Genomic DNA, 230,686 nt, shown 5'->3' on the forward strand with positions numbered 1-230,686 from the left:
CGGCAAAGTCCCATAAGAAGGACAAGAAGAAAGACAAGAAGAAAAAGAAACATGTGGAAGAAGAACCTGCTCCGAAGTTCGGTAAGCATGAACTCAAGTACAATATTAGCGAAAAGGGTATTCTCACTGTAGAGATTCCGGACAAGTACTGGAATGGTACTGAAACGGTGACTGTAAATGTGTTTGACCCGAGTAAGGAAAAGGCATCTACGGAAATCCGCTTTACGGTGAAGTCTGTGAACGACCTGCCGGTTGTGAAGGAAATTCCGGGACAGACGACTCTTGAAGGCAAGGCCTTTAAGCCTATCCATCTCGATGAATTTGTCTCTGATCCGGACCATAAGAAGAACGAAATCAGATGGACCGTTTCTGGTGCTAAGAACCTCGACGTGAGAATCAATGGTTCTCATGTTGCCGAAATCAAGCCGAGAAGAGATAACTGGTTCGGTGACGAAACGATTATCTTTACGGCTACTGACCCGGCTGGCGGTTCTGACAAGTCTGTCGTGAAGTTTGTTGTGAAGCATGTGAATGCACCTCCGGTGATGCGCGACATTCCTGACTTTACCATCAGAGAAAATCAGAATGAAGGCGTGATTGCAACAATCAAGCTTGACCAGTATGCTCGCGATAAGGACCACAACTTCGATGACCTCAAGTGGAAATTCACGGGTCAGAAGCAGTTGCAGGTGAATTACGACAAGGCCAAGAAGACTGTGATTGTGTCTATGCCGTACTCTCATTGGAAGGGCAAGCCGGAACGCATTACGTTCACGGTGACCGACCCGGATGGCGGTACCGCTCATAAGACTGCAACGTTTACGGTTATTGCTGTGAACAACGCTCCTGAAGCTAAGCCGCTCTCTTACCAGACTCGCGAAGGCGAAGTGCTCAAGGTTCCGGCATCAACAGGCCTTATGTCTGCTGCTAAGGATCCGGATGGCGATAAGCTCGAAGCTGTGAAGACGGTGATGAAGCCACGCAATGGTCGAATCGTCTTGAACGAAAAGAATGGTTCCTTCGAATATACCCCGAACAAGGGCTTCTCTGGAATCGATGAATTTACGTACAAGGTGTTTGACCCGTCTGGTCTTGGCTCCAAGGTGACGAACGTGGAAATCAGCGTCCAGTTCAAGCCGAAGGATGTCCGCAGCAATAGCTCGAACAACAAGAAAAAGAAATAAGAATTTCCTTGTAAAATAAAGAACGCCTCGTGGTTAAAGCCGCGGGGCGTTTTTGCATTTGTCACCCCGACTTGTTCGGGGGGCGCCTTTCTCGTATTAAACGGAAAGAATGATTTTATACGCTTCCACGAGCTTCTCGAATTTGACGGCGCAATTGGCGGGGGAGGTGGAGGGGAGTTTCACGGCCTTGATTCCGGTTGCAGCTTCGCAGTACTTTTCGTAGAGCTTGTGGGCGGTGGCGCCTGTGCAAAAGATGTGCTTGATTTTCGTTTGGGTGAGGAGCGTGGCGATGTCGTTAGGCACAACGTTTTCGATGCTTGTGTCGCTAGCGCCAATGATGGTGCAACTGTCGAGAACGTCCCAAAGGGCGATGTGGTGCTTCAAAAGCATCGTTTTTTTCTCGTCGATGGTCGCAGGGAGAGGCTCGTTTAAGACGCTTGCGAGAACTTTCCAGAAACGGTTTTGCGGGTGCCCGTAATAGAAGCCCTGTTCGCGCGATTTGGGCGAGGGGATGGAACCGAGCAAAAGAACCTCCGAATTATCGTCGAAAAGTGCGGGAAACTCATGCGTTACCCGAGTCCTCGTATTCCTTGCGGTTTTAGTTTGCGACTTCTTAGTTGCCATATCCTTAAAAATAAAAAGATATTCTATCTCTCGTCTACCCACCAACCTCTACTCTCAAACATTGAACTTACCACTTAAAATTGCTATATTTGCCCGCGTAAAAATTTGAAATCGTACCCCATAGCTCAAAGTGAGCCGTAGGCGAACGACCTAATACCTATTACCTATAGCCTGTAACCTATCTATGAATCCAGAAATTGAAAAACGCCGCACTTTCGCTATCGTCAGCCACCCTGACGCCGGTAAAACCACCATCACCGAAAAATTCCTGTGGTACGGGAATGTGATTCGCGAGGCTGGTCACGTGCGTGCGAAGGCCAACAAGAGCTACACTGTTAGTGACTGGATGAAGATTGAACAGCAGCGTGGTATTTCTGTTTCGAGTTCTGTGTTGAACTTCCCGTTTGAAGGTTGCATGTTCAACCTCGTCGATACCCCGGGGCATCAGGACTTCTGCGAAGACACGTACCGTGCGCTGACCGCCGTGGACGCTGCTCTTGTGCTTATCGATAGCGTGAACGGTGTTGAAAAGCAGACGATTCGCTTGATGAATGTTTGCCGCATGCGCCATACGCCGATTATCACGTTCATCAACAAGATGGACTTGGATGGCCGCCACGTGCTCGACTTGCTCGACCAGATTGAAAGCGTTTTGCAGATTAAGACCGCTCCGTTTACGCTCCCGATTGGCGTCGGTAAGCTTTTCAAGGGCGTCTATTCCATCGCTGAAAATACGTTCCATACGTTCAACCCGGACGATGGCAAGCAAGAAATTATCCAGATGGAAGGCCCGGATGATCCGCGTCTCGTTGAACTTTGCGGTGAAAACTGGGTGAACCAGTTCCGCGAAGAGTATGAAATGGTCACGGGCGGTATGGATCCGTTCGATCATGAAAAGTTCCTAAAGGGCGAAATGTGCCCGGTGTTCTTCGGTTCTGCCGTGAACAACTTCGGTGTCCGCCAGCTTTTGAACGCTTTTGCAAAACTCGCTCCGCCGCCGATGATCCGCGACACCGACAAGCGCCCGGTCAAGCCGGACGAAGACGCTTTCAGCGCGTTTGTCTTCAAGATTCAGGCCAACATGGACCCGAAACACCGCGACCGCACGGCATTCCTCCGCATTTGCTCGGGCAGCTTTACCCGTGGCGAAAAGGTTTTCCACGTGCGTACGGGCCGTGACATCCGCTTGGCCGCTCCGACCGCCTTCCTCGCGAAAGACAAGGAAGTCATTGACCACGCCTGGGCGGGCGACATCGTGGGCATCAACGACCCGGGACTTTTCCGCATTGGCGATACGCTCACGGACGGCGAAAAGATGAACTTCACGGGTATCCCGGACTTTGCCCCTGAACACTTTGCCCGCGTGACGCTCTTGAACCCGCTCAAGTCTAAGCAGATGGCGAAGGGCCTTGCCGAACTTTCGGAAGAAGGTGCTACGCAGCTCTATGAACCGCTCAAGTCCGCTGTGCCTGTCGTGGGTGTTGTGGGTGAACTCCAGTTCGACGTGCTCAAGTTCCGCTTGCAGAGCGAATACGGCGCCGATGTGCAGCTCGACCGCGTGCCAGCTCATTGCATCCGCTGGGTGAAAGGCCCCGAAGCTGACGTGGGCAAGTTCGCCGAAGAATATGCCGGCGACTGCATGATGGACAAGGAACGCAATCTCGTGTGCCTCTTCCCGAATGAGTACCGCCTGAACCTTGCGCTCAAAAACTACGAACGACTGAGCTTCGCCGAAACCTCTCAGGGATAGTTTTGCATTGTCATTCCCGCCTCCGAGCGGGAATCACCTTTTTAAACCATTTTATCCGCATTTTTGCAGAGAACTTTTTAACGGCAACTTTTAACGAAGTTGTCGTTTTTTTATATTGAAAAACATGAAATCATTACTTTTCTTTCTTCTCCTTTTTCTTTGTGTTGTGAGCTTGCAGGCTCGTGGGTTAAACTGCATTGAGATGATCAATGTGAATATTGCTTTTGATAAATTCAATGTCCCTGAAAAGTTTATCTTCACGTTTGGAAATAACGTAGCATCTAACGAAAGTTTGACATTGTTCCCTGTAAAGAAAGCTGTTGATTACGATGGAGTTGTTCAGTTCAAGTCAAAGAATGCCATTCTGACGTATCATATTTCTTATGAAAATTCCGAAAATGGCAATATGGTTGACTCGGCTGATGTAGTACAGATAAAGTCTTTAGCTGGAAAAACGGATTCTGTCGCTCTTGCCGATTTGTGGGGCGCGGGAGATCTTTTTTCAAAGGGTTCCCTTAATACAGAAAAGGTGATGACTGTACGCTTTCTTATCCCTATGCTTGAAAAAAGGAACGCGGATTATGTTTTGCTGAATTATGCCTGCTCCAATTGGCATGACTTGCGCGATGTGAAAAAATAGAGCTTGTGAAATTTACGGAAATCCCCCTTAGCTTGGTGCTAGTGGGGATTTTTGTTACTTCTATTTTTCTAAATTTTACCCGTTCAAATTTAAGACGTGATATATTCACGAGGTAATACAATATGGCAATGCAAGACATGAATGACCAGGTGATGGCTCGCTTGGCTAAGCTCGACAAGTTCAAGGAAATGGGTGTGGATGCTTATCCGCACAAGTTTAACAGGACCCATGATTCCAAGGTCTTGAAGGAAAACAAGGATGCCTTGATGGTGACCAAGGAACCGGTTGCATTTGCCGGCCGCGTTGTGCGTTTCAATCGCAAGGGCAAGATGTGCTTTATGCACCTCAAGGACCGCTATGGCCGCTTGCAGGTTGTGGTTGCCCGTGACGAAGTGGGCGAAGAAAACTACGAAATCGTGAAGATGACCGACCTCGGTGACTTCATCGGTGTGAACGGTACGATGTTCGAAACGCAGAGCGGTGAATACTCTGTGCGTGCCGAAAAGGTCACGATGCTTTCGAAGGCTGTGCGTCCGCTCCCGGTCGCCAAGGAAAAGGTCGACGAAAACGGCAACAAGGTCGTGTTCAACGAATTTGCCGACGTGGATACCCGCTACCGCCAGCGCTATATCGACATGGCTTTGAACGACGATGTGAAGGAAGTCTTCATCAAGCGTTCCAAGATCATGCAGGCTATCCGCGAATACCTCCTTGAAAAGGGATTCATCGAAGTCGAAACCCCGACGCTCCAGCCGATTTACGGTGGCGCAAACGCCCGTCCGTTTACGACGCACCACAATGCTTGCGACATGACGCTTTACTTGCGCGTGGCTCCGGAACTTTACCTCAAGCGCTGCATCATCGGCGGTATGGAAAAGGTGTTCGAGTTCTGCAAGAACTTCCGCAACGAAGGCATGGACCGTACGCATAGCCCGGAATTCACTGGCCTCGAATTCTACGAAGCCTACGCCGACTACAACGACATGATGGTCCACTTCGAAAACATTTACGAACGCGCATGCATTGCCGCTAACGGTACGACCAAGATCAACTACCAGGGTAAGGAAATCGACTTCAAGGCTCCGTGGCCGCGCTACAGCATGATCGAAGCCATTGAAAAGTTCGGTGGCATCAAGGTCAACGATATGAGCGACGACGAAATCAAGGCCAAGATGGAAGAACTCGGCGGTCACCTTGATGGTGAATTTACTCGTGGTCGTGGCATCTTGGAACTCTTCGACCTTACGGTGGAAGGCAAGCTCATCCAGCCGACAATCATCAAGGACATGCCGACCGAAAGCACCCCGCTCTGCAAGAAGCACCGCACGACTGCAGGCCTCATCGAACAGTTCGAACCGTATGCCAACGGCTGGGAACTCGGTAACGCTTATACCGAACTTAACGACCCGATCCGCCAGCGCGAACTTTTGGAAGACCAGGTCCGTCGTGGCCGTGGTGGTGAAGGTGAAACGCACCCGATGGACGAAAACTTCATGCACGCTATCGAATCCGGCTTGCCGCCGACGGGCGGCGTGGGCTTCGGCATTGACCGCATGGTCATGCTCCTCACGAACCAGCAGACCATCCGCGACGTGCAGCTCTTCCCGCTCATGAAGCCGGAAGTGTAGCATTTCGTTAACTTCTCGTCTAAGATGAACAAACTCGAACTCCTCATTGCATGGCGTTACTTGGGGGCTCAACGCAAGAGTCTCTTTGTTTCGCTTATTGGTATTTTCAGTATGCTCGGCGTTTCCATCGGCGTGTTTGCGCTGGTGGTGGCACTTGCGGCGGTCAACGGTTTTGAAGAAGAGGTCACGGCCCAGATGATTGGGAAGGATGCTCACTTTGAACTGATGGCGTACAATGGCAATCCGATTGGTCCTTACGACAGCTTGACTAAAGAGGTGCATGCTCGCGTGCCTGACGTTGTTGCTTCGTCGCCGTTTATCGTTTACAAGGTGGGCATTAGCTCCAAGAAGGTGAACGATGGCATTGTCATTTACGGCATTGACCCGGCGACAGCCAAGGGCGTGACGGATATCCATAAATACATCAAGTGGGGAGAATACTCGGTCGACAGTCTCGAAGACATGGGTGGCAAACGCCGTCCGGGAATTATTCTCGGGACTGGGCTTGCGGCGCGCTTGCGCGTTGTCGTTGGTGACAAACTCGTGTTGCAGACATTCCAGAGTCCGGACGAGGCGATGAGTGCTGGTGGTCCGAAGATGATGATGTGCGTGGTGAGCGGCATCTTCGAAACGGGTACTTACGAATACGATGGAAACCTTGCGTATGTCGGCATCTCGGATTTGCAGAAGTTGCTTGGCATGGGAAACACTGTGACCGGCATCCAGTTCCGCATCAAGGATCACTGGAAAGCGGGCGAGGCGGTCGATAGCATGGCGACTTGGCTATCTTATCCGTATTACGGGATGGATTGGAAGTCCAAAAATATCACGCTCCTCAAGTGGATGAACTACGAAAAGTTCATTGTGGCGGCGGTGATTTGTTTGATTATCTTGGTCGCTGCATTCAACATCATCAGCTCGCTTATCATGGTGGTGATTGACAAGACGAAGGAAATCGGCATCTTGCGTAGCATGGGCTTTAGCAAGGCGGGCATCATGCGTGTGTTCATGCTGATGGGAAGTTTCATTGGCGTGGGCGGTACCGTTGTGGGTGGCTCGATTGGGCTTATCTTGTGCAAACTGCAAGAGGCTTACCACTTCATTAAGTTACCGGGCGATGTGTACGTGATTCCGTATTTCCCGATCTCGGTGCATGCGATTGACGTGATTTTGATTTTTGTAATTGGTATTGTCTTGTGCGTGTCCGCGACACTTTTGCCGGCATGGAAAGCAAGCCGATTGGATCCTGTGGGGGCTATTAGACATGAGTAGTTTATTGCAAACAGTCGACCTTCGCAGAGTTTTTTCCGAAACGGGTGAAAAACTTGAGATTCTTAAAGGCGTGAATTTTTCGATGGATGCGGGCGAACTTGTGGCGCTCACGGGTTCATCGGGTTCCGGCAAATCGACGTTCTTGAATTTGGTCGGAATGCTCGATACGCCGACTTCGGGCGAGATCTTGTTCAAGGGCAAGCCGCTTAGCAAGTTCAATAGCGAAGAACGCGATATGTACCACCGTTCGCATGTGGGATTTGTGTTTCAGTTCCATCACTTGCTCACGGAATTTACGGCGCTCGAAAACGTTTGCGTGCCGGGACGCATTCTCGGAACTCCAGAAAAGGAATGTCGCGAACGTGCTGAAATGCTTTTGGAAACGGTCGGACTTAAGGAACGCCTCAAGCACTTGCCGCGTGAACTTTCGGGCGGTGAACGCCAGCGAATTGCAATCGCGCGTGCGCTCATGAACAACCCGTCCCTCGTTTTTGCAGATGAACCGAGCGGTAATTTGGACGAAGCGAATTCGGCGAAATTGAACGAACTCTTTGGCGAACTCAACGAAAAGTTCCATCAGGCGTTTTTGATTGTGACGCACGATGAAAAACTTGCGCAGTTTGCAAAACGCCGTGTGATTATGCATAATGGTGTTATTCAGAATGCGGAGTAGGTGGAAGGAAAGTTATGGCAGATATTAACGGTATTTTTTCAGCTAAGGCAAAAGCAGCGCTGCAGGCGGCACGTATTGCAGCCCGCAATTTAGGGAGCGACTGCGTTACGGTAGAACACCTTTTGTTTGGTCTTGTTCGCGAGGATTCTGGTGTTGCCTCGGAAACGCTCAAGGCTTTGAAGGTCAACCTCACGGAACTCAGCGAGACTATCCAGCGTGCGTTGAGTACAAATGGCGGCCTTATGACGGTCGGTGGCGATGCCCACGGCGGTCTTTTAACGTTTACGGCACAATGCAAGGCGGTGCTTTACAATGCCGCAAAGATTGCTAAGGAAGAAGGGGTCCAGTTCATTGGCCCGGAACATTTAATGCTTGCTATTTTGCAGCAGACGGATTCTCCGGCGGCAGCGACACTTTCGACGTACAATGTGACGTTTGAAAACTACCAGGAAATGCTGATGCAAATCAAGCGTCAGGCTGATGGTCAACCGTTGGATGATGGTCAGCCCGAAGATGAACCGCGTGAACGTTATACGCAAACTCGTCAGGCTTCTCCGTCTCGTTCCAAGACTCCGATTCTCGAACATTTCGGTCGTGATTTGACGGCTATGGCTCGCGCAGGCAAGCTTGACCCGATTATCGGTCGTGAAGCTGAAATTGAACGCTTGATTCAGATTCTTTGCCGTCGCAAAAAGAATAATCCTGCGCTTATCGGTGAACCGGGCGTGGGTAAGACTGCAATTATCGAAGGCTTGGCTCTCAAGATTGTGCAGCGCAAGATTCCGGATCTCTTGGCGAACAAGCGCGTGGTAACGCTTGACGTTGCTGCAATGGTGGCTGGTACAAAGTATCGAGGTCAGTTTGAAGAACGTGTGAAGGGTCTCATCATGGAACTTCAGCGCGTTGGCAATTCTGTGATTCTCTTTATCGATGAACTCCATACGATTGTGGGCGCCGGCGGTTCTGAAGGCAGCCTCGATGCATCGAACATCTTTAAGCCCGCTCTTGCTCGTGGCGAACTCCAGTGCATTGGTGCTACGACTTTTGATGAATACCGCAAGTACATCGAAAAGGATGCCGCTCTAGAACGCCGATTCCAGACGATTGTGGTGAATCCGCCGACGGTTGAAGATTCAATTCAAATTTTGGATGGTCTCCGCCCGAAGTATGAACAACATCATAATGTTCGTTACACGCCGGATGCGGTGCGTGCTGCAGTTGAACTGAGTGAACGCTATATTAGCGAACGCTTCTTGCCGGACAAGGCGATTGACGTGCTCGACGAAGCGGGCGCGCGAGTTCGTTTGAATTCCATCAAGATTCCGCAAGACCTGCAGAACATGGAAGACGAACTCGGTGATTGCCTCCAGAAGAAAGAAGAAGCTGTCGCCAATCAGGATTACGCCTCTGCGGCGGAATACCGCGCCCGCGAAGAAGAATTGCAGAACAGCATTGCAGAACGCAAAAAGCAATTGCAAAACGAAAATACGGAAACGCCGATTGTCGATGATAACGTTATTCGTGACGTGATTAGCAAGATGACGGGAATCCCGGTTCGTAGGCTTGGTGACGAAGAAGCTCAGAAGCTCATCCATCTTGGCGACGAAATCAAACAGCGCGTGATTGGTCAGGATCAAGCTGTCGATGCGATTGTAAAATCTATTCGCCGTAGTCGTGCCGGTATCCGCAACAACAAGCGCCCGATGGGAAGTTTCCTCTTCTTGGGCCCGACGGGTGTGGGTAAGACGGAACTCGCGAAGGTGCTTTGCAAGGAACTTTTCGGTAGTGAAGATTCGCTTGTGCGTATCGACATGAGCGAATACATGGAAAAACATAGCGTGAGCCGCTTGATTGGCGCTCCTCCGGGATATGTGGGCTTTGAAGATGGCGGTGGCCAGCTCAGTGAAAAGGTGCGCAAGCATCCGTATTCTGTGGTACTTTTGGATGAAATCGAAAAGGCGCATCCGGACATTTACAACTTGCTCCTCCAGATTTTGGACGATGGTATCTTGACCGATAGCTATGGCCGCAAAATCAACTTCAAGAATACGATTATCATCATGACGAGTAACGCCGGTGCTCGTGAAGTCCGCCATAGCAGTGGCATGGGCTTTACCAAGATGGGCGAGACGGATGATTACGAACGCATGGAAACCGCTATTCGCGAAGAAGTCAAGCGTGTATTTTCACCGGAATTTTTGAACCGCGTGGATGAACAGATTGTGTTCCGTGCGCTTTCTAAACATGACCTCGTTTCTGTTGTGGACATCCAGATGGGATTCTTGCAGAAGAATCTTTCTGATCGTGGAATCCTCTTGGAAATGAGTCAGGAAGCAAAGGAATTTGTCGTAAACCACAATTACGATTCTTCCCTTGGAGCACGCCCCATCCGCCGTTCTATCCAGAATCTCGTTGAAGACGAAATCGCCGAAGGCCTTTTGCTTGGCTTGATGACGGACTTCTCCACGATTACGGTGGATGTCGAAAACGGCAAACTCTCCTTCAAGTGCGAAAAGATTAAGTCTTAGTTTTTCTATATTTGCCTCGGAATTTTAACAATCAACCTATGAGGTTATAAATGTCTCAGATTTCTGCTGTTCTTATCTTCGGTGCTCCGGGTTCTGGCAAGGGCACAGTGGGTGCAAAGCTCGCTGCTACGACCGCTCTCAAGCACCTCTCCACGGGCGACATCTTCCGTGGCATCGCTCCGTCTAGCGAATCCGGCAAGCTCCTTGCTTCTTACTCCAGCAAGGGTCTCCTCGTCCCGGACGAAGCTACCGTTGAAATCTTCGGCCGCTTTGTTGAAGGTCTCGTGAACACGAACAAGCTCAACCCGGAAAAGGATACCCTCCTCCTCGATGGTATTCCTCGCACGGTTGCTCAGGTCGATCTCATCAAGCCGATCGTCGACGTGAAGCACATCTTCGTTCTCGATATCAAGGACGAAGCTACTATCGTTGCTCGCCTCCTCAACCGCGCCAAGATCGAAGGCCGTAAGGACGACGCTGACGAAAACGTCATCAAGAACCGTCTCAAGGTTTACAAGGAATCCACCGCTAAGGTTCTCGAAAAGTACGATCCGAAGATCATCAGCCATATCGTTGGCGACAACACTCCGGACGAAGTCTTCCTCGATGTGCTCAAGGCATACGTGGACTTCACGAAGAACGCTTAATTCGTTCGCTGAACTTTATTCAGAATGCACCTTGCCTCGCGGCAGGGTGTTTTTTTTGAACTGTTATGCCCGACTTTAGCATGTCATTCCGGATTTATTTCGGAATCGCCTTCTTGTATCGAAAAACACTATGCTGTGTCATATACGAAAATTCTTTAAATTTGACATTGAATTTTAACTAAAAATACGTATTTTGTGTCATAGTGGCACGTGAATAGGGTATATTTGGTAACATGAAACCGATAACTGAATACAAAGATTACCATCCCTTGATCAAGGATTTCTACGAAGCGCAAAAGCGGACTTCGTACTTCTCCTGGCGGGAATTTGCGAAACTTGCGGGGTTTTCTTCACCGACTTACTTGCGACTTGTGAGCGAAGGCAAGAGCAATTTGAGCCGAGTGTCGATGAACCGCATGATTTCGGCAATGGGGCTTGCGGGCTATGAAGCGAACTACTTCATTGCGCTCGTCAATTTTTGCAATGCCAAGGATGACGAAGCCAAAAAGCCGTATTGGAAAGAAATGCGCCAGATTGCTCTTGAATACAAAGTACGCATCGTTGATAAAGAGGCTGTCGAGTATTTCGATGGCTGGAAAAATCAGGTTGTTCGCGAACTTGCACCGATGATGAATGGGGCCACCCCAGGGCAGATGGCGAATACGTGCTGCAACGAAATCTCCGCTGCCGAAGTCAGCAAGTCGCTAGAGTTCCTGACGAAAGCGGGGTTCCTTAAAAAAGGTGCGGACGGCTCGTACCGTCAAACCGAAAAGAACGTGACTGCGTCAAAGGAAGGCTTGGCCTATGCAGTACATGCGATGCAGCACAAAATGTTGCAACTTGCCGATGAATCTATCGAACGCTATGAACCGCAAGATCGTAGCGTGTCGAGTGTGACTCTTACAGTCAACCGCGAATGCTACGAACGTATAGCGCAAGAAGTTGATGCGTTCCGGAAAAAAATTGCCGCAATGGCTTCGGAAACAGAAAAAGCTGATCAAATCTATCATTTGAATATGCAACTGTTCCCGCTAACTTGGAAATTAAATAAAGATTAGGAGGCTTAGTATGAAAAAACTTTATAGTTTGTTTGCTCTTGGGGCTGTTTTGTTTGCCGCATGCTCCGACAATGCATCACCTGTTTCGGGCTCGACGAGTGTCCCGAATATGGGTAATAATTTAACGCCGAATTCGCCTGTGCTGTGCAGTGTGATGGGCGTGACGGATTCCTTGGAAGCTCTGGAAAAAGGTTGCATCTGGTCTCCTGAAATGTGGGGCCCAACAACGGGTTATCGCGTGCGCACCGGTTACGATAACGGGACGAATACTTCGGGTATCTGGACCGTGAGTACATTCCCTCAAGAAAATGCTTATGTTGATATGGTATGGCCTGGGAATGCGACTACAGAATATGATTCCATGGCACTTGCCGATGTTATAGACAAGTGTGGTGGAAACTTGTGCGGAAAAGTACTCTTTAAGGGCGGAAATAATATTCCTGCAAGTGATTTTCATCCTAATACCCGTAGAGAAGTTTATTTTGATTTTTATCTAGCTGGTAAAGATGCTTCTGGAAAGTTTGAAAGCGTTGATGCCCGCGATATGGATGGCATTTGCGTTTCGTTCTCGGGGCCTTTTTACATGTTACAACTTATACCTGATGATTCGTTGGCTGCGTTGATGGCTCCTGCCGTTTACGATTACTATTTGATGGGTACGCCTTCTAAGACCGATTCGAGTGTTAGGGAAAATTGCTATCCGAGAAATGCTTTTACGTTAAACGTAAATTACGGAAGGAATCCAAATTATGTTTACCCATCGGTCGAAGAAATTTGGGCTCATTTAAAGGGTTTCCGTTTTGTGTTAGATGGTTATTTCTCTGTTGGAGATGATTATGAGCCCGAGTTTAAAATTGTTGGGGTAAGCCGCTATAATACTCCTAGAGTTTCTACGGATAACCTTCATCCGGTCAGGACGGATTGCGAACCTGTTTCTGTTGCGAGTTCTTTCTGTGAATGCGATTATTCGGATGATAGAGTAGAGATCATGAAAGGATATGCTGTTCTTGATAGTTTATTATCAAAATATCCAATGAATGGAGATGTCTATGCATCGCTTTCGGATCCTGTGAAGGCTTGTGTTTATAATACTATACAAAGTTTGTCTCCTTTCTTTAATCAAATGATGGATATGACGAGGGAGAAAAAGCCTTGCGATAATCTGCTTCCAGAATATATTAAGTGTACTGACGGTTCTGTAAGTGAATCGGTTGAGTATATGGAAGTCAAGACGGAATTTGATGATAAAGTGGCCACCCAAGATGCTCGTGCTATTGCGGATTCACTTTCCAACTATTGCATGTCGTTAAATAATTGAATCGTAATTGAATCATAAAAATGAGTTGGGGTGAAATATGGTTGTTTCTAAAATTGCTTATGCAATGTTGATGGCTGTTGCGTTGACGGCTTGCTCGGATGTTGGTGATTCGGTGACGGATCCCGCCCTGAATGAACAGGATAATCGCATCGCTCTTGACAATATCACGGTTGAAGGCCATGCCTCGCGTCATCTATCTGCATCAGCTGCTGCAAATTCGGCGGTGTTGCGACGTGTGGCGGATGCGGGTACCATTGTAAGGATGGCGGAACTGGATTCCGTTACCTTGGATACAACAGGAGTGGTGTTCTATAGTCGCTGCGATGGCTCTACAGGTGAGTTTGCGTTTGATCATGTCTCGCTGCGTGGCCCGTATGTGAAAATTGAACTCGCTCCGTATGCGGAAAGCGATTCTTGGCAATGGAACGGTTCCTGGTCTTTTGATTTGTATGATCACGAAAGAGACCGCTTTGTAGCGACGTATAGCGTGATTGTTGATTTGAGAAAGTCAAGGACCGTTGATATAAACGCAATGACATTTTTGGAAACTTTTCGTTTGCACCGTTTAGTCCGCTTGGGCTACAGTTTGGTCGATGCCAAAGAACGTGCCGATAAAGAAATCATGAGTGCAGTTGGGCTTTCTGGCGAAACTTTTGATTTTGACAAAAGAGAATATGTTCGTAACCGTGGCCACTTGATTGTCAATAATCTTTTAGAGGACTTGATTATTGAGTGGTCATCCTATGCATCGCCATTGCAGGTTGCAAATGCTTTTGGCAATAAGGGCTCGCTTTCAACGAATACTCCGATTAGGGAATTCTTTGTTGATGAACTAAACGTGTGGAAAGAACAAAAATCTAATAGCGATAGCGCCATTGATTTTATAAAAAGGTTTATAGAGGCTCTTCAAGAAAAATAAAATCGATAGGAGGAAAAAAAGGCGGCCGGAGAAATCCGGTCGCTTTTCCTTTAAAGAAGGGAGATTCCCGGTCAAGCCGGGAATGACGCAGGAGCCGAGAGTAGCGCGAAAGCTTGCTTTCGCATTACCGAGGCGAACAAGTCAAGCCCCGTAGGGGAATGACAATGTCATTAAGCGAGAGCCTTAATGATGGCGTCGCCCATGCCGGTAGTGCCGACCTTGGTGCAGCCTTCCTGGTAAATATCGCCAGTGCGGAAGCCCTGGGCGATGACCTTTTCGCAGGCAGCTTCGATAGCCTTTGCAGCTTCTTCTTCCTTGAAGGTGTAGCGGAGCATGAGGGCCACGGAGAGAATCTGTGCGAGCGGGTTAGCGATACCCTTGCCTGCGATGTCCGGAGCGGAACCACCGGCCGGTTCGTACAGACCGAAGGAACCTTCGGCGATAGAAGCGGACGGGAGGAGGCCCATGGAACCGGTGAGCATAGCGCATTCGTCGGTGAGGATGTCGCCGAAGAGGTTCGGGCAGAGGAGCACGTCGAATTCACGCGGGCGCTTGAGGAGCTGCATGGCAGCGTTGTCCACGTAGAGGTGTTCGAGAGTCAGTTCCGGGTAGTCCTTGATGACTTCGTTCACGACTTCGCGCCAGAGCACACTCGTGGTGAGCACGTTGGCCTTGTCGATGGAGGCAACCTTCTTGTTGCGGAGCATAGCGGCATCGAAAGCGAAACGAGCGATGCGTTCGACTTCGTAGCGGCTGTACTTCATGGTGTCAAAGCCGATTTCTTCCTTGGAGCCCGGAACGCCTTCGCGGCCCTTCGGCTGGCCAAAGTAAACGTCACCCGTCAGTTCGCGGACAGTGAGGATGTTGAAGCCGTCGCCAACGATGTCAGCGCGGAGCGGGCATGCACCGGCAAGTTCCTTGTACACGCGGGCCGGGCGGAGGTTGCAGAAAAGCTTGAAATGCTTGCGGAGCGGGAGGAGTGCACCGCGTTCCGGCTGCAGGTTCGGGGGGAGGTGTTCCCACTTCGGGCCACCCACGGAACCGAAAAGAATACAGTCAGAAGCTTCACCGAGCTTGAGGGTGCTTTCTGGAAGCGGAGAACCGCTTTCGTCGTATGCTGCACCACCGACATTTGCCCATTCGGCGTTCACGTCGAAACCGAACTTCTTGGAAACAACGTCCAACACGCGGACAGCTTCTTTCATGACTTCCGGACCGATACCATCGCCCGGGAGCACTGCAATCTTGTAATTCTTGCTCATTGTTAATCCTTGTTTTATAATTTGAACGGGTTAAAAATAGTAAATTGTAAGGTGTTCAAGTTTTTTCTTCGAGGTCTGAAGTGTTTTTTAGAATGTTAATTCTTGGTGTTTTGATGGTTTTTGTTGGCTGTGGTACAAATGAGAACCCAAAGCCTGTATCCGTTACGACTTATAGTGTTTTAGATTCAGTTCTTTTTAAAAAGTTTTTTGATGACAGAAACGCCGAGTTTGGTAATGAAATTAGTAAAATATTTGAAGATATTGAAAAGCTCAATGTAAGGCAAAAGTCTGATAGTGCAAAACAGCAATGTACTTATAAGGTTTGCTTTTCAGACGTTGACGGAGTCATAACTCGTCATCCTTGTTCCTTAGATTCTGCACTGCTTGTGAATGTGGTGAAGAAAATGAATGGTGAAGACTCTCTGAAGGGACTTCGTTTTAAACTGCAATCCATAAGCTACGCGCAATCTGTCATTGAAGACTTTCCGACAATGTCAAAAATAATTCTCAATGAGGATGGTTCTCTTGAAGCGACCTGTGCTTCAAAAGAAGGAAAGACTTGCAATCATCTTTATGCTCAAGTGGTTGTATCCAAGAAGTTTTCAATAGAGCGATTCCTAGAAGAAGAAGGTTCGACTTGGGTGCCGGAAAGTTACTATGTTAGCATCGATGAAAATAATTTCGCCAAAGATTTTGAAATGGCTTTACTGCTGGCCTCTATTTTTGAAAGGAGTCTTAAGCACTTCTATAGGGGAAATGAGGTTGATTCCTTGATTCCCTTTGAAATGTGTTATGAAAATGGTTTTGCGGTTCCCTGCGGATTGTCCCCAAAGGAGCGTGATATTGTGAAGAAAACAGTTGAGAATTATGGGGATACTTTAATTGCTGTTACTTACCAAAAAAGTCTAACAATGAATGCTTTTGCTTATGATGGAATGACTAGCAAGCATTTTTGCAAATCCCAGGACGGAATTCATTGCAGTGAATTGTATGCGCTAGTGAGGGAGAAAAATGAAGAATTAGAGAAGTTCTGTAAAATGCTTGAAGAAAAAAATGTAAAACATACATGTGCCGGAGCGATGGATTTGTGTTACGCTGTAGGTTCTAGAATGGCTTTGTATCGCTTTAGCACGAAGGATTTATATGCGGCAAAAGAAGAACTGTCGCATGGAGATATAATGCCGAGCAGCGATGGGATGTTGTACAAAAAAGACGGAACATACCTAGGTTTCGAAAAAAACTCATCGCTGATGTGACAATGCCGCTTCCCGCGGGTGGAACTGCCGGTGTTCCTGCTTGATGAATTCTTTATCAATATGCGTATAAATTTGCGTCGTACTTGGTAAAATCGTAATTGCCCCGATCCTTTTCGACTTGGGCCACGAAGACTTGATGCCTGAAAGTGAACATGACTTGTATCGAAAAGACGGCACAATTGTTGGTCGGGAAAAGATTTTTACAACTCCAATTCAGTTTGCTCGCTGAACATCGACTTTGGGATAGGCTTGTGGAGCATCCTGTACGCATTCTGCGTGGCGATGCGGCCGCGCGGAGTTCTCGAAATAAGCCCCTTTTGGAGCAGATAGGGTTCGTAGACTTCTTCAAGAGTGTCTGGTTCTTCGCCCATGGCCGCGCTGATAGTACCGAGTCCGACGGGCCCACCGCCAAACTTGTCTATCATCATGGCGAGAATCTTGCGGTCGGTCGGGTCTAGCCCTTCACTGTCGATGCCGAGCATCTCAAGTGTTTTGAGTGCTGCGCGTTCATCGATGATTCCGCTGCCGCGAACTTGTGCGACATCCCTACAACGCCTGAGTACGCGGTTTGCCACGCGTGGCGTTCCACGACAGCGGCCGCCGAGAATCTTGGCCGCCTCTTCTGAAAGTTCAACGCCCAAAATGCGGGCGCTACGCATTAAAATCTTGACGATATCCTTTTCGTTGTACAGTTCCAGACGGTATTGCAGGCCAAAACGGTCGCGGAGAGGTCCTGTCAAAAGCCCGCTGCGCGTTGTTGCGCCTACGAGTGTAAAATGCTTGAGGGGGAGGTTCACGCTACGTGCTGCCGGGCCAGAATCGAGCATGATGTCGAGCCTGAAATCTTCCATAGCGGGGTAGAGATATTCCTCAACAACGCGGTTTAGGCGGTGAATTTCGTCGATAAATAAAATATCGTTTTCTTGCAGGCTCGTGAGGAGCCCTGCAAGGTCGCTGGCTTTTTCGAGTACGGGACCGCTGGTAATATGGATATTCACGCCCATCTCTTTTGCGATAATGCTCGAAAGAGTCGTTTTTCCAAGACCCGGAGGACCCGCGAACAAACAATGGTCTAACGCGTCGCCGCGTTGCCTTGCAGCCTCGATGGCTATAGAGAGGCTTTCCTTGATATCATCTTGCCCTGTAAATTCGCTCAAACTAGGCGGACGCAAATTGCGGTCAGAATCGCCTTCGTCAAAAGAACATTTTTGCGGAGAAATTATACGCTGATCTTCCATATTTTACCTGCGTTGTCACCCCGGATTTTTTCCGGGGCCGCCATTTATAGATACTTGAGAGCCTCCGGTATGAGTGCCGCGGCGTCCGCTGCATCGCCAAGGACCTCGACTGCCTTCACGACAGCCTTTTCTGCCGCTGGATCTTTTACGCCAAGCGTATGCAAGGCCAAAACCGCTTCCATCTTTGCACCTGTGAGAGCTCCCATGCCGGTAATGCCAGAACCCTCGACATCGCCCAAAGTTTGCAACATGGCGCCCGCTTTTTCCTTGAGCGTGAGCGTCATCTGCTCGCAAGTCTTTTTGCCAAGGCCCTTGATTTTACTCAATGAAGCCTTGTTGTCGCTTGCAATCATGTTCAAGAGGTCAGCCGGTGTACTGCCGCTCAAAATCCGTTGAGCCAACTTAGGCCCCACGCCGTTGACATCGAGCAGCATGATGAACGTATCTTTTTCAGTCTTGTCGGCAAAACCGAAAAGCGTCATGGAGTCCTCGCGCACAACGAGATTCGTGTGTAGAACGACCTCCGCCCCCTCTTCGGGCAGCTTGCCGGCCGTATATGCCGAAATGTTGACCCCGTAACCGACCCCCGCACACTCCACGATTACGAAAGTGGGGGATTTCTGTACCAAAATGCCACGGATTCGTTCTATCATAAACTCTCCAAGAATTGCTCTTTTGTGCTACTGTTCAAATGTATATTTGTTTTGCCCGGTTGTCAAGAGGTTTTTGCGCGAAGTGTTCCTTGATATTGGAAAATTTTGCGATTTTTTTCAAAAAAAAACAGGGACAAACCTCGAAAAAAAGCGTGTTAATAAATAGGGAATGATGCTATGTGTGCTGATAATCCTGACTAAATGTATTTAAGAATTACGAGTACAAATTTCCCCAAAAATACATAGCTTCAACGGGAGTCTTGTAGCGGGGCGTTTTTTGACGAAACACTAGTAATTACGTTAATATTTTCTTATATTTACATAAACTGTTTAAAAACGATTTAACCTCGAGGTCATAGCCAAAAATGGCGCAAGAGAACAACAACCTTTTGATTATTGGTGCTGGCCAATACGGGCTTGTTGCGCTTGAAATTGCGCAGGCTATGGGTTCCTTCGAAAAAATTGCATTTGTGGACGACTCTTATCCGAATGCTGAATCATTCGTTATTGGTTCCTCTCGTGATATTGAAAAATTCGCCCCTGATTTCCATTACGGTTTTGTGGCCATTGGTAATCCGAATGTCCGTCGCATGCTTTTAGAAAAGCTTCGCGATAATGGTATTGTCCCGGTGACCCTAATCCACCCGACGGCTTATGTGAGTCCGAGTGCGCAGCTCCAGCAGGGCTGTTGTGTCGAGCCTAATGCAACCGTGCAAACCGGAGCGACCCTTGGAACAGCCGCTTTTGTTGCTAGTGGCGCTGTCATCCGCCATAATGCCTCAGTTGGCGATTTTTGCCATGTGGATTGCAATGCTGTTGTGGAATCATCTGCCGTTGTACCGGCGGCGACCAAGGTCGAGTGCAATTCTGTTTTTAAGAAAGTTCAGGGGGTTGGCCTTGCTGGTCCTAGCTCCTTGGAGGGCAAAATCTAGTGTATAAGCATTTCTTCAAGCGTTTAATTGACATTGTTCTTTCTGGTATTGGCATTGTGGTGCTTGCATTCCCGATGCTCGTTATTGCTATCGCTATCAAACTTGACAGCAAGGGACCTGTGTTCTTTAAGCAAAAACGTGTGGGCATTCACAAAACTCACTTTTTCATCTACAAGTTCCGCACCATGCGTACTGATACTCCGAAGGACGCTCCAACGCATGAGCTCAGCGACCCTAAAAAGTGGATTACGCGAGTTGGCGGATTCCTTCGCAAGACAAGCCTCGACGAACTTCCGCAGATGTTCAACATTTTTGGCGGCTCCATGAGCATTATCGGACCACGTCCTGCGCTTTGGAATCAGTACGACCTGATTGCCGAACGTGATAAGTATGGTGCAAACGACGTGCCCGTGGGACTTACCGGCTGGGCGCAAATTAATGGCCGCGATGAACTCGAAATCCCCGTGAAGGCGGCCCTCGATGGCGAATATGTAAAGCGCCAGAGTTTCTTGTTTGATTGCAAGTGCTTTTTTGGCACCTTTATTAGTGTGCTCAAGAGCGAAGGCGTGGTCGAAGGCGGCACAGGTGAAATTCACAAGCATGAAGCCGAAGGTCATCACGAACAGTCCTCTCAGGCTCATCCTGAGCAAGCGAAGTCTGTCGAAGGATCCAAGGAGGCCTCATGATAAAGATTTTAATTACCGGCGCGAAAAGCTATATCGGCACATCCTTTGCGGACTATCTTGCTCAGCCCGAATTTGCGGGGATGTACCAAGTTGATACTCTCGACATGATTGGTGACGCATGGCGCAGCTACGATTTTAGCGGCTACGATGCCGTCTATCACGTGGCGGGGATTGCTCATAGCGACAATGGTAAAATCAGCGAAGAACGCGCCAAGTTGTACTACGCCGTGAACACCGACCTTACGGTGGAATGTGCCAAGCGTGCAAAAGAAGCTGGCGTCAAGCAGTTCATCTTCATGAGCAGTGCAATTGTATATGGTGACAGCGCTCCCATTGGCAAGGAAAAACTGATTACTCGTGAAACTCCCGTGAACCCCGCCAACTGCTACGGCGACAGCAAAGTACAGGCCGAAAACGGCCTCCGCCCGCTGGACAGCGATTCATTCAAGGTGGTCATCCTCCGCCCGCCCATGATTTTTGGCAAGGGCAGCAAGGGAAACTTCCCGCTGTTGAGCAAGCTTGCTCGCAAGTTGCCCATTTTCCCGAAAGTCAAGAATTGTCGCAGCATGCTTTATATCGGGAACCTGGTGGAATTCGTGCGCCTCATGGTGGAAAACGGTGAACAAGGCACCTTCTGGCCGCAGAACCCGCAGTACAGCAATACCAGCGAAGTTATCGCTACAATCGCCAAAGCCCATGGCAAGCGCTGTGTGCTTATTCCTGGACTTGGCTGGGCGCTCAAGCTGCTCGCACTCGCAACAGGACTTGTAAACAAGGCCTTTGGTAACCTTGCATACGACCAAGCAATGAGCGTGTACAAGGACCCCTACCAGAAATTCAGCCTGCAAGAAGCAATTGAAAGGACGGAAAGGTAAGATGAATTCAGGTATTTTAAATGATAAATACTCTGTCCTTATGTCGGTGTATAGAAATGATGACCCGAATTTTCTTACCGTTGCGATAGAATCTATGTTGAACCAAACCATCCCTCCGGAACAGTTTGTGATTGTTGAGGATGGAATTGTTGGTGATGAAATAGAAGAAGTTGTAAGTAAATATGAGAAAAATTCAAGTCTTTTCTCTATTGTTCGATTGGAAAAAAATGGCGGTTTGGGAAATGCTTTAAATCATGGGCTAAAGGTTTGCCGTAATGATTTAGTTGCAAGAATGGATGCTGATGATGTTTCTGTTCCTGAAAGGTGTGAAAAACAATTAAAGGCTTTTGCTAAAAATCCTGATTTGAAAATTTTGGGGACTCAGATAAAAGAATTTGTTGGGGATACTTCAAATGTTATCTCAACAAGGCGTGTGCCTACTTCATTTGAAGAAATAAAAAAATTTGCTCGTCGGAGAAGCCCATTTAATCATCCAACGGTAATGTATAAAAAAGAGGCTATTGAAAAGTTAGGTGGATATCCTATATTGAATCGCAAAGAGGATTTAGGTTTATTTATTAGTGCTGTCAATAATGCATATTATTCAGAGAATCTTGATGAATCGTTACTTTTTTATAGAACTAGTGTGGAAAATCAAAAACGCAGAAAAACTTGGGTAAATTGCAAGGAATATATTGAGGTTATGTATGCTTTCTTTAAAAAGAAACAAATTGGATTAGCTGATTTGGCTTATGTAGTATTTGGGCAGCTAATGATGTATATAGCTCCTTCGTGTATAACAACTAAATTAAGCAAAAAATTTTTAAGAACGTGAAAAAAGACGTATTTTTCAATATTAGCAGTAATTTAATTGTTTAAAATGATAATTTCGACTATTTCATAAGGATTTTGAACATGATTTGTGCGTTAGTGACATTGTATTATCCCAAAGCAGCTCACATCGATAATCTTAGAGCTTTGTTGCCGCAGGTGGATAAGGTTATAATTTGTGATAATAGTCCTAATGATAATTCTAGTTTTGTTCCTAGTGAGTGTGTTTATACATCGGTTCGCAAAAATCTTGGATTGTCGGCTGCTTTTAACAGAGTCTTAAAAGACGAAAAGTATAAATGGACCCCTGATGATATGATCATTTTTTTTGATCAGGATTCCAGAATTGTTGAAAATCATGTAAGGAAACTTATTGAATCTTACGAAGATTGTGTTACGAATAATTGCAAAGTTGGTTGTATTGGTCCCTTTTTTTACAACTCAAGTAATAACACTGTTGAAATTCCACGTGATAAAAAAGAGATAACATCTAATGTTTATGAAGTAAAAAGTATTATTACTTCATCTATGATGTGTAAATATAAGGATTTGCAAGAAATTGGTTTTTGGAACGAAGAAATTTTTTTAGATATGGCTGACTGGGATTTATGTTGGCGATTTATGCAAAAAGGGTACAAATGCTGTATGACTTCAAGAGTTTCTCTTTTGCATGCTGTTGGTACTGGCGAAAAAAAATTAGGTTTTATTAGGATGAGAGTTGGTGCACCGATAAGAGAATATTATGAAATAAGAGATTGCCTATATTTGATGAGAAAAAAGTATACACCATTGAAGTTTAAGGTGCGTTTTTTAGCTATGTTGACTCTGAGAAGTTTTATTCACGTGATATGCTATGATGAAAAAAAGAAACGTCTGAATTACATTATTCGTGGTGTAAAAGATTTTGTAAACGACATCCATGGTGAATTAAAAAACTCTTAGAGAGGTTTTGCTAATGGATGATATAAATCAAATTGAAATGATTAGAGCCATTGAAGATTTAAATAGAGAAAAGATATCTTTGATAAATGATTCTACAACGGTAGAAAATGAAAGAAAGTCAAGGTTGTTAAATGAGATAAGACATTTTCAGATTAATAAATTGATATCACATATTGCGGTACGATTAAGGCCTAAAATTTCAGTTGCTCCGTCAAATTGTAATATGCCAAAAGAAAAAGAGTATTCTTTGGCAAAACTAGGGGACCCGTCTTTAAAAGTCGCTGTTTATACATGTATTACAGGGAATTATGATTCTCCCAAATCGCCTTATGTTCATTTTCCCAATTGTGAATACTATATAGTTTCTGATTGTGTAAAACCAAATGGATGGAAATTGCTTGATATTGACAAAGAATTGATAACTAAGTATGGCGCTTCTTTGGCAAATCGATATGTTAAATTTCATCCTGATGAATTTTTTTCGAAATCATATGACTATGCCATATATTTAGACGGTAATATTACACCGGTCTCAGATTTGTCTGTGTTAACGGAGTTGATTGATAAGGATATTGGATTGGCCTTCCATAAACATTGCTCGAGAAATAAATTATCAGAAGAATATATAGCTTGCATAAATCAACACAAGGGTAATCCAAATAGATTAAAATCTCAAATAGAACTCTTTAAAAAAGAAGGCTTGCCTGATGATTTCGGGTTGATAGAAGGAAATTTTTATATCTGTGATCTTAAAAATTCCAAAGCAATATCTTTGTTGCATCAATGTTGGGATTTGTTGTTGAAGACAGAAGGCGGAAGAGATCAGATTATTTGGCCGTATGTTTTATGGAAAAACAACATAAATTTCGATAGTGTTGCAACATTGGGATCGAATGTTTGGAAGAATGTTAAAATATCCGTTGGCAAACACAACTAATACTAGTGATATTGTATGATTAGCGATGCTTCAAATGTGTATTCAAATGTCCTATATTTAGTAGGTATATTAGGAAGTTTTTTAGTGGCTTATTTTTTCCAGAAGCTAACTCCTAATAAAATAAAAATAGCTCAGATATTTAAGTCTTTTCTTATAGCAAGTCCTATGTCTATTGTATTAGGACTTAGATCAATATCTGTTGGTTATGATACCTACATGTATTCGCATTATTTCTTTGGTAAACTAGAAGCTTTGCCCAAAACAGAATTTCTATTTTCGCAATCGATGGTTTTACTAAATAGAATGTTTGGGTCTGATAATTATACAATAATGCTTCTGTTTTTTTCATATGCAACAGTATTCTTTGCCTTTTATGCAATTGAAAAATTTAATACAAATAATAGTAGGGCTGTTTATGTTTTAAGTTATTGCTTGATTTTTGGATTATGTATAACAGACCAATTTCGTCAGTTGTTAGGATGTTCGTTGTTTTTAATGGCCATTGCATATTTTTCTAATGAAAAAAGAATAAGAGGAATATTATATGTAATCATTGGAACTTTTACTCATTCGACTGTTCTTGTCGTTGCCTTAGTGTATTTAGTTTGTGGGTTGATAGAGAAAAGTGAATTTGGAAATGTTAGAGTTCAATTTTCAAAAGAAAATTCTATGGGTTTTACCCTTAATCCGAAGGCTTTGATTTTTTTTGGCTTTGTTATAGTTGTATTGATTTTATTTTTTACAAGTTCTTCATTCTTAGATTTTTTAATAAATATAGTCCCTATAAATTACTCTCAATATTTTACAACGCGTCTTAATCAAGAAAGCGTAGGGTTTGGATTGGTTCTTGATTCAATGATTATTATTCCTATGATCTTTCTTCATAAGTATTGCACAACACATCATGAAAGAACGATTTTTTTATTTGGACTATTTGTGCCTGTATTTAGACTTTGTGGATATATGAGCTATTTTTTGTATAGAATGCTTTACTACCCAGAATTGGCTGTCCTTATGTTATATGGGGTTTTGCTAAGGAAGCAAAATGTTCCTAATTATATGAAAGTGATTGTTATTTTGATTTGTGCTTTGTTTTATTACATTAATTACATGTATTTGAATAATCATGGTGCTTTCCCATATGAGTTTTATTTCGAAAAAAGGGGTTGAGTCTATTATGAACATTAAACATGAACTTCTCAAATTAATACCAGATTCTATATATTTGAAAAATGCATATAAGAAGATAATGGGAAAAAATTTGAATTTAAGAACTCCTAAAACATTCAATGAAAAATTGCAATGGTTAAAACTTCATAATAGGAATCCTCTTTACACAACACTCGTAGATAAATATGCTGTAAAAAATTGGGCTGCTAGACAAATTGGCGATTCGTATATTATACCGACTTTAGGCGTATGGGATAAATTCGAGGAAATTGATTTTGAAAAATTACCAAATCAATTTGTGTTAAAATGTACCCATGATTCTGGTAGTTATTTCATTTGCAAAGATAAATCAAAATTGGATAAGATCGAGGCTCAAAAGAGATTCACCAAGGCGTTAAAACGGAATTTTTTCTATAGTGGTCGAGAATGGCCCTATAAAAATGTACATCCTCGCATCATTGCTGAACAATATATGGAAGATCGCAATGGTGCTTTTGTTGATTATAAATTCTCTTGTTTCAATGGGGTCGTTGATTGTGTGATGGTTTGCCTTGATCGTCATCTGAATGATGTTAAATTTTACTTTTTCGATAAAGATTGGAATTTAAAACGGTTAAATGTCCGCGGAAAAAATGCACCTGATGATTTTACCATACCAAAACCCCCCTGTATGGATGAAATGTTCGAGATTGCAGCAAAACTATCTAAAGATATTCCGTTTGTTCGTGTTGATTTATTTGAATGTGATGGAAAAATTTATTTTGGTGAGATGACTTTTTATCCCGACAGCGGATTTGACGCAAACCTTTTGCCAGAAACAGATGCGTATTTCGGTCAGAAGATAGATTTAAGTAAAATTACAAGGAGATAGAAAATGAAAACTGTTGGTTTCCCGATTAGCCACAAGGAAAACGAAAAACGCCGTGCCATAGTTCCCGAAGATTTGAAAAAAATGGCTCATCCTGAGTTGATTTATATTGAATCTGGTTTTGGTGATGTTCTTGGATTGACTGATTCTGATTTTAAGTCTATAGGTTGTCAGATCGTATCACATGAAGAAGTTCTTAAGGCTGATATTATTTGTGACCCTAAAATTGGTGACGCCGATTATCTTGAAAAACTAAATAAAGGGCAAACGATATTTGGTTGGGTCCATGCAACACAAAATCGTGATATTACTGATAAAATTATTGCTTCGGGATTAACTGCTTTTGCTTGGGAACACATGTTTGAAAATGGACGGCATACTTTTTGGTTCAATAATGAACTTGCTGGAGAATCCGCTGTTATTCATGCGTTCCAATGCTATGGTCGCTTACCTTTCGGTTTGAAGGTTGCTGTTATTGGTAATGGTAATACCGCAAGAGGTGCAGTTCGCGTTTTGAATATGCTTGGTGCTCATGTTATGCAATATGGACGTAAGACTGAACAATTGTTGCGTGATGAAATCGGCAATTATGATGTCGTTGTGAACTGTATTCTTTGGGATGTAAATCGCAAGGATCACGTTGTTTCGAAAAACGATCTTAATCGGATGAAACGTGGATCCATGATTATTGACGTAAGTTGTGATAGACATGGCGGAATTGAAACAAGTGTGCCGACTACAATTGAGAAACCTACGTATGTTGTAGATGGAGTAGTTCATTATGCCGTTGACCACACTCCATCGTTATTCTACAAAACTTTTTCGTATAATAATTCCAAGATTATTTATCCTTATATTGAGGAATTAATGAGTGGAAATATTGGTAAGGTTTTGAAAGATTCCATGATTTTTGAAAATGGTGCAATTATTGATCAGGAAATTGTTAAATATCAAAATCGATAAATAGAAAAGGTTTAATAATGTCTATTATTATTGGCGCTGACATTGTTCCTACGGAAAGAAATAGTTCTTATTTTGAAAAAGAAAATATAGAGTATCTTGTTGGAAGTGATCTTATCCAAATTTTTAAAGATACTGATTATCGCGTTTTTAATCTTGAAACTCCGTTGACGAATGATGTTGCTCCAATAGACAAGTGTGGCCCTGCTTTACGAGCAGATTGTTCTACTATATTGGGAATTAAAAAGCTAGGCGTTGATCTTTTTACCTTGGCGAATAATCATATAATGGATCAAGGTGAAACGGGTCTTACTTCGACTATTAACTTGCTAAAAAAGAACGAAATATCTTACCTTGGTGCTGGTGAAAATTTAGAACAAGCTCGAAAGCCTTTTGTAAAAAATATAAAAGGGAAACGTATTGGCTTTTATGCTTGTGCGGAACATGAGTTTTCTATTGCAAGTGAAAATAATGCTGGGGGCAATCCATTTGATGCATTAGAGTCTTTTGACCATGTTGTTGCTTTAAAGGCTGAATGTGATTTTGTAGTTGTCCTTTATCATGGCGGAAAAGAGTATTATCAATATCCATCGCCGATGTTGCAGAAGGTCTGTCGTAAGTTTGTTGAAAAAGGTGCCGATTTGGTTGTTTGCCAGCATAGTCACTGTATAGGTTGTGAAGAAAAGTATGCTGAAGGCACAATCGTGTATGGACAAGGAAATTTTTTATTCGATGATTGTGTCAACCCATTTGCAGAACACAGTCTTTTAATAAAGATAGAAGATGATTTTTCTATAAATTATTTGCCTTTAGTTAAATTTGAAAATGGTGTTCGCCTTGCTACTGGTGATGATGCTGAGAAAATTATTGATGCGTTCAAAATTCGTAGCGAACAAATAAAAGAAGACGGTTTTATTCTAAAAGAATTTGCAAAATTCGCTCCATCCATGTTGCAAAATTATTTGATTGTTTGCTCTGGTTTTAGACATAGAATAATATGTAGAATATTGAATCGCCTAACACATGGTAGGATTGTAAAAAAATTGACAAGTGCGTATAGTAAAGACGAGTTGCTCGCACTTCGAAATTTCATTGAATGTGAAGCTCATCGAGAGCTTTGGATAGAAGGCTTATTGAAAAAATAATTATGGCTCAAGATTTAAAAAAACAAATGTTAACGGCTGTTAAATGGTCTACAATTGCTGAAATTGTTTCGAAATTAGTCGTTCCTATATCAACTGTTGTTCTTGCTCGATTGTTGACGCCTGAAGCTTTTGGCATTCTTGTAACAGCAACAATGATAATTTCTTTTGCCGAAATATTCTCTGATGCTGGTTTTCATAAATATTTGATTCAACATGAATTTCCTTCAGATGAAGAAAAATACAAGGCTGTTTCTGTTGCTTTTGTTTGCAATCTATTATTGTCTCTTGTGATATGGGGATTAATTTGTCTTTTTTCAAAGAAAATTTCTTTATTAGTGGGATGCCCAGGAAAAGAATTAGTTGTTATTGTTTCTTGTATTTGTATTCCTATATCGTCCTTTTTCAGTATACAGTCGGCGATATTTAAAAGACATTTTGATTTTAAAACTTTATTTGTTGTTCGCTTTGTAGGAACGTTGATTCCATTAGTTATAACGATACCGTTAGCTTTTTTTACTCGTAGCTATTGGGCTTTAATTATAGGAATGATTGCTCAGAGTTTCTCTAATGCTTTGATTTTGACAATAAAATCACCATGGAAACCTAAATTGTATTTTAATATGACTTGCTTAAAGGAAATGTTTTCTTTTAGCATGTGGTCCATGTTTGAATCTGTAAGTATTTGGTTGACTGGATATATCGATATTTTTATTGTTGGCTCTGTTTTGAATCAACATTTTTTGGGGGTGTATAGGACCTCTATGACGACAGTAGGTCAAATAATGGGATTAATTACATCCGCAACAACTCCGATTTTATATTCGTCTTTATCTCGTTTACAAAATGATGATGAGGAATTCAAGAAAGTCTTTTTTTCATTCCAAAAAATTGTGGGGTTATTGGTAATCCCTTTAGGTTTTGGAATTTTTCTTTTTAAGGATTTGGTGGTTAAAGTTCTTTTAGGAAATCAATGGCACGATGCAATTCTTTTTGTTGGACTTTGGGGGTTGATGAGCTCTATAACTATTATTTTATCTCATTATAGTAGTGAAGTATATCGAGCAAAAGGAAAACCCAAATTATCGGTTTTTGCGCAGTGTTTACATATTGCTGTTTTATTGCCCGTTGTTTTGGTCTTTGTTCACCATGATTTTGATGTGTTGTGCATGGCCCGTTCATTAGTTCGATTTGAACTCATTTTAGTTAATATGCTTCTAATGCTTTTCTTTATAAAAATCAGTCCTCAAAAGATGCTTTTTAATGTTTTTCCAGCATTTTTTTCTTCAATCGTAATGAGTCTTATAATTTACTTTTTACCTAAGAACGAAAGCTATTTTTTGAGTTTCGTGTATATTTTTGTGGGTGTTTTAATTTATACAGGCGTGGTTTGTGTATTTAAAGAAGAACGAGCGCTTGTGAAAAATGGCTTAAGTAAAATTAGATCGATTATTACGAGTTTCCTCCATAGCCGTTTATAATGTAATATGAAAAAAGCGCAGGCCATTTGACCTGCGCAAATTTGTTTTGGCAAATTGCTAAGCGCCCTCGCAAAAACGGCGCTTACAAGTAATTGGGTTAACCTTGGCGAAGGTCTTCAATTGCTAAGCGAACAATCGTTGGTCGAAGACCAAGGTCTTGTTCGCGTGCAATTTGTAGACCGAAGCCTAGACGTTTTCCTTACTTGTTGTGTGCAAAAAAACGCCCGGTATTAACCGGGCGTTGTTGCGAGAGCGAGGCGAAGACGGAGGTTCTATATTGCGATAGAGCCGAGCGGTCTTCTTAGTAAAGCAGAGCGCCCTCGCAAAAACGGTGCTTACAAGTAATTGCATTAAAGCGTAAGAGAATAAGTCGCTAAGCGAACAATTCGCAGCCGAAGGCGAGGACCTGTGAGCGTGCGAGCTTATTCTCTAGAGCTTGCTTTTACTTGTAAAGCAGTGCGAACACCATGCCCGGACGGAAGTACTTACCAGCGGTGTACTTGAGTGCCGTGCTGTGGAGCAGCGTGAAGAGCTCGTTCACATCGACCTTGTTGCTCTTGGCAATGGCGCCGAAAGCCTTCGTGAAGGCGGCGAGATTGCGCGGGAGCTTCGGGCTGATGCGGGAGTCGGCGAGGAGAGCGCCCTTCTTCAGGAGTTCCTTGTGCATTTTGTCGGCGGCAGTTGCGCTGAGGCCGAACTTTGCGACGAGTGCTTCCGGGTGGAGGCGGCAAGAACCGTTGAATCCTTCCGGTGCTGCAAACGGAACGCGAGCTTCGTCATAGAGGTTTCCGATCATGGAATCGGCGAGCACGGAGGCTTCCTTTTCCAAACCGTGGAACATCATGGCGGTCATGATGCTGTACTGAATACCAATCCAAACGTCGTGTGCCTGGAAGTTGAATTCGTCGAGCGGAGAACCGTCCTTACGAACAAGGTTTGCGGCACCGATGAGCGGGCTGTTGGCCTTATAGTTCGTATTGAAAATTCTGAGCAAGTTAGACTTTGCCTTTGCGCTGTCGGTAATCGGTTCGAGGTCGAGCAAGCGGAGGTAAGTGTCTGCAAGCATCGTATCGGCGAACACATCGTCGCAGTCGTTAGCAATCTTTGCTTCCCAGCTCTTGGTGAAGGCTTCCTTGCACTGGGCCGTAATCCAAGCCTTCTTGAGGCCGCGGAGTTCGTTCTTGGAAAGGTCTTCGCCGTCCGGGATTTCGCCTGCGCAGAGCCATTCGTTGATGGCCTTCACGCCAGCGTTCGGATCTTCCGGGAGTTCCAAAGAAACCTTCACAGCTTCGCGGAGTTCGGCATACTTTTCGACGTTCAAGTCCTTCATTTCCATCGGAGTCACGAAGAAGCGGAAGTAGCCTTCGTTTTCGTCCCACAGAGATTCCGTGAATTCCTTGTTTGCTGCTTCAGACTTGGCGTTCCACTTGGCAGCTTGTTCGTTATCGCCGAGGAGTTCTGCAATCTTTGCTGCAGCGCGGAGGCCTGCAATCCAGAGGGAACCGCAGTAAACGGAAATGCCGTAGCTGCAGAGGTTGTCGAACGTGTCGTCGGTACCGTGCGTGAGCGGGAAGTTTTCGCCCGGGTTCACCATCTTTTCGAGGTATTCCATAGCGGCGTAAACGGCTTCCTTGCAATCGGCGAGGCACTGCATGTCCTTCGTCTTGTGGTAGTGACGGTAGACCATGAGCACGTATTTCGGAGCGAGGTCCTTCCATTCCTTAACGTTGTGCCAGTCGTAGGCATCCGGTTCGGCGTCGAAGGGGCTTCCGAGGTCGTGAATCACTGCGCCACGCACAGCGCGCGGGCCTTCAAGCTTCGGGTCCGGGAGGTCGGCGTAGGGGAGGTTCACAAATTCGTGGTGGCGGCGACGGTTGTCGTTCACGGCGAGAATGGCATCGCCAAAGCGCTTCATCACAACGCCATCGAGGCGCGGCATGAGGGCGAGCAAGCTAAAGCTGCCGTAGAAGTAAACGTCGAGAGAGTTGAAGAACGGATAGTCGGCACATTCGCGAACGAGGAAGCGGTCTTCCTTGTCCCACACGGTGGCTTCGGCGAGGAAGCTGAGCGTGTTGATGGCGAGGCTCTTGAATTCTGCCTGCTTGGCGGCAGTCTTGTAGAGCTTTGCAACCGGCTTCTTCGGAACAAGGTTTTCAAATGCCTTGAGGCGATCGTCAAAAGTCTTGTCGGCAGCGAGAGCTTCCGTAAGGAGGGCGACCACGCGGCCGTATGCTTCCGGATAGAATGCGGTGTACTTCTTGGCGGAGGTGAGCTTGTTCAGCTTGATTTCCGGGAAGTCGAGCACCATGTTGAACTGGAAACTGACCTTCTGCTTCGGCTTGAGGACTGCAGTCACGGCAATGGCGCCTGCAATCGTTTCACGGCCGCTGTAAACGTTCTTGACCCAGGAACCGGCAACGCGACCGCTCTGGAGTGCGGCCTTCAAAACGCTCTTCGCGTCGTCCTGATAGAACATCGGCTTCACGGAAACGTTGAGGTTGTCCTTCTTGTTCCAAGCCACGCTCACGCCCATGCAACCGTTGAAGTCGCTTTCGGCAAGAGCCTTTTCGTTATAAAATTCGATACCGCGAACAGAGCGGCCATCTTCGAGTTCCTTGTCGAACTGCACGCCCTTCGGGAAACGTGCGGCCGGAACGAGAACAAAGCTAGAGTCCTGAACGCCCTGGCGGTCCTTCTTGGCCATGTAGCCCGTGATGCTGTCCTGAATTTGGACGATCGTCACTTCGCGGGTTTCCTTGGTGTTGTTTTCGAGCGTAAAGACGGTGGCGTTCACCGGGAGGCTGGAGAGGCGTTCGTCGCCCGGAGTCACGTAGCTGGACTGCGTCTTGGTGATGGCGACTCCCTTGCCTTCGTAAACGGTTTCACTGACCGGATAGAGGGCTGTGTACTTCATCTTGGCGGCGTCATAACCCGGCTGGCCGAGGAATTCGGAGTCGTTTGTCCAAGCAGCGGTGAGGGCGCCTTCGCGGGCGGCCTTTTCGCCAACCATGCCGTCGAAGAAGTCGATGAGCACGGCGCGGTTGATGGCGGCGGTGTCCTTGCCTGCGGCGATCAAAGCTTGGGTGCGGTCGCTGAACTGGATGTGCCAGCGTTCAAATGCGGCCTTGTTCGTTTCGAGGAAAGTCTTGTCGGCGAGAACCTTGTTGAGCTTGGCTTCGGCCTTCTTCTGGTCCTTCATGTCGGCGTCGCCGAAAACGCGTTCGCCCTTGGCGTCGAGGAGCGGGAAGTTGTTGTTGTAGATGCCGAATGCGGCGAAGTTGCCAATCACGAGCGCAGCCTTTGCGCTGAGCACAGCTTCCTTGAAGAAGAAGTTGTTGAAGCGGAGGTCAGACGGCTTTTCGGTGCGAACCTGGACGCCCGGCATCACGTTCATCACGGGAGTCGTGCCTGCAGGCGTTGCGGTAAACGTAGAACCGATACCGCCCACGGCAATACCCGTGGTGGAAGGAGTTGTAGAAAGCGGGGTGTACCACGGCTGAATGAATTCCACAGCGAGACCCGGGGTCATCAGCTTCTGGACAGAGCCGGACATTTTTGCACCGGCAAGATATTCTTTAATGCTCATAATGAGATCCGATATTTAAAGGTTTATACGGGGGGAAAGATAGTAATTAGACTCTTCTTTTTTCAAACTATTTACATCAATTACGTTTGATTGATGTATCTTTATAGTATGACAAAACTAATCGCACACTTGTTCCCCGGTGTTTTCCTCATCGTTGTGTTTTCCTTGTTGAAAGCATACGTAATTCCTGCCCACGTGACTTTTGAATCGTGGTTTGTTTACGTCAATTTCTTTGTATGGGTTGTATGCATCGTGGTGCCGTGCCTTATTTATTACCTCCGCACTCCACCTGGAATCGATCATAAGTAGATTGTTTTTTAGTCTTTGGCCAATAGTCATTAGTTGTTGTAGTTGTAAAAAAGTAAAAAAATTACAACAAACTAATAATTTCGCCTGAGTATGGAGTTGCTGGACCTTTTTATCATGCAAATTTCTAATGACTAAAGACTAATAACTAATAACTAAACTATATTTGGCGCATGTTTAAAATTGGCGTCATGGCTTCCGGCGGTGGAAGCAACTTCAAAGCGATTATTGAACGCATTGGCGAGGGTGACCTCGAAGCCCAGTGCAAGTTTTTGATTACGAACAACGCGGGTTGTGGTGCTGTGCATCATGCCGAAGAATTCGGAATCCCGGTGCATCATATTTCGGGTAAGACTCATCCCGATCAGGCTGCGTACGAAGCAGCTATGCTTGAAGTTCTCGACAAGTACGATGTGGACCTTTTGATTTTGGCGGGGTACATGAAGGCGCTCCCGCTTTGCATGCTCCAGCGTATGCCGGACCGCATTTTGAATATTCACCCGTCTCTGTTGCCGAAATTTGGCGGTAAGGGCTTCTTTGGACATCACGTTCACGAAGCTGTGCTTGCCGCTCATGAAACGGAATCTGGCCCGACGGTGCATCTCGTAAGTGAAGAAATCGATCGCGGTCGCATCTTGGCGCAGACCAAAGTTCCTGTTTTGCCGGATGACACGCCCGACACGCTTGCCGCCCGCGTCCTCGTGCAAGAACACGCTTTGTACTGGAAGACTATTAAGGAATACGCGGCCTCGCTTGGTCTATGAAATTCAAACTGCCCGCATTTTTGGAAAACATTGAATCCCCGGTAGAAGGGGAGGTGGCGCTGCGCAAGTATGCCGCAAATCCGTTGGCATATAGCGGCGATGGTACGCTGGACTTGTTTTCGTCTGCGGGGAATGTTGCTGGTAACAGCTCCGCAATTGTAGTCGGCATTGACGAAGTCGGGCGTGGACCGCTCGCGGGTCCTGTTGTCGCTTGTGCAGCAGTGCTCAAAACTCCCGATGCGCTCTTGACGCTGAATGATTCCAAAAAGCTTTCTCGCCTCAAACGTGAAGCGATGTTTGATGCGGTAAAGGATGCTTGTGCATGCTATGCGATTGCTAGCGCGAGTGTCGAAGAAATTGACGAGATCAACATTCTCGAAGCGGACTTCTTGGCAATGCGTCGTGCTTTGCAAGCTCTTGGATTCCCGGGCTTGAACGAATCCGCTCCTGAAATCCCCATCGAAGTTAAAGGCTCTTTTGCTGAAGTTGCACAGACTTGTCGCCCCGGATTTATTCCGGGGTCGCCATCTTGTCCTAAAATTTTAATCGCCGTCGACGGCAATCTTAAAATCGACAAAATGCCGCAAAACATCCAGATGCCCATCGTCAAAGGCGATGGACGAATTGCGAGTATCTCTGCTGCATCGATTCTCGCGAAAGTCTTCCGTGACCGATATATGGATAAATTAGAAGAACTTTATCCAGGATACGGCTTCGACAAGCATGCCGGTTATGGCACCAAAGCTCACCTCGACGCCATCCGCCGCCAAGGCTTCACGCCTGCCCACCGTAAAAGCTTCCATCCCAAAAGCTTGTAGCGTTTTCTATTGCGTCATTCTGAGGGTGTACCCATTACGTCATTCTGACGTTGTCACCTTGGCCTGCTTACTGTCTCCCCGGATTTATTCCGGGGTCACCTTCTTGAGAGAACTTGGCGTTTACAATCATTTATGAAAAGAACATACAAAAACAGGTGATTCCGGCATCCTTCGACTTTCGCTCAGGACGGGCTCCGGCCGGAATGACATTGTAATAGGTGCAGTTCTTGCATTCCCCCTAGCATTCCCGGCGCATTCTTCGCGTTCTCAGCGTGTTTTCCTGCGGCGTATAAAAACAGAAAAGGCCAGTCTTTCGACTGACCTTTTCTTCTGCGGGTGCCAGGACTCGAACCTGGAGCCTTTTGGTTCGTAGCCAAACGCTCTATCCAGTTGGGCTACATCCGCGTTTTGTTGTCTTCTCTCGTTGACGGGCACAAATATAGATTAATCAAAAATAATGTCAAGGGTAAAGGGCAAAAAAAATGAAATTTTTTGAAAAAAGTTTCGCGCATTCCCATTTTGACCGTTTGCATTCTCGTTTTGACCATTCGCAATCGCTTATACCCCCTATTTAACCCCTAATTGCGATCCCCTATAATTGAATAGATTTCGTTCTTTAGCTATTTTTGTCCCCAAACTTTTTTAGTGTTGATGAAAATGAATAAGTTCAAAGCTTTCATGAAGATTTTAGGCTCGGCCATCAAGAAGTATGGTTCCATTGCTTGGCAGAAAATTTGGAACGTATTGAAAATTGCGTTCGCAAACAAGGTTTTCCGCTGGTTCTTTATTCTGATGTGCCCAATTATTTTGGCCTTTATTGCTGCTCTTATCGTCTATATCCATTACTCGCCGGAACTGCCGTCGCTCTCGCAGTTGGAACAGATCAATCCGCGCCTTGTGACGAATATCTATGATAAGGATGGTCAAATTGCTCACGAATATTTCGTGGAACGCCGTGAATGGACTTCAATCGATTCGATTCCGCAAAAGGCAATCCAAGCCGTAATGGCGACCGAAGACCGCGCTTTCTATAAGCATTGGGGCATGAACGTTTGGGCGATTCCTTCGGCAATTATCGAAAGTGCCGTGTCTGGCAATAAACTTCGCGGTGCATCGACCTTGACGCAGCAGCTCACCAAGCTTCTGTTCCTCACGCCGGAACGTTCCCTTTCCCGTAAGATCAAGGAAATGATGACGGCTATTCGAATTGAACAGACCTACACGAAGGAAGAAATTCTCGAGTTCTACATGAACGAAGTTTACCTCGCAGGCGGTAATTACGGTTTCCAGGCTGCAGGCAAGTACTACTTTGGCAAGCCGCTCGATAGTCTTTCTATCCCGGAATATGCTGTGCTCGCCGGTATGTTGCAGCGCCCTGAAACGTATCGTCCGGACCGTCATCCAAAGAATTCTCTCCGTCGTCGTAACACTGTTCTTTTCGCCATGTACGATGCAGGCTATATCACTCGCGATGAATACCACAAGTATGTGAGTACTCCGATTGAACTAGCCAAGAAGGAAGAAGTTACCGGGAATGGTCTTTATTTCTTCGAAGAAATACGCAAGTATATGGAGAAGAAGTACGGCGAAAACTCGCTCTATGCTGATGGTGTGTCCGTCTACAGTACGATTGATCCGGATATCCAGGCATTCCTCGATAGCGTAGCCTATGCTCAGGTCGAAAGGGTCCGTCGCCGTATCAAGTACCGCGCTACCCGCAGGCTCCAGCTTACCAAGAAGTATGGCATGCCTGAAGATAGCGTTGTCGCTCATTTCGATAGTGTCTATACCCTCTTTAAGAAGGAATACCTTTCTGCAGATACAGTGAAAAATAGACGCGGTCAGTTTACCCGTTTCCCGGACAGTATCCGTTATCATCATGCAGAAGTTGCTGCTATTATCATTGAAAACGAGACGGGTGCAATTCGAGCCATGGTGGGCGGAAGTGACTTTAACAAGTCCAAGTGGAACCGCGCTGTGCAGTCTTTGCGCCAGCCGGGTTCTTCGTTCAAGCCGATTGTTTACTCGACCGCCATGGACAACGGTGCTAGCCCGTGCGACTCCGTGAATGACCAGCCGGTGACAATCCCGGATCCGGATGACAAGAACCCGAACAAGGTTTGGCGCCCGGGTAACTTTGAACATGATTTCGAAGGAATGATGACGCTCCGTCGTGCTCTTTACAAGTCCAAGAACTTGCCTGCCATTTTGACCGGCATGAAGTATGGTCTCAGCAACGTGGTGAACTATGCCCGCAAGTTCGGCATCAAACGTGCTCCGTTGCAGGCTGTTCCGAGCTTGGCTCTCGGTTCTGTGGGTGCAACGCTCATGGAAATGACTTCTGCTTACACGGTATTCCCGAACGGCGGTAACCGCATCGAACCGTACATGATTGAATCTATCGTGGACCGTAATGGTGAAGTTCTCGAAAAGAATTCAAAGGTTGAACACGAAGTGTTGCGGCCGGCATCGGCTTACTTGATGGTCGATATGCTTAAGGACGTGAACGTTCGTGGTACGGCTGGCCGTGTCTGGGCTTCTGGTTTCCGCCATCCGAGCGGTGGTAAGACCGGTACGACCAACGACTACACGGATACTTGGTACATCGGCTTTACCAAACAGTACACGATGGGTGTCTGGGTGGGGTCCGATACTCCGGGGACCATGGGTGCCGGTCATACGGGTACCGAAGACGCTCTTCCGATTTGGATGGCTACGATGGCTAGGTTACACAAGGATTTGCCGAAGCTTCCGTTCCCGGTCCCGCCTGGCGTGATTAGCCGTGGCATTTGTAATCATACGGGTCTTGTTGCGGGCGAGTTCTGCTCTGAAAAGTCTTACTGCCTTTATACGGCGGGGTATGGTCCGACGGAACGTTGCGATGGTAACCACTTCAGTTCTCAGACAAAGTCTGCTGATAACGCTACTTTGTTCAGCAACAAGGGTGTTGTCGAAAACAACCGCTACGAAGCTCCGCAGCCCAAGAAAAAGAAGGGTAAGAAGGAACCTGAGCCGCAGCCCAAGCGCAATACAAGAAAGATGTTCTAATTGAGTTACTAGTTATTAGTTGCTAGTTACTAGTCAAGATTTGAAGGAGCCTGTGCGGCTCCTTTTTTTTTGTGTGCGTGATATTATGCGGGACCGTCGTTGCGGGCGGTCTATTTGTTTTGCATTGTCATCCGCATCTTCCATGAAAACACAAAAAATCCCGAGCTCGTGAGAGTCGGGATTTTAGTGGAGTTAGAATATGAAATTCTAGGCCGCGCGCAGTTTCGCGCGCGTTTATATTACATCATGCCGCCCATGCCCATGGACGGATCCATAGCCGGAGCTGCCGGAGCCTTCGGTTCCTTCTTTTCGGTGATCACGCAGTCAGTCGTGAGGATCATCGAAGCGATGGAGGAGGCGTTCTTGAGAGCCGTGCGGGTCACCTTAGCCGGGTCAATGACGCCAGCCTTGATGAGGTCTTCGTAAGTGTCGGTCTTAGCGTTATAGCCAAAGCCGTCCTTGCCTTCCTTGACCTTGTTCACCACGACAGAGCCTTCGAGGCCAGCGTTCTGGACGATCTGGCGGAGCGGTTCTTCGATAGCGCGGCGGATGATTGCAGCACCAGTCTTCTGGTCGGCATTGTCGAACGTGAGAGCGTCGATAGCCTTTTCAGCGCGGATGAGAGCAACGCCACCACCCGGAACGATACCTTCTTCGACAGCAGCACGAGTTGCGTGCATAGCGTCGTCGACGCGGTCCTTCTTTTCCTTCATTTCAACTTCGGTAGCAGCACCGACCTTGATCACAGCAACGCCACCGGCGAGCTTTGCCAAGCGTTCCTGGAGCTTTTCACGGTCATAGTCGCTCGTGGTAGCTTCAATCTGCTTCTTGATCTGAGCGATACGGCCCTTGATAGAAGCGGCGTCGCCAGCACCTTCGACGATCGTGGTGTTGTCCTTCGTGATGGTGATGGACTTTGCCTTACCGAGAACGGTAACCGGAGCATCTTCGAGCTTAGCACCCGTGTCTTCAGAGACGAGCATACCACCAGTGAGGATTGCGATATCTTCGAGCATGGCCTTACGACGGTCGCCAAAGCCCGGAGCCTTAACGGCAGCAACCTTCAAGGTGCCGCGCATCTTGTTCACAACGAGCGTTGCGAGAGCTTCGCCATCGACGTCTTCGGCGATGATGAGGAGAGACTTGCCCTGCTTTGCAACGTGTTCGAGCATCGGGAGCAAATCCTTCATGGTAGAAATCTTCTTGTCGTACAGGAGAATGTACGGATTTTCGAGAGCGACTTCCATGCTGTCCGTGTTCGTGACGAAGTACGGAGAGAGGTAGCCACGGTCGAACTGCATACCTTCGACAACGTCGAGGACGGTTTCAGCAGTCTTGGATTCTTCGATGGTGATGACGCCATCGTTGCCGACCTTTTCCATTGCGTTGGCGAGGAGTTCGCCAATTTCCGGGTCGTTGTTTGCAGAAATCGTTGCAACCTGGGCGATGTGTTCCTTGCCGTTGATCTTGACGGCCATCTTGCCGACTTCCTTGATCACAGCTTCGACAGCTGCGTCCATACCGCGCTTGATGTCCATCGGGTTTGCACCAGCAGCGACGTTCTTCAAGCCTTCACGAGTGATTGCCTGTGCGAGAACGGTTGCAGTTGTGGTACCGTCACCAGCAGCGTCAGAAGTCTTGTTGGCAACTTCCTTGGCCATCTGTGCGCCGAGATTTTCGTATGCGTCTTCGAGTTCGACTTCCTTAGCGACAGAAACACCATCCTTAGTGACGTTCGGAGCGCCGAAGGAACGTGCGATCATGACGTTACGGCCCTTAGGACCGAGAGTAACCTTAACTGCATTGGCGAGCTTGTCAACGCCCTTCATGAGGGATTCGCGAGCTGCTACATCAAACTTCAATTGCTTTGCCATTTTTGTTATTCCTTTTTAAAATTCTTTGGTTGTTGGTCATTAGTCATTGGTCATCGGACCTTGTAATCGCGGCTTTGCCACCTAACTGAAACTAGTGACTATTGACCATTGACTAGCTACTACAGAGTAGCGATAACGTCGGATTCCTTAACGATGAGGAAGTTTTCTCCGTCGACGGTGACTTCAGTACCACTGTACTTGCCATAAAGCACCACGTCGCCAACCTTGACTTCCATGGCAACGACTTCGCCCTTGTCGTTCTTGCGACCCGGACCTACGGCCACGACCTTACCCTGCATCGGCTTTTCCTTTGCATTATCCGGAATGAAGAGACCGGAGGAGGTCTTCTGTTCGGCTTCAGCCGGCTTGACAACGATTCGATCTGCTAAAGGCTTGATCATTATTTTTATCCTCTTTTGGGCTTTTGCCCAGTTAAATTGCTTGGCCCAATTGATTGTTGGAGTTGTTCCAAATTGGACCATCTTTTTTGTTTCGCCCCTCATGAAGCAATTTCCGTGCCAAAAACCAAATCATATATATTAGGGGTATTCGTGGGTGAGATTCTCACTGAAGTGTCTATTTTTGAAACGGGATTGGTTTTACAAGATATGGATGTTTAAAAATGAAACTGGAAGCTGTGTTTTTGCCATAGAACGAATTTTGTAATAAAAACGGCTGATTGTTTGTCTAGAATGATGTGAATCGTGTTTTTTTTTTACGTTTTTTTTATCTTTTGCTTCTACGTAAGGGTGTTTGAATACACTAAAAAAAAAGGTTTTTTGAATGAAAATTGTTCTTCCTGTTGCTGGCAATGGCGTACGCCTTCGTCCATATACGGAAAATCTTCCTAAGTGCTTGCTTCCTGTAGCTGGTAAGACGATCTTGGATTGGATTGTCGATGATACTCTTTTTTTAAAGCCATCCGAAACGATTTTTATAACGGGATATAAAGCTCCGGTTGTTGATGAATTTTTGAAGCAGAAAACCTCATGGGGTGCTGTTCGTACGGTGATTCAATCCAATCCTCAGGGCTTGGGTGAAGCTATCAGCCTTGCGCTTCCGTATGTGAATGACGATGAACCTCTTTTGATTATTCTTGGTGATACGCTTTTTGAGGCTGACTTGTCTATTCTCGAAAAGGCGACGGAAAATATTCTCTATACGTTCAAGGTCGAAGATCCTAAGCGTTTTGGAGTCGCCGTAACGAATGGAGACGGGCTTATTGAACGTCTCGTGGAAAAGCCGCAGGAATTCGTTTCGGACGAAGCTATAGTTGGAATTTATTACATCAAGGATGTCAAGGTGCTCAAGGAAGCTTTGGGATACCTCATGCAGAATGATATCCGCACCAAGGGCGAATTCCAGTTGACGGATGCGCTTGAACGCATGATTGAGGGCGGCTGCAAGTTCCGTACCGCTCCGGTTCAAAAGTGGCTGGATTGTGGCCTTGTTGAAACCTTGCTTTCTACGAATGCGCACATTCTTAAACGTAGTGCAGAAAAGATTCCGCAGTTCGAAGGGTCTGAAATTATCGAACCGTGCCACATCGGCAAGAACGTAGTTATCAAGAATTCCAAGGTCGGTCCTGATGTGTCGGTTGGGGATAATTGCATCATCGAAAATTCTGAAGTCAGCAATGCCATTCTTTGGGATGGTGTGAATGTTACAAACCAGAAAGTTGCGGGTACTGTAATTCACGAATAATTTTTGAAAGAGCATCGCGCAAGATTGCGCGGCTCGCTCAATTTGCAATTAAAAAAAGGACATCGCTTAGCGATGCCCTTTTTCTCTAGTAACTATTAACTCCGTAACTAGTAACTGTGCCTCCGGCGCTACTGCACGTCTACAGTGACCTTGTACATCGGCTTGTCCTTGTAGTTGCGGAGCGCATCTCTCGGGGCCGTGATGACTTTCAGGTTCTTCTTGGTGATGCCTGGCTGTGCACGCAAGACCTTGAGCAAGTCAGCGTTGCGCTGGGAGGCCATCTTCGGGAGAACCTTCATCATGTAGTTCTTGTCGATTTCGGCAGAATGTTCCTTGACGTAAGCCTTGAACTCCTTGTCCTTTTCTTCAATTTCTTCGATAGCTCTATAGTCAAGTTCGTTCAGTTCGGTCTTGTTGCTCTTTTGTTTGTAGAAATCGATCTTGAGCTGTTTGACCTTGTATTCCTTAGCTGTCTTTCTCGGGTTGTAGTACTGAGTGAATGTCAGCATGAGGTTCGGGTCTTTTTGGATCATTTCTGTCATCTTGATTGCCTTGGCGTACTGTTCGCTAGTGAACGTTTCGGTGTTGGCATCAATCAGCACTTCATCGTTCTTGCCGAGGTCAAAGCCGAGGGCGCTGGCGCCTGCCATGGCGAGGTTTCCGACGAGTCTAAACGGCGACACGGCGACCTTCACGAGCAGGTTTACAACGGTCTTCCAGATAATCTTTCCGTAGGAGAATTCCGGGTCATCGAGGTTACCTTTAACTGGTACGTCGAATTGAATCTTGTCGTCCTTGTCCTTCAAAATGTAGAGACCGATTTTCATCGGGACGGTGTATTCCGGGTCGATGTCGTCGACCTTGTTCCCTACGGTGATGTTATAAATGTCGATGGTGTTCTTGCTATCGAGGTTGCGGTCTACAATCTTGTTTTCGCTAGCGAATGCGAGTGTGCCGGCCTTGATGGGGTAGGCGGTGTAGTGGAGTGAGTAATTCGAGAAATGCTTGAGCACAAGGTTCTTGACGCTGATGTAAATGTCCATCGTGTTCAGGTTGCTGAGGGCGCCGTGGTACTTGAGCGAGAGGCTTCCGCCTTCGGGGAAGCTTGCGGCAACGTTAACATTGCAAGGCGTGTCGTAATTGATGTTTTGGCCTGTGACAGTAATGGCGCTCACCTTGTAGTTGAACGGACGGATAATCGTGTGGTCGGTAATTGTTATGTAAGTGTTCTTGACGAGAAGCTTGTTGATTTTTGCCTTGAGCTTCTTTGCCTTGGCGGGCTTCTGGTCTGCAGCTTTGGCTACACTTGTTGTGTCGCTTGTGGCTTTGCTTGTTGTGTCTGCAACGGGTTCAGCCTTAGGTTCAGCTTTCGGTTCGGGTTTAGGTTCAGCCTTTGGAGCTGCTTCTGCTGTGACTGTCGAATCGGTAGTTGCGGTAGAATCCGTTACCTTTGCGGCACCCTTGTTCATCGGGGTGAGGAGCACGTCAAAGTTTGTCTTGCCGTCCTTGTACAAATCGATATGTGCAAATGCGCCATCCACAATGACGGAGTCGATGAGGTATTCGTTGTCGGTCAGGTTTGCTTTGCCAATTCCGACTGTAACGTTTTCTGCACCCATCTTGCTTCCGCTCTTTTCGGTGAGGTCAATTTTGTCGAGTATGACTTTGCCCTTGACGTTGGAAGAAAGTATGCTGTTGATGTTGCCGCTGATGGTGATATTTGCCGAGAGAAAGCCCGAGAAGTCCTTGTACGTGATGGAATCGTTCAGGTACGGCTTGATGCAGGCGAGTGCGAATCTATGCAGGTTCAAATAAATATTGAAATCGTACGTGGCCATGTTGGCATCGACTTTAACGCTCAGGTCACCACCATCTGCAAACTTGAGACTTACATCAACACCTGTAGCATTGTCTTCGAGGTAGATTGCCGGAATGTTGATGGAGAAATCCTTGAGATGGAACTTGGAACCGACTTTGGTGTCTTGGTAAATGATGTTACCCTTTTCAAAGACGATGTTCCTAAGGCTGAGTTTGACCGGAAGGCCGGCTGCGATTTCTGCAGCGCTCTTGCTTTCGTTATCTTGGGCTTTCTTTTCTTCAGGATGTTCGGCGTAGTAGATGCTGTCTTTTTGCGCCAAGAAATCCAAAATGTCGCTGAAGTTGAAGCGCTCTCCGTGCTGCGTGGTGCGAACGTAGAGGGCTTTCATGTAGATGTCGCTGATATCCAATGTTCTCGTGATGAGCTTCAGCGGGTTGATGTTCATGCTGAACTTGTCGAATGCGACGAATTTGGTCTTGTCGTCAGCTTCCAGGATGGCGAGCGTATCGACATCGAGAACGTACGTGAACGGGTTCAGGCTGATGTCCTTGATGGTGATGCTTCGACCAATCATCTCCTTGGAATGTTCTTCGATGTAGCTGCGGGCGATTTTTGGGGCCACGAGGAGCGCAACGAAGTAGAGTACGATGAGTGATCCCAGAACAATGAGGGTGATTTTGACTGGCTTTTTCATGGTTGTATAATCCTTGGCTGACGATGCCATGGTTGAATTTTCAACATAAAATAAAATAGCAAAATTGTAATTTTTGGCATCATGTTGATTTTTATTGCATGTTGTTTACTGTAATAAACAATAAAGAGGCTTTTTTTTAATAATGTCCTAGACTAAAAAAGTTATTCTTAGGGTATGGACGCGAAATTACATTATTGTGAACCGGGTTACGCCCCTTCATCTTCCAAGACTTTCCTGATTGCCTTTTCGGAGGATGTTTCTTCTGCATCGCTCAAGTTCAAAATTTTGGACGCCTCGTCAAATTGCGTATTTGAGGGCGTTGCCGAAAAATTGGGCCGTTGCGATTATACGGGCGAGTTCCTTTACAAAGGGGACTTCTCTTCGGTAACGGCTTTGGGGCTGTATCGAATTGTTCTTGAAGGCTTGAATGTAACTTCGCATGAATTTCAAATTTCTGGAGAATGGCTTGCTCGCGAGACTCGTGCGAATATCAAGTCGTTCTATTATCAGCGGAGCGGCATGGAATTGCCTGCAAAATTTGCGGGAGAGTGGGCTCGCCCTGCAGCGCATTTGGATTCCGCGTTGGAATTTCATCCGACCATGAATCGTTCCGGAGTTTGGAATGCCCATGGTGGCTGGTATGATGCCGGCGATTATGGAAAGTATATTGTGAATGGTGGCGTGAGCGTTGCTACGTTGATGCTTGCTTGCGAACTGCGAAAAAATTCGGAATTTGTGGGTGGTGCCGCTTTTAAAGAATCGTTTGAACAGCCGGTAAGTTTGCTCGATGAAATCCGTTTTGAACTTGAATTTTTCTTGCGCATGCAAGATGATGATGGCGGCGTTTTCTTCAAGGTGACTCCTTACCGTTGGGATGGCTTTGTGACTCCGGCGGAATCGGATGCTTCGCAAAAGCGTTATATTCTTGGAAAGTCGACTTCGTCTACATTGAACTTTGTGGGCGCCTTGGCGCAAGCGTATTGCTTATATACGGATGTCGATGCTGACTTTGCGGCTGATTGTTTAAAGGCTAGCGTCCGTGCTTATTTGTGGGCCGAGCAAAATCCCGAAGTCGATTGGCCGCATAATACGGAAGGTAGTGGCGGATATGGGGACCCGGATTTAGGCGATGACTTTTTCTGGGCGCGTGCAATGCTTTACCGCGCACTTGTTGCAGAAAATGCAGATAAAATTGTTGGCGGTGTTGCCGCGGAATTGATTGAACGGATTGAAAAGCAGCTCCCTGCGGATATGGAAGCGTTTTTGCCGACGTATGGATTGCAATGGCGCTCGACGCAGAACTTGGCTTGGTTTGCGCTTGCAACAATGGATTGCAAGTGGACTGAAAAAGCTCGAAAGGCTTTTATGTACACGGCTGAAGAAATCCTCAAGTTGCAAAATGAAGACCCGTATAGCTTATCGATCCGCAAGTTTATTTGGGGCAGTAACGGTGATATTGCAAACCATGCGCTGACTTTGTATTTGGCGTATGAATGGTTTAAAGAACCGAAATATTGCAAGGCTGCAATGGAACAAATTGAGTTTATCTATGGCAGGAATCCCGTGGACGTGAGTTTTGTAACGGGTTCTTCCTGGAATTCTCCGAAATTCCCGCATCACCGCATTAGTCATTCTGATGGTGTTGTGGAACCTGTGCCTGGGCTTGTTGTCGGAGGGATCAACGTGGATCGTCAGGATGCTCACCGCAATCCGCATTATCTTGGGGATGCTCCGGGAATGTCTTATGCGGATGAACAGTGTTCGTTTGCAAGTAACGAAGTTGCAATTAACTGGAGCGCGCCTTTGACTGCTGCACTGTTATTGCTGAGTGCTTAATTGTTGCTTTAGTGAAATGCTCTGCATCTCCGTCATCCTGAGCGAAGCGAAAACAACCTCAGAAGGCGAGCGTTGCAGCCATGCTTGCATGGATATAACCGAGCCAAAGAGGTTGGGGCTTCGCCATCAGAATGACGTAATAGTGTTTCGTTATTTTCGTTTCTTAACGTCAGCCTTCTTTTCGGAAGCCTTTTCTTTGGCTTTTTCTTTCGGCTGGTCCTTCGTTTGCGTTTTGGACTGCTCTTTCGGCGTTTCTTTAGTTTCTTTGACTTGAACTTTTTCAGACGCCTTTATAGAATCTTTGGCCGCTTCTTTTTCCGATTCCGCTTTTATCTTGTCTTCAATTTTCGGCAAGAGCTTTTGCAAGTTGACATTCGGGTTTATTTCGCGCTTGTATTCGGCATAAGATTTAACTGGCTTGTAATAAGATGAATCAACAGCTTCGAGCGTGTCGGTATTGAATAAATCGAAATACGATGCAAATAAAGCGGCCCAGCTGCGGAGCCAATTTTTACGTGATTCTCTATTGCTGTACCAGCAAGAAGGGTTATATGTGACGTGCTTGATGTCTTTGGTCAAGTAAACAGGGCTGTTTCCGGAAAGCTTTTGGAAAATTCTTTTGACGCGGTATGTCGATGCCGCATCGGTTATAAGAAGAACGGTGTCTGCGTTGTGCTTTTTTAACCAAGGAATGAGTGAATAGGCTTCGCTAATGGTGGAAGGATCGTTGTGCGGCACGAGAAAAACTGCGTTTTTGTCGAAGTCACCGAGCTTCATGAAATCTTCGGCGTAAAATTCTGCATTGCTACGATCGCGGTAAATTCGACGGCCAAGAATCAGCACGGAATCCGCTTTGCCTTCTCTTACGAGTTCTGCTGCAAAATCGTTGCGTTCTAAGTCCGCTGTTTGCCCGTCGAGTATGGTAACCCATTTAACGTGCTCAAAATTATCGTCTTGAACAAGCCAATGACCGCTTTTTTCAAAGGTAATATAGATGATGATGGCTATGGCAAGCAAAACAAGCAGCGCAATTCCTACGCTGAAATTTTTTTTCTTACGATCGTTTTTATCGGACTTTAGAATATTTGACAAAGTAATTACCTGCTTAGATTGTCTTGCCTGTTATGCTATGGGCGCGTTCTTGAAAACATACAAAATAGCATCTTCGCCATCGGAATAGTAATTTTTGCGGACGTTGTATTGCTTAAAACCATGCTTTTCGTAAAAGGCGCGGGCCTTGACGTTTCCTTTGCGGACTTCCAAAAAGCATTGATCATCGCTTTCGGTTAGTTTATTCAAGCCGGCTTTCAAAAGTTGGCTGCCGATGCCCTTGCGCTGTTCTGAAGTGCGGGTGGCAATACTCAACAGTTCGGAATCGGAACCGAGCAAATGGAATATGGCATAACCTAAGAGTGCGCGGCTTGTGTCGCCATTTGGACTGCCGCCATCATCCTCGCAAACAACGCAGTACGCATATCTTGCGCGGATTTCCGACAGAAACTGCTTTTCATTCCAATCCTGAAATGCCAGTTCCCGTTGCAATTCGAGAACTGGAGGCAAATCATTTTCGGTCATTTCGCGCAGTTGCATGGCGATTACACCTTCAACTTCTCGAAGTACGAGGGCTGGATGTAGTTGGCTTCTTGAATAAGTGAAGGCTTTACCGTTTCAAAAAGCGGAGACCACATGCTAAGTGGCTTGCCTGTATCGAGTGTTGTTGAAATACCTTGTTCTGCAAAAACAGTCGAAAGCGCTTCGTCGGCGAGGGCCGCCTGGTCTACAACAGCGGTCTTTACGGAACTTGACTGGAGTCGTGTAACAACATCGGCGGTTTCGATAAAGCTTTCTTCGTTGTTCAATCGCAAGTACCAGAACCCATTGCGTGCGCGAATTACGACTGCAACAGATTCATCGGGGGCGCCAGCAAAGCAGGCGAGAGCCTGCAATGTCGTCACACCGTACAAATTGCGTTTGCCGCTAAAGCAAAGCCCTTGGCAGAATGCGACGCCCGTGCGCAGTCCGCTGAACGAACCAGGTCCAACTGTCACCATGACCCGCTTCACGTCATCGAGCGTAGCGCCGACTTTCGCAAGCAGAGAATCTAGGCTTGCACTCAAGACTTCGCCTTTGCCAGCCGGGTCTACGATTTCTTCGTAAATCGAGCCTGCATACAGCGCCATCGAAATTCCCTTGCGGGATGTATCTACTATTAAGTCGTAGTTAGTCATTGGTCAATAGCCGTTAGTTAGCGCTTGATCTCCAAGCTCTTGTCGATGATGAGGTCGATTAGCTGGCTGTATGTGATGCCATTGCATGCGGCCTGTTGCGGCAGTAGAGACGTTGGCGTCATGCCTGGGAGGGTGTTCGTTTCGATGGCGAAAAGTTCGCCATCCTTTGTAATGCGGACGTCTGTGCGGCTGTAGCCTGCGCCACCCAAAGCGTAGTGAGCGTTCTTTACAAGTTCCTGGATGCGAGCGGTGAGTTCCGGTGCGAATTCGGCCGGCGTCACTTCCTTACATTCGCCATTGTACTTGGCTTCGTAGTCGAAGTATTCGCGAGTGGTCATACGCATTTCAGTTGGCGGCAAGGGCTTTTCGCCTTCGATGTAACCGCAGCTGGCTTCGCCACCGGCGATGAACTTTTCGCAGAGCAAACGGTTGGAGTCCTTGAACAAGTCCTGAGCAATCTTGCCGGCTTCGTCAAGATCCTTTGCAATGCCAATGCCGATGGAAGAACCTCCCAGCGGGTCTTTGATGACGAGCGGGAATCCAAGTTCGTCGGCAACGCTCACGAGCGTGTCACCGGTGAAGTCGTGCTTCCAGATGACGCGGTAGGGCGGTGTCGGGATGTTGTTTGCTCGATAAATTTCTTTGGACTTGATTTTGTCCATGGCAAGAGCCGATGCCAAAAGGCCGCAACCCGTGTAAGGAATACCCCAGTTTTCAAGCAATGCCTGGATGTGTCCGTCTTCGCCCCATTTGCCGTGGAGGGCAAGGAATGCGATGTCGGCAGACGGAAGTTCCGAAAGGGCCGGAGACTTTTTCTTGTTTGCGGCCGAGCCTTCGAGGCTATAGAAATAGTTTGCAGAGAAGTTTGCTTTTTGGTACGGAGAAAGTTCGCGGGAAGACCAGTGCCAGGTGCCGTCTTTGTCTATGAGCACCGGGTGTATGTTATACTTTTCCGGATCCATGGCACGCACGACGCCGGTGCCGCTGACGACTGAAACATCATGTTCTGTAGATGGACCGCCCATCAAAACCAAAACGCGTAAACGGGACATAAAAACCTCACTAAAAATCTTTGCGATTTAATCTAGTAAATTAGTTGATAGTTACTAGTTACTAGAATGTGTTGTTGCTTGAATGTGCCGTATCAAAATTTTTAAGAAACTTGGGAAAAACTAAATAAGTCTGTTTTTACGTGAAAAAGCTCTAAAAACAATAAATATACGCCTATAAATCTTGCCGGATTGAACCGACATAATCTATATTAAAAAAGATAGGTGTCAAAAAGGAAGTCGTATGAGAGTTTTTGTAACGGGTGGAACTGGGTTTATTGGCCATTATGTAGTTAAGGCTCTTTTGGAAAAAGGGCATGAAGTAGTCGTTGCTACACGCCATCCGAACAAGGTGCCAACCTTAAGGTCGAATCCGAATGTTTCTTTTGTCGAAGCAGCTTTGACAGATTTCGAAAAAATGGGTGAGGGCCTGATTGGCTGTGACGCTTGTATTCATGTAGCTCTTGGCTGGGGTGATACCCCGAGCGCCATGCTCATGAACGATACCCGTGCAACTGTTGCTCTTTTGGAAATGTCCGCTCGTGCAGGATGCGAAAAGTTTATCATGACGAGCAGCACCTCTGCTATGGGCCGTGTCCGTTCCGAAATGCGAGAGACGACTAGCAGCATGCCTATCGATTTGTATGGTGCGACCAAAGCTGCTGGCGAAGCCTACGTGCTTGGTTTTAGCCATGGTTACGGGAGCCAGTTCCCTGAAGTCAAGATGAAGCGCAATATCATCCGTCCGGGTTATACGTTTGGCAATCCGGCATTCCCCGATGGATGCTCGCAGCCGGACCGCCGCTTCTTTGAAATGGCTTACGCCGTCAAGGAAAACCGCGATATTCATATTATCAAGAATGACGGAACGCAGTTTATCCATGCTTCCCAGCAGGCTCAGATTTATATGAAGTTGCTTGAATCGGACCTCAATGAAGAAATCTTCCTCGGTCTAGGTTCCGAATGGATCAGCTGGAAAGAAATTGCTGAAAAGATGATTGCTCTTAAGCCTGATTGCACTTCTAAAATCGTGGAAACCGACATGGGCTGGGGCGATGAACCGATGCTCTATGATGTTCAAAAAATCAAGGACACCTTTGGACTTGTGTTTGATGCCCATGACTTCTTGGACGAACACATCCGCTGGACCTTTGAAAACGCTTAATAAAACTTAATCGTATAAAATACGATGCCATATAAAAAGCCGCTTTTGAAAGCGGCTCTTTTCATTTTTAGTTGGCGGCATACTTGCTGATGAATAGTGCAAGTAAACCTATGACCATTGCAACTTTTAAGACGTTCTGTGCAAGATGGTATTTATGTCGCCATGCTTTGATAAGAGTGTAGATAAAGCAGGGAGTGAGTGTTATTCCTGTAATGATAAGGAACAGCGGCGGATAATTGTTGTTATAGGCTTCTTCCATGAAGAATACAGGGACGGGGAGCAATAACCAGGTAATGCCAATAATTATACCGGCGAGGACTCGAGCGGCCTTTGCACCTGCGATAAGCGGGAATGTCTTGATACCGACCTTAAGGTCACCTGTTTCGTCTTGGAGGTCCTTGTAAATTTCACGAGCGGTTGTAATCAAAAATGTAAGTGGAATGGCTGGGATGATTGCCCACGTTTCATTTACGGGGCTTTCGTAATTTGCAAAGTTAAAGTAGTGCTGCACCGCATATAGCAAAGGAGTTGTGCAGAGGAATGCGACTGTTATGTTCTTGACGAGCGGGGTGTGCTTTATTCTGCGGTTATATGCCGTGAGCAGTGCGATAAGAAGAACGAAAAACCACAAAGGGAATGTCAGGATGATAGCACCTTCTATGCCAAATGCCGCTGCATGTTCCCAGTCTTTGACGACGTTCATGAACTTCACGCATTGTATAATAGTATCGCCAAGTCCGCAGAGAATTGCGAGTATTGCAAGAGCTATCCACGCCTTTTTGGCGGATTTGATGGTGACCATGCCAGTCACGAGCGGACGTTCTGGACGGTTCAGCTTGTCGCTTTTCTTGTCGATAATATCGTTATGGATGTTTGCAAACCCGAGTGCAGATGCAAACCCGAGAATCTGCAAAAGCAGAACGTAAATGGGTGGGTAGTGCTCTAGTAACCCATAGCCGATTAATAGCGTGATTATTGCAATCACGATATTTGCTGGACGTACCATCTTGAAAAGCGTGTATAGTGTCGATTTCATGTTTTTTAATATATATAAAAGTTTCAAAAGTTTACAAAAAAATGCAATTTGAGCGCAGAAAATAGAACTTAGAGCAATATATCAATCAAAAATTCCTGATATTCACTAAAATACTATCTTTATATCATGGCTTTTTTCACCAAAAGTAATCTGGAAGATCTAAGAAAGGAAGCGGACCAGCTTTCTATTTGTGTTGAACATTTTCTGTATGCCGCTGAACATATTCCCGAAAGTGACTGGAAAACGAAGGGTTTTTACGATAATTGCATTGAAAAGTGCAATGGCCGGTTGAAAGCAATTCATTTTTTGATGGAATCTATTAGGCGCGGACGTCCGGTAACTGAAGAGGAACTGGAAGAATCTAGAGAGCTCGAAGACGAAAAACTTTCTAAATTGACTAAAAATGCGAAATAACGATTTTGATTCTGTCGAAAATGAAGATGCTCCGTTGAAGAGTGTTCGTACGTCGCGGCGAGAACACAGAAGTCGCCGTATTGACGTGATGCGAGAATTAGAATCGGGTGTTGTGGATGAACGGCCTATAAAGGAGCGCTTTAGCCGCGAATTTAAAAAGGCGAAAATCAAGCGCATCAAGAATCCTGTCGAAAATATCGGTGAAGAAAATTGTGTAGAAGGCCTTGTGCTCGAAGTGCATCGCCGTACCTGTGAAGTGCGACTAGACAATATTCCTAATTCTGAATCCCAAATTCCGAATACCACTGTTACCGCCATGTACCGCGCTACAACCTCCAAGACGCTCGGGGAATTCCCAGCTGTTGGGGACCGAGTTTTGCTTGGTCTTGTGAATGACGGCGATGACGAGGGCGATGGTGTTGGTTCACAAAAATATTGTGTTGTCCGCGTACTTCCGCGCAGGAGCGAACTGAAACGCCCGGGTCCACGAGATAGCTTTTACAAGCAGCAGACGCTTGCCGCAAATATTGACCAGGTTGTCATTGTGGCTAGCGTGACGCAGCCGGACTTCAATTACGGCTTCATGGACCGTTTTTTGCTTGCTGCAAATTTGAATGACCTGCCGTTTGTACTTGTGCTCACGAAGATGGACTTGCTCCCGAATGGCGAAGCTGACCTTTCAAGCGATATCCGCGATTTCTTGAAAATAGTCGACAAGGTGATTCCCGTGAGTGTTAAAAGTGGTGAAGGCCTCGAGGTCTTGCGCAACGAACTGGTCGGAAAGTCATCGGTCTTTAGTGGTATGAGCGGGGTCGGCAAGTCGACGCTTATCAATGAACTTGTTCCGCATGCCGAACTGCGTACGGGAGATGTCCGTGAACGTGATGGCAAGGGAAGGCATACGACGACTTCTTCAAGCCTGTTCGATTTCCCCGGTGGCGGCTATGTTATCGACACGCCGGGTATCCGAAGCATTGGTCTCATGGACTTGGAACCGGAAACGCTTGCCAAGATTTTCCCGGGCTTTTTTGATGATGACCATTTTACTTGCAAGTTTAGTAACTGCAAACATCTCAAGGAACCGGGATGCGCGGTACGTGCTGCTGTTGAATCGGGTAAATTGTCCGAAGCTCGGTATGCTAGTTATGTGCGAATTTTAAATTCAGGAAAGTAATTCATGTCTGACGTTGTAGTTAAAATAGCCCTTATCGCATCGATTGTATTGATGGGGTATAACATTTCTGAGTTTTCCGCCAGCTTCAAGACGGTGAGCGATAAGATTGGTGAATTCCTGAATATAGCGAAAGAAAATTCGGCTTCGGATTCCGTTTTGCGTTTAACCAATATCTTATCTTCTTGCCTTTTGTCCATTGGCTATGTGGTTCTCGTTTATTTCTCGGATATTGTTTGTTGGATTGTAGCCTTGGTTGTTGTTAAATTGCTTTTGACATTGTTTGTCTCGGATAAATTTTTGATTCAGGTTTTGCGTGATGGATGCCTATCCAAAAAGGGCTATCTCGTCCTGAAATTTGATGCGCTGTTTAATGCTGTTATGGGCTTTGCTTTCGCTGTAATATTGGTACTCTAAGATGAAAAAAATGAACGCTGTTTTCTCGAAAATGTTTATGCGCGTAATGGTTGTCATTGCGTTTGCTCTTGCCACTGCTACATCGTCTTTTGCTCAGGGCGGGGCTACTTCTTCGGGCGTGTTTAATCCGCTTGGTCAATCGTCTGCAGGGGGTGCTGGAATGGGTATGCGCCTTCCGTTGATTGTTGGCGGTTCCTTTGGCATTGGCTCTGGGGCTGGTGTTGGCAATGGTAGCGATGTTGGCCTTTGCTGTGTCCGACCGATGATTGGTGCGTGGATTCCGGGAATAGCATTCTTGCGTTTGGGTTATGGCTTTTCGAGTTACGAAGAACAGGATGACGATAAGAAGAATGAAGTTGAAACGTCGAGCTTTAGCGTTGATTTGGGCACCCATCTTTTTAGCGAGTTTTACTTGACGGGCTCTTATTCTCGCGTGAGTGCGTTGAGTGCAAATGGCGATATTGCATGGAATGAATGGAGCGTTGGTTTTGGCACATTCTGGTTTGTTTTCTCACGTACTTTGCTGACGCTAGATTTCGGTTATCACTGGGTTCGAAAGCATTATGACCCGTTTGTAGATAGAGATGTTTCGGGCGGACGCATGCAAATGAATATAGGCTTTGCAGTCTTTGTTTATTAGTTTGTAAAAGTTTTAATGAGTTGATTGATGAAGAATGTTGCTGTTTTAGGTGGTGCTTTTGATCCGGTCCATAAAGATCACATGCGTGTGGCTAGAACTTGTCTGGATCGTGGATTTTGTGATGAAGTTTGGTTTATGCCGAGTCCCGATCGTTGGGACAAGACGCTGAATGCAAGCCCCGAAGACCGCTTTGCTATGCTTGAACTTGCTTTTTCGGGCGATAAGCGCTTGGTGCTTTCGGACTTGGAAATTCAGCAAGGCGATTACCGTGGTTCTTACGTTTTTTTGATGAGTCTCAGGGAAAAATTCCCGGATATCAATTTCCGCTTGCTGACCGGTGCCGATACCTACGAAGGTATTCCGCATTGGCGCGATCCCTTGAATTTTTACGGAACGAACTACAACGGACATTTACTGCTTCGCGATATTGAACTGATTGTGTTTGCTCGCAATGGCTATCCGCAACCGGATATGGAACAACATAATCGTAAAGGCTATGCTCCGCTTTATTGGCTTGGTCCGGAACAAGGTTTTAATGGCGTTTATTCGAGTACCGCTATTCGTAGGGAACTTTTGCTGAATCGTAGCGTTTGTCCGCAAGGACTGGAACCCTCGGTTTACGATTACATTATCAAGCACGATTTGTACAGGGAATAAAATGGGCAAAGCTCCTTCTGATATGTTCTTCGAGAGCGAAGTGCGCCCGGAATACGAAGGTCGCCTTTTGCTCGATTCCCTCAGTGACCGCTTTACGTACCACAGCCGCGAAGATTGGATTGACCGTTTGACGCGTGGTCTTGTGACGATTAACGGGGTGGTGGCGAACGTGGAAACGATTGCGCATCGCGGCGACAAGGTCGTGTACCACGTTGAAAATTATAGCGAGCCCGAAGTTCCGATGGATTTCGAGACCGTCTTTGAAGATGATGAATTTATTCTAGTTGCAAAGCCTGCGGGTGTTCCTGTGCACCATACGGGCCGCATTTTCTACAACACGTTTGCAGCAATTATCCGTCGTGAATTTGATTCTGAAACGGCAACGCCGATGCACCGATTGGACCGTGATACCGGTGGACTTATCTTGTTTGCAAGATATGGTGAAACGGCTGCGCGTTTCCAAAAAAATCTCGACCGCATTTTGCTCCGCAAGTTCTATCTTGCCGTGGTGCGAGGTAAGTTCCCCGAAGGTGAAGTCGAGTGCAAAATGCCGTTGCGCGAAGACCCGGAAGACCCGATTCGCTTGCGCATGCATCACCGTGCGGATGGCAAGGAATGTTTTACGCGCTTTAAGCTCGTGCGCCATTTAAATTGCCCCGAAATTGCACCGGAACTTTCGCTTGTCGAGGCGGAACTCATCACGGGGCGTAAACATCAAATTCGTGCTCATCTTGCTGAGATGGGTTTCCCGATTGTGGGCGACCGCTTGTACTATCGTGATGGCGAGTATTACCAGAAACTTGCGCAGGGTGGCGAACTCACAGATGACGATATCAAGGTGCTTGGAGCCCATAACCAAATGCTTTTTGCGTATAAGGTCGAACTCCAACTCCCGTATTGGAACGAACCCCGTACATTCGAAAGCCACGCGTACCCCGCTGATATGGCAAAACTCCTCGCAGAATAACGCAAAAACGCGAAAAAATGCGTTTTTTGCACCGTTTTTACATAAAAATTGAATCAGTGCGTGAATTTTTGGCGCACTTCTTTGTATCTTATTGCACATGAATTTTTCATTCCTTCCTAAAGTATTGTTGTGTCTTGGACTTACAGGCGTAATTGCCCAGGCCCAAGAAACGGTCGAAAGCGTTCGCCGCCAAATTAAGGCTGTTGAAGCCGAAACGGCCCGCGAAAAATCAATGCACGATGCCGAAAAAAAGCGTCATGCCGAATTCGTCGAAGTCGGTCGCAAAAAAGTGCAGAACCTCTCGGCGCAGAATAAATCTCTAAAGGCAGAAATCGATTCGCTCAAGGTCGAACTCAAGAAGATTTCGAGTGCACGTGCCAAAACTAATGGCTCGATCCGCTATTTTGAAGGCCGCAAGACGAAGTACGCAGACTCGCTTGCTACCGTTATCGATTCTCTTGTACCGTTCTTTGAATCGGATTTTCCGTACCGCACGGACGAAGCGGTCAAGAGCATTCAAGAAATTGCAAGTTTGCTTCATAAGGGACTTATCGAAACGGACGATGCTTTGAACCGTACGATGGAGGTTTTCTACGACCGCATCCGCCTGGGTTACACCACCGAAGTTTGGAAGGGCTTTTTGCAGGTGGATACTCGCAACGTGGCGGGAACGTATTTGCGTTACGGTGCAGTCGCTTCGATTTTCGTTGGTAACGATGGTAATGATGTCTTGTTCCTTACCAGAAACGGCTCCGGCTACGCATGGAAGAACGTTTCCGAAGACCTCACGATGCGTACAATTCTCAAGGACGTGATGAAGGTTGCCGAAGGCAAAACAGCTCCAAGACTTGTAACTATACCGGTCTCTTTCCCGAAGGAGGCTAACTAATGCTTTTTAGACGAAAGACGAGAGACGAGAGACGAGAGAATGGTTGTGTCATCCTGAGCGAAGTCGAAGGATCCAGGACGTTTTTCTTGTTGCCTTTGCTAATCGCAGCATTTGCCATTCTCGCACCGGCTTCTTACGCTCAGCAGAACGTGACTGTCGATGCCGTCAAGAAGCGTGCCGAACTCAATAGCGCAAAGGCTGACCTCGAAGAAGCACGCCGCAAGCGTGATATGGCTGTGGCTGCCCGCTGGAAGGACCGCGAAACGTTCAACAAGGAACGTGAACTGTTTAATGAAAAGTATCAGCTCGGCAAGGAACGCGTGGACGCCTTGATGTCTGAACGCACTCGCTTGCTCGAAGATGTGCGCGTGGCTCGCGAAGACTTGGCTCAGGTCAAGTTGCAGGCCGAAAAGGCTCGTGCTGAATACCTCACGCTTGCTCCGGGCCCGGAACGCTTGGAAATGCTTGCCAAGTTCCAGGAACAGGGCGTGCCGTTCAAGATGGCTGAACGTGTCGAAGCGCAGAACAAGGTCAAAAAGGAAATGTCCCTGTACAGGGATAATCCGCTCCGCATTGCGCAGGCGATGCTTGATGTCGCGAAGAAAGAAATGAAGTTCACTCGCGAAGCTCGTGTTGAAAAAGCTGACCTCATGTTCGGTAGTTCTGTTGCCGAAGGCGACCGTATGCGTTTGGGAGGTCTCTTTGCCATGCAGATGGCTAAAGTTACCGACGTGAACGGATTCCACCCGTCGGCTTTGATGCTCCCGGTCGCAGGTGAAAAGAAGCGCATTTATAGCTGGCAAGAAAATCTCACGCCCGAAATGCGCAAGGATGTGGCTAAGGCTTTCGCCGGTGCAAACGATTCCGCATTCGTGATGGTGCCGGTCGATGTGCTCCTCAGTACAGAACTTTCGAGCGAACTTGCAAACCATCAGGAAACAACGTGGAAAGAAGACTTTGCAGAATTCTTCCATAATGGCGGTATCTTGATGTACCCGATTGCAACGCTCTTTATTCTCGGTATTATCATATTCCTCGTGCGTTTAGTGTGGCTCATTGTGCTTGGCTTTGGTGGTCGTAGCGCTCGAGCTGCAACAAAGGCGCTTGCTGTTGGCGATGTGAAACTTGCTACTGCTGAATCCGTGAAGGCCCGCGGCGAAGTGGGCAAGGTGTTGCGTTCTGTACTCGGCAAGAATTTCAAGGACCGCGCAAGTGCAGAAAAGTCTCTTGAAGTCTTGTTCGCTGGCGAAGTGCCGAAGCTCGAAATGGGTCTCAGCTGGATTTCCGTGTTTGCGGCAACGGCTCCGCTCCTTGGTCTCTTGGGTACCGTTATGGGTATGATTGAACTCTTTAACGTGATTACCATGCATGGCACGAGCGACCCGAAGCTTTTGGCTGGCGGTATTTCCATTGCTCTTGTGACGACGGAAGCGGGCCTTATTGTTGCCATTCCGCTGCAACTTTTGCACACGCTCCTCGTGAACATTGCCGATTCTGTCCGTACCCGCATGGAAAAGACGGGCCTTGCAGTTCTTAACGCCATCTGGATTAAGGAAAAGTAATGGACGAATATTCCGTCATCGAAGCGACCATGAGCATCCTGCTGCGCGGCGGCTGGGTGTTGCTCCCGTTGTTCCTCATCGGGTGGCTTGGTTGGTTTTTGATGTTTGAACGTTACGGCTATTATTTGATGCTTAAAGGGCGTTCGGCTTCGGCGTTCTTCAAGGATTTAGATGCTGTGGGCGAGGAGGCTGCTTTTGCCCGATTGAAAAAGCGTCGCTTTGGGTATTTCCTTGCGCTTGTCGAAAACGTGCGTGAGTACCGCAAAGATGGGCCGGTTGCCGTGCGTAATGCCATGCTTGCAACGCGTCATCAATTGGATGTGAGCCTTTCCAAGTCGCTCAAGACGATAGTGACATGTGCCTCGATTGCTCCCTTGCTTGGACTCTTGGGAACGGTCTCGGGCATGGTGCATACGTTCGAAACGATTCAAAAGTTCGGTTTTGGTAACCCGGTTTTGCTCGCGGATGGCATCTCCGAAGCTCTCCTCACGACGCAGGCTGGGCTTCTGGTGGCATTCCCGCTGATGCTTGTTTACAACTATCTCGAAAGCCGAGTAGATTCTATTGGTGATTATGCCTGGGGCGAAGCGCTCAAGTACGAAGAACGCTGCTTTGCCAAGGAGGTTGAATGAGTTTTATACGCAAACGTTCGAGAAGCGGTGGTGGCATTGATGTGTCGCCGATGCTCGACATGGTGTTCATCCTTTTGATCTTCTTTATCGTGACTTCTACGTTTACCCGCGAAACGGGTGTGGATGTGACGAAGCCGAAGGCAAGTTCTGCAAAGGAACTCGCTAAGGAAAGCATTTTGATTGGCGTAACTCGCCAGGGTACAATCCACATCAACGAAACTCAGGTGAACCTCTCGACGCTCCAGACCGTGCTCCGCCAGATGATGGCCGAAGCGCCGGACCGTCCGGTGATTATCGTGAGCGACCGCGATGCCCCCAACGGAGTTGTTGTTGACATCCTCGATGAATGTAATTTGGCGAAGGTGAGAAAAGTCTCCATCTCCGCGAATAAGGAGGAGTAGCTCTCGCTCTCATGCTTGACTTTTGTGCGAAATATTTCCGATTCCCGGTGGCGTTCGTGCTCTCGTTTGTCGTGGGCGCGGTGTTCTTCCTTGCGATTCCGGTCATCAATGTGTTGTTTTTTGACAAGGGCGTCAAGACGGAAAAGCCTTTGGAAACGGTAACCGAAGTCGAAGTGTTGGTGAGTGAAAAGAAGCAAGAAGTCAAGCAGAAGGTTATCCGCACGGTGACGAACCCGAATCCGTTCAAGGTCTCGGCGCACATGGGCGTTTCTCGCAGCCAGAATTTCCAAATGGATTTGTCGCTTGCTCGCGGTGCTGCTGGCGATGGCGTTGCCGTAGATGCTGGCTCGATGGAAAACGTAATTTACGAGGCTGGTGAAGTAGATGAACAGGCTCAAGTGTTGCGCGAAATCCAGCCGAAGTTCCCGGAACGCGCGAAGAAAATGGGCGTTTCGGGTTACGTGAAAGTGTTTATTGTGATTGATGTGAACGGCGATGTTTCGCAGGCGCAAGTGCTGACGCAAGACCCGGCGGGCTATGGCTTTGATATCGAAGCGCTCAAGGCTATTCGCCAGTGGAAGTTCTCTCCGGCGCAGTTACGCGGCTTCCCAGTAGCGCAAAAAGCTACAAAGGAGTTCCGTTTTGTTAAGTAATTTTAATTACAAATTTGGGAACTCTTTGAGTTATGCTACCCGCACCGCATGCGGGCGGGGCCCCAGCTCGGAGTTGCGAAGGCCGCACGGGCCCCTCCCTGCACCCTCCCCATCCTTGGCCGACGCGAATGTAGTGATGAAAAGTTTATCTCAGAAAGGAATGTTTTTTATTAAGAAACACATCTTTCTTTCTGTGCTTTGCTTCTTGCTGTTTTTGCCGTTGAATGTTTTTGCTGCAGATGATTTCTTCTTCAAGGCGAATGAACTTTACGATCAGGGGCGTTACAAGGAATCGGTGAAGTATTACCGTGCCGCGATTGACGATGGCCGTTACGAGCCGTTCGCATGGTTCAACTTGGGCAATGCCCTTGTGCAGCTCGGTAAAAAAGAAGTTGCGATGGTCGCTTACAAGCGCACTGTCGAACTCCTTCCGGACTTTGTGAAGGCTTGGATGCTCCTTGGCGATTTGTATTACCTCGCCGAATCTCCGAGCGATGCGATTGTTGCTTACAACCGCGCGATTGAACTCGGGACTGAAACGGACCACATCCATTTTGCACTTGCTGAATGTTATATGAAGGGTAGCGACTGGACGCTTGCGCAAAAGCATTTTGAACGTGCGCTGGCGCTAAACCCGGACCGCATGGATGCTTGGTATGGCCTTGCCGAAGTCTACGAAAAGCTTGGCGATTACGAATATGCGGTGAAGACGCTCAAGAATGCGCTCCAGATGACAGCGACTGCTGGCGCCGACGTACATTACACGCTCTCGTATTACTACCGCAGCATGGATTCTACGCGGCTCGCTCTCAATGAAATGGAAAACGGCATCATGATGGATCCTGAAAACGTTTCCGCTCGCCGCTATCTCGCTCAGATGTACGTTAAGAACGAATCCCCGTGGATGGCGATTTTCACGCTGGAAGAAGGCCTCCGCCACAAAAAAGGCATTGCGGACTTGAACCTTGATTTAGGGCAAATTTACTTTACGCAAAAACGTTACGACGAAGCGTTTGAATGTTACATGAAGGCTTGGCGTGCCGGTAATTCTCAGGGCCGCATTGGTGCCGAAAACGTCGGCCACATTTTCTCGAACGCCGGCGACACCGAAAAAGCCGAAGCCCTCTACGCCCGCATCCGCGACAAGAAGTAACGTTTCTACTTTGTTGTCCCTAACAATTCATTCCAAAAATTTTTGTTGGATGTTGTATCAATGTAATTGTCGCGCTGCGGATAAATTTTGCCGCTGTACACATCTATTTTAATTCGTCCGAATTTGTCGATGGTTACATCTTTTCGATGAATGTCATAGTGGTTTACTAATGTATGTACTCTATACAAATCATCGTCAATTTTCTCGATTGACTTTGCGGTGCGCATGAGTATACCTTTTGCAGATAAGATATATGCTATTAATAGAAAAAACGTAAAAAAGGCAAACGCATCATGAGCATTTTTGAAAGGGCTGTTAAAAACAACAATTGCCGTATAAGTTATTATTGAAATAAAAATTGTAGTCCATACGGCGAAAATAATCCATACGGTTTTCAGTACACCGGGCTTCAATTTTAACATAAAATATTACCCTTTCTTGCGGTCTTGCCAGACGCTTTGGTTGAACAATTGGCCTTCGGAGAGTCCGTACTTTTCTTCGACGCCTGCTTTTGAAATGGCTGTGTCGATGTCGAGCTTGCCGCGGATGGCTTGCGTATAAATGTCAATTTTGCGGCGGACAGATTCGGGCTCTTCATCCAAGAGTTCTAGGCGGTAGCTGCTTACGTTTTGGGCGATGAGCCTTGGCAATAGCTTGAGGGCGGATTGCGGCTTGCCGACAAAGAGCGTGTTGCGGCATTCGGCATCGGATTGCAAGAAATGGCGTTCGCCCTTGTGGTCCAAGATTTCGACTTTGTGCTGTGTGCAAATCTTTTTGCATTCGGGGAAGCGACGGCCGGTCGTGAGGGCGCGTGCGAAGGCGCAGTATTCCGAGTGGAATGCGGGCATGTACTGGTGCAGGGCGAGTTCGAGTTTGCTTCCGTCAATGTTCTTGAGCAAGTCAAAAAGCTGAGTGCTGTTGAGGTCCCACGACGGGTGTAATTTTTCAAGGCCTTGAGCCAAGAGCCAATCGTAGCTTGCGCTGTTGGTGGCGTTCAAGCTGTAGTCGCCGAGCATCGGAATTCCGGAATCCTTGAGGAGCGCGAGCGAACCGAGGTTACGCACCAATGCAAATTCCGGCATGAGCGTGAGAATTTGTTTGATGTAATGGTTCTCGCTGGGCTTATGGATGCGGAGCGTGGCGATGCCTGCTTCAAAACCGAGCTTGTGGATGCGCTCGAGCGGTTCGTCGTATTTCACGCCCCAGTCAAAGTCCATGACGACTTTATCGATGTCGAGGCCTTGCAATGCGTCGATTTGTTCGGGACGGCGGACGAGGACGGTAATTGTGCGACGATTCTTGGAAGTGCTCGCTGTCGAATTTGTCATTCCCGCGGAAGCGGGAATCTCCTTCACCGAAACATTCTGCAAAAATTCTCGACCCGCGTTTGCTGAAGGTGCAAGTTCTTTCCACTGCAAGCGTTTTTCGTCAAATGCTTGTACAGCTTCTTGACGGAGCGTGCGCAAAACTTTGCCGGGAAGGAATGCGTTTGCTGGCAATTTAATTTCGATCTTGTCGAGAACGTAAGCGGTTGCTGAAAGTCCGGAAAGTTCTTTCTTGGCAATGGCTTGGATTGCATCGGGAGAGACTTCATTGCGTGAGGCTTCGAGGATGGCGCCTTCAACGGTGACCGCGCGCGTTTCGTCTGCGGCGGCATTCGAGCTTTCGCAAATCGTGAGCTTGAGCGGGTCACCGATTTTACCTTCGAGCGTCATGCAAATAGGGATGTGCTTGGCGAAACTCTTGTCGGTAAAAGTCTTGTGGAGTTCTTTTTCGAGGGCGGGGGAGTCGTTGCGGTAGGCTTTCATGCCGTAGGTGACTTTGCGCAAGTTGAATTCGCGACCGAATTCCAGACGGACTTGCAACTTCCCGGCGCGGTTGGCGAATGTTGCCTTGTATAGTCGGCTTCCCGTTTGGCGCGGCTCGGGCTCTGCCCTATATTCCTCAAATAAAATCCCGTCGCCCGGCAATAAAGTGCAAGGAACAGGCTTGTCTTCAAGTTCTACAATCACGCCGTTGCGGTCTACTTGAACGACGGTTCCGATAAATTCACCATGATGGTTCGAAAACGATCCGTCGACGAGTTCCTGATGGTTCACGCCATCGAGCCAACCTGTGTTGAGGCCGCGGGAGAACAATACTTCGAGCGGTTCCAAGTCCTGCGCGGTAAGGCCTAAATCAGTCGCATCGTTTTGATGGATTGCTTCGTCGCCTTCGGCTTCTCGCAATGACGTACAAGGCGAATGCCGCGACAGGCTGCTTGCAGACTGGCATGGCTGAGCCGCAGAGTCATGCACGGAGTGCAATGACGTATTATTTTCACTTAATGTTTCTAATGCCTTGCGGTAGGCGTGCGAGACGGCGGCCACATATTCCGGGCTTTTCAAACGCCCTTCGACCTTGAGTGATTCCACGCCGATTTCCTTGAGTTCTTCAAGTTTCGGGAGCGCACAAAGGTCTCGTGTGCTGAACAAGTAACGCGCCTTCGGGTCTTTCCATTCTTTGCCGTCCACAAAAATGCGGTAGGGGAGGCGACAGCTTTGGGCGCACTGTCCACGGTTTGCGCTGCGCCCGCCAAAGTTTTCGCTGGTGAGGCACTGGCCCGAGTACGAGACGCAAAGCGCCCCGTGGATGAAAACTTCCAGTTCCAGGTCGGTAAGGCTCTTGATTTGTGCAATCTGCTTTGCTGAAAGTTCGCGAGCCAAAACGGCTCTTGAAAATCCGATGTCCTTGACCAAGTTTACGGCTTCGGAACTCGCGAGTGTCATTTGCGTACTTGCATGGATTTCCTGTTCCGGGCTAATTGCCTTGATGAGCCGTGCTAGCCCGATGTCCTGGATTATGAACGCGTCCGGCTTTAACGCAATCAATCGTTCCAAAAATTCCGGCAATTCCTGAATTTCACGCTCGAAGATGAGAATGTTCATCGCGAGGTACGTCTTGACGCCACGAAGCCTTGCGTAGCGGATCATTTCTTCGACATCTTCAAATGAAAAATCTTCGGTTCGACCGCGTGCGTTCCAATGCGGCACTCCATAGTAAACCGCGTCCGCTCCGTTGTTGATGGCGGATTCCAGCATGTCGCGCGTACCGACAGGCAAAAGAAGTTCAGGATTGCTCATACCTGCAAAAATAGAATTTATTGAATGACTTTAAAAAAGTCTGAAGAATAACTTTAGAAAAGTACGTCATGCGGGCGGGGCCCCAGCTCGGAAAAATCTAAAACCCATCCTGGCGCAAGCGCCAACCTTACGGCTCGACCATGACCATACAAGTATGGTCGCGGCACTCGCCTTTAAAGGTTGTGACCGACGCTTTTATTCTCTCGACGAAATTATATGCGTTACAATTGTTTTTTTGTCACGCTGTTTTCATTAGGAAATGTTAATTAAATGTCTTCTAGCTTGTAGCCGAATTGCACAATGGCGCCGGTATTGGCTTCGCGGAAAATGCGCTGGTGGGCGAGCCCTTCTAAAATGGCGTTGTCGAGAGCATCTTGATTTGCTTGAAAATTGTCGTCAAGCGCAATGGATGCAACGGACTCTGAAGATCCTTTGAATCCCTCGTGGATGACCTTCACATAAGTGTATTCCGGGTCCATTTCAAGAACTGCATCGTGGATATGCTTGTCGTTGTATTCAGGATCGCTATTGAATTCGATTCCCGAAGATGTTCGGATAGAAACGGAACCGCAATAACCGTCTTTTTTGAATTTCAACCATTTCTGTCCGTGATGCATAAAACCTCAATTATTCATTGCCAAAAATAATTCTAATTTTGCGATATGTTCAAGAAATCCCTTATTTTGTCGTCTTTAGTTTGCATTTCAATGTTTGGTTTCTCGGGCTGCTCCAACCAGGAGGCTGAGTTTAAAATTGCAACACTTACGGAAGAAAACTCCCGTCTGGCACGTCAAGTCCAAGTTCTCAAGGCTACTTTGGATTCATTGAACGCCCATAACCAGGCGATGGAACATTCCCTCAAGTCCTTGGACATGAAATAAGAGAACCTTTGGGCGCATGTGCTCAAAAAAACATACAATTTTCTCTCATTTTCTTACAATAAACCGATTTTCTGCAAGAAAAATTTGTTAAATTTGCGCTCGTGACTGGCCCCGGTTTGTCGCCACGGCGAAAACCTTATTTGCTTCCCACGTGAAGCCCCGCGACCGTCAAGTCTCCAAGGAGGCGCTAGTAAGATGGTCTTTAATTAACCCACACATTCCAGTCACCCCGCCTGCAGGTTATTTTCCAGCCTGCTCGTGTGGTTCAACCCTTACTTTATGAGGTGCCCGAATGGAATACATCGCTCTCGCACTTTCACTTGTTGCAGTGATTTTGTGCATTGTTATCCTGACTAAGGTGAACAAACTCCTTACCATGCTTCGTACCCCGATTTTCAAGAAGCTCACCCCGGACATGAACTTGAAGCCGTCCGCTCGTCGCCCGATCAGCGCACAGGAAATGGCTCAGCGCGGTGAACGCAATAACAAGGAAAATCGTCAGAACAAGGAACGTCCGGCTAACAACAATAATAAGGATAATCGCAACCAGCAGGCTGCTCAGGCTCCTGCAACACGCGATCGCAACGAACAACATCAGCGTCCGGAACGTGGCCCGCGCCGCGAACGCCGTCCGGAACGCCCGCATCGTGAAGCTAACGCTGAAGCTCCTGCTGCTTCTGCTGAACAGGCTGCTGCTCCGGTCGCTCCGGTTGCACCGGCTGCTGAAGCCCCGGTCGCCGAAGCTCGTCGTCCGCTCGCTCCGCGTATTCCGGTTGAAACTCCGGCTGCTCCGGCTGTCGAAGCCGCCCCGGTCGCACCGGTTGCTGAAGCTCCGGCTGAAGCTGCTGCTGAAACCGTTTTTGATCCGTCCAAGGTCCGCTATGGCCGCCGCAACGTGATCAAGAAGGCTCCGGAACTCTCCGAAGAAGCTTAATTCTCACGAGAATTGCTATTTGCAAAAAAATCCCCAGTCCATTCGGATTGGGGATTTTTTATAAAGACAAAATAACAAAAAACAAACCCCATCGTTTGATGGGGCTTTGTTTTGTGCGACACCAAATTGCGGCGCGGTTCTTGTTACAGTTGATGCTTTTTCAACCGGCGGCGCAGTCTTATTGCATTGACGCGATTTTTAGAACTCGATGAGTCCCTTAGCTTCGTCAGCGAGGATGACCTTCGTTGCCATACCGATGAACAAGCCGTGTCCAACGATACCCACGATGTGTTCGAGGTCGCGGGCGAGCTTGTCCGGGTCTGCAATGGGAGCGAACTTCGCATCGGCGATGAGGTTGCCAGAATCGCTAATCACCGGACCGTCCTTGCCTGGAGCGCCCATGCGAACCTTGACTTCGCCACCGAGCTTTTTCACGCGTTCGGTTACGACGGCGATGGCGCCCGGGATGATTTCGAGAGGTACGGCAAACTTGGTGCCGAGCTGCTGCACGGCCTTGCCGCTATCTGCGATAATCACGTAGTTGTCCGTCATGGAGGCGACAATCTTTTCGAGGAGGTGAGCTGCACCGCGGCCCTTGATGAGGTTACGGTTCGGGTCGATTTCGTCGGCACCGTCGATAACCATGTCGAGATGGCTGACTTCGCCCATTTCCTTGAGTGGGATGCCGAGGCTACGGCATTGGAGTGTCGTGCTCCAGCTGGTCGAAACGCCCGTCACATGGATGCCTTCAGTCTTGATGCGTTCGGCAAGGCGGTTCACCATGTGAGCTGCCGTACTGCCAGTGCCGAGACCGACAATCATTCCGTCCTTGATCATGTCTGCGGCGCGAACGCCTGCAGCCTTCTTGAGTTCGTCCATCGATGCCATTAGCGCCATCTCCTTTCGTTTGAATCAAAATTGTCGTCGCCCATGCGATTGTCGTAACTGTCGTAGTTATCGTAGCCGTCGTAATCATCTTCGTCCGGGAATCCGGATTCCTGTTCGGTAAAGCTTGCTTCTACGATGTCTACAATTTCGACGTTGAATGTCAAATTCTTGCCTGCAAACGGGTGGTTCCCATCTACAATTACAGTGTCTTCGAGAATTTCCTTGATGGTGTAAATGCCATCGCATTGTTCGTCGTCATCGTCCAAGTTTAGGTCGTTCACGAATTCTTCGGCGGTATCCGGCAATTGGAACTCACGGATATCATTGTCTTGGAACATTTCGAGCTCCATGCCAATCCAGAGTTCTCCGACTTCGCTGAGTTCTTCCTTGGGAACTGTAAGAATGAGGTCCTGGCGGTATTCACCATAACCCAAATTTGCAGGAATGTTCACGGTGAACTTTTCACCCAGACGGCGTCCCGCCAGTGCGTCTTCGAGTCCAGGAATGATGTTATTGTATCCGTGGATGTACACGAACGGGTGGGAGGCGGGGACTTCTTCAAGAATCCTTTTGCCTTCTCTGAGGGTGTAGGCTATGCTCACCTTCATCTTGTCTTGAATGACTACCATACACCGCAAATGTAGTAAATTTGCCTAATTTCGCCACTTATATTAAATTGTTTTTCTAAATTGCAAGTATGCTTTACGGTATTTGTTCTGATATCCATTCCAATGCCACCGCGTTTAAGGCCGTTTTGGAGTCGATGCGCGATAATGGCGTGGAACGGAAGGTTTGCCTTGGGGATATTGTTGGTTATGGTGTCGATACGGATGAATGTGTCGACTTAGTTCGTGAAAACATGGATTTTTGCCTGATCGGAAACCACGACAGCGTGGCGGTCAAGAACGAATCGAGCGAGGGGTTCAACCCTTATGCAAAACAGGCAATTGAATGGACACAAAAGCATCTGTCCAAGGAATCCATTTCGTACATCCGTTCGCTTCCGTACATTCACGAAGAAAATGATATTTGCTTTGTGCATGCGTCTCCGCTATCTCCGGCAGATTGGGTCTATGTGACCGACCTCGAAGATGCGTTGAACGCCTTTGACCATTTCTCGGAACGTTACTGTTTTGTGGGTCATACGCACAGCCCAGTCATCATTGCTAGCCGTCCTTTGGCAATTCCAAAAATTCTCGACGAGTACGAATACGTGATTGCCAATACCGAACGCCTGTTGGTGAACGTCGGTAGTGTGGGGCAACCCCGCGACCGCGACCCGCGTGCCTGCTGGTGCATGCTCGACACCGAGACCAAGTGCGTGCGACTCATCCGCGTGGATTACGATATCCGTGAAACGCAAAACCGCATGAAAAAGCAGGGGATGCCCTCGTTTTTGATTGATCGACTATCGGTGGGGCGTTAAATGAAATGGGTGTTGGCGGTGTTTGGCAAGGCTGGCTCTCCGTTAATTGCGGAAGAGGTTGAAAAGTACGTAAAGCGTTTGCGCGGTTCTGCAAAGCCGCTTGAAGTGGTGGAGCTCAAGGAATCCAAGCTGGACGACCATGCCCAGGCGCTCGCTCAAGAGGCCGCGCTGTTTGAGAAAAAGTTCCCGCGCAACGAGTTCCGCCGCGTGATTCTTACCGAAGAAGGCAAACTCTTTGACACTGTAAAGCTTGCCGATACGCTTTCGGCCCGTTTCCCTGGAAATATCGTGTTCTTGATTGGCTCGGCGTACGGTATCGATGAAAACTTGAAAAAGTCCGCGGACTTGCTTTTGAGCCTTTCTCCATTGACATTTACCCACGATCACGCTCGGATGATTACGGCAGAGCAACTCTACCGCGTCCAGATGGTCATGCAAAATCACCCGTATCATCACAGGTAGTTGGCCTTATGTTGATTTCCGCAATTGTAGCTGTTTCAGAAAACAATGTCATCGGGCGCGATGGACACTTGCCGTGGCACCTGTCTGCCGACCTCAAGCGCTTCAAGGCGATTACCACGGGGCATGCCATTATTCTTGGTCGCAAGAATTACGATGATATCGGACGTCCGCTCCCGAACCGCACGAACTACGTGCTCACCCGCAACAAGGACTTTCAGGCTCCGGGCTGCATTGTCTGTTCTTCGCTCGGTGAAGCTATCGAGGCTGCCCGCGCTGCAGGCGAGACGGAATGTTTTATCATTGGCGGTGCTGCTGTTTATCGCGAGGCGATGCCTCTGGTCGAAAAACTCTATTTGACTAGAGTCCTGTCGCACGTGGAAGGTGATGTTTACTTCCCGGAATGGAACGATAAGTTCCAGAAAGAGAGCGAAGAATCGTTCCCGGCAGACGAAAAAAACGACTTTCCGACGGCCTTTGAAATTTGGGTACGAAAAAAATAAGGTTCCATAGCCCCTAGAATTACTTATTATATAACTGAGATGTTGTTGAGGAATGGAAAGAGACTTTTAAAACTGCTAGTGGCGGCTTTTGCCGCTCTGGTCGTTTTATTCTTTGTAGTCAGCTTTGATGGTGCGTGCCGTCATGGCCTGTGCGACAATGTCATTAAGCTTAACGATGGATGGTCTATTTCATTTTCTGATGTCCATCTCCCGGCTTTGGAACATGTCTCCGATTTTCGCGTCCCCTCGAATATTCAACCGGGCGATACGATTATCTATGAACGAGACATGAGTGGCGATTCAATCCCATTGGCGACGACACTTCGATTCCATGCTTACCATGTGGCCGTGGCTGTTTATGTAGACAGTGTCTGTTATTATCGATATGGCTTTGATCGCTTTGAAAAAGGCAATTTGGTGGGTAGCGGTATCCATAATGTGAACATGCCTGCGCACCTTGAACGCCATAAAATTCGCGTGGTAACTATAGTTACAGAAAGTGCAGCCGCAAAATCTGTAGCCTCCATTGAACTTTTACGTTCGGGCAGCATGACGGACTATTTTGCGAAAAATTCCGAATCCATTGTCATTGGCATTTTCCTCATGTTTTTCGGGATGATAGCCTTTGTGACGGGGGCTTGCGCTGTCGGGTTTGACAGGGCTTATTACCGCCTTATTTTGATTGGTGTGTTTGCGTTCTTGATGGGGCTTTGGACTCTGAACTATGCAAAGGGTATCCAAATTTTCTCCATGAACTACGCTCTGGATACAACGCTAGAGTACGTCTCGCTTTATCTTTCGGCAATCCCGTTTGGACTTCTGATCATCAATATGCGCTCGGGTAAGATTGCAAATTGGAAACTGAATGTGCTTAAGGGAATTGTTACTTTGGGCGCGGTGTTCTTTGTCGTGACGACTATTTTGCATTTCACGAATATTGCGCACTACCCGAAGTATTTGGTTGTTTACCACATTTACATTCTCGTATCGTTCCTGTTCATGGTGTTTTTCAAGGTCTTTTATGATCGTGGTGCCGGTTTGCAAGAAAAAATCCTCACTTCGGGAACGGTTGTCTTTGTCTTGTTTGGAATTGCGGATATTTTCCGTTACAACATCCAGAACCTGTTTGGAATGGAAAAGTCGTTCTTGGATTCAACCTGCTTGCCGTTTGGAACGCTGTTGTTTATTATCCTTTTGATGGTGGGCTATCTCGTCTACATGTACGAAGAACTGATGGACAAGACCGAAAAAGAAGTCCTCCGCCAGATTGCTTACAGGGATGCTTTGACCGGCATTTATAACCGTGCTAAGTGCGAACACATTTTTGAAGTCCTGAATCGCGACGACAACGATTACGCTATTGTTAGTATCGATGTCAATGGGCTTAAGTATGTGAATGACACGTTTGGACATTCTGCAGGCGATAAGCTCTTGTGCGCCTTTGCCGATGTGTTCAAGAATGCGTTTAATGGCATCGGAACGACAATCCGCATGGGCGGTGACGAATTTGTGGCTATTGTTCGAGCTGAACACCTTTCTGACCTGAATACCGCCTTAAAGACGATGGTCCTTCTGGAAAAAGATGCCAAGTTGCCGATCGCGGTTACGCTGAATGTTGCTTACGGTTACTCTGTACGCCGCCGTGGTGACGCAGTGACTGCAATGGACGTTTATCGCATGGCCGATGCCAACATGTACGCCATGAAACTCGCCTCCAAGCAACAGCGAATCGCGTAGGTGAGTTACTAGTTACTAGCATGTCACCCCGTACTTGTTACGGGGTCGACTTTTTTATACGAGAAGGCGATGCCGTCCCCATACGTGGATCATGACCACGTAAGAACTAGTTGCATTCAAGGCGAGTGTCGCAACAGGCTGCTTGCAGACTGTCATGATTGAGCCGAAGATGCTGACGCAAAGCGTCAAAGTTCTAAGTGGTCAAAGAGAACGGAGTCCGGCATGACAAGCCATCGTCATTGCGAGCGGAGCGAAGCAATCTATTCTGTAATGTGTATGGATTCCCTCCTTCGCGGTGCACAGTCGAGAATGACAGTTCTAAAAACTAATAACTCATAACCAATTTTTTGATTAGATTTTGGATTATGATAGAATTCAATATCTTTTATAAGCTTGCGGCCGCGCTGGGAATCGGCTTCATTATCGGTTTGCAGCGTGAAAATTCGTATTCCCGCAATAATTCACGGCACCCTGCTGGGCTTTGCTCGTTTTCGATTGTGAGCCTTTGTGGCGCCTTGTCTTGTTATTTGGGCGAATTGATGGGTTCTATAGTTCCTTTTGTGACGGGACTTATTGTAGTCGGACTTTTGCTTGTGGCAAGTCATGTGGCGTACGGCCTTTCGAATCGTGAAAATGGCGGGCCCGCTGGCGTTACGACGAGTGCGGCTCTCATCATGATTTATTTCCTGGGGGCACTTTGCTGGTTCAATCGCCTTTTAGAAGCTTGTATCCTCATGATTGCGCTCTTGTGGCTATTGGCGGTAAAGCGGCAGCTCCATGAATTCGCAAAGAAGCTTTCGACAGAAGATATCATGGCAACGGTCAAGTTTGCGGTGATTTCTCTGTTGATTTTGCCATTCTTGCCGAACCATGCTTATGGCCCCGCAGGGCTAGAGGTGCTGAACCCGCATACGATTTGGCTTTTTGTGGTGTTCATTTCGGGCATTGGCTTTGTGGGCTATGTGCTCATTAAGGTTGTTGGGCCGGGCAAGGGTATTTGGCTTACGGGCCTCTTGGGTGGACTTGCGAGCAGTACCGCGCTTACGCTGAACCTGGCGGGGCGCAGCTGCGACAACGAACAGTATGCGGCCGATTTTACGCTCGGCATTGTGCTCAGCTGGTCGGTGATGTATGCGAGACTATACCTCATTTGCATATTCCTGATGCCCTCTCTTGCGCTCCCGTTACTTGCGCCTCTCCTTGTGCCTGTGGTGCCGGGACTTGGGTATGCGGCGTACCTGAAACTCCGTGAATCTAAGGATCATCGCCAGAAGACAACCGATTTTAATAACCCGTTCAAGTTGCTACCGGCAATCAAGTTTGGCTTGGTCTTTACGGTGGTCATGTTCATCGCCAATGCGGCTCACGCTTATTTTGGCTCGGGTGCGTTGATGATTTGTAGCTTCTTGGGCGGTGCTGCTGAGATGGATGCGGTGGCGTTTTCGCTCATCGACATGTGCCGAAAGGCGACTCTTGAACACCACAACTTGATCTTGGCACTTCTTTTTGCGAGCCTTGCCAATACGCTTACCAAGGGCTGCATGGTGTATTTCCTTGGGGCAAAGTCCATGCGCCGCCCGATTCTCCCGGCGGTGGGGCTTATCTGCGGCGTGTCTGTAGTGATGATTGGAATTTATTCGGTGGTATAAAATGTCTGAAAAAATGAAATTTGCATTGACAATCGCTGGCTTCGATGGCTCTGCAGGTGCTGGTATTTTAGCCGATGTCAAGGCTATGGCGCACTTTGGAGTTTATTGCGAAGCCGTATGTACAGCGCTCACGCAACAGAATGAAGATGAATTTGTGGCTCCTGGCTGGGTGATTTGGGAACGCATCGAAGCGCAACTAGAAACCTTGTTTGCCAAGCGCAAGTTCAAGTTCGTGAAAATCGGACTTGTCGAAAAAGCGAAAGTCCTTAAGCGTATTGTGGAATTTGTGCGTGCAAAATCTCCGGACGCCTACATTATTTGGGATCCAATTGCAAGTGCTTCTGCGGGGTTTCATTTTTTGCGCGCCGCAGAACAAGACAAGTTTATGCCCGTGATGAAGCAGATTGACTTGGTAACTCCGAATCAAGATGAATTTGGCTTTTTGGGGCTCGGGCTTGCGGCTTCTCGTGGAACGTTTGAACTCGGGAAGGATTTTGCCTTGCTTTTGAAGGGAGGTCACTCTCGGGGGAAGGATGCTGTCGATATCCTTTGGGATAGGGACGGCAAACAGTACAAGTTCTCTAGCCTGCGTTTGCCGGGAAAGGGTAAACATGGCACTGGTTGCCACTTGTCTTCGGCTATTTTGGCGAATCTCGCGATTGGCCATACGCTCCCGGAATCTTGCCAAATTGCGAAGGATTACCTCACCGAGCTATTGCAAAGTGGCGAGGGGCGATTGGCTAAAGACTTTTAAGTTGTAAAAAAAATCCCGGCCGTGATGGTCGGGATTTTTGCAAACTGCGCGAAGCGCGAATTAATCGTCGTCTTCAGCTGGCTTCTTGGACATCTGCTTACGCTTGATCGGGTCGAGCTCGGTCTTGCGGATGCGGAGCACTTCCGGAGTGACTTCGATGCATTCGTCTTCATTGATGAAGGTGACGCATTCTTCCAAAGTCATGCGGCGGTACGGCGTGAGCTGGATCATGTCGTCTGCGGACTTCGAACGCATGTTGGTGAGGTGCTTGCCCTTCGTGACGTTCACGGTGATATCGACGTCGCGGTTGTGTTCACCCACGATCATGCCCGGATAAACTTCGGCACCCGGACCGATGATGAGGTAGCCACGATCTTCCAAGTTAGAGAGAGCGTAGCTTGCAGCTTCGCCCGGTTCCTTGGCGATGAGTACACCGTTGATACGAGACGGAATTTCTCCCTTGTACGGCTGGTATTCCTTGAAGAAGGACTGCGTCACAGCGTAACCCTTGGAAAGCGAGAGGAGCTTCGGACGGATGCCGATAAGGCCACGGGAGGGAACGATAAATTCGAGAGAAACGCGGTCGTTTTCGTCGGTGGTCATGTTGACCATTTCGCCCTTGCGCTGCTGGATTTCCTGGATGCAGGCGCCGCTGAATTCGTTCGGAACTTCGACCTTGAAGTCTTCGACCGGTTCCAAAAGCTTGCCGCTTTCGTCTTTCTGGAAAATGACCTGCGGAGAACCGATGGTGAATTCATAAAGTTCACGGCGCATGTTTTCGACGAGAATCGTGAGGTGCAAAATGCCACGGCCAGAAACCTTGAACGTAGATGCACCTTCGGCCTTTTCGACGAGGAGGGCGGGGTCAGCCATGTGGGCACGTTCCAAACGTTCCTGGAGCTGGTTACCCGTCATGAACTTTCCACCGTATTTGCCGGCGAGCGGCGAAGTGTTCACGGTGAAGAGCATAGAAATTGTCGGCGGGTCAATGTGAATACGCGGCAAGTGAACTGGATTGTTCGTAGAAGAAAGCGTATCACCGATATCGAAGTAGTCAAGACCTGCGATGAGGATGATTTCGCCCGGACCAGCTTCTTCAATCGGCTTCGGGGTAAGGCCTTCGTAGCGGAGGAGCTTTTGCGGACGGACGTTCTTGACGGTTCCGTCGGGGAATGCCTGAGCGTAGGTCTGGTTCGGCTTGAACACGCCCTGCTGCACGCGACCCACAGCCAAACGACCCAAGAAGCTGGAGTATTCGAGGGAGGCAATCTGGAGGAGCGGTTCTGCATTCGGATCGCCCTTCGGAGCCGGAATACGTTCGATAATCTTGTCCATCAAGATGCTGAAGTCGCCATCCGGGTCTTCAAGTTCGGCGCGGCAAATGCCCTTACGGCCACTGCCAAAAACTCTGTCGAAATCGAGCTGTTCTTCGGTAGCATCGAGTTCGCAGAACAAGTCAAAGACCTTGTCGAGAGCGAGGAGCGGGTTGCAGCCGTCGCGGTCGATTTTGTTCACGACGATAATCGGGGTAAGTCCGAGTTCCAAAGCCTTCTTCGTCACGAAGCGGGTCTGGGCCATGGGGCCTTCGAAAGCGTCAACGACCAGAAGAACGCCATCGACTGTACCCAAAACGCGTTCCACCTGGCCACCGAAGTCGGCGTGCCCCGGGGTATCGACGATGTTCACGCGGTATCCCTTGTACATCACGCTCGTGTTCTTGGAGAGGATGGTAATGCCGCGTTCGCGTTCAAGGTTGTCGGAGTCCATCACGCGGTCCACGATTTCTTCACCTTCATGGAAGGTACCGCACTGTTTGAGGAGCTGGTTCACCAGGGTAGTTTTACCGTGGTCAACGTGGGCGATGATGGCAACGTTTCTGATTTTTGATTGATCCATATTTTACCGTTTGGCTTTAATTTTCGGCGCAAAGATAGAAAAATGAGTGGAAAAATGCAATATTTAGCGTTCGTATTCTATATTTAGGGGCGTGAATTACTTGGCTTTGGATTACGGAGAGCATCGTGTCGGGGTCGCTTTTGGCGATTCCGAACTCAAAATGGCGTTTTCGCGCGAGACGATTGACCAGAAGACGACGAACCTGTTCGAACGTCTGGACCAACTCGTGCGCCTCAACAAGATTGACGAATTTGTCGTCGGGATGCCTTATCACCCGGATGGCCGCAAGGATGGCAAGAACGTGGTGGTGGAGGCCTTTATCAAGGATTTGGCGTTGCGATTCCCGGGAATGAAAATCCATACGCAGGATGAATCGTACTCCAGCGTGCAGGCGCAGGAGTTCACCTCGTACATGAGCAAAAAGAAAAAGCAGAAGAACAAGGCGATAATCGACCGCACCGCCGCCGCTATCATACTCCAGCGCTGGTTCGACGAGAACCCCTAAAACGTAATACCCAACTTTTTACTATATTTACAACATGGCTAAAGAATTAGATAATTTCGATGATGAAGAAATGGACGAAGCCAACGGTGCGATGCTTGATGCATTGAACGCCGAAGAAAACTTTGTTCCGCAAGTTCGTGACTATAGCGATCGTCGCATCCTTATCTGGGAAGAAGACGATGTCCGCCGTGAAGCATGCCTCGAAGTCCTTTCGGACTTGCTCGTCGGTGCTTATATCAAGACCGTCAAGACCGAAGAAGAAGCTTTGCAGCAGCTCGAAGAAGATGACTGGGACACGTTCGTCGTAGACTTCTACACCGAAGGTGTTTCTGTAAGCGACTTCATCAAGCGTGTGAACAACTATCCGGGTTCTATCCTGGTGGCAATTGCCATGGCTCCGCTTACACTCCCCGAAGAACGCGAACCTGCCAAGGCCGAAAACTTGCGCCGCTTGTTCGACATCGAACGCGCCAGCTCTCAGATTCACGCATAAGCATTGTCATGCCTGCCGCTTCGCACTCGTCATCCTGAGCGAAGTGCGTAGCACGAAGTCGAAGGATCTCTAAAAGACGACCGCCCCGAAAGGACGGCCGCTTTTTTTTTAATTCCCGCAGGCTGTGATGCTTCCCGGTGTCGGTACGCCCGTGCACCAAGAATCGGGTTCATTGCGTTTGTTCCAAAGCTCGATGTTTAGTTGGGTACTCTTGCGGATAGTTGCCGAAGAAGAACCTAAGGGGAGTGGCGTAACGTGGAGCGAATCTGCCTTACCATAATAGAGCGAGTCGAGTACGGCTCCATCGCATTGCAGCACTAGTGAACCGTATGTCTTGCCGAATTCGGGCATCTTCTCGTTGTACACGTACATGCCCGAAACGTCTGCTTTTTCGCGGTCTCCGATGACGATCACTTCGTTTGGCGGGAGTGCGATTGCTCCGATTTCCGAAGCGTCGCTTTGGCTTGATTTTCCGAATGAGCATTTGTCCAAAACGAGAGTGTCCGTGCTGCCGTTGTAGAATTCTACGAAGTTGAACTGAGAAGAATCGTTCGCGTTTGCGATTATGAAAAATTCGCTTACGATCAAGTCATTTGCTGCCGGTGCACGTTTTGTTGCAGGGAGCTTGAATGTCACCTGCAAATTCACGTCATTCGCAAGTTCAATGGCTAGGGCGATTTTGCTGCGGAGCGATTCAATTTGAAAGTTCGGAATGGGCGTGTTCTCGTTGAGTGTAAAATCGTCTTCCAAACTAAAAATGTTCTTTCCGTTCTCGTCTTGCATCGTAAGGGTGATGTGGTACTCGCGGTTGAGCTTAAGGCCGTCACTGGTGAACGTGACGTTGTCGGAATCGAACGCCATGGGGAAGGTGTACGATTCGTCTTTGCTCGTGAGTTTCATTTCGCCTTTCTTGATGCCGGCAGGGTTACCAAAGCCGATTGGAATTTTGACGTAGACGAACCCGACAATGGCATGCATGGGAATCTTCAGATTCACGGCACTTCCTGCTTCAAGTGCTGTGGTGACATCGCCTTCTTGCATCAACGTGCCGTTTGCGTAAAGCTTTGCTTTGAACACCCATTCGTCGCTTGGGAAAAGGTCGAGACTGAACGATTTCTTTTCGACGGAATGGACAAAATGAAGCGTATCCGGACCGTAGCAGTCGAGCACAAGGCTGTCGAGTAACGGTGTTTCGGAGTAGTCCAAGCTGAGCGCAATGTTGGCGGGTGTACCGAGTTGTATAGATTCGTCTACTTGCGATGAATCGCTGGAGCAGTTCCACAAGGCAAGAGCGGTGAGAGTTGTAGCCGCATAACGGCAGACGTGTTTTTTGAATGTAGGACTCATATAACCTCCTGATATTTGGGTGGTCCTACTTCTTTAACACGCGTTTTTCAGGTGCTTGTACTAAAGAAATTGTGTAAAATTTCCTAAACAGGATGTTCTTTCCTTGTCCTGTCCGCCATTTCTTTACAAATGCAATTTACTCTTCCCGTTTTCGACGCGGTTGCCTTGCAATTTGGCAGCGCAAGCTTTGTCTTGCCTGAGAATTTTCACGAGAGCACTCGGGCTAAGCCCGAACGCCGCGGCTGCGGCCTTTGTATCGCCATTCTTTGTCGCCATGATGTCAAAGACATGGGCGACAAACAGCGGAAACTGCGGATTGCTTGGCTGGATATGCCCGTTGCTGCCCGGAAACTTCATTTCGACTGCCGGAGGTTCTTCGCGGACATTTAATGCGAGCGCCATTTGCATGCGGTGTAGGGCGTGAATTTTGTTCTCTTTCGCGCTCCTGCTTTCGGAAGACTTTATTTCTAAATTATATTGTTGTAACGTGAGATGAATGCCGGTATTGGTCTTGTTTCTGTGCTGACCGCCGGGGCCACTGCCTTGAAATCCTTTCAAGGAGCAGGCTCGTAAAAGTTCATCCAAGTTCATTTTCAGGTAGGTATCGCGATGCATGTGCTGAAAAATAAAATAGTTCTTGCTCTTTTGGTAAGTGCTTTTGCTTTTATGGCGGGTTGCGCCGGTTCTTCTGGCGGCACGCCTCAGGAATCAACCGAAACGGCAGCTGTCCGTGATGCAAAGGTCAAAGCTCAGGAATCCCAAAAGCTCGTCATGCTCGAAGAGATGTATGAACTGTTCAAGTCCTCGGTTAAAAACCGCGCCCCGCACGATATCTTGCTCGATTTCTTGACGGATCCTTCGGAAGATTGGCTTAATGAACTCGAAAGTCATGCCAAGACCTACGATGCCGCCGCCATGGATACATGCCAGTTCTATGAGGCTTATGCCATCGTGCTTTACCGCCTTTTTGAGCGTGAACATCTTTGGGAAGTTACCGATTACCGCATGCTCTATTTGCTCCTTTACAATAGCGGATTCTTGGATTTGGTGGATCGCGTGAACATGGGCCCGTTCGAAGTCAAGAACGACCGCGGAAGTGTTGGCCTAGCCTCTAGCCCGAAGGTGCCGATAATGCTGTTTACTTGGGATGATACCAAGTGGAAACTCGACCTTATCGAAACGTTGCCGCTCATCACGAAGGGTATTGAAGCGACTGCCGCCAAGAAAAACTGGACTGGCGCAAAGCTTGCTCTTTACTGGCTCGATAAGAAATACCACTTGCAGTATTCTCGTCTCGATGAATCGCTCTTTGAACCGATTGGATTTTAACGGGTGATGAATATGAAATTTGTACGTAGCCTCGTGGCCGTTTGTGCGTTCTCGACGCTTTTGACCGTGAGTTCGTGGGCCGCTCCTGCTTCAAAGTCCGCCGTTACGAATAAAATTTATGGCGCGGTCGAAGCTAAGGATGGTTTTGCTGGCGGTCGACTCTTTGATGTCCTTGATTCCGTTGGTGGCACTGGAACGTGGATGGAATGGGATGTGAATGGTGTTCGTGACCCTTCTTTGATGAAGGTTCTCGACCCGGTTTTGAATTCCCCGAACAAGCCCAAGATGGTTTGGCTTATCACTGAACGCGAAAAGCCATTGCTCTCGGTGCTTTTGCCGAAGGGACAAGGTGAAATACTTGTTTTTTACGAACTGAGTTCCCTTGATGCCAAGCCGGTGCAGTTGAAACTCAACAAGGTCCTTACGCCCGATGTCGTATTTAGGGATTACAAACAAATTTCTGAAACTCAGTTTGAACATCTTGACCGCTCGAACTTGAAAATTTCGGCATCGGACAAGTTAATCCGATTCAGCTATGATAACCCCGATAATACACCGCTCCGCTACGATCCTGATTTTGCCACAAAGACAATTGTCGAAAAACATGCCGAAGTCAACGATTATCTGGGCTTTTTGAAGTATGAATATTCGTTGATGCTCCGTGCATTTGTCCAATCGACTCGTGGTATTTTCAACTGGCAACCTTGGCATTGGTACATGGACAAGTGGAACCAGAAATACATGATTTCTGCCAAGGAAATCGAGATGATTCTTTCCAAAGGTGTTCGTCCCGACTATATTACCGTCTTTAAGGCCAAGGCTTCGGGCGGTGAAATTGTCGAAATGCGCACAACAGGGAATGGATTCCTCGAAATGGTCATTACAAGACCTTAGTACTACATTTAAATGGTGATAGTTTTCTATTTTAAAATTCGTGAATTCTATCATCAAAAAATTTCAGATTCTTCTAGTTGCTTGCGCAACTGTATCTAGCTTGGCTTCTTCTGTCGTGGAAGATTCCAAGAATCGTTTTGTCTTGGACGATGAGGTCTTGGATTCGTCGAAGAAATCCTGTGAAGACGGCTCGGGCATGCGTTTTGTTCCCGAAAACGCTTTTTATGTGGATTCCACTAACGTTCCTGTCCGTCATTACCGTGTGGCGCTTCCGTCGAGTGCAAAACCTTCGGTTTCCGTGACAAACACTAAGCTTGTTTCGCTTGGCGCAACGCCTTGCAAGTCTACTCCGGTAAAGATTCCCTCTGTCGATGTCTCTAGCCCGTTCTTCAAGGATAACTTGTGGATGGTCGATGTGTTCGTTCCGCTCTATGTCAAGGAGGGTGGTTCTGTTGCACTTCGCAAGGATTTCCGCCTGAATGTCGATTTTGGTTCTGCAAAGGTAAGTGGTCGAAATCCGGGTGCCCGTGCGCTCATGCTGGTCGAAAACTCTCGTGCGGCAGCACAGTTTGGCGCAGGTTCTGTGAATCGTGCTTTGCGCCGTGAAGCAACTTCAGATTTTGATAACATTGTCCAACTTGCCGAACTGGTTGTGGGCGATGAGAACATGGCTACGTTCAGTGAAGATGGTCTTTTCGCTGTTAGCTATAGTGCTATCCGCACTGCTCTTTTGAAGGTCGGCCGCCAAGACGAACTTGATGCGGTTCCGGTCGAAAAGGTTTGCCTTTTTGGTGCTGCCCCGGATACGCTCCCCGATATTGGCCCTGGCGCAGCACTCCGCTCTCCCAATCGAATTTTTGAACTGCCTATTAAAGTGAGTGACCGCAATTCAAATGGAAACTTCGACGAAGGCGACTCGCTCTATTTTGTGGGTTACGGCAATGCTTTTTGGAAACGCGTTGATGCAGAACCCACGGAGGTTCCTGAGATCCCCACATCGAACATGAGTTATTTCCATTCGTACTCGCCGTACTCCTATTACCAGCATTTTGTTTTCGGTTACAAGCAGACAGGGAAGGGGCTTCGCCTAGAAACGCTTACTGCACCGAAGTCTTCGGCAAAGGATGTTGATTGGTTCCGTTATGTTCGCGCCGAAAGAGATGAGCTTTTGCGCGATGCCTATTTTGGCCGTGGACAGGACTGGGATAAAGCGACCGGTAAAGAATATTTCTGGAAATGGCATGATCGTGGCGATACTCTCGTCTTGTCCGCTGAAGATTTGGAATTCAAGTCGACTACTAGCGATTTGCCGGGCTTTGTCTCTGGTGGTAAAGGCTTTGTCGCAGTCTCGTTCTTCCCGCTCCGTTCGCAGACGAATAGCACGATGTTTTCGGATAGCACTTACAAGAACCGCATGAAGTTCATCTCCTTTAAGTTGAGTGTGAACGGTTCTAGTTATTCAAAGGTCAGGGGCGAAGAAATCTATTGGAGCGATGGTGATATATTGCCTGGTGGTAATTTCGGTGTTCCGACAAATGCGTTGAAGGCCAAGGATAACAAGTATGAATTGACCATCTATGATAATTCTTATCAGGATGACCGTTTTGATGGGTATTCCGTGGCTTACCAGTGGGATCCGTCAAAGGTTACTGTTGATTCTTCGGAATGGATTTTGCCGGGCTTTTCAAAGGGCGTTATTCGCATTCCGGTTGGGAAGGATTCCGACCTCCGCTTGTTGAAATTTAAGGATTTTGTACCTGTAGGCCTTTTGAAAATTTCGGATGGAATTGCCGTCGATAGCATTGGAAATAACGAGGACGTTCGTTATTTGCTCTACCGTGATAGTGACCGTCGCCAGGCTTTCAGCGTCAAGGGAATTCCGACCCCGTCTAAGAACTCGGTTCAGAAACTTGCCAATATTTCTTCGAAGACCGAGTACCTCATTATTACTCCTGAAGAATTCTTGGCGCCGGCCGAAGCCTTGGCTGAGTTCCGTTCGAGTGATGCATCTGCATCTAAACTTGTGACGGCAGTTGTTCCTGTCGAAAACATTTACAGACATTATACCGGTGGTGCGTTGTCTCCGATTGCAATTAGAAACTATATCGCCTACGCTCGAAGCGTGTGCCCGGATTTACGATTTGTCTTGCTTGCGGGGTCTGGCCATTATGACTACCGCGGAACCAAGCACGGGAAAAACTATATGCCGCCGTTCGAAAAAGAATCTGCAGTGACCGAAGACTTCTTTGGCGTTTTGGATTCGGGCGAAGTTGTTCGTAGCGGTAAAGCCTACGATGTTGATTTGGCTGTGGGTCGCGTTCCTGTTTCTTCTGTACAGGATTTCGAATACTATAACGAAAAGGCAAGGGATTATGATGAAATCCAAAGGTTCGATCATGGCGAATGGAAATCGACCTTGTTGCTTGCTGCAGACGATGCTTACAATGGTGTTTCTCCGGACCCGATGGACCATACCATTTATCAAGAAAATTTGGCAAACTTGGTCGATACGACTGCAGAATCCCTTGGCTTTAGGATGAACATCAAGAAGGTTTATCTTTTGGATTACGAAGCCGATGCTGCCGGTCAAAAGCAGGAAGCCGCCAATGACTTCTTGAACATTTTGAACCAAGGTGCGCTGTTGACGGCTTACTATGGGCATGGCTCCAAGGTCGCATGGGCTACGGAAGGTTTGATGAAGCTTTCGTACCTCTCAAGAATTACGAACAAGAAAAGATATACCGTGCTGAACTCTTTCTCTTGCACGGTGGGCCGTTTTGATGAAGGCAACACGCGCTCGATGACTGAGGCTTTTGTTCTTTTGCCTCAGGCCGGTGCAATTGCCGCTATTGGTGCTGCTCGTGAAACGTATGCAAACCCCAACGAAATCTTTGCGAAAAATTTTGTAAGCCGTGCTTTGTTGAAAAATGGCAATTACCTTGGTGTGGCCTATATGCAGGCTAAAGACAACGTATTCTTGCACAATAAGGCGGTTCCGACTTATACAAGCAATGTGTTCAACTCTGAACATTACGTTTACATGGGCGAACCTGTAATCCGTATGCCCTTGGCTGATTTGAAGATTGTTTTGGATTCTCCTGTTGATTCCATCAAGGCTTTGGATAAAGTAAAATTATCTGGAAAGGTCTCTGGAATGTCTTCGGGCAATATTGCGTTGACTCTTAGAGAAGGCCGCTATACCAAGCGCCTCGATATGATTACGACTTCGAATTATGCCGATGTCAAGTACGATGGACCGCTTATTTATTCGGAAATTGTGCCTGTTGTGGGCGGCCGTTTTGAAACAGAATTTGTGACTCCGAAAAAATTGAATATTGGCGATACTCTTGCCGAATTCCGTGCTTGGGCTTATTCGCCGAACGAAGTTGCGATTGGCCGCCATTTCGAAAAGAATATCAAGATTACGGGTGTTTCGAATTATGCGGATTCTTTGAATGATAAAACGCCTCCGACAATTCAAATCCAGTTGTGCAATTCGGGTGAAAAAACTTCATTTGTCGATAATCAGCGCATCAAGCTCCAAACGCCGGCATGCTTGCAGGTCGTAGTTGAAGATGAAACTGCTCTGGACTATCGCGAACAGGCCGATGAAGGCATTACGTTTGAAATGTATGGACTTGAAAATCCGTATCATCCCACACCGTTCTTGGAACAAGCGTCGAAGCGTGCTGTGGCCCGCAAGTCTTTGACAACGGAATCTTATCCGCCGGGCTATTATACATTCATGGTGCATGCCATGGACGTTCTTGGAAATGTTTCTGTAAAGACGGTGCATATTGAAATCACGGAAAATTTACAGGCCGGCCTAGCAGACGTGTTCAACGTTCCAAACCCGATGGGCAAAAAGGGAACCACGTTCTACTTCAAGAATCTCTCCTCTGATTCGGATCCGGACGTAAATATCTTTATTTACAACCAACATGGCCGACTCGTCAAGGTGATTAAGAACGCCAAGTCTGGCGAAACGCACTGGAACGGTACGGATAATTTCGGGCGTTTGCTCGCCAATGGATTGTACCACTATGTGGTACGTAGCAAGACCAAAATTTCGGATCCGTACAATTCTACGGAATCTAAGACGAAAACAAAAACTCAAACTTGGACTAAAAAACAAAAATTGTTGATATCGAGGTAATCAATGGAATTACGTGAAAAACCGGGGAAAGTTCAGAAACTTTTGGAACTTTCTCTCCGCTTTCGTTTAATCTTTGTGCTTTTGATGGTGGGCTTTTCTGTGGCTTTCTTGGCTACGGGCTGGCAACAAATGGGGTCGCTCCCGCTTGGTGCTTCTGAAGCCCTTGGCATGTGGATTTCCAAATTTACGAATGTGGTTTCGGCATGGAATTCTGCACAGTACATTTTTGTGGCCGGACTTTCCATGATTGTGCTTTATTTTGTCTTTGGCGGGGTTCGCGGTGGCGTTGGTGGCCTGCTTGCGCTTGCTGCCTTTGTGGGCGCGCTATTTGCACTTGGCGGTGACGAAGATATGCTTATCGTTTTCTTTGCCGCATTTGCTGGGCTCGCTCTTTTGCTTGTCCTTTTTGCTAAGTGGAGCGTTGCTTGCGCTTTGTTCCCGTTTGCGCTTTCGTGGCTGTTGCTGACCGGGTTCTTGGCCTGGTTCCCGATGATGGTAGGGAAGGCTTGGCTCATGTGGGCCGTGCTTAGCACAATTGCTTTTTCGGGCGTTGTTGCATTTGCCTTGATTGCCGGGAAAGAGCTTGGTGAAGGCGCTCCGCAGGCGGGGGCTCTTGTAAAGGCCGGTAAAAGGATGCTTGCCCCGGTCCCGATAGCCTCGCTTTTGGCGATTTCGGCTCTTGTGGTCGATATGAGCGTTGTGGTGGACTGGAGAAGGATTGGCTGTGCTGCGCTTCTTTGGGTGGCCTTTAACGTGTGGTTCTTCGGCTTTACGTTCGGGACTATGTCCTTTGCTCCGTGGGAACGTCTGCGTTCCGGTTCCCGCCGCGTTAAGATGAGCGACAAAAAGAAGAAATCCGCTAAAAAGAAGTAAATCTCACAATGTCACCCCGGATTTGTACAGGTACAAAGCACTTCGGCTCAGCCATGAAAATGCAAGCATTTTCGCAGCATTCGCCTTGGTAGCTTTTATTCCGGGGTCACCTTTTTAACCATTACCAAAAAGCGCCTCGGGCTATTTGCTCGGGGCGCTTGTTGTTGGAGTGTGGATGTTTTATTCTTTCTGTTTATAAGTTAGATAGTTTTGAAACAAAAAGCCCTACTTTCGTAGGGCTTTTTATGGATAAAAAATCCATGTTGAGAAATGATGTTGAGAATTATGCACCGTGGCACTACTTCGTAGTGCGTGTTGCTTCGCCTTGGATATAGAAACATGCGAGCATGTTTCTGCATCGCTCGGCTTACGCAACATGAGAATTTGCTTCGCAAATTCTACGTCGCTGCGGCTCGGTTATGAAAAACAAGCAAGCTTGTTTTCGCAACTCTCGCCTTAGGCGACGTTCATACTCTGCTCGCGGATGCACTCGATTTCGTTCTTGAGTTCGATGGCGAGGGCGGCGATGTCCGCGTTCTGGCACTTTGTGCCAAGCGTATTCGCTTCACGGCCCATTTCCTGCAAGATGAACCCAAGGTTCTTGCCCTGTGCGCCACCCTTGGCGAGCGCGTCGAGGAACAACTTGTTGTGGCTGCGGAAACGCGTGATTTCTTCGTGAATGTCGAGCTTGTCGGCCATGATGCAGGCTTCTTGCAACAGGCGCACTTCGTCGATTTCGGAATCCTTCATGAGCGTATTGATGCGTTCGCGGAACTTGACCTTCCACGTTTCAATGCGCTGCGGATCGAGAACTTCGACCTTGTCGATGACTTCGTTCAGGTGGATAACGCGGCGGGTGAGGTCCACGGCGAGGTTTGCACCTTCCTTTTCGCGCATGGCAATGACACCGTCCAAAGCCTTATCGAGTTCGGTCTTCAGGTGCTTTTCCCAGACTTCATTGTCGTCGTTTCCATCGGTGAACTGCAAAACTTCTGGGATGGCAAGAACATGTTCGAGCTTGATATCACCGGCAATGCCGTATTTTTTCTGCATGGCCTTCGTGATTTCGACGAACTTGGAAACTGCCGCCTCGTTGTAGCAGACGGGAATGTTCCCGGCATTGCCTGCGCCAAGCGTAATCGAAAAGTTCACGGAACCGCGAACGAGCTTGTCCTTGATCTGTGCCTTGAAATCATTTTCGAGATAGGCGAAGTTCTTCGGAATCTTGCTTGAAATTTCAAGGAAACGGCTGTTCACGCTGCGTACTTCAATAACGCAACTGACTCCGTTCAATGTGGATTCGCTTTTGCCGAACCCGGTCATGGAAATAATGGACATTCTAAACCTTCTTCGAAATTGTCGCAATCACGTGTTCGGCACCGAAGTTCGGGAGCCCGATGGTAGTCAGGACCTTGCTTATCTTGTGCTCGTTCTGGAAGTGCAGATTTTCAATCTTGAACCCTTCCTTGCTGCACAATGTATAAAAGTCTTTGAGCGTGAGCACGCGGATGTTCGGCGTGTCGTACCATTCGTAGGGGAGTTCCTTCGAAATCGGCATGCGACCATGCAACATGAGGCTTCCGCGGGCTGACCAATGGCCGAAATTCGGGAATGTTACGATGACTTGCTTTGCGACGCGCAAAAGTTCGTTCAAAAGTGCAACAGGGTCTCGGATTTCCTGAATCGTGCGGTTGATAATCGCATAGTCGAAACTTCCGTCCTTGATATCCTTGAGACCGCTTTCGTCTAGATCGCGCTGGATAACTTGTACGTCTTTTTCAAGACAATCGAGAATTCCCTTGATGTTCTTTTCGATGCCAAAGCCGGTGACTTTTTTCTTTTGGATAAGATATTCCAGCAAGTCGCCACTGCCGCAACCGAGGTCGAGCACATGGCTCCCTTCTTTTACGAGCTTGCCCATAAGGTCAAAGTCGCTCTGGTTGTGGAATACAGGAATAGCCTGGGTACCGTTTTCCGGGATAATCTTGGAATCGAGGAATCGTCCTACGGCCTTGCCGAGTTCGCCGACTTCAATCAAGAATCCATCATGTCCGAATTGCGTATCGAGTTCGAGACTCGTGACCGATTTACCGTCGTTCAAGAGGGCGCTCGTGATGCGGCGGCTTTCGTGCGGCGGGAAAAGCCAGTCTGTAGAAAGGTTAACGTTCAAGACTTCGGCCTTGATATCCTTGAAGGCGTTCTCGATGCTGCCATATTCTGTTTCGAGGTCGAATGCATCAGTTGCGTGTGCAATGTGCAAATAGCTGTTTGCGTCAAAACGGTCGACGAACTTTGTTCCCTGATAACGTAAGTAGCTTTCGATGGGCAGGTTCAGGTCGTACGGAGTCGAGTAGGTGATGGCGTGGTTCCTGTTTTCCTGATCCTGGGCGCGCTTGAACTTTTTCTCCATGCCCACGGCAGAGAGGTACGTGATGTGCGCGAGCTTGCGGGCGTTGGCAAGTCCGATATCCGGGCGTGTCATGCCGTCTTCATAGTAGTCACCACCGTGGAAGTTCGGGTCTTGCGTAATCACGTCGCGGGCCACGACTTCAAAACCGAGTGCCTGGCTTGAAAAACGCGGGGAGCTTGCGATAATGATGATGCGCTTGACTTGTTCGGGGTAGTAGATGGCCCATTTCATGGCTTGGAAACCACCCATGGATCCACCGATGACGCTGTAGAATTCTTTGATGCCGAGGTTGTCGGCGAGTTCCTTCTGGGCATGTACCATATCGCCTATCGTAATGGTAGGGAAGGTGCTGCCGTAAGGCTTGCCCGTGCGCGGGTTGATTGTTGCTGGACCTGTAGAGCCCTTGCATCCGCCGAGAATGTTGCTGCAAACTACAAAGAATCTGTCGGTATCAATAGCTTTGCCTGGTCCGATGAGTTCGTCCCACCAGCCCGGTTTCTTGTCATTTTCTGTGTACCAGCCGGCTGCGTGGGCATCGGCGGTCAACGGCGAACAAACCCACACGGCGTTATTGCCGGCGGCGTTCAGCGTGCCATAGGTCTCGTAGCGGAGGGTGAGGGCGGGGAGCGTCTTGCCGCTTTCCAACAAAAAGCCTTTCTCTCCATAATCCTTATTAAAATCCTTTGGGATAACGGGACCAAACGATTTATGCAAATATTCACTCATATGCATAAAAATAGTAAAATGTTTGGTTCTTGGTCGTTAGTCTTTAGCCATTAGTAAAAGTCTTTTGTTGATTGCCTTACTGCAATAGTTTTTGTTTATTGTTAGTTATGTAAATTCTTTTCGTGCGATTTTTATCACTATTTTCAGCGCTATCACTTTTGTAACTTGTTAAAACACATGTAGTTACGGAGAAAGATTTTTGCAAAAACTTGAAAAAAAATGGATTTTACAATTGTTTTTAGCGAATACAGATGAGACGATTGTGTATGTTTTTTTGAAGTTTTTCTTGTATCAAACTAATCTTTCATTATTATATTTCTCTAAACTCGTGAGCTTAAAAGGGCTCCCGTCCGTTTTTTTAACTCAAAGGACTAATATGAAACGTCTCTCTTTTATTGGTATGGCTATTTTGGTCTCCAGCCTCGTCGCTTGCAATCAAGCTTCCGCTGGTGGTTCGTTCAACCAGCAGGCTCGCTTGGACAGCCTCGAAAAGGATTTCAAGCAGGTCAAGGAAGAATTCGAAATCATCAAGTACGCTCTTGACAAGCGCGGAATCTCTCTTGAACAGGCTCGCGCCGAAATGGAAGCCGACAACAAGGTTTGGGACATTCCTGATGAAGATAGCCCGATCTTCGGTAACTCCAAGAACCCGAAGCTCACGATTGTCGAATTCACTGAATTCCAGTGCCCGTACTGCTCTCGCATTGCTCCGGCTATGCAGGAACTCAACAAGAAGTACCCGAACGAAATCAAGTTCGTTTACAAGCACTTCCCGCTGAGCTTCCACTCCAACGCCAAGGCTGCTGCAGCTTCTTCTATTGCTGCTCAGAAGCAGGGCAAGTTCTGGGAATACCGTTATGCTCTCGCACCGCATTCCCGCGAACTCGGTGATTCCATCTACATCGCTGTAGCTAAGGAAATTGGCCTCAACATCGAACAGTTCAAGAAGGACATGGTTCTCGATTCTGCTATGAACGCTCGCATCGACAAGGACTTCCAGTTGGGTGTCAAGGTCGGCGTTCAGGGAACTCCGAACTTCTACATCAACGGCAAGCGTCAAGACCGCTTCAGCCCGGAACTCGTCGAAAAGATGTTGAAGGAAGCTAAGTAATTACGTTTTCAGGCGTGCACGCTAATGATTTTGGCGTGTGCGCTTTTTCTTATTTACGATTTTAATTTAAAGATCAAAAAAACAACAAAAGGATGCACATTATGATTAAGCAATCATTGAAAGTTGCCTCGCTCGCCGTCCTCGGCTTGAGCGTTACAGCTGCAATGGCTCAGCCGAAAAAGCCGCATCTGGCCGTTTACAAGTTCTTCGATGAACAGTATCGTCCGGGTGGATACGACTACTCTTACGGTGGCACGAGCAAGGGCGTTACCATCACTAAGTCTGGTGGTTACAAGTCCAAGGCCGCCCTCAACATCAAGTTGGACCCGAAGGAATACTCCGGTGCTTCCATCTGCCTTTACAACGAATTCTTCGACTTGAACAAGTACATGCTTGACTCCAAGGTCGAATTCATGATCAAGGGTAAGCATGGTGGCGAAGCCGTTAAGGTCGGTCTCCTCGACGAAGAAGTTTCTGACGGCAAGAAGACTCAGGTTGTGCTTCCGATGAACAAGTACATCGAAGGCGGCGCCGTAACGACGGATTGGAAGAAGGTTTCCATTCCTCTCGTGGACTTCCCGGACCGTGGTCTCTACTGGGACAACACCCGCAAGTCCGAATTCCCGTCTCGTATCGACTGGGACAAGATTGCTGAAATCCGTTTCTCCATTGACAAGAGCGCTGCAAGCGAATTCGAAGTCTGGGTAGATAACATCGAAATCGTGAAGGGCAACAAGAAGGCTGCCCCGAAGAAGCAGGTGGTCTACTGGGATGAAAACAACGACGTCATCGACGGTCCGAAGAACCCGGAAAAGCTCGATGGCAAGGCTAAGACTCTCGCTACGTTCTATGACAACCAGGTCAAGGGTTTCTCTTACAGCTACGGTGGTCTCACCGCTCAGCGTGAAGCTCAGTCCAAGACTCCGGGCAACAAGAACGTGCTCGCCATGTACATCGATAACAACGACTGGTCTGGCGTGACCTACTCTCTCGGTGAAGGCAAGTTCATTGACCTCTCCAAGGTTCGCGACAAGGGCGGTCTCTACTTCTGGATCAAGGGTAAGCTCGGCGGCGAAAAGCTCTACGTCGGTATCCTCGACAACCAGGGCAACGACATCAAGAGCCAAACCAAGGTCGGCCTCAACGACTGGATCAAGGTCTCCAAGGATTGGCAACTCGCCAAGATTCCTCTCAAGCGCTTCACCGACAAGGGTAAGGCTTGGGACGCTAACAAGCAGGCTGAAGTTGCTAAGGACATCAAGTGGGACAAGATTCAGGAAATCCGCTTCTCCGTTGGCAAGGGTGAAAACCAGGGCGAACCGGGCAAGCCGGCTCCTGTGACGGTCTTCGTTGACCAGATCACCTTCACGTCCAACATCGACTGGATTGACCCGGATCTCAAGTGGGATTCCTTCAAGTCCAACGCTCCGGACTACGTGATTTCCGACTTCGAAGGCAAGTATGCCAAGGACAAGTGGGAACCGTCTACCGGTCCGAAGTCTCAGCTCAAGTTCAAGGTTGAAAACTGCTCCGAATTCAAGGGCAACTGCTTGAATATCGAACACTACCTCCTTGCTGACTGGGTTGACGTCGTGCTCGACATGAAGAAGAATGGCCGTCCGGCTGCTGACCGCGACTGGACCAAGCACTGGGGCATCATGTTCGACGTGTACTCCGAAAAGGCTTGGCAGTCCATCACCGTGCAGATCCAGGATGCTGGCAACGAAATCTTCGTTTCCAACGTCGGTGCTCCTAAGGGCAAGACGACCATCCTCGTTCCGTTCCGCACCTTCGGCAAGTTCCCGTATTATCAACCGCCTGACGCTGTTGAAAACGGCCTCTTCGACCTCAAGGGTGTAACCGCTCTCGACTTCAAGCCGAGTGGTGAAGGTACTGCAGGTGGCTTCAAGATTGACAACATCCGCTTGACCAACCAGCGCGAAGTCAAGGCTAAGGAACGTCCGGCTGTCATCAAGGTCTTGGTGAAGGGCGAAAAGGAAGTCCTCAACCCGGAAATCTCTGGTGGCTTGTTCGGTATCAACGCTGCCCTCTGGGACGGCGACATGCTCGACAACAAGAACTTCAAGGTTCAGACTCGCGAATTTGCTAAGCGCGTCAACCACGGCATTATCCGTTACCCGGGTGGTCTCCGTGCTGATGACGACCACTGGAAGGAAATCCTCGACAACCACGACTGGATGGTCGACACTGACGAATTCCTCGAATGGTTGAAGAAGACTGGCTCTAATGCTATGTTCACTGTGAACTTCGGTTCCGGCACTGAAAAGGAAGCCGCTGACTGGGTCAAGCACACGAACGTTGACAAGAAGGCCGGCATCCTCTACTGGGAAATCGGTAACGAAATCTACGGTAACTGGCATCCGTATTACGAAAAGTACGGTAAGGACGGCGGTACCATCTATGGTAAGCGCGCTCGTAAGTTCATCGAAGCCATGAAGAAAGTTGACCCGACCATCAAGGTGGCTGTGCTCGGCGTTCTCGAAGGCGACTGGAACGACAAGGTTCTTGCTGAAACGGGTGACATCGCTGACGGTCTTATCGTTCACCACTACCCGCAGCACTTCGGCGAAGAAAATGACTTCGCTATGCTCTCTGCTCCGCAGACCCTCACCGCAATCTACGAACGTTTGCACAAGGTCGTGGACAAGTGGACTGCTAAGTTCAACAAGAGCAAGAAGATTGAACTCTGGCTCACCGAATGGAACTCTGTTGACTTCAACCCGGGCCCGCAGACCTTGTCTGTCGAAAACGGCTTGTTCGTCGCAGACTACCTCGGTATGCTCGCTACTGAAAACGTCGACAACGCTCAGTACTGGGATATCCACAACGATATCACTCCGGAAGGCGGTGACTACGGTTACTTGACCCGTTCTGGTGAAGAATGCATGAACTGCCCGCGTCCGAGCTACTGGGCATTCCAGATGGCTTCCGATGCTCTCCGTGGCAAGCTCATGAAGACCACCATCAAGGGTGACGAAGACGCTCTCCTGACCGCTTACTTGACTGTAAACGGCAACAAGAAGCAGCTCCTCCTCGTGAACAAGAGCCCGTACAGCGACTTCGATATCAAGCTCGACATCCCGGGCTTCAAGGGCAAGGCTTCTGTCCAAACTCTCGACAAGAGCTCCGAAAAGCTCAAAGAAGGCTGGGCAAACGACCCGTCCAAGAAGGCTAAGACAGTCGATATCTCTAAGGGTATCAAGGTCGGCAAGCGCACTCTTACTCTCATCACTTTGCAGTAAGGTGTTGAGCTAAGGCTCGCAAACTAGATTCTCGAAATCTTGAAACGGACTCCGTCGGAAACGGCGGAGTTCGTTTTTTGTATATAGTGCTTTTATTCCGGTCTAATTTGTATATTAGCTTTATGCTTCATCGTTTTTCTCTTTTTGTTTTTTTCTTGTCTGTAGTGGCTTTTTGCGGGCCTTCGTTTGCGGATGATGTTCCGCTTGATTCTGTAATGCATTTATTTGTGCAGAATCCCGATACAGATACTTCAAAGAAGTTGGATTTTGACGAAACATCGGCAAAGGCGAAAATTGTAGCTAACTATAGAGATTCTTTGGAAAAAGAGCGCTTTTACGCAATGTATTATCGGAACACGATTGAAGATCTCTTGAATAAAGGCGAAATTGAACGTTTAAAGACGGTTGTCGAGGAGGCGGAACTTTTTGATCGTAATGCTTCGACGTTTCACGTTTTTTATGCGAACGATATACTAGTCATAAAATATTTCTTGAAGGATTATGATTTCTTGGCACAAGTCGATTATATAAAGGATTTACTAAATAGCTCAATACATGCAGATATGCGTTCTGCCTTGTATCGAACGTTGAAACGTGAAATTGAAACTGGCAAAATTGAAGAAAATCTGAGGGAAGTTCCTAATGAAAGTGATCGTGTATTTGTTTACATTATTCTAAATAGTTTATTTGAAAATAAAAAGGGCGTTTCGCAGTTGATTGAAAAATACAAGTATCAGCTGACGGATGAAAAACAATTGTATTTCTTGGTAACTCGTTTTTGGCAAAAAGAAGATTTCGATACGAAGAATTATGCCGCTTTTTCTTGGGGTGCTGCTATTATAAAACCAGTGGGCTCGTTGGCGGATAAAGTCGGTTGGATGCCAGGCATGTACATTGGTATTGATTTTATCAGAAATGATTTTTTGTATGAATGGTTTATGGATATTAACGGTTGCCAAAATAAGGAGCCGGATTCCTTGCAGTTCTATGATATGCGATGGGATTTTAATTTTGGCTATACGTTTATTAAGAATAAGAATGTGTTCTTTTACGGGTATGCGACAGTTGGCTTTGGCATGAACGCGTTCAATATTCGTGGGAAGAGCGTAGGGGATAAGGCGAACGATGATATGCCGTACCAGTTTTATCCGGCTTTTGGCGCAGGGGCAATTGTCGACTTGTTCTTTACAGATAAGGGGCGTATCCATAATGGCTTGCGCTTTAGAACGGGTATCAGGAGTATTTTCTCTGGCGATGTGTTGAAAGCTTCCGGTGTTAGGTTGTATGCGTCCATTGAATGGACGTTCCGTGAATACTCCAAAAAGCAAGTTGATTTTGACTATTCATTCAGGGAAAAAGGGGTTAAATGATGGTACGTAGATTATTGCTGTTCCTTTTGTTTGCGGTATCCCTTTCTTTTGCAGGGCGATATGTCACGTATAATATCGTTCTTTCCGATTCTTCAGTGGGCTTTTCTCAATCGCAGACGGTTGCGCAAAAATTGCAAACGGCTCCGGTCGCTTATTACGGGAGCCTTATACAAAGAAAATATTTGCAGAAGGAATTTTATAGGGCGGAGAATGCTGAATTCGAACAAAAATTCCCGCAGGTGTATAAGTCTTTTATCGGGTGGTCTAACTATAAGCAGAATCGTCAGAATGAACTTTTGTCTCAGGCTCCCCCAAAATTCAAACAAATGTTTGAATATCGTTATTTAGCCATGGATGTGAAGGGCTTTTTCTTGATCCACGATGAAATTCGAGTAGATAAGGTTTATGACAAGGTGACTAAAACGTGGGTGAACCCCAAGCCTGAAGAGGTTAAAAAGGAACTCTTTTCTTTTGCGTATGTCGGACCGGACATTTCCCAGGATTCTTCGTGGAAAATTTCCCAGAGAATGATGGTGCTTTTGCCCAATCCCGAAGAACAGTCGATTCCGGTCAAAAGAATTTTTTTCATGGACGGATATTCAGAAGAATGTTATTCCTTGATGGATACATCGATTCTTGATAAGATTCATTACCTTCCGCATCGATTGAAATATGACGTGAACCCTAATGCGACTTTGGATGTTCAGGAAGTGGCTCCGGCGCCTGTAAAAAATGAAAATGTCGGACCCGTCGTAAAGAAAGAGGGGGGCTTTAGGTTTAACGCGTTTGTCGATTTTGGCCGCCCGTTTTTGATTGGAAAATTCCCGGATTTCGACCCTGTTTTTTATTTGGGCCTTGGTTTTAATATATATAACAGAAATATCTTTTGGGGAATGGGTGTCAGCATCCGCTCGCTTGATGCGAAGTGCGATTCTTGCGGCACAGGTGATTTTGGCGCGCATTTTGAATTTGGATACTTATGGTTGAAAACGAAATATATAGAATGCGGTGCATGGGGAAATCTTGGTTTTTCTGCAATTGAAGTCCCTCCGCAAAAGGGCGTCGAGGATTCGGACTATCAGCATGAACGATATTTCCGCTATGGCATTGGCATTTATGTCGATGCGCTATTCCCGAACCTTATCGGAAAGCCTATGAACAGCTTCTTTGAGCCTGGACTCGGAAATCGATTTGGAGCGCGTATAAAGCTCGGTTTGCAAAACATGAATGTCTCAGACATTGGGCATGCCAAAGGGGTTTCGCCATTTGTTTCGCTTGGGTTCACGTGGCATTTGATTAGTTTGGGCAAATAGAAAGTTGACTTGGCTTTGGGCTGCGCTTTTTCTATCTTTTGGCGCATGCAAAACGAAAATTTCGAAGAAAAAATCAAGGGCAACCCGATTGCCCTTTTGCCGGTCGCCGTGTTCTTGGTTCTTTATTTGGGCCTTGGCATTACGTTCGAATACATTCTCCATATTTCGATGGGCTTCTATAACATTCCCATCGTAGCTGCATTCTTGATTGCGATTTTTGTCGCATGCATGCAGAACCGCAAATTGAATTTTGACAAGAAGATGAACATCATGGCGGGAGCGCTGGGCGACCGCAACATATTCTTGATGATTCTCATCTTTCTTTGCGCGGGCATCTTTGCGGGGATTCTCGGGCGTTCGAGCGCTTCGGCGGCTGCTTATTTGCTGCTGGATTTTATCCCGGCGCAGTTTGCGGTTGTGGTGCTGTTCCTGGTGGCTGCGTTTGTCTCTACAGCGATGGGAACCTCGGTAGGTACGATTGCTGTTGTTTCGCCGATTGCTGTTGAGGTGGCCCAGATGGCGGGCTTCGGTGTCCCGTTCTGCGTGGCGACGGTGATTGGTGGCGCAATGTTTGGCGACAACTTGAGCTTTATTTCGGATACGACGATTGCGGCAACTTCGACGCAGGGCTGCAAGATGAAGGACAAGTTCCATGTGAACTTTATTATTGCGCTCCCGGCGGCGCTTGTGGCGGTGGCGATTATTACAGCGATTTCGTTTGCGACGGAAGCTCGTGCGGTTGCCGAAAATTCCTACAGTCTGGTGCAGCTGATTCCGTACGTTTTGGTGTTGGCGCTTGCGCTTACGGGCATTAACGTGTTTACGGTGTTACTTGTTGGCATTGTCGCTGCTTCTGTCATCATGGTCGGTTTTGGCCCGCTCAATATGATGGGGCTTTTGCAGAACATCGGAAACGGCATTTCGGGCATGTATGAGACGATTCTTGTGGCGGTGCTGGTGAGCGCCTTGTGCGGGCTTATTCGCATTCATGGCGGTTTTGCGGCTCTGCTCGATTTTATCCATAAGGTGTTCAAGGGACACCGTAGCGGGCAAGTAGGTGTTGGCCTTTTGGTGAGTGCGCTCGATATTGCTACGGCGAACAACACGGTCGCTATTGTGATGGCAGGCCCGATTGCAAAGCAGATGGGCGATGAATACCGCATTTCTCCTAAGAAGACGGCTTCGCTTTTGGATATTTTCAGTTGCGTGGTGCAGGGCATTTTGCCTTACGGTGCGCAGATGTTGGTGGCGCTTGCCGCAATTTCCACGGCCTTGCCGGATGCAAGCGTGAGCGCTTTCGACTTGATTCCATATATGTTCTATCCGTTCTTGTTGCTCGTTAGCGTGCTCGTATTCATTGCGATTTCGCCTCGCAAGAAAAAGGACTTGAACGAATAAAAATTCGAACGCTTTGCGTTTCCACAAAGTTTTTTGAAGAACGACTCAGGGATTGTGATTCCTGAGTTTTTTATAGAAAGTTATGGGGGAGGAGAATAAAAAAAACTCCATCTTTTCAGATGGAGTTTAGTGGATGATGCAGGGGTCGAACCTGCGACCCGCTGATTAAGAGTCAGCTGCTCTACCAACTGAGCTAATCATCCAAAATTCTTAGGTCGCATTCCCGTCTTTCGTTGGGAGCTATGTCTTTGCAAAAATCAAAAGTCGCAGTTTCAAAGTTCGTTAGACGCTTATCTTTGTCTGACGCTTTTGTATTTGCAATACCTTGCCTTACGGTTTGGTATTTAGTGGATGATGCAGGGGTCGAACCTGCGACCCGCTGATTAAGAGTCAGCTGCTCTACCAACTGAGCTAATCATCCAAAATTCTTAGGTCGCGTTCCCGTCTTTCGTTGGGAGCTATGTCTTTGCAAAAATCAAAAGTCGCAGTTTCAAAGTTCGTTAGACGCTTATCTTTGTCTGACGCTTTTGTATTTGCAGCACCTTGCCTTGCGGTTTAGTGCTTAGTGGATGATGCAGGGGTCGAACCTGCGACCCGCTGATTAAGAGTCAGCTGCTCTACCAACTGAGCTAATCATCCATAGTCGCTTGGACGCGCACAATTATAGAAATAACGAATTAAAATGGCAAGGGAAATGGCCGATTTTTTTTGAAAAAATCTTTCGTCTTCCGTCTTTTGTCTTTCGTCTATAACTATATTCTCTCTCATGAGCTTTAATTCCAATCGTCTAGATGCTTTTCTTTCGCACCTCGGGGTAGAACGTAATCTTTCCCCGGTGACGATCCAGAGCTATCAGGAAGATTTGAGGCATTTTATTGCCTGGCTGGACGAGAACGGAATTGACCTCAAGGACTTGAAACCCGAAAAACTGGACGAATTTTTGACGCTTACGGCGGGGCAGGAAGAATATTCCCCGACATCGGTGGCGAGGCATTTTTCGAGTCTGCGTGGGTTCCTCAAGTACATGCAGAATCAGGGCGAGTACGACTACAGCACGGAATCGATGCTTGCGACTCCGAAGCTTGGCCATTACCTGCCGCAGTACCTGACCCGCGAAGAAATCGACAGCGTTTTTGAGAGTGCCGCGAACGGCAAGAATCCGCTGCGCGATACGGCCTTGATCGAGCTCATGTATAGCGGAGGATTGCGCATTTCTGAAGCGCTCGGCATCAAGCTTTCGCAAATTGACCTTGAAAATGAATGGCTTATGCCGATTGGCAAGGGCAATAAGCAGCGCCTTGTACCGCTCGGGAGCAAGGCTAAGGAAAATCTTCGCGCATGGATTGAAGAAGGGCGACCGCTGACGCACCCCGCAACGGATAATATCATCTTGAATGCGCATGGAAAGCCTATGAGCCGCATGGGGGCATGGAAAATTGTGCAATTGCATACGATGCACTTGAGCAAACAGGTCTCGCCGCATACGTTCCGCCATAGTTTTGCCACGCATTGCCTTGAAGCGGGTATGGACTTGCGCGTTTTGCAGGAACTGCTCGGTCATGCCGATATCAGTACCACGCAGATTTACACGCACGTCGATAAAGATTTCATCAAGCAAGAACACCGCTCGTTCCATCCGAGGGAGATGGGCGGGCACTCCTAAGTTGCTCCATTTACGCCTTATTTGTATATTTATCTTATGCGTTTTTGTGTAAAATATTTAGCGGTTTGGGCGTGTACCCTAATTTTGTCTTTGAATTGTAGCGTTTTTTCTGCAGAACCTGTTGCTCGCGATTCTGTAATGAACTTATTTGTGCACGATTACGAAGAGAGTAAATCTCCTGATACGTTGAGTCTTGTTGAAAAATTCAGTGAATCAGAAATGCTTCGGCAGGAGTTTGACCAGGTCAAGTATCTTCGCGATGCTATGAGAAAAGCTTTGCAAAATGATAATCTTGAGCGTTTAAAGAAACTGGTCGATGTTGCTGAGTCGTATGAAAAGTCGTCTACTTATTTTATAATTCATGATTACGAAAAAATTCTGTTGAAATATTTTTTAGGTGATTTTGAATCGCTTAGTGATGTGCAATTTGTATCGCGTTATAATACAAGGCCGGACTATGTTTACGATACGTTCCATAAAGCATTTAAGGATAAATTGCAAGCGGAAATAGAATCTGGAAAGCTTGAAGAAAAACTCAAAAGTGTTGAAAATGAGAGTGACCGGATGTTTATTTATATTGTAATGAAGGGCTTCTTTAAATATAAATATGATATTGAGTCGCTGATTGAAAAACATAAGCTCCAGTTAAAGAAACGGGAGCAGCTAGAGTATCTAGTTAATGTTTATTGGAACAGAAAGACAGTTGATACGCTCAAGTCGTATACGTTTTTCTTAGGTGGTTCCTATGTCGCCTTTTTAGGAGATATTTCGGATAAGGTTAAAAATGGTTTTGGTTTTTATGGGGGTACAAACTGGTATATATATGATGTCAGTCTTGAAACCCAAATTACGACACATTTCAGTGATGTTCGTTCTAGTGATTCTCTCCATTTCTACAATTTGGGCTGGAATTTAAATGTTGGCTATTACTTTAGAAACATTTCGTTGCAGTGCTATTTAACGACTGGTGTAGAAGTTGATTTCTATGGTGAAAATAAAAGTAAAAACGATGAAAATAGAACAAGCAAGGATTCATATCAGGCTTATCCGGTGTATGGAGCAGGTGTTTTGTACGATATGTTTTACCTTCGTTTTAGAGCGGGTATAAAAAATATTTGGGGCGATCATACAGTAAATGCTTCTGGATTTAGGTTTTATATGTCAATTGAGTTTTCTATACCTGTGTTGACAATGAAACCGGTAGAATTTGTTTATCCTGATTCTATGGAACGCTAATATGGTTAAGTATTTTTTTGCGATTATTTTGACTCTGCTGTCCTATAGCTTTGCGTACGAAGATGTTTTAGTCAATTCAGTGACGGTGGCGAAAAAGCTAGAAATAGCGCCTGTCGCTTATTACGGTTCACTCATCACGAGCAATGTATACAGCCAGGATAAATTGCCTTGGGTCAGTTTCGACAAGGAATATCCGGATGTCTATAAATCTTTTATGGAATGGTCTGAACTGAAAGCTGCTCGCATGCAGCGTGATTTGGCTGATGCACCCGAGAATGTTCGCAAAACATTTGAACTGCGCTCGCAAAAAGAATCAAATGGTTTTTATTTGATCCTTAATATTATTCACGTAGACAAAATTTATGACAAAGAAAGTAAAACTTGGGTAGATCCGCCTGCCGAAAAAACAAAAAAGGTCTTCACTCAATTTGCATACATGGGTCCTGATATTATAAGGGATTCTTCTTCGTTTAAACTGATCCAGCGCGTGATTACTGTGCCTGCATTTGATTCTGAAATTCCAAATAAGCGCATTTTCTTTTTGGATGGTGTATCTGAACCAGTTGCTTTTTTGGATATTCAAAGTTTGGAAAATGTGCAATTTTTCCCGTACCGTTTGAACTATAGTGTGGAACCGAACCCTGCGATTGAAGTTCGTAAACGTATAGAATCTCTCGTTTATGCCGGTGATTATGCAACTGCTGTTCAGCTTGCTGATTCCGCAGATTTGTCGCCACGTTCGAAAATTCTTTTAAAGTATTTAACTCGTGATTATGAATTTATTTTAAATAAAGATTCTGCATCGAATTATTTGGTAAGGTATAGTACGTATCGATATGAAGATGGTCTCGATTTACTTTTGAATCGAGTTGCAGAACAAGATTATCATGAAATTTTTAAATGCGAAGAATTACAATATAAGCCTGAAGTCAATAAAGATTTGGCATGCCCTGTAATGGAATCGATTGCTTTGGGAAAAATGATGAAATCATTGGTTGAAGGAGCGGGTAATTTCAGTTTTGGCTTGGGTGCTGATTTTGGTATTCCGTTTTTGGCTGGGGATTTCCCAGATTACAAATCGTTTTTCTTTTTTAATGTCGCTTTAGATTTTAGAATTTATAATGTGATGCTTTCTTTTGAATTCAATATGCGCTCCTTGGATGAAAAGTGCGATTCCTGTGGCTTTTTAGATTATGGAATACATTCAATGTTAGGTTATAGGGTACTTAAGACAAAGTATTTTGAAGGTGCCGCATTTGCAAATTTGGGTAAAGCTTTCTATGTGGTTCGCAGAGATGGTGAAGAAAAACGCGAAAACAAGCAAGAATCCTATTTCCGCTATGGTTTTGGGGCTTATGTAGATTATCTTTTCCCGAGCCTTGTGGGTAAGACCATGCCTGAGGGGGATCCAATCGCGGGGCGAATTGCAATTCGTTTGAAGGCTGGATTTCATAATATGAAAGCTTCAAAATATGGTCATTCCAAAGGAATCTCTCCGTATATATCGATAGGGTTTAGGTTGCGTGGTGATGGTGTTAAGCTTTGGAATGTCTCTGATTTTTCTAAATTAGATGTCCAAAATTAATTATGGATCGTCTTTTCGCTAAATTATTGCTTGCCTTGTCTTGTGCGTTTTCAGTGGCTTTAGCAGGGCCGCTTGGCACGCCTTTGGCACATGATGGAATGTTTGCTAGAGCTTCGGTAGGGCTAGGCTATTCTTCGTTTGAAAATGCGGATGGCGAGGAATCGTTGACTGCGGATGGTCTGGGAATAAAGCTTCATGGCAAACTTGGTGCTTATGTCATGCCGAATTTGGCTTTGCATGCGAACATGGGTTTTGTTACGTATTCCGATTTTCGAGAAGCCCGTTATGGACTCTCGATGTATGTGGATCATGATTTTTACGTGTTGAGTTCTGTTTTTGTCGGTGCTGGTGCCACGTATTATGTGCCGGGATGGAATAACGTTTATTTCAGCGGGGCTTTCGGAATGACTGGTTATAGGCTCAATTGCCGCAAGTATTCCGGGAATACGGGGCTCCATGCTTTTAGTTTCGATGTCGAAGCCGGCAAGGACTGGTGGGTGAGCGAACACGTTGGTTTAGGGGTGTCGCTCGCGTTCAATTCCCACGAGTATTGGTCCGATGATGATGGCGTATTCCGCTCGTCTTCTGTGATGCTCTTGTTCTCGGTAACGCTGAATTAAAAATGCCGGCTTTTATAGCCGGCGTGTAATTTAAATGGAGATTCTTGCTCAAAGAGGAATGACAGCTTTCCTATCTCTCCAGCTTGAAGTAGACTGCCGCAAGAGGCGGAAGCTTGATGTTTAAGCTGCACTGGCGATTCTGCCACGGAATGTCTTGCGTCCAGACTTCACCGAGATTACCGACGTTAGATCCGCCGAACATGGCTGCATCAGTGTTGAAAATTTCTTTCCAAGCACCGCGAGCAGGAGCGCCCAGGCGGTAATCGTTACGGACAACCGGCGTAAAGTTGAATACGCACAAAATCATGTTGCCGTGGTCATCTTTACGGACAAAGCTTACGATGGAATTGTCGGCATCGTCGCACCAGATCCATTCAAAGCCGGTGTAGTAATGGTCGATTTCCCACAGCGGAGCATTTTCCTTGTAGATGTGGTTCAAGACCTTCATCATTTCGAGGAGCTTGCCGTGGCTATCCCAGCTGACCAAGTGCCAGTCGAGCGAACGCTTTTCGTTCCATTCGCGGAACTGACCGAATTCGTTGCCCATGAAGTTGAGCTTCTTGCCCGGGTGTGCGTACTGGAAAGCGTAGGTGAGGCGGAGGTTTGCAAACTTCTGCCAGTTGTCGCCAGGCATCTTGCCGAGCATGGAGCCCTTGCCGTGCACCACTTCGTCATGGCTGAAAACTTGTATGAAATTTTCAGAATAAGCGTAGACCATGCTGAATGTAAGCTGGTTGTGGTGGTACTTGCGGTGGATCGGTTCGTGCTGGATGTAGCTCAAGAAGTCGTTCATCCAGCCCATGTTCCACTTGTAGTGGAAGCCGAGACCGCCCTGCTCTGGCGGGCGAGTGATGCTCGGGAAGCTTGTCGATTCTTCGGCGATGAGAATTGCATGCGGGGTCAAGCGGCCCATGATGCTGTTTAAGTGCTTCAGGAATTCGAGCGTGTCGTAGTTGATGTTGCCGCCGTCCTTGTTCGGCACCCATTCGCCCGGACCCTTACCGTAATCGAGGTAGAGCATAGATGCCACTGCATCGACGCGGAGACCGTCGCAGTGGAACTCCTTGAGCCAGTACATGGCGTTAGCAATAAGGAAGTTCTTGACTTCGTTACGGCCGAGGTTAAAGATGTATGTGCCCCAGTGCGGGTGTTCGCCCTGACGCGGGTCGGCGTGCTCGTAGCAGGCGGTGCCGTCGAAACGTCCGAGTGCGTGTGCATCCTTCGGGAAGTGTGCCGGAACCCAGTCCAAGATCACACCGATTTCGTTCTGGTGGCAAAGGTCCACAAAGTGACGGAACTGGTCCGGTGTACCGTAACGGCTTGTCGGTGAATAGTAGCCGGTCACCTGGTAGCCCCAGGATTCATCGAGCGGGTGTTCTGCAAGCGGCAAGAATTCCACGTGCGTATAGCCCATTTCCTTGAGGTACGGGATGAGGCGTTCAGAGAGTTCGTCCCAGTTGAGGAATCTATCCGGATTGGACGGGTCTCTGCGCCAGGAGCCTGCATGGACTTCGTAAATGTTCATCGGCGAACCGAAGACCTTTGTTGCCCAGTGCGTCTTCATGTAAAGATCGTCGCCCCATTCATAACCATCGAGGTGAGTCGTGATGGATGCCGTTGCCGGGCGGACTTCAGCGAGCTTTGCGAGCGGGTCCACTTTTACGTGAAGCTGGCCATCGGCTCCGTGAATTTCAAAACGGTAGAGTTCGCCTTCGCCAAGGTTTGGAATGAAGATTTCCCAAATGCCGCTAGAACCGAGCATGCGCATTTGGTGACGGCGTCCGTCCCAGCTGTTGAAGTTGCCGACGACAGAAACGGCGCGAGCGTTCGGAGCCCATACTGCAAAATGGATTCCCTTGAAGCCTTGGTGTTCGACGATGTTGGCGCCCAGCTTGCGATAAAGCTCGTAATGCGTGCCTGTTGCAATCAGGTGGCGGTCAAATTCGCTAAGTACAGGAAGGAATGCGTACGGATCCGTGAGCGTGTACTCGTTGCCGTCTCCTTGGCGGATAATCAAATTGTAAAAGAACGGTTCGAATTCCTTATCGAGGATGGCTTCGAAAAATCCTGTGTCACCCAGTTTTACAAAGTCGAATTCTTCGGTGCCGTCGCAAGTTTCACCGCGGACAAAGCTTGCTTGCGGCTGGTAGGTGCGGATAACAGTCTTTATTCCACGGTCTGTTTCGAGCGGATGAATGCCCAAAATCGAAAACGGGTCCTTAGTCTTGAAGTCCCAGATTGCCTGCATGTTTTCTGCAGTGAGGCTGGTAAAATCATTCCATTCCATATATGATCTCACTTAAAGTTTTTATCGAATTGAAAAATAACATAAAATGGGGTTGTTATGCGAATAATTGCAATAAAAACCGTAATATTTGGATTTTTATTACATTTGTAGCAAACGGAGGCATATAATGGCTGTTGCAATGGAAGAAAATGAGAACCCGGTGAAGTTTGAAAAGCTTTTTAAGGTTACTCCCGAAATGATTGATGAAAATAAGCACATGAACAACGTTTGGGCGGTACAGTGGGTCCAGGATATTTCGATAGCTCATTCTGATTCCGTTGGTGCAACGGATGTGATGTATCAGTTAGGTTGCGGTTGGATGATTCACACGCAGTTCGTGGAATACAAGAATCAGGCATTCTTGGGTGATGAAATCCGTGGAACTACATGGGTTGCTAGTTACAGTAAAGTGATGAGCGTCCGCAAGTGCCGCTTTGAACGCGTCTCCGATGGCAAGGTCGTTTTCGAATCCGAAACGCAGTGGGTCCTCATGGATATGAAAAAGGGACGGCCATTCGCCATCCCGCAAGAAATCAAGGATAGATTCCAAGTCAAGTAATTTTAGAATCCAATACTTGCTTGGACCATGTAAATTCTGTTCTCGTCTTGACCGGTGTAATATCCGCGTTCTTCGCCCCATGTAGCGGCTTCAATCGAGAAGAATCTCAGGAATTCAACTCCGATACCTGCTGAGGGGTAACCGCCTCTGAAACCGCCTGCAATGCGCAAGACGAGGAATCGTATCTCGTTGTTGAGGCCTGGGTATGCCGCAAGAGTCTGTTCCAGTTCAAAACCGAAGTTCAGGTGCGTAAAGAACTTGTAGTTTCGTTCGTTATTGAACATGTCGGCAAAGTCTACGGCAACGTTGAACTTGCGTCCAAAACCGGTGTTGCTGTTCATGAATCTCGGGCTGTAGTTTGCACCGATGGTAAAGTTCGGAATGAGCGTTTCGCCTGCAAGAGACTTGAAGTAAATGTCGCGCAAAGATGCACCGAAGCGGATCTCGCGGTTGAACTGGTAAAGCACGCCCAAGTCTAGGCCAAACGAGAACGTCTTGGAATCAAAGAAATCATCTGTCGCATCGCCCAATTGGTCTTTAAGGGTGTCTGCAATGGTGTTGTAGTTCGCAAGGCCCAGTGTTACCATGTTCGTCTTGTGGCGCTTGACGATCTTGCCTCCCAAGCCAACGGAAAGTTGATTGGGAATGATTTCGTAGGCTCCACCCATCTGCGCGACTGCATCGATAATGAATGTGTCAACGACGACATAGGGGAGGATGATGCCTGCATCAATGTATGGTGCAACGCTTCCGTTCATCCAGAACGCTGCTCCGAAATTGTGGAACGCAAGTTCAGCATCAAACTTCACTCTCGCTTCCAACGCCTTATGGTCGTATGAAGAGATAGTCTTGACGTACTTCGGATTTTTGACAAGTGAATCGAGAATTGCACTTGTTTTACTTGAAACTTGAGGATGCGTTGGGGTTATTCTGTTGGCTTCGTCTTGAGCCCTTCGGTACAGGTCCTGAACGTCTTTGACATCGCCATACGTTGAAAGGAATGCGAAGATATCACCTGCGCCACCGAAGGTGACTCGCATGTCGCCGATCCAGTTGCGCGGATAATAACCTTGTTCCGGTCGCTTTTCGAAATTGCCGAGTTTGTTAATTTGAGTTAAGCCTGCGTAGTTGTAGTGGAGAGCTTCTTTGTCATCTACAACGGCAACGTGTGCACCACCCATGGATTCTGCGCGGAGCGAAAAGTGCGTTGGCGATTTTGCTGAAACGATTCCGATAGCACAAGCGAAAATTGCAAGTATTGATAGTTTATTCATTTTACAATTCTCCCTTCGAACCACTGGAGGAATTGTTCTTCAGTGTAGTATTTCCAGCATCCGCCGACCATTTCTTTACGCTTTTGCAAGTTGTATTTAATGTTGTTCACATTGGTATCGTTGCGGATAAGTTCCTTATTTTTGATCTTTTCGTCAAGATCTTTTCCGGGGAATGATAAATCAATGGCGAACTTGAGCAGATGGTTGTCAAGAGAATCTCGCATATTCGGGTCTCTATAAACGTAATGCCATTCCGATTCGTCTAAAGGTTGCCAGTATTCTTCGGGTAAGGATCTATCGGCAGGGCCAAACGTACCGTCCATGTTGATATCGACCGATTGGTAACTCCCAATAAACTTGAGTGTGTCGACTTGGGCTTTGGTGAGGTCGTATGTTTTCGGGTCCATTCCTTGTGCGACGAGTTCTGCGTAGTTTTGAGGTCTTTTCACTAAGACAACGGTGCGGTAATCGCGAGCATCTTCATCGACTTCTCCATCACCGTCGTTATCGTAATTGTCGACAACTTCTTCGTCTACACAACCGTCACCATCATCATCGATGTGGTTTCCGAATTTGAAGAACACGTCGTTGCGGTCTTCTCCAACGGTTTGGGCTCTGTCGTTCAGTTCAATGACTGTATTTGCAAGACCGACGGAAATGTCTGCATAATCTTCGTCGTTAAATGCATCTCGTGTGGAGTCGGGGAGGTATGCCTTGATAATTTCGGCAGCGCTTTCTGGCGAGGCTTTTATGGCTTCGGCGGCTGCAGCCATGTCGTTGAGGAACGGCTTGAGGCTGTCTCCGAGATCGTTGAGCGTATTGAGGTTCACCATCATACCGGCATTGTCGGCCGAGACAACGTTCGTGAGTTGGGTATGGACGTTCCTGATGCGGAGGGCAGCCTTGGTGAGCTGGAGGATGGTGTAGCTGTCTGCGATGGTGCTGAATCGAACTTTCTTGTCGGTTCTGTCGGTTGTGTCGCGGGCAATAAATTTGTCTAGGTAGAACAAGACGGAATCGATTCCTCTCGAAATGCTATCGGCTTTCGCATCGCTCATGTCGAGAAATCCGTTAGAACTCTTGCCGTCTTTTTCAGTCTTTTGCGCTAAAGAGGCGAGCTCGAAAACATTAAGCCCATCTTGAGTCTTCAGGACGGATTTTGAAAGCCCGATCCAAGCCTCGGAATTGCCCGAGTCTGCACGTATAGCTTTGTTGAAAAATTTGCGTGCTGAATCGTAGTTCGACTTCTGGAACTCCAGGTAGCCATCTCGAGTGAGGGCCGCTGAATCGTCACTTTCGGCATCGCGGCTGCCTGTCGGGTGGAACAGATTGCAACCTGCAACGCAAAGAGTCAATGCGATGGCTGCAGACCTCATCCATTTGCCTTGCGAAATTTTTCTCATAATGCCAGTCCTGAAAGAATATTTTTTCATTACTCCGTACAATAAAATAACTTCATTCTTACAAAAATGAATAATCAGCTTTTTTTTATTGCGCGTTTTTTTACGGTAATCTCGTAAAAAAATATATTTGCGCTCGATGAATGCTTATAAAGAGTATTTTCCGACCAAGGCCTACCGCATTGCCGAAATGCGGCTGTCCACTCTGCTTAGAGTGGAACGGGATAGGCTTGATGCGATTGCCGCGTCGCTTGGGCGCGAGTCTGCGATTGGTCCCGATAATTTGCGGGAGCAGTTGCCCGAAATACTCAAGTTTACTGAAGCGTATCATACGGCTTATGACCTGTATTTAAAGGCTGTGCTTGTCCAACAGCCGCGACCCATCCAGTGTAGGCCTGCTTGTGGAAATTGTTGCCACCATTACCCGATGTCGGTGGAACCTTTTGAACTGATTTTCATGTACAGCGAGCTCCGCAAGAGGGACGACCTCTTGTCCTTGATGGAGGCTTGTCAAATGCGTTCGGACAAATTTGAATCGCTTTTTGAATCTCGCAAGGAAGAAGGTTTTTCTGAAGATGATGCCGAAGATAAGGCGCTGCATGACTATTTTTCGTGGTGGCGTTCTTGCCCGTTTTCGGATATGGCGGGGGATTGTACGGTCTACCCGTTGCGGACGGTTTCTTGCCGCATGTATTTTAGCGAGACTGATCCGCAGTATTGCACGCCCGATATGCTCCAGACCGAAAAAAACGATAGCTATATAGTTTATATGCCAGATGTTGTTGAAGATGCCGTTTATGGTATCTCGGAACATTATGCAGCGCTAGAACTGCCGGAGAGTTTTTTTGGCGGTCTTCTTGCGCTAAATGGCTATGAAGGAGTCTTGGGCGCGTGAACCAGAATGATGGCCAATTGGATTTGTTCGGATTTGTTCCGACAGAAACACCGCCCGAAGTCAAGGCTCCGTCGCCGGATTGTTCTGCCAATGGCCTGGTGCATTTTAAATACAATCCACTGTTGAAAAAGAGCATTCGCTGTAAAGGCGGGTTCTTGTTTGGCCATCCGGAGGTTTTGCTGCCTGCGTATATGAAGGCTCCTGAGTTTGCCGCAGCTCGTGAACTTGCGGCTGAATGGGCTGAACATGCGGTGCGTCGCAAAACGCAGAAGAACAAGGCGGCCATCAGGGATTTGGTAAATCGTTTTTGGCAGGCTGTTGACCAAATTTTTACAGATAAAGGCGAGGCTCCTCTTGCAAGCAAGGGCCGTTTACCGCCAATCCGACCGCAAGGGAAACATCACAATTTGACGGATGTGCTCGCTGCCATTAACAACACTTATTTTGATGGAACGCTCACATGCCGTATCACATGGAGTAATCGAGTAGGGGGCTTAAGCTTCCATTCGGTGCGTAAAGATCCGGTGACCGGCGAAAGTTTCCATCTGATTAGCATTAGCCGCGGGTACGATGCTGCCAATTGTCCTTTATACGCAATTGCGGGCGTTGTTTATCATGAATGTTTGCATATCGTGATTCCGGTCGAAGAACGCCAAGGGCGTCGTGTTGTTCACGGTCGCGAGTTCCGCCAGCGCGAAAAACGTTATATCTACTACGATGAATGGATCAAGTGGCACAAGGAAGTGCTACCGCATAATATCCGTGCCATGCGCCACCACAAGGCTCTGTAGCAATTACGAATTCGGAATGTGGAATTCGGAGTTGAAATAATCGCGGCAAAGCCGCCAAATGCGCTAATTGAAAATGTTCTGTATATTCTGGAACAGGCGGCTTAACACTCCGGTGGAATCGCTGATTTTTTCGAGTGCATGCTGCGGCGTGTGTACCACAATTACAGATTCGTTCTTGTCGTAAGGAATCGAAAAGTCAATAGAATTGCTGCGTTCTTCAGTGATGCTCATTGCCGCAATGCAAAGGTCCGTCTTTTCGTTTACGAGGGACGGAATCAGAACGTCGAAGTTCATGTCGGCAAACTTGATGTTCTTGTTGAGCATCTTGCCGATCGTGTACATGATATCGATGTCGATGCCCGAAAGTTCGCCCCATTGGTAAAATTCATAAGGGGCATACAGGGCTTCTGTGCCGACAATTAGTGTGTCGTTTCCGATCCAGTCCTGTTGCATGACTCTTACGGCAGATTTATTCTTAGACCATTTCTCCTTGATTCGCCTGATTTCGCCTTTCTTTTGCAAAACACTGATGCTCGAATCGATCCTTGCCTTGAGCGGACTATTTTTCCTTATGGCGATTCCGAATTCGTCTTTGTTCAAACGGTCTTTTAAAATGGAAAAGTCTGAATGGTTCTTGAGGATTGTTTCTGCTACTGAATAGTCTACGGCGATAGCGTCGATAGTTCTTTGTTCTAGAGCCTTTGTCATTTCGGGAATGTGCGCGAAGTACTGGATGCGCGGAAGCTTGATCAGCTGCTGGACTTGCTCATCAAGAGTTGTTCCTGTTTGAACACCCACAAACTTTCCGGACAAGTCGGCTAGCTTGTATATTTCATCGGGCTTTTTCGGCTCGAGATAAGTCATTTTAGGTACTTTGCTTAAAGACTCTTCTTTATTGAAGTTGTCCTGGCGGACAGCAAATGCTGTTTTTCCGATGTAATAGGGCTTCGAAAAATCGATGTCGTCTGTATATTCGTCCGCTTTTGTGAATGCCGAAATGATGAGGTCCGCTTCGTTGTTCTTTAGTGCATTTACGAGCTTATTGCGCTCTGTCTTGATAATCGTTGCATTGACGTTGAGCTTTTCTTCGAGAAGTTTAATGATGTCGAGGTCGATGCCCATAATTTGATTTTCGCTTATAAAGGAAAATGGCGGTACATCGGCTGATGTTGCTATTCTCAAAACTTGTTCCGAATCGTTTTTCTTGGGGCTGATGAGCGGGTTCTTTTTTGAATTTTTGTTCCAGTGGTCGTTGAGCTCGGTTAAAGTCCCTGCAGCGTTTAAACTGTCAATGAGCTTGTTGATAATCCCCTTGAGGTCCGGGATGGAACTGTGCTTGTTCATGCCGATAACGATTTCATTAGGAATATCTATATCGTTTGGGATATAGGTGAGTCCGCTCATGCTGTCGTTAAAGGTGTGATAGAGGACGATTTCGTTGTAGGCGAGGGCATCGATTTCGCCTACCTGGAGTGCAAAGTATGCTGTAATCAAATCCGGATAGGGTTTGATATTTGCTTTGGGAAGCTGTTTTTCGATAGATGCTTGGATGCTAGAAGATTGTTCGACTCCAATGGTGTATTTGGGGGAGTTTGCCTTGGAAGCCGAGGTCAGTTGATCCTTGGATGTTCCTTTGCATCCAGTGTTAATTGCAAGTAGTGCGCCAATGAAAATATTGAATATTACATAACGTATTCGCATACGTTAAATGTAAGAAATTTGAAGAAAAATGCAACAAAAACATAATATTATTCAAACAAAATGTGACCGGAATTAACCGGTCACCATTGCAAGTGTAAAGACTTTTTTTCGTTTAGAACTCTGGGTATCCGTCTTTGAGGCTTTCGTTATAGTGGGCGCGTTCGCCACCGATGAATTTTGGACGGGTGCGGGCGGCGATAATCATAGCCTTTCCGATGTGATTTTGCTTTAAACGGACGGGCACGGCGACTTCGCGGAGGTGCATACCGATAAGGGTCCCGCCGATATCGATTCCTGCGTTTGCCTTGATATGTTCTAGCGCTACGGGAGCCTTGAAGCTTGCGTAGCAAGCGGTAGCGAAGGAGCCGCCTGCTTTTGGCTGTGGTACAACGTTTACGATTTCTGCATTCGGGACTGCTTCGTGCTCGATGATGATGGCTCGGTTCAGGTGTTCGCAGCATTGGGCTGCGATGTAGATACCTTGCGGCCCGAAAACGCTTTGAAGTCCCTCGTAAATTGCTTTCCCGACTTCCGGGACGGAGTGGCTACCGACTTGGTTGCCTAATGTTTCGCTGGTGCTACAGCCAATGACTACAATGTCGCCTTTTTTGAGCTTCGCCACTTCGACAAGTTCTGTAGCGACGTTCATGGCATCGGATTTGATTTGCTCAACAATGCTCTTGTCGTCAATTTCGTAAGTGATTCCTGCCATTTTTTGCTCCTGTTGAATTTGCTGTAAAGATAGTTTTTTTTGATTTGTGTGTGAAATAGGTTAATTTAGAGCAAAAAATAAAAAGCATATCTCCTCAAGAGCCCCGTAGCAATGTATATTATAATTATATTACATTATATCATGTACTTTGGTAGCATATGAGTGACGATTCAGACATTTCCTCAAGTGTCGTTGGACTTGATCGAAAGAAAATCAAAGATTTCTTTTTACGAAAACTTCCTGAGATGAAGGAAGCGGTTATTGATGCTATTATTGAAATTTTGCCGAGTGTCCCGCACTACCAAGAAGAAAATGATCATTTCACGTTTAGAATCATCATGGGAAACGGTAATCCGCCGATGGGCTGGAACCGCCGCATTTATGATTTTTCGGGTGATGCGTTAGAAAATTTGTTCAAGGAACGAGTCAAGGCATGCTTGAAGGATGTCATTCATTTTTGCAAGAGCGACTGTGACCTGATTATCCAGCAGATGCCTGCTCGTGAAAAGGTGGATTCGTCTATCCAGGTCGGAGTTTTCCAGTCGGACTTGGGTAACGCTGGCGAAACGGAACGTGCGCTTCTCGAAAAAGGCTTTTTGCTGATTGAATGTGTGAACCGTTCCAAAATTTGCATAAACTCGCATACGCCTGCGGGCGTGAGTGATCACTTGCTCATTCGCTTTGACCTGGATGAAAATGAATTTTCGGACAATTTAGAAGACAAGGACTTGGACTCGTACCCGAAGGGATTTTGGGCGGGCCTATTTTCGCAAATCAAGAGGGAAGTCCATGGAACTATTTGCTTGTTCGTGGACCCGTCCTGGAATGGTAACGAAGACGAAAATTTTGATGCCGGCAAGATAGTTTTTGAAGACTACAAGGAAATGCAAATCAAGCCGGACTCCATGTTGGACTCGCAGTCGTACCGCGACTTGTACGAACAGAATTTTATCCGTAAGATGTTCATCTCGATGCTCAATTATGATGGCATTACGGTAATCGATACGAATGGTTGCGTACGTGCATTCCACTGCTTTGTGTCTATCCATCGTGGTAAGTTTACATCGGGTGGTGCAAGGCACCGTGCTTACAGGGCCTTGGCGAATTTGTTCAAAGACAATGAATGTTACAAGGCGCTATACTTCCAGTCGCAAGAAGGTAACATTAGGTTCTATCACAAGTTCCGTGTTTCTCCGTCGTTTGATTCAGCTGTGATGGACGACGATCAAGACGAAGTCGATAATGTTAATGTAGTGTCGAAAAACGCTGATGGTATGGATGGGAAGACATCATCGCTTGCATCGGCGATAAACGCTGGAATTTCCGAAAGTACTCCAGTGGATGAATCTTCTGCGTTGTCGGACTATCTCGACCGCTTGCGTGATGCGCATTTGGGAATTGACAATTTCTACAACGAACCGAAACCTGCCGAAGATTTGTATAACGCTACTCTCGAAATGACAGACGAATCTTGGAGTCGTGTCAATGTCGAGCGTATTATCAATGTGCCGCTTGTTTGCTTGATCGGTAATTCTTACGGTTATTCGACGAACGCCGAACCGTTCCTTAAGAATATTCTGGAGAAAATCCCGAATTCTGTTTGGAGAATTTACTTGAACAACAAGTGCTATGAGGATTCGTCGTTATCGTCTACGCTGGGAAGCAAGAATCAGGAAAGCCAATGGTCCAAACTCATGAATGAGACCGGCACCGATGATTCCGAAGCTGAAAAGTATGTGACCGATGAATTGGCGGAACACATCAAGACGGTCTACAAGCACGTCAGCAAGCAGTTTGCCCAAAAGTTCGAAGAAGAACGCAACCTTTGGGAAAACCTGTTTAAGGGTTATTAGCTTTCTTTTCTTTGTAGAAAAGGTAAATCATCCACGCAAGGCCTGCGAGAATCATTACGGAGCAGAGCGTCTGTCCGCGGCTCATGCCAAAGAGATCAACGCGTCCGAGGTGTGCATCCGGCTTGCGGAAAAATTCGATAAAGAATCGGAACAGTCCATAGCCCATCAAATAGAGGCAAGGAATCTTGTCGTGGAGCTTAGGAATCTTGCGCAAGTTGTACAAGACGACGAACAGCACGACCCCTTCAAAAATCATTTCGTAAAGTTGGCTCGGGTGGTGGAGAATCGGGTTTGCAAGAGTGCTGTCGTGGGCTAGCGGGAACCACATGCCGATAGCACTCGTTGTTGCTTCTCCGAAAAGTTCGCCATTGATGAAGTTTCCCCAGCGGCCCCAGGTGTAGGCGAGCGGAGCTGCGAGCATGGCGAGGTTCAATGTTTTCCAGACGTCGAGTTTGTTTCGCTTTGCGCCAATGCAGAAGAATACAATTCCCAAAATGAGACCGCCGTGGTACGACATTCCCGAAATCCCGGCAAAGTGGCTGCCGAATTCATCGTGCGTGAATGGCAAAATAATTTCGAGCGGGTTCGAAAGATAGTAGCCCGGTTTGTAAAAGAATACGTAGCCGAGGCGGGCGCCGAGCAAGATGCCTGCGATAATCCAGGTGAATATGTTATCGAGCTGATCCTTGGTGTAGCCAAGCTTTTCTTTTTCGCTGATTTTCCACATGGTGAGGTAGGCGGTCACGAACGCAAAAATGTACATGATTCCATACCAATGAACCGGAAAACCAATGAAGGGAATCGTGAATGCAATTCCATCGAAATAAGTCGGGATTAAGTTCCACCAAGATAATTCCATAATATTCCTGCTTCTTTTGTGTTTAAATCTAAATTATTTTTTGAGCTCTAGGTTTTGATGAGCCCAATAGTTGATGACTGTCGCTGCGACCTGAGTTGCCGGTTGCGAACGAATTTCTTTATGCATTTGCATCACGATAACGACAATGGACTTGCTAGGGTTCGCCTTGGATTCGGCAAAGCCCATGAACCAGTCGTAACGCCCGGCGGGGTCGGTTCCGTCGAGGGAGCCTGTTTTTCCGCCGAGGCGGAGTGCATCGAAATTTTTGCGAGCCATGTTCTTTGTGGACATGTGCTTGCGGGCGGTGCCTTGCGTTACAGAACGGAGCATGGATTCGCGTAGGCCGTAGTAGGTGTTTTCGCTGAATTTGCCAACATCAAGGGCGAGCTTTTTTTGCGGGGCGAATGGTGCCATGTCACGAGCCCATGGAATTTCAAGCGGCTTCTTTGTAAGGATTGCACGGACTTGCGCCGCGGCAAGAAGCGGCGTAAGTGTTGTCGAGGTTGTAAAACCGCAGGCAACTTCGGCAAGGCCGTAACCCGTGTCCGGGGCTGTGTAGCTTGATGCGTTCGGTGCGTTGCCCGGGAATCGTTTGTTGTAGCCGAGCTTTGCTGCGGCAGAAAGCAATCGCTTTGCACCGACGGATTTTCCGACTATTGCCATGGGCGGGTTTGCGGAACGCGCAAATGCTTCGGAAAGTTCCATCGTTGGACCTTTATACTTTTCGGGAACGCGGAGTTGGTTCAAGTAGAGCGTATGGTGGCGCCCAATCATTGGAATGGGAGTGTTGAGCGAATACCGGTTGCTTTCCATGGCTGCAGCGATTGTCACGAGTTTGGCGAGCGATGCGGCAGGGAAGGTGGGGCGTCCAATCCAGTCAGGCTTGTTCTGTACACGCCCGTCGCGGCGTTCTCCCCAGGCAAGAATTTCGTTTGTCTTTGTGTCGACAACGAGAATGATGCCCAAATCCGGATGGTAACGGCGGAGCAAAATGTCGATTTTGTCGGCTAGGAACGGATCTTTCTGCGACTTGATATGGAGTGTGTCGCGGACATTTTCCGAAACTTCGTTTGCGCTATTGTTGGCTGTTGCGTTACTGCTTTTGTCGAAGTCCTTGTCTTCGATTCCGGTCAGTGCGGCAAGTCCGTTTGCATTTTCTGGATTCGCGGTTTCGATGTTTTCCGTGGCGACACTATCGTAGAAGGCGTTGGTGTCTGTTTCTTCTACAGGAACGGGGATGATATCGTGTGCGTTTTCGACAGGCCCCGATGAGGTATCGTCTTTGGTGGAACAGTGAACAATCGCAATGATAATCGTAACGAGAACGGTAATCGCAATACAGCGGTTGCGCATTCGTTGAGCGTAGGGAAGTCTTTCCATGGAGTTACTTGAAGAATGTCTTTCTGTAGTAGGCGAGTTCGGCAATACTTTCGCGGATGTCGTTCAAGGCTTCGTGCCTTTTTTCTTTTTGGAATTCTTCGAACTCTGGATACCAGCGGAATGTGAGTTCCTTGATGGAACTTACGTCAACGTTTCGGTAGCAGAGCCATTCCGAAATTTCGGGCATGTACTTGTACAAAAAGCGCCTGTCTTGCGTGATGGAATTTCCGCAAAGGAGGTTTTTTGTCTTTTCTGTGAAAGGCTTGATGAAACGGAGCGTTTCGAGTTCTGCATCCTTGAGGGAATACTGCGAACGGCGGCAGCGATCGACGAGACCGCTTTGGTTATGGTGCCGTGTGTTCCATTCGTCCATGCTTTCGAAAACATTTTCCGGCTGGTGAATGGCTATGACAGGTCCTTCGGCGAGAATATTCAAATTGGCGTCGGTAACAATGGTCGCTATTTCGAGAATGACATCTTTTTCTGGATCGAGACCAGACATTTCTAGGTCCATCCAAACTAAATTTCGAGAACTTTTTGGCATACGCGTGAATAATAGCATTTTTTTGAAATGTCATTTTCGCCTTTTGGTGTGTCATTTCAAATCAACTGATAACCAATGACTAATGACTTTTGATTAATAATCATTGTAAGTGTTTTGTGATAAAAATAAAAGAAAATCCTATATATATGGACAAATTAGTCAAAAGTTACAAAAAACTTTGCTAAAATGTAATTTTTTGCTACAAATTGTCTTTTTCTTCGCTCTCTTACGAAAATATTACCTTTTTTTTTGTTATATTTGGCGCATTATGGAAAATGTTGTTATTACAGGTATGGGCTGCGTTTCCTCTCTCGGAAACTCCCCCGATTTATTGTGGCAGAATTTGCTCCAGGGCAAGTCTGGCATCGCTACCATCCAGCGTTTCGACGCTTCCGCTTACACATCCCGCATTGCAAGCGAAATCCGCGAGTTCGACGCTTCTGGCATCTACAGCACCAGAGATCAGTCTAGATTCTCTCGTTGCATCCAGTATGCCGTTTACTCTGCTTTCCAGGCTCTGAACCAGGCTGGTATCGCTCCGGAAAACGAAAATCCGGAACGTTGCGGTGCTATCATTGGTAGCAGTATCGGTGGTTTGCAGTATTGCTATGATGCCGCTGTGGCTCTTAGCACTCGTGGTCCGTCTCGCGTTTCCCCGTTCTATATTCCGATGGCTATCGTGAATATGCCGGCTGGCGAAGTTTGCAACAAGACTGGTTGGATGGGCCCGTCCTACACGGTGACCTCCGCTTGCGCAACTTCCAACCACTCCATCGCCAATGCTTACGACATGATTCGTCTTGGTCGTTGCGACGTGATGCTCGCTGGTGGTGCCGATGAAACGGTGAACCCGCTCAGCCTCGCTGGCTTTACCAGCATGAAGGCTGTCAGTAAGCGTAACGATGCTCCGGAACTTGCTTCCCGCCCGTTCGACAAGGATCGTGACGGTTTCGTGATTGGTGAAGGTGCTGCAGTTCTCGTTCTCGAAAGCGAATCTCATGCTAAGGCTCGTGGCGCAAAGATTCTCGCTCGTATTGCTGGCGTAGGTGCAAGCTCTGACGCTCACCACATCTCTGCTCCGCGTCCGGATGGCAAGGGTGTTATGCTCGCAATGGCCAATGCCATGAAGGAAGCAGGTATCGAAGCTAAAGATATTAGCTATATTAATACGCACGGTACATCCACACCGCTCGGTGACATTGCAGAATGCTCTGCCATCGAAACGCTCTTCAAGCAGTCCTCTGCATCGGCTCTCGAAAACCTCAAGGTCAATTCGTCTAAGTCCATGCTCGGCCACTGCCTGGGTGCTGCAGGTGCTCTCGAATCCGTAGTGACCATCATGTCTGTTATGAATCAGAAGGTTCATGGTACACTCAACGTGTTCGAACAGGATCCGGAAATTCATCTCAACGTCTGCGCTAATGGTGCTGAAAATCAGAAGATTGACTACGCTATGAGCAACGGCTTTGGCTTCGGAGGCCAAAATGGAGTTATTATTTTTGCGAGGAATTAATGCGTAAGGCCAATAGTTTTGCTTTTGGCTCTTTCGCTTCTCGTAAAATAAACGCTAAAATTTGTGCGTTTTTGCTTATGCTGTCGCTGGTATTCCCGGCGGCAGCTTTGTCGTCTCCAGGGGATCCGCTTACGTGGCGTGATTCCACCTGGGATTATCGAAGTGAAGATTCAACAGATATTAAACCCCATATCGAAGCGGGGAAACTTTTTGGCGTTGCTTCGCTCACCTTGATTGCCTATGGGGCTGCCTACGGGTTGGTCTTTGAGAAAGGTTGGTGGGACAATGATGAACGCGGGTTTCATTGGGAAAACGATTTTGACTATGCGTTAAATCTCGACAAGTTCGGACATTTTGCTGCGGGCGTAGCTCTGGGTGAGTTCTTTTACGAAGGGTATAGATGGGCGGGAGCTTCTGAATTCCAGTCGTATTTGTTTGCTGGGCTTTCGGCTTTGGCGACCCATATTGCAATTGACATCAAGGATGGTTTTGCTCCTGAGTGGGGCTTTAGCATTTTCGATGTGCTCTCGGGCGGGCTTGGCGGATTCTTGCCGATGGCAGAACGTTATGTGCCTGTCTTTAAATATATCGATTTGAAGTGGAGCTACTGGATTAATTCCAATGCTTATTATGATAAGGAAAGCCATACATCAGGTGGCGTTTTTACGGATGACTATGTGAACCATACGTACTGGGTTTCGTTTAAGCCGTATAGGATGCTGCCGGAGGCTGCTCGCAAGTATTATCCGAGTTGGCTTGCTCTTGCTGTTGGGCTTAGCATTGACGAGAAGGTGTTTACCAAGGAACCGCATCCACATCGTGAAGTCTATATCGCTCTCGATTATGACTTGGAGGCATTCCGTCCGCAGAGTCGTTTGGCACGTACGATTGTCAAGGCGTTGAACTATTTTAAATTCCCGGCGCCGACCATCCAGGTGTATCCTGAGTTCCACTGGTATTTGCTGTATCCCATCAAATTCTAGATTTGAGCATGAGGTGAATGATGACAGAAAGAGAAAACTTTAAGTCCCGTCTAGGTTTTATCTTGATTGCAGCTGGATGTGCCATTGGACTTGGCAACGTGTGGCGCTTCCCGTTTATTACGGGGCAGTACGGCGGTGCCGCTTTCGTTTTGATTTACCTCTTCTTCCTGTTGATTTTTGGGTTCCCGATTCTCGTGATGGAATTTTCTGTGGGTCGCTCGTCTCAGCGCGGTGTGGGCCGTTCGTTTGCTATCCTTGAAAAGCCGGGGCACAAGTGGCATTATGCAGGCGTCCCGATGATTGCGGGTAACTACCTCTTGATGATGTTCTACACGACGGTGACGGGGTGGATGCTCTATTACTTCTATCGCATGGTGACGATGGGCGACCTCATGCATTTGTCGCCTGCCGAAGTTGGTGCTGAATTTACGAATATGCTCGGAAATGGCCCCTTGCTCTCGTTCTGGATGGTTGTGGCGACATTTGCTGGGCTTTCGATTGTGGCGCTTGGACTCCAGCGCGGTGTGGAACGCATCACGAAGACAATGATGTCTGCGCTCCTTATCATTATGCTTATCTTGATGATTCGCGTGCTCACGCTCCCGGGTGCGGGCGAAGGCCTCAGGTTCTATTTGCTGCCGGATTTCGCAAAACTCAAGGAAGCGGGAATCGGTGAGGTTGTGTTTGCGGCGCTTGGTCAGTCGTTCTTTACGCTGAGTATCGGCATTGGCTCTATGAGCATTTTCGGAAGCTACATCAAGAAGAAACATTCTCTCTTGACGGAAGCCGCCCACATTTGCGTGCTTGATACAGGTGTCGCTTTGATTGCTGGGCTTATCATTATTCCGGCGTGCTTTGCGTTTGGACTCAAGCCGGATGCTGGTCCGGGGCTTATTTTTGCAACGCTCCCGAACGTGTTTGCGCAGATGCCAGCAGGCCGTATTTGCGGTGCGGCGTTCTTCCTGTTCATGTCTTTTGCGGCTCTTTCGACGCTTGTTGCCGTGTTCGAAAACATTGTTGCTTACTGGATGGATGTGCGCAATGTGGAACGCAAGAAGGCGGTGAAGTGGAACTTTGTCGCAATTACGATTTTGTCGCTCCCGTGTGCGCTCGGCTTTAACGTGCTTTCGGGCTTTGAACCGTTTGGTCCTGGTAGCTGCGTTTTGGACTTGGAGGACTTCCTTGTTTCGAATACGCTGTTGCCGCTAGGTTCGCTTATCTTTGTGTTGTTCTGCAATTCCCGCTATGGCTGGGGGCAGTTTAAGTTCATTGGCGAAGCAAATCTGGGTGTAGGTATGAAGTTCCCGAAGTTGAAGATTTTGCACCTTTACTTCAAGTGGGGCTTGCCGATTATCATTTCTGTGATTTTCGTGCTCGGCTACATGCAAAAGTTCGCACCAAGCTTGTACAACAAGATTTTTGAATAAAATAGTTTAGCTAATCGCTTGTCATGCCCGCCAGAATGAACTGCGCGGGCGTTGTTTGTATGTCATGCCCGCCTCCGACTCCGAGCGGGCATCACCTTTTTAGCCGAGCAAAACAGTTAATGTTATGATTAGGAAAAGCGAAATTCCGGCATAGATTCCGCCAAGCAGATCGTCTGCCATGACTCCCCAAGCTCCGGGGAGTTTTTCCATTTTATGGATGCCAAGCGGCTTGAGAATATCGAAAAAGCGGAACAAACCAAATGCGATGGCGAGAATCCAAGGGCTGTGTATAATGACATCGCTCGGAACGAATGCTAGTGCCATGAAAATCCCGCAGACTTCGTCAATCACAATCCAGCCGGGGTCTTCAGTGCCGGTATCCTTCATCGCTTTTTTCACAAATGGGATGGCTGCAAAAAAAACGAATAATGCGGCTGCAAGGAAGGTCAGGCTTATGAGAATGCCAAAATTATCGCCCCCGATGTAGAAAACTTCGTCTTGCCCTAAGTGCGATTGTGAAAAAATTGCTATGGGGTAGGCGACAATTGCTGCGGCGAGGCTTCCCATGGTGCCGGGCGCTTTCGGGCTCATTCCCGAACCGAAAAACGTCGTAATCAGCGTAGAAATCTTGTCTGTCTTGCGCCATTCGTGCGGAACGCGCTTCTTGCCATACTTTTCTTTAAGTTCTTGTTTATTCATTATTCCTCCGGCGGCCACGGCAGTTCTGCAACTTCCTTTTCTTTTTCTTCGGCGGCGGCGCGTTTTTCGTGCCAGCGTTCAAGTTGTTCCTTGAATGCTGCGCGTAAGCGTTCCATGCCGATGTTCTCCTTGGCGCTAATTTGGATGGCGTCAGGATAGTTCTGTAAAAGTTCCGTGCGGCGTGCTTCGTCGGCGACTTCGACCTTGTTGAAAACGCGAAGGCGCGGCGTGTCTTTGTCGATAATGCTTTCGAGCGTCTTGTGTGTGACTTCCAGATGGTCGCGGTAATCCGGGGCGCTTCCGTCAACGACTTCCAAGATGCAGTCCGCATGGGCGGCAACGCCGAGCGTGCTCTTGAACGTTTCTATCAAGTTGTGGGGGAGCTTGCGGATAAATCCGACGGTATCGGAGAGGATGATATTTTCACCATCGAGATAAAGCTTTCGCGTGGTGCTATCGAGCGTTGCAAAGAGTTTGTCTTCAACGTAGACGTCAGCACCCGTCAAACGGTTTGTTAGCGTAGATTTGCCTGCGTTCGTGTAACCGACAATGCCGACTTGAAAAATGTCTGTGCGTTTGTCGGCTTGCTGTTCGCGTGCATCTTCGATTTTCTCAAGCTTTTTCTTGAGTTCCTGGATGCGCTTACGAATCATGCGGCGGTCTGTTTCGAGCTGCGTCTCGCCCGGCCCCTTGGTGCCGATGCCGCCATTGTGCTGGCGGCAAAGGTGCGTCCACGCACCGGTGAGACGCGGCATCATGTACTGCAATTGCGCGACTTCGACCATCAGGCGGCTTTCCGCAGTCACTGCGTGTTTTGCGAAAATATCGAGGATAAGACCGGTGCGGTCGAGAACCTTGATGCCGGGCATGCGTTCTTCGAGATTGCGCACTTGTGATCCCGAGAGGTCATCGTCAAAGACGACCATCTTGGCATTGTCTTCTTCGAGGGCTCGCTTGACTTCATTCACCTTGCCTTCGCCAATGAGCGTTGCTGGGCTAAAGTTCTGAACTCTTTGTAAAAAACTCCTGGTGACAATAGCGCCTGCGGTTTCTGCAAGTCGCCCCAGCTCTGCGAGCTGTTCGCCAGCAAGCCAAGAACGAATCTTGGGAGTGGCGATGCCCACTAGAATACAGCGTTCCTGTTCTTTCTTGTTTTCGACGGGATTGATGCCTTTTTTTCTTGGTTCTTCCATATATATAGTAGATCGTAAGTTGCTTTAATAATATATCAAAAATTAATCGCCCTTTGGCGGTGAACTGTTTTTGAAGTGCGTATTCTATAAGATGTTTATGTAATGCGTTGTTTACTTTCTCTTATGCTGTTGTGAAAATTTCAATGGCTTTATTTATGTTGTTTTGGATTTATTGATATTTTTATTTGTATACAAATTACTTATTTGTAATCTTTCGTTAATTGTGAACTTAATCACTTTAAAAATTATATACTAAATTTAAAGGCACAAAATAGGACGAGTGAGTATGAGGAAAAATATCTGCCTTGGTTTGGGGGCTACGCTTGCGTTTGCTGTAAGCGTGTACGCTCAAGAATACAAAATTAATAAAGTAGGAAGCAATGAAGAACAGTCATTCAACGTTTTGTTGAATCAAACGGCTGTAACTCAGGCTGCTGCGGGTACATGGCTCGACGTGACGCCGATTGTTCCCGACGGAAAAGTCTTTAAGGGCTTTACTGTCTATGATGAATACGGCATGTTTCCGAATCAGCAGCGAGTTTCTACTACAACGAAAGAAGAAACGCGTTTCTTGATGCCTGATCATGATGTATATGTGAAGGCTTCGTATGAATCGTTACGTTATTCACTTGTTGTGAATAGTACAGATAACGGAAGAGTTTTAATTACATTTAACGACCGCACTCGTGACCGTACAAAGCCGGGAACGAAGGTGACTGTAACGCCGAATCCATCAGATGGTTATATCACCGAATCTATCACCGTAAGCAAGAAACAGGATGATAGTACATTTGTAGATTGTGTTAAGGATACCGCACGTGTCGACGGAAGTTGCTCTTTTGATATGCCGTATTTCGATGTACTCGTTTCGGCAAATTTCGTGCCTATAGCATCTTCGAGTTCGAATGTTGAAGTTGTTTCGTCCAGTAGCGCAGAAGTATCAAGTTCTAGCGCGGAGATTGCTTCGAACTCTTCGAGTTCTCGCAATGACGTTTTAAGCTCTAGCAGCGATGTTGTATCTAGCTCTAGTGCTGCTGCGCTTTCTTCGAGTAGCGATGTTGCCGCTTCGTCCAGCAGCGCCGTGGAATCAAGCTCTAGTGTAGTTCCGGCTTCTAGCAGTGATGTTGCTGTTTCGTCCAGTAGTGTTGTGGCTTCTAGCTCCAGCGTTGCTCCTGCTTCTAGTAGCGCCGTAGCTTCCAGTTCTAGCGTGGAGATTGCTTCGAACTCTTCGAGTTCTCGCAATGACGTTTCAAGCTCTAGTAGCGCAGTTGCTTCTAGCTCTAGTGCAAAACCAGCCTCTAGCAGTGCTGTAGCATCGAGCTCCTCTGCTAAAGCAAATTCTTCGAGCAGCGCAAAACAGTCTAGTTCTAGCGCAAAACCGGCAAGTTCATCGTCTAAACCTGCTTCCAGTAGCGCAAAGTCTTCTTCTAGCATCGCAGATGTTGTTGTCGAAGCTGTAGCAACTGAAGAAGATTTGCCGAGCTGCACCGTCAAGCGCGAAAACATGACGTATTACGTTTCTACTCTTAAGGCTGTTTTCGTTTGCCATAACAGAATGTGGACCCGCTACAATCCTGGTCCTAACGGTTTGCCGGTAATTGCGTTTGCTCCGAAGTTCTCTGCTGTTACTAATGGCCGTAGCCTTCAAATTTCTGGTGCAAAGGTTGGTTCGCTGGTGAGTTTGTTTGATATGCAGGGCCGCGTGATTTACAGTAGTCTTGCCAATGTTGCGAACTTCTCGATGAATGTACCTCGCAGCGGTTCTTACTTGCTCCGCGTCGGTACGCATCAGAAAGTCGTGAATATCCGATAAATTTTGCATAAACCTCTTTGAAAAGACCTCGCTTCGGCGAGGCTTTTGGCGTACTTTGTACGCCTTTTGCTGGGCTCGGAAATGGGTGTGCAAGCACCCCCGCTTCGCTCGCCTTTTTGCAAAAGTTACTATCTTTGCACCCGTCAGGGCCTATCATCCAGGTAGGTTCCTAGTCCGGCCAAAACACGCCTCTTGGGCACGGCCGATAAAGGATATATAATGGCAAAGAAAGTTCAGGATGCCCTCAAGGACATCATTTCCCTCTGCAAACGCCGCGGCTTCATTTTCCCCGGCTCCGAAATTTACGACGGCCTCGCCAATACTTGGGACTACGGTCCGTATGGCGTGGAACTCAAGCGCAACATCAAGAATCTCTGGTGGAAGAAGTTCGTGACTTCCCGCCACGATGTGCTTGGTCTCGATAGCTCTATTCTTTTGAACCCCCGCGTTTGGAAGGCTTCTGGCCACGTGGGTAACTTCTCTGACCCGCTCGTGGACTGCCTCGCTTGCCACGAACGTTTCCGCGCTGACCAGCTCCTCGAAGAAAAGCTTGGCGAAGGCTGCTGCGCTGGCAAGAATTTTGACGAAGTTCACCAGATGATGGTGGACAACAAGATCGAATGCCCGACTTGCGGCAAGACCGATTGGACAAAGCCGCGTGCTTTCAACCTCATGTTCCAGACTGAAATCGGCGTGATTGAAGGCGAAGGCAACAAGGTTTATCTCCGTCCGGAAACCGCTCAGGGTATCTTCGTGGATTTCCGCAACATTGTCGATAACGTCCGTCCGCGCATCCCGTTCGGTGTCGGTCAGATCGGTAAGTCTTTCCGTAACGAAATTACTCCGGGTAACTTCATCTTCCGTACTCGCGAATTCGAACAGATGGAACTCGAATACTTCTGCGAACCGGGTACTGAACTCGACTGGTACAACTTCTGGCGCAAGTACTGCTTCGAATGGCTCGTGAACGATCTCGGCGTGAAGCGTGAAAAGCTCCGCCTCCGCGAACATGCCAAGGAAGAACTTTCTCACTACAGTAACGGCACCACCGACGTCGAATACGAATTCCCGTTCGGCTGGGGCGAACTCTGGGGTATCGCTTCTCGTACGAACTACGACCTCACGCAGCACCAGAACGAATCCAAGGTCAAGCAGGAATACATCGACCCGGTCCAGAACAAGCGCTACATCCCGTACGTTGTCGAACCGTCTCTCGGTGTGGAACGTTTGCTCCTCGTGCTTCTCTGCAACGCTTACGAAGTCGAAAAGCTCGAAAACGACGAACGTACTGTGCTCCACTTCGATCCGAAGGTTGCTCCGGTCAAGGTTGCCGTGCTTCCGCTCGTGAAGAAGGGCAAGGTCAAGGAAAAGGCCGAAGAACTTTACCAGAAGCTCCTCAACCGTTGGAACGTCGAATACGACGAAACGCAGTCCATCGGTAAGCGCTACCGCCGTCAGGACGAACTCGGCACGCCGTTCTGCGTGACTGTTGACTTCGACACTGTTGGCGAGGGTGAATCCGATCCGGCAAAGCTCGGCTACGTGACTGTTCGCGAACGCGACTCCATGAAGCAGGAACTTGTCGCTATCGATAAGCTCGAAGCTTACCTCTTCGAAAAGCTCGGCTGTTAATCAGACGCCCCAAAAAGCTTAAAAAAGAATCCGTTCATTGCGGGTTCTTTTTTTTGTTCGAATTTTTAATGAAAATTATTTGCTGTGTAATGATTTGTTGTTGTCTATAATTTACAAGAAAAATAAAGCATGGTATTTAGATAAATATATATTGATTAAATGAATCAGGTACGACCATGAATAAGAAAATCTTGACTCTTGCATTATCTTCCTTTTTACTTGTCGCTTGTGGCGAATCTTCTAATGCAAGTGACTCGTTTAATGCAAATTCTGTTGAAGCAGGTAATTCTAGTTCTTCTGAAAAAAATTTAGTTCTTGATGATTCTGCACTTTTGGAGTGTGAAAGGTCTTTGCCAAGTTATTCTGATGATGAATTGCTCATATCTGATAAAAAGTTAAAAGATACAATTTGCTTTTATGAAGATTTTGCCGTTAAAGATACCATATGTTGTTTTGGTGAAGTAGGTACATATCTGTTGAAAGACGAAAATGGCGAATTTATAAATGTAAGTTCAGATTTTGGGGTTGCTTTCAAATATGATACGTTATTCGCTTCAATTGAGCCATCTACAGTTCATCGCTGCATGGCGACTGTCGGAAATGAACGTTATAGGGCTGTCAAAATAGGTTCACAGACTTGGTTTTCTGAAAATGCAAAAGGTAAGGGCCGTTGCTTAAATGATGACGACGAAAACTGCAAGTCGTTTGGTTCATTGATGTCTTATGATAAGGCACAAGAAGTTTGTTCTGGTGATTATCGTTTGCCTACAAGTGTTGATGTCGAAAAATTGATGCGTTCTGTAGGTGCCAAAGTTGAAATTTCATATACCAGGGATATATGTGGTGAAATTCCTGGTGAAATTCGTTATTATGAAGTACCGTTGTTTGTGAATAATCAAGATTCTTCAAAAAATGATAATATTTATAGTTTTTCTTTTCAAGTTGATAGTGGGGTATATGACAAAAATTTTGAAGGTAACTTGGCTTACTTGATGGATAAAGCTTGTTTCTTTTTACAATCTGACGAAAATGCAAATTTTCGAAACGCATTTTGTTATGATGTCAATGGAAAATATGCTGTTGTTACAAAAATGGGAAAAGAATCTGAACTTTATGTACGTTGCATCATGAAATAGTTTCTTTTTTGAATAATTTCTACTGAAATTTATTATTTTGTAATAGATGGAGGTGCGAAATTGTATTATTTGATGCTTTTGCTTGCGATTGTCTGCGAAACGGCGGGGACTACGCTTTTAAAATTCTCGGAACAGTTTACACGTATTGTGCCAACGGTTGCTTCGCTCGTTTGCTATATAGCTGCGCTCTATTTTTTGAGCGTGTGCTTAAAAGCTATTCCGATTGCGATCGCTTATGCGATTTGGTCTGCACTCGGGGTTGCATTTATTACTATAATCGGAATTGTAGCCTTTAAGCAGGTGCCTGATATTGGCGCTTATATTGGCTTGTTCCTGATTGTTTCGGGTGTAGTTGTGTTGAATCTGTTCTCTAAAATGGATGTGCATTGATGAAAAAATTGAAGTTGTTGGCTGTTGTTGGTGTGCTTGCAATTGTCGCTTGTACGGATGAAAATTCTTCTCAGGTATGGAACTCTGCGGAATCATCATCTAGCGTGTTTTCTTCATCAAGTGCGCTGAGCGCAGACACTGTTTGGCATCAGGCAAATCTCACGTGGTACACTTCTTGGCCGGAACCGGATAGTGAAGAATGCATTGAGTACAATGGCTGCACCTGGGCGGGTTACTTTGCTGGCGTTGAAGGTCAAATGACCGAAGAATGGGTGAGTCAGCACAACATCATTGCTGTTCATGAAAAGGATTGGGAGAAGTACAAGTTAAAAACGTTCCGGTTGCGAATGAACGGTTCGACGATTGACGCCGTTGTTTATGACATGTGCTCCGATAGCGATTGCGATGGCTGTTGCACCGAAAATGCCGGCGAAATAGGATTCCTCATCGACATTGAAAAATACACGCGTGAACGTTTTGATGGCAATGGCGATGGCGTTGTCGAATGGACTTGCCTCGATTGCGAATAAAATTTGAGAAGGATGATAAATGAGATTGGTTGGGCAGAAAATTTCTATTGCATTGCTCGCATTGTCTTTTGCGGGCTGCGCTGGTTCAAATCAAAATGGGACGCAGCAATCCCTGCATCGACAGCCGCTTGATGAATCTGTCGAAGTCTCTATTATACCGGCGTCTATAATTCCGATAATTCCTGAAAAGGCTGAACATGTGAATACGCTTCTGTTGTCTGGATCTGCATCCAGTAACGAGGAAGGCTTTAAAGCTGTGGCTAGAAAACAAGGTGCCAACTTTGTTTTTGTAAAAAAGACTGGCGAGTATTATGGCGCTACTGCGTCTGTAGTTGACTTGTACTATCTTCCGGAAGAGGCTCACAAATGAAACAATTGAGCCTTTTGATATTGTTATGGACGATAGTCGCATTTGCGGGAGCCTCGTCGAATAAAAATTTTGACGAATTTGAAAAAAGCCTGATGCTCAATGCCCCAGCCGAGAAGGAACAACCGGGTCTAAGCAAATTTGAACAGAGCCTGATTGCAGAATCTTCGGATATGGAGCCGATTTACAAGGTTCGTGATAATCTTCTCGAATCCTTGAAAGGCAAGGACTATCCCCAAGTCTTAAAACTTATGGATACGCTTTCGACGATGGAATCTCGTATGGTCATTCCATTGAGCTCTATTGAAAAGGAAGTGATTTATATTGAAATTCAAAAATATGATAAATTGCTTGATTATCTCGTTGAATTTTATCGAGGTGTTTATGATACGTCACGCTACGAACAAAATGTTGTGTTCGCGTCGCAAGATGGTCTAGAAATTTATCTGCAACAACGGATGCGTGAACGCACTGCGTTTAAAAATGAATTTTATTCACTGAATGAAGAAGTCTTAAAAAAGCTCCCGAAGCGCAAACGTGATAAACTCAAAATGTTGCTCTTGCTCCCTGAAGCGTACAAGAGCGAAAAGTATGGAACGATTGTTCTGCATTTGGCGGAATCGCTTATTGCAGATCCTTCGAATGATCCTGATGTTTCGTGGATAAAGAATTGCATTTATTTGCCTCTTTCAAGAATGGATCCTACGGAATTCATGTTGCAAAGGCGTAAAGAGCAAAAAGAGAATGTCATACAGGAAAAATTGTATTCTGGCGGATTCGGTGTGAATGCGCTCTTTATCTCATTGGGTGGTGCGTCTGGTTCCAAGAATTTCTATAACAAGGACCGTTTTGAAGCTGAAAATTTGCCTATCAACATTGAGCTGTATGCTCAAATTATGCGCTTTGCAATTTTAGGTGAACTTGTCAATAATGGAATGATGGGGAGCCATACTTATGAGTTTGGGCTTGGCTTTGTAGCGTATGACAGTCGTTATCTTAAAGTGCGTCCCTATCTTGCTTGGGGTAAGTCGTTCATGGAAATGCGTCCGAAAGATGACGAGTGGGTGGCTTATGGCAATGATTCTGGCCCGATGACTTTTACTGCGGCCGTGAACGTAGATTTTAAGTTCATTACGGCGTATCTCTTTTATGCCGATCGCGCGTTTGCAAGTTTTTCTCTTGTAGGCAAACTTGGCTTTTCGAATATTGAGTTTGATCATAAATATGTTAAGGGCGAAACGACTAGCTTTTTCTTCAATCTTGGACTTGGAATTTATTTGTGGTAAATTATGAAGTTGCGAATTCTTCTTCTTTTATTTTTGTTTAGTGTTGTTGCCTTCTCGCAGCCATCCAAGAAAGAGTTGTATGACCGTGCTCGAGATGTTCTTCGAAAGTCTTTGGAAAGTCGCGACTTGGAACGCGCCGGTGAAGCTTTGGACTACTTGAAAACGAATGTAGAGAATGGCGCTCCGCTTTCGGAAGTTGAAGAGTATTTGGTGAATCTCGAATTGGGTCGATTTGAGGATGCTCTTATTTTCTACGGTGAAATTCATCGGGATATCTTCGATAAAAATTATACGCGCCCTGTTGTAAGTCGTATTGAAACTGAAGATTTGTTAAATCGTTATTTGTTACGAACAAATCAAATGGAAAAACAAAATATCGATTCATTATGTGTTCGTATAGATGCTTCGGAAGAAAGGCTAGAGTACAAACTTTTGCACAAAACTCTTGTTTATTTGGATTTTGTTACCGCTCATTCTTCTACGACGCAGAACGGGAACGATATCGTTGTATTGAACTATAATGAGGAATTGTCTTCTATTGAGGAATTCCTAGCGTTAATGAAAAAATATATTGAGGAGTATCCTTATTCGGATCATGCTAAGTATTTGAAGGATTTGTTTGTTGAGCCTTACCAAAAATATTTGGATGAGCAAAAACAGTTTAAACAGGATCCTTGGGGACAAAAGTATTATACGGGTGGATTTGGATTTTATTTGTACACGGGCTTTGGTTTTATGACAGGCGAGGCGAGTGATTATCTAAAGTATGAAACAGATTCACCCATTATAATTGGCTTGGATTTTCGTGTAAAACGATTTGATTTGAGCTTGTTCTGGTCGTTTGGTTATATTACCGGATATAATTTTAATAAGTGCGATGTTGATTTGAGGCGGATGTCATCGCAGGGGGCTAATATTTTTGGACGTGAAGGCTCATGGGCGGTTGGCGCCAGTCTTGGATTTGTCGCTTACGATTCTAGATATTTGCGTGTAGAACCTTTTGCCGGTATATCTAGCTTGATGTATGATCACCTTGCAAGTACAACGCTTGTTCCAGAATTTATGTTGGGCAATAATGTCGATTTTCGCTTTTATGCAGCCCAGCCTTCTTCTGTAGGGAATATGTCTTACTCGTTCTTGTTGCGCTTTAGGTACATGTTGCATGTAGGCTCTGTTAAAGAACATTGCTGTAACAATGGCAAGGATTTTAGCGCAGTTAGGCATACTTTTGCATTTGGCATCGGTGCGGAACTTTGGTAAATTATGAAAATACGTTGTTTGTTTTTCGTAATGATGCTTGGATTTGCGGCAAGCCTTTGGGCTCAAGAATCGCAAATGGTTTCCAAGAAATCTTTATTCTTGCGTGCTCGCGAAGCGTTGCATAAATCCTTAAAAAATGAGGACTATGAACGCGCTGCGACCGCTTTTGATTACCTCAAAGAAAATGTCAGCGTAGGCGCTCCGCTGGAATTGTTTGAAGAATATTTAGTGAATATGGAACTCAAGCGTTTCGATGATGCAATCGCGATTTATACGGATGGCAGGCGCGCATTCATGGATTCTGCATACTCGAAGAAATTTGAGATGCGCTTTAGGGAAGACGATGGCTTGAATCTCTATTTGTATAGGCATCTTTCGCCGTTTGAAAAGCCTATAGCGGATTCGTTGATTGCTCGCGTAGATTCTTCAGACATCAAGCAGGAATCTAAAGATTTGTACAGGACCTTGCTCTATTCCGAAATTCTGTTGGGTTATAAAACATTGCGCTCTTATTCTTCAGATTCCGTGCGCTACATGTATTATATCAAGGATACGACTTGTGCCGAGGCATTTTTAATTGCGGCTCAAAATTTTGTTCAAGATTATCCTTCTTCAAAACATTCTTCTTATTTAAAGAACCAGATAATTCCGTTTGTTCAAAAGATAATGAATAAACATCGCTTGTATCGCAAGGATCCTTTTGCGCATAAATATTATACAGGTGGGAGTAATTTGTATGTGTACAAGTGGCTTGGTACTTTGAGTGGGGAAGGTACGGACTATTTGAATAGTAAAATGGGAACGTCGTTCATGATTGAATTGTCGCTACGTTCTTGGAGAATCAGTTTGAACGGCTACTATTCTTATGGCTTGATTACTTATTTAAAGCCAGAATTTAAAGGTACTTCTGATGGCGATAGCGAGGAAGATGTTACTTATGGCTTGAATTTGGGCTTTACCGCATTTGATTCTCGCTATATTCGCGTTGAACCGTTTTTAGGTTATTCGAGAACAAGTTTTGAGAGTGCGGTAAATGCTGAATCTTCGGATGAATTTGCGTTGGGAACAAATGTCGATTATCGATTCTGGTCAACAATTCCGAGAAACGCTTTCAGCTATTTGACCTTTTCTTGTTTATTGCGCTTTAAGTATATGGTTCAGTTCGGTTCCTTTAAGCAGGAAGGCATTGGGAACAATAAAAAGTTTGGAACTGTTCGACATACGTTTGCCCTTGGTTTGGGCATAGGGGATTGGTAATAAAAAAGCTCGGCTTTTAGCCGAGCTGAATTTTACTTATCGCATGTTTTAAAGAAGCAACTGCGAGCGCCTGTGTGGCAAGCGACCTGCGGTCCCTTCATTCGCACCTTGAAAAGCAGTGCGTCAGAATCACAGTCAGCGGCCCATTCGACGACTGTCATCACGTTTCCGCTTGTGTCGCCCTTGTGCCAGTATTCCTTGCGGCTACGGCTCCAGAACACCATTTCGCCACATTCATGTGTGCGGCGGAGTGCTTCTTCGTTCATCCATGCCATCATCAGTACGTCACCTTTGTCGGCATCTTGAACGATTGCCGGTGCGAGTTTTACGCCACCGAATTCCACTTCGAATTTTACTTCTTTGATTAAATCTTCAAATTTCATAGTAATTTACTCTTTATTCATCTTGTGTCATTCTGAGCGGACCCTGGAGCCGCAGGCGATAGGGGTAGTCGAAGAATCCAGTGAGTTTTGCTCTGGATCCTTCGGAGCGTTGCTCCTCAGGATGACGCGCATCTGTATTATCCGCGAACCTGTCCGTTGCCACGGAGAATCCACTTGTAGCTGCAGAGGCTTTCGACGCCCATCGGACCGCGAGCATGGAGCTTGTCGGTGGAAATTCCCACTTCGGCACCGAGACCGTATTCGCCACCGTCTGCAAAGCGCGTGCTGGCGTTCACCATGACGCTGCTGCTATCGACATTTGCAACGAAGTAGTCTTGAACGCTTGCATCTTCTGCAACAACAGCTTCCGTGTGGCGGCTGCTGTTCTTTTCGATGTGGTCGCATGCTTCTTCGACGTTGTCCACGAACTTGACGCTTGATTTGAGAGCGAGGTATTCGTGATGGTAGTTGCTGTCGTCACCGATGTCCTTGATGCGGCTGTCGTGCGATTGTGCGTCCTTGTTGCCAAAGAGTTCCACGCCGCGATCAGCGAGGCAATCAATGAGTTTCTTGACGTTTGCATCATCGATATGGCGGTCAATGATGACGCATTCCATGGCGTTGCACACGCCGGTGCGCTGCGTCTTGGCGTTAATCAAGATGTTTACTGCTTTTTCCATGTCTGCGGACTTGTCCACGTACACATGGCAGATGCCGTTGAAGTGCTTGATGACAGGAATCTTGCTCTGTTCCACGACTGCGCGGATCAAGCGTTCGCCACCGCGAGGAATCACGAGGTCGAGGCAATCGTTGCGCTGTAAGAGCATGCCCACAAGGTCATGGCTCGTTTCGGTCACGAGTTGCACAGCGTCCTTGTCGACGCCATTTTCTTCAAGAGCCTGGTGGAAAATCCCGGCGAGGCACTTTGCGGAGTTGAGCGATTCTTTTCCGCCACGGAGAATTACGGCATTGCCAGCCTTAAAGCAAAGGCAAGCTCCATCAATCGTCACGTTCGGGCGGCTTTCAAAAATAAAGAACACAGAACCTATCGGCACGGCAACACGGCTAATCTTGATGCCGTTCTTGAGTTCACGAGATTCAAGAATGCGGCCGAGCGGGTCGGTAAATGCAGCGATTTCTTCGGCACCCTTAGCCATCGATTCGATGCGGGCGTCGTTCAAAGTCAGGCGATCCATCTTGGAATCGTCGAGTTTGCCGGCGGCGGCTTCGAGGTCAAGCTTGTTGGCGGCGAGAATTTCCGGCTTCTTTGCACGGAGGATTTCTGCAACACGTGCGAGTACTGCAGCGCGCTTTTCAGCGCTCAATGTACGAATTTTCTTGCTCGCGTTCTTTGCGTTGTTGGCGAGCTCATCAGAGTATTTTTCCAAATTAACGTTATTCTGTGTCATAAACGCAAATATAGAAATTTAATAAGTGCTGCACTGGATCCTTCGTCCCTTCGGTCCTCAGGATGACGTATTGCAACGAAAAAGTCCCGCACTAGGGCGGGACTCTCGAATTGGTGATAAAGCCGAACCAATTACAGCAAGTTCACGATTGCCGTGAACAGCGCATCCGAAAGTGCGTTTGTTTCCAATCCTTCAATCACGCTGAACTGGTTGAACATAATCTGGCCATTGCCAAACGGCACAAGCTGCAAGTCCACACCCGTCTTGATTTCGCCATCCTTGAGCGTTACAGAACGTGCATAAACCTTTGCTCCAGCGAGCTCGTTCAACGAAATGCCCGGCATTGCCGATGCAGAGTTGTGGTCGAGAACGCCGTTGCCGCCGAACACAGCGAGGAGCGGGGAATCCTTCGGCAAATAGTGCAAGCTGAATTCGTTTGCGCCAGTTGTCCAGTGAGCTTCGATGTTGTGTTCGAAGTGATGGCTCTGGTTCAAAAGATCAATATCTTCAGTCGTCATATCAGAGAGTAGCAGCGTCTTGCCGCCCTTCTTCGTGACTTCGATAATCTTGTCCAAAATTTCATCCGGCCAAGAACTCAAGTTTGCAGTGAAGATAATTTGTTCGGAACCATCCAATGCGGCGAGCACATCGCTCGATTCGTCATAGTTATCCAAGAAGCAAACCTTGCTCATGGCTTCCTTCACGTCGGCCTGTTCAATGACAATCAAGTCTTCCAAGCTGGAGTGGACTTCCTTGCCGTTGTCCTTGAGCGTGAGCTTGATCTTGTACATGCCTGTAGCGCGCGGTGCCATCAACGTGCAAATGCCGAGTTGTGTAAGAGTCTTCTTGTCGGCTGGTTCTTCGGGCGTAACCTTTTGCGTGTTCAGCACCTTTTCCTTGCTGTCAAGAAGCGACACTTCGATTTCTACATCTTCCAAGCGGCTGTTGTTCAAAAGCGTAAGCTGGAAGCTGACTTCGCTCTGCGGAGTCGCAACATGTTCCAATTCGCTGATGAGCACGCGGCTCGGGGCCGTGATTTCGCGGGCAAAGTTCTGGATGCCCTTGGACTTTCTGTTTTCGTCGTTGAAACCGCTAAAGTCCGTACCGTTGTCGGCCCACTGGTCAATGAAGAACCCTGCAATCTGCGGGTTGCTCTGGAATGCCGTAATCTGGTCGTACTTGCTCTTGAGTGCGATGCGGTAAACATCGGCGTTGAACGATTCGAAGTTCGGCCAAATCGAAAGCTTGCTATCCGTAACGAACGTTTCCACAGACTTGAATTCGTTTTTGATGGCCTTCTGGCTCTTGATGCTACGAGGACCGGCGATGGTGGTTGCGCGCTTCGGGAACAGCGTGTTGTTCTTGAGCGTCACCAAAACCTTGTTTTCGATATCGTTCAAAACAGGTTCTTCTTCGTCCTGGAAGTGGCTATCGCCGAGGCCCGTATCCGGAACCATGAGTTCCGTGTCTTCCTTGTCCAACATGTGGGCGAGGTAGTGCGTGTAAGTTGCACTCGGGTTTTCGCGCGGGTTCACGCGCATTGTCGCGTACTGCGAAATGCGGTCGATAGAAACCGGGATAATCTTACCCGTGTCCTTGTGGAAATTCGCTTCGTTGTCGAGGTAAATACTGTTGAAGTTGCTGATAGCCGGGCGGCAAGTGTCGATCGGACTAATCGCATTCAAAAGTTTGTTACCGTTTTGGAGCATGAATGTTCCGTTTTCGGAACCGAGAATCCAGGCTGCGATACATGGATGGTTGTGCTGGTCACGCACCATGTCGTTGATGAGCTTCTTCGTGATTTCGAGACCCTGGGCGGTAGAACGCATCGTGTGGATCGGGAATTCCTGGAATACGAAAAGACCAATCTTGTCGCAAATATCAAGAGCCGTGCTGCTGAGCGGAGCGCCGCAAGAACGGATGATGTTGAAGCCTGCTGCCTTGACTGCGTTCAAGTCCTTTTCCAAAGCCGGGTTCTGGTCGGTCCAGAGGCCACCTTCGCTCCACTGCTGGTTGTAGCTCACGCCCATGAGCTTCACGATGGAATCGTTGATGTAGTAGTCGCCCTTGAGACAATCGAATTTGCGGAAACCGAAAGTCTTTACCACAGGGAAGGTGTATTCCGGAGCCTTGCCCTTTGCGCCCTTGATTTCGAGCTGCATTTCGATGGCGAACAAGTTCGGATGTTCCGGACTCCAGACGCACTTGTCTCTCTTCCAGTCCTTGATGCCGAGTAGGAACTTTTGCGTGGCGTTTTCCTTTTCGAGCTTGATGTCCTTGAAGAATTCGTAAACGTCGCCGTTCGGGTTCTTCATGAGGATGCGGAGGCGGGATTGGTAACCGCGCGGGTTGTTGAAGAATGCTTCAACGGAAACACGTTCCTGGTCCATGTCCGGTTCGACGTGGATATCCGAGATGAAAGCTGCGTTACCGAGAATCAAATCGACGTGACCGCAGATACCACCATACGGATACTGCGACCAGGGGAGACCCACCGGCATTTCGCCCGGGTGAGCGTAGCGGTCGTTTGCGCCTTCCTTGCTCTCGCGACCGAAGTCAATGCGGCTGTTCGTTGCACCCATGTTGGCCACGCGGATGCAAAGGATATTTTCTTCGCCGAGCTTGATTGCCTTTTGAGTCTCAACGACAAAGGACGTGTAGGCACCAAAGTGGTCGCCAAGAAGCTTACCGTTCAGCCAAATAGTTGCATGTGTTGCAATCTTTTCAAAACGGAGGAAAATACGCTTCGTGACTTGCTTTTCGTCGTCAATCGTGAATCTCTTGAAATAAAAAGCGCAGTCCTGTGCCATCAAAAGCTTGTCAAATGCTCTTTCCCAAATGTGGGGAACGCTAACAGTCTGTGTCTTTTCAGGATACGTTGCATACCAACGATTGGAGATGCCGGTATCTTCTGTGTCCCAGATCATCTGCCAGTCGCCATCAAGGCTAATAATTTTGCTCATTAAAAGAATCCTTTATAAAATTCCGAAGAAAAGATAGCAAATTAGGGATTAGGGATTAGGCGCTAGGGGGTGCGAAAGCGTTCAAAAGAGGCGTCTTTACTTCAGAAAATAGTAACAAAAAGAACCGTTCTAGAAAAGAACGATTCTCGTAAGTTTTTTATAAATGAGTCGGATCAATAAACTATTTTTCGCGCTGTATTGTCGCTTTGTTTTTTCCCGATTGCATCTCGGTTGCGCTTTTTTATAACGGCTCCTTTGCGCATTCGTGTGCTTTTTATGGATGAAGTGTTTGGATATACAAAAAACTCACCTCTAATCTCTTCAGAACTGTCATATCTGCAATCGAATTCAGACCAGATGTATTGGTAAAGTGCTGAGTATCCTTTTATAAAAATTGAATCAGAGGGCTTAATTTGGAAACTCAATGGAACAAAAATCCACGAAGAATCTAAGGCTTTGGTCATAGGGGATTCTTTTGAAGATGTTGCTTTAAAGTTGCGTAAAAGAATTCGATGTACGAAAGTTAAAGGCTTGTCATCGGCAATAGAAAGAATCGCTCGTTTGTAAGAAATTTTTCCATTTTGTAAAACGACTTCTATAATTGCTGAGTCTACTACGGTATCAACAATTCCCGAAATATCGACCGTATGGCTAAGGCTTGGTTCGTTACTGACATTTGTCGTGTCTGTAGGCTGAGTTTGTAGCTGCATCCCTTTGACATAATCAATTGTATCATGAGTGATAAGGGGGGAACTGTAATAACAGTCGTGATGACGAGTCATTGGATCTTGTCCAACTTGAGCAAAACTCAAGGTGACTGTAAATAAAATGATAAACAAAGAACGCATATAATCTAAATATAATTTTTTTTTGAAAATAAATGAAAAAAAATTTTTGTTTGCAAAATGTATAGGAAATATAATAAATTTGTTCCTATTATGAAATACTTTATCTTTATCTTATTTGTTTTTTCTGCGGCCTTTGCTGCTGAATCTCCATTTTCTCGTATTAGAATTACCGCTTATGATTCCGACGGAATACCATCGGAAGAAGTCCATGACGTTTCTATTTGCCTAGAAAGAAATCCTACAGCGGAAGAAAAACGAAAATATGAGGAAGTGATTGGTTTCTATGCCGATGGCATGTACGAGGCTACAAATGGAGCTAACTTTATTGGTAATGTGATTATTTATTCTGGTTCGAAAAATTGTTCAAATACAGATATAGATTGGAATAAATCGGGGCGGTGGCCTGGTGCTTCTGGTTCTTTTTATCAAGGGTGGGGTGGTATTGGTGTTTCTGATATTTGGTTCGATGGCTATAACCATTATCCCAAAATGGATGATGAAAAGGAAAGATTTAATTTTGGTATAACTTTAGTCCATGAAACAATGCATTTCCGTTATGGAATAGATGATGACTATTCGAAAACATCTTCTGAAAATTTTGGGGTACGTTTGATGGCTGATCCTGCAAAGGAAGTGATTACTGTTTCCCTCTTGAATTTAGATGATGAAAGCATCTATCGCTTTAAAACATGGTTGCTAACAACTTTTTCAAATGGAGCCCCTGTGTATTTTTTTCCTATTAAAGATGGACGAGTTCCTGAAGGGCTTGATTTAGGACCTGTTCCTTTGGGACGCGAGAAAGATTTTGGACATTTTGTAACGGATTATTTTATAATTGACCAAGTAGACGCTTCGCTTTTGGATAATGGTATTTATTCTTTTAAATTGAAAAAGTCCAATGGAGAACGTGTTGTTATGAAAGATTCTGGTTTGGATGCTTGGGGCTTTGATCGCCCTGATAATGTTGCTGTTGCTCATTCTTTAATGAATTATCAATATGATGTAGCTACATCTTCTATTTGCGATCCATACAATATTCAATGGCAGTGGGCTAATTTAAGCACATCTTTTAACATCAATCCTAGTTCACCTTTAAGCATTTGTTGTAGAGATGCGGATGGTAATTTATTGTCTGCATGGGATATTCTGACTCGAAATCCAAAGACTAATTTGGTAAATGGAGTGTATCCGGGTGATGATTTTAGGTATTGGTATAGGTCGCTTATAAAAAAGAAACCTAAAGAGACGGATGTTTTTAGGACTAAATCATTTTTGATGAATTATGATGAATACACAGGAAAAACTTTAGCTGGGTATGCAGAGTGGGTGCGTGATGAAACTTGTGGTAATGAAAAAAAATATGATTTGCCTTATATGAAAGTAGAACTTGCTGGTCGATCACCTTCTGAGTATCGGACGGAAACTCATAAACATTTGAATATTCAATGGCTAGATGAATCTAAAATGGAAACGATTGTACTTATTGATCGTTCTTCTAGTATGTCTAAAGTTTTTAAGGATCATCTAGGGAATATTATAAAAAAGAATGAAGGTGGAACGATGAAAAAAATAGATATGGCTCGTATGGCTGCAAAATTTGTTTCTCAGGGATTTGTTGATTTATCTTGGACGCCGAGTGCATCTGATGAAACTAAATCAAATGTGTCTGTTGGAGTTTATGCTTTTAATAAAAATCTTTTTGATGTATATGCAATACAGAAATCTCCTAATTCTGATGATATAGATATGAAAATAGATGGCGTTACGACTAAAGGGGCTACAGCTTTATTTGATGCTGTTTATACTGTTTTGGATTATTTTTCGGATAATCCTGCAAGTAAAAAAATGCTGTATGTGATTTCTGATGGATTGGATGTGTCTAGTACGCATACTAAGGAAGAGGTAATTCGTCGCTATAGAAATAAAGATGTTGCGATTCATACTTTTGCATATGGGAATGATGCTGATGTAGAATTACTGTCTTCAATGGCGGCCGAAACAAACGGTTCTTTTTATGAAGATGATGCTCGATTCCCGTTAAAAATAACAGATGTCGTGTCTACAGCTCTTTCTTCGTTTCCTGATAATGAGCAACTGATGTCTGCTTCTGTTGCTGCTAATCAAACATCTGCTGAAGTTTATGTTCCGAGCAGGACTAAATATGCTAAGATTTATGGATCCTATAAAGGAACCGCGATTTCTACTCCTGTTGAAATTATTTCAAAATCGGGAACTGTTTTACCGATGTTGATAAAAAACAATGCGTCTTTGAATGAAAATTATTTCGTGGCGGAAGTCGATTCTATAACATTGGCAAATTTGTCACAGTCGGTTATTAAAGTGAAAAACAAGTTGGTTGATGAAATAATTGATTTAAGAATTATTGCTACGAATGAATATCATGAACATTCCTTGAATGTGAAAATGACTCCAATGGGGTCTTTTGAATGGCCTGTTCAAAAATCATTTGTGGCTTCTGTTCGTAAGAATGAATCCTTGCTTGCTGATGTTGCTTTTTTTGGAAAATTGGTTGATCCAGATGGAGTTGCTCAAACATTTACATTGCGTGATGATGGTAGAAATGGCGATTTTCGTGCGGGTGATGGTATCTATTTTGCGACACTTCCGCCTATTAACAAAAATGGCCCTTATCAATGGGAAATTTTTGCTTCAAATAAAAATGGTCGCGCTCATACAACTCGGGTTGGTTCTTCTTTACCTGCTTCTTATCCGTTTGTTGAAAGGATTGATTATACTCCATTTGAGCTAGTCCGTAATGGTCAATTTGTTGTTCGTGGTTGCTGTAAAGATGAACCTTCGGAAAAATTGATACAACTTCCGCCGGAGACTCGTGTGAATGCGTTCTTGCAGTCAGGAAGTGATGAAGATCGTTTTGAAATTATCGGAACGCAGGTGGGGAAAAGTTATTCGTTGCGTTTGAGTTCTATGGATTTGTCTTCTTTTGATAAAATCCAGGTGTATTCGGCTGTGAATAAATCTGTTCCTGTTTACTCTGTTGATGTGAATCAGGGGAATAACAATGGCTATGTTACTATCCCGCTTGCTGCAGAATATGCCTTGCCTGGTTATATTATTAGAGTGATTGGTTCTAAGTCAAAAGGAGCAAATTATGATTTGCTTTTGCTTGAAAGAAGTTATGCTGAATTTGCTGTTGGTAGGTTTGAATTTGAGGGCGATTGGCATTCTGTAGAAACGACGGTATCCTTAGATTCTAAGACGAAAAGTGAAGGTATGAAAAGTTTGGTAACTCCTGCAGGTTGGAAGATTGTTGAAAGTAGAAACATATCTTCATCGGATTTTGAATTAGTTGGTGAAAAAATGAGTTTGGACGTTTATGTCCCGCTTCATACGCAAAATGTTTATTGGGTTGGCAGCGTTGAATTGTGGATGTCTGTGCCGTCATCCAATAAGCGGATCCAAATTGGTCAATTGCAGGATATTCAACCCTATTTTGGAAATTGGAAGTCTTATGTGTTTGATGTGCCTGCGCAGGCTCTTGAACTGCTTGCTGAACCTCATTCAGATATACGTTTTCAAATTGTTTTGAATTCTGCGGATTATATTTGGATAGACAATCTTCGTTTTGCAGGAACGATGGCTCCAAATCCGGTTAATAAGTGGATTCCTCTTTGCCCTGAAGATAACGGATGCAATTCAACAAAACCCTTACGATTGCATGTTAATGAGTCTATTAGTGTTGTTGCGGAAGGTGACTTGTGGGTTGAAATTGTTGGTTTCCCGAATGATTGGACTCCCGCAAAGGTACATGTTGGCGTTTCTGCTGAGGATGGTGCTCCGCTGACTGGATATATGACTTTTGAAAGTGAAACGATACCGTTCACTGGCTGGTATTCTGAAAACTCTTTTGATTTCGTTCCAGGTCAGCGTTATTTGCTAAAACTATATAATCTTGGTGGTCGTCCGTATAGATTGAGTGCTTGGACAACGGGAGAATTGTTGGGGGTTGCTTCGTTGATTAATCAGAAAAATGGCTACTATAACATGAATTTTTTGTGCTATAATTGATAAAATAGGCTTTTAGGGGCTTTTTTAGCCTTTTTTACTCGTTTTTACCAACAATCCCCTTTGATTTTCTGTGCACTATTACTAAATTTGTGGTCCCAATAGCAACCTAAAAAGGATTACAAAATGTATTCTATTGTTGAAGCAGGTGGTTTCCAGTATAAAGTCGAGCTCGGCAAGGCCTACAAGCTCCCGTTGATCGACGCCGCTGTTGGTTCTGAACTGGAGCTCAAGTCCGTCCTTCTTTTCTCCGGAAAAGAAGTGCAAGTCGGCACCCCTGTCCTGAATGATGCTTCTGTCAAGGTCGAAATTCTCGCCCATGGCAAGGAAGACACGATCATCGTGTTCAAGAAGAAGCGTCGTACTCGTTACGAACGTCGTAACGGTCATCGTCAGGGCTATACCGAGGTGCTCGTCACGGAACTCCGCTCTGGCGCTGAATCTGCAGTCGTAGACCCTCAAGTTATTACCCGCAACCGCGCTCGCGTGGCTGCCCTTGCTAAGCAGAAGGCTCAGAACAAGCCGCTCACTCGCAAGGAAAAAATCGCTCAGGGACTTCCGAAGCCGGCTAAGGTCAAGAAGAACTCTTTGCGTAAGGCTAAGGAGGCTTAATCCATGGCACATAAGAAAGGTCAAGGTTCAGTACGTAACGGCCGCGACAGTAACGCCAAGTATCTTGGTGTTAAGAAGTATGCGGGCGAAACCGTCAAGGCTGGCAACATCATCGTTCGTCAGCGCGGTTCTCACTTCCACAAGGGCAACAATGTCGGTATGGGCAAGGACTTTACCTTGTTCTCCCTCATTGATGGCAAGGTGAAGTTCGAACGCCTCGATGCAAAGCGCCAGAAGGTCTCTGTCTATTCTGAAGAAGCCTAATAACTTTGGTTAGCTTTTAAAAGCCGGACGCGAGAGCGCCCGGTTTTTTTTATAAAACAAACTTTATTCTCCGATGATTGTGCTGAATCCTACGAGGGCGCGTTTGCTCGGATCCATCTCGATGCTATTTTACCGGGGAATAATCCGGTCGCAATCCACAAATTCCGTGGGGAATCTGCGGTCGTGAGCGTCGGGCAGAAGATTTGGGAAGTTACAGTTGTCGCCATCAAGAACGATCGCGTTATTTTGCGCGATGAAATTGGAAAGTTTGAGCTGAAGTACTAGTTTTATTATTTGCGTTTTTTCTACATTGTTAGTGTGAATTCTATGCGCTTATTAAAACTTTATTTCTTATCTCTTGTCGCTGTATTTCTCTTCGCCTGCTCCGATGACGATGAAGGTCCGGAATACATGTTCGACAGGGAAATTTCGGAATATTCTGTTCTTTACGATTGTGAAACAGGTGGAGCTGATAGCAATTCCTGTTTTAAAATCCGTTACCGCTATCCATATCGTCTTGACGATTACGCGGGGCTGTGCCTTTGGTTCGATACGACAATTGTTAACGACACTTCTAAGGCGGTAAGCGATAAGCAGATTCGGCTTGCTCACGATACCTCAAATGAGGAAACTTATTTCCACGAGTACAAGAAGTCGGGCCGTTATTACGACACAATCGATGTGTCTAAAATGGTTGCGCCGTTTATCAAAGACGGTTATGATTCCCTCCAGGTGGCTTTGTTCAGCGAATATACGGATGGGGGCGACCCAGGTGCTGTACAGCGTTTATTTTTGCATTTTAAGGACAATTTTGACCCTGCGATTGTTGTGCCTGATGATTCTGTTTGGTCCAATGGAGTGTTGCTTTCATGGGATCGCCCCACAGACCAGACGAGTTTCCATATGATTGGTGCTGGTTCGGGCAAAATTTACGGATATAATGTCGTTATTTACGCTATTGACCGCCCGGACGAAGATATTCGCGATTTGAAGGTTTCTGTTCAATCTCCTGCAGGCACTGATTATACGGGTGGCACGATTTACAAGCGCAATGCTCAGATTGTTCATACCAATGATTCCGTGTATGTTAAGGAACTCGAACGAAACGATAAGGACAAAAATTATCTTCGCCTTGTTGTTTTTGATGGTCAAGGGTATGATGCCTCTAATCCGGTGAAAAACCATTTCCGCATGATTATCGAAGGGCTCCGCACGAGGTCCAATACCGATAACTATGAATACAAGGTGGGGTTCTCGTCTTGGGATATCGTTGGCAACCGCAGTGGTTCTCAAGGGGACGTTCAGGTCGATCCTAAAAACTGGAAAGGGATTATGACGACGGATTCCATTGCTCCGTTAATGCCGAGCAAGATTTTTGTCGAGGAAGATTCTCTGTTCCCGGGATATGCAAAGTTGGATAGCAATAACCGAGTCCGTATTTATTGGAATCGAAGTGTTGACCCGATTACGTTCAAGCATGGTATTACAATTGATTCGGAACTTGTTATTCCGAAGAACTGCCATGTTCACGAATGTTATGAAAAAGTCTCGAAATACATTGTCGAGTATTACAATAAAGTAGACAAGTCTTGGAAGCGTAATGCTGAAGCCGAGGATCGCTTTGGGGCGCACTATATCAAAGAAGATGATGGAACGTTTAAATTGGATGTCTTGGATACAGGCTCGTTTGTAGGCGACACAATCCGCAGGGTTGCTCCTGGCGATACGATTATTCTGCGAATTTTGGCTGTAGATAATTCCGGCTATAAATCTGATGCTTTGCTGGATACGGTGTTTGTTTCGCCGGGTAAGCTCGGTTATGAACTGAAATGCCCAGTTGGCTTTGTGGCTGTTTCTACATCCGACACCACGTCGTTCTGCATGGAGCGATTAGAACATCAAGATGCAGATGGAAAATTTGTGACAAACGTATTGCATTCCGAAGCTGTTGCTGCATGTGAAGCTATTTCTGCAAGTGGCTTTGAAGTTTCTCTTTGCCGTGAACGCGATTGGGAACTGGCTTGCTTGTCGGGTGGCTCGCTTTCGTACGGCGTGATTGAAGAAGATGATACCGATGCTTCTGATTATCTCTTCCGCGTGTGCAATGTGAGCACGAATGATTCTACGATTGCTGCCGATATTGCTAAGCGCGATGCGGGTTGCATGAACCCGATGGGCGTGAGGGATTTACCGGGCCAGTACCAAGAGTGGGTGATGGGTCGATCCGAAGATACCATTGCCGTTTTGAAGGGCTCTAGCTACAAGATTTTTGAAGGCCTCGATCGCGAGTCTATTGCATACTGCACCAACCGTGCCTTCCCGTTCTATACGCGTCCGGCGTACACGCAAGATACGGTGTATCTCTACCGTGAAGGTACGCAGGTCGATACGGTTTATGCCGCCGATACGACGAGAACGTTGTACAAAATATTGACAAAGAGCGACTTCAAGGATACGCTCCAGTTCTATGATGTCGTTGATTCCAAGGGTAAGGTTATTGGAACGGATTACTCGCTTTATTCCGAATACCAAAAAGGTGGCAAGACTTGGCTTGACTCTTTAGCGAATGGTCTTACGTACAAACCGTCTCGCAAGGAACCGGTGTTCCTGACAGGCGAAAAGCGCTATTACCGAGAAGCTTCGTCATTCTACAAATCTCCGACCATTGGCTTCCGCTGCTGCGCATATAAAAAATAGAGCGCGGCCTTTGGCGCAGTTCTATTTACAATGTCATCCCGGCTTTATGCCGGGATCGCCTTTTAAAAAATGAAAGAAATGAATACAGAAGACTTTTTGAATGTCGCAAAGGACCTTGCTCTTAAAGCGGGCAACCTTTGCCTTGAACTCCAGAACAACCTTGGCGATGTGCGCTACAAATCCGTCAAAGACGTTGTGACCATTGCCGATGTCAGCAGTGAAAAGCTTATTGTCGAAGGGCTTCGTGCGGCATTTCCGACGCACTCCATCCGCACCGAAGAAGCTGGCATTATCGAAGGCTCGGACCCGCGCTACCGTTGGATTATCGACCCCGTCGACGGAACGGTGAATTTTAGCCGCGGCATTCCGCTGTGGGGAATTTCGATTGCCTTGCATTTTGAAGGCAAACCGCTGGTGGCGGTTGTTAATTTGCCCAAACTCGGTGAACTCTACACCGCAGCAAAAGGCATGGGTGCGTTCATGAATAACAAACAAATTCACGTGAGCCGCGAATCTAATGCAACGCATGCCATTGTTTCGAATGGAGACTTTAACGTTGGTGATGCTGCAAAAATTAATGCGCAGAATTCGCACAACTTTGCCCGCGAAGCCGAAACGTTCGAACGCGTGAAGTGCTTGGGCTCTGCTGTGATTGAAGGCTGCTTCACGGCCTGCGGCCGCATTGATTGCTTTGTAATGACCATGAGCTATCCGTGGGACATTGCGGCTATAGCGCTCCTCGTCGAAGAAGCGGGTGGCAAGTCCACGCACATCGATGGCACTCCCATGCAGTTCGTCGACGCCGAACAGGTTATATTTACCAACGGCCTTTTACACGACACCCTCGTGAAAACTTTGCAATAGGCGCTAGCCGAACCTTTACTGGATTTGACGAAAAACATTCGTCATCCTGGAGGCACGATGTGCCGATAAGACAACCTCAAAAGGCGAGCGTTGCAGCTATGCTTGCATAGATATAACCGAGCCTAAGAGGTTGGGGCTTGCCCCATCCATAATTTCTCGTATAACAAAAAAAATCCCGATTCCAACGGAACCGGGATCTTTCATTTTCTAACAGTTTTTAGCATTGGCCAATGACTATTGACCAATGACTAATAACTAATTACAGCGGAATATTTCCGTGCTTCTTCCAAAGCACAGCCTTCTTCTTGTTCTTCAAGTTTTCGAACGCAGAAACAAGGCGGTCGCGAACGCTCTTCGGTTCAATGACTTCGTCAATGAATCCGTTGCCAGCGGCAATGTACGGGTTCAAGTACTTTTCTTCGTATTCGTTGATGTACTGTTCGCGGAGCTTGGCCGGTTCTGCAGATGCGGCGATTTCCTTTCTGCGGAGAATGTCAACAGCGCCTTCAGCACCCATCACGGCGATTTGTGCAATCGGGAGGGCGAACACGCAGTCTGCACCGAGGTTCTTGCTGTTCATGGCGATGTATGCGCCACCGTATGCCTTGCGGAGGATGAGGGTCACGCGCGGCACAGTTGCTTCGGCGTATGCAAAGAGGAGCTTTGCGCCGTGGCGGATAATGCCGTTGTGTTCCTGCTTCGTACCCGGCATGTAACCCGGAACGTCTTCGAGCGTAAGGATAGGAATGTTGAAGCTGTCGCAGAAGCGGACAAAGCGTGCGGCCTTATCGCTAGCGTCTACGTCCAAAGAACCGGCGAGGTACTTCGGCTGGTTAGCGACAACGCCAATCACGTTACCGTCGAGGCGGATAAAGCCGATGACGACGTTCTTTGCAAATTCCGGCTGGATTTCGAGGAAGGAATCCTTGTCGGCGAAGCAGTTGAGCACGTCGCGAACATCATAAGCGCGCTTAAAGTTGTCCGGAATGATTTCTTCGATGTCGGCGGACTTGTCTACGATTGTACCGATCTGGGCGACAGACTTGTCTGTGTTGCTCTGCGGGAGGTACTTGAGCAAGTTACGCACGCCTTCGAGGCATTCCTTGTCGTCCTTGTACACAAAATGTGCAACGCCGGACTTGGAAGAATGAACGCCTGCGCCACCGAGCTGGTCCGGAGTCACGACTTCTGCAGTCACAGCTTTCACGACAGCCGGGCCCGTGATGAACATCTGGCTCGTCTTTTCGGTCATGAAGATAAAGTCTGTAATAGCCGGAGAGTAGCAAGCACCACCTGCGCACGGTCCGAGAATCACGGAAATCTGCGGAATCACGCCGCTTGCCCAAGTGTTACGGGCAAAAATGCCACTGTAACCGTCGAGGGAGCTAACGCCTTCTTCGATACGTGCGCCACCGCCGTCGTTAATGCTGATAAACGGCACCATGGAATCAAGGGCGAGGTCCATCACGTGGCAAATCTTCTTGGCGTGTGCGGAACCGAGAGAACCGCCGCTCACCGTGAAGTCCTGTGAGCAGGCGTAAACCGGGCGGCCATTGATCTTGCCGTAACCCGTCACGACACCGTCACCGTAAATGCGCTTGGATTCCGGGAGCTCGATGCTCTGGGAAAGGCGCATGGCGCCGATTTCCTTGAACGTGCCCTTGTCAAAAAGGATTTCAAGGCGTTCACGAGCGGTGAGCTTGCCCTGGGAGTGCTGTTTTTCTACACGAGCGGCGCCGCCACCGGCCTGTGCCTTGGCGTTGCGTTCGCTCAACTTTTCTAAATACGATTTATCCCACATAGTATTCCTGTGTGTAGCGATTACTTTTGAATGCGCTTGATAAGGTTGGTAAGGACTTCGCCGGGGCCAAGTTCCTTAAATTCGGTGGCACCGTCTGCAATCATGTTCTTGACCGTCTGTGTCCAACGGACGGGGGAGGTGAGCTGAGTGAGCAGGTTAGCCTTAATTTCGTTCGGATCCGTGTGCGGCTTGGCATCTACGTTCTGGTAGACCGGGCAGACCGGAGTCGAAAATTCAGTTTCTTCGATAGCCTTTGCAAGTTCTGCACGGGCGCTTTCCATGAGCGGGGAGTGGAATGCACCACCGACCTGCAGCGGAACGACGCGCTTCACCTTGCCAGTGAGGTAGGCGGCAACTTCGTCAATACCAGCCTTTTCGCCAGAGATAACGACCTGTCCCGGGCTATTGAAGTTTGCCGGAACAACTGCGGCGTCCTTGACCTGTGCGCAAGCATCTTCGACGAGTTCATCAGAACCGCCGAGAACAGCGGCCATTGTGCCCGGACGGAGTTCGCAAGCCTTCTGCATGGCTTCGGCACGCTTTGCAACGAGCTTGAGGCCTGCTTCGAACGTAATGGCGCCCGTAGCGGTAAGTGCGGAGAATTCGCCGAGCGAGTGCCCAGCGGCCATATCCGGCTTGCCACCTTGGACCTTAGCCATAGCAACAGAGAGCAGGAACACTGCTGGCTGCGTGACTTTCGTCTGCTTGAGGTCTTCTGCGGTGCCGTTGAACATTACATCCGTAATGTTGAAGCCGAGAATTTCGTTTGCCTTTAAGAACATCGACTTTACGTCGGCGTTCGACTCGAATAAATCTTTGCCCATTCCTGGGAACTGAGAGCCCTGACCGGGAAATACGTATGAAATCATGGCTCAAATTTAGTAAATAATATTACTGTAAATGGTATTTATATATTACAGAAAACATACTTTTTAAAAAAGTTTACAATGCGCATTTTGCCTTAAACACACTAACTAATATAGGTGTGATAAGTGTTTACCTTTTATCCCTAAAAACTGCATTTTGTACGTTTTTTGTGAAAACGGCAATTTACGAAAGAATATTTTTCTATCTTTGTGCTAAAATTTTATCAAAAGAGGATACAATAATATGGCTAACGAAGAAATCAAGAGCAAACTCAAGGCATTCTTTATGTCCGATCTCGGTGTAGACGGCGATGTCCTGAATTACGATACTCCGCTTTTCGGCGAAGAAATCGGTCTTGACTCCGTGGACTCCCTTGAAATCATCTCCTTCGTCGATGATAACTTCGGCGTTTCCATGACTGGCGTTGCTAAGGAAAACTTCCAGAGCATCGATACTATCGCTGCATTCATTGAAAAGAACAAGGCTTAATCAAGCCTTTTTATTTGAGTATTGTTTGGAATATCTATGACATCTAATAATTGTCGCTGTGTTGTTTCGGGCCTTGGCGTTATTTGCGCTGTAGGCAACAATGTTGAAGAAACCTGGAAAAATGCCCTGAATTCCGTCTCCGGTATTCACAAGACCACTTCTCTCGATACCAAGAACTGCTATGCAGACTTAGCTGCCGAAGTGAACTGTGATACACTCGATGAGATTGAATGTCCGGACGAAAAGGACCGCGCCTCCAAGCTCTGCATCAAGGCTGCAAAAGAAGCCCTCAATGATGCCGGTCTTGGTGACTTTGCTGATAGTAGCCGTGTAAGCGTCATTATCGGTAGTTGCGTGGGTGGTGTCCTCAGCATCGAAAAATACCATTGCGGCGGTAAGGATGCCAACGAAATTCCGAAAATGCCCATTGCTGCAATTGCTTCCCAAGTGGCTGAATCCTGCCATGCGGGTGGCATTGTGACAAACGTGGGTAACGCTTGTGCTGCCGGTACGATTTCCATTGCTCTTGCTTGCGACCTTATTCGCGCAGGTAAAGCCGATGTCGTTATCGCTGGTGGTTCAGACTCCTTTGCTTCTGTTCCGTATTCTGGCTTCCTTTCTCTCCATGCCTTGGACGAAAATGGTTGCTCTCCATTCAATCATTGCAACGGCATCACCCTCGGTGAAGGCGCCGGCATTGTGATTGTTGAATCTTTGGAACATGCCGAAAAGCGTAACGCTAAGCGTTACTGCGAAATTCTCGGCGCTGGCGTCACAAGCGATGCTCACCACATTACGGCCCCGCGCGAAGATGGCATCTGCCTCCTCGAAGCGATGGACCGCGCTGTCAAGAATTCTGGTATCAAGAAAACGGACATCGGTTACCTCAATGCTCATGGTACGGGTACCGGCAAGAACGACAATGCCGAAATCAATGCATTCCACAAGTTCTTTGACGAAGAAAATCCAACCTTGAGTGTTAGTTCGACCAAGGTGATGACCGGTCACTGCCTCGGTGCCGCGGGTGCAATCGAAGCTGTGTTCAGCATCAAGGCTCTTACGACGAATACCGTTCTCCCGACGCTCCACTACACTGCCGAAGATTCCGAAGCCCTCAAGGCTAAGGTCGGTCAGATGGACTATGTGCAGAACACTCCGCGTGCAAAAGAACTCGAATGTGTCATGAGCAACAACGTTGCTTTCGGTGGCACGAACGCAAGTATCGTGTTCAGCAAGAAGCCGGGTGACGTGCAAAGCCAGGTCGCTAAGGATAAGAAAATCGCTGTAACAGGTGTAGGCATTGTAAGCCCGCTTGGCAACAGCAAAGAAGCATTCCTTGAATCGGTCAAGAACGGCAAGCTCCCGGAATCCGCTTCCATTTGCTCGACCGTCACGAACGACGATTACAAGGAACTCGGCATCAAGATGGCTTTCTACCGCAAGCTTGATAATCTGGGACAGCTCCAGACTGTTTCCGGCATGCGCGCCCTCAAGGATGCAAACCTCACAGTCACCGAAGACAACGCAAAACAGATTGGTATCATCGTGGGTACTAGCGAAGGCGGTCTCGGTGCTACTTATGATTTCCAGGAACTCATCACTGAAGCCGGCAACGCTGGCGGTAGTGCCTTCAAGTTCCCGCACACAGTTTATAATGCCGCTGGTGGTTACCTCTCGATCCTTTCTGGAATCAAGGGCTACGGCGTCACCATCACGACGGGCCCGCTCTCGGGTCTCGATAGCATCGGCTACTCCATGAACGTTATTCATGACGGTCAGGAACAGGTCATGATGGCTACGGGTACGGACGAAAATCTCCCGATTATCACGGAATTCTGCCAGAAGCTGAACGTCGCTGCAGATAAGGTTGTGGAACCGTATTCCAACTCCAACGGCTTTGTCGTGGGTGATGGCTCTGTTTCGATTATCATCGAAAACGAAGACTATGCCAAGGCTCGCGGTGCTAAGGTTTACTGCTACGCTCTCGGTTACGGTAACGGCCGCAAGAACGTGAAGTTTGGCCACATCTCCGGTTCCGACGAAGTTCTCGATATCGCCATTAACGCAGCCCTCAAGGACGCGGGCGTTTCTGCAAACGAAATTGACGCTGTCTGCGGTTTTGCTAACGGTCTCAAGAAACTTGACGATATTGAAAAGGCTGCATACGCACGCGTGTTTGGAGATAAGCTTGCTAACCTCCCGCTCTTCCAGGTGAAGGAACGCGTGGGTGAAGGCCGTGCCGCTTCTGCCGCACTTGCTGCAGCCGAAGCTGCTCTTATGCTCGGTGGCGAACTTACCGAAGAAAACGCCTACTTTGTTGCAAATGACGGTAGCGTTTCCAAGAAGAAGGTCGCAACATCTGGCTTCAAGAAAATTTTGGTGACTTCCTTTGCTACGGGCGGTTCTTACAACGCTGTAGTTCTCGGAAAATAAATTTTTGAAGGAGAATTTATAATGAAAGTTGCAATCGTTACTGGTTCTTCTAAGGGGATTGGCAAGGCTTGCGCCTTGCGCCTCGCTCGTGACGGCTACACGGTCGTCGTAAACTATTCTAGCTCTGATGCTGCTGCTCAGGAAACTTTGGACCAAATCAAGTCCGAAGGTGGCGACGGCATGATTTACAAGGCTAACGTTGCCGTGCTTGCCGAAGTCAAGCAGATGGTTCGCGATGTTTTCAAGGCTTACGGCCGCATCGACGTTCTCGTGAACAATGCTGGCATCGTCCGCGATGAATACCTCCTCATGATGAACCCGGATACGCTCGATAAGTGCTTTGACTTGAATGTGAAGGGCTACTTCTACTGCGCACAGCAGGTCGCTGTCAAGATGTACAAGCAGAAGTCTGGCGTTATCATCAACATGTCTTCTGTTTCTTCTAAATTTGCTCTTGCTGGTCAGGCAGTTTACAGTGCCACGAAGGGCGCCGTGAACTCCTTTACGCAGACGCTCGCCAAGGAACTTGGCGGCTACGGCATTCGTGTGAACGCTGTCGCTCCGGGCTTTGTTGCTACCGAAATGATCGAAGCCATTCCGGAAGAAACCCGCAAGGGCTACCTCGAAAAGGTGCCCCTCAAGCGCTTTGCTTCTGCTGACGAAGTTGCAAACGTTGTTTCTGCTCTCGCTTCTGACCAGTTCGCTTATGTGACAGGTCAGGTCATCGTATTGGATGGAGGTCTTTCCCTGTGATGAACATTTTCCAGATCAGCGAAAAGATAGCCCAGCGTCCGCCGTTCCAGATGATTGAAAAGGTCACGGAACTTGTCCCGAACGAATCTGCTACGGGTATCAAGAACGTTTCTGTGAACGAACCGTACTTCATGGGCCACTTCCCGGGCACTCCGATTATGCCGGGCGTTCTCATTTGCGAAGCTTGCGCTCAGCTCTGCTCTCTCGTTATCGAGAAACCGGCCGGAGATCTCGAAAAGAACTTGTACGTTCTTTTGAAGATTGACGGATTCAAGTTCGTGAAGCCGGTAATTCCGGGCGACCAGCTCGAAATCACCGTCAACAAGACGAAGGGTGGTGGTGTTATCGTTGGTTTTGACTGCGTTGTCAAGGTGAACGGCAATGTCCACGCCAAGGGCTCTCTTACGTTTACGAGCATTCCCAAGGAAAGTTTGGGCAAGTAGTCTAGATGGCTGAGTCATTCCGGCCGGAGCCTGCCCTGAGCGTCGTCAAAGGGCCGGCGTTGCTTGAAATGTCATGCCCGACTTGTTCGGGCATCTCCTAAAAGCGAAGTATTGCATTGTTGATGATTGAAAAAGCGAAAAATATAATTGCTGATTTGTTCTGGAAGTTAGTGCTCCTCGCTGTTGTTTACGGGGTGCGCACTTACTTGTTAGTAGTTTATCGTCCCAAGATGAAGTTCTTAGGGTCTGTCAAGTCTACTGATTTGAAGCAACCGATGGTGATTATCGCAAACCACACGAGTATGCTTGATCCGTTGATGGTACAGTCCTTGTTTTTCCATAAGCGCAGTATCGTTGTTGCCAAGGACCAGGTGGAAGACCCGCATTTTAGCTGGGCTTTGAAGCGTTTCAAGAACGTGATTCCTTGCGACCGTTTTAACCTCGATACTGAATGGGCGCTCCTTGCCAAGAAGGAACTCGAAAAGGGCAATTCCGTTATTATTTTCCCGGAAGGCAAGTGCCGTTACGATGGCCTCTTGAACGAATTCAAGACCGGTTTTGCATTCCTCGCTCGCAGTACGGGTTATCCGGTTCTTTCTCTCGGCATTGATGGTATTTATAAGATTGGTCACCGTACGCAGATTGTGGTGGACGAACCTGAAACGATTGAACGCGTGAAGGGCATTCCGTCTTCCAAGCATCTCGCCGAACGTAGCGAATATTTCCGCCAGAAGGTCTGGAACTTGAAGCAAATCGCTTTGGGACAGCAAGGGGCAATTCTCCCTGTCGCTGCTGAAACTCCGGCTGAAATTTCCGAGGAGAGCAAGTAGTGAAAATAGGCTTGGCTCTAGAGGGTGGGTCGCGTCAGACCATTTTTTCGGCAGGCGTTTTGGACGCTTGGCTCGATGAAGGTGTTTATTTCCCGTATATTTCGGGAGTAAGTGCTGGTTGCCATGCTGCCATGAACTTTGTCACGCGCCAGCGTGGCCGTTTCCGCTACATTATCCAGCCGACTAAAATTCAGCAGGGTAGGGATAAGGCTCATCGCATTTTCGATGGTATCCAGAAGGAATGTTATGCGCTCCATTACAATGCGGCGTATGGCGATATGCCCTTTGATTTTCACCTGTTCTTTGGTTCGGGCGTGGAATGCGAATTTGGCTTGACGTGCTTGGAAACGGGGCGTTCGGAATTTTTCCAGGAATACATGAGCGAAAAGCGTTTGCTCGATATCGTGAATGCAAGCAGTGCGCTCCCGATGCTATTCCCGATTGCCCAGATTGACGGCAAGCATTATGCGGATGGCTGCGTGACCTCTCCGATTCCGTACCAGCGCGCCTTTGAAAAGGGCTGCGACAAGGTCGTTGTGGTCTCGACGCATTACCCCGGCGAAATTGTGACGGACTTCCGCAAGTACCGCGTGATTTTGAACCCGATGTTCAAGCGCAAGTATCCGGATTTCTTCCGTGCGCTCATGTTGCGTTACAAGCGTTACGAGAAGATGTTTTCCGAGATGGAAAAACTCGAAAAAGCAGGCAAGCTTTTGATTTTCCGCCCGGAAAAAGAAGTTTGCGACCTCTTTGCTACGGACCGTAATGAGCTTGACGAATCCTATAACATGGGGCTTGAATACGCTAAGCGTCGCATGAACGACATCAAAACCTTCATGGAAATTTAATTAGTAATGTCACCCCGGCCACCGAGCCGGGTATTTTTTTGCTGTCATCCTGGAGCGCAGCGATGGAATCCATTATTTTTTACCTTGTCACCCCGGTCTCTGTACCGGGGTCGCCATCTCGAATAACAAAAAACATTATTACGAATGTAAAACTTTATTTACTGAAAATTGCAAAATGCATAAACTTACAAAAATGTAAGTATTTGCATTGTAGACCCTCGTTTTTTAGCGAAAAAAAGCAATTGTTAAAACTTCTGAAAAACTAACTTACAAAAATGTAAGAAAATGAAGATTTTTGCTCCTTTTTCACTTTTTGGGAGCACCCTTTACTATCTTTACAACCGTTAAAACATTAACAATCTAACTCTCAACGGAGATATATAAAATGGCAATCAAGAATGCTTACCTTCAGAAGGTTTATGAAAAGGTCGTCGCACGTGATCCGGATCAGGCCCTCTTCCACCAGGCTGTCCGTGAATTCCTCGAATCCCTCGACCCAGTCCTCGAACAGGACAAGTCTTGGGAAACCAACGGCGTGATCGACCGCCTCGTCGAACCGGAACGCGTGATCACTTTCCGCGTACCTTGGCTCGATGACAAGGGTAACGTTCAGGTCAACCGTGGCTACCGCGTGCAGTTCAACTCCGCTATCGGTCCTTACAAGGGCGGTATCCGTCTCCGTAACGAAGTTACTCTTTCCATGCTCAAGTTCCTCGGCTTCGAACAGATTTTCAAGAACAGCTTGACCACACTCCCGATGGGTGGTGGCAAGGGTGGTTCTGACTTCGATCCGAAGGGTAAGAGCGACAACGAAGTGATGCGCTTCTGCCAGTCTTTCATGACTGAACTCTGCAAGCACATCGGTGCAGACACGGACGTGCCGGCTGGTGACCAGGGTACTGGCGCTCGCGAAATCGGTTACATGTTCGGTCAGTACAAGCGCATTCGCAACGAATGGGTTGGCGTTCTCACGGGTAAGGGCCTCTCCTACGGTGGTTCTCTCGCTCGTACCGAAGCTACCGGTTACGGCCTCTGCTACTTCACTCGCGAAATGCTCAAGGACCTCGCTAACGACTCCTTCCAGGGCAAGACTGTCGTGATCTCCGGTTCTGGTAACGTTGCTCAGTTCGCTTGCCAGAAGGCTACTCAGCTCGGTGCTAAGGTTGTGACCGTTTCTGACTCCAACGGCTACATCTATGATCCGAACGGCATCAACCTCGACGTCGTTCTCGACCTCAAGAACAACAAGCGCGCTCGTATCAGCGAATACGCTAAGCTCGTTCCGGGTTCTGAATACCACGAAGGTTCTAAGGGCGTTTGGACGGTCAAGTGCGACATCGCTCTTCCGTGCGCAACTCAGAACGAACTCGACCTCGAAGGTGCAAAGGCTCTTATCGCTAACGGCGTGAAGGCTGTTGCTGAAGGTGCTAACATGCCGTCTACTCCGGAAGCTATCGAAGCTTTCCAGAAGGCTGGCGTTCTCTTTGGACCGGCTAAGGCTGCTAATGCTGGTGGCGTTGCTACCTCTGGTCTCGAAATGTCTCAGAACTCCGAACGTCTCTCTTGGACATTCGAAGAAGTGGACAAGAAGCTCGAAGGCATCATGAAGAGCATCTACGCTGCTGCATCTGGCGCTGCTGCCAAGTACGGCGACAAGAAGAACCTCGTCATGGGTGCAAACATCGCTGGCTTCCTCAAGGTTGCCGATGCCATGAAGTGGCAGGGTGCGGTGTAATTTCCGAAGGAAATTACCACTCTAAAAAGTCCTCGGTCTCGAAAGAGCCGGGGGCTTTTTTTCTTTAACTGCAGCTTTTTGTCAACTATTTTTATATTTGCATCATGATCACGAAGACAATTAAAATTCAGTATCTCGATGAATCGATCCCGAAACTCACTTATATCGGCGGCAAATCCGATTGGATTGACCTAGCTGCGGCAGAGACCGTGACGCTGAAGGCGGGGGAGTTCCGCTTGATTCATCTAGGTGTTGCGATGAAGTTGCCTGAAGGCTACGAGGCACACATTGCTCCCCGTAGTTCCACTTTCAAGAACTTCGGCATTCTACAGGCGAATTCGGTGGGAGTGGTGGACTCGAGCTACTGTGGCGCGAACGACTGGTGGAAAATGCCTGTGTACGCGACTCGCGATGTTACGATTGAAAAGGGGAGTCGCATTGCGCAGTTCCGTATTATGGAAATCCAGCCGACGCTTACGTTTGTGGAAGGCGCGCTTGATGGCGCTGATCGTGGTGGCTTTGGCTCAACCGGAATTTAATTCGTTTCCTTTTAGTCGGTTTCTTTCGTAAATATTTTATTTTTGTGATTTTGCAATCCATTGTTTGCAAAATGTGGCACTTATTTGCTTTAGAAATGCTAGAAAAGTTAACTTTTATACCGGCATTTTTATGGTGTGTGGAAATGGCAAAAGTTAAAAACAGTAGATTGTATGAAGTACTGAATTTGTTGCGCTTGACAATTCTATGGAAACTACAAAACTTTAAGTTTTGGTAGTCTTGCTATTTTTTGTCTTTGGCTTTTTGTCTTGTTTGGGTTTATCCTTGGGGGATAAATCCTTCAGGAGCATTTTTATAGCTTTTTTGGCTTGCTCGATGCGAGTGTCAATTCGCTTTTGGAATTTGTTTGCAACTTTGTTTGCTCGGCCAAGGATTCTGTTTTGCGTAAAATAGCCGATTTCTCTGGAGTCGGCGCAGTGGCTAGACTTTTCACAGACGAGATAGTAGCAGTCTTCGGGGACGACGTAGAATGAAATCTTGGAAGAGTCTTTGGCGTTGTACAGTTCGCGCTTGATGCGGATGGGTGTGTTTCCCGGTTCTGCAAGGAATATCTGCAGTTCTACAAGGAAGCGGTCTTGCCAAGGCATGTAATCGATTTCTTGCAGGCTTACAAGGCGATTTCCGAGTTTGGTGGAGCCTATGCGTTCAAGAGGCATTTCACGATTGCCTTGCCAAAGGCTCGACTTGATGTAGATTTTTTCGTTCTGCTCGTGCATAAGCGAAATCAGGTAGTCCTGTTCCACATCGTTTAACTTGTTGAAAAAGAGCGTATCGCCTTTGCGCGGAACATAAATGCTGCGCGTTTCAATAAAGGCGTCTTCGCCATTCCACTTGAAATTGCGGTGAGGCGTATAGACCTTCCCGTTATTCGTGATGGTGATGGAATCACCGGGAACGCCCAAAACTCTGCGTACCATATTGTCCTGGTTGCGCATGATGCCCCAAACAAAATCCCCGTCCTTGATATTTTCGGTGCAGCGGGGGAGCTTGCACATCCACAAAATACCGTGCTTTTTGAATTTGGGGTACAGGGAATTGTCTTGGACTCGAACCGGCTCTATAACGTAATGGCGAACACCAATCATGATAGCAAGGACAACACCGAGTATAAAGACCAAGAAAAACACGTGCGCCCTGGAATGGCGTCGTTGTAATGACCTGACTTTACGATCGAGTGCTGACATTGCTCTACAAACTACAATTAATCGTTGCCGCCGGTGGAATCGTCGCTGAGCGAAAGCACTGCAAGGAATGCCTTTTGCGGCACTTCCACAGAGCCGATGCTCTTCATGCGCTTCTTACCTTCCTTCTGCTTTTCGAGGAGCTTGCGCTTACGGGTGATGTCACCGCCGTAGCACTTGGCAAGCACGTCCTTACGCACTGCCTTCACGGTTGAACGGCTGATAATCTTTCCGCCGATAGCACCCTGGATGGCAACGTCGAACTGTTGGCGCGGAATGAGGTCCTTGAGCTTTACGCAGATGGCGTTTGCGTAGGTGTTGGCCTTGTCGCGGTGGATAATCACGGAGAAAGCGTCAACCGGGTCGCCGTTCAAGAGAATGTCGAGCTTCACGAGGTTGTTGCGCTTGTATTCGCTCGGCGTGTAGTCGAGACCTGCGTAACCGCGACTCAGAGACTTGAGGCGGTCATAGAAGTCGAACATGATTTCTGCAAGCGGAAGGTCGTACTTGAGGATGACCTTCGTTTCGTCGATGTATTCCATGGTCTCGAACGTGCCGCGCTTTTCTTCGCAAAGCGTCATCATGGCGCCGACATATTCCTTCGGCGTAAAGATCTGAGCTTTTACGTATGGTTCTTCGATGTAGTCGTAGCGGCTAGCATCGGGGAGCTTGGACGGGCTTTCGATTTTCACCATGGAGCCGTCGCTCATGTAAACGTGGTATTCCACGTTCGGCACGGTCGTGATGATGTCCACGTTGAATTCACGGTCCAAACGTTCCTGCACGATTTCCATGTGCAGAAGTCCGAGAAAGCCCGTGCGGAAGCCAAAGCCGAGTGCTTCGGAAGTTTCCGGTTCCCAGCAAAGTGCGGAGTCGTTCAGGCGGAGCTTTTCGAGGGCTTCGCGCAAATCTTTGTAGTCTTCCGGGTCGATGGGGTAGATACCCGAGTAAATCATCGGGAGCACGTCCTTGTAACCCGGGAGCGGTTCTGCGGCAGGGTTTGCTGCATCCGTGAGCGTATCACCGATTTTCACGTCGCTGATGGTCTTGACGTTTGCAAGCACGTAACCGACCATGCCTTCGGTGAGTTCCGGGCGCGGATCGCGGCGCATGCTGAATGTACCGACTTCGGTCACCACATATTCGCCGCCTGTCTTCATCATGCGAATCTTCATGCCCGCCTTGAGCGTGCCTTCGACAATGCGGATGTAGTTGATCACGCCACGGTAGGAATCGTAAACGGAGTCAAAGATTAGAGCCTTGAGCGGCTTGCCAGCATCACCCTTCGGGGCTGGGATTTCGTCGACAATCTTGTCGAGCACCTGTTCTACGTTGAGGCCCGTCTTTGCAGAAATGCGCGGAATCTGGTCCGGATCGTAGCCGAGCAAATCGCCCACAAGTTGTGCTACGTGGTCGGGCTGTGCACCCGGAAGGTCTACTTTGTTCAAAACCGGGATGATCGTAAGATCGTTTTCAATGGCGAGGTAGAGGTTCGAAAGCGTCTGTGCTTCGATGCCTTGGCTAGCATCCACCACGAGGATGGCGCCTTCGCAAGCGGCGAGGGAACGGCTGACTTCGTAAGTGAAGTCCACATGCCCCGGGGTGTCGATCATGTTCAAGATGTATTCTTCGCCGTCCTTTTCGTAAACCATGCGGATGGCGTGAGCTTTAATCGTAATGCCGCGTTCGCGTTCCAGGTCCATGTCGTCCAGGAGCTGGTTCATCATTTCGTTTTTGGAGACCGTCTTGGTCAATTCAATCATTCTGTCGGCCAAGGTGGATTTGCCGTGATCGATGTGGGCGATAATACTAAAATTGCGAATATTGTTGTTTTGCGGCATATTAAGATGTTGAAGAGTTTTTGCGTAAATATAGAAATCTTGTGCCTGTTTATTGGTACTCGCTGTGAACCCTTTAAAAAAAAACTATATTCTAGTTGAACAATTTGTTCTTTTAGAACGATAACAACGGAAGATTGCTTTGTTTAAAAAGTTCATTATTTGCAGTGCTTTGTGCCTTGCCGCAAACGCTTTTGCCGCGGGTAAAGTTTTTAACAAGGATTATACGGGGACGACCCAGATTCTTGCCCTGATTAAAACTCATGAAGGGGTAATTGAGGTGGACCTGAATTTCAAGGCGGCACCCAATACCGTAGCCAACTTTATTGATCTCGCCAATTCTGGTTTTTACAACGGGCTTGTTTTTCACCGTGTCATCCAGGGATTCATGATCCAGGGTGGTGACCCGAATGGCGATGGAACGGGCGGTCCCGGTTACACCATCGACGATGAAAAGAATGATCTCAAGCATGAAACCGGCGTGATTTCGATGGCAAACAGAGGCCCGAATACCGGTGGCTCGCAATTTTTCATTACGCACCTGCCGCAGCCGCATTTGGACGGCAAGCACACGGTGTTTGGCAAGGTCATTAAAGGACACGACGTCGTATGCCGCATTGACCCGAATGATCCGATTTTGAACATTACAATTGTGGAAAAGAAGTAAATATGAGTTCCAAAAAAGCGACATCTAAAGCGCCTGCAAAGGCGAGTGCTTCTGAAAAGAAATCTGCTCCGGCTAAGAAGCCTGCTGCCAAGGCTGCTGTTCCGGCAAAAAAGGCTCCGGCGAAGGCTGCACCTGCTAAGGCTCCCGCCAAGCCTGCTCCAGCCAAGAAGCCTGCTGCTAAGGCTGCTCCCGCTCCGGCCAAAAAAGCTCCGGCAAAGGCAGCTCCTGCTAAGGCTGCTCCGGCCAAGAAGCCCGTCGCAAAGAAGGAAGTTCCTGCTAAAAAGGAACCTGTTAAAGCGGTAAAGGCGGCTCCGGCTCCTGAAAAAAAGCCGGCTGCAAAATCTGTTGCCGAAACTTCCAAGAAACCCGCTCCGGCAAAAAAGGTTGAACCGGCAGTCGTGGCTAAGGCTCCGGCAACTCCCAAGAAGGCTCCCGAAAAAGAAGTTGCAAAGGAAGTCGAAAAGAAAGTCGTGAAGGAACCTGTTAAGGAAGTTGTTGAAAAAGCAGCTGAAAAGGCTCCTGAAAAAGTTTCTGAAAAACCGAAAGTTGATGCTCCCGAGAAAGTTGAAGTGAAGAAGGCATCTGTGAAGTCTGATTATCCGTATGCAGTTTTGCTTGAAGGCGGCAAGAAGCCTTGCAAGTTCATCATGTTTGTTGAAATTGATGAACAGGAAGAACGCGCCAACAAGAAAAAGGTTACTTCTGAAATGAAGAACCTCGAAAAGAAGCCGACTTCTGCAATCCGCCACAAGATTTCTCTTGCTGAAGAAACGCAGGAAGAATTGACGGAACGTATCTTGAAGGAACTTGAAGAACAGAATGCCGCATTCACGCGTGAGGCTGCAACGCAAATTTGTACGCGTTGCAACAAGAATCTCGTGTCTCCAGAATTCTGGGTCGATAAGCATCTCGGCTATTGCGAAGAATGTGCAGCTATTTTGCACTTGGGTCAGTCCAAGGAAGCCCGCAAGGTGGAATACCAGTTGGGCGCAATGGGCGGTGACTCTCTCGACGAAGTGGAGGACGATGATATCGAAGGACCGGACGCAGCAGCTTTGAAGGAAGCTGAAGAAGAACTCGCCGATTTCGACGATTAATTTGTCTCCACGACCTGTCATTCTAAATAAAAAAGCCGAGGCGTTGAACCTCGGTTTTTATTTTTGTCTTTCTGGATTAATTTAAATAAATTAATTAACCTTTCTCATCACGCCGATGACGCGGCCTGCAATTGAAAAGTCTTTTTTATTGTTCACAATAATCGGCTTGTACTTCGGGTTTGCCGGACGTAGTTCAACATGATCTGCGCTCGGGTGGTAGTACTTGACCGTTGCTTCGTTATCGATCTGTGCAACAACAATTTCGCCAAGATCGGCAGTCTTTTGCTGACGAGCGAAAATCAAGTCGCCATCGAAAATACCGGCGTTGATCATGGAGTCACCCTTGACGCGCAGCGCGAAAACATCGCTACGGCAGGCGAGGAAGTCTCTATCAATCGTAACAGTGCCTTCGAGATTCTGTACGGCAAGAATCGGCGTACCAGCGGCAACTCGACCGACAATTGGAATCTCAATTGTATTGCTTGCAACTTCCTTGTTAGATTCTTTATCGTCGCTTAAAATTTCGATACCGCGGCTGAGGCGCGGAGAGCGGTTGATGTAACCTTTCTTGATGAGGGCTGCGAGAATGGAACGCACACCGTTCGTAGAAGAAATATCGAAGTGGTTGCCGATTTCGCGAACCGTTGGCGGCATGTGGTTTTCCTTAGAATACTTCTTAATGTATTCGTAGATTTCCTCTTGTCTGGCCGTCATTTCTTTGCGTTTTTCGTTGTTGTTTTCCATTTTTTGCCTCTCGTCATAAAGGGTTCTGGAATTTATACAATATAAATATAATGCACAACTGGGCAATTGTCAATATTTTCAGTGCACAAAAGTGAAGTTTTTATGAAAAAATTTGTTATAGATGAAATTTTTTAGTCGTTTTGTTCATATTTACAGCAATCTTTGCTATATTTGCATGCACTTCGGGGTGTAGCTCAGCCTGGTAGAGCGTCTGCTTTGGGAGCAGAATGTCGTCAGTTCGAATCTGGCTACCCCGATACACAAAGAGCCGCCCCGCAGGGGTGGCTCTTTGTGTATTTGGTGGGGTGCCAGAGGAACTGACGAAGTCAGTTCGACAAAATCCGCCAATGTTTGAACGGAGAGAAAACGAATGGCGGATTTTGCGCTGCACGCGTGCGTGCAGCCCGTAGGGCTCGAGCCACTCGGCGTAGCCGAATAGGGGCGAGAGCAATCTGGCTACCCCGATGCTCAATCGGGAAGCCAGCGCAGCCAATCTGACTACTCCGCGCATTTTTTAGTAAAAAAATCTCCGCAACACTAGTGTTACGGAGATTTTTGTTGTTTGGGGGATATGTCCCTAATATAACTATTCAATATAAATAAGAAATTGCTTTTTACTTTACTAAATGATATGACTGTATCAATTGTATTTATTCGAGTTTCTTCATTCTTTTCTCAAAAAATATCTATCCGTAGGGAAATAATCTATAAGAAATGACCCTTGATAAACAGTATAATATTCAGTTCCGGTATGCGCGGCCATATAAGTGCGTTTGCTTACTGTTATGCTCGATTTGCTGCTGAAAATAAGGTCGTAATGCATCCCAGATCTCGATGTCCATGTATCTTTGTCGATAAGGATTTCTTTTTGGAGTGTCGGCTTTTGCGTGAATCTTGCTGGGATTTCGATAACTTGCGGGATAGAAACTCCAATGGCGAGTAATACTAGAATAACAAATTCAAAAATGAATTTGTTTAAAGTTGGTTCTTTGTTGTCTTTTCTTGGAGGCAATACTTTAAAGATATGTAAAATAATGCCCAAACCAAAGCTTATAAAGAAGGCTAATGAAATTCTAAGTAATGTACTGTATTGCTCTCGTTCTACGAGCTTGTTCAAAAAAGTTTCGTCGATGAAATATCCGAGATGGAACGAATTTGTTTTTGCTTTTAGAAAGAAAAATGCTATAATGAAACAAGCCTCTAGTATGAATAAAATAATTAGTGCCTTCTTTCTTAGTGAATTTTTGGGGGCGGGATTTATCGTCCCTTCTTCGGAGGGTGGGAGAGGTTGACTCTCCATCATCATTGCTTTTCTGCGTCTTTTGGCTGCTCTGGACATGCTCTTAATATAAAAAATCCCCGCATTACTTATTTGCGGGGAGGAGAATAGAATATAAATATTTTATTTGAACTGTGCTGTGATGGTCAAGCCTTCTCTTGGTGTAACCTTGTGCGGATTTTCGGTGGAACCATCAGACCATCCCGTGAATACTGCACCAGAGCTTGCCACTGCAGTCAACAACAACTCGTTATTGTTGAAGAACTTGCATTGGTAATTGTTGTTCGGAAGTTTCATGTTGTCTACAAGAACGGAACCATTTCCACTTGCGCCAATTGTTACAGAAACTTCGTTTTCGAGGTCAAAACGTTCGACCATTTCTTTCTTGATGGTTTCGCTGCGATTCTTGGCGTAAGCAATCAAGTTGTTTCCGTTCGGATCCCACTTGAAGTTTGCCTGGTTACGTGGCCAGCGCTGTTCGTCACGTTGCTGTTCCGAAGAGGGAATAGTGGCCATCATGGATTGTACGGTCTTTTGCACTTTTTCGTATGTCAAGTAGCTGTTCAACAAAATGCAAGCGTTGTTGATGAAGAGTCGCTTGAAGTCTGGGTTGTTGAGAAGTTTGCTGAGCATGGTGCCGGGGCCTGCGCTTGCGCCACCTCCGCCAAAACCGCCAAAGCCTCCAAATCCGCCTCCACCGAAGCCGCCCCACATGCCTCCTTGGTTGCCCTGATTGCCTTGGTTTCCTGTAGAGTTCTGCTTTGCGCCGAGCACCCAATCGAACATGTTCTGGTTGTCGACATCGAAACCGCTAATGCCCGGCGAAAATCCGAAACCGTGGTCGGTATCGAAAGCGACGAACTTGAACGGATGACCATTGCCACCCCAGGCGCGCACATTGTTGGTGGGCCAGTCGCCATTGTGGAAATACATTTCGGCGAACATGTATTGTGCAAAACTGTTCACATTGAGCTTAGTCTTTACTTGCTCATATTGAGCGTTGTTCTCGCCTGCATAATTTGCGCTGCTGATTTCGTTGTAAAGCTGCTGGTATTCCGTTGTAGAAGCGCCGTTGGTGCCGCTAGCTTCCAGTCCTGTTCCCGTAATCTTTATCATGTTGATGGACTTGGAATCAATGCCGTAATTTGTTTCGACAAAGTTTCTGTTGAGGCGTTCGCGCATGTCGTGAATGCCGAAGTATTCGCCGTTGTAGAACACAACCACTTGGCGGCTGCGCTGGTAATCAACATCGGTGCCTTCTAAAAGGGCTGTCATCATGGCATCGCCAACATAGTCGCTCCAGAAACGGTTACCGTTGTTGCGCAAGTTGAATGCCTTGAATTTTTTTGCATCAGAGCGTGTCTTGAACAAGGAATATTTGAGGACCTTGTCTCCGTAGATGTCGTTGTCCATCTTAATCGCAACGCTCTTTTTGGGCTTGTAACGACTCCAATTTCCGATGATGGAAATACCTGCGTCAATTTCCCAAGCTTTGCTCTTGGATGAACTTCCGTTTTCGAAATATTCTACGTGAGCGGGGAGTTCGTCGTCGCGCCAAAAGTTTGCGCCCTTGCAGGGTTCTGTGCATTTCGGGTTGTTGTTGTCGGTTACGTTGCTCCCTCCGCCACCCATGTTGCCCCAATTGCCCATACCCCCCGCGGCACCGCCAACATTACCAGTTGCATAGAGTCCGTCTGTGGAATCGAACATGTCGTGATGATTAACGGTTATGGCAACGACTGGCATCGAAACGCTTTCATTGATGAAATATGTTTGCGTTGTCGTGTCGATGGCTTGTCCGTTTACGAATTCAGAACAGCGTATAACTGTGTTTTCGGTAAGCGTTTTTGCTTCTGTAATTTGCTCGGATTGTTGAGTCGGGAAGGATCCGTCAAAAGTACAGCGGATTTCACCACCTTTTTGCGGGGTAAGCGGATTGATGGTGAGGTTGGAATAGAATCCTGCTGCCGGGAGGAAACTGTCCTTGGGCTTGTGATTATCGTCGTAATCTTTTAGCCCGCTAGAAGATGATGCGACAATTGCTGTAGAAGAGCTGCTTGCTACAGAAGCATACGAAATAGCATAGGAACTAGATGAAAATGCTGGAAGCTGGGCTATTACCGAACTGCTTGCTGGTGCAATTGCTGAACTTGAAATTGTGACAAGCGAGGAAGAACTGTTAGAAGCTTTATCGCTAGATGATTCCGAATTCGATGGAAATTGCGAGGATTCGTTGGATTGAACTTTGGATGAAGAAGATTTTATTGCCGGAGTAGATGAATTCGAATCGTTGTGATTACTTTGCTCGGCAGATGAAGACGTTTCTTCACTGATTTGAGGAATATCGTTGAACGGAGCCGCCGCATTGTCATCGGTGCAACCGCAAAAGTACACACTCGCAAAAGCGAGAGACCAAACCACGAGTTTTTTTTGCATATCTCATCCCTTAAAAACTCTAAACCCACACGTATATATTAAGAATATATAGCGGTTTTCTATATATAGGATGGATTTTATTGTTTTTTTTTCTTAAGTGTTGTGAAAATAGTGATGTTTGTTAAATCGGTTGATACGAAATAGCACAAAAAAATGTTCCGTGCTTACGGAACACTTTCAAAAATGTGATAATACAATGTTTGCAGAAATTTTTACTTGTGCATGAAGAAGACTGTGGCGTGGTCGCCGTAGCCTTTTTTATTTGCCTCGGCCATTTTTTTATCGATATCGATGATTTCGCTTTTGGTGAAATATTTGAATATTTCTTTCGGGTCCTGTTTCCAGAATGTGATCCCCTTGGTGTACAAATAACTCCTCAAAATGGCGGAATTGTTGGAGTCGAAAATCATCTGCACAATCTTGAAACCATGCTGGTTTGCGAGAAGTTTTAAGCTGTTGATGGAGTGCAAAAAGATATGGCGGGGAGCGTCGAGCTGGTACCAGTTCTCTTTGTATTTTTCAAACGCAATATTGGGGTAGATGGGGAGAGTCATCTTGATGGTTCCGTCATTTGCCAAAAGGCGCTTGAGGCTGTCCATGGTTTCGTGCGGATCGGTCATGTGCTCGAACGAATCGTTGAGCATGATGACGTCGTATTCGCCCGTCATTTCGTGGACTGTCTTCTTGAAAATTTGAACTCCGTTTTCGTACGAGATGTCGTTCTCGATAAACGGATCGCAACCGGTGAGGCTCTCGATTCCTGATGTTGCCGCCATGCTGCAGAGCAATGCGCCTGCGCCACAACCCACGTCGAGTACGCGCTTGTTGTACTGCGTCTTTGCGCGGGTGACCGTGTCGGCGGGTTTGTTGTAGCTGTAATAATTGGGGCCGTAGTATTCGCTCAAGTTTTCGGGAACGCTATCGATTTGCAAACACTTGCAGTGCGGGCATTCAAAGTATTCAAAACGACCTGCGTTTAAATACATCATTTCCTTTGCAAAGTAAGATTTTGCTTCGGATGTTTCGCCACAAATTCTGCAAGTTTTCATAAAAGCTCCAAAAAGCGAGTCGATAGTTCGCTTTGCAAAAATAGAAATTTAAAAAGCAAAAAGACCGTAAATTATGAGCCCAAAGCCGATAAAGTCAAGAATGCCTGTAATGCGTTTAAATTCTTTTGGGTGATCTTTTCTTGTTCTGATGACGGTAAATTCTTTTAAGCACAGTCTTATTTGGCCATCAAATGTACAGCCTATTACAAATGTTAAAAATCCTAGTCCGCTTATAATAAAGTTAAAAGATGTGTATTGCTTTGTCTGATTATCGAAAAAGCAGAAGCCCGCAAAGATTAAGGTTATGCCAATGACTTTAAATACAATAGAGCCTGGCGTCATTCTGTTTTGATATTTTTCATTGAGACTTTGTGTATACTGTGGCAATGGCAAAATGTCATCTTTGTTGCCGGTGAGTTCGATTATGCGTTTTTCGACAATTCGGATCCGTTCTGGAGAATCATCTGCCTGAAATGCATGATCGCGAATTTGGCTTAAAATATCGTGGAGCTCCTCGACAGGGAGCTCACGAATCTTGCGTTCGTAATCTTTGAGATATTCCTTAGAAAACGCCATGTATGTAATATACAAAAGAAATGGCGGGCCTAAACCCGCCATTGTGACTTTTACTGAGTGAAAATGGAAATTTTTAACAAAAGAAATCTTTCCAAATTTGATTGCCGAGTTCGTTTAGACGAATCTGGACTTTTTCGATATGTTCGTGAAGCCCCTGATCGATAATTTCTTCGATAGTGGTAAAGGCGATGTCGGAACGCAGCTTTCCCAAAAGGCGGATGGATTCCGCCTTGCTTTTGACTGGGTAGGCGATGTTCTTAAGGCACTGCTCCGCTTTTTCAAGGCAGTAGCGCAAGGAACGCGGAAAGTCTTCGGAGAGCAGGAGAAATTCCGCGACGTTGTGCGGTGTCACATTCGAATTGCGGCGGTGGAACATTTCGTACGCACCGACGCTCTTGAGAACGGCGTTCCACTGCACCGTATCGAGCGCCATGCCCACCATGCTCACGTCCGGGAGCAAGATGTAGTACTTGACATCCAGAATGCGCGAAGTCTGGTCGGCGCGTTCGAGCAATGTGCCGAGATGCGTGAAGTTCCAGGCGACATCGTGGTTCATCGTCCCCTGAATAATGCCTGCGGTGAGCTGGCTGAATTCCTTGACGCTGTTGTAAAAGGCGTGCGGACCAGCCAATGCTTCTTTAGGCATTTCGGGGTCGTTTAGTTTCAAGTAAAACTGGTTGATGGCAATCCACAGTTCCGAAGAAATTCTTTCGCGGACGCAGCGGGCGTTTTCACGGGCGGCCCCGACGCACGAAATGATGCTGTTCGGATTTTCCTTGTCGAACGTCAGGAACATGAGCGCGTTTTCAATGGAAACATGCGCGTATTTTTTGAAGAAGTCATCGGCATTGCCGGCAATTTGAATCACCGGTTCCCAAGGGCGTTCTTCACCGGGCAAGTCTAGTTGCAGCTGGAGGTTCACATCGATGCTTCGCGCAACGTTCTCGGCACGTTCAATATAGCGGGCAAGCCAATAAATGGAATTTGCGACTCTACTTAACATATTGTACTTCCTACTTCTAAATTCCTATTGTTGTTGCTGTTGTTGTTCCATCCAGAGTTTAGCTTGTCCGAGTTCCGGAGCCTTTTCGTTTTCGGCAATGACCCAAGTGTCCTTGCATCCGCCGCCCTGTGAACTGTTCACCACGATGGAACCCTTGCGGAGCGCCACACGAGTGAGGCCGCCAGGGAGGATGTAAGTCTCTCGCCCTTGCACAATGTAGGGGCGCAAATCCACATGGCGACCTTCGAAACCGCCGTCGACAATGCATGGCACGCGGCTGAGCGAAATCATGGGCTGCGCAATGTAGTTACGCGGGTTCGCGATAATCTTGCTCTTGAACGCTTCGCATTCCTCCTTGGTAGATTTGGGACCGACGAGCATGCCGTAGCCACCGGATTCGCTGGCGGCCTTAACGACCATGTTTTCGATGTGGTCCAACACATGCTGCATGTGCTTCGGGTTCTCGCAGACAAATGTCGGCACGTTCGGGATGATCGCCTCTTCGCCGAGATAGTACTTGATAATCTGCGGCACATAGGTGTAAATCGCCTTGTCGTCAGCGACGCCGCAACCGGGCGCATTCGCAAGCGCTACGTTACCAGCCTTGTATGCTTCAATCAGTCCGGGCACGCCGAGGCAAGAATCCGGGCGGAAAACCTTCGGATCCAAGAATTCATCATCGACACGGCGGTAAATCACGTGAACCTGCTTGAGGCCGCGTGTCGTACGTGCATAGACCTTCTTGTCCTGCACGACGAGGTCGTCTCCGGTCACGAGGTCCACGCCCATCTGCTGGGCCAAATAGGAATGTTCGTAGTAAGCCGAGTTGTAGATGCCGGGAGTCAACACCACGACCTTAGGCGATGCTGTAGAATCTGCCAAGTATTCCAGCGCGTGGCGCAGACGAGTGCAATATTCGTCTACGGGGCGAATGGAACAGTTGGAGAATACCTGCGGGAATGTTCTCTTGAGAATCTGGCGGTTCTGCAACACGTACGAGACTCCACTCGGGCAACGCATGTTGTCTTCAAGTACGTAGAATGTGCCGTCGGTATCGCGCACAAGGTCTGTGCCTGTAATGTGCGCCCAGATTCCCTTGGGCGGCACAAAGCCTTCCATCTGCGCTCTGTAAGCGGTGCAGGTGTTGATGAGGCTTTCAGGGACGACCTTGTCTCGCAAAATCTTGCGATCGTTGTAGATGTCCGTCAAAAAGCAGTTCAGCGCTTCTGTACGCTGTTTGAGGCCCGCTTCGAGGTGCTTCCAGTCGGCTGCGCTTACAATACGCGGGATAACGTCAAAGGGGATGATTTTGTCCTTACCGTCCTTGTTGCCGTAAACCGCGAATGTAATTCCGTTATCGTAAAATGCGGATTCTGCAATGGTTTGGCGGCGTTGCAGTTCTCCTTCGGGAAGCTCGTTGATTTTCGTAAACAACGGCTCTGCGGCCGGGCGGGGTGTCCCATCCGGTAAGCAAAGCTCATCGTAAAAGCCTTCGGTGTCGTAATTTCCAAATCGCATGTTTTGTTTCCTTATGCTTTTATGTTAAATGTTTCCTTGCAGTCACCCCGTCCAGTCATCCTCGAAGCCGTCATCCTGGAGCCGAAGGCGATAGGATCCATTGTTTCTTGTAGTCTCACTTATTCCTTTATGTCCACGTTTACGGACGCTTTCAAGGTGTGCTCGCCACCTCCGGTGATGACGCCCTTTAACGGGCTCACGTCCCCGAAGTCTCTACCCCAGGCGAGTATAATGTGCTCGTTACCTCCAAGCACATTGTTGGTGGGGTCCAGTTCTACCCAGCCGTGGCTGGGAATGTAAGTGCTGACCCAGGCGTGGGTCGCGTCGGCCCCGACAAGCTTGGGCTGCCCTTCGCAAGGGTGCGTGCGGAGGTAGCCGCTCACATAACGGCATGGCAAATGCAGTGAACGTAGACAGCCGATCATCAGGTGTGCAAAGTCCTGGCAGACGCCTTTTCGCCCGCGTAAGATTTCCTGCGGTTGCGCCCCGATTCTCGTCGCTCCCGGTGTGTACTTGCAATCCGTGTAGATTCGCGTCATCAGCTCGTAGGCGGCGTCAAAAATGGGGCGACCTTGCTCAAAGCTTTCGAGCGCGTAATTGCGGACCGATTCGTCAAACTTCGCGAAAGGAGAGGCATAGGCGTACATCGCGGCGTCTAGCGTCTCGTCGCTTGTCGGGCGTTCCAAAAGTTTTGCGACATCTTCCCATTTCATCGTTTCACCTTGTTTAGGCGGTTCTTCTCCCTGAACATCTACAATGCCGGTCGTCTTGAATCTAAAGTGCGTGTGTTCCTGCTCGATGCTGAATGCCAACACCCTGTTCCCGAAAATGTCGATGCGTTCTTGCTGAATTGTCGGGTTGGGTTCCACTTCGATGCTGTGGCTGAGCCAGTTCTGTCGACTGACTGTTCGCGGGAGCATGTGGGCGAGGTGGTTGCTGTAAAGAACGGGGAGGCGGTAATCATAAACGGTCTCGTGGTCAACTTGATAAATGGGCATCTTAAACCTCCGACACATCCGTGGTTGTCGCGTGGAAAACTCCTGCGCGAGGGGCGTGGCTTAAGTAGAGTCTGTTTACGATTTCGGCAATCCGTTCAATGGAGTTTATCTGTGTCTCTACAAGTTTTATGAGGTTCTCCCTTTTGTTATCAACTGTTTCTGCAAGTTGTTCAATGTTCGCGAGGCGGAGTTCAGCGAGTACGCGCATCAGTTCACGGTCGAGCGGCGAGAATGTCGCTTCGCTCTGGTCGTTGCCGGGCAAGTGCTTTGCGGCTTTCCGCAATTTTGCCACCTGGTAGGCGACGCTTCGCGGGTTGGATTCGTCCGACAATAGCAAATCGATGACGGGGACAACTTGCAAACGGCCTCCATAGCGGCGGTGGTATGTCATGAGTCCGTCGCCGATTTCAAGCACCGCTTGCAATAAGCGCAAGTTCGTCATCTCGTCGGTAGGGGCTGTGTACAGCAGACTTTTGACCAGTAGCAAGGTGCGGATGGCGCACTCGATTTCACGACCGAGTTCCAAAAAGCGCCATTCGTGGCCGCGCGTCATGGAATCTGCTGCAAGCCCGGCCACCGCAGCGCTGTCCGACAGGACCTCCTTTAGGTAGGGCAACAGCGCTGCCGCACCTGTTCCTGCCGGTACTTCTGCAATGCCAAAACCGTTCAGATAAAGCCATAAATCCTCCGAAATGCGGTCGCGCAACTGCATGCCGAGTTCTCGAATTTCCGTCAGCACGCATTGCATGCCGTTCTTGTTGTCCTTGCGCAAAATAAAGTAACGGAGTGCGTTTTCGGGATCTTGCGCAAGCCTCGACTGCGTTTCATCAGTAAGCCCGGCCTTCAGTATCCACGGCAGTTCCGGCATGTCCATCCAGGATTCGTCCGAAAGCCTCACCGCGATACCTCTTGCGATACGCGCCATCATGTTCGAAGCCGACAATGCTCGCCCCAGCCGGAACAGGTTCTCGGCCGCACGGCTAGGCAAATCGCCTCCAGCTCTCGACGGCGTAATCGCCTGACTTGCTGGAGCGAGCAAAGAAAAGTTCGCCACAGGATTTTCCGAAAGCACCCAAATGTCTTTTTCTCCAAGTCCGTTGTCCAAAATCCCGAGGCCGCCTGGCATCACCGATGTTTCCTTTGCCGTGTTGACAGCAAAGAACCGCATTAGCGAAGGCTCCGGAGTAAAATCCCCATGGTATGCGTAAACGGTCGAAACCTCCATCGATCTTTCTGCCACCCATTGCTCGGGCGCATTTTCGACCGCTTGCAACAACGCAAGCTGTGCTGTTGTTGTCATGGTCGCGTAAGTCTTGGGTTCAGCCTCCTTGAAACTTCCTTCGTCGCGGAAAGCTTTCTTGAAAATCCATTTTTCTGGTTCCGCCAACACGCGTTCTGCATCGGCTGCGTTCCCAAGCCAAAGCGTTTCTACATCGCGCAATAGCAGTTCTTCGCCCAAAAGCTCGCGGCAAATCTCCGGCAAAAACGGCTTGAACACGGGCGTTTCCAAAACACCTGTCCCGAGAAAGTTCGCTATCGCGACATTCCCTGCGCGGACGGAACTGATTAAGCCCACGGCCCCTTCGCCACTGTCAATTCGTAGTTCCAGCGGGTCGCACATACCGTCTTCCACTCGGCGGAATATGGTCCCAATCTTCTTGAGGCCCATAAGCGTTTTCATGTACACCTGCATGTTGCGAATCGCGAGGTCATCGTTTTCGACAAGCGGGATTCCCAGGTAACGGGCAATTACTGCGTCTTCTGCGCGACGCGGATTGTCCGGACTCGATGCCAAAAGTACCACCTTGCTGGTTTCACCTTCACCTCCTATGTTCTTGTGCATGGCGTCTAGGCCATCCATCAGCTTCTTGAAAAATCCTGCTAACCGTTCCGTTTGCATGCTGCGGAAAAGTTCTGGGAATGCACGGCTCACGCCAATGCGGTTCTCTAGCGCACGTCCCAAGCCATCGGGTACTTGCAAATGGTCCGATACCGCCACGAAATTTCCGTCTTTGAGCCTTGCCACATCGGTGGATGTCAAGTTCACAAAAACATCGCCAACCGGGTGCACTTTCCATACAACCTGCAAAAAATCCGGGTTCGCAAACAATAGCGCGGCGGGCAACTTGCCTTTTTTCCAAAGACTTTGTTCGCCATAAATGTCTTTTGCGAGTGCGTTAAAAAGCCTAGCCCTTTGCGCCACACCCGCTTCTAGCGTTTTCCATTCTTCGGCCGTAATCACGAGAGGGATGGGGTCTGTGCCCTTGTGGTTGCCTCCCATACTCGACGAAAGATCGTTCTCGTCAAGAACGTTATGCAAACGCCTGCAGCGGTGCTCGAACTCCACTTTCGATAATGCCGAAATGGATTTGATAAAAGTATCTTCTGTCTCTACACATTCCATGTTCATTTAGTCGCAAAAAATGTGCCAAGGCTTATATAGGCTTAAAACGCGTGTTTTTATAATCTATCTATTACATTTCTTGTGGATATTACAGAAATTGTTATGTAAAAGTGCATTCCATTATTTGTATAATTGATGGTTTTGTATTTGCCAAAACCCCAAAATCGCCCTAAAAATGCTCTCCAGAGCCATATTTCTTTCAAAATTTGGCTTTTTTACGTTAAAAATACTCTTTGGCACGATTTTTGCAAAACATTGGCGGAGACATTTAAAATTATGAATACTGCTGAAGTTTTGATCAAGTCCTTAGAAAGTGAAGGCGTCAAGTACATTTTTGGAATCCCTGGTGAAGAAACTTTGGAATTGATGGAAGCGATAAAAAAATCGTCAATCAAGTTTATTACGGTGCGTCATGAACAGGGTGCCGCTTTTATGGCTGATGTCTATGGCCGTTTGACGGGGAAGGCGGGCGTCTGCCTTTCGACTCTTGGCCCTGGCGCTACAAACCTTGTTACAGGTGTTGCCGATGCGAACTCCGATGGTGCTCCGCTGATTGCAATTACGGGGCAGGTGGGTACAGAGCGTATGCACTTGACGAGCCATCAATATTTGGATTTGGTGAACATGTTTACGCCGATTACCAAGCGCAGTAAGCAGGTTGTTCGCCCGGATACGGTGAACGAGATTGTTCGTATTGCTTTCAAGTATGCTGAAATGGAAAAGCCTGGTGCGTGCCACATTGACTTGCCTTGCAATATTGCCGCAATGGACGTAGAAGGCGAGGTGGCTCAAATGCCGTTAAAGCACCATCGCGAAAATACGGTGTATGCAAGCACCGATGCGATTCTTGCTGCGGGTGGTGTATTTGCAACGGCAAAGCATCCGGTGATTCTTGTGGGGCATTCCGCCGTCCGTAACCATGCTTCTGAGGCGCTAAGCGCGTTTGCTTGTTCCTCGAAGATTCCCGTGGTGTGTACCATGATGGCTAAAGGCGTAGTGTCTTGCGATAACAAGTATTTCATGGGGTGCATCGGAATGCCGCAAAGGGATTTTCCGAACATCGTCATGGAACAAGCGGATCTCGTGATTGCTGTGGGGTATGATGTCGTGGAATATGCGCCCGCCAAGTGGAACCCGAATGGTGACAAGATGATTATCCACATTGACGAAACGCCGAACCATGTGAACAAATTCTATCAGCCCGACGAAGAAATCATTGGTGATATTTCTGCATCCTTGGATGCTCTTAGCAGCGTTTGTCCTAACACTTGGGAACCCGAATGGGCTTTGCAAATTCGCCAGATGATGAATGCCGATCATTCGCGTTACGATCATGACACGACTTTCCCGCCGACACCGCAAAAGGTGTTGCATGACATCCGTTTGGTCATGGATGAAGATGATATCTTGATTTCGGATGTGGGTGCACACAAGATGTGGATTGCTCGTCAGTACAATTGTTACCATCCGAATACTTGCATTATCTCTAATGGCTTTGCCACGATGGGTATTGCTGTGCCCGGGGCGATTGCGGCTAAACTTCTGAATCCAAAGAAGAAAGTCTTGGCTGTAACGGGTGATGGTGGCTTTATGATGAACAGCCAGGAACTTGAAACGGCTTACCGCGAACACATCCCGTTCGTGACACTTATCTTCACCGATGGTGGTTACGGCCTCATCAAGTGGAAACAGGAAGAACGCTATGGCGATAGTTTTGCAGTGAAATTCACGAACCCGGATTACGTCAAGTACGCCGAATCCATGCATCTGAAGGGCTACCGCATCGAACGCACCGAAGATTTGCCTCGTACGTTGAGAGAGGCGTTCCGTCAGAATGTACCGAGCATAATCGAATGTCCGGTGGATTATTCTGCGAACATGGAACTCTCGCAATATTTGAAAAACTTGAACATATAGGAGAACGACATGGGATACATCAATAGCCTATTCACGGGGCAATCGGAATCATTCGGTGTAGCCGTATCCGAATCCTCCCGCCTGCTATCTATCGACAGTATTTCAGGGCATCCCGTCGTTTACCGCCATCTTAAACCTTGCGGTAATGTTGAAGAACATAAACAGCAGAAAGAGAATTTATAAATAAGACTCCTCCACTCCACATAAAAAAGAACCGCCGGTAGCAATACCGACGGTTCTTTTCCAATTTAAATATCGCGACTTTCGCGAACGTGTCATTCCCGCCACCGAGCGGGAATCTCCATTCATACAAAAATGGCGGGTCGAAACCCGCCGTTTTCAAAAGCTTTAGTGAAAGGGAGATGCCCGATTAAATCGGGCATGACAACCTCAATTACTTTTTCTCGTTACCCTTAGGCATCTGCACGGAAATATGGATGTCCTGCAGCTGCTGGAGGTCCACTTCACTCGGGCACTGGTCCATCGGGCTAGAAGCGCTCGTGTTCTTCGGGAATGCGATGTAGTCACGGATAGATTCTTCACCTTCCATAGTAGCAACAACGCGGTCGAGACCGAAAGCCAAACCACCGTGCGGAGGAGCTCCGTACTTGAATGCATCGACGAAGAATCCGAACTTGGTCTTCACCTGTTCTTCGGAGAGACCGAGCAGGCGGAACACCTTTTCCTGAACTTCCGGGTTGTGAATACGGATAGAACCACCACCGATTTCCACGCCGTTAAGAACAAGGTCATAAGCTTCGGCGTTGCAATCCTTGAGGTTGCCGCTGAGCATCATGTCCAGGTGTTCCGGAAGCGGGTTCGTGAACGGGTGGTGCATTGCCATGTAACGGCCTTCCGTGTCGCTGTATTCGAACATCGGGAATTCGGTAATCCACACAAATTCACGCTTCTTCGGATCGCGGAGACCCTTGATACGGGCGACTTCCAAGCGGAGCTGACCCATAGCCGTAGCAGCAATCTTTTCCGGACCTGCGATGAAGAACATCATGTCGCCGCACTTAGCGCCAACAGCGTCGCGGAGTTCGTTAAGTTGTTCGGTCGTGAAGAACTTGCCAACCTGAGTTTCAACTTCGTCATTTTCCTTGACGCGCATCCACACGAGGCCCTTGGAACCGTACTTGGCAACGTAAGCCGTGAGTTCGTCGATCTGCTTACGAGTAAAGTCAACGCAACCCTTAGCAGCGATACCGCGGATCTTGCCACCAGCGGCAACGCAGTTCTTGAACACGCCAAAGTTGGACTTTGCACCGATTTCAGACACATCGTGGATTTCGAGGTCGAAGCGGAGGTCCGGCTTATCGGAACCGTACTTGAGCATAGCTTCTGCCCACTTCATACGGCGGATGTGGCGCGGCGGTTCGAAGTTCCAAACCTTGCCCAAAACTTCAGTCACGAACTTGTCGAACATTTCCATGACTTCGTCCTGGTTGACGAAGGACATTTCAACGTCGATCTGCGTGAATTCCGGCTGACGGTCAGCGCGGAGGTCTTCGTCGCGGAAGCACTTGGCGATCTGGAAGTAGCGGTCCATGCCTGCAATCATCAAGAGCTGCTTGTACTGCTGCGGAGACTGCGGAAGGGCGTAGAACTTGCCCGGGTTCACGCGGGACGGCACGAGGTAGTCACGTGCGCCTTCCGGAGTGGACTTGCAAAGGCACGGGGTTTCGATGTTTTCAAAACCGTTGGCGTAGAAGAAGTCGTACACGGCCTTGAGGAAGCGGCTCTTGAGGAGGAGCTTCTTCTGGATCCACGGACGGCGGAGGTCCAGGTAGCGGTACTGCAAGCGGAGGTCGTCGTTTTCCTTGCATTCTTCGTTCGGGTCGTTAATGGCCAAGGGAGAAGTGAGGGCGGCGTTCAAAATTTCGAGCTTGTCAGCCTTGACTTCGATTTCACCCGTAGCGAGCTTTTCGTTCGTGTTGCCTTCTTCGCGGGCGTAGACCTTACCAGTCACGTAAATAACGTATTCGTTACGGAGCTGTTCGGCAGTCTTCAAAACATCGGCATTGTAATCCGGATTGAAAACGATCTGGGTCTTGCCATACTTGTCGCGGAGGTCAACGAAAATCACACCACCATGGTCACGGCGGCGATCCACCCAACCGGCGAGTGTTACGATCTGGCCAACATCTTCCTTGCGAAGCTGGCCGCAGTTATGTGTACGTTTCATGGTTGTATCCTTGAAGATAATTTTTCGGGCGAAAATATAGCATTTTTTATAGGAAAACAACCATCAAATAATATATTGAGTATTGAATAACGTTTGAATTTCGCTTTACATGAACTTCGCTGCGATTTTATATTCAACACTGTATCTGCGATACTTCCCGCGCAAGTAGTACACTACAGTAGGCTTTGTTGTCCCGTCCGAGAGTTTGGCTATCCCGTAATACGCGTTGCCATTGTGTCTATTGATGTCTACTCCCGTGCATTTGATGGGAGCTTGCTTTAGTTCTTTTACGTTAAGATCTGCCAAAGCCTCGTCTTGTATCCAGCCGTATTTGTCGGTTGTGTAACCTGAGATGATGGCGGCTATAATTCCGGCACAGACTAATGTTACGCCCGTGGCGCGCAAATGTTGTTTGTCGTGTTTGCCTTCGGTTCCTTTGAAAAAATTGGAACATTGCTTAAATAGCAGGTACATGGCGGATATTACGATTATGGAAGACAAGCCCGCTTCTGCAGTTTTCATCAAACGAAAATCGATGTATACGTGGTTCCATACGGGCCTAATGAAAATGGCGATTGCTACGATGTAAATGACGGATAAAATGAGGGGCCCAGCAGGGTTTTTCTTGAAATTTTCGCAGCATTCTTTTGCTTCTTGAATCTTTTCTGCTTCGCTTTTTTCTTTGCGCATGTAAATTCCTTTTGGAGTATATAAGATACGATTTTATTTCCAATTTTGTAAAGCGTTTTCCATTTTTTGGAGCCGTTTTCCACCTTTTGTCGCTCCTTTTGGTCTTTTTATCCTCCAATTTTGCAAGTAAACAATATTTTCGCAATTTTTTGTCGATTTTCTTGTCTTTTTCGAATTTTTGCTAGTATATTCTTTTCTGTGTTTAACGAAAATGCCCTATTTGGGGGTGTTTTTGCTCAATTTGGAGAACTAAATGGCAGAAGATTTGCAAGCCCTTATGGAACGCATCCAGAAGGATGCTGTCGAAAAGGCAGAACTCGCAGCAAATGAAATTATTTCTAAGGCAAAGGACAAGGCCGCCGAAATTGTCAGGGCCGCCGAAGACGAAGCCAAAGTTAAACTCGAAAATGCCGACAAGGAAGCTCAAGCATTTACAGAACGTAGCGAACGTACCTTGGAACAGTCCGCCCGCGATTTGCTCCTCTCGGTAGGCAAGAATCTCGAAAAAATGATTCTTGATCTTCTCAATCTCCAAGTTGAAAAATCTCTTGATGAATCGACTGTGAAGAACATGCTTCTCACGGTGGCAAAGAGCTACACTTCCGATATCGAAATCGATTTTTCCGAAGCCGATGCCAAGGCTCTTTCTAGCTTTGTCATGGGTGAATTTGCAAAACAGCTCAAGGCTGGTGTAAAGGTCGAAAGCGATAAGGGCGTCAAGTTTGGCTTCCGCGTTAAGCTCGATGGCGGCAAGGTCAGCCACGAATTCACCGAAGCTGCAATGGCTGAATCCCTTTCTGCTTTGCTCAGACCGCAACTTTCTAAGATTGTAAACAAGGCCGCCCAGGGCAAATAAGGCGGTCCAATGAGCAGTCCAGCATATTTGATGGCATCGCTTCCGATGCTTGAACTGGGCGACGTTCCGCCCCTTAGCATGGCCGAGTTCCGTGGCCGTTGCGAAGGTGTGCTGGATGCCCCAGAACTCGAAGCGCTCGACGCTCTCTTAGCGGGCGAGGAGTGCGATGATGAATTTGTTCGGGAATATCAGTCCCGTGAAACCCAGATGAGAAACGTTTCCGGAAGGCTCCGCGCTCAGGCGTGGGGCCCTGAAGTGCGTTTTGCGGAACGCTCTTTTTCTGGTTATGACGTCACCTTTGCAAAAATGATCCAGGACGCGTTCATGAAGGCCAGTCCGATGGAAAAGGAACAGGATATCGACCGCGCCCGTTTCTGGCTCGTTGATTCCCTTGCCGGTGTGGGCGAGGGGACAGTCAAGCATGTTTATGCCTACGCTATCAAGCTTAGAATTTGTGAGCGTTGGGCTCGCTTGAACGAAATTGCGGGCGACAAAGCCGTCATCAATGTTATTAATGCTAACGATCCTGCGTTTAAGCAGGAATGATTGGAGGTCCATTTTCAATGGCTAGTATCGGAAAAATAACCGGCGTCAACGGAAACTTGATTCGTGTAAAGTTCGAAAGCGCCGTTTCCCAGAACGAAGTGGCTTATGCAAAGCTTGTTTCGAAGAACAATGAAGGTAAGGCTGAAATCATTCCTCTCAAGAGCGAAGTGATTCGTATTCGTGGTGATTACGCTGAACTCCAGGTATTCGAAGATACGACTGGCCTCAAGGCTGGCGACGAAGTCGAATTTACCGGAGAACTTCTTTCTGTTGAACTTGGCCCAGGCCTCCTCACTCAAGTGTTTGACGGTCTTCAGAACCCGCTGCCGAAGCTAGCTGACGAATGTGGCTTTTTCTTGCAGCGCGGTAAGTACTTGAAGGCTCTCCCGCGCGATACCAAGTGGGCTTTTACGCCAGTCGCTAAAGTGGGCGATGTGGTTGTTGCCGGTGATACTATCGGTACGGTTCCCGAAGGTGTTTTTGCACACCGCATCATGGTGCCGTTCAAGCTCCTTGGCAAGTGGACTGTTGATTATATCACTCCGGCTGGTGACCGTGTTGTCGAAGATGTGGTTGCCAAGCTCAAAAACGATAAGGGCGAATCTGTTGACGTGACGATGGTGCAGACCTGGCCGGTGAAGATGCCTATCAAGGCTTATGAAGAACGCCTCCGCCCGTCCAAGCCGCTTACCATGCAGCAGCGCATTATCGATACGTTCTTCCCTGTGATGCAGGGCGGTACGTTCTGTACGCCGGGTCCATTCGGTGCCGGTAAGACCGTGCTCCAGCAGCTCATGAGCCGTTATGCCGACGTGGACATCGTGATTTTGGCCGCTTGCGGTGAACGTGCTGGTGAAGTGGTGGAAACCCTTCGCGAATTCCCGGAATTGATTGACCCGCGTACGGGCAAGTCCTTGATGGAACGTACGCTTATCATTTGTAATACTTCTTCGATGCCGGTGGCTGCTCGTGAAGCTTCCGTTTATACCGGCGTGACGCTTGCTGAATACTACCGTCAGATGGGCCTCAACGTGCTCTTGCTTGCTGACTCTACTTCTCGTTGGGCTCAGGCTCTGCGTGAAATGAGTGGCCGTTTGGAAGAAATTCCGGGCGAAGAAGCATTCCCGGCTTACCTAGAATCTGTGATTGCATCGTTCTACGAACGTGGTGGCGTTGTCCGTCTCAAGGACGGTTCGACCGGTTCTGTAACGATTTGCGGTTCCGTTTCTCCGGCAGGTGGTAACTTCGAAGAACCGGTGACCCAGGCAACCCTTAAGGTGGTGGGCGCATTCCTCGGCCTTAGCCGTGAACGTTCTGACCAACGCCGCTTCCCGGCTATCCATCCGCTTGATTCTTGGTCTAAGTACGAAGGCATTATCGATTCGAAGAAAGTGGCCGAAGCTCGCACCATTCTCGCAAACGGCGTGGATGTGAACAACATGATGAAGGTTGTGGGCGAAGAAGGTACTTCCATCGAAGACTTTATTGTTTATTTGAAATCCGAATACTTGGATGCAGTTTATCTGCAGCAGGACGCTTATAATGAAATCGACGCCGCTTGCTCTGCAGATCGTCAGAAGTACGTGTTCGATAGAATTTATACCATCCTTAAGACTCCGATGACATTTGCCGAAAAGGATGTTGCTCGTACGTTCTTCCTCAAGCTTACGCAGGCTACCAAGGACTGGAACCGCGTGGCATTTGACAGCCAGGAATTCAAGGATCTCGAATCCAGTATCTTTGCTTCCGTGAAGGAGGTTTCTCTCAATGCATAATGTTGCTTACCATCGTATTGAACGCATTGCCGGTTCTGTGATTACTTTGAGAGCCGAAGGCGTTGCTAACCAGGAACTCGCTCAGGTTACAAGTTCTTTCGGTACATCCCTTGCTCGTGTTATCCGCATCGACGGTGACCTCGTGGACTTGCAGGTGTTCGCTGGTGCTCGTGGTATTTCTACTGATTCCGAAGTGCGATTCCTTGGCGAACCGATGAAGGTTCCGTACAGTGAAGCCTTGCTTGGCCGCGTGTTTAACGGTGCAGGAAAGCCGCGTGATAACGGTCCGGAAGTCGATGGCGAACGTATTACGATTGGCGGCCCGTCTGTGAACCCGGCAAGACGTATCATCCCGAAGACGATGGTGCGTACGGGTATCCCGATGATTGACGTGTTCAACACGCTCGTGGTTTCGCAGAAGCTCCCGATTTTCTCGATTGCAGGTGAACCCTACAACGAACTTTTGGCACGTATCGCCTTGCAGGCTGAAGTCGACGTGATTATTCTCGGTGGCATGGGCCTCAAGCACGATGACTACCTCTACCTCAAGGATTACCTCGAAAAGAACGGTGCTCTTTCCCGTACGGTGATGTTCATGCATACCGCATCTGACCCGATTGTGGAATGCTTGCTCGTTCCGGATGCATCTTTGGCTGTTGCTGAAAAGTTTGCAACCGAAGGCAAGAACGTGCTTGTGCTCCTCACGGACATGACGAACTTTGCCGACGCCATGAAGGAAATCGCTATTACGATGGAACAGATTCCGTCTAACCGTGGTTATCCTGGCGACCTTTACTCTCAGCTCGCAAGCCGTTACGAAAAGGCTGTGGACTTTAGCGATGCTGGTTCTATCACGATTTTGGCTGTGACCACCATGCCGGGCGACGACGTGACGCACCCGGTTCCGGACAACACCGGTTATATTACCGAAGGTCAGTTCTACTTGCGCAAGGGCCGTATCGAACCGTTCGGTTCTTTGAGCCGCTTGAAGCAGCAGGTGAACGGTAAGACTCGTAGCGACCATCGTACCATCATGAACACCATGATTCAGTTGTACGCAAGCTACAAGGAAACCTTGGAAAAGCAGTCCATGGGCTTCAACATGAGTAACTGGGACCAGAAACTCTTGAAGTACGGTGTGCGCTTCGAAAAGGAAATGATGGACCTTTCCGTGAACATCCCTCTAGAAAAGGCTTTGGACCTTGGCTGGGAAATTCTTGCCGACTGCTTCACTCCTGAAGAAACCGGTATCCCGACCAAGATGATCAACGAATACTGGCCGAAGAAGTGGTAATATGGCTAAGGTCAAGTTAACTAAAAACGCCCTCAAGGCGGAACGTGACGCGTTGAAGCGCTTCCAGCGCTATCTGCCGACGTTGCTTTTGAAGAAGCAACAGTTGCAGATGGAAATGCGTACGCTCCAGGAGAAGGTGATGGCGAAACGCGAAGAAGAGGATAAGCTCCGCAAGAGCATGGCTTCGTGGATTTCGCTTTTTGCCGAACCCATTGAGTGGGATAAGTATCTCTCGGTGAAGAGCGTCGAACAGGGCGAAGGTAACATCGCCGGTGTGCGCATCCCGACGTTTAGCGGCGTTGAGTTCAACGTGAACATTCCGGATTTCTTTACGACTCCGGTGTGGCTCGACGATGGTATCCGTAGCTTGCAAGGTCTCATTTCCTTGCGCTTGGAACGCCGCGTGCTCGAAAAACAGTACGAACTTCTTTCCAAGGAACTCCGTACCACAAGCCAGCGCGTGAACCTGTTCGAAAAGGTCAAGATTCCCGAGTCTAAGGATAACATCCGTAAAATCAATATTTTCTTGGGTGACCAGCAGACAAGCGGTGTGGCCCGTAGTAAGCTTGCCAAGGGCAAGGCTACGGCTAAGGCGCTTGCGCTTGATGCCCAGAGTAAGGAGGTTGCCGCATGATTACTCCTATGAAGAAGGTGACCATTCTTACGCTTGCAAGCCATAAGGAAGAAACTCTTAAGGCTCTGCGCGAAATGGAGATTATCCATTTGACTCCGCTCCAGAACGCTGTTGGTGTTTCTGTGAACGGGGCGAAGGGTGCTGTAGCTCGCGTGCAGAAGGCAATGGAAGTTGTTCCTGACAAACTCCGTAAAGGTGTAACGCCTGCGGAAAAAGGCGCAAGTGGTGTAACGCTTGTCGAAGAAATCCAGTCGCTTATTTCGGAAAAGAAAAATGCCGAAATTCAGCTGGAACAGGCCGGAGAAGAACTTGCAAAGCTCGGTGCATTTGAAAACCTTGATCCAAGAACCGTGAAGGAACTTGCTGAAAAGGGCATTTTTGTGCGCCTCTATCTTGCTGATACTTCGAAAGATCCTTTTGAAGTCGATGGCGAATGTGCTTACAAGCATGTCTTTGCCAAGGATGAGAATGGCTCATATATTGCAGTAATCAATAAGGGCGATGCACCTGCCAAGGTGACGGGTTCGTTTACCGAAATTGCGATGCCTCTCAAGTCTCTCGAAGAATATCGACAGATTGAAGAAGAAGCTAAGACGACGATTTCGGCTGTCGATGAACGTTTTGCTCAGCTTGCTTCTGTGAAGGACGAACTTGAATCGCGCCTTTTGGAAGTGACGGACCGTTACAATCTCGTTGAAGCTTCTGCAAGCATGCTCCAGAATAAGGAAATCGCAGCCCTCCAAGGGTTCTGCCCGGAGCCGCGTATTGCCGAAATCAAGGCCGCCGCAAAGGCGAACGGCTGGGGCATCCGCGTTGAAGACCCGACGGACGAAGACAACATCCCGACACTTCTCGGCTACAACAAGCTTTCGCGCCCGATGCAGTGCCTCTATGACATCATTGGCATTGCGCCTGGCTACAATGAAGTTGACGTGAGCTCTGTGTTCCTCTGCTTCTTTAGCATTTTCTTTGCGATGATTGTGGGCGATATGGCGTACGGCCTGTTGTTCCTCGGTATTGCTATTTTTGCTCGCACGAAAATGCCGAAGGCAAGTAGTGCCGGATTCCACTTTGTGTATTTGATGAGCTGGGCGACTATCATCTGGGGCGCCATCAATGCAAACTTCCTCGGACTGACTCCGGAACTTGCAGGGTGGAGCTACTACCTCGATATCGCTAACTATAACTTTTTACCGGAAGGCGTGCGCAATGTGCTTTACTGGATTCGCAGCTCTGCTCCGACGGATCCGACGCGCTTTGAAGCATACAAACAGTTCTGCGAGACGTTTACGTTCTTGCCCGCTAGCTTTGTGCCGAAGGTGGCAGGGGCATCCCAGATGCAGCATATCCAGCTGTTCTGCTTCTGCATTGCCGTTGTGCATTTGAGTATCGCTCATGCGTGGAATGTCGTTGTGCGCCTCAAGCGCAAGTCTTCGACGTTCATGGCGCAGGTGGGCTGGCTCATGGGCGCTTGGGTCATGTTCTTCCTTGCATGCAACATGGTGCTTGGAATTGACATGCCGAAGTTCGTCATCCCGATGTTCATCGTGGAAGTCGTGCTTCTCGTGCTCTTTACGGTGCCGCCTAGCCGCCTCAAACAGGACTTCATCAGCATTCCGATGCTCGTGCTCGACATCGTGAACAGCTTCACCGATGTCATCAGCTATATCCGTCTGTTTGCTGTGGGTATGTCTGGTGCCGCAATCGCAGAAGCGTTCAATGACATGCTTTCGCCGCTGTTTGGCTCTGCCGTGGGTGTTGCCGGTGCAGCTCTAGTTCTTTTGGGCGTTCATGGTCTGAACATTGCTCTTGCCGTGATGGGCGTTGCAGTGCATGCCGTACGTCTTAACACACTCGAATTTTCAAATGGACTTGGCCTTGAGTGGAGTGGCTTTGCCTTTACTCCTTTCGCCAAGCAAAAAAATTAAACCAAGGGTTAAATCCCGCTACTTAATGAGGATAATATAATGGAACCGAATACAATGGTGACTCTCGCTAAAATGGGTGCTGCAGCTGCGCTTGGCATTGCGGCTATGGGCTCTGCCCTTGGTTGCGGAACGGCTGGTATGTCTGCTATCACGATGTGGAAGAAGGCTTACGCTCAGGGTAAGTCTGCTCTCTTTACACTCCTCGTGTTCGTTGGTGCCCCGATTTCCCAGACGATTTACGGCATGCTTCTTATGAACTTTATCTTGGATGCTGCAAAGGCAAGTGACTTTACGAACTGGGGCGGTTGCCTCGGTGCTGGTATCTTCGGTGGCCTCGGCATGATGGCTTCTGCTTGGTACCAGGGCAAGTCTGCTGCTGTGGCTTGCGATGCTCTCGGTGAAACCGGCAAGGGCATGGTGAACTACTTGATGGTTCTCGGTATCGTCGAAACCGTCGCTTTGTTCGTGCTCGTGTTCTCCATGATGGTGCTTCATTAATCCAGTGAGGTAGCACGTATGGATCAAACACAATTTCTGACGCTCGCAAAACTCGGTGCGGTGGCGGCTCTTGGCCTTGCTGCCGTGGGTTCTGCGCTGGGCTGCGGGACTGCCGGCATGGCGGCCATCGGAGCTTGGAAAAAGGCGTATCTCAAGGGTAAAAACGCGCTATTTACGCTGCTCATTTTCGTGGGCGCTCCGATTGCGCAGACGATTTACGGCATGCTCCTGATGATGTTCATCTTGAACAAGTCGCAGGCTGCTCCGGGCAACTGGGCTGCTTACCTTGGCGTAGGCATCTTCGGTGGCATCGGCATGATGGCTAGCGCTTGGTACGTGGGCAAGTCCGCTGCTGACGCTTGCAACGCTCTTGGCGAAACAGGCAAGGGTCTCGTGAACTACCTCATGGTGCTCGGCGTGGGCGAAACCGTCGCGCTGTTCGTCATGGTGTTCTCGATGATGCTTGTGTCGTAGCCTGGTTACGAGTAGGTTGTAGGAAGTGCACGGCAACGTCATTGCGAGCACAGCGAAGCAATCTACTTGAACGTTCTAAAACAAAAAGACTGCTTAACGGCAGTCTTTTTTTGTTGTTAAAAGGCGCACAAAATCACTAATTTTATTTGTCATTTTCATATTTCTTTAAGTATATTAAAAGCATGCAAAACGATTCTATTCAAATTTCTCCGAGTATTCATGAGTACCTTTTGACTCATGGTTATACTGAAAATTTTTCTGTGACTCCCATTGCCGGTGCCGGTTCTGGAAGGCGTTATTTCCGTATTGCCGATGGCGAACGTAAGAGTGTCTTGCAGGTTAGTGCCGAGGTTAATGACGATTTCAAGCATTTTGTCGAATATTCCAAGACTTTCAGGGAATATGGTTTGCCGGTTCCGCGCGTTTATTGTGTCGATGAAGCGACATGCCAAGTATTGCAAGAAGATTTGGGCAAACGTAGCCTTTTGGACGAAGCGTACCCGAACGGGAGCAATGTGCTTTCGGGGAGTGTCCGCATTTTGTATCCGGAAGTGATTGATGCACTTATCCAGTGGCAAAATGCAAGCCATCAGCTGTTCAGCCACCATACTGAAATTTGGCTGCGTCGCTTTGATTTTGCGGCTCTTAAGTGGGAAACTGATTACTTTACTGAAAATTATCTAAAGCTCTACAAGGGAATCGAAGAGATTCCGGAGTCGGTGCGAAACTTCTATTCGTTGGTGGCGGTTTCTGTTGAAGCTCAGACGAAGGTCTTGATGCACCGCGATTTTCAGAGCCAGAATATCATGATTCGCCCGAATTCCGAAGTGGCTTTCGTTGATTTCCAAGGTGCTCGCCGCGGTTCCATGTTCTATGATATCGCATCGCTCTTGTGGGATCCGTATGTTAGCCTTCCGCTTCCGATGATCAAGGATTTCTTTGAATATTGGCGCGGCCTGTATCGCGGAACTCGAATTTATACGAAGGACGATGCTTGGGAAGGCTTTGTGCATGCTAGCTTGCAGCGCTTGATGCAGGCTCTTGGTGCTTATTGCTTCCTCTCGAAGGTGAAGAAGATTGATAAGTTCGAACAGTACATTGAACCGGGCAAGGCTCAGCTCCGTGTGCTGTTTGGCGAATTCAAGCAGATTGCCAAGGCTACTGACCCTGAAGTGTTCAAGTTCATGGATTGGGCCTTGCAGTAATGGCTCCGATATATACGCGTATTTACGCACAGCCGGTTGAATTCAACCGAGCTCTGGGTTACGCTTACGACGCTCTTGTGAATGGTCCTTATAAGTTTGACGCCATGTCGACTTGGAAGGGCCTTTCGGAGCGTGTTGCTCAGGGCATTTATATGGGGCAGGGGCTGTTGCTCCCGCATACACGCGTTTCTGGTTTGCAGGGGCCGCTAATGGCTTTTGTCGTTGCGAAAGAAGGCATTACGGGAATTAAAACTCGTAATGAAGAACTTGCGCAGTTTATGTGCGTGCTCCTTTCACCTGCGGAATCAGCAATGGCGCATACGGTTGCGATTGCAAATGTGGCAAAGCTTCTGTTGAATCCCGAGTGGAAAGAAAAAGTCCTCGCCGCAACTGACGAGGAAATGTTGAAAAAAATGTTTTAAGATGGAGATGCCCGCTCAAGGCGGGCATGACAAAAACATCACCATTGGAGGCTACCGACGGCGTAAGTGCGGTAGCCTTTATAGTCTCCGAAGAAACGGGTGTAGCTGCATCTGAAGCTGAACCAGTCCCATGGAGTTGCTGCTAAATCAAAACCGAGTTCCTTGTAACGCACGGTTGTTTTTTTGCTGAGGAACTTCTTGTCCATATCGCTTTCTGGCGTATGGAGGTCATTGATGTGCCCGCCGAAGGCGGTGTCTTTGGCGACAGCGCCAAAGAAGAGCGTTGCCTTGAGGAAATCGTAGGTGGCGCTGACTTCGGTGTGGATTTCTTGGCTGTTCGGGCCGAGGTCGCTACCGAGGCTTTGGGCGTAGCTTGCATAAGTGTAGCCGCGTCCTTTGTGGTGCGTATAGACCCAAGGCTCAATTCGTGTGTATTCGAACATCCAGCCTAGATTTGCGGGGCCGATAACGATATTGTCGCGGGCAACGCCAAGTGTTGTTGCCCATTTGTTGCCCCACCAGGAATCATCGAACATGCTTGTCGGGGATTTCATGTCGTCCCACAAGAGTTCTGCGTAGAATTCCCAATTCGGTAACGTCTTGACGCTCAAGTCAAATGCAAGCGAGATATTGTCTTGGTCGCCCTGCAAGTGTTCCTGGAAAACGTAGGGAATGAACGGAATGACGTAGGCCCATTCGAATTCGCGGCCCGTACTATCGCTGTCGGGGTTTGGATTGGAACCTGCCGCTTCGATTGTTGTGCCGTAAAGCGAGGTTTCGGAAATGCCGAACTGAATGTCTTTGGGAAGATTCAAGTTGAGGCGATGGGCATGGAAATATTTGCCGAAGTTTTTCTTTTCGTAGATTTTGGCGGCGTACTGCGTATATTCAATCGGCCCAAGTGTAAATTGGTAACCGAAGTACGGTGTGGGGGCTGCATCGGGAATGCGACTAGAACTGTCTTGCCATGGACGGTAGATGTTGCGTTCGCCTCGCAGAATCACATGATTACGGCGGGCGGGGCCCCATTCGAGGTAGTCAAATCCAGCGAGGAGTTCTACGGGCTTAAGACTGTAACTTACGTTTGCTCCGAACAAATCCCATGTACGTTTTTTTTCGCTTTGCTTGTTGTAGGGGAGGCCTTCGTCTGGGTTGTAGTAGTTAAAGTTGATGTAGCGGTTTGTATAGTCCGTATTGACTTTAACGCGTGCATCGAAGTGGAAGGCTTCCGTGAATTTTCCATTGGCAAAAAGGCGTATGGACGTGGAATTGTCATAATGCGTTTTTGCTTTCGAAAGATTCGTTACAACAACGGAATCCAAGAGCTGCGCGTTGATGGTAAGCTCTTTTTCGTGCGAGGAGTCTGCAAATGTGATGTGACGTGGCATATCGACCGAATGTGTCGGGCTTGCCCAGCTATCAAGAGTTGACCCGAAGATAAGGCTAAGGGCGATTGCCGATTTTTGCCACGTTTGCATGACTAGGCTTCCTTATTGTCTTTTTTCCAAATACCGATGATGCTCTTGTTTTTGCGGAATGCAAGCCAGAGGGTCGGCCAAATGAGAATCAGGTCGCGGATGAGGCTTGTCCAAGCTTCTGCTTTATCGTGGGCGTTGCCGTCTTGAAGTTCAAAGCAACCGCACGTGATGCCGAGATCGTTCCACAAGGCCCAGGCAAGTGCGATAATGAAGCTTACAAACATCCAGAAAATGGCGAATGCCGATTCCTTCACAAATGGCGATACAATCATTGCAAGGCCAAACCAGAATTCAAATTGCGGATATACAAGCGAAAAGAAATTGTTCACGAAGTCCAAGTGCAGTGCCGAGAAGAATTGATACTGCGCTACGAGCGTTGCAAACTGGTGTGGGTCCTGGATTTTGAAGATGGAGGCAAAGATGAACATGCCGCCAATGCCTATGCGGCAGAGCGTTTCGAGTGCGCGTGTGGAAAAGTCTTTTTGAATCTTGAGAGCGGGGACTATCAAAGCGCATGCGATAGCGACTGCACCAACGCCTACATGGATGTTGTAGCGGTAAGCCTTTGGCCAAATATCGAGGAGCCAATCTTGATCGGTGAATGTAAGGATGGTTTCGGGGAAGCTGATTTCTGCAACACCGACTGCGACAAGGAATGTGGCTATGAGAAGGAGAACGCCTGCAATAATCGTTCGCTTGAGATTAGCTTTTTCAAAACATGCAATCATGGTCGCTCCTTACAAAATGTTTGCCGGTTTTTCGAGAATTTCTTGAGAGCCAATCCAATCGACGGACTTGGAATCTTCGACTCGAATGTTGTTGATGATGGCAAGAGCGATGCTAAATGCTGCAATGCCGAGCAGGACAATCCAATTTAAGGACTTGAGGTAGGCGAGGGTGTTTTTCTTGATTTTTTGAATGAATTCTTTCATGCTGTTCAATATACAAAAATAAATGATTCTTTATTTGAGGCTTTTCTCCTTCTCGTCATCCTGAACGAATGTGAAGGATCCTGTTAAATTGGATAATAGAAAAAAGCCCTGCTAAAGCAGGGCATTTAACATTAGTTGCTCTGTGAGCCGAGCGGTCTTTTTAGTGTATTCCATTACCGTCAGCGACGTCGCAGGTCACAGCCTTGCCGTTCACTTCGAGAGCGATTTCGCCGCAGAACACTGCGCCACCCTTTGCAGTGAGGGCAATCTTTTCGAAGTCCTTCACCTTGAGTTCGCGTGGTTCGCTCGGAGCTACACCCTTGAACAAGGCGCGGTCACCCGGCTTGGCGTCGGCAGGGACGCTCACGAGTCTGCACTTGTGCGTTTCCGGTTCGAGGTCACCCGCAAAGAGCATACCCTGGCTCATGATGCCACGGAGAGCGTTCGGCTTAAGGTTTGCGAACAAGAGAATCTTGCGATCCTTGAGTTCTTCGGCCTTGTAGCTGCTCTTGAGGCCACTGCAGATGGTACGCGGTTCGCCTTCGCCTGCGTCAACCTTGAGAACGTACAAACTATTTGCATCCGGATGGTCGGCAACTTCGACAATCTGTGCCACGCGGAGGTCCATTGCTGCCGGAACGTCAGCTGCCATGAGCGGCTTGTTCTGCTTCGGCTTGGCCTGCTGTTGCGGCTGCTTCTTGACATCTTCTTCGATACGCGGGAAGAGCGGCTTGCCTTCACCGAACTGTTCGCCACCCTTGAGAATGCCCCATACGAGGTCGTTCTGGTCGGTGAACTTGCTGCCAATCATGGCGAGACCTTCTTCGCTCTTGCCCGGGATGACCGGCCAGAGCATGCTCAAAGAAAGGCGCACGGCTTCAGCAGAAACATAAAGCACGGTGGCGAGTTCGTCCTTGGCGTTCGGATCCTTGGCGAGCTTCCACGGAGCCTTGATTTCGAGGTAGCGGTTCACGCTGCGGACAAGCGTCATGATTTCTTCGACGACCTGAGAAAGCTTGACTTGCGGAATCCATTCCATCACGTTCGTGCGGACGCGGTTTGCGATGGTGATGACTTCATTGGCGGCATCATCGAGTGCGGTCGGAGCCGGGAGCTTGCCTTCGAAGTTCGTGAGAACCAAACGGTGTACACGGTTCAAGACGTTGCCGAGGTCGTTAGCGAGGTCGCTGTTGATGCGGCGGACAAAGCCTTCGTGCGTGAAGTTGGCGTCTTGACCGACGACCATTTCGCGAGCGAGGAAGTAGCGGAAAGCATCAATGCCGTACTTTTCCATGTAGTCCATCGGATTCACGACGTTACCTGCGGACTTACTCATCTTTTCGCCACCGTTCACGAGCCACCAGCCGTGGGCGAGGATGTGCTGCGGAAGCGGAATGTCGAGCGCCATGAGCATGGTCGGCCAATAGACGCTATGGGTTGTCAAAATGTCCTTGCCGATGAGGTGGTAGGTGGCAGGCCAAATCGGCGTGCCGTCGGCATAAGTCTTGTGGAAGGCGGTCGAGGCGCTTACGTAGTTGAGGAGAGCATCGAACCAAACATACGTCACGTAGTCCGGGTCGAACGGCAGCGGAATGCCCCAGCTGAGGCGGATCTTCGGACGGCTGATGCAAAGGTCGTTCAGCGGCTGGCGAAGGAACCCGCGGATTTCGTTCCAGCGGTAGTCCGGCACAATCCAGTCCTTGTGGCTTTCCAGGAAGTCAATTAACTTTTGCTGGTAAGAACCCATCTTGAAGAAGTAGTTCTTTTCCTTGAGCCATTCCACCGGGCGGTGGCTGATGGGGTCGCACTTGTTTTCGTCGAGTTCGTCTTCGCTGAAGAAGCGTTCTTCGCCGACGGAGTACCAACCTTCGTATTCCTTGGAGTAAATTTCACCCTTGTCCCAGAGCTTCTGCAGACATTCCTGCACGTAAGCCTTGTGTTCCGGCATCGTGGTGCGGATGAAGAAATCATTGCTGATTCCCATCTTTTTCCAAAGGTCTTCGAAGCGGTGGTAGTATTCGTCTACATGTTCCTGCGGAGTCACGCCACGCTTGGCGGCAGCGCGTTGCACCTTCTGGCCGTGTTCGTCCGTGCCGGTCAAAAAGAATGTCTGGTAGCCGATAATCTTGTGGAAGCGCGTGAGGATATCTGCGAGTACGGTGGTGTAAGAATGCCCGATATGCGGGGCATCATTGACATAATAAATCGGAGTGGTGACGTAAAAATTTTTCATGGCTACAAATATAGAAAATAGACGATAGATGGGGAGTCTTTGCGAACACGAAGTTCGCGGCAATGTCATATAAACGTGTCTTTTTTGCATCTCTAATAACTAATGACTATTAACTAGTAACTCAATTTGCTTATATTATTGCTATAAAACCGGAGGTATTTATGTCTTTTATTGAACTTGCCAAAAATCGTTTTAGTTGCCGTGCTTTTGCCGAACGTGCTGTGGAACCCGAGAAACTTATGATGGTGCTTGAGGCTGGGCGAATTGCACCGACTGCCGTGAATGGCCAACCGGTGATAGTGAAGGTGCTTGAATCACCTGAAGCTCTTAAGAAAATTCGCGGTGTTACGCGTATGGCCTATAATGCCCCCGTTGTAATTATGGTTTGCTATGACGATACCAAAGTCTATTCTCCGACAACCTACATGGATGATTTCAAGAGTGGTATCATGGACTCGAGTATTGTTGCCACTTCGATGATGATGCAGGCTACCGATCTCGGGCTTGCAACGCTTTGGGCTCGCGGATTCAGCGCTGCTCACATTGAACATGAATTTGGATTCCCCGAAAATATCAAGCTGGCATGTCTTTTGGACGTTGGCTATGCTGATCCTGTGAACGGTGTTCCTTCGCCGCGCCATGAATTACGCAAGCCGATGAATGAGTTTGCCGAAGAAATGTAGCGCGTTATTCGTTAAATTATTTTGATTGGAAATCTTAGAGCATCATTTAGGCAAAGTTTTTTTTTATTTTGCTTAGGTTGCTTTGGATTTCCTTTTTTTTGTTATGAATTTGTTTGCTCGAATCTTGTTTTTGGCGTTTTGCTCGCTTTGCTTTGCTGGCGCTGCTCCGTCTAGTGTGAATGATACCGTGTCCGTTTCTCCGGCAAAGCTGGATTCGATTGTTGCGGGAAGAAATTTAGTGTATCAGTCGCTCAAAAAAGGCGATAACAATAGCGCTCTTGAAGCAGCCGCTTCGTTAAGGGCTATGTCTCCGGTTCCTGAATTTGCGTTGGATGATTTGGAACTGATGGAAATTTATTTGATGACGGATCAATTTGATTCTGCCATGGTGATGTGGGGGCGAATTTACAGTACCGCATTGGAAGAAGTCCGTTATTCGTATGTTAGCGATTCCTTGTTGGCGCATTTAAACGGGAACTATAACTTTCTTATTGATAAAACTTTCAAAGCCGATTCAAATAAAGTTAAATCTCTTTTTGATCGTGCAATAAAAAACATTGTTTCTCGTGAAAATCGTGATTTAGCGCTAATTATAAAGGATGTAGTTCCTGAATACTCTCTAAACAGTAAGTTTAGTGCGACTCATTATTATGGTTGCAATCGAGATGATGATTGCGGTAAGGTGGATGCTTACACGAATCGGAAATCCGGGATGTATGTTCGAGTTATTGGTGGGTATTTAGAATGCAATTTAGATACGACTCGTCTTGATTCAGTTATTTTGCAATTGGAAAAATTCAAGAGCGATTATCCAGAATCTGAATTTATTCCTTGGATTCAAAAGTTATTGGAATGGCGGACTTCTCAGCGCAAATCTTTTGTGCATCGTTCGAACTATTATAATGAGCGGTTATATACCGGTGGTATTGGCATTGAAGCATGGGGTTCTATTCGTTCGATGTTGGTTGGTGTGCCGATTCAATTTGGGCGCGTTGCCTTTGATTTTCTACTTGGCGGGATTGATCATTATGGAGGAACTTTTTTAGCGACTGTTGGGGTGGATGTTTTTGAAACCAAACGGTTTAAGGTGGTTCCTTTTGTGGGTGGGAAAAATCCCTTTGTTGCCGGGGTCCAGTTTGAATATCGTCCGTGGATATTCCCCTGTAGCGCAAATGGGATTGGAGAATACATCTCCTTTAAATTCAGGTACATGGCTATGTATGGAAAAGTAAAAACGGAAGATGGAGCAAAGAAGAAAGAATTCCATAATGGCTTTTTTCTTGGCGTGGGCATGCATGTTTGGTAGCTCGTTGCAAATCAGTTTTTCTACATTTGGCGTTGTAAAACTTAAAAAAGGATAGAATCATGCGTGATCAATTCGAAAGCCCGCTTATCAAGCGTTATGCTAGCAAGGAAATGAGTTTCATCTTCAGCCCGCAGTACAAGTTCCAGACTTGGCGCAAGCTGTGGATTTACCTCGCCGAATCCGAAATGGAACTCGGCCTCCCGATTACGCAGGAGCAGGTGGACGAACTGAAGGCCCACGAAAAGGACATCAACTTTGAAGTCGCCGAAGAAGAAGAAAAGCGCCGCCGCCACGACGTGATGAGCCACGTCTATGCTTACGGCGTGCAGTGCCCGAAGGCTAAGGGCATTATCCACCTCGGTGCAACGTCTGCATTCGTGGGGGACAACACCGACCTTATCCAGATGCAGCAGGCCATGATTCTCGTGCGCAAGCGTCTTTGCCGCGTGATGGACAAGCTTTCCAAGTTTGCTATGGAATACAAGGACATGGCTCAGCTCGGTGCAACACACTTCCAGGCTGCCCAGCTCACGACCGTCGGTAAGCGCGCTTGCCTCTGGCTCCAGGACATGCTCATCGACCTCGAAGAATTGAACTTCCTCATTGAAGTGCTTCCGTTCCGCGGCGTGAAGGGTACGACCGGTACGCAGGCTAGCTTCATGGACCTGTTCAACGGCGACGAAGAAAAGATTATGGAACTCGACCGCCGCGTGACCGCCAAGGCTGGCTTCAAGCGCGTGCTCACCATCACCGGTCAGACTTACACTCGTAAGTGGGACAACCGCGTGAACCAGGTGCTCAGCTCCATCGCTCAGAGTTTGCACAAGTTCGCTACCGACATGCGCCTTATGCAGGGCGTGAAGGAAGTCGAAGAACCGTTCGAAAAGACTCAGATTGGTTCCTCTGCCATGGCTTACAAGCGTAACCCGATGCGCAGCGAACGCATTTGCTCCCTCGCTCGTTTTGTGATGGCTCAGGTCAACAGCACCGCCTTCACGCAGGCAACGCAGTGGTTCGAACGTACGCTCGATGACAGTGCAAACAAGCGCTTGGCAATTCCTGAAGCATTCCTTGCCATGGATGCCATGCTCATCATCGCCGAAAACGTCACGAACGGTCTCGTCGTTTATCCGAAGGTTATCGAAAAGCGCATCATGGCAGAACTTCCGTTCATGGCTACCGAAAACATCATCATGGAAGGCGTGAAGAATGGTGGCGACCGTCAGGAACTCCACGAAGAAATCCGTGTGATGTCCATGGAAGCAGGCAAGGTCGTGAAGGAACAGGGCAAGGATAATGATTTGCTCGAACGCGTTCTCAAGAACGAAAAGTTCCAGAAGCTCGGCATCACCGAAGAAAAGCTCAAGGAAATTCTCGACCTCCGCAAGTTTGTGGGTCGCGCTCCTGGTCAGGTTGTGAAGTTCGTGACCGAAGAAGTCCGCCCGGCTATCGAAGCAATCCCAGCATGGGATTCCATTGATGCTGGCGAATTGAAAGTTTAACTTGTCATGCCCTGCTCCGACAGGGCATCTCCTTCTCGGAATGAAATTGGTGATTCCCGCTCAAGGCGGGAATGACAACGGAGCCGAGCGATGCAGAAACATGCTTGCATGTTTCTATATCCGAGGCGAACAAATCACCCCCGTTAGGGGAATGACATTAAATTGGCGCGAATATATTGCAAAAAACGAGTCCTTGCGGGCTCGTTTTTTTTGCACTGTAGGTAGATAAGTAGTTTACGGTTTGAATGGCGGAATGTAATCATCGCCTTCGTTGCTGCGACTATTTGTCTCCATATACCCTCCTTTTTCCTTTTGTTGCTTCAAATATATTTAGTATGGCGATATTTTCTGTGTGAATTATATCACGGTGTGATTTTGTTCACGTTAAAAGCCTTTTGAGAAATATGGGATAAATAGGCTAAGGTACGTTTTTTTTGTTCTTTTTTTTCCCTAAAAGGTTATTTTATGCTTATGGAGAAAATTGACTTATCACAATGGACGATGTTCAGCAATCGTCACAATTCCGAGAACTACAACAGTCCGGATGGCAAATGGATGCTGAAATTGGGTTTTCCGGGTTTTTGCTCGACGAAGGAGGAATTGCTTCGCGAGCAGGATATTTGCCGGAAAGTGGTTTCACTTGGAATCCCGACGCCGCATGTGGGCGATATTGTCGAACAGGACGGTCGTTTGGGGCTGATTTACGAACGCATCGTGGGGAAGCGTTCGATTTCGAAATGCGTGGGCGAAAATCCAGAACATCTTGAGGAATACATCAAGGTTTTTGCAGAGCATTGCAAAAAGTTGCATTCTACGTCGTGCATTCCTGGCACGTTCCAAGATGCGGAGGAAAAGTATTCGCGATTGCTCGAACAATCCAAGATGTTCCCTGAGAACGTCAAGGAATTTGCGCGTAAACTCATCAAGGAAACGCCAAAGGTTTCTCGTTGCGTCCATGGCGATATGCAGACGGGCAACTTAATAGTCAATGACAATGGTGCGTACTTTATCGATTTGGGTGAATTTGCTTGCGGCAACCCGCTTTATGATTTGGGGTGCTATTATTATTTCTGCCATTATTTGCCGGATGATTTTCTTTTGGCGACGCATTACATGAATGCTGAATCTATGCGCAAGTGCTGGGATGTATTTGCAAAGCATTACTTTGGTGCAGATACTCCGGAGAAATTGGCGGCGGTGGATACTCGCGTCAAGCCGTATGTATTGTTCCCGATTCTCGATTTTGAGCATTTGATGGCCGAAGATGCAAATTTAAAATACCTGGAAATGAATTTCCAGGTAGCTAAAAAAGACTTGGGATTGTAAGCGATTTTACTCGTTAATTCCATAGAGCCGGTTGTGTGCAAGGCAATCGGCTAATTTTTTGTATTCCGTGACAAATGCTTCGTGGGCGGGGGAGTCGCCGAGCGCTTTGTAGAGGGCGCTGGAGAGCGTTCCGCGTTCGAGCATTTTTTCCATGAAACTCTGCGAGACTTCGGTGAGATTGTTTTTCACGACGCTGTAGATGTGCTTCCAAATATCGCCGGCGGTAACCGGGGTGGATGCGGGGGTGGTCGCGAAATCCATGCCAAATACGGAGAGGTATTCTTGCCAATCGATTTGGGCGTTTTCTGCGTCCTTCGTGGTTTTGGTGAGGAGTTCTGCAAGGCGTGTCGTGTCGAAGTTGCGCAAGAAATCGCGGTATTCCTTGAGCGTGTGCGGCACGGAATTTGCGGCGGATGCGTTTTCGCGAGATGCCGCGAATTTGCCGTTCACAATGGCCTTGAGTGTTGCGATTTCAAGTTCAACGATGGCGATGTCGGCATTCGGGCATTCTTGAATATCGACGAGGCGTATTTCAATGGCTCCACGATCAAAGCGGGCGATAGCACCACGGCTGTTCAAGAAGAAATGATTCAGCAAGTGTTCGGTATCGTACGGGGCGATAGCTTTCTTTACCTTGTCGAAAATCTGCTTATTGTATTCATCGTAGCTGTAAGCTTGTTCCGGGATGACTTGGCCCGTGATTTCAGGAACTTTGTCCTGATTGTGGCGATAAACTTCGATGCGGGCATCGCGATAGCCAGTGTATTTGCCGTCGAGATACGGGCTGCTGGCGGCAATGGCGGGGATTAGCGGCAACAGCAAGCGAATCGCTGCGTGAAGCTCGCCAAATTCTTCGTCGCCATCAAAAGAAAGGTTCAGGTGTGTGCTTTGCAAGTTTGCCCAGCCGTGACCTTTGCAGTTGAAAATGCGGTCGTAAGTCTGGTAAATGTCGAGACAATCGTACGGCCAAAGCTGCATTTCAGCCGGGTCCATGAACGGATGGCAGGCGCTTGGCAAAAGCATCGCGTTGATTTTTTCGAGCTTCTTGTTTGCACGGCGAATCTCATGAAAGAATCGCTTGCCAAGTCCGTCAAATGTGGACTTGGGATGAGCGCACTTGAATTCTAGCACATGGCTTACAAGTTCGTTGGAAAGTCCGATGTCATCGTATTCAATGTCCGAAAGCTGATTGCCGTCTTTATCTTTTCCGAGCGGGACATCGGCGCGAGGCAGCACATTGAGCGTGTCGCGATCGACAATCATGAATTCCATTTCGACGCCGAAGCGTTCCCAAAGTTTGTAATTGCTCATGATTGCCCCCTATAAAAACATATCCCTTTCGTGTTGGAGTACTTTCTGTTGTGCTGCATTTTGGCGGTCTTCGATGCGGTGGCGCAGGCTCCTCATGATGGCGAGATAAATTTTCTTTTTGCCAACTTGGTCTTCGATACCGTGGTCGATACTCGGGTTGTCATTCACTTCGATTACGACCGGGTGGCCGTTGATTTCCTTGAGGTCCACGCCGTAAAGCCCGTTACCGATAAGGCTTGCTACGCGGAGGGCCGTTTTCACGATGCCGTGCGGGACGCTTTCAATCGGGAGGCAATCCCATTTGCCACAAACAGCGTTTTTGTCCTTGCTATCCCAGTTATAAATCTGCCAGTGGTCCTTTGCCATGTAGTATTTACAGGCAAAGAGCGGCTTTCCGTCGAGAATGCCGATTCTCCAGTCAAATTCTGTGGGTGTAAATTCCTGTGCGATGAGCAAGTCGCTGTGCTCGAACATCGTGTCGAGAATTTTTTCAAGTTCTTCCTTGTTGTTCGCCTTCTTGACGCCCATGCTGAAGCTGGAATCAGGCGTCTTGATGACCATCGGAAATCCGATTTCTTTGGCGAGCGTGTGGCGGTTTTCGCTGTGGGCAATAATCGTCTTCGGGGAGGGAATCTTGCCGACTGTCATCAGTTCTTGCAAATAAACTTTGTTGGAACAACGTAAAATACTGTCGGGATCGTCGATGACGGCTATGCCTTCGCTTTGGGCGCGACGTGCAAATGCGTAAGTGTGGTGGTTGACGTTTGTCGTTTCGCGAATGAAGATGGCATCAAATTCACCGACACGGTGGTAGTCCGTCTTGGTAATCATTTCCACGCGGAAACCCGTATCTTGCGCGGCTTCAATGAACAGCTGGATGGCTTCTTTGTTGCTCGGCGGTTCCACTTCTTCGGGATTCGTTAAAATGCCGAGATCATACACGTAGTCTTCCGTCTTGGGGGAGACATAGCGGTCTTTCTGGAAATATTCAATGGCAAACTGGTCCACCATTTCTTTGTGCGTTTCAGGAATTTCGTCAACGCTAATCGGGCGGATAGACTGGATGAACCATTTTTGCTTGAAGACAAATTTTGCACGCAGGAGCGGAGCCTGGAAAACGCGGTAAAGTGCCTGCGAAAGTTCTAGGTATTGCGCACTGACGTTTTGCCCAAAGTAAATGGAAAGCACGAATTCCGTGCCCGTCAGCTTGTGCAGGCTCTTCTGGATCAGTTCATCGATTTCATCGCTGATGATTTTCACGACTGCCGGGGCCTTGAAATCGCGGATATTCTTGACGTTCGGGATGACCTTGTGACCGCGCGCTTCGGCAAGCAAGCTTACATAATAGCCCTTGCTCTGGTAGCTGTAGTCCTTGCACAAGTTGAAAACGCGAACGTTTTTTTGTGTTGTAAATTCTGGATTAGTAAGGTAGTCTTTTGCCGAGACAATTTCGGCTTCGGGAATGTGAAACTTCCAATTCTTTGGCGTGTTCACGACAATTATTTTTTTCATAATGTTTGCACGTGTGGCGTCTTCATGGTGAAGTTGCGTCGTGCGTGCCAAAAACCTCTTTGCTTTTTGACGATATAAAGATAGCTCAATATTTCAAGAATTGTAAAGTGAGGCGGGGAAAAGGTTAAAATAAAACATCTAAAAAGAGGGTGTTACGGCCGTTAAGTCCCTAAAAACGCTGTTTTTTACGAAAAAAAATGTATCTTATTTTATATGCGTATGCGAAATTGTCTTTTATTTGTTTTGCTGTTGAATGTTGTTGTTTTTGCAAATGACTGTAACATTCGTCTGTTACCCGCTTTTACCGATTCTCCTGAAAAACAGACTTTGGCAAATGTTAGAGATTCTTTATTGTCGTCCTTGCAGGCTCAGGATTCGAGTGAAGTTTTCCGATATGTTTCTGTACTGAAAAATTCTGGTTATGGCGAACGTGCTTTGGACAATTATGAACTGTTGCAGATTTATCTTATGATGAATCAGTATGATTCTGCTTTAGTCACGCTAGTAAGGGAACATTTCCGTTATATTAATGAAAGTTATGACAATGAATCCGGTGTCTGTAGTAATAGGGCCCCATATTCTGCTTTTGATGATGAATTGATTGCTTATGCTAATAGAACAATACATTTGACAACAGAAGCAGACTTTCAAAAACAGCTAGACCGAATATCAGATGGAGCGACTACGCAAGAATATAAGGATTTTACCAATTTATTGAAGATCATCCTGAAAAATACAAGATTCAACCATATTTCTAAACGTAGTGATTATTACGCAGGTCGTCCGCCTAATAGAGATTCTTTTCAACAAGCACGTTTTGATGGTGGGAGTTATACCAAAGAAGATTTTAATGATTCTCATGTTTTTGATTCATTGATAGAGAAACTGATTGCATTTAAAAATAAATATCCTGAATCAGAATTTAATCCTTGGATTATGAAGCAAGTGGAGCTAAAAAAAGATGACCGTGAAAGTGATTTGAAAAAGCGGCATTATTATTATGAATTTTTCTATACAGGTGGCATTGGTGGAGAGTTTTTTATTAGTCCGTTAAATGGTAGTTATGAATGGAATGTTGTTCTTCAAATTAAGCGTTTTATTTTAACGGCTAATTATGGGCGGGATGATGATTTTATATATGATGGTTGGAATTTCTTGCTAGGTGTCGATGTCTTTGAAAATAGGTTTTTCAAGATAGTTTCGTTTGTTGGGGGATCAAATCCTTTGATGGCTGGCATGCAATTTGAATTTAGACCGTGGATTTCTGAATTGGGGCGTGAAGTTCCAATTGGGAGCTATTTATCTATCAAAGCAAAGTATGTGTTTAAATATGGCGAAAAAGATAGAAAAGCTGACGATAATGAAAAACATTCTAAGCATAAGTTCTATCTCGGTGTAGGCTTCCACATTTGGTAGCGTTTATTCGAATTTCGTTGTTATATCCAGCGTGTCGCCGCGACCATATTGGTCTTTATAAACAAGTTTCCATGTAATGGTTGAGTCCTTGTAAGAATGAAGCGATTTATTGAAAAGCTGATAGTTGTAAACACGGGCTTTTTCGGGCAATTCTTCGAAAATGACGTTACGGTATTGTTTGTAGGGAACGGGACGATTAGACACACTCCGATATTCAAGGGCGCACATTTTTTTCTTTTTAGAAATATCTTTAACGACTGCTTTCGGAAAGTCTCTTCGCCATTCGAAATCTTTAGGTAGCCCGATGGGTTCTATACTGTAATTGGATTTGAATGTCAGCAATGCAGAACAGGATGTGCTTGGCAAAATAGAAAAGAGTTTTACTACAGAGTCGCGATTGAATTCGGGAATGTTTGCTACAGGAATGTAATTTGTGATAGCATTTTTTCCAAAGTTCAGATCTTTATAAGTTGCTTTCGATGAATTCTCTTTGTGATAAGGATTATTGCATTGTTCGCCCTTGGGTGCTGATAATCTACGAACGCATGAAAAACGATCACCGAAAATTTTACAATCAGAAGGATGCCAAATTGTAGTGTCTCCTCTAAAATCAAGAATGCGATAAAATAGGGAAGCTTTTGTTGAAAATCGTTCAATTGCGGAATCGTAACACTTTGTGGGAGTGTAGTTTTGGCTTACTTCGAATTTTGTCGTGATATTTAGCGTGTCGCCGCGACCGTACTGGTCTTTATAGACAAGTTTCCATAAAAAAGTTGTGTCTCTATATAGGATTGATGTATTAATTAGTTGGTATTCGTAATTTTTTTCTTGTTCGGGTAAAAAATGTCTGGATTTTATGTATCGTAATAGTGGTGGGTGTATAGAGGGAGATCTTAATGAATGACTTTCACAAACATTTTGTCCCGTAGTGTCTTTGCTAATAGACATCCATTTTTTACGATCGTCTTCATCCCATTTAAAATAATCAGGAAGTCCAATAGCCTCAATTTTATAATTTGAATGGAATGTTAAAAGCTTGGAACAGGGGCTTCCTGATATATAAGAAAAAAAATGTGCGACATTGTTTCGGTCGAATGCAGGAATGTCGGCTATTGGAATGTAATTGACGATGGCGTTTTTACCGAAATTTAAATTTTTGTAAATGACTTTTTGTTTTTTTTGAAGCGCTGTATCTGATTTTTGCTTTTGGGTTCTATGCCTTTTTTCTATATCAGGAAAATTATATATGATCTCTTTACTGCACGAAAACGAAGAATCGCGAATGGTGCAGTCGGCAGGATCCCAGACTGTTGTATCTCCGTTTAACTCCAAAATTTGGTACATGATCTGGGTTTTCTCGCACTCGTTTTTAAAAACGAAGAACAACAATATGGCTAAACAAATCAGTCCGAAAATGACAATAAACTTCTTTTTCATTCCAAAACCCAATCGTTAATAATCACAACCGCAAAATACAAAAAATGGAGTAATGGGGCGGATAAATTTTTTTCTACATTTCCCTCTATGCTTACCATTTCGGAATTCCTTCAAGAAAATTCGTTCCCTGCGATTTCGCTTTTTGAAAATGCTGATAACGAGGCCATTCACGTCAATGGCGCGTCGGTTCCGCTAGCTTCGATGATGGTCGCGAACCGCTTCTTGAAAAGTCCGCAGAACATTCTAGTGATTGCGAAAGATTACCGCAGTGCCGAAGTCTGGGTCGAGAATCTCGAAAGCATGGTGGGCGAGGAATTTGTTCGCTTTTTCCCATCACTCGGCTTGAAACCTTACGAAATCAAGGTGCCGTTTGAGGGCGTGCTTGAAGAACGCTTGAAGTTCTTCCGCGATGTTTCGCATACAGAAAAGCCTTTCGTTGTCGTTTGCCCGCTTGATGCATTCTTGATGAAACTCCCGGAACCGGGCGAAATCATGCGTCAGGTGCGTACGCTCCGTGTCGGTGATCAGCTAGAGCCTTCGTCTTTGCGCCCGTGGTTTCTTGATCACGGTTTTACGGAACAGCCGATGGTGAGCGGCGTGGGCGAGTTTTCGATTCGCGGTTGCATTGTCGATGTGAACTGTCTTTTGTATCCGCATCCGATTCGTATTGAATTTTACGGCGACGAGATTGAGTCCATTCGCGCTTTTGATATTTTCTCGCAGCGCTCGCTGGAGCAGATGACGCATATCGAGTTCTTCCCGATGGGCGAATTTACAGTGCCGGAATCGGTGATGGCGGGTGAGGAATGTTCTGCAGAATCGCTTTGGTGGCATCGTCCGAATCACCAGCGTTTGGTGGCAAGTCTCTTGGATTACATGCCGCGTGCATCGCTTGTCTTTGAAGAACTTTCGTTGCTTTCGGAAACTGCTTCGAAGATGTATGGTGCGTTCCGAGGCGCTTATGATGAAGCTCGCGTGACTGATGCAGGAATTGCAGCCCCTGCGGATATTTGGTTCAAAATAGGTGAACTTTCTCGTTTGTTCGTAGGTCGTGCGTCGCTCGATATGACGCGTGTCAAAGTCGATGATGGCAATTGGCACGAAATGCACATGCGTGCTCAGGACTTTACGTCGAATGGTACGGACGCGGTTGCCAAAGAAATTGAAGAATTTTATGATAAGGGTGGTCGCGTTTATGTGATGGCGCAGACGCTTGGCGGCGTGAACCGCTTGCGTGAAATTTTTGACGGTCTGCCGGTCGAAGATTATTTTATCGGCAATTTGAGTGAAGGCTTTTGGCTCGAAGACGATAATGTCGCATTCCTCACGGAATCAAGAATTCTAAACCGTCATGCGAATAAGGCGCGCAAGCATAAGATTGCGGGATCGGTGACGAATGCGTTGATGGTGGAATCGCTCAATCGCGGAGACCTTGTGGCGCATGAAGACCACGGCATTGGCCGCTACTTGGGCCTTGTCCGCGTGGAAGTCAACGGCGGTATGGTCGACTGCGCGTTGCTCGAATACGATGGCGGCGACCGCTTGAAGTTCCCTGTATCGGACTTGCAGAAGATTGAACGTCTCGACCGCTCGGACGATGTTGAAACGAAGCTCGACCGCCTTGGCAGCAAGACTTGGGAAAACATCAAGAAACGCGTCAAGGAAAAGGTCATCAAGATTGCGCGTGACCTTGTGGAACTTTATGCGAAACGCGAACTCGTCGAAGGTTTCGGTTTCCCGCCCGATGGTAACATGCAAAAGGAATTTGAGGATTCGTTCGAATACGATCCGACGCCAGACCAGCTCCGTGCCACGGCTGACATCAAACGCGATATGGAAAGCCGCCGCCCGATGGACCGCTTGATTTGCGGTGACGTGGGCTTTGGAAAGACCGAAGTTGCGATGCGTGCAGCGTTCAAGTGCGTTGCTTCGAACAAGCAGGTTGCAATTCTCGTGCCGACGACGATTCTTGCGGCACAGCATTACGAAAACTTTTGCGAACGCTTTGCCGCTTATCCGGTCAACATCGCCTTGATGAACCGCTACAAGAGCGCGAAGGAAAAGAAGGAAATTTTCAAGCAAATTGCAGACGGTTCCGTGAACATTGTGATTGGAACGCATGCGCTTTTGTCGAATAAGGGTGAGTTCAAAGACCTCGGACTTTTGATTATTGATGAAGAGCAAAAGTTCGGCGTGAAGCAAAAAGAAAAATTGCGCCAGCTTCGCCTTGCCGTCGATACGCTCAGCATGAGTGCAACGCCGATTCCGCGCTCGCTGCATTTGAGCATGACGGGCGTTCGCGACATTTCGCTTATTAATACGCCGCCCATTAACCGCTTGCCGGTCGAAACGAAGCTGATGCAGCGCGATGACGAAGTTTTGAAAAATGCGATTCTCGATGAACTCGCTCGTGGCGGTCAGGTGTTCGTGGTGAACGATCGTGTGCAGACGATTACAAAGCTTGCCGAAGATATCGAAGCAATGGCTCCCGAAGCGAAGGTCGCTGTGGCTCACGGCCAGATGGAAGACCACGAACTTGAACGTGTGATGGATGCCTTCCTTTCGCGCAAGTTCGATATTCTTGTGAGTACAAGCATTATTGAATCTGGCTTGGATGTTCCGAACGCGAACACGATTATCATCATGAACGCGCACCACTTTGGCATTAGCCAGCTTTACCAGATGCGTGGCCGTGTGGGCCGCAGTAGCGTCTTGGCCAAGGCGTTCCTCGTCATTCCGCAACGTGGTGAAATCTCGCAGGAATCCATGCGACGCCTCAAGGCTTTGGAGCAGTTTACTGATCTCGGCAGTGGTTATCAGCTTGCTATGCGCGACCTTGAAATTCGTGGGGCGGGCAACTTGCTCGGTCAGGAACAACATGGCTTTATTGCCGAAGTCGGCTTTGAAACGTATGTGCGCTTGGTGCGCGAAGCGGTTGAAATGCTTCGCGGCGGCGCTCTCGAAAAGCCAATACAACCGCGTGTGGAAATCGGTGTGGATGCTTACCTTCCCGAAGATTACGTGGAAGATGGCCTCACGAGAATTTCGTTGTACCAACGCATTGCTCGAATCACGTCGCAGGCGGATGTGCAGAACATCGAAAGCGAATTGCAGGACCGTTTTGGCCCTGTGCCGACACCGGCAAAGATGCTTTTGCTCGTCACCGAACTTGGACTTTTGGCAGGTCGTTTGCGTATTCAGGGACTTGCGCTCCGCAAGGGCGTTATTGTGGCGACATTTGCAGAAACGCCGTCGCCGGACCCGCGCGTGCTTGGCGAAATCAGCAGCCTTTGCACTTGCAATATGCGTTACTTGGGAATGTCTCCGTTACAGGCTGTGTTCGAAGTCGGGCGCGGGACTCCTGTGGAAATGGCGAAAAAAACGCTCGAAGTGTTCCGGGCGTTCGCAAATATTCAAGTGCAAGCGGCGACTATACGGTCCGCAGACCCGTTACTCACGGCACTTGGCGTAGGCGAGACGCACTGATTCAAGTCGGTTTTCGAGACCTTCGACGAGTTCATCGGGGTCCAAGAAAGATTCATCGGCATCGGTTTCAAAGAACACGCGTTCTTGCGGTATATGCGGAATGGCTGCCGCAGTTGTTTTTTTGCGGAAGCTGTCTTCGTGCAACGAAAAGAGCGAACCGTAGGGTAGGGCTTTTTTTACAAAATTAGCATCCCCGCCAAAACGGTGGAATATGGGGCGTGGTGCTTCTTGAATTCGCGGCAGCACGTGTAAATCACCCACTTCGTGACCTTGTGAAATGTCTTGCGGAAAGCCTGCATCTATCAAAAAATTTAGTACCCGCATATAGTCCCCGACACAATGAATTTGCAAATCCCGTTTGAGTTCTAGGGCTAGTTTGGCTTGCTTTAAGAAAATCTTGTCTTGGGTACCATCGTCGTAGCCCGGATATCGCTTGTCGATACCCGCTTCGCCGACCATGGCATGTTCGTCTTCTTGTAGTTGTTTTTGCAATTTTGCAAACATTTCGTCGTTTGCTTGCGTCGCTATCATTGGGTGGATGCCGTAAGCCGCCTTAAAAGGTTTGATTTCTGTTGAAAATTCCTTTTTAAGCTGGGCGACTTCTTCCCATTCCCATGGTTCGCATGCAATCGCAATAAAGTCATAATTCTTATTACAAAGCAGTTGCGTCAACTGTTTTGGATGGGGTAGTCGTGCTAAATGAATGTGAAAATCGAACATAAAATCCCCCTACATTCATAAAATACAAAGAAATAAGCGAATTTCAAAATTATTTGCTTGTTTTTTGGTGCAAAAAAGCCTAGTTTAAGTTTGTTGGTGCGCCAACCCAAGTTTTTTGAACATCTCATTAAAGGAGTCGCTATGCGCGATTTACTCGAAAAAGCTCTGAATAAAGGTTTGACTGTCTGCTTTACATCCGAAAATGGCTTTGATGTCATTCGAATTTCTTCCGGTAACGAAGTCGTTGCAAGTTGCAGCCTTGGATCGAATAGCTTCCGTGCTTCGGTCGAAGAATCTCTCCAGGCGCTTTTGCTCGACTTGGAACGCAAGGGCTTCTAGTGGCTTTGCCGCAGTTGTTTGTCGGCTGTAGACAGTAAACTGTAATTGCAAAAAAAATCCTGCGATGAACTCGCAGGATTTTTTTTAGTTAAAAATATTTAAGCTTTTTTTGTGAACAACAAAGCCCCAGTTATTAAACTGGGGCGGTTGTGAGAGCGAGGCGAAGACGGAGTCTTGTATCGCTCAAGAGCCGAGTGGTCTCCTTAGTTTATTCTACCAATCAAGTTGCCAGAGAGCATATAGTCTTTAGATGCACCGTAGCTGTGGAAGCCAGCGGAGAGCGAGAAGCGGTCCGTGAGAGCCTTTTCAAGATAAAGTGCTCCGAGAACATCCTTGACATGCTTTGTCTTACTGCCGATAAAGTCGCTGTGGTTATGACGGTTGTGAACGAATTCAGCTTCGAGAATAACGCGGTCGACCGTCTTGAAGTTCAATTCGACACCACCCGTGAGCGGGGCAACGAGGTCGTTAGACATATCCATGAGGGCGACTTCACCGAATACAGTGAGGAAGTCCGGGATAATCGGTGCGCGGACCTTCAAAGAAGCATTGTGGATAATGTCGATGTCGCTATCGTGAACCTTGTCGAAAATGTTGCTGCGGTAGCCGAGCTGGATATCGAACATTTCGAGGCTCGGGAGATCGTGGAAGTTGAACACGAGGCGGAGGTCACCCTTGTTCAGATAAGTTGCCTTGCTGATGAAGGAAAGGGCGATGTCAATGTTTTCGTTCGGAGCAAATCCGAATTCAAACTGGTTTTCCGGATCCTGTGTGGAGAGGAAGCCGTTCATGTAACCATCGATGTAGCCACCGAAGTAGTCACCATTCTTGTCCGTGTTGTCCCAACGACCGAGCTTGAAGCTGAAACGACCCTTGCTCTGGTAAGCCCAGGCTTCGTCGAGAGAGAAGTAGTCTTCTGCAGAGCCCAAGTTGTGATTGTCGCTATCGGTCTTCAAATCACCGGGGTAGAAGGCGAGAGCAAGCTTGCCCTTGAAGTCTTCTGTTTCGGCGAGGATTGCGAAGTTAGCTTGGCCGCTCCATTTTTCGAGGTTGTTGGAATTGTCATCGTCTTCAGATGTCCAGAATACCTTGCCTGCTTCGAGTTCAAAGTCTGCGTTGATGTCGAAGTTGATTTCGTTAACGGTGAAGACCGCATTTTCGATCATCTTCTTTTTCTTACGGTTTTCTGTGGTTGCCGGTTCAGCGGCTGCAACTTCTGCTGCCGGAGCTTCAGCAACCGGAGCTGCTACAGGTGCCGGTTCTACAACGGGGGCTGGTGCGACCGGAGCCTTGACTTCGGCGACCGGAGCGGGTTCTGCCTTCGGAGCTTCAGTCGGTGCGATTGCCGGAATAACAGGTTCTGCTGCCTTAGCTTCGACTGCGGCGGTAGCTTCGGCCTTAGTGGCTTCTGCCTTAGCTTCTGTAGCCTTGACGGTTTCTTGAGCCTTGGTTGCGGCAGCCTTTGCATCGGCGGTTGCTGCGGCTTTGGCGTCTACAGCAGCTGCTTTTGCGTCAGTTGCAGTTGTCTTTGCGTCTGCAACAGCGGCCTTAGCGGCTTCCGGAGCCTTTGCTGCTTCCTTAGTCTTGGCTGCGGCGTCTGCCTTTGTTGCTTCGACAGCCTGAGTAGCATCGGCCTTGGCCTTTTCGACTTTAGCCTTCTTCTTGGCTGTGACGGCCTTAGCCTTAGTTACTGCAGCCTTAGCTTCTACAGCCGGCTTTTCGGTTGCTGCCTTTACATCTTCTGCCGATGGAGCGGCAAAAACGGATGCTGCAAGTAAGCAACTAGCAAGAAACATTTTCTTCATTTGAGATCTCCTTGATGTTAAACTCATGTTTAAATACTCATTTAAATGTTAGTAAAATTAACATAATCTTTTTTTTACTACATATAATGTCCCCATTAATCTAATTTAAATATCCAAAAGAGGTGGTTGTTTTGAAAAAAATCTTGTTGGTGATGTTGGTTCTATTTACGGCGAGCGCGTTCGCCCAAATGAAATTGGATGTCTATAAGAAAATTAATGGTGAAATAGACGAAAGGCGGTCGCTCGGTTACCTTACGTCTTCGGATGCTATCAAGGAACTCCCGATTCCGAAAGACCGTATTGAACACGAAAGTTTTGTGGACGTGCAAGAAAAAGTTCGTGGTGCAAACGGAAAAATGCAAACGGTCACCAAGAAACAACGTGTTGTAACGTACGAAGAAGTGGAACCGAAGGCTCCGCCTCGTTATGTTCCGGTGAACTGCAAGTTTGGTGACGTTTGGGTAAAGCGTTCGGAACTGGATCGCTTTATGCAGGAATATGCGGACTTGAGCGGCGAATACGTTTCTGAAACAGGACGTGTTGTGTTGAAGAGTTCTCCGAGCAATGCAAATCGTTTTAACATCATCGTGCAGAATGGCAAGGATGACGATGTTGCCGAAATTGAGATGGGAAACCTCGAAAAGAAAAATATTAATGGTCATGCCCGCTTCGTTTATAAGGAAGAAGGCTGTGCTGTTGGTGTAGACGTGTTTAACCGAGTTGTCCGCGTGGCCCAGCGTGGTTGTGAAGATTACAATGTCGGTGGTTATACACTTGCTGGCAATTATCCGACGTTCCGCGGAAACAATCGAATTGTCGAAACGTTTAATTTGGATTCATACAGCTTTTCTTTCCCCAAATACTTGTGGTGCTCGAGTGGCTATGATACCTGTGAACCGCAGACGGATGAACATGGCATCGTGAACATTACGTGGAGCAAGGATGGACATGGGACTGTAGAACGCCGTGCGGGGAATTCTGTGCATACTTATCGCGCTATGGAACGCGTGATTCCGCACAAACGCGATTTTTACAATGGTGAAAAACCGATTGCTCTCAAAACCAAGCGCACTGACATGAGCGGTGAGTGGATGAATTGGTATTTTTATCCGAGAGCGGGGCGTTTCAAGATGATGCGTTCCGGTCAACGTCACGATGCCGCTTATATGGAAATTTACGAACCCGTCAAAGAAGATGATTAAGAGTGGGCTTCGCCCAAGCCCGCAGAATTGTTGCAGAAGATTATGATTAAATCGATTGAGCAGAGTCGCATTTTGTTTTTGGATTCGGGGCCACTGGTACGACTCCTCCAGATGCATCCGGATTATTATCCGATTGTTTCAGACGTACTGGACGGCGTTTACGAGAATAACGTGCAGGTCTTGGTTTCTTCTGTGACTTTGTTTGAAATTTGCAAGAAGGCGTACGGTGCAAACGATGGCGTACTTGCTCGGCAGTACCGCGAATTTTTCGAGAAGTCTGCGAACGTGCGCCTTTGCGAAGTGAATGCTGACGTTTCACTTAAGGCGGCGGAACTTTTTGCGGCTGCGTCCCGCACAAATCATAAACTCACGGAAGGGGAGGCTTTGCGCCTTGCAACTGCGTTTGTGAACGGTGCCGATTGTATCCTCACGGAATGTGTGAATTTCCGTGATGCAACGGACGCGCTCGTCGTTACGCTCGATGAAATTTAAGTTAGAGCAATTATTTTTGCTGAGCCCGTTCGTATTCTAGCTTTTTTTGTTCGTATTCTTTTTTCTTTTGCTCGTAATCTTCGAGCCCCGCTTTGACTCTGTCTTGGTATTGTAGATAGTAGGGAATGTAGTCTATCATATCTATGTTGCCGTCCTCGTCAAATTCAATAAGATATTTGTCGTTGACAACAAACGTGGGTTCGACAATCTTAAATGGGTTAAACCAAAAAATTGTAGTCATTTCTTCTGGGTTTATGGAGCGGATGCTGATTTCGCTGAGTGCATTTGCTTCTGGGCTGCCTGCTTCGGCACTGTAAAAAGCCGGGTAGCGGATATCTCGCTTGATAATATTCCATGCGCCCATTCTCGATTTTGCCGTTTTGGGGACGGCGTAGCGTAACTTGAATTTCTCGCTTTGTATAGTCGCGTCATAGGTGCGAGTCCGTTTATTAAACGCGCCTGTCTGGTGAATTTCGTCAATTCTTGCCCAAGCGCCGGGCTTTATATATAAAGTTTTTTTGAATTGGAATATTGCGTCGTCCGTTGCAAGGTCTGCTTTAAGTTTGTTGTAAGCTTCGATGACTTTTTCATCACTTGCCAAAACGTATTGGACGTTGTCGGGGACTTTTTGGTACTTGATGTTTGCTGGACGATAGTTGTTTGCCTTTCCGATAATTTCACCACCGGGAATGAGCTTGTAGTCGGATTGTGGCTTAGGTGGAGCGGACGCACAACCGATAAGAAAACTTGCTACGCAAATAAATGTAAAAAATTTAGTGAATTTCATTTTTCTCGATCTTATAAGTGAGTTTGTCCTAATTTACAAATTTTTAGTGTGAAAAACCAATTTAAGTTGGATTTTTGCTACACTCTAATTTCAATAGCGTACAAGGCTATGAAGCGAAAAAAATGGATTTTCGGTGTAGCATATTTACTGTAGCGGTCGCCAAAAGCGTCTAATTACTTTCTATTTCCTGCTTCCTACTTCCTACTTTTTCTATCTTTTCCGCGTAAAATTTATTGGAGTTTAACATGTCTAATTACTGTCCTGTTATTGGTCTCGAAATCCATTGCCAGCTCGCCACTAAGACAAAGATGTTCTGTGGCTGCGAAATTGAAGTGAACACAAGCCCGAACAAGCACGTTTGCCCTGTTTGCCTCGGTATGCCGGGTGCTATGCCGGTGCCGAACAAGAAGGCTGTGGAATACGCCATTCGCTTGGGCCTCGCTCTCAACTGCGAAATCGATTTGAACGCCATGTGGACTCGTAAGAACTACTTCTACCCGGACCTTCCGAAGGGTTACCAGATTACGCAGACGGGTGGACTTCCGGTGTATGACCATCCGATTTGCAAGAATGGCTGGCTCGAAATTGTGAAGGCCGACGGCACCAAGAAGCGCGTGGGCATTACCCGAATCCACATGGAAGAAGACGCCGGTAAGCTCATCCACGACATGAGCCCGTCCCAGAGCCATTTTGATGCAAACCGCTGCGGCACGCCGCTTTGCGAAATCGTGACCGAACCGGATATCCGTAGCCCCGAAGAAGCCGTGCTCGTGCTAAAGAAGATCAAGCAGACGCTCGAATACACGCGCGTTTCTAACGCCAACATGGAAAACGGCAACATGCGCTGCGACGGTAACATTTCTTTGCGTCCGTCCGAAGACGCTCCGTTCGGCATCCGCGCTGAAATCAAGAACTTGAACAGCTTCACGAACCTCGAAAAGGCTCTCTACTGCGAAATGAACCTCCAGGCCTCGACGCTCGATGCAGGCAAGGAAGTCGAACAGTGCACCAAGCGTTATGATCCCAACGCCGACAAGACGATTGTGATCCGCTCCAAGGAAGACGCTCACGACTACAAGTACTTCCCGGAACCGGACATGGTCCGTCTCGTGACCGATCCGGCATTTGTTGATGAAATTCGCCGCACGCTTCCGGAACTGCCGGATGCCCGCCGCGAACGCTTCATGAAGGACTTCGGTGTTTCGGAATACGATGCCCAGGTGCTGACTGAAGACCGCGATGTGAGCGAATGGTACGACACCGCCGCCAAGAACTGCAAGAACGGCAAGGTGCTTGCTAACTGGGTCATCACGGAACTCCTCGCCAAGATGAAGGACCTTGAAGGCGGTCTCTCCGCTCTCAAGATCAAGCCGGAACAGCTTTGCGCTCTCGTGAACCTCATTGCCGACAACACCATCAACGGTAAGATTGCAAAGACCGTGTTTGCCGAGATGTTCGAAACGGGCAAGGATCCGGAAACGATTGTGAAGGAAAAGGGCCTTGTGCAGGTCACCGACACAGCCGCTATCGAAGCCGTTGTCCGCGAAGTCTGCGCTGCCAACGCAGCTCAGTTCGCTGAATTCAAGGCTGGTAAGGTTGCACTCAAGGGCTTCCTCGTGGGCATGACCATGCGCAAGTCCGGTGGCAAAGCTAACCCGGGTCTCGTAAACCAGATTCTCGACAAACTCGCTAAGGAAGGCTAGTTTAGACGAGAGACGAAAGAGTGTTTTTTTCGAATTCGAGAAAGCGTCATTGCGAGCCCAAGGTCACTGAGCGTAGTCGAAGTGGGGGCGTGGCAATCCACGGCAGTTTGTTGCTCGTGGTTTTGTTCGCGCTCTTTCTCGCGTTCCCGACCTCAGCCTCTGCAAAGATGGACCGCTCGGATAGTTCTTACGTCAGCACGTTGAACATGACCGAAGAGCAAAAGGAAAAGGTCTATGGCGTAGATTCCTCGACTCTTGCTAAAGGCCCGACTTTGCAGGAACTCAACGAAGAAAATCCGACTTACGTCAAGCGCGAATACGACCACAAACAGCAGGTGGTTGTGGGTAGCGTAATCATGTTCTGCGTTGCCCTCGCGATGGTCCTGATGAACAATTACAATCCCAAAAGGTAGATAGGTATTAGGTGTTAGGTATTAGGCAAAGAATCGCAGTTTCGCTGCACAAAACAAACGCACAATGAGCGTAATTCTTTTTCGAAACCAGTAACTTAAAACCTATAACCTAAAACCTACAACCTAAAAAACTAATTATGAACTACACAGAAGAAGCAAAACAGAATTTCAACGACCTCTCCAAGAACCCGTATCCGGGTCGTGGCATTGTGCTTGGCACAAGCGCCGATGGCAAGTCCTACGTGCAGGTTTACTGGATCATGGGTCGCAGCGTGAACAGCCGCAACCGTGTGTTTGAAATCGAAGCCGATACTGGTTTTATGAAAACCAAGGCTTTCGACGAATCCAAGCTCACGGACCCGCACCTCATCATTTACTATCCGGCTCGCCATACGAAGGACGTGCAGATCATCACGAACGGCGACCAGACGGACACGATTTACAACGCCATTAAACTCGGTGGCACGTTCGAAAGCGCTCTCCGCACTCGCCAGTACGAAGACGATGCTCCGAACTTCACGCCGCGTATTTCCGGCATCCACTACAAGAATGCTGAACCGGCAATCTATAAGCTCTCCATCCTCAAGAGCCGCAACAATAGCGAAGACGCTGGCTGCGAACGTATGACGTTTGAATTCGAAAAGGCTCTCCCGGGTCTAGGCCACTTCATCAGCACGTACGAAACGGATGGCAAGCCGATTCCGTCTTTCAACGGTTTCCCGAAGCTCATGCCGATTTTCAACACTGCTGAAGAAACGCTCAAGGCTTACTGGGACGCACTCAACGCTGATAACAAGGTTTCCTTGATGGTCAAGTGGATTGACCGCGAAACATTCGAAGCGAAGACGATTATCGTTAACAAGAACGTGTAATCGACCCCTGGACTCTGTTCCGAGGCGTGAAACTTTTAAGCGGAAAAAGCGGGCTTATGGCTCGCTTTTTTGCATACTAAACGATTAAAAAGATTATTTTATAATAAGAACTTTAAAATCGATCTAGCAGGTATTTATGCAAAAGATTCTTTTGTTGTTCGTATTCCTTGTGATTGCCGGTTGCACCTCCAATCAAATAAAATCATTGGAACGCGCGTCCGGCTCGTTCAAGGTGCTTGGCAATTTTGAACTTGATGTGACAAGCTCAGAACCGCAATCGTTCGTCGTCGAAAAGCCTGAAAAGCCTTCATTCTGGAGCGCCCGATCCGACGGCCAAACATGGTGGGGGACATCTTTGTGTTTTGATAACGTAGACTCGCTAGATGAATTTCCCATCATTCTGGAGGCCTCTATTGCGTTTAAATTGACGATGGGTGGCAAGGAATATATTGCCGATGAACATGAGGGTTATAATCGGGTAAATTATTGCTCGTGGTATGACGAACGTAAAGGTGTTCATCGAAAAGGATGGGCCATTCGAAGCAAGCTCCTTCCTCCTGAAGCCGATTTTGATTCCCCGATGAATATTGAAATTCAAATCTTGAACGATAAGGATTCCGTCTTGACGAATCTTTCGAAAAAGTACCCCAAGCCAATCTTGATTGTCTATACAGATGGGTAGGGGTTAAACTACTCTCTACCGACTTACTTTTCAATGACCTGCCCCAGAATCTGGTGCAGGCGTTTTTTATTCCCGAATCCATCGGGATTTTCGATGTAGTAGAAAATCTGCTTGATGAGTGCGCTGGTGTTGAAATCATACGATGCAATGCGCAATAAATAGCTCTCGGCGGAGTTGTCGAATCCGAGTACGTTCGGGTCGGTCTTGTCGCCTGGCAATGTGCAATCGCCATCATCGCTAATTTCGTAAAAGAGTCCTGCGACTTCATCGTTCACGCAAACCCAGCAATCGCAATCGATAGGAACGTTCTTGGCGAATTGCAAAAGCTTTTTCTTCACGAGATTACGTGCGTATGATTCGACGGAAAATCTCGAGACTTCGTGTCTTGCAATTTCCTTGTAATCCCACGGGCTTGCGTATTCGTCATCAGTAAATGCAATGACTTCTAGCCCTGAATTCATGAGGCCTGTCAAGCGATCCTTGGACCAAGAACTGTTGTGGTAGGGCGAAAAATAGCAGACCTTTTTGAAGCCTTTTTGCAAAAGGTATTTGCCCACCTGCAATCCCGGAATTTCTCCGAATGTCGAGTTGAAAAATGCCCAGTTGCTTTTCGTCAAAAAACGGCTCGGAATATTCTGCAACGGGTGTTCCCACCAAACGGATACGGGGTATTTCACACCGTAAAAGAGCTGCAAAAGCGCGTGCGGATTCTGCACCAAGAGTGTCGATAGCACTGCACCGATTGCATTCGGATAATCTGTCAGACGGCAGACTTTTCCACTGCGGTCAATGAGCTTGCCGCTTTCTTCGTTGATGCCCAGCAGAATGAGCTTGAAATGTTGTTCACCGGCGGTCTGGTAAACGAGACGCAAAAAGTCGAGTTCACGTTCGCTTTCGGCCGTAAAACCGCCCCACGAATTGCATCGAGTGACGAACAGAATCTCGCTAAAGTTCTTTGTCGTCTTGGTCTTGAGCGGGGAGGCGAATGCGTACAAGCGACCTCTGCGAACGAGAATCCCCTGATTGACTTTATGAATCAAAAATTTGCGGAGAATCGTTTGCGAGACGTTGTATCGGTCGGAGAGTTCCTTCGCAAGCGGTAAATTCTTGTTCGGGTCAAGGAATCCTTTTTCCCAGTCCGTCGAAAATTCGCGTTCAAGGCGTTCGAGCACGGTTTCGCGATGGACCGTTTTCGAAAGCATTTGCGCAAGATCATTGGCGTCCGGAGCCTTGCCCCAGAAAAATCCCTTGCCACGGATACTGTAAATGAGACCTTCTTCGGAAAGTTGCTTGAGTACGCCCTGGATAGTTCCCGACGAGACTCCAAACGTTTTCATCAGCTTGCGTACAGACGGGAGCATTTCCCCGTCTTTCAGCTCTTGCTGCAAAATCGCTTGTTTGATCTCGTCACGCATATTTTATGCCATGTTACGGGCTGCAATCCATTCTCGAACGGCGCGTTCTGCGTTCCCGGCGAGGATTTCTTTTTTGTTCTTTTTCTTGAGACCGTCTTGATGGGGAAGGAGACCGAAGTTGAAATTCATCGGCTGGAAGTCCTCGTTTTCTTCGACAAGGCGGTTCATGAGTGCGCCAATGCAGCTCTCTTCTGGGAGCGGATCAGCGTGTCCATGCAAAATCGTTTGGGCCATGTTCCAAGCGGCGTACCAACCTGTGGCAACAGCTTCAGTATAGCCTTCGGAACCGGTAATTTGCCCTGCAAACCATGTGGGCGGAATGCCCTTCGCGCATTCGAGTTCTGGGCGCAGGCGGAGCGTTTTATCGAGGAACTTGGGCGATTCGATAAACGTGTTACGGTGCATGCAGCCGAGACGTGCAAATTTTGCATTGCGCAGTGCCGGCACCATGGTAAAGATTTCCTTTTGCGTGCCCCACTTGAGGCGCGTTTGGAAACCGACCATGTTGAACAACGTCTTTTGCTTGTTTTCGGCACGGAGCTGGATCACGGCATACCACAAATGGCCGTTGTTTCCAAGCCCAAGCCCTATCGGGCGCATGGGCCCGTGGCGTAACGTTTCGTAGCCACGACGCGCCATCTCTTCGACCGGGAGGCAACCTTCAAAAAGTTCCTTCTTTTCGAACGGACGTGGTTCTGTAGCTTCGGCTTCGCAGAGCTTGCGCACAAATTCTGTATAAGTTTCCTTGTCGAGCGGGCAGTTGATAAAGTCGGCTGTTTCGCCTTTTTCCCAACGATTGCGGTAGAAGGCGTGGTCAAAGTCGATGCTGTCTGTTTCGACAACGGGTGCAATGGCATCGAAAAAGTGCAGACGGTTGCTGCCGAGACGCTTGAAAATATCATCGGCGAGAGCGTCGCTTGCCAAAGGGCCTGCTGCAACAAGCGTCGGGCAATCGCCTTCGAGACTTGTCACTTCTTCACGATGGAGCGTGATATTCGGGAATTCGGCAATCTTTTTTTCGACAAGTTCGCTAAAAATATCGCGGTTCACGGTGAGGGAATCACCTGCAGGGACTGCCGCTTCTCGCGCACATTCCAAGAGGAAACTTCCGAGCATCGTGAGTTCCGCTTTTAAAAGGCCGTGGGCGCTTGTAATGCCTAAGGCCTTGAAACTGTTAGAACAGACGAGTTGAGCGAGGTGTCCGTCCCTGTGAGCGGGCGTCTGCCTGTTGGGGCGCATTTCGTACAAATCTACTTGAAAACCGCGGCTCGCCAATTGTAAAGCCGCTTCGCAGCCAGCAAGACCGCCACCAATAACACGTACTCGTTCGTTCATTTAATTTACAACAATTTTTCTATAGCTCTTCGCGTTTCCGATCCAGAGCTTGACCAACAATTCTTCAAGGGATGCCGTACTTACACATTCCGGATCCGCGTCTTGAATTTCATCTGAAATCAGGTTCGCCTGAGTCAAGTTCAGCATGCCGTAGTACAAAGCCTCCAACAACTGTGACAAAAACTCGGGCGATACTCTTGCAACGGATTCCATGTCATTCAACGGAGGGAGTTGCGTCTTGTCCGGCTGGAATTGATCCAAGTTGTCCATTGTCCACATGTCGGTTGCCTTGCTCATTTCGGGCGAGGGGGCAATACCCGTCAACTTGGAGCGGTATTCGTTCCATTCCTTGGCGGTTGTCTTACCGGCTTTGCGTACAGACTTCAAGAAAGAGAGGACCGCGTAGTAGAGGTCCTTCTCTCTTTGGTTTGTTTCTTTTTGAGAAACTGGAATCATTCTTACCTTATAGTAAATTAGTGGCGGAAGTGGCGCATTCCGGTGAACACCATCGCAATGCCGAACTTGTCTGCAGATTCGATGGAGAGGTCGTCCTTCTTGGAACCACCCGGCTGAACAATGTAGCGAACGCCAGCATCATGTGCGGCTTCGACGTTGTCCGGGAACGGGAAGAATGCGTCAGAACCCATAACGACTTCGCCGAAGACCTTCTTTTCGAGAGCCTTGAGGCCAGTTTCGTTCACGAGCTTGCCGTTTTCGTCGAAGAATTCCTTTGCTTCCGGGAGGCGGGCAACGTTGTCGCGGACGCGCGGCTGGCAGAGACGGAGGTTCGAGTCGATGCGGTTCGGCTGACCCGGGCCAAGACCCATCACCTGGAAATAACCCGGCTTGTATTCGTAGCACATCACGATAGCGTTAGACTTTGTATGCTTGGTGACGAGCCAAGTGAAGCGGGCGAGGTCTTCCTTGTTCTTCGGGAACTGAGCCTTCGTGACACATTCGAACTTTTCCCAAGTGCCGATGTCGCGGTCTTGGACGAGCATACCGCCGATTACGTGCTTGTAAACCTTGCAGGCGGTTGCCTTCTTGATTTCGCCAACTTCGAGGAGACGGATGTCCTTAGACTTGTTCTTGAGGAATTCGAGAGCGTCGTCATCGAAAGCCGGAGCGAGCAAAATTTCAACGAACTTGCCCTTGAGGAATTCGGCTGTCTTAAGGTCGACCTTGCGAGTCACGGCAATCACAGAACCGAAAGCGGACACCGGGTCACCAGCCCAAGCGGCTTCCAAAGCTTCGCGGAGCGTTTCACCCGTAGCAAGTCCGCACGGGTTCATGTGCTTCACGATCACAACAGCGTTGCCATCGCTGAATTCGCGAGCCATTTCGAGGGCTGCGTCAGCATCGACGATGTTGTTGTAAGAAAGTTCCTTACCCCAGAGCTGCTTTGCAGAAGCGAGGTTTGCTTCGGTGCAGGTCGGGTCGCGGTAGAACACTGCAGACTGGTGGGAGTTTTCACCGTAGCGCATCGGCACGGGATCAACAAACTTAAGATTCAATTCTTCGGACATATCGTTTCCTTTGTGAATTTTTCCGAAAAAAATATAGAAAAATAGCCGAAGGAGATTGTTCTTGTGCCTTTGATTTTAGAAAAACACCCTATACGGAATCTGTTTTGAATAGGTACGGCCTTTTAAATCGTAATAGTGATTTTTACGTGCTGTGGGGAACTGTGAAAAGTTCTTCTTTTTTATTGCTATGGTTCCGCCTTTCTCCAGAACCTTTTCTATGGGTAGAAAAACGTATTCAGTTTTTGAATTAAAATCGGAGGGATATTCTTTGGCGAATATGATTGAATCACCATGCTGGGTAAAGGTTTTGATATGTAGGATTTCTGGATCGTTATTTAGGACAAATTTAATAGAATCCTTGTTGTATTTAAATTCGATACAACGTCCCTCGTTTTCTGAATCGTTTGTGTAAATAAAATCCGAAGTCTCTTGTTCGACAACTGTATCTTGTGAAGCTCCGTAAAAGCTGGTTGTTAAATAGAAAAGAGAGTCATTTTTTAGGAACAGCTTATTAATAAAGGTTTTGTCATCAGTCAATCTATGCCGAGCTAGAATGAGGGTGTCTCCTGTAAAGGCTATATCAGAAGAAAAGTAAGGAGAGGGCTTTTTTGCAATTTTATCTTCTAGAGTATTAAATCTGTTGTATACCAAGTGCCCTGCAGAATTATTCTCGGTATAATTAATGGATTCGCCTTCGTCCAAAGCATTTGTTTTTAGTGAGTAGGGAGGATCTTCTTTTTGGGATCTAAGAATGAAGCGTGTGTTTTCATACCAATCAAATTTGTGATTGGAGATAGTGCCGTCCCAATGAATATAGACTTCCCTATATGAAGTGTCTTCTCTAAATATGTCAAGATAATTTTCTTGAACTATTATGTAGTTATGGTTCAAGTAATATATTGCAGGCGCTATTTTTAGCAAAGCATCCGTGCATTTAATCGCGAAGGAGAATGTAATAGTCAACAAAATAATGGATAGAATTTTCTTCATGTCAATTTCTCCTTAAATATTTGTATGGAAAATACAAATTTTGTTGATGAAAAATTTGCTTAATAGTAAAAAGAGTCCGCTTTTACGGACTCTTGTATCTAATTTATCAAAGTTCTTTAAAATCGTAAATACGGTAATTTAGTACATGCTTGCGGGCGGATTATTGTCATCTAATCCCGGCAAGTCTGGATTTTGCGGGAGGTTTGCAAGCGGATCTTCCGGTTCGACGATTATGTTGTAGTAAACGTTGTTCTTGAGTTCGTCTTCGATGTAGAAGAGTGTTCCGCCCATAGCGCTACCGCAACCGGCACATGCGCCCTGGTAGCGGATTTGCAGGCGATTGTCATCGGTAAGGTCGAGAATTTGGATGTCACCGCCGTCGCCCTGGAGTGTTCCGCGGACGGTCTGGTGGAGCCATGCTTCAATCTTTTCGATCTTTTGAGCCTTGGTGAGCGCGTTCCATTCGGCATCGGCTTCGGCACGGCCTTCTGCGGTCTGCGTGCGGTACTTGATGCGTTCCATTTTTTCGCGAACGATAATGGCGGTGGCCTTCTTTTCGGGGTAGACCTCTAAAACCTTCGCGATGAGGTGGTTCATCTGCTTGATTTCTACAGCATCTTCCGGGATGGCTCGTACGTCCGGCGTATCGCGCAATTCTTCTTCGAGGCTTTCGGCGGTAATTTTGCAAGCGTCATCGACTGTTGCCATTTGAATCTTGCGGCAGAACGAATCGGCGAGGGCCGTAAAGAGCGGACCGCCGTATGTGAAAAATCTCGTTTCCAAAATTTTGTCACATTCTGGGTCAATCATCAAGTAGACCTTAAGGCTCGCTTCTTTCACATCGACGAGGGCGAGACCTTTTTCATCGGCTTCAATCTGGAAAATGGCTCCACGATATTTGGGAGCTTTAGCAATGTCTTGTAACTTCTGAGAAAATTTTGCGCTTTGTTCTTCGTTCATGCGAGCAAATTTAGAAATTTATAGCGCTTTTGGGGAGGGTTTTATAAAGCCTAGTCGAAGTATAGGATTTTCGACGTAAAAAGGAAATGCCCGCGCTATGGCGGGCACTCGAGACTTAACTGGATCCTTCACCCTTGCTGGGTTCAGGATGTCGCTGAGGTGCGACTCTTGGCTAGGCGCTGCGCTTGCCTCTTACGCCTTGATTATAGTATCCTTGGCGAGGACGACAATGCCGGATTCGGTCACGTGGAAAAGCTGCTTGTCGCGTTCCAGGTCATAACCAATCTGGAAGCCGGCTGGAATATGCAAGCCCTTTTCAACGATAGCGCGGCGCACCTTTGCACCCGGACCAATCGTCACGTTCGGGAAGAGGATGGATTCTTCGACCAAAGCATCCTTCTGGATGGTCACGCCCGGCGAAAGAATGCTCTTTACGACCGTACCGCCACCGATAATGCAACCTGCCGAAACGATGGAATCTACGGCAGCACCCTGATGGGCGTTGTTGTCGCCAGCGAAGAAACGTGCAGGCGGCTGGTTCCAGTTGAACGTACGGATCGGCCAGTAGTTGTTGTACAGGTCGAACGGAGGATTCTCGGAGCAAAGGTCCATGTTTGCTTCGAAGAAGGCATCGAGAGTACCCACATCGCGCCAGTAGCCCTTGGTAGAAGCCTGTTCTCCGCGAACAATGTTCGTGTTGAAGTCGTAAACGTAAACCGGATATTCCTTGTACAAGCGCGGAATGATGTGCTTGCCAAAGTCCGTTGCGCCAGAACTTGCGCCCTTCAAAAGTTCACGAACGAGGAACTTGCTCGTGAAAAGGTAGTTACCCATGCTGGCGAGGCACCAACCCGGACGGCTCGGCATCTGCTTCGGTTCCTTCGGCTTTTCTTCGAAACCGACCATGCGGTTGTCGGCATCTACTTCGATAATACCGAATTCGCGGGCTTCTTCGACCGGAACCGGAATGGCGGCAATCGTGAGGAGTGCTGCGCGGGAAAGGTGGAAATCAATCATTTGGTTGATGTCCATCTTGTAAATGTGGTCGCCACCGAAAATTGCAACGAGGTCCGGGCGTTCATCGGTAATCAAGTTGATGTTCTGGAAAATAGCGTCGGCAGTGCCGCGGTACCATTCATCGCCGGTACGCATCTGTGCCGGAACAAGGTCCACATATTGGTCAAGGCTTGCGTTCAAGTTCCAAGCTGCAGAAATATGCTTGTTCAAGGAATCACTCTTGAACTGCGTCAAAACTTTGATCTTGAAAATGCCGGAGTTAATGAAATTGTTGAGAACGAAGTCGATGATGCGGTAGGTTCCACCGAAGTGGACTGCAGGCTTTGCACGGTCGCGGGTGAGGGGCTGCAGGCGGCTCCCTTGCCCTCCAGCCATGATCATGCAAAGGATATTCTTTTGGTGCTCTCTAGAGTATGACCAGCTCATGAAATTCCTCTGTAAATTCGATTTAATAATAACCGCCTATAAAATACCATTTTTTTTGCAAAAAAAATTCTGAAAAATGATTTTTTGTTAAAAAAAGCAAACTTAAATGGGTAGAAAATACAAAAAAGGCGATTTATGTAAAATCGCCTCGCTTAGAGTTGTTCTAATTTTGGAAATTAGACTAGACCGTCAAAATACAAATGGTCGAAAAGCGTAGTGCCTGTGCATCTGTATTTTGCAGTCTTGTTTGCGTTTGCGCTGAATTCGAATACTTCATCGGCTTCCAAGTCTCTTCCTGCGACGACATCGACATGCAGATAAACGTGAGCACCCTCAGGAATGTTTGTCTGGGTCAAGACAACGGTACGTTCTTCCGTTACGCAAATATCGTGTCCATCTGCGTACGTACCTTTTTGTCCTGTAACAGGATGCTGCCATTTGACTTCAATTCGAGCAACGTAGGCTCCTTTGTTAAGAAGTGCGATTGATTTGATCTGATCCATTATTTATCTCCTTGAATTAATTGTTTTTGACTATTCGGTTATTACATTAAAGAATGTTTGCAAAATTGATGGATCTGCATTTGGCGTTAACAGTAACCAAAGAAATCTTTGCGCTTGCATACGGAGTAACCGGTTTTACTTCTGCGGCAAGGAAATGGTTAATGCCAGAAACGACTTGACCTCCGAGGTAGGCGAAAGGCTTGACATCGGAACCTACAAATCCGCTGATGACCTTGTTGAAATCTACCATAACTTCTTCCGGAATATCGGTAGTTGGGTCTACAACGATGCCGCCAGGAATCTCACGACCTTCGAGTATACGCTCGATTGTTGTAATCGTGACTTTGTCTTCCCAAACGTTGAAAATGACGAGAACGACATTCTTGTCTCCGGCTGCACTTGCAATGATTTGTTCTGCGAGAACGGCATGATTCATGCCTTTAACAACCTGCTGACCAAGATAAGCGAATACTTTATAAGATGCGCCAATGAGTTTGTTTAACTGTTCTTCTGCTGCACTAACTTCTTCTGGCCAATCTTTAACGAGAACATTGATATTCCATCCGCCTGCAATTACTCGTTCCATCATTTTGTTTTCTCCTTGTGTTTTTGTTTAATTTATGAGTTTATTGGGATCTTTATCCCTTCGATTTATTAAATGCAAGAATGTGTATTTTTACTCATTATTTTATCAATAAAAATTTATTTACATTATGAAACTTTTATAAAATCTCCAATGAAAATTTTTCTGTAAAAAAACACCGTTTGATATTTTATCAAACGGTTCCGTTGCATAATTGAAAAAATGAACTTTTGTAAATTACAAATCAGATTGTTTTTTATTTGAGTTTTTCTTTTTTGAATGCTTGACTAAAAGCGTTATCACAACTCCCAATACAAATCCTAGAACTGCGGCAAGTATGAATCCGCCGGTTTCTGTAGAAAGAATAAATGCTCCGTACACGGATGGCGTTGCATAAACCTTCGAACCAGAAAATACGCTTATTACAGCAAAAAGAGCGACTAAAGTAAGGCATGCTGTTGTCGTCAGGATCTTTGTAGTTCTTCTTTCTCGTTTTTGTCGGATTATTCCAGCTCGTCGCCTTATTTCTTTAAGAGCGTCTTCTTTTGTGTATTTCAAGTTTCCTCCTTAATGGCTTATATTTTATATGCTACTTAATTGCATAATTTAGTTTTTTTACTCAATATTTTATTGTAAATAAAAATAAGCAAGTAACGTAAAACGCCCAGGACGATAGGATCCTGAGCGCTTTTTTTTGAGGTGTAGTTTAAACTCTAAAACACCACGAGAGAAACTCCTGGTTTTACTACTTATTAATTGTAGGAATGTTTAATTTTACTCACTACTTTGTTTTAAAATTTTGTTTACAATATTGATGAGTTTATTTAAATAATTACATTTTGTTACAAAAATGTTGTCATAATGGGAAAGGTGTGTGATGCCCGATGTTGATGGACAATTGTTTATCCGTTTTTTAAACGACGATGCTCAAGATGCTCTTGAAGTCCTTTTTGAAAAGTATAGGGATGGTTTAATCTTGTTTTTGTATGGATATGTTCAAAATGCAGATGTTGCCGAAGAATTGATGATGGACACTTTTGCAATTTTGGCTTCTGGTACGGCTCGCTATAAAGAAAATAAGGATGCGTCGTTTAAAACTTGGCTCTTTGCGGTTGCTAAAAATCAAGCGTTGCTTTATTTACGGAAACGTAAGGTCAAATTTGTTTCTTCTGCGAACGATTTTTTGAACAATGTAGAGGCAGATGCTAGTTTTCATCCAGTGGGGATGCTATTGAAAAATGAGACGGATTCACAAGTGTATCGAGCGATGAAGTCCATTGATGCTGATTATAGGAATGCGTTATTCCTCTTGTATTTCGAGAATATGAAGCCGGAACAGATTAGCCGAATAATAAAGAAAAGCATAAAGCAGACGTACAATATTCTAGCGCGAGGAAAAGAGGCTTTGCGTATTGCGTACGAACGGATGAATAATTCGCATTTGGCGGGAGAAGGGTGAAAATGAGCGGATTGACTCTGCTTGATGTCATCATGACCATTTTTCAATCTGTTATTTTAGTTGTTGTTATTGTTAGAACTGTCCAATTGATGAAGAGCGGGAAAAATGAATTTCTTCCGTTCTTTTTTCTGTTGGCGATGGTTAGTTTTCTTTTGAGTAATTTGTACTGGATCGCGTATGATGTTTTAAAACCAGATACGCGCATGCCGATTGCGTCTAATGAAATAGGGGAGTGCGCCATGATTCTACTTTTGTCGGCGGGGCTCGAATCTTTGCTGAAAGACAAGAAAAGGATTCTTGGTGAAATCGTTTTCGCATTTCTGTTTATTGGTGCAAATATTGCGTTATGGATTGCGTGGTCTGGGGAATGGCTTCAGGATATTTTATTCGGAATTCCCTATATCTATTTCTTATGGGTTTTGATTCGTGGAATGCGGAGTAGGGGCGTATTGGCTCGAAAGGAACTGCTGCTCGCTGCTGTGATGAGTATTTCTGTTTTGATTTTGCAAATCCCGTTGCTATGTGAGAAAGGGTTTTTGTACGAATTTGTAAATGTGGTGTGTTTTGTGGTGATGTTTACTTTGATGGTTTGGCTTGGGGTTAAGAGCTTTCGATGCAAGGATTTTTTTGTTACTTCGACATTTTTTTTGTGGACGGAACTTGCAATGTTTTTGAGCCCCTTGCCTTATTACAATTTGGCTTTTGGAGTGAATATAATTGTATTGCCAATAATGTTTACGTCGATGAAAAGGGAACTAATGGATGATTTATGCTGAAAATGTTCTGATTTGCATTGCTGTGCCGCTTGCGATTACTTTGCTTTTCACTAAGGGGAGTGCACGACGTTTGACGGCCTCGTTCCTTGTGGGGATGATCGTTTGCATTGTTTCGGCGTATATTTCTGGGTATGTTCAAGTGTTATCAGATTTCTCGGCTGAAGATACCTCTATTTTTCTTTCTCCGATGATAGAGGAATGCATGAAGCTTTTATCGATGCTGTTTTGCGTTTATGTGTCTAATCCGTCAGATGATGAAATCCAGTTGTGTGCTGTTGGTATCGGTGCAGGTTTTGCAACGTTTGAGAATTGCTGCTTTATTTTGTCATCGGGTGCTCCGCAACTGGCGAATGTGCTCGTGCGCGGTGCTGCTGTCGGTGTGATGCATATCGTGACTTTGGTGGCGCTAGCTAAGGGAATGCAACTGCTGAAAACTTACAAGGCTTTTTCGCTTGCAGGGATTGCTGGTGTGTTGTCGCTTTCCGTGACGGTCCATGGGCTCTATAATTTGCTGGTTTCTAAGCCTGGAGTGTCATCGTACATCGGGTACGTGATGCCGATGATCTGCGCGATAATGCTTTATATGATTAACGGAAAGACGAATCAATAAAAAAAAACGCTACTCATCGTGACGGGGCGTTTTAATTAATCGTCAACCGATTACAGGCTGATCGGGCCTTCAGTGTCCTTGGACATCACGTCATAGAATGCGAAGCGTGCGTCGGTATGAGACTCCGCATTCAACTATCGCATATAGGAACTTTTGATGGAGTTGAATGCTCCGCGCTACGAAGGCTACTTAAGAGTAGCCTCCTCTGCTTGGCGGTGGACGCCCGCTTCTAAAGCAAAAGGCCCCGTTCTTTCGAACGGGAGCCTTTTTTGTAAAGGGAGTTTCCCGGTCAAGCCGGGAATGGCATCCTTACAGGCTGATCAACCCTTCGGTATCCTTGCTCATGGCATCATAGAAGGCATAGCGGGCGTCCACTTCCTTCTGGAGGTCGTCGGCGAGCTTCTTGGCCACTTCCGGATTGTTACGGGTGAGCTGCTTGTAGCGGTTTTCGGTGTAGATGTATTCTGCAACCGGAATCGTCGGCTTCTTGGAGTCGAGGATAAGCGGAGCCTTTCCTTCGGCGGCGAGAGCCGGGTTGTAGCGGAGCAGAGTCCAGTAACCGGAATCCACGGCCATCTTCTGGTGCTGAAGCTGGCTGTTGAGATCGAAACCGTGGTTGATGCAGGGGCAGTAGCAGATGATCAGAGACGGACCATTGTGTGCTTCTGCTTCCTGAAGAACCTTGAGTGCCTGAGCGTCGTTTGCACCGAGGGCGATACGGCCCACGTAAACGTTCTTGTAGCTCATGGCGATAAGGCCGAGGTCCTTCTTGCCAGCGCGCTTACCAGCGGCAGCGAAGAGGGCGACAGCGCCACGGTTCGTGGCCTTGGAAGCCTGTCCACCGGTGTTGGAGTACACTTCGGTATCGAGGACGCAGATGTTCACGTTTTCGCCCGTGGCCATCACGTGGTCGAGACCACCGTAACCGATGTCGTATGCCCAACCGTCACCACCGAAGATCCACACGGACTTCTTCACGAGGTAGTCGGCGAATTCGTCGCGGAGGCTGACGGATGCATCGTCGGTAGCACCGGCGAGGGCGGCCTTCAGGGCGGCAACGTTTTCACGCTGGGCCTTGATGCCGGCTTCGTCGTCCTGCTTCTGGGTCGTGAGCTTTTCCTTGAGTTCAGCAGGAACGTTCACGGCTTCGAGGAGGCTCAAAGCCTGCTTGGCATGCTTCGTGATAGCGAGGCGCATACCGAGACCGAATTCAGCGTTGTCCTCGAACAAGCTGTTGGCCCATGCCGGACCGCGGCCTTCCTTGTTCTTTGCCCACGGAGTGGTCGGGAGGTTACCACCGTAAATGGAGGAGCAACCCGTAGCGTTGGCGACAACCATGCGGTCACCGAACAACTGGGAAACGAGACGCACATAAGCGGTTTCGCCGCAGCCTGCGCAGGAGCCGGAGAATTCGAACAACGGTTCGAGGAGCATGGCCTGCTTGACGAGGTTCTTGTTGACCTTGGTGCGGTCGAATTCCGGGAGGTCGACGAAGAAGTCCCAGCACTTGCCTTCCTGGACCTTGATGGGTTCCTGCGGCACCATGTTGATGGCCTTCTTGGTCTCGTCGGTCTTGTCCTTACCGATACAGGCCTGCGTACAAACGCCGCAACCCGTACAGTCGTAGCTGGACACGGAAATAGCGAACACCGGCTTTTCGGAACCTTCGAGCTTGAAGCCCTTGGCCGGAGTGTACTTGAAGCCTTCCGGAGCGTTCTTCACGGCGGATTCGTCAACGACCTTCACGCGGATGGCTGCATGCGGGCAGACCATAGCGCACTTGCCGCACTGCACGCAAGCGTCCGGATTCCAGGACGGGATGTTGAGGGCGAGGTCGCGCTTTTCGTACTTGGTGGTACCGGTCGGGAACACGCCGTCGCAAGGCATCTTGGAGACGGGGAGGAGTTCGCCGTTGCCCTTGATGATTTCTGCGGTGACTTCGTTCACGAACTTCGGAGCGTTGCCGTGGATCGGAGCGCGGAATTCCTTTGTGCTGGTGACAGCAGACGGAACCTTGACTTCGAAGAGGTTGGCAAGAGAGGCGTCGATAGCGTCCCAGTTCTTCTGGACGACTTCCATACCCTTCTTGGCGTAGGTCTTTTCGGCGTACTTCTTGATGTACTTGATAGCAGTTTCTGCATCGAGAACGTTACCGAGCTTGGAGAAGAAGCAGGTCTGCATCACAGTGTTGATGCGGCGGCCCATGCCGGTCTTTGCGGCAACGGCGTAAGCGTCAATGACGAACACCTTGAGGTGCTTCTTGATGATGGCTTCCTGCACCGGACGCGGGAAGGTATCCCAAACGGTGTCGGCGGAGTGCGGGGTGTTCACGAGGAACGTTGCACCGACCTTGGCATACTTGAGCATGTCGATGGATTCGAGATGCGGAGTATGGTGGCAAGCAACAAAGTCAGCTTCGTTTTCGCCAATGAGGTACGGGGCGTCGATGATGCTCTTACCAAAGCGGAGGTGAGAGGTGGTCATGGAGCCGGACTTCTTGGAGTCGTAAACGAAGTAGCCCTGAGCGTAGTTGTCGGTTTCGTTACCGATAATCTTGATGGAGTTCTTGTTGGCTCCGACAGTACCGTCAGAGCCGAGACCGAAGAACATGGCCTGGAAGAAGTCGCTTTCGAGCTTGAAGTTCGGATCGATGGTGAGGCTCGTGTGGCAAACGTCGTCGTTGATACCGACTGTGAAGCGAGCCTTCGGTTCTGCCTTGGAGAGTTCGTCGAAGATGGCCTTGACCATAGCCGGGGTGAATTCCTTGGAGGAAAGACCGTAGCGGCCACCGATCATCTTCGGCATAGCCATCTTGCCAGCCATCACAGCTTCGGAAATAGCGGTAAGGGCATCCTGGAAGAGCGGTTCGCCTGCGGAACCCGGTTCCTTGCAGCGGTCGAGGACGGCAATCTTCTTGACAGTCTTCGGGAGAGCGGCAACGACAGCTTCCATCGGGAACGGACGATAGAGGCGGATGTTCACGAGACCGACCTTTTCGCCCTTGGAATTGAGGTACTTGACGGTGTCACCGATGGTGCAGGTCGAAGAACCCATAGAAATAATGACGCGTTCTGCATCAGCAGCACCGACGTAGTCCACGATGTGGTACTGACGGCCAGTGTAGCTTGCAACCTTGTCCATATACTTCTGGACAATTTCCGGAACCTTGGCGTAGAACGGGTTCACCGTTTCACGGCCCTGGAAGTAAACGTCCGGGTTTTGGGCGGTACCGCGCATAGTCGGGCGGTCCGGTGTGAGGCAGCGTTCGCGGCAAGCCTTCACATACTTTTCGTCGATGACGTTACGGATAACGCCGTCTTCGAGAGCTTCGATCTTCATCACTTCGTGAGAGGTACGGAAACCGTCGAAGAAGTGCATGAACGGAACGCGGCTTTCGAGAGTAGAAGCGTGGGCCACGAGAGCGAGGTCCTGGCATTCCTGTACGCAGCTGGAGGCGAGCATCGCAAAACCCGTCTGGCGGCAAGCCATCACGTCGGAGTGGTCACCGAAAATGGAAAGGCCCTGCATAGCAAGAGCACGTGCAGTGACGTGGAAGACCGTGGGGGTCAGTTCGCCTGCAATCTTGTACATGTTCGGGATCATCAAGAGAAGACCCTGAGATGCGGTGAAGGTCGTGGTCAAAGCACCGGCCTGCAGAGCACCGTGAACGGTACCGGCAGCGCCACCTTCGGACTGCATTTCAAACACGCGGGGAACCTGTCCCCAAATATTCTTCTTGCCTGCAGCACTCCAGTTGTCGGCGTGCTCAGCCATAGGACTAGACGGTGTAATCGGGTAAATAGCCGCAACTTCGCTAACAGCAAACGCTACGCTAGCGGTGGCTTCGTTACCGTCACACGCAATCATCTTTTTTGCCATGGATATCTCCGTTTTTAGGTTTTTTCGTAAAAAATCTGATCATATACACCTTCGGCGTGCGATACACGCAAGAAGGGCAAAAATCCACGCATAAAATTAAATAAGATTACCCAAAACGGACAACCAATTTTTGAAAAAATGCGGAAATATTAGCATAGTCACCCCGGACACAGCTCGGGGATGCGCTATTTATTATTTGCTCAGCAATTTCTGGTTAATTTCAATTTCCAGTCCGGCGTAGCTTGGGCCAAACTTTTGCCTTAGCGTTGTGGT

The 230,686-nt window shown here is 47.4% G+C and carries 197 protein-coding genes, 5 tRNA genes and 2 pseudogenes (2 of these 204 running past the window's edge); 126 read left to right on the forward strand and 78 right to left on the reverse strand.

All coding sequences use genetic code 11. From position 1 onward, the window contains the following. Positions 1 to 1,184, forward strand: the 3' end of a protein-coding gene (locus tag BUQ91_RS03925; protein ID WP_074208229.1) for an Ig-like domain-containing protein. 5,221 nt of this gene lie to the left of the window's left edge; the window shows 1,184 of its 6,405 coding nt (coding positions 5,222–6,405); the start codon falls outside the window, past its left edge; its stop codon occupies positions 1,182 to 1,184. Between the two features lie 96 nt (positions 1,185 to 1,280). Here the strand turns inward: BUQ91_RS03925 and BUQ91_RS03930 are convergent, their stop codons facing one another. Beyond that, positions 1,281 to 1,808: a DNA-deoxyinosine glycosylase gene (locus BUQ91_RS03930; protein ID WP_074208230.1), complete on the reverse strand. Its 528-nt coding sequence runs from the start codon at positions 1,806 to 1,808 to the stop codon at positions 1,281 to 1,283. A gap of 184 nt (positions 1,809 to 1,992) precedes the next feature. Here BUQ91_RS03930 and BUQ91_RS03935 point away from each other — a divergent pair, with 184 nt between their 5' ends. The 10 genes from BUQ91_RS03935 (at position 1,993) to BUQ91_RS03980 (ending at position 14,241) form a co-directional block, all read left to right on the forward strand. Further along, a complete protein-coding gene (locus BUQ91_RS03935; RefSeq protein ID WP_074208231.1) occupies positions 1,993 to 3,558 on the forward strand; it encodes a peptide chain release factor 3 in 1,566 nt (521 codons plus the stop codon). A 124-nt stretch (positions 3,559 to 3,682) separates the two neighbouring features. Further along, a complete protein-coding gene (locus tag BUQ91_RS03940; protein ID WP_139299687.1) occupies positions 3,683 to 4,198 on the forward strand; it encodes a hypothetical protein in 516 nt (171 codons plus the stop codon). Positions 4,199 to 4,320: 122 nt separating this feature from the next. Beyond that, positions 4,321 to 5,826 (forward strand): lysine--tRNA ligase, encoded by a 1,506-nt coding sequence (gene lysS, locus BUQ91_RS03945; RefSeq protein WP_074208233.1) that lies wholly within the window; start codon positions 4,321 to 4,323, stop codon positions 5,824 to 5,826. Positions 5,827 to 5,850: 24 nt separating this feature from the next. After that, entirely contained in the window at positions 5,851 to 7,098 is a 1,248-nt protein-coding gene (locus BUQ91_RS03950) for an FtsX-like permease family protein (RefSeq protein WP_074208234.1), read from the forward strand. Beyond that, a complete protein-coding gene (locus BUQ91_RS03955) occupies positions 7,091 to 7,771 on the forward strand; it encodes an ABC transporter ATP-binding protein (protein WP_072828139.1) in 681 nt (226 codons plus the stop codon). The genes BUQ91_RS03950 and BUQ91_RS03955 overlap by 8 nt, the downstream gene beginning before the upstream one ends. Before the next feature lie 14 nt (positions 7,772 to 7,785). After that, positions 7,786 to 10,299 carry an ATP-dependent Clp protease ATP-binding subunit gene (locus BUQ91_RS03960; protein WP_074208235.1) on the forward strand — a complete coding sequence of 838 codons (2,514 nt, stop codon included), beginning with the start codon at positions 7,786 to 7,788 and terminating at the stop codon, positions 10,297 to 10,299. Between the two features lie 50 nt (positions 10,300 to 10,349). After that, positions 10,350 to 10,946 (forward strand): adenylate kinase family protein, encoded by a 597-nt coding sequence (locus BUQ91_RS03965; RefSeq protein ID WP_014547240.1) that lies wholly within the window; start codon positions 10,350 to 10,352, stop codon positions 10,944 to 10,946. A gap of 233 nt (positions 10,947 to 11,179) precedes the next feature. Continuing rightward, the gene (locus tag BUQ91_RS03970) at positions 11,180 to 12,004 is read left to right on the forward strand and encodes a TIGR02147 family protein (protein WP_074208236.1); all 825 of its coding nucleotides are present in this window, start codon (positions 11,180 to 11,182) and stop codon (positions 12,002 to 12,004) included. A gap of 10 nt (positions 12,005 to 12,014) precedes the next feature. Beyond that, positions 12,015 to 13,322: a hypothetical protein gene (locus BUQ91_RS03975; protein WP_074208237.1), complete on the forward strand. Its 1,308-nt coding sequence runs from the start codon at positions 12,015 to 12,017 to the stop codon at positions 13,320 to 13,322. A 37-nt stretch (positions 13,323 to 13,359) separates the two neighbouring features. Continuing rightward, entirely contained in the window at positions 13,360 to 14,241 is an 882-nt protein-coding gene (locus tag BUQ91_RS03980) for a hypothetical protein (protein WP_074208238.1), read from the forward strand. 170 nt (positions 14,242 to 14,411) lie between these two features. Here BUQ91_RS03980 and leuB read toward each other — a convergent pair whose 3' ends face one another. Continuing rightward, positions 14,412 to 15,503, reverse strand: coding sequence for a 3-isopropylmalate dehydrogenase (leuB, locus tag BUQ91_RS03985; RefSeq protein WP_073113873.1), 1,092 nt, complete (start codon positions 15,501 to 15,503; stop codon positions 14,412 to 14,414). Between the two features lie 92 nt (positions 15,504 to 15,595). Between leuB and BUQ91_RS03990 the strand changes: the two genes are divergently transcribed. Then, positions 15,596 to 16,759 carry a hypothetical protein gene (locus tag BUQ91_RS03990; protein ID WP_074208239.1) on the forward strand — a complete coding sequence of 388 codons (1,164 nt, stop codon included), beginning with the start codon at positions 15,596 to 15,598 and terminating at the stop codon, positions 16,757 to 16,759. Between the two features lie 200 nt (positions 16,760 to 16,959). Here BUQ91_RS03990 and ruvB read toward each other — a convergent pair whose 3' ends face one another. Together ruvB and ruvA are read right to left on the reverse strand one after the other, a co-directional pair. Further along, a complete protein-coding gene (gene ruvB / locus BUQ91_RS03995) occupies positions 16,960 to 17,997 on the reverse strand; it encodes a Holliday junction branch migration DNA helicase RuvB (protein WP_074208240.1) in 1,038 nt (345 codons plus the stop codon). A 44-nt stretch (positions 17,998 to 18,041) separates the two neighbouring features. Next, a complete protein-coding gene (ruvA, locus tag BUQ91_RS04000) occupies positions 18,042 to 18,650 on the reverse strand; it encodes a Holliday junction branch migration protein RuvA (RefSeq protein ID WP_074208241.1) in 609 nt (202 codons plus the stop codon). A gap of 365 nt (positions 18,651 to 19,015) precedes the next feature. Here ruvA and BUQ91_RS04005 point away from each other — a divergent pair, with 365 nt between their 5' ends. The 11 genes from BUQ91_RS04005 to BUQ91_RS04055 all read left to right on the forward strand — a co-directional run bounded on the left by BUQ91_RS04005 (position 19,016) and on the right by BUQ91_RS04055 (position 29,474). Then, positions 19,016 to 19,582, forward strand: a complete 567-nt coding sequence (locus BUQ91_RS04005; protein ID WP_074208242.1) for a PglD-related sugar-binding protein — start codon at positions 19,016 to 19,018, stop codon at positions 19,580 to 19,582. Next, entirely contained in the window at positions 19,582 to 20,268 is a 687-nt protein-coding gene (locus tag BUQ91_RS04010; RefSeq protein WP_074208243.1) for a sugar transferase, read from the forward strand. The genes BUQ91_RS04005 and BUQ91_RS04010 overlap by 1 nt, the downstream gene beginning before the upstream one ends. Continuing rightward, a complete protein-coding gene (locus BUQ91_RS04015) occupies positions 20,265 to 21,143 on the forward strand; it encodes an NAD-dependent epimerase/dehydratase family protein (protein WP_074208244.1) in 879 nt (292 codons plus the stop codon). The genes BUQ91_RS04010 and BUQ91_RS04015 overlap by 4 nt, the downstream gene beginning before the upstream one ends. A gap of 1 nt (position 21,144) precedes the next feature. Further along, a complete protein-coding gene (locus tag BUQ91_RS04020) occupies positions 21,145 to 21,978 on the forward strand; it encodes a glycosyltransferase (protein WP_074208245.1) in 834 nt (277 codons plus the stop codon). Positions 21,979 to 22,058: 80 nt separating this feature from the next. Then, a complete protein-coding gene (locus BUQ91_RS04025) occupies positions 22,059 to 22,916 on the forward strand; it encodes a glycosyltransferase family protein (RefSeq protein WP_074208246.1) in 858 nt (285 codons plus the stop codon). Positions 22,917 to 22,929: 13 nt separating this feature from the next. Then, positions 22,930 to 23,853: a glycosyltransferase domain-containing protein gene (locus BUQ91_RS04030; RefSeq protein WP_074208247.1), complete on the forward strand. Its 924-nt coding sequence runs from the start codon at positions 22,930 to 22,932 to the stop codon at positions 23,851 to 23,853. A gap of 15 nt (positions 23,854 to 23,868) precedes the next feature. Next, a complete protein-coding gene (locus BUQ91_RS04035) occupies positions 23,869 to 25,023 on the forward strand; it encodes an EpsG family protein (RefSeq protein WP_072828125.1) in 1,155 nt (384 codons plus the stop codon). Between the two features lie 7 nt (positions 25,024 to 25,030). After that, a complete protein-coding gene (locus tag BUQ91_RS04040) occupies positions 25,031 to 25,894 on the forward strand; it encodes an ATP-grasp fold amidoligase family protein (protein WP_083601133.1) in 864 nt (287 codons plus the stop codon). Positions 25,895 to 25,897: 3 nt separating this feature from the next. After that, positions 25,898 to 26,854 (forward strand): N(5)-(carboxyethyl)ornithine synthase, encoded by a 957-nt coding sequence (locus tag BUQ91_RS04045; protein ID WP_072828123.1) that lies wholly within the window; start codon positions 25,898 to 25,900, stop codon positions 26,852 to 26,854. 17 nt (positions 26,855 to 26,871) lie between these two features. Continuing rightward, the gene (locus tag BUQ91_RS04050; protein WP_074208249.1) at positions 26,872 to 27,996 is read left to right on the forward strand and encodes a CapA family protein; all 1,125 of its coding nucleotides are present in this window, start codon (positions 26,872 to 26,874) and stop codon (positions 27,994 to 27,996) included. After that, positions 27,969 to 29,474 (forward strand): lipopolysaccharide biosynthesis protein, encoded by a 1,506-nt coding sequence (locus BUQ91_RS04055; protein WP_217693435.1) that lies wholly within the window; start codon positions 27,969 to 27,971, stop codon positions 29,472 to 29,474. The genes BUQ91_RS04050 and BUQ91_RS04055 overlap by 28 nt, the downstream gene beginning before the upstream one ends. A gap of 442 nt (positions 29,475 to 29,916) precedes the next feature. Here BUQ91_RS04055 and BUQ91_RS04060 read toward each other — a convergent pair whose 3' ends face one another. After that, positions 29,917 to 33,060, reverse strand: a complete 3,144-nt coding sequence (locus BUQ91_RS04060; protein ID WP_074208251.1) for a GH116 family glycosyl hydrolase — start codon at positions 33,058 to 33,060, stop codon at positions 29,917 to 29,919. 108 nt (positions 33,061 to 33,168) lie between these two features. Here BUQ91_RS04060 and BUQ91_RS04065 point away from each other — a divergent pair, with 108 nt between their 5' ends. The 3 genes from BUQ91_RS04065 to BUQ91_RS04075 all read left to right on the forward strand — a co-directional run bounded on the left by BUQ91_RS04065 (position 33,169) and on the right by BUQ91_RS04075 (position 34,948). After that, positions 33,169 to 33,369: a hypothetical protein gene (locus tag BUQ91_RS04065; protein ID WP_074208917.1), complete on the forward strand. Its 201-nt coding sequence runs from the start codon at positions 33,169 to 33,171 to the stop codon at positions 33,367 to 33,369. Positions 33,370 to 33,539: 170 nt separating this feature from the next. Then, a complete protein-coding gene (gene purN / locus BUQ91_RS04070) occupies positions 33,540 to 34,130 on the forward strand; it encodes a phosphoribosylglycinamide formyltransferase (protein ID WP_074208252.1) in 591 nt (196 codons plus the stop codon). Next, complete coding sequence (locus BUQ91_RS04075) at positions 34,127 to 34,948, forward strand: ribonuclease HII (RefSeq protein WP_074208253.1); 822 nt, start codon at positions 34,127 to 34,129, stop codon at positions 34,946 to 34,948. The genes purN and BUQ91_RS04075 overlap by 4 nt, the downstream gene beginning before the upstream one ends. 331 nt (positions 34,949 to 35,279) lie before the next feature. On the opposite strand, the gene BUQ91_RS04080 is transcribed toward BUQ91_RS04075, so the two are convergent. Continuing rightward, positions 35,280 to 35,353: transfer RNA gene (locus tag BUQ91_RS04080), tRNA-Arg, on the reverse strand. A 252-nt stretch (positions 35,354 to 35,605) separates the two neighbouring features. On the opposite strand from BUQ91_RS04080, the gene BUQ91_RS04085 reads away from it, so the two are divergent. Continuing rightward, on the forward strand, positions 35,606 to 37,996 hold the full coding sequence (locus BUQ91_RS04085) for a penicillin-binding protein 1A (RefSeq protein ID WP_074208254.1): 2,391 nt from the start codon (positions 35,606 to 35,608) through the stop codon (positions 37,994 to 37,996). Between the two features lie 239 nt (positions 37,997 to 38,235). On the opposite strand, the gene groL is transcribed toward BUQ91_RS04085, so the two are convergent. Both groL and groES read right to left on the reverse strand, forming a co-directional pair. After that, on the reverse strand, positions 38,236 to 39,870 hold the full coding sequence (gene groL, locus BUQ91_RS04090) for a chaperonin GroEL (RefSeq protein ID WP_072828114.1): 1,635 nt from the start codon (positions 39,868 to 39,870) through the stop codon (positions 38,236 to 38,238). Between the two features lie 119 nt (positions 39,871 to 39,989). After that, positions 39,990 to 40,271, reverse strand: coding sequence for a co-chaperone GroES (gene groES / locus BUQ91_RS04095; RefSeq protein WP_012819905.1), 282 nt, complete (start codon positions 40,269 to 40,271; stop codon positions 39,990 to 39,992). A gap of 382 nt (positions 40,272 to 40,653) precedes the next feature. Between groES and BUQ91_RS04100 the strand changes: the two genes are divergently transcribed. Beyond that, complete coding sequence (locus BUQ91_RS04100) at positions 40,654 to 41,574, forward strand: sugar phosphate nucleotidyltransferase (RefSeq protein ID WP_074208255.1); 921 nt, start codon at positions 40,654 to 40,656, stop codon at positions 41,572 to 41,574. A gap of 128 nt (positions 41,575 to 41,702) precedes the next feature. On the opposite strand, the gene BUQ91_RS04105 is transcribed toward BUQ91_RS04100, so the two are convergent. Then, positions 41,703 to 44,087, reverse strand: coding sequence for a DUF748 domain-containing protein (locus tag BUQ91_RS04105; protein WP_074208918.1), 2,385 nt, complete (start codon positions 44,085 to 44,087; stop codon positions 41,703 to 41,705). Between the two features lie 174 nt (positions 44,088 to 44,261). On the opposite strand from BUQ91_RS04105, the gene BUQ91_RS04110 reads away from it, so the two are divergent. Beyond that, positions 44,262 to 45,923 (forward strand): glycoside hydrolase family 9 protein, encoded by a 1,662-nt coding sequence (locus BUQ91_RS04110; protein ID WP_074208256.1) that lies wholly within the window; start codon positions 44,262 to 44,264, stop codon positions 45,921 to 45,923. Between the two features lie 150 nt (positions 45,924 to 46,073). Here BUQ91_RS04110 and BUQ91_RS04115 read toward each other — a convergent pair whose 3' ends face one another. Genes BUQ91_RS04115 through BUQ91_RS04130 form a run of 4 tightly spaced genes read right to left on the reverse strand, consistent with a single transcriptional unit; the run spans position 46,074 to position 49,203 of the window. Then, the gene (locus BUQ91_RS04115) at positions 46,074 to 47,015 is read right to left on the reverse strand and encodes a YdcF family protein (RefSeq protein ID WP_074208257.1); all 942 of its coding nucleotides are present in this window, start codon (positions 47,013 to 47,015) and stop codon (positions 46,074 to 46,076) included. A 30-nt stretch (positions 47,016 to 47,045) separates the two neighbouring features. Continuing rightward, positions 47,046 to 47,513, reverse strand: coding sequence for a ribosomal protein S18-alanine N-acetyltransferase (rimI, locus tag BUQ91_RS04120; RefSeq protein WP_074208258.1), 468 nt, complete (start codon positions 47,511 to 47,513; stop codon positions 47,046 to 47,048). 5 nt (positions 47,514 to 47,518) lie between these two features. Next, positions 47,519 to 48,151 carry a tRNA (adenosine(37)-N6)-threonylcarbamoyltransferase complex dimerization subunit type 1 TsaB gene (gene tsaB, locus BUQ91_RS04125; protein WP_074208259.1) on the reverse strand — a complete coding sequence of 211 codons (633 nt, stop codon included), beginning with the start codon at positions 48,149 to 48,151 and terminating at the stop codon, positions 47,519 to 47,521. Positions 48,152 to 48,168: 17 nt separating this feature from the next. Beyond that, positions 48,169 to 49,203: a D-alanine--D-alanine ligase family protein gene (locus tag BUQ91_RS04130; RefSeq protein ID WP_074208260.1), complete on the reverse strand. Its 1,035-nt coding sequence runs from the start codon at positions 49,201 to 49,203 to the stop codon at positions 48,169 to 48,171. Between the two features lie 241 nt (positions 49,204 to 49,444). Between BUQ91_RS04130 and BUQ91_RS04135 the strand changes: the two genes are divergently transcribed. After that, entirely contained in the window at positions 49,445 to 50,365 is a 921-nt protein-coding gene (locus tag BUQ91_RS04135) for an NAD-dependent epimerase/dehydratase family protein (protein ID WP_072828107.1), read from the forward strand. Between the two features lie 67 nt (positions 50,366 to 50,432). On the opposite strand, the gene BUQ91_RS04140 is transcribed toward BUQ91_RS04135, so the two are convergent. Continuing rightward, positions 50,433 to 51,401, reverse strand: a complete 969-nt coding sequence (locus BUQ91_RS04140; protein WP_074208261.1) for a UbiA family prenyltransferase — start codon at positions 51,399 to 51,401, stop codon at positions 50,433 to 50,435. A 126-nt stretch (positions 51,402 to 51,527) separates the two neighbouring features. Between BUQ91_RS04140 and BUQ91_RS04145 the strand changes: the two genes are divergently transcribed. From BUQ91_RS04145 to BUQ91_RS04200, 12 genes are all read left to right on the forward strand, one after another. Beyond that, a complete protein-coding gene (locus tag BUQ91_RS04145) occupies positions 51,528 to 51,815 on the forward strand; it encodes a hypothetical protein (protein ID WP_072828105.1) in 288 nt (95 codons plus the stop codon). Continuing rightward, positions 51,805 to 52,989 (forward strand): ribosome small subunit-dependent GTPase A, encoded by a 1,185-nt coding sequence (gene rsgA / locus BUQ91_RS04150; RefSeq protein ID WP_074208262.1) that lies wholly within the window; start codon positions 51,805 to 51,807, stop codon positions 52,987 to 52,989. The genes BUQ91_RS04145 and rsgA overlap by 11 nt, the downstream gene beginning before the upstream one ends. A gap of 3 nt (positions 52,990 to 52,992) precedes the next feature. Further along, complete coding sequence (locus BUQ91_RS04155; protein WP_074208263.1) at positions 52,993 to 53,403, forward strand: hypothetical protein; 411 nt, start codon at positions 52,993 to 52,995, stop codon at positions 53,401 to 53,403. A gap of 10 nt (positions 53,404 to 53,413) precedes the next feature. Then, positions 53,414 to 54,043, forward strand: a complete 630-nt coding sequence (locus BUQ91_RS04160) for a hypothetical protein (RefSeq protein WP_254842235.1) — start codon at positions 53,414 to 53,416, stop codon at positions 54,041 to 54,043. 27 nt (positions 54,044 to 54,070) lie between these two features. Beyond that, the gene (locus tag BUQ91_RS04165) at positions 54,071 to 54,700 is read left to right on the forward strand and encodes a nicotinate-nicotinamide nucleotide adenylyltransferase (protein ID WP_074208265.1); all 630 of its coding nucleotides are present in this window, start codon (positions 54,071 to 54,073) and stop codon (positions 54,698 to 54,700) included. Between the two features lies 1 nt (position 54,701). Then, positions 54,702 to 55,667 carry an RluA family pseudouridine synthase gene (locus BUQ91_RS04170; protein ID WP_074208266.1) on the forward strand — a complete coding sequence of 322 codons (966 nt, stop codon included), beginning with the start codon at positions 54,702 to 54,704 and terminating at the stop codon, positions 55,665 to 55,667. 97 nt (positions 55,668 to 55,764) lie between these two features. Beyond that, the gene (locus tag BUQ91_RS04175) at positions 55,765 to 56,556 is read left to right on the forward strand and encodes a DUF3450 family protein (protein WP_254842236.1); all 792 of its coding nucleotides are present in this window, start codon (positions 55,765 to 55,767) and stop codon (positions 56,554 to 56,556) included. Further along, on the forward strand, positions 56,556 to 58,118 hold the full coding sequence (locus BUQ91_RS04180) for a MotA/TolQ/ExbB proton channel family protein (protein WP_074208267.1): 1,563 nt from the start codon (positions 56,556 to 56,558) through the stop codon (positions 58,116 to 58,118). Before BUQ91_RS04175 ends, BUQ91_RS04180 begins: the two co-directional genes overlap by 1 nt. Continuing rightward, a complete protein-coding gene (locus tag BUQ91_RS04185) occupies positions 58,118 to 58,750 on the forward strand; it encodes a MotA/TolQ/ExbB proton channel family protein (protein ID WP_074208268.1) in 633 nt (210 codons plus the stop codon). Before BUQ91_RS04180 ends, BUQ91_RS04185 begins: the two co-directional genes overlap by 1 nt. After that, the gene (locus BUQ91_RS04190; protein WP_074208269.1) at positions 58,747 to 59,151 is read left to right on the forward strand and encodes an ExbD/TolR family protein; all 405 of its coding nucleotides are present in this window, start codon (positions 58,747 to 58,749) and stop codon (positions 59,149 to 59,151) included. The genes BUQ91_RS04185 and BUQ91_RS04190 overlap by 4 nt, the downstream gene beginning before the upstream one ends. An 11-nt stretch (positions 59,152 to 59,162) precedes the next feature. Beyond that, a complete protein-coding gene (locus BUQ91_RS04195) occupies positions 59,163 to 59,804 on the forward strand; it encodes an energy transducer TonB (RefSeq protein WP_074208270.1) in 642 nt (213 codons plus the stop codon). A 136-nt stretch (positions 59,805 to 59,940) separates the two neighbouring features. Continuing rightward, on the forward strand, positions 59,941 to 60,957 hold the full coding sequence (locus BUQ91_RS04200) for a tetratricopeptide repeat protein (protein ID WP_074208271.1): 1,017 nt from the start codon (positions 59,941 to 59,943) through the stop codon (positions 60,955 to 60,957). A gap of 5 nt (positions 60,958 to 60,962) precedes the next feature. On the opposite strand, the gene BUQ91_RS04205 is transcribed toward BUQ91_RS04200, so the two are convergent. The 3 genes from BUQ91_RS04205 to BUQ91_RS04220 all read right to left on the reverse strand — a co-directional run bounded on the left by BUQ91_RS04205 (position 60,963) and on the right by BUQ91_RS04220 (position 64,696). Then, the gene (locus BUQ91_RS04205) at positions 60,963 to 61,379 is read right to left on the reverse strand and encodes a hypothetical protein (RefSeq protein ID WP_072828096.1); all 417 of its coding nucleotides are present in this window, start codon (positions 61,377 to 61,379) and stop codon (positions 60,963 to 60,965) included. A gap of 6 nt (positions 61,380 to 61,385) precedes the next feature. Beyond that, the gene (locus tag BUQ91_RS15855) at positions 61,386 to 64,079 is read right to left on the reverse strand and encodes a U32 family peptidase (RefSeq protein ID WP_083601137.1); all 2,694 of its coding nucleotides are present in this window, start codon (positions 64,077 to 64,079) and stop codon (positions 61,386 to 61,388) included. A gap of 266 nt (positions 64,080 to 64,345) precedes the next feature. Next, positions 64,346 to 64,696 carry a hypothetical protein gene (locus BUQ91_RS04220; RefSeq protein ID WP_074208272.1) on the reverse strand — a complete coding sequence of 117 codons (351 nt, stop codon included), beginning with the start codon at positions 64,694 to 64,696 and terminating at the stop codon, positions 64,346 to 64,348. A gap of 45 nt (positions 64,697 to 64,741) precedes the next feature. Between BUQ91_RS04220 and BUQ91_RS04225 the strand changes: the two genes are divergently transcribed. Both BUQ91_RS04225 and BUQ91_RS04230 read left to right on the forward strand, forming a co-directional pair. After that, complete coding sequence (locus tag BUQ91_RS04225) at positions 64,742 to 64,960, forward strand: hypothetical protein (protein ID WP_072828093.1); 219 nt, start codon at positions 64,742 to 64,744, stop codon at positions 64,958 to 64,960. Between the two features lie 292 nt (positions 64,961 to 65,252). Next, entirely contained in the window at positions 65,253 to 65,894 is a 642-nt protein-coding gene (locus BUQ91_RS04230; protein ID WP_072828092.1) for a hypothetical protein, read from the forward strand. A gap of 198 nt (positions 65,895 to 66,092) precedes the next feature. Here BUQ91_RS04230 and rpiA read toward each other — a convergent pair whose 3' ends face one another. Together rpiA and BUQ91_RS04240 are read right to left on the reverse strand one after the other, a co-directional pair. Further along, on the reverse strand, positions 66,093 to 66,782 hold the full coding sequence (gene rpiA / locus BUQ91_RS04235) for a ribose-5-phosphate isomerase RpiA (RefSeq protein ID WP_254794375.1): 690 nt from the start codon (positions 66,780 to 66,782) through the stop codon (positions 66,093 to 66,095). Further along, entirely contained in the window at positions 66,782 to 67,411 is a 630-nt protein-coding gene (locus BUQ91_RS04240) for an FKBP-type peptidyl-prolyl cis-trans isomerase (RefSeq protein ID WP_074208273.1), read from the reverse strand. The genes rpiA and BUQ91_RS04240 overlap by 1 nt, the downstream gene beginning before the upstream one ends. 68 nt (positions 67,412 to 67,479) lie before the next feature. Between BUQ91_RS04240 and BUQ91_RS04245 the strand changes: the two genes are divergently transcribed. From BUQ91_RS04245 to BUQ91_RS04270, 7 genes and pseudogenes are all read left to right on the forward strand, one after another. Next, positions 67,480 to 68,208 carry a metallophosphoesterase family protein gene (locus tag BUQ91_RS04245; protein ID WP_072828089.1) on the forward strand — a complete coding sequence of 243 codons (729 nt, stop codon included), beginning with the start codon at positions 67,480 to 67,482 and terminating at the stop codon, positions 68,206 to 68,208. Further along, positions 68,209 to 68,670 carry a 23S rRNA (pseudouridine(1915)-N(3))-methyltransferase RlmH gene (locus tag BUQ91_RS04250; RefSeq protein WP_074208274.1) on the forward strand — a complete coding sequence of 154 codons (462 nt, stop codon included), beginning with the start codon at positions 68,209 to 68,211 and terminating at the stop codon, positions 68,668 to 68,670. It abuts the gene before it with no gap. 8 nt (positions 68,671 to 68,678) lie between these two features. Then, complete coding sequence (locus tag BUQ91_RS04255) at positions 68,679 to 69,170, forward strand: dihydrofolate reductase (RefSeq protein ID WP_072828087.1); 492 nt, start codon at positions 68,679 to 68,681, stop codon at positions 69,168 to 69,170. Between the two features lie 39 nt (positions 69,171 to 69,209). Continuing rightward, positions 69,210 to 70,907, forward strand: a complete 1,698-nt coding sequence (locus BUQ91_RS04260) for a GGDEF domain-containing protein (RefSeq protein WP_072828086.1) — start codon at positions 69,210 to 69,212, stop codon at positions 70,905 to 70,907. A gap of 365 nt (positions 70,908 to 71,272) precedes the next feature. Beyond that, a pseudogene (locus tag BUQ91_RS16015) lies at positions 71,273 to 71,677 on the forward strand (MgtC/SapB family protein); the annotation flags it as partial. A gap of 171 nt (positions 71,678 to 71,848) precedes the next feature. Next, positions 71,849 to 72,556 (forward strand): annotated as a pseudogene (locus BUQ91_RS16020) (MgtC/SapB family protein); the annotation flags it as partial. A 1-nt stretch (position 72,557) separates the two neighbouring features. Next, complete coding sequence (locus BUQ91_RS04270; protein ID WP_072828084.1) at positions 72,558 to 73,310, forward strand: hydroxymethylpyrimidine/phosphomethylpyrimidine kinase; 753 nt, start codon at positions 72,558 to 72,560, stop codon at positions 73,308 to 73,310. Between the two features lie 60 nt (positions 73,311 to 73,370). Here BUQ91_RS04270 and typA read toward each other — a convergent pair whose 3' ends face one another. Further along, positions 73,371 to 75,206: a translational GTPase TypA gene (typA, locus tag BUQ91_RS04275; RefSeq protein ID WP_012819861.1), complete on the reverse strand. Its 1,836-nt coding sequence runs from the start codon at positions 75,204 to 75,206 to the stop codon at positions 73,371 to 73,373. Positions 75,207 to 75,297: 91 nt separating this feature from the next. Between typA and ruvX the strand changes: the two genes are divergently transcribed. Both ruvX and BUQ91_RS04285 read left to right on the forward strand, forming a co-directional pair. Further along, on the forward strand, positions 75,298 to 75,711 hold the full coding sequence (gene ruvX / locus BUQ91_RS04280; RefSeq protein ID WP_074208275.1) for a Holliday junction resolvase RuvX: 414 nt from the start codon (positions 75,298 to 75,300) through the stop codon (positions 75,709 to 75,711). A gap of 34 nt (positions 75,712 to 75,745) precedes the next feature. Continuing rightward, positions 75,746 to 76,204, forward strand: a complete 459-nt coding sequence (locus BUQ91_RS04285) for a hypothetical protein (RefSeq protein ID WP_072828081.1) — start codon at positions 75,746 to 75,748, stop codon at positions 76,202 to 76,204. A gap of 108 nt (positions 76,205 to 76,312) precedes the next feature. Here the strand turns inward: BUQ91_RS04285 and BUQ91_RS04290 are convergent, their stop codons facing one another. Next, positions 76,313 to 77,551, reverse strand: coding sequence for a hypothetical protein (locus tag BUQ91_RS04290; RefSeq protein ID WP_074208276.1), 1,239 nt, complete (start codon positions 77,549 to 77,551; stop codon positions 76,313 to 76,315). A 123-nt stretch (positions 77,552 to 77,674) separates the two neighbouring features. Then, positions 77,675 to 78,166 carry a peptide chain release factor family protein gene (locus tag BUQ91_RS04295; RefSeq protein WP_072828079.1) on the reverse strand — a complete coding sequence of 164 codons (492 nt, stop codon included), beginning with the start codon at positions 78,164 to 78,166 and terminating at the stop codon, positions 77,675 to 77,677. Here BUQ91_RS04295 and BUQ91_RS04300 point away from each other — a divergent pair. The 4 genes from BUQ91_RS04300 to BUQ91_RS04315 are packed head-to-tail and all read left to right on the forward strand — an operon-like array spanning position 78,161 to position 84,803. After that, positions 78,161 to 78,880 carry a hypothetical protein gene (locus BUQ91_RS04300; protein WP_072828078.1) on the forward strand — a complete coding sequence of 240 codons (720 nt, stop codon included), beginning with the start codon at positions 78,161 to 78,163 and terminating at the stop codon, positions 78,878 to 78,880. The two genes, BUQ91_RS04295 and BUQ91_RS04300, sit on opposite strands and share 6 nt — an antisense overlap. A gap of 12 nt (positions 78,881 to 78,892) precedes the next feature. Continuing rightward, positions 78,893 to 79,774: a hypothetical protein gene (locus BUQ91_RS04305; RefSeq protein WP_139255897.1), complete on the forward strand. Its 882-nt coding sequence runs from the start codon at positions 78,893 to 78,895 to the stop codon at positions 79,772 to 79,774. Positions 79,775 to 79,814: 40 nt separating this feature from the next. Beyond that, positions 79,815 to 83,930, forward strand: coding sequence for a C25 family cysteine peptidase (locus BUQ91_RS04310; protein WP_074208277.1), 4,116 nt, complete (start codon positions 79,815 to 79,817; stop codon positions 83,928 to 83,930). A gap of 3 nt (positions 83,931 to 83,933) precedes the next feature. Beyond that, on the forward strand, positions 83,934 to 84,803 hold the full coding sequence (locus BUQ91_RS04315; RefSeq protein WP_074208278.1) for a hypothetical protein: 870 nt from the start codon (positions 83,934 to 83,936) through the stop codon (positions 84,801 to 84,803). A 456-nt stretch (positions 84,804 to 85,259) separates the two neighbouring features. Here BUQ91_RS04315 and BUQ91_RS04320 read toward each other — a convergent pair whose 3' ends face one another. Further along, positions 85,260 to 86,141: a YicC/YloC family endoribonuclease gene (locus tag BUQ91_RS04320; protein WP_074208279.1), complete on the reverse strand. Its 882-nt coding sequence runs from the start codon at positions 86,139 to 86,141 to the stop codon at positions 85,260 to 85,262. Between the two features lies 1 nt (position 86,142). Next, complete coding sequence (locus tag BUQ91_RS04325) at positions 86,143 to 87,939, reverse strand: homoserine O-acetyltransferase MetX (protein ID WP_254842237.1); 1,797 nt, start codon at positions 87,937 to 87,939, stop codon at positions 86,143 to 86,145. Positions 87,940 to 88,315: 376 nt separating this feature from the next. Here BUQ91_RS04325 and BUQ91_RS04330 point away from each other — a divergent pair, with 376 nt between their 5' ends. The 5 genes from BUQ91_RS04330 (at position 88,316) to BUQ91_RS04350 (ending at position 96,394) form a co-directional block, all read left to right on the forward strand. Further along, a complete protein-coding gene (locus tag BUQ91_RS04330; RefSeq protein ID WP_074208280.1) occupies positions 88,316 to 89,050 on the forward strand; it encodes a DsbA family protein in 735 nt (244 codons plus the stop codon). Between the two features lie 101 nt (positions 89,051 to 89,151). Beyond that, on the forward strand, positions 89,152 to 92,313 hold the full coding sequence (locus BUQ91_RS04335) for a carbohydrate binding domain-containing protein (RefSeq protein WP_074208920.1): 3,162 nt from the start codon (positions 89,152 to 89,154) through the stop codon (positions 92,311 to 92,313). Positions 92,314 to 92,573: 260 nt separating this feature from the next. Continuing rightward, on the forward strand, positions 92,574 to 93,683 hold the full coding sequence (locus BUQ91_RS04340; RefSeq protein WP_254842238.1) for a hypothetical protein: 1,110 nt from the start codon (positions 92,574 to 92,576) through the stop codon (positions 93,681 to 93,683). Continuing rightward, on the forward strand, positions 93,680 to 94,996 hold the full coding sequence (locus BUQ91_RS04345; protein ID WP_074208282.1) for a hypothetical protein: 1,317 nt from the start codon (positions 93,680 to 93,682) through the stop codon (positions 94,994 to 94,996). The genes BUQ91_RS04340 and BUQ91_RS04345 overlap by 4 nt, the downstream gene beginning before the upstream one ends. A 45-nt stretch (positions 94,997 to 95,041) precedes the next feature. Next, complete coding sequence (locus BUQ91_RS04350; RefSeq protein WP_074208921.1) at positions 95,042 to 96,394, forward strand: Na+/H+ antiporter NhaC family protein; 1,353 nt, start codon at positions 95,042 to 95,044, stop codon at positions 96,392 to 96,394. Between the two features lie 130 nt (positions 96,395 to 96,524). On the opposite strand, the gene BUQ91_RS04355 is transcribed toward BUQ91_RS04350, so the two are convergent. The 3 genes from BUQ91_RS04355 to BUQ91_RS04365 form a co-directional block, all read right to left on the reverse strand. After that, positions 96,525 to 96,597, reverse strand: a tRNA-Lys gene (locus tag BUQ91_RS04355). A 145-nt stretch (positions 96,598 to 96,742) separates the two neighbouring features. Further along, positions 96,743 to 96,815, reverse strand: a tRNA-Lys gene (locus BUQ91_RS04360). Between the two features lie 145 nt (positions 96,816 to 96,960). Further along, positions 96,961 to 97,033, reverse strand: a tRNA-Lys gene (locus BUQ91_RS04365). A 127-nt stretch (positions 97,034 to 97,160) separates the two neighbouring features. Between BUQ91_RS04365 and BUQ91_RS04370 the strand changes: the two genes are divergently transcribed. From BUQ91_RS04370 to BUQ91_RS04385, 4 genes are read left to right on the forward strand one after another with little or no spacing between them, the layout of a single operon-like run. After that, positions 97,161 to 98,057 (forward strand): tyrosine recombinase, encoded by an 897-nt coding sequence (locus BUQ91_RS04370; RefSeq protein WP_074208283.1) that lies wholly within the window; start codon positions 97,161 to 97,163, stop codon positions 98,055 to 98,057. A gap of 36 nt (positions 98,058 to 98,093) precedes the next feature. Further along, positions 98,094 to 99,293: a hypothetical protein gene (locus BUQ91_RS04375; protein ID WP_254842239.1), complete on the forward strand. Its 1,200-nt coding sequence runs from the start codon at positions 98,094 to 98,096 to the stop codon at positions 99,291 to 99,293. Position 99,294: 1 nt separating this feature from the next. Further along, on the forward strand, positions 99,295 to 100,878 hold the full coding sequence (locus BUQ91_RS04380) for a hypothetical protein (protein WP_074208285.1): 1,584 nt from the start codon (positions 99,295 to 99,297) through the stop codon (positions 100,876 to 100,878). Positions 100,879 to 100,880: 2 nt separating this feature from the next. Then, positions 100,881 to 101,498: a hypothetical protein gene (locus BUQ91_RS04385; RefSeq protein ID WP_074208286.1), complete on the forward strand. Its 618-nt coding sequence runs from the start codon at positions 100,881 to 100,883 to the stop codon at positions 101,496 to 101,498. 70 nt (positions 101,499 to 101,568) lie between these two features. On the opposite strand, the gene glgB is transcribed toward BUQ91_RS04385, so the two are convergent. Further along, complete coding sequence (gene glgB, locus BUQ91_RS04390) at positions 101,569 to 103,785, reverse strand: 1,4-alpha-glucan branching protein GlgB (RefSeq protein ID WP_074208287.1); 2,217 nt, start codon at positions 103,783 to 103,785, stop codon at positions 101,569 to 101,571. A 127-nt stretch (positions 103,786 to 103,912) separates the two neighbouring features. Here glgB and BUQ91_RS04395 point away from each other — a divergent pair, with 127 nt between their 5' ends. Further along, complete coding sequence (locus tag BUQ91_RS04395; protein ID WP_074208288.1) at positions 103,913 to 104,344, forward strand: acyl-CoA thioesterase; 432 nt, start codon at positions 103,913 to 103,915, stop codon at positions 104,342 to 104,344. Positions 104,345 to 104,346: 2 nt separating this feature from the next. Here the strand turns inward: BUQ91_RS04395 and BUQ91_RS04400 are convergent, their stop codons facing one another. Next, positions 104,347 to 105,618, reverse strand: coding sequence for a hypothetical protein (locus BUQ91_RS04400; RefSeq protein ID WP_072828061.1), 1,272 nt, complete (start codon positions 105,616 to 105,618; stop codon positions 104,347 to 104,349). Then, the gene (locus BUQ91_RS04405) at positions 105,615 to 107,051 is read right to left on the reverse strand and encodes a tetratricopeptide repeat protein (RefSeq protein WP_254842240.1); all 1,437 of its coding nucleotides are present in this window, start codon (positions 107,049 to 107,051) and stop codon (positions 105,615 to 105,617) included. The genes BUQ91_RS04400 and BUQ91_RS04405 overlap by 4 nt, the downstream gene beginning before the upstream one ends. 106 nt (positions 107,052 to 107,157) lie before the next feature. On the opposite strand from BUQ91_RS04405, the gene BUQ91_RS04410 reads away from it, so the two are divergent. Beyond that, the gene (locus BUQ91_RS04410) at positions 107,158 to 107,913 is read left to right on the forward strand and encodes a YkgJ family cysteine cluster protein (protein ID WP_074208289.1); all 756 of its coding nucleotides are present in this window, start codon (positions 107,158 to 107,160) and stop codon (positions 107,911 to 107,913) included. Continuing rightward, the gene (locus BUQ91_RS04415; RefSeq protein ID WP_074208290.1) at positions 107,910 to 108,704 is read left to right on the forward strand and encodes a hypothetical protein; all 795 of its coding nucleotides are present in this window, start codon (positions 107,910 to 107,912) and stop codon (positions 108,702 to 108,704) included. The genes BUQ91_RS04410 and BUQ91_RS04415 overlap by 4 nt, the downstream gene beginning before the upstream one ends. Before the next feature lie 63 nt (positions 108,705 to 108,767). On the opposite strand, the gene BUQ91_RS04420 is transcribed toward BUQ91_RS04415, so the two are convergent. Continuing rightward, entirely contained in the window at positions 108,768 to 110,405 is a 1,638-nt protein-coding gene (locus tag BUQ91_RS04420; RefSeq protein ID WP_074208291.1) for a transporter substrate-binding domain-containing protein, read from the reverse strand. 112 nt (positions 110,406 to 110,517) lie between these two features. Next, positions 110,518 to 111,117, reverse strand: a complete 600-nt coding sequence (locus tag BUQ91_RS04425) for a TIGR01440 family protein (RefSeq protein WP_074208292.1) — start codon at positions 111,115 to 111,117, stop codon at positions 110,518 to 110,520. Positions 111,118 to 111,275: 158 nt separating this feature from the next. On the opposite strand from BUQ91_RS04425, the gene BUQ91_RS04430 reads away from it, so the two are divergent. Beyond that, positions 111,276 to 112,970, forward strand: coding sequence for a hypothetical protein (locus BUQ91_RS04430; RefSeq protein ID WP_074208293.1), 1,695 nt, complete (start codon positions 111,276 to 111,278; stop codon positions 112,968 to 112,970). Here BUQ91_RS04430 and lgt read toward each other — a convergent pair. Genes lgt through orn form a run of 3 tightly spaced genes read right to left on the reverse strand, consistent with a single transcriptional unit; the run spans position 112,957 to position 115,753 of the window. Beyond that, entirely contained in the window at positions 112,957 to 113,829 is an 873-nt protein-coding gene (gene lgt, locus BUQ91_RS04435) for a prolipoprotein diacylglyceryl transferase (RefSeq protein ID WP_074208294.1), read from the reverse strand. The two genes, BUQ91_RS04430 and lgt, sit on opposite strands and share 14 nt — an antisense overlap. A gap of 33 nt (positions 113,830 to 113,862) precedes the next feature. After that, positions 113,863 to 115,209, reverse strand: coding sequence for a penicillin-binding transpeptidase domain-containing protein (locus BUQ91_RS04440; protein ID WP_074208295.1), 1,347 nt, complete (start codon positions 115,207 to 115,209; stop codon positions 113,863 to 113,865). A gap of 4 nt (positions 115,210 to 115,213) precedes the next feature. After that, complete coding sequence (orn, locus tag BUQ91_RS04445) at positions 115,214 to 115,753, reverse strand: oligoribonuclease (protein WP_072828053.1); 540 nt, start codon at positions 115,751 to 115,753, stop codon at positions 115,214 to 115,216. A gap of 268 nt (positions 115,754 to 116,021) precedes the next feature. Here orn and fabF point away from each other — a divergent pair, with 268 nt between their 5' ends. From fabF to BUQ91_RS04460, 3 genes are all read left to right on the forward strand, one after another. After that, positions 116,022 to 117,266, forward strand: a complete 1,245-nt coding sequence (fabF, locus tag BUQ91_RS04450; RefSeq protein ID WP_072828052.1) for a beta-ketoacyl-ACP synthase II — start codon at positions 116,022 to 116,024, stop codon at positions 117,264 to 117,266. A gap of 77 nt (positions 117,267 to 117,343) precedes the next feature. Continuing rightward, on the forward strand, positions 117,344 to 118,249 hold the full coding sequence (locus BUQ91_RS04455; RefSeq protein ID WP_254842241.1) for a YfiM family protein: 906 nt from the start codon (positions 117,344 to 117,346) through the stop codon (positions 118,247 to 118,249). A gap of 20 nt (positions 118,250 to 118,269) precedes the next feature. Further along, on the forward strand, positions 118,270 to 119,676 hold the full coding sequence (locus tag BUQ91_RS04460; protein WP_074208297.1) for a sodium-dependent transporter: 1,407 nt from the start codon (positions 118,270 to 118,272) through the stop codon (positions 119,674 to 119,676). 99 nt (positions 119,677 to 119,775) lie between these two features. Here BUQ91_RS04460 and BUQ91_RS04465 read toward each other — a convergent pair whose 3' ends face one another. Continuing rightward, positions 119,776 to 120,375: a phosphatidylglycerophosphatase A family protein gene (locus tag BUQ91_RS04465; protein WP_074208298.1), complete on the reverse strand. Its 600-nt coding sequence runs from the start codon at positions 120,373 to 120,375 to the stop codon at positions 119,776 to 119,778. Continuing rightward, positions 120,375 to 121,568: a GTPase HflX gene (hflX, locus tag BUQ91_RS04470; protein WP_074208299.1), complete on the reverse strand. Its 1,194-nt coding sequence runs from the start codon at positions 121,566 to 121,568 to the stop codon at positions 120,375 to 120,377. Before hflX ends, BUQ91_RS04465 begins: the two co-directional genes overlap by 1 nt. Before the next feature lie 286 nt (positions 121,569 to 121,854). Here hflX and BUQ91_RS04475 point away from each other — a divergent pair, with 286 nt between their 5' ends. From BUQ91_RS04475 to BUQ91_RS04515, 9 genes are all read left to right on the forward strand, one after another. Then, entirely contained in the window at positions 121,855 to 123,381 is a 1,527-nt protein-coding gene (locus BUQ91_RS04475; RefSeq protein ID WP_074208300.1) for an InlB B-repeat-containing protein, read from the forward strand. Between the two features lie 219 nt (positions 123,382 to 123,600). Next, the gene (locus BUQ91_RS04480) at positions 123,601 to 125,013 is read left to right on the forward strand and encodes a glycine--tRNA ligase (RefSeq protein ID WP_074208301.1); all 1,413 of its coding nucleotides are present in this window, start codon (positions 123,601 to 123,603) and stop codon (positions 125,011 to 125,013) included. Positions 125,014 to 125,189: 176 nt separating this feature from the next. Then, positions 125,190 to 126,149 carry an FISUMP domain-containing protein gene (locus BUQ91_RS04485; RefSeq protein WP_074208302.1) on the forward strand — a complete coding sequence of 320 codons (960 nt, stop codon included), beginning with the start codon at positions 125,190 to 125,192 and terminating at the stop codon, positions 126,147 to 126,149. A 60-nt stretch (positions 126,150 to 126,209) separates the two neighbouring features. After that, entirely contained in the window at positions 126,210 to 126,539 is a 330-nt protein-coding gene (locus tag BUQ91_RS04490; protein ID WP_254842243.1) for a DMT family transporter, read from the forward strand. Next, positions 126,539 to 127,069: a hypothetical protein gene (locus BUQ91_RS04495; protein WP_074208304.1), complete on the forward strand. Its 531-nt coding sequence runs from the start codon at positions 126,539 to 126,541 to the stop codon at positions 127,067 to 127,069. The genes BUQ91_RS04490 and BUQ91_RS04495 overlap by 1 nt, the downstream gene beginning before the upstream one ends. A gap of 19 nt (positions 127,070 to 127,088) precedes the next feature. After that, the gene (locus BUQ91_RS04500; protein WP_074208305.1) at positions 127,089 to 127,439 is read left to right on the forward strand and encodes a hypothetical protein; all 351 of its coding nucleotides are present in this window, start codon (positions 127,089 to 127,091) and stop codon (positions 127,437 to 127,439) included. Next, positions 127,436 to 128,722 (forward strand): hypothetical protein, encoded by a 1,287-nt coding sequence (locus tag BUQ91_RS04505; RefSeq protein ID WP_074208306.1) that lies wholly within the window; start codon positions 127,436 to 127,438, stop codon positions 128,720 to 128,722. The genes BUQ91_RS04500 and BUQ91_RS04505 overlap by 4 nt, the downstream gene beginning before the upstream one ends. A 3-nt stretch (positions 128,723 to 128,725) precedes the next feature. Beyond that, positions 128,726 to 129,982 (forward strand): hypothetical protein, encoded by a 1,257-nt coding sequence (locus BUQ91_RS04510; protein WP_074208307.1) that lies wholly within the window; start codon positions 128,726 to 128,728, stop codon positions 129,980 to 129,982. A gap of 3 nt (positions 129,983 to 129,985) precedes the next feature. Then, the gene (locus tag BUQ91_RS04515) at positions 129,986 to 131,239 is read left to right on the forward strand and encodes a hypothetical protein (RefSeq protein ID WP_254842244.1); all 1,254 of its coding nucleotides are present in this window, start codon (positions 129,986 to 129,988) and stop codon (positions 131,237 to 131,239) included. A gap of 32 nt (positions 131,240 to 131,271) precedes the next feature. On the opposite strand, the gene hisI is transcribed toward BUQ91_RS04515, so the two are convergent. The 4 genes from hisI to BUQ91_RS04535 form a co-directional block, all read right to left on the reverse strand. Further along, the gene (hisI, locus tag BUQ91_RS04520; RefSeq protein ID WP_014545150.1) at positions 131,272 to 131,622 is read right to left on the reverse strand and encodes a phosphoribosyl-AMP cyclohydrolase; all 351 of its coding nucleotides are present in this window, start codon (positions 131,620 to 131,622) and stop codon (positions 131,272 to 131,274) included. A gap of 137 nt (positions 131,623 to 131,759) precedes the next feature. Then, the gene (locus BUQ91_RS04525; RefSeq protein ID WP_074208309.1) at positions 131,760 to 133,031 is read right to left on the reverse strand and encodes a glutamate-5-semialdehyde dehydrogenase; all 1,272 of its coding nucleotides are present in this window, start codon (positions 133,029 to 133,031) and stop codon (positions 131,760 to 131,762) included. Positions 133,032 to 133,162: 131 nt separating this feature from the next. Beyond that, a complete protein-coding gene (locus BUQ91_RS04530; protein ID WP_074208310.1) occupies positions 133,163 to 135,994 on the reverse strand; it encodes a glycoside hydrolase family 2 protein in 2,832 nt (943 codons plus the stop codon). A 173-nt stretch (positions 135,995 to 136,167) separates the two neighbouring features. Then, positions 136,168 to 136,842, reverse strand: a complete 675-nt coding sequence (locus BUQ91_RS04535) for a hypothetical protein (RefSeq protein ID WP_139299688.1) — start codon at positions 136,840 to 136,842, stop codon at positions 136,168 to 136,170. A 90-nt stretch (positions 136,843 to 136,932) separates the two neighbouring features. Here BUQ91_RS04535 and BUQ91_RS04540 point away from each other — a divergent pair, with 90 nt between their 5' ends. The 5 genes from BUQ91_RS04540 (at position 136,933) to BUQ91_RS04560 (ending at position 145,323) form a co-directional block, all read left to right on the forward strand. After that, positions 136,933 to 140,889: a vWA domain-containing protein gene (locus BUQ91_RS04540; RefSeq protein WP_074208312.1), complete on the forward strand. Its 3,957-nt coding sequence runs from the start codon at positions 136,933 to 136,935 to the stop codon at positions 140,887 to 140,889. Positions 140,890 to 141,012: 123 nt separating this feature from the next. Beyond that, entirely contained in the window at positions 141,013 to 141,498 is a 486-nt protein-coding gene (rplU, locus tag BUQ91_RS04545; RefSeq protein ID WP_072828036.1) for a 50S ribosomal protein L21, read from the forward strand. Between the two features lie 3 nt (positions 141,499 to 141,501). Next, complete coding sequence (rpmA, locus tag BUQ91_RS04550) at positions 141,502 to 141,762, forward strand: 50S ribosomal protein L27 (protein WP_072828035.1); 261 nt, start codon at positions 141,502 to 141,504, stop codon at positions 141,760 to 141,762. 327 nt (positions 141,763 to 142,089) lie between these two features. Further along, entirely contained in the window at positions 142,090 to 144,459 is a 2,370-nt protein-coding gene (locus BUQ91_RS04555; protein ID WP_254842245.1) for a hypothetical protein, read from the forward strand. A 69-nt stretch (positions 144,460 to 144,528) separates the two neighbouring features. Continuing rightward, complete coding sequence (locus BUQ91_RS04560) at positions 144,529 to 145,323, forward strand: inositol monophosphatase family protein (RefSeq protein ID WP_072828034.1); 795 nt, start codon at positions 144,529 to 144,531, stop codon at positions 145,321 to 145,323. Positions 145,324 to 145,582: 259 nt separating this feature from the next. Here the strand turns inward: BUQ91_RS04560 and BUQ91_RS04565 are convergent, their stop codons facing one another. Together BUQ91_RS04565 and fabD are read right to left on the reverse strand one after the other, a co-directional pair. Then, positions 145,583 to 147,124: an acyl-CoA carboxylase subunit beta gene (locus BUQ91_RS04565; RefSeq protein WP_074208313.1), complete on the reverse strand. Its 1,542-nt coding sequence runs from the start codon at positions 147,122 to 147,124 to the stop codon at positions 145,583 to 145,585. Between the two features lie 20 nt (positions 147,125 to 147,144). Next, the gene (gene fabD, locus BUQ91_RS04570) at positions 147,145 to 147,993 is read right to left on the reverse strand and encodes an ACP S-malonyltransferase (protein ID WP_074208314.1); all 849 of its coding nucleotides are present in this window, start codon (positions 147,991 to 147,993) and stop codon (positions 147,145 to 147,147) included. A gap of 241 nt (positions 147,994 to 148,234) precedes the next feature. Here fabD and BUQ91_RS04575 point away from each other — a divergent pair, with 241 nt between their 5' ends. The 8 genes from BUQ91_RS04575 (at position 148,235) to BUQ91_RS04610 (ending at position 156,061) form a co-directional block, all read left to right on the forward strand. Beyond that, positions 148,235 to 148,480 carry an acyl carrier protein gene (locus tag BUQ91_RS04575; protein WP_014544921.1) on the forward strand — a complete coding sequence of 82 codons (246 nt, stop codon included), beginning with the start codon at positions 148,235 to 148,237 and terminating at the stop codon, positions 148,478 to 148,480. 36 nt (positions 148,481 to 148,516) lie between these two features. Then, positions 148,517 to 150,913, forward strand: coding sequence for a beta-ketoacyl-[acyl-carrier-protein] synthase family protein (locus BUQ91_RS04580; RefSeq protein WP_074208315.1), 2,397 nt, complete (start codon positions 148,517 to 148,519; stop codon positions 150,911 to 150,913). A 21-nt stretch (positions 150,914 to 150,934) separates the two neighbouring features. Next, complete coding sequence (locus tag BUQ91_RS04585) at positions 150,935 to 151,666, forward strand: SDR family NAD(P)-dependent oxidoreductase (RefSeq protein ID WP_072828030.1); 732 nt, start codon at positions 150,935 to 150,937, stop codon at positions 151,664 to 151,666. Then, a complete protein-coding gene (fabZ, locus tag BUQ91_RS04590; protein ID WP_072828029.1) occupies positions 151,666 to 152,109 on the forward strand; it encodes a 3-hydroxyacyl-ACP dehydratase FabZ in 444 nt (147 codons plus the stop codon). Before BUQ91_RS04585 ends, fabZ begins: the two co-directional genes overlap by 1 nt. 122 nt (positions 152,110 to 152,231) lie before the next feature. Next, positions 152,232 to 152,939: a lysophospholipid acyltransferase family protein gene (locus BUQ91_RS04595; protein ID WP_072828028.1), complete on the forward strand. Its 708-nt coding sequence runs from the start codon at positions 152,232 to 152,234 to the stop codon at positions 152,937 to 152,939. Continuing rightward, entirely contained in the window at positions 152,939 to 153,787 is an 849-nt protein-coding gene (locus BUQ91_RS04600) for a patatin-like phospholipase family protein (RefSeq protein ID WP_074208316.1), read from the forward strand. Before BUQ91_RS04595 ends, BUQ91_RS04600 begins: the two co-directional genes overlap by 1 nt. Before the next feature lie 385 nt (positions 153,788 to 154,172). Further along, entirely contained in the window at positions 154,173 to 155,522 is a 1,350-nt protein-coding gene (gdhA, locus tag BUQ91_RS04605; RefSeq protein WP_072828026.1) for an NADP-specific glutamate dehydrogenase, read from the forward strand. 104 nt (positions 155,523 to 155,626) lie between these two features. Beyond that, the gene (locus tag BUQ91_RS04610; RefSeq protein WP_074208317.1) at positions 155,627 to 156,061 is read left to right on the forward strand and encodes a dUTP diphosphatase; all 435 of its coding nucleotides are present in this window, start codon (positions 155,627 to 155,629) and stop codon (positions 156,059 to 156,061) included. A 222-nt stretch (positions 156,062 to 156,283) separates the two neighbouring features. On the opposite strand, the gene BUQ91_RS04615 is transcribed toward BUQ91_RS04610, so the two are convergent. Further along, entirely contained in the window at positions 156,284 to 157,264 is a 981-nt protein-coding gene (locus BUQ91_RS04615) for a S26 family signal peptidase (protein ID WP_074208318.1), read from the reverse strand. Between the two features lie 17 nt (positions 157,265 to 157,281). Further along, positions 157,282 to 159,102 carry a translation elongation factor 4 gene (gene lepA, locus BUQ91_RS04620; RefSeq protein ID WP_074208319.1) on the reverse strand — a complete coding sequence of 607 codons (1,821 nt, stop codon included), beginning with the start codon at positions 159,100 to 159,102 and terminating at the stop codon, positions 157,282 to 157,284. Positions 159,103 to 159,241: 139 nt separating this feature from the next. On the opposite strand from lepA, the gene BUQ91_RS04625 reads away from it, so the two are divergent. After that, positions 159,242 to 159,766: a peptidylprolyl isomerase gene (locus tag BUQ91_RS04625; RefSeq protein WP_074208320.1), complete on the forward strand. Its 525-nt coding sequence runs from the start codon at positions 159,242 to 159,244 to the stop codon at positions 159,764 to 159,766. A gap of 2 nt (positions 159,767 to 159,768) precedes the next feature. Further along, positions 159,769 to 160,863 (forward strand): hypothetical protein, encoded by a 1,095-nt coding sequence (locus BUQ91_RS15645; protein ID WP_175566597.1) that lies wholly within the window; start codon positions 159,769 to 159,771, stop codon positions 160,861 to 160,863. Between the two features lie 90 nt (positions 160,864 to 160,953). Here the strand turns inward: BUQ91_RS15645 and lexA are convergent, their stop codons facing one another. Beyond that, entirely contained in the window at positions 160,954 to 161,607 is a 654-nt protein-coding gene (gene lexA / locus BUQ91_RS04640) for a transcriptional repressor LexA (RefSeq protein WP_072828019.1), read from the reverse strand. A gap of 183 nt (positions 161,608 to 161,790) precedes the next feature. Between lexA and BUQ91_RS04645 the strand changes: the two genes are divergently transcribed. Continuing rightward, positions 161,791 to 161,864, forward strand: a tRNA-Pro gene (locus tag BUQ91_RS04645). A 407-nt stretch (positions 161,865 to 162,271) separates the two neighbouring features. Here BUQ91_RS04645 and BUQ91_RS04650 read toward each other — a convergent pair. The 8 genes from BUQ91_RS04650 to BUQ91_RS04685 form a co-directional block, all read right to left on the reverse strand. Continuing rightward, the gene (locus BUQ91_RS04650) at positions 162,272 to 162,946 is read right to left on the reverse strand and encodes a hypothetical protein (protein ID WP_074208323.1); all 675 of its coding nucleotides are present in this window, start codon (positions 162,944 to 162,946) and stop codon (positions 162,272 to 162,274) included. Between the two features lie 63 nt (positions 162,947 to 163,009). Then, a complete protein-coding gene (locus tag BUQ91_RS04655) occupies positions 163,010 to 165,322 on the reverse strand; it encodes a CotH kinase family protein (protein ID WP_074208324.1) in 2,313 nt (770 codons plus the stop codon). Between the two features lie 212 nt (positions 165,323 to 165,534). Next, positions 165,535 to 166,371: a class I SAM-dependent methyltransferase gene (locus tag BUQ91_RS04660; protein ID WP_074208325.1), complete on the reverse strand. Its 837-nt coding sequence runs from the start codon at positions 166,369 to 166,371 to the stop codon at positions 165,535 to 165,537. 48 nt (positions 166,372 to 166,419) lie between these two features. Continuing rightward, the gene (locus tag BUQ91_RS04665; protein WP_074208924.1) at positions 166,420 to 166,947 is read right to left on the reverse strand and encodes a hypothetical protein; all 528 of its coding nucleotides are present in this window, start codon (positions 166,945 to 166,947) and stop codon (positions 166,420 to 166,422) included. 73 nt (positions 166,948 to 167,020) lie between these two features. Beyond that, on the reverse strand, positions 167,021 to 167,950 hold the full coding sequence (locus tag BUQ91_RS04670) for an alpha-E domain-containing protein (protein WP_074208326.1): 930 nt from the start codon (positions 167,948 to 167,950) through the stop codon (positions 167,021 to 167,023). Positions 167,951 to 167,974: 24 nt separating this feature from the next. Next, positions 167,975 to 169,468 carry a circularly permuted type 2 ATP-grasp protein gene (locus tag BUQ91_RS04675; RefSeq protein ID WP_074208327.1) on the reverse strand — a complete coding sequence of 498 codons (1,494 nt, stop codon included), beginning with the start codon at positions 169,466 to 169,468 and terminating at the stop codon, positions 167,975 to 167,977. 119 nt (positions 169,469 to 169,587) lie between these two features. Continuing rightward, on the reverse strand, positions 169,588 to 170,466 hold the full coding sequence (locus tag BUQ91_RS04680) for a transglutaminase family protein (RefSeq protein ID WP_074208328.1): 879 nt from the start codon (positions 170,464 to 170,466) through the stop codon (positions 169,588 to 169,590). 1 nt (position 170,467) lies between these two features. Then, positions 170,468 to 172,876 carry a circularly permuted type 2 ATP-grasp protein gene (locus tag BUQ91_RS04685; protein ID WP_254842246.1) on the reverse strand — a complete coding sequence of 803 codons (2,409 nt, stop codon included), beginning with the start codon at positions 172,874 to 172,876 and terminating at the stop codon, positions 170,468 to 170,470. 270 nt (positions 172,877 to 173,146) lie between these two features. On the opposite strand from BUQ91_RS04685, the gene BUQ91_RS04690 reads away from it, so the two are divergent. Together BUQ91_RS04690 and BUQ91_RS15650 are read left to right on the forward strand one after the other, a co-directional pair. Then, positions 173,147 to 174,787 carry an acetolactate synthase large subunit gene (locus BUQ91_RS04690; RefSeq protein WP_074208926.1) on the forward strand — a complete coding sequence of 547 codons (1,641 nt, stop codon included), beginning with the start codon at positions 173,147 to 173,149 and terminating at the stop codon, positions 174,785 to 174,787. A gap of 9 nt (positions 174,788 to 174,796) precedes the next feature. Further along, on the forward strand, positions 174,797 to 174,970 hold the full coding sequence (locus tag BUQ91_RS15650) for a hypothetical protein (protein WP_175545427.1): 174 nt from the start codon (positions 174,797 to 174,799) through the stop codon (positions 174,968 to 174,970). 211 nt (positions 174,971 to 175,181) lie between these two features. Here BUQ91_RS15650 and aspS read toward each other — a convergent pair whose 3' ends face one another. Together aspS and BUQ91_RS04700 are read right to left on the reverse strand one after the other, a co-directional pair. Continuing rightward, positions 175,182 to 176,975: an aspartate--tRNA ligase gene (aspS, locus tag BUQ91_RS04695; protein ID WP_074208329.1), complete on the reverse strand. Its 1,794-nt coding sequence runs from the start codon at positions 176,973 to 176,975 to the stop codon at positions 175,182 to 175,184. A gap of 105 nt (positions 176,976 to 177,080) precedes the next feature. Beyond that, positions 177,081 to 177,665, reverse strand: a complete 585-nt coding sequence (locus tag BUQ91_RS04700; RefSeq protein WP_074208330.1) for a hypothetical protein — start codon at positions 177,663 to 177,665, stop codon at positions 177,081 to 177,083. Between the two features lie 253 nt (positions 177,666 to 177,918). On the opposite strand from BUQ91_RS04700, the gene BUQ91_RS04705 reads away from it, so the two are divergent. The 10 genes from BUQ91_RS04705 to BUQ91_RS04750 all read left to right on the forward strand — a co-directional run bounded on the left by BUQ91_RS04705 (position 177,919) and on the right by BUQ91_RS04750 (position 187,297). Continuing rightward, the gene (locus tag BUQ91_RS04705) at positions 177,919 to 178,521 is read left to right on the forward strand and encodes an ATPase (RefSeq protein WP_072828999.1); all 603 of its coding nucleotides are present in this window, start codon (positions 177,919 to 177,921) and stop codon (positions 178,519 to 178,521) included. A gap of 9 nt (positions 178,522 to 178,530) precedes the next feature. Beyond that, complete coding sequence (locus tag BUQ91_RS04710) at positions 178,531 to 179,067, forward strand: hypothetical protein (RefSeq protein WP_072828995.1); 537 nt, start codon at positions 178,531 to 178,533, stop codon at positions 179,065 to 179,067. A 17-nt stretch (positions 179,068 to 179,084) separates the two neighbouring features. Continuing rightward, the gene (locus BUQ91_RS04715) at positions 179,085 to 180,842 is read left to right on the forward strand and encodes a V-type ATP synthase subunit A (RefSeq protein ID WP_074208331.1); all 1,758 of its coding nucleotides are present in this window, start codon (positions 179,085 to 179,087) and stop codon (positions 180,840 to 180,842) included. Beyond that, positions 180,835 to 182,136: a V-type ATP synthase subunit B gene (locus tag BUQ91_RS04720; RefSeq protein ID WP_074208332.1), complete on the forward strand. Its 1,302-nt coding sequence runs from the start codon at positions 180,835 to 180,837 to the stop codon at positions 182,134 to 182,136. Before BUQ91_RS04715 ends, BUQ91_RS04720 begins: the two co-directional genes overlap by 8 nt. Before the next feature lies 1 nt (position 182,137). Continuing rightward, complete coding sequence (locus BUQ91_RS04725) at positions 182,138 to 182,770, forward strand: V-type ATP synthase subunit D (RefSeq protein ID WP_072828987.1); 633 nt, start codon at positions 182,138 to 182,140, stop codon at positions 182,768 to 182,770. Continuing rightward, positions 182,767 to 184,698, forward strand: coding sequence for a V-type ATP synthase subunit I (locus BUQ91_RS04730; RefSeq protein WP_074208333.1), 1,932 nt, complete (start codon positions 182,767 to 182,769; stop codon positions 184,696 to 184,698). The genes BUQ91_RS04725 and BUQ91_RS04730 overlap by 4 nt, the downstream gene beginning before the upstream one ends. 39 nt (positions 184,699 to 184,737) lie before the next feature. Next, positions 184,738 to 185,196 (forward strand): V-type ATP synthase subunit K, encoded by a 459-nt coding sequence (locus tag BUQ91_RS04735; RefSeq protein WP_083579764.1) that lies wholly within the window; start codon positions 184,738 to 184,740, stop codon positions 185,194 to 185,196. 18 nt (positions 185,197 to 185,214) lie between these two features. Further along, positions 185,215 to 185,670 (forward strand): V-type ATP synthase subunit K, encoded by a 456-nt coding sequence (locus BUQ91_RS04740; RefSeq protein WP_074208334.1) that lies wholly within the window; start codon positions 185,215 to 185,217, stop codon positions 185,668 to 185,670. Positions 185,671 to 185,852: 182 nt separating this feature from the next. Continuing rightward, entirely contained in the window at positions 185,853 to 186,875 is a 1,023-nt protein-coding gene (locus BUQ91_RS04745; RefSeq protein ID WP_072828978.1) for an aminoglycoside phosphotransferase family protein, read from the forward strand. Next, positions 186,875 to 187,297 carry a PTS sugar transporter subunit IIA gene (locus BUQ91_RS04750; protein WP_072828976.1) on the forward strand — a complete coding sequence of 141 codons (423 nt, stop codon included), beginning with the start codon at positions 186,875 to 186,877 and terminating at the stop codon, positions 187,295 to 187,297. The genes BUQ91_RS04745 and BUQ91_RS04750 overlap by 1 nt, the downstream gene beginning before the upstream one ends. A 38-nt stretch (positions 187,298 to 187,335) precedes the next feature. Here the strand turns inward: BUQ91_RS04750 and BUQ91_RS04755 are convergent, their stop codons facing one another. From BUQ91_RS04755 to metG, 4 genes are all read right to left on the reverse strand, one after another. Next, positions 187,336 to 188,775, reverse strand: coding sequence for a capsule assembly Wzi family protein (locus tag BUQ91_RS04755; RefSeq protein ID WP_074208335.1), 1,440 nt, complete (start codon positions 188,773 to 188,775; stop codon positions 187,336 to 187,338). Positions 188,776 to 188,777: 2 nt separating this feature from the next. Continuing rightward, on the reverse strand, positions 188,778 to 189,503 hold the full coding sequence (locus BUQ91_RS04760; RefSeq protein ID WP_074208336.1) for a MauE/DoxX family redox-associated membrane protein: 726 nt from the start codon (positions 189,501 to 189,503) through the stop codon (positions 188,778 to 188,780). A gap of 9 nt (positions 189,504 to 189,512) precedes the next feature. After that, positions 189,513 to 189,707 carry a hypothetical protein gene (locus BUQ91_RS04765; protein WP_074208337.1) on the reverse strand — a complete coding sequence of 65 codons (195 nt, stop codon included), beginning with the start codon at positions 189,705 to 189,707 and terminating at the stop codon, positions 189,513 to 189,515. Between the two features lie 160 nt (positions 189,708 to 189,867). Continuing rightward, the gene (gene metG, locus BUQ91_RS04770; protein ID WP_074208338.1) at positions 189,868 to 191,940 is read right to left on the reverse strand and encodes a methionine--tRNA ligase; all 2,073 of its coding nucleotides are present in this window, start codon (positions 191,938 to 191,940) and stop codon (positions 189,868 to 189,870) included. A gap of 161 nt (positions 191,941 to 192,101) precedes the next feature. On the opposite strand from metG, the gene BUQ91_RS04775 reads away from it, so the two are divergent. The 4 genes from BUQ91_RS04775 to BUQ91_RS04790 all read left to right on the forward strand — a co-directional run bounded on the left by BUQ91_RS04775 (position 192,102) and on the right by BUQ91_RS04790 (position 196,757). Then, a complete protein-coding gene (locus BUQ91_RS04775) occupies positions 192,102 to 192,623 on the forward strand; it encodes a nitroreductase family protein (protein WP_074208339.1) in 522 nt (173 codons plus the stop codon). A 103-nt stretch (positions 192,624 to 192,726) separates the two neighbouring features. Continuing rightward, positions 192,727 to 193,929: a hypothetical protein gene (locus BUQ91_RS04780; RefSeq protein WP_139299689.1), complete on the forward strand. Its 1,203-nt coding sequence runs from the start codon at positions 192,727 to 192,729 to the stop codon at positions 193,927 to 193,929. Positions 193,930 to 193,988: 59 nt separating this feature from the next. After that, the gene (purB, locus tag BUQ91_RS04785) at positions 193,989 to 195,431 is read left to right on the forward strand and encodes an adenylosuccinate lyase (protein WP_074208341.1); all 1,443 of its coding nucleotides are present in this window, start codon (positions 193,989 to 193,991) and stop codon (positions 195,429 to 195,431) included. A 465-nt stretch (positions 195,432 to 195,896) separates the two neighbouring features. Then, positions 195,897 to 196,757 carry a TIGR02172 family protein gene (locus BUQ91_RS04790; RefSeq protein ID WP_254842247.1) on the forward strand — a complete coding sequence of 287 codons (861 nt, stop codon included), beginning with the start codon at positions 195,897 to 195,899 and terminating at the stop codon, positions 196,755 to 196,757. A 6-nt stretch (positions 196,758 to 196,763) separates the two neighbouring features. Here BUQ91_RS04790 and BUQ91_RS04795 read toward each other — a convergent pair whose 3' ends face one another. Together BUQ91_RS04795 and BUQ91_RS04800 are read right to left on the reverse strand one after the other, a co-directional pair. Then, positions 196,764 to 198,068 carry a carboxylate-amine ligase gene (locus tag BUQ91_RS04795; protein ID WP_074208342.1) on the reverse strand — a complete coding sequence of 435 codons (1,305 nt, stop codon included), beginning with the start codon at positions 198,066 to 198,068 and terminating at the stop codon, positions 196,764 to 196,766. Between the two features lie 9 nt (positions 198,069 to 198,077). Further along, complete coding sequence (locus BUQ91_RS04800) at positions 198,078 to 199,580, reverse strand: RimK family protein (protein WP_074208927.1); 1,503 nt, start codon at positions 199,578 to 199,580, stop codon at positions 198,078 to 198,080. A 219-nt stretch (positions 199,581 to 199,799) separates the two neighbouring features. Here BUQ91_RS04800 and BUQ91_RS04805 point away from each other — a divergent pair, with 219 nt between their 5' ends. Further along, positions 199,800 to 200,996 (forward strand): hypothetical protein, encoded by a 1,197-nt coding sequence (locus BUQ91_RS04805; protein WP_074208343.1) that lies wholly within the window; start codon positions 199,800 to 199,802, stop codon positions 200,994 to 200,996. 3 nt (positions 200,997 to 200,999) lie between these two features. On the opposite strand, the gene BUQ91_RS04810 is transcribed toward BUQ91_RS04805, so the two are convergent. Continuing rightward, entirely contained in the window at positions 201,000 to 202,433 is a 1,434-nt protein-coding gene (locus BUQ91_RS04810) for a hypothetical protein (protein ID WP_074208344.1), read from the reverse strand. Between the two features lie 87 nt (positions 202,434 to 202,520). On the opposite strand from BUQ91_RS04810, the gene mfd reads away from it, so the two are divergent. Then, positions 202,521 to 205,919 carry a transcription-repair coupling factor gene (gene mfd, locus BUQ91_RS04815; protein WP_074208345.1) on the forward strand — a complete coding sequence of 1,133 codons (3,399 nt, stop codon included), beginning with the start codon at positions 202,521 to 202,523 and terminating at the stop codon, positions 205,917 to 205,919. Here mfd and BUQ91_RS04820 read toward each other — a convergent pair. Then, positions 205,884 to 206,639: a TatD family hydrolase gene (locus tag BUQ91_RS04820; RefSeq protein ID WP_074208346.1), complete on the reverse strand. Its 756-nt coding sequence runs from the start codon at positions 206,637 to 206,639 to the stop codon at positions 205,884 to 205,886. The genes mfd and BUQ91_RS04820 overlap by 36 nt on opposite strands. A gap of 141 nt (positions 206,640 to 206,780) precedes the next feature. Here BUQ91_RS04820 and BUQ91_RS04825 point away from each other — a divergent pair, with 141 nt between their 5' ends. Continuing rightward, positions 206,781 to 206,978: a hypothetical protein gene (locus BUQ91_RS04825; RefSeq protein WP_014544972.1), complete on the forward strand. Its 198-nt coding sequence runs from the start codon at positions 206,781 to 206,783 to the stop codon at positions 206,976 to 206,978. A gap of 203 nt (positions 206,979 to 207,181) precedes the next feature. Here BUQ91_RS04825 and BUQ91_RS04830 read toward each other — a convergent pair whose 3' ends face one another. Beyond that, on the reverse strand, positions 207,182 to 208,783 hold the full coding sequence (locus tag BUQ91_RS04830; protein WP_074208347.1) for a hypothetical protein: 1,602 nt from the start codon (positions 208,781 to 208,783) through the stop codon (positions 207,182 to 207,184). A gap of 122 nt (positions 208,784 to 208,905) precedes the next feature. Here BUQ91_RS04830 and BUQ91_RS04835 point away from each other — a divergent pair, with 122 nt between their 5' ends. Further along, on the forward strand, positions 208,906 to 209,985 hold the full coding sequence (locus tag BUQ91_RS04835) for a hypothetical protein (RefSeq protein WP_254842248.1): 1,080 nt from the start codon (positions 208,906 to 208,908) through the stop codon (positions 209,983 to 209,985). Positions 209,986 to 210,027: 42 nt separating this feature from the next. Then, positions 210,028 to 210,477 carry a type II toxin-antitoxin system VapC family toxin gene (locus tag BUQ91_RS04840; RefSeq protein WP_074208349.1) on the forward strand — a complete coding sequence of 150 codons (450 nt, stop codon included), beginning with the start codon at positions 210,028 to 210,030 and terminating at the stop codon, positions 210,475 to 210,477. Positions 210,478 to 210,487: 10 nt separating this feature from the next. On the opposite strand, the gene BUQ91_RS04845 is transcribed toward BUQ91_RS04840, so the two are convergent. Then, entirely contained in the window at positions 210,488 to 211,264 is a 777-nt protein-coding gene (locus tag BUQ91_RS04845; RefSeq protein WP_072828929.1) for a hypothetical protein, read from the reverse strand. A gap of 245 nt (positions 211,265 to 211,509) precedes the next feature. On the opposite strand from BUQ91_RS04845, the gene gatB reads away from it, so the two are divergent. The 4 genes from gatB (at position 211,510) to BUQ91_RS04865 (ending at position 214,934) form a co-directional block, all read left to right on the forward strand. Next, on the forward strand, positions 211,510 to 212,967 hold the full coding sequence (gene gatB / locus BUQ91_RS04850; RefSeq protein ID WP_074208350.1) for an Asp-tRNA(Asn)/Glu-tRNA(Gln) amidotransferase subunit GatB: 1,458 nt from the start codon (positions 211,510 to 211,512) through the stop codon (positions 212,965 to 212,967). Between the two features lie 20 nt (positions 212,968 to 212,987). Further along, on the forward strand, positions 212,988 to 213,380 hold the full coding sequence (locus tag BUQ91_RS04855) for a hypothetical protein (protein WP_074208351.1): 393 nt from the start codon (positions 212,988 to 212,990) through the stop codon (positions 213,378 to 213,380). Positions 213,381 to 213,517: 137 nt separating this feature from the next. Then, a complete protein-coding gene (locus BUQ91_RS04860) occupies positions 213,518 to 214,252 on the forward strand; it encodes an IMP cyclohydrolase (RefSeq protein WP_074208352.1) in 735 nt (244 codons plus the stop codon). 136 nt (positions 214,253 to 214,388) lie between these two features. Beyond that, a complete protein-coding gene (locus BUQ91_RS04865; protein ID WP_074208353.1) occupies positions 214,389 to 214,934 on the forward strand; it encodes a hypothetical protein in 546 nt (181 codons plus the stop codon). 23 nt (positions 214,935 to 214,957) lie between these two features. Here BUQ91_RS04865 and BUQ91_RS04870 read toward each other — a convergent pair whose 3' ends face one another. From BUQ91_RS04870 to BUQ91_RS04915, 10 genes are all read right to left on the reverse strand, one after another. After that, entirely contained in the window at positions 214,958 to 216,349 is a 1,392-nt protein-coding gene (locus tag BUQ91_RS04870; protein ID WP_074208354.1) for a GntR family transcriptional regulator, read from the reverse strand. A gap of 3 nt (positions 216,350 to 216,352) precedes the next feature. After that, positions 216,353 to 217,684: a methylenetetrahydrofolate--tRNA-(uracil(54)-C(5))-methyltransferase (FADH(2)-oxidizing) TrmFO gene (gene trmFO / locus BUQ91_RS04875; protein WP_074208355.1), complete on the reverse strand. Its 1,332-nt coding sequence runs from the start codon at positions 217,682 to 217,684 to the stop codon at positions 216,353 to 216,355. Continuing rightward, positions 217,685 to 218,140, reverse strand: coding sequence for a hypothetical protein (locus BUQ91_RS04880; protein ID WP_072828910.1), 456 nt, complete (start codon positions 218,138 to 218,140; stop codon positions 217,685 to 217,687). It abuts the gene before it with no gap. Positions 218,141 to 218,157: 17 nt separating this feature from the next. After that, positions 218,158 to 219,210: an IMP cyclohydrolase gene (locus tag BUQ91_RS04885; RefSeq protein ID WP_074208356.1), complete on the reverse strand. Its 1,053-nt coding sequence runs from the start codon at positions 219,208 to 219,210 to the stop codon at positions 218,158 to 218,160. 75 nt (positions 219,211 to 219,285) lie between these two features. Continuing rightward, on the reverse strand, positions 219,286 to 220,200 hold the full coding sequence (locus BUQ91_RS04890) for a hypothetical protein (protein ID WP_074208357.1): 915 nt from the start codon (positions 220,198 to 220,200) through the stop codon (positions 219,286 to 219,288). Between the two features lie 138 nt (positions 220,201 to 220,338). After that, positions 220,339 to 221,160 (reverse strand): NifU family protein, encoded by an 822-nt coding sequence (locus BUQ91_RS04895; RefSeq protein ID WP_074208358.1) that lies wholly within the window; start codon positions 221,158 to 221,160, stop codon positions 220,339 to 220,341. 192 nt (positions 221,161 to 221,352) lie between these two features. Then, positions 221,353 to 222,603: a glucose-1-phosphate adenylyltransferase gene (gene glgC / locus BUQ91_RS04900; protein WP_072828879.1), complete on the reverse strand. Its 1,251-nt coding sequence runs from the start codon at positions 222,601 to 222,603 to the stop codon at positions 221,353 to 221,355. 176 nt (positions 222,604 to 222,779) lie between these two features. Next, the gene (locus BUQ91_RS04905) at positions 222,780 to 223,106 is read right to left on the reverse strand and encodes a hypothetical protein (protein WP_072828877.1); all 327 of its coding nucleotides are present in this window, start codon (positions 223,104 to 223,106) and stop codon (positions 222,780 to 222,782) included. A 46-nt stretch (positions 223,107 to 223,152) separates the two neighbouring features. Continuing rightward, the gene (locus BUQ91_RS04910) at positions 223,153 to 223,695 is read right to left on the reverse strand and encodes a hypothetical protein (RefSeq protein WP_072828875.1); all 543 of its coding nucleotides are present in this window, start codon (positions 223,693 to 223,695) and stop codon (positions 223,153 to 223,155) included. Positions 223,696 to 223,926: 231 nt separating this feature from the next. Then, on the reverse strand, positions 223,927 to 224,247 hold the full coding sequence (locus BUQ91_RS04915; RefSeq protein WP_074208359.1) for a hypothetical protein: 321 nt from the start codon (positions 224,245 to 224,247) through the stop codon (positions 223,927 to 223,929). A 319-nt stretch (positions 224,248 to 224,566) separates the two neighbouring features. On the opposite strand from BUQ91_RS04915, the gene BUQ91_RS04920 reads away from it, so the two are divergent. The 3 genes from BUQ91_RS04920 to BUQ91_RS04930 are packed head-to-tail and all read left to right on the forward strand — an operon-like array spanning position 224,567 to position 226,534. After that, positions 224,567 to 225,148: an RNA polymerase sigma factor gene (locus BUQ91_RS04920; RefSeq protein WP_074208360.1), complete on the forward strand. Its 582-nt coding sequence runs from the start codon at positions 224,567 to 224,569 to the stop codon at positions 225,146 to 225,148. A gap of 2 nt (positions 225,149 to 225,150) precedes the next feature. Beyond that, complete coding sequence (locus BUQ91_RS04925; RefSeq protein ID WP_074208361.1) at positions 225,151 to 225,924, forward strand: hypothetical protein; 774 nt, start codon at positions 225,151 to 225,153, stop codon at positions 225,922 to 225,924. After that, positions 225,911 to 226,534 carry a PrsW family glutamic-type intramembrane protease gene (locus BUQ91_RS04930; RefSeq protein ID WP_074208362.1) on the forward strand — a complete coding sequence of 208 codons (624 nt, stop codon included), beginning with the start codon at positions 225,911 to 225,913 and terminating at the stop codon, positions 226,532 to 226,534. The genes BUQ91_RS04925 and BUQ91_RS04930 overlap by 14 nt, the downstream gene beginning before the upstream one ends. Before the next feature lie 309 nt (positions 226,535 to 226,843). Here the strand turns inward: BUQ91_RS04930 and nifJ are convergent, their stop codons facing one another. Both nifJ and BUQ91_RS04940 read right to left on the reverse strand, forming a co-directional pair. Then, a complete protein-coding gene (gene nifJ / locus BUQ91_RS04935) occupies positions 226,844 to 230,413 on the reverse strand; it encodes a pyruvate:ferredoxin (flavodoxin) oxidoreductase (protein ID WP_074208363.1) in 3,570 nt (1,189 codons plus the stop codon). A gap of 192 nt (positions 230,414 to 230,605) precedes the next feature. Continuing rightward, positions 230,606 to 230,686 carry the end of an N-formylglutamate amidohydrolase gene (locus BUQ91_RS04940; protein WP_074208364.1) on the reverse strand. It continues 591 nt past the right edge of the window, so the window shows 81 of its 672 coding nt (coding positions 592–672); the start codon falls outside the window, past its right edge; its stop codon occupies positions 230,606 to 230,608.

The organism is Fibrobacter sp. UWB11, assembly GCF_900143015.1.
Classification (GTDB): Bacteria; Fibrobacterota; Fibrobacteria; order Fibrobacterales; family Fibrobacteraceae; genus Fibrobacter.

What these genes read in the sequence shown, in the direction of transcription:
- BUQ91_RS03930 (WP_074208230.1), bottom strand. Translation starts at nt 1,808, where the DNA reads ATGGCAACTAAGAAGTCGCAAACTAAAACCGCAAGGAATACGAGGACT.
- BUQ91_RS03935 (WP_074208231.1), top strand. Translation starts at nt 1,993, where the DNA reads ATGAATCCAGAAATTGAAAAACGCCGCACTTTCGCTATCGTCAGCCAC.
- BUQ91_RS03940 (WP_139299687.1), top strand. Translation starts at nt 3,683, where the DNA reads ATGAAATCATTACTTTTCTTTCTTCTCCTTTTTCTTTGTGTTGTGAGC.
- lysS (WP_074208233.1), top strand. Translation starts at nt 4,321, where the DNA reads ATGGCAATGCAAGACATGAATGACCAGGTGATGGCTCGCTTGGCTAAG.
- BUQ91_RS03950 (WP_074208234.1), top strand. Translation starts at nt 5,851, where the DNA reads ATGAACAAACTCGAACTCCTCATTGCATGGCGTTACTTGGGGGCTCAA.
- BUQ91_RS03955 (WP_072828139.1), top strand. Translation starts at nt 7,091, where the DNA reads ATGAGTAGTTTATTGCAAACAGTCGACCTTCGCAGAGTTTTTTCCGAA.
- BUQ91_RS03960 (WP_074208235.1), top strand. Translation starts at nt 7,786, where the DNA reads ATGGCAGATATTAACGGTATTTTTTCAGCTAAGGCAAAAGCAGCGCTG.
- BUQ91_RS03965 (WP_014547240.1), top strand. Translation starts at nt 10,350, where the DNA reads ATGTCTCAGATTTCTGCTGTTCTTATCTTCGGTGCTCCGGGTTCTGGC.
- BUQ91_RS03970 (WP_074208236.1), top strand. Translation starts at nt 11,180, where the DNA reads ATGAAACCGATAACTGAATACAAAGATTACCATCCCTTGATCAAGGAT.
- BUQ91_RS03975 (WP_074208237.1), top strand. Translation starts at nt 12,015, where the DNA reads ATGAAAAAACTTTATAGTTTGTTTGCTCTTGGGGCTGTTTTGTTTGCC.
- BUQ91_RS03980 (WP_074208238.1), top strand. Translation starts at nt 13,360, where the DNA reads ATGGTTGTTTCTAAAATTGCTTATGCAATGTTGATGGCTGTTGCGTTG.
- leuB (WP_073113873.1), bottom strand. Translation starts at nt 15,503, where the DNA reads ATGAGCAAGAATTACAAGATTGCAGTGCTCCCGGGCGATGGTATCGGT.
- BUQ91_RS03990 (WP_074208239.1), top strand. Translation starts at nt 15,596, where the DNA reads ATGTTAATTCTTGGTGTTTTGATGGTTTTTGTTGGCTGTGGTACAAAT.
- ruvB (WP_074208240.1), bottom strand. Translation starts at nt 17,997, where the DNA reads ATGGAAGATCAGCGTATAATTTCTCCGCAAAAATGTTCTTTTGACGAA.
- ruvA (WP_074208241.1), bottom strand. Translation starts at nt 18,650, where the DNA reads ATGATAGAACGAATCCGTGGCATTTTGGTACAGAAATCCCCCACTTTC.
- BUQ91_RS04005 (WP_074208242.1), top strand. Translation starts at nt 19,016, where the DNA reads ATGGCGCAAGAGAACAACAACCTTTTGATTATTGGTGCTGGCCAATAC.
- BUQ91_RS04015 (WP_074208244.1), top strand. Translation starts at nt 20,265, where the DNA reads ATGATAAAGATTTTAATTACCGGCGCGAAAAGCTATATCGGCACATCC.
- BUQ91_RS04020 (WP_074208245.1), top strand. Translation starts at nt 21,145, where the DNA reads ATGAATTCAGGTATTTTAAATGATAAATACTCTGTCCTTATGTCGGTG.
- BUQ91_RS04025 (WP_074208246.1), top strand. Translation starts at nt 22,059, where the DNA reads ATGATTTGTGCGTTAGTGACATTGTATTATCCCAAAGCAGCTCACATC.
- BUQ91_RS04030 (WP_074208247.1), top strand. Translation starts at nt 22,930, where the DNA reads ATGGATGATATAAATCAAATTGAAATGATTAGAGCCATTGAAGATTTA.
- BUQ91_RS04035 (WP_072828125.1), top strand. Translation starts at nt 23,869, where the DNA reads ATGATTAGCGATGCTTCAAATGTGTATTCAAATGTCCTATATTTAGTA.
- BUQ91_RS04040 (WP_083601133.1), top strand. Translation starts at nt 25,031, where the DNA reads ATGAACATTAAACATGAACTTCTCAAATTAATACCAGATTCTATATAT.
- BUQ91_RS04045 (WP_072828123.1), top strand. Translation starts at nt 25,898, where the DNA reads ATGAAAACTGTTGGTTTCCCGATTAGCCACAAGGAAAACGAAAAACGC.
- BUQ91_RS04050 (WP_074208249.1), top strand. Translation starts at nt 26,872, where the DNA reads ATGTCTATTATTATTGGCGCTGACATTGTTCCTACGGAAAGAAATAGT.
- BUQ91_RS04060 (WP_074208251.1), bottom strand. Translation starts at nt 33,060, where the DNA reads ATGAGCATTAAAGAATATCTTGCCGGTGCAAAAATGTCCGGCTCTGTC.
- BUQ91_RS04065 (WP_074208917.1), top strand. Translation starts at nt 33,169, where the DNA reads ATGACAAAACTAATCGCACACTTGTTCCCCGGTGTTTTCCTCATCGTT.
- purN (WP_074208252.1), top strand. Translation starts at nt 33,540, where the DNA reads ATGTTTAAAATTGGCGTCATGGCTTCCGGCGGTGGAAGCAACTTCAAA.
- BUQ91_RS04075 (WP_074208253.1), top strand. Translation starts at nt 34,127, where the DNA reads ATGAAATTCAAACTGCCCGCATTTTTGGAAAACATTGAATCCCCGGTA.
- BUQ91_RS04085 (WP_074208254.1), top strand. Translation starts at nt 35,606, where the DNA reads ATGAATAAGTTCAAAGCTTTCATGAAGATTTTAGGCTCGGCCATCAAG.
- groL (WP_072828114.1), bottom strand. Translation starts at nt 39,870, where the DNA reads ATGGCAAAGCAATTGAAGTTTGATGTAGCAGCTCGCGAATCCCTCATG.
- groES (WP_012819905.1), bottom strand. Translation starts at nt 40,271, where the DNA reads ATGATCAAGCCTTTAGCAGATCGAATCGTTGTCAAGCCGGCTGAAGCC.
- BUQ91_RS04100 (WP_074208255.1), top strand. Translation starts at nt 40,654, where the DNA reads ATGAAAATTGTTCTTCCTGTTGCTGGCAATGGCGTACGCCTTCGTCCA.
- BUQ91_RS04105 (WP_074208918.1), bottom strand. Translation starts at nt 44,087, where the DNA reads ATGAAAAAGCCAGTCAAAATCACCCTCATTGTTCTGGGATCACTCATC.
- BUQ91_RS04110 (WP_074208256.1), top strand. Translation starts at nt 44,262, where the DNA reads ATGGACGCGAAATTACATTATTGTGAACCGGGTTACGCCCCTTCATCT.
- rimI (WP_074208258.1), bottom strand. Translation starts at nt 47,513, where the DNA reads ATGCAACTGCGCGAAATGACCGAAAATGATTTGCCTCCAGTTCTCGAA.
- tsaB (WP_074208259.1), bottom strand. Translation starts at nt 48,151, where the DNA reads ATGACTAACTACGACTTAATAGTAGATACATCCCGCAAGGGAATTTCG.
- BUQ91_RS04130 (WP_074208260.1), bottom strand. Translation starts at nt 49,203, where the DNA reads ATGTCCCGTTTACGCGTTTTGGTTTTGATGGGCGGTCCATCTACAGAA.
- BUQ91_RS04135 (WP_072828107.1), top strand. Translation starts at nt 49,445, where the DNA reads ATGAGAGTTTTTGTAACGGGTGGAACTGGGTTTATTGGCCATTATGTA.
- BUQ91_RS04140 (WP_074208261.1), bottom strand. Translation starts at nt 51,401, where the DNA reads ATGAAATCGACACTATACACGCTTTTCAAGATGGTACGTCCAGCAAAT.
- BUQ91_RS04145 (WP_072828105.1), top strand. Translation starts at nt 51,528, where the DNA reads ATGGCTTTTTTCACCAAAAGTAATCTGGAAGATCTAAGAAAGGAAGCG.
- rsgA (WP_074208262.1), top strand. Translation starts at nt 51,805, where the DNA reads ATGCGAAATAACGATTTTGATTCTGTCGAAAATGAAGATGCTCCGTTG.
- BUQ91_RS04155 (WP_074208263.1), top strand. Translation starts at nt 52,993, where the DNA reads ATGTCTGACGTTGTAGTTAAAATAGCCCTTATCGCATCGATTGTATTG.
- BUQ91_RS04160 (WP_254842235.1), top strand. Translation starts at nt 53,414, where the DNA reads ATGAACGCTGTTTTCTCGAAAATGTTTATGCGCGTAATGGTTGTCATT.
- BUQ91_RS04165 (WP_074208265.1), top strand. Translation starts at nt 54,071, where the DNA reads ATGAAGAATGTTGCTGTTTTAGGTGGTGCTTTTGATCCGGTCCATAAA.
- BUQ91_RS04170 (WP_074208266.1), top strand. Translation starts at nt 54,702, where the DNA reads ATGGGCAAAGCTCCTTCTGATATGTTCTTCGAGAGCGAAGTGCGCCCG.
- BUQ91_RS04175 (WP_254842236.1), top strand. Translation starts at nt 55,765, where the DNA reads ATGAATTTTTCATTCCTTCCTAAAGTATTGTTGTGTCTTGGACTTACA.
- BUQ91_RS04180 (WP_074208267.1), top strand. Translation starts at nt 56,556, where the DNA reads ATGCTTTTTAGACGAAAGACGAGAGACGAGAGACGAGAGAATGGTTGT.
- BUQ91_RS04185 (WP_074208268.1), top strand. Translation starts at nt 58,118, where the DNA reads ATGGACGAATATTCCGTCATCGAAGCGACCATGAGCATCCTGCTGCGC.
- BUQ91_RS04190 (WP_074208269.1), top strand. Translation starts at nt 58,747, where the DNA reads ATGAGTTTTATACGCAAACGTTCGAGAAGCGGTGGTGGCATTGATGTG.
- BUQ91_RS04195 (WP_074208270.1), top strand. Translation starts at nt 59,163, where the DNA reads ATGCTTGACTTTTGTGCGAAATATTTCCGATTCCCGGTGGCGTTCGTG.
- BUQ91_RS04200 (WP_074208271.1), top strand. Translation starts at nt 59,941, where the DNA reads ATGAAAAGTTTATCTCAGAAAGGAATGTTTTTTATTAAGAAACACATC.
- BUQ91_RS04205 (WP_072828096.1), bottom strand. Translation starts at nt 61,379, where the DNA reads ATGTTAAAATTGAAGCCCGGTGTACTGAAAACCGTATGGATTATTTTC.
- BUQ91_RS15855 (WP_083601137.1), bottom strand. Translation starts at nt 64,079, where the DNA reads ATGAGCAATCCTGAACTTCTTTTGCCTGTCGGTACGCGCGACATGCTG.
- BUQ91_RS04220 (WP_074208272.1), bottom strand. Translation starts at nt 64,696, where the DNA reads ATGCATCACGGACAGAAATGGTTGAAATTCAAAAAAGACGGTTATTGC.
- BUQ91_RS04225 (WP_072828093.1), top strand. Translation starts at nt 64,742, where the DNA reads ATGTTCAAGAAATCCCTTATTTTGTCGTCTTTAGTTTGCATTTCAATG.
- BUQ91_RS04230 (WP_072828092.1), top strand. Translation starts at nt 65,253, where the DNA reads ATGGAATACATCGCTCTCGCACTTTCACTTGTTGCAGTGATTTTGTGC.
- rpiA (WP_254794375.1), bottom strand. Translation starts at nt 66,782, where the DNA reads ATGGCATCGATGGACGAACTCAAGAAGGCTGCAGGCGTTCGCGCCGCA.
- BUQ91_RS04240 (WP_074208273.1), bottom strand. Translation starts at nt 67,411, where the DNA reads ATGGTAGTCATTCAAGACAAGATGAAGGTGAGCATAGCCTACACCCTC.
- BUQ91_RS04245 (WP_072828089.1), top strand. Translation starts at nt 67,480, where the DNA reads ATGCTTTACGGTATTTGTTCTGATATCCATTCCAATGCCACCGCGTTT.
- BUQ91_RS04250 (WP_074208274.1), top strand. Translation starts at nt 68,209, where the DNA reads ATGAAATGGGTGTTGGCGGTGTTTGGCAAGGCTGGCTCTCCGTTAATT.
- BUQ91_RS04255 (WP_072828087.1), top strand. Translation starts at nt 68,679, where the DNA reads ATGTTGATTTCCGCAATTGTAGCTGTTTCAGAAAACAATGTCATCGGG.
- BUQ91_RS04260 (WP_072828086.1), top strand. Translation starts at nt 69,210, where the DNA reads ATGTTGTTGAGGAATGGAAAGAGACTTTTAAAACTGCTAGTGGCGGCT.
- BUQ91_RS04270 (WP_072828084.1), top strand. Translation starts at nt 72,558, where the DNA reads ATGTCTGAAAAAATGAAATTTGCATTGACAATCGCTGGCTTCGATGGC.
- typA (WP_012819861.1), bottom strand. Translation starts at nt 75,206, where the DNA reads ATGGATCAATCAAAAATCAGAAACGTTGCCATCATCGCCCACGTTGAC.
- BUQ91_RS04285 (WP_072828081.1), top strand. Translation starts at nt 75,746, where the DNA reads ATGGCTAAAGAATTAGATAATTTCGATGATGAAGAAATGGACGAAGCC.
- BUQ91_RS04290 (WP_074208276.1), bottom strand. Translation starts at nt 77,551, where the DNA reads ATGAGTCCTACATTCAAAAAACACGTCTGCCGTTATGCGGCTACAACT.
- BUQ91_RS04300 (WP_072828078.1), top strand. Translation starts at nt 78,161, where the DNA reads ATGCATGTGCTGAAAAATAAAATAGTTCTTGCTCTTTTGGTAAGTGCT.
- BUQ91_RS04295 (WP_072828079.1), bottom strand. Translation starts at nt 78,166, where the DNA reads ATGCATCGCGATACCTACCTGAAAATGAACTTGGATGAACTTTTACGA.
- BUQ91_RS04305 (WP_139255897.1), top strand. Translation starts at nt 78,893, where the DNA reads ATGAAATTTGTACGTAGCCTCGTGGCCGTTTGTGCGTTCTCGACGCTT.
- BUQ91_RS04315 (WP_074208278.1), top strand. Translation starts at nt 83,934, where the DNA reads ATGGAATTACGTGAAAAACCGGGGAAAGTTCAGAAACTTTTGGAACTT.
- BUQ91_RS04320 (WP_074208279.1), bottom strand. Translation starts at nt 86,141, where the DNA reads ATGTCCATTATTTCCATGACCGGGTTCGGCAAAAGCGAATCCACATTG.
- BUQ91_RS04325 (WP_254842237.1), bottom strand. Translation starts at nt 87,939, where the DNA reads ATGAGTGAATATTTGCATAAATCGTTTGGTCCCGTTATCCCAAAGGAT.
- BUQ91_RS04330 (WP_074208280.1), top strand. Translation starts at nt 88,316, where the DNA reads ATGAAACGTCTCTCTTTTATTGGTATGGCTATTTTGGTCTCCAGCCTC.
- BUQ91_RS04335 (WP_074208920.1), top strand. Translation starts at nt 89,152, where the DNA reads ATGATTAAGCAATCATTGAAAGTTGCCTCGCTCGCCGTCCTCGGCTTG.
- BUQ91_RS04345 (WP_074208282.1), top strand. Translation starts at nt 93,680, where the DNA reads ATGATGGTACGTAGATTATTGCTGTTCCTTTTGTTTGCGGTATCCCTT.
- BUQ91_RS04350 (WP_074208921.1), top strand. Translation starts at nt 95,042, where the DNA reads ATGCAAAACGAAAATTTCGAAGAAAAAATCAAGGGCAACCCGATTGCC.
- BUQ91_RS04370 (WP_074208283.1), top strand. Translation starts at nt 97,161, where the DNA reads ATGAGCTTTAATTCCAATCGTCTAGATGCTTTTCTTTCGCACCTCGGG.
- BUQ91_RS04375 (WP_254842239.1), top strand. Translation starts at nt 98,094, where the DNA reads ATGCGTTTTTGTGTAAAATATTTAGCGGTTTGGGCGTGTACCCTAATT.
- BUQ91_RS04380 (WP_074208285.1), top strand. Translation starts at nt 99,295, where the DNA reads ATGGTTAAGTATTTTTTTGCGATTATTTTGACTCTGCTGTCCTATAGC.
- BUQ91_RS04385 (WP_074208286.1), top strand. Translation starts at nt 100,881, where the DNA reads ATGGATCGTCTTTTCGCTAAATTATTGCTTGCCTTGTCTTGTGCGTTT.
- glgB (WP_074208287.1), bottom strand. Translation starts at nt 103,785, where the DNA reads ATGGAATGGAATGATTTTACCAGCCTCACTGCAGAAAACATGCAGGCA.
- BUQ91_RS04395 (WP_074208288.1), top strand. Translation starts at nt 103,913, where the DNA reads ATGGCTGTTGCAATGGAAGAAAATGAGAACCCGGTGAAGTTTGAAAAG.
- BUQ91_RS04400 (WP_072828061.1), bottom strand. Translation starts at nt 105,618, where the DNA reads ATGAATAAACTATCAATACTTGCAATTTTCGCTTGTGCTATCGGAATC.
- BUQ91_RS04405 (WP_254842240.1), bottom strand. Translation starts at nt 107,051, where the DNA reads ATGAAAAAATATTCTTTCAGGACTGGCATTATGAGAAAAATTTCGCAA.
- BUQ91_RS04410 (WP_074208289.1), top strand. Translation starts at nt 107,158, where the DNA reads ATGAATGCTTATAAAGAGTATTTTCCGACCAAGGCCTACCGCATTGCC.
- BUQ91_RS04420 (WP_074208291.1), bottom strand. Translation starts at nt 110,405, where the DNA reads ATGCGAATACGTTATGTAATATTCAATATTTTCATTGGCGCACTACTT.
- BUQ91_RS04425 (WP_074208292.1), bottom strand. Translation starts at nt 111,117, where the DNA reads ATGGCAGGAATCACTTACGAAATTGACGACAAGAGCATTGTTGAGCAA.
- BUQ91_RS04430 (WP_074208293.1), top strand. Translation starts at nt 111,276, where the DNA reads ATGAGTGACGATTCAGACATTTCCTCAAGTGTCGTTGGACTTGATCGA.
- lgt (WP_074208294.1), bottom strand. Translation starts at nt 113,829, where the DNA reads ATGGAATTATCTTGGTGGAACTTAATCCCGACTTATTTCGATGGAATT.
- BUQ91_RS04440 (WP_074208295.1), bottom strand. Translation starts at nt 115,209, where the DNA reads ATGGAAAGACTTCCCTACGCTCAACGAATGCGCAACCGCTGTATTGCG.
- orn (WP_072828053.1), bottom strand. Translation starts at nt 115,753, where the DNA reads ATGCCAAAAAGTTCTCGAAATTTAGTTTGGATGGACCTAGAAATGTCT.
- fabF (WP_072828052.1), top strand. Translation starts at nt 116,022, where the DNA reads ATGGAAAATGTTGTTATTACAGGTATGGGCTGCGTTTCCTCTCTCGGA.
- BUQ91_RS04455 (WP_254842241.1), top strand. Translation starts at nt 117,344, where the DNA reads ATGCTGTCGCTGGTATTCCCGGCGGCAGCTTTGTCGTCTCCAGGGGAT.
- BUQ91_RS04460 (WP_074208297.1), top strand. Translation starts at nt 118,270, where the DNA reads ATGACAGAAAGAGAAAACTTTAAGTCCCGTCTAGGTTTTATCTTGATT.
- BUQ91_RS04465 (WP_074208298.1), bottom strand. Translation starts at nt 120,375, where the DNA reads ATGAATAAACAAGAACTTAAAGAAAAGTATGGCAAGAAGCGCGTTCCG.
- hflX (WP_074208299.1), bottom strand. Translation starts at nt 121,568, where the DNA reads ATGGAAGAACCAAGAAAAAAAGGCATCAATCCCGTCGAAAACAAGAAA.
- BUQ91_RS04475 (WP_074208300.1), top strand. Translation starts at nt 121,855, where the DNA reads ATGAGGAAAAATATCTGCCTTGGTTTGGGGGCTACGCTTGCGTTTGCT.
- BUQ91_RS04480 (WP_074208301.1), top strand. Translation starts at nt 123,601, where the DNA reads ATGGCAAAGAAAGTTCAGGATGCCCTCAAGGACATCATTTCCCTCTGC.
- BUQ91_RS04485 (WP_074208302.1), top strand. Translation starts at nt 125,190, where the DNA reads ATGAATAAGAAAATCTTGACTCTTGCATTATCTTCCTTTTTACTTGTC.
- BUQ91_RS04495 (WP_074208304.1), top strand. Translation starts at nt 126,539, where the DNA reads ATGAAAAAATTGAAGTTGTTGGCTGTTGTTGGTGTGCTTGCAATTGTC.
- BUQ91_RS04500 (WP_074208305.1), top strand. Translation starts at nt 127,089, where the DNA reads ATGAGATTGGTTGGGCAGAAAATTTCTATTGCATTGCTCGCATTGTCT.
- BUQ91_RS04505 (WP_074208306.1), top strand. Translation starts at nt 127,436, where the DNA reads ATGAAACAATTGAGCCTTTTGATATTGTTATGGACGATAGTCGCATTT.
- BUQ91_RS04510 (WP_074208307.1), top strand. Translation starts at nt 128,726, where the DNA reads ATGAAGTTGCGAATTCTTCTTCTTTTATTTTTGTTTAGTGTTGTTGCC.
- BUQ91_RS04515 (WP_254842244.1), top strand. Translation starts at nt 129,986, where the DNA reads ATGAAAATACGTTGTTTGTTTTTCGTAATGATGCTTGGATTTGCGGCA.
- hisI (WP_014545150.1), bottom strand. Translation starts at nt 131,622, where the DNA reads ATGAAATTTGAAGATTTAATCAAAGAAGTAAAATTCGAAGTGGAATTC.
- BUQ91_RS04525 (WP_074208309.1), bottom strand. Translation starts at nt 133,031, where the DNA reads ATGACACAGAATAACGTTAATTTGGAAAAATACTCTGATGAGCTCGCC.
- BUQ91_RS04530 (WP_074208310.1), bottom strand. Translation starts at nt 135,994, where the DNA reads ATGAGCAAAATTATTAGCCTTGATGGCGACTGGCAGATGATCTGGGAC.
- BUQ91_RS04535 (WP_139299688.1), bottom strand. Translation starts at nt 136,842, where the DNA reads ATGCGTTCTTTGTTTATCATTTTATTTACAGTCACCTTGAGTTTTGCT.
- BUQ91_RS04540 (WP_074208312.1), top strand. Translation starts at nt 136,933, where the DNA reads ATGAAATACTTTATCTTTATCTTATTTGTTTTTTCTGCGGCCTTTGCT.
- rplU (WP_072828036.1), top strand. Translation starts at nt 141,013, where the DNA reads ATGTATTCTATTGTTGAAGCAGGTGGTTTCCAGTATAAAGTCGAGCTC.
- rpmA (WP_072828035.1), top strand. Translation starts at nt 141,502, where the DNA reads ATGGCACATAAGAAAGGTCAAGGTTCAGTACGTAACGGCCGCGACAGT.
- BUQ91_RS04555 (WP_254842245.1), top strand. Translation starts at nt 142,090, where the DNA reads ATGCGCTTATTAAAACTTTATTTCTTATCTCTTGTCGCTGTATTTCTC.
- BUQ91_RS04560 (WP_072828034.1), top strand. Translation starts at nt 144,529, where the DNA reads ATGAAAGAAATGAATACAGAAGACTTTTTGAATGTCGCAAAGGACCTT.
- BUQ91_RS04565 (WP_074208313.1), bottom strand. Translation starts at nt 147,124, where the DNA reads ATGTGGGATAAATCGTATTTAGAAAAGTTGAGCGAACGCAACGCCAAG.
- fabD (WP_074208314.1), bottom strand. Translation starts at nt 147,993, where the DNA reads ATGATTTCATACGTATTTCCCGGTCAGGGCTCTCAGTTCCCAGGAATG.
- BUQ91_RS04575 (WP_014544921.1), top strand. Translation starts at nt 148,235, where the DNA reads ATGGCTAACGAAGAAATCAAGAGCAAACTCAAGGCATTCTTTATGTCC.
- BUQ91_RS04580 (WP_074208315.1), top strand. Translation starts at nt 148,517, where the DNA reads ATGACATCTAATAATTGTCGCTGTGTTGTTTCGGGCCTTGGCGTTATT.
- BUQ91_RS04585 (WP_072828030.1), top strand. Translation starts at nt 150,935, where the DNA reads ATGAAAGTTGCAATCGTTACTGGTTCTTCTAAGGGGATTGGCAAGGCT.
- fabZ (WP_072828029.1), top strand. Translation starts at nt 151,666, where the DNA reads ATGAACATTTTCCAGATCAGCGAAAAGATAGCCCAGCGTCCGCCGTTC.
- BUQ91_RS04595 (WP_072828028.1), top strand. Translation starts at nt 152,232, where the DNA reads ATGATTGAAAAAGCGAAAAATATAATTGCTGATTTGTTCTGGAAGTTA.
- gdhA (WP_072828026.1), top strand. Translation starts at nt 154,173, where the DNA reads ATGGCAATCAAGAATGCTTACCTTCAGAAGGTTTATGAAAAGGTCGTC.
- BUQ91_RS04610 (WP_074208317.1), top strand. Translation starts at nt 155,627, where the DNA reads ATGATCACGAAGACAATTAAAATTCAGTATCTCGATGAATCGATCCCG.
- BUQ91_RS04615 (WP_074208318.1), bottom strand. Translation starts at nt 157,264, where the DNA reads ATGTCAGCACTCGATCGTAAAGTCAGGTCATTACAACGACGCCATTCC.
- lepA (WP_074208319.1), bottom strand. Translation starts at nt 159,102, where the DNA reads ATGCCGCAAAACAACAATATTCGCAATTTTAGTATTATCGCCCACATC.
- BUQ91_RS15645 (WP_175566597.1), top strand. Translation starts at nt 159,769, where the DNA reads ATGAGTTCCAAAAAAGCGACATCTAAAGCGCCTGCAAAGGCGAGTGCT.
- lexA (WP_072828019.1), bottom strand. Translation starts at nt 161,607, where the DNA reads ATGGAAAACAACAACGAAAAACGCAAAGAAATGACGGCCAGACAAGAG.
- BUQ91_RS04650 (WP_074208323.1), bottom strand. Translation starts at nt 162,946, where the DNA reads ATGTCCAGAGCAGCCAAAAGACGCAGAAAAGCAATGATGATGGAGAGT.
- BUQ91_RS04655 (WP_074208324.1), bottom strand. Translation starts at nt 165,322, where the DNA reads ATGCAAAAAAAACTCGTGGTTTGGTCTCTCGCTTTTGCGAGTGTGTAC.
- BUQ91_RS04660 (WP_074208325.1), bottom strand. Translation starts at nt 166,371, where the DNA reads ATGAAAACTTGCAGAATTTGTGGCGAAACATCCGAAGCAAAATCTTAC.
- BUQ91_RS04665 (WP_074208924.1), bottom strand. Translation starts at nt 166,947, where the DNA reads ATGGCGTTTTCTAAGGAATATCTCAAAGATTACGAACGCAAGATTCGT.
- BUQ91_RS04670 (WP_074208326.1), bottom strand. Translation starts at nt 167,950, where the DNA reads ATGTTAAGTAGAGTCGCAAATTCCATTTATTGGCTTGCCCGCTATATT.
- BUQ91_RS04675 (WP_074208327.1), bottom strand. Translation starts at nt 169,468, where the DNA reads ATGCGATTTGGAAATTACGACACCGAAGGCTTTTACGATGAGCTTTGC.
- BUQ91_RS04680 (WP_074208328.1), bottom strand. Translation starts at nt 170,466, where the DNA reads ATGCCCATTTATCAAGTTGACCACGAGACCGTTTATGATTACCGCCTC.
- BUQ91_RS04685 (WP_254842246.1), bottom strand. Translation starts at nt 172,876, where the DNA reads ATGAACATGGAATGTGTAGAGACAGAAGATACTTTTATCAAATCCATT.
- BUQ91_RS04690 (WP_074208926.1), top strand. Translation starts at nt 173,147, where the DNA reads ATGAATACTGCTGAAGTTTTGATCAAGTCCTTAGAAAGTGAAGGCGTC.
- BUQ91_RS15650 (WP_175545427.1), top strand. Translation starts at nt 174,797, where the DNA reads ATGGGATACATCAATAGCCTATTCACGGGGCAATCGGAATCATTCGGT.
- aspS (WP_074208329.1), bottom strand. Translation starts at nt 176,975, where the DNA reads ATGAAACGTACACATAACTGCGGCCAGCTTCGCAAGGAAGATGTTGGC.
- BUQ91_RS04700 (WP_074208330.1), bottom strand. Translation starts at nt 177,665, where the DNA reads ATGCGCAAAGAAAAAAGCGAAGCAGAAAAGATTCAAGAAGCAAAAGAA.
- BUQ91_RS04705 (WP_072828999.1), top strand. Translation starts at nt 177,919, where the DNA reads ATGGCAGAAGATTTGCAAGCCCTTATGGAACGCATCCAGAAGGATGCT.
- BUQ91_RS04710 (WP_072828995.1), top strand. Translation starts at nt 178,531, where the DNA reads ATGAGCAGTCCAGCATATTTGATGGCATCGCTTCCGATGCTTGAACTG.
- BUQ91_RS04715 (WP_074208331.1), top strand. Translation starts at nt 179,085, where the DNA reads ATGGCTAGTATCGGAAAAATAACCGGCGTCAACGGAAACTTGATTCGT.
- BUQ91_RS04720 (WP_074208332.1), top strand. Translation starts at nt 180,835, where the DNA reads ATGCATAATGTTGCTTACCATCGTATTGAACGCATTGCCGGTTCTGTG.
- BUQ91_RS04725 (WP_072828987.1), top strand. Translation starts at nt 182,138, where the DNA reads ATGGCTAAGGTCAAGTTAACTAAAAACGCCCTCAAGGCGGAACGTGAC.
- BUQ91_RS04730 (WP_074208333.1), top strand. Translation starts at nt 182,767, where the DNA reads ATGATTACTCCTATGAAGAAGGTGACCATTCTTACGCTTGCAAGCCAT.
- BUQ91_RS04735 (WP_083579764.1), top strand. Translation starts at nt 184,738, where the DNA reads ATGGAACCGAATACAATGGTGACTCTCGCTAAAATGGGTGCTGCAGCT.
- BUQ91_RS04740 (WP_074208334.1), top strand. Translation starts at nt 185,215, where the DNA reads ATGGATCAAACACAATTTCTGACGCTCGCAAAACTCGGTGCGGTGGCG.
- BUQ91_RS04745 (WP_072828978.1), top strand. Translation starts at nt 185,853, where the DNA reads ATGCAAAACGATTCTATTCAAATTTCTCCGAGTATTCATGAGTACCTT.
- BUQ91_RS04750 (WP_072828976.1), top strand. Translation starts at nt 186,875, where the DNA reads ATGGCTCCGATATATACGCGTATTTACGCACAGCCGGTTGAATTCAAC.
- BUQ91_RS04755 (WP_074208335.1), bottom strand. Translation starts at nt 188,775, where the DNA reads ATGCAAACGTGGCAAAAATCGGCAATCGCCCTTAGCCTTATCTTCGGG.
- BUQ91_RS04760 (WP_074208336.1), bottom strand. Translation starts at nt 189,503, where the DNA reads ATGATTGCATGTTTTGAAAAAGCTAATCTCAAGCGAACGATTATTGCA.
- BUQ91_RS04765 (WP_074208337.1), bottom strand. Translation starts at nt 189,707, where the DNA reads ATGAAAGAATTCATTCAAAAAATCAAGAAAAACACCCTCGCCTACCTC.
- metG (WP_074208338.1), bottom strand. Translation starts at nt 191,940, where the DNA reads ATGAAAAATTTTTACGTCACCACTCCGATTTATTATGTCAATGATGCC.
- BUQ91_RS04775 (WP_074208339.1), top strand. Translation starts at nt 192,102, where the DNA reads ATGTCTTTTATTGAACTTGCCAAAAATCGTTTTAGTTGCCGTGCTTTT.
- BUQ91_RS04780 (WP_139299689.1), top strand. Translation starts at nt 192,727, where the DNA reads ATGAATTTGTTTGCTCGAATCTTGTTTTTGGCGTTTTGCTCGCTTTGC.
- purB (WP_074208341.1), top strand. Translation starts at nt 193,989, where the DNA reads ATGCGTGATCAATTCGAAAGCCCGCTTATCAAGCGTTATGCTAGCAAG.
- BUQ91_RS04790 (WP_254842247.1), top strand. Translation starts at nt 195,897, where the DNA reads ATGCTTATGGAGAAAATTGACTTATCACAATGGACGATGTTCAGCAAT.
- BUQ91_RS04795 (WP_074208342.1), bottom strand. Translation starts at nt 198,068, where the DNA reads ATGAGCAATTACAAACTTTGGGAACGCTTCGGCGTCGAAATGGAATTC.
- BUQ91_RS04800 (WP_074208927.1), bottom strand. Translation starts at nt 199,580, where the DNA reads ATGAAAAAAATAATTGTCGTGAACACGCCAAAGAATTGGAAGTTTCAC.
- BUQ91_RS04805 (WP_074208343.1), top strand. Translation starts at nt 199,800, where the DNA reads ATGCGAAATTGTCTTTTATTTGTTTTGCTGTTGAATGTTGTTGTTTTT.
- BUQ91_RS04810 (WP_074208344.1), bottom strand. Translation starts at nt 202,433, where the DNA reads ATGAAAAAGAAGTTTATTGTCATTTTCGGACTGATTTGTTTAGCCATA.
- mfd (WP_074208345.1), top strand. Translation starts at nt 202,521, where the DNA reads ATGCTTACCATTTCGGAATTCCTTCAAGAAAATTCGTTCCCTGCGATT.
- BUQ91_RS04820 (WP_074208346.1), bottom strand. Translation starts at nt 206,639, where the DNA reads ATGTTCGATTTTCACATTCATTTAGCACGACTACCCCATCCAAAACAG.
- BUQ91_RS04825 (WP_014544972.1), top strand. Translation starts at nt 206,781, where the DNA reads ATGCGCGATTTACTCGAAAAAGCTCTGAATAAAGGTTTGACTGTCTGC.
- BUQ91_RS04830 (WP_074208347.1), bottom strand. Translation starts at nt 208,783, where the DNA reads ATGAAGAAAATGTTTCTTGCTAGTTGCTTACTTGCAGCATCCGTTTTT.
- BUQ91_RS04840 (WP_074208349.1), top strand. Translation starts at nt 210,028, where the DNA reads ATGATTAAATCGATTGAGCAGAGTCGCATTTTGTTTTTGGATTCGGGG.
- BUQ91_RS04845 (WP_072828929.1), bottom strand. Translation starts at nt 211,264, where the DNA reads ATGAAATTCACTAAATTTTTTACATTTATTTGCGTAGCAAGTTTTCTT.
- gatB (WP_074208350.1), top strand. Translation starts at nt 211,510, where the DNA reads ATGTCTAATTACTGTCCTGTTATTGGTCTCGAAATCCATTGCCAGCTC.
- BUQ91_RS04860 (WP_074208352.1), top strand. Translation starts at nt 213,518, where the DNA reads ATGAACTACACAGAAGAAGCAAAACAGAATTTCAACGACCTCTCCAAG.
- BUQ91_RS04865 (WP_074208353.1), top strand. Translation starts at nt 214,389, where the DNA reads ATGCAAAAGATTCTTTTGTTGTTCGTATTCCTTGTGATTGCCGGTTGC.
- BUQ91_RS04870 (WP_074208354.1), bottom strand. Translation starts at nt 216,349, where the DNA reads ATGCGTGACGAGATCAAACAAGCGATTTTGCAGCAAGAGCTGAAAGAC.
- trmFO (WP_074208355.1), bottom strand. Translation starts at nt 217,684, where the DNA reads ATGAACGAACGAGTACGTGTTATTGGTGGCGGTCTTGCTGGCTGCGAA.
- BUQ91_RS04880 (WP_072828910.1), bottom strand. Translation starts at nt 218,140, where the DNA reads ATGATTCCAGTTTCTCAAAAAGAAACAAACCAAAGAGAGAAGGACCTC.
- BUQ91_RS04885 (WP_074208356.1), bottom strand. Translation starts at nt 219,210, where the DNA reads ATGTCCGAAGAATTGAATCTTAAGTTTGTTGATCCCGTGCCGATGCGC.
- BUQ91_RS04890 (WP_074208357.1), bottom strand. Translation starts at nt 220,200, where the DNA reads ATGAAGAAAATTCTATCCATTATTTTGTTGACTATTACATTCTCCTTC.
- BUQ91_RS04895 (WP_074208358.1), bottom strand. Translation starts at nt 221,160, where the DNA reads ATGAACGAAGAACAAAGCGCAAAATTTTCTCAGAAGTTACAAGACATT.
- glgC (WP_072828879.1), bottom strand. Translation starts at nt 222,603, where the DNA reads ATGAGCTGGTCATACTCTAGAGAGCACCAAAAGAATATCCTTTGCATG.
- BUQ91_RS04905 (WP_072828877.1), bottom strand. Translation starts at nt 223,106, where the DNA reads ATGGATCAGATCAAATCAATCGCACTTCTTAACAAAGGAGCCTACGTT.
- BUQ91_RS04910 (WP_072828875.1), bottom strand. Translation starts at nt 223,695, where the DNA reads ATGATGGAACGAGTAATTGCAGGCGGATGGAATATCAATGTTCTCGTT.
- BUQ91_RS04920 (WP_074208360.1), top strand. Translation starts at nt 224,567, where the DNA reads ATGCCCGATGTTGATGGACAATTGTTTATCCGTTTTTTAAACGACGAT.
- BUQ91_RS04925 (WP_074208361.1), top strand. Translation starts at nt 225,151, where the DNA reads ATGAGCGGATTGACTCTGCTTGATGTCATCATGACCATTTTTCAATCT.
- BUQ91_RS04930 (WP_074208362.1), top strand. Translation starts at nt 225,911, where the DNA reads ATGATTTATGCTGAAAATGTTCTGATTTGCATTGCTGTGCCGCTTGCG.
- nifJ (WP_074208363.1), bottom strand. Translation starts at nt 230,413, where the DNA reads ATGGCAAAAAAGATGATTGCGTGTGACGGTAACGAAGCCACCGCTAGC.